General features: G+C 72.8%; 212 protein-coding genes, 1 other RNA gene, 1 pseudogene and 3 riboswitches (1 of these 217 only partly in view). Of the genes and pseudogenes, 111 read left to right on the top strand and 103 right to left on the bottom strand.

Going from position 1 to position 224,946, the window contains the following annotated elements; all coding sequences use genetic code 11:
- The 3 genes in view from P3T41_RS01070 to P3T41_RS01060 are tightly spaced (at most 1 nt apart) and all read left to right on the top strand, a layout consistent with a single transcriptional unit that may run on beyond the window.
- Nucleotides 1-680: the 3' portion of a MoxR family ATPase gene (locus P3T41_RS01070; protein WP_280687311.1), read on the top strand. It extends 310 nt beyond the left edge of the window; 680 of the gene's 990 nt are visible here — the last part of the coding sequence; its start codon lies off the left edge, out of view; the stop codon is at nt 678-680.
- A gap of 1 nt (nt 681) precedes the next feature.
- Entirely contained in the window at nt 682-2,007 is a 1,326-nt protein-coding gene (locus tag P3T41_RS01065) for a DUF58 domain-containing protein (protein WP_280686993.1), read from the top strand.
- Nucleotides 2,004-4,427 carry a DUF3488 and transglutaminase-like domain-containing protein gene (locus P3T41_RS01060; protein WP_280686992.1) on the top strand — a complete coding sequence of 808 codons (2,424 nt, stop codon included), beginning with the start codon at nt 2,004-2,006 and terminating at the stop codon, nt 4,425-4,427. Before P3T41_RS01065 ends, P3T41_RS01060 begins: the two co-directional genes overlap by 4 nt.
- 133 nt (nt 4,428-4,560) lie before the next feature.
- On the opposite strand, the gene P3T41_RS01055 is transcribed toward P3T41_RS01060, so the two are convergent.
- The 3 genes from P3T41_RS01055 to P3T41_RS01045 all read right to left on the bottom strand — a co-directional run bounded on the left by P3T41_RS01055 (nt 4,561) and on the right by P3T41_RS01045 (nt 6,467).
- Complete coding sequence (locus tag P3T41_RS01055; protein ID WP_280686991.1) at nt 4,561-4,953, bottom strand: DUF3040 domain-containing protein; 393 nt, start codon at nt 4,951-4,953, stop codon at nt 4,561-4,563.
- Nucleotides 4,954-5,172: 219 nt separating this feature from the next.
- Nucleotides 5,173-5,925: a methyltransferase domain-containing protein gene (locus P3T41_RS01050; protein ID WP_280686990.1), complete on the bottom strand. Its 753-nt coding sequence runs from the start codon at nt 5,923-5,925 to the stop codon at nt 5,173-5,175.
- A gap of 11 nt (nt 5,926-5,936) precedes the next feature.
- Complete coding sequence (locus tag P3T41_RS01045) at nt 5,937-6,467, bottom strand: SAV_6107 family HEPN domain-containing protein (protein ID WP_280686989.1); 531 nt, start codon at nt 6,465-6,467, stop codon at nt 5,937-5,939.
- A 124-nt stretch (nt 6,468-6,591) separates the two neighbouring features.
- Between P3T41_RS01045 and P3T41_RS01040 the strand changes: the two genes are divergently transcribed.
- Nucleotides 6,592-7,992 carry an NAD(P)/FAD-dependent oxidoreductase gene (locus P3T41_RS01040; RefSeq protein ID WP_280686988.1) on the top strand — a complete coding sequence of 467 codons (1,401 nt, stop codon included), beginning with the start codon at nt 6,592-6,594 and terminating at the stop codon, nt 7,990-7,992.
- Nucleotides 7,993-8,072: 80 nt separating this feature from the next.
- Here P3T41_RS01040 and P3T41_RS01035 read toward each other — a convergent pair whose 3' ends face one another.
- Both P3T41_RS01035 and metF read right to left on the bottom strand, forming a co-directional pair.
- Complete coding sequence (locus P3T41_RS01035; protein WP_280686987.1) at nt 8,073-8,864, bottom strand: hypothetical protein; 792 nt, start codon at nt 8,862-8,864, stop codon at nt 8,073-8,075.
- Between the two features lie 125 nt (nt 8,865-8,989).
- Nucleotides 8,990-9,904: a methylenetetrahydrofolate reductase [NAD(P)H] gene (metF, locus tag P3T41_RS01030; RefSeq protein WP_280686986.1), complete on the bottom strand. Its 915-nt coding sequence runs from the start codon at nt 9,902-9,904 to the stop codon at nt 8,990-8,992.
- A gap of 188 nt (nt 9,905-10,092) precedes the next feature.
- On the opposite strand from metF, the gene P3T41_RS01025 reads away from it, so the two are divergent.
- A complete protein-coding gene (locus P3T41_RS01025; RefSeq protein WP_280686985.1) occupies nt 10,093-11,199 on the top strand; it encodes a polyprenyl synthetase family protein in 1,107 nt (368 codons plus the stop codon).
- 7 nt (nt 11,200-11,206) lie between these two features.
- Here P3T41_RS01025 and thiE read toward each other — a convergent pair whose 3' ends face one another.
- The 3 genes from thiE to P3T41_RS01010 all read right to left on the bottom strand — a co-directional run bounded on the left by thiE (nt 11,207) and on the right by P3T41_RS01010 (nt 13,485).
- Nucleotides 11,207-11,863 (bottom strand): thiamine phosphate synthase, encoded by a 657-nt coding sequence (gene thiE / locus P3T41_RS01020; protein WP_280686984.1) that lies wholly within the window; start codon nt 11,861-11,863, stop codon nt 11,207-11,209.
- Nucleotides 11,860-12,225, bottom strand: a complete 366-nt coding sequence (locus tag P3T41_RS01015) for an Rv2175c family DNA-binding protein (RefSeq protein WP_280687310.1) — start codon at nt 12,223-12,225, stop codon at nt 11,860-11,862. Before P3T41_RS01015 ends, thiE begins: the two co-directional genes overlap by 4 nt.
- 66 nt (nt 12,226-12,291) lie before the next feature.
- The gene (locus P3T41_RS01010; RefSeq protein WP_280686983.1) at nt 12,292-13,485 is read right to left on the bottom strand and encodes an FAD-dependent oxidoreductase; all 1,194 of its coding nucleotides are present in this window, start codon (nt 13,483-13,485) and stop codon (nt 12,292-12,294) included.
- Between the two features lie 79 nt (nt 13,486-13,564).
- A riboswitch (TPP riboswitch) is annotated at nt 13,565-13,677 on the top strand.
- On the opposite strand from P3T41_RS01010, the gene thiO reads away from it, so the two are divergent.
- The 4 genes from thiO to pknB all read left to right on the top strand — a co-directional run bounded on the left by thiO (nt 13,672) and on the right by pknB (nt 17,908).
- On the top strand, nt 13,672-14,835 hold the full coding sequence (gene thiO, locus P3T41_RS01005; RefSeq protein ID WP_280686982.1) for a glycine oxidase ThiO: 1,164 nt from the start codon (nt 13,672-13,674) through the stop codon (nt 14,833-14,835). Its footprint overlaps the riboswitch before it by 6 nt.
- Nucleotides 14,832-15,053: a sulfur carrier protein ThiS gene (thiS, locus tag P3T41_RS01000; RefSeq protein WP_280686981.1), complete on the top strand. Its 222-nt coding sequence runs from the start codon at nt 14,832-14,834 to the stop codon at nt 15,051-15,053. Before thiO ends, thiS begins: the two co-directional genes overlap by 4 nt.
- 7 nt (nt 15,054-15,060) lie before the next feature.
- Nucleotides 15,061-15,891 carry a thiazole synthase gene (locus P3T41_RS00995; RefSeq protein WP_280686980.1) on the top strand — a complete coding sequence of 277 codons (831 nt, stop codon included), beginning with the start codon at nt 15,061-15,063 and terminating at the stop codon, nt 15,889-15,891.
- Nucleotides 15,892-15,970: 79 nt separating this feature from the next.
- Nucleotides 15,971-17,908 (top strand): Stk1 family PASTA domain-containing Ser/Thr kinase, encoded by a 1,938-nt coding sequence (gene pknB, locus P3T41_RS00990; RefSeq protein ID WP_280686979.1) that lies wholly within the window; start codon nt 15,971-15,973, stop codon nt 17,906-17,908.
- 64 nt (nt 17,909-17,972) lie between these two features.
- On the opposite strand, the gene P3T41_RS00985 is transcribed toward pknB, so the two are convergent.
- A complete protein-coding gene (locus P3T41_RS00985) occupies nt 17,973-18,602 on the bottom strand; it encodes a sulfite oxidase-like oxidoreductase (RefSeq protein WP_280686978.1) in 630 nt (209 codons plus the stop codon).
- A 199-nt stretch (nt 18,603-18,801) separates the two neighbouring features.
- On the opposite strand from P3T41_RS00985, the gene bfr reads away from it, so the two are divergent.
- A complete protein-coding gene (gene bfr / locus P3T41_RS00980; protein WP_280686977.1) occupies nt 18,802-19,281 on the top strand; it encodes a bacterioferritin in 480 nt (159 codons plus the stop codon).
- Between the two features lie 22 nt (nt 19,282-19,303).
- Here bfr and P3T41_RS00975 read toward each other — a convergent pair whose 3' ends face one another.
- Both P3T41_RS00975 and P3T41_RS00970 read right to left on the bottom strand, forming a co-directional pair.
- A complete protein-coding gene (locus P3T41_RS00975; protein ID WP_280686976.1) occupies nt 19,304-19,579 on the bottom strand; it encodes a (2Fe-2S)-binding protein in 276 nt (91 codons plus the stop codon).
- A gap of 126 nt (nt 19,580-19,705) precedes the next feature.
- Nucleotides 19,706-21,040, bottom strand: coding sequence for a 3-deoxy-7-phosphoheptulonate synthase class II (locus P3T41_RS00970; RefSeq protein ID WP_280686975.1), 1,335 nt, complete (start codon nt 21,038-21,040; stop codon nt 19,706-19,708).
- Between the two features lie 296 nt (nt 21,041-21,336).
- On the opposite strand from P3T41_RS00970, the gene P3T41_RS00965 reads away from it, so the two are divergent.
- On the top strand, nt 21,337-23,283 hold the full coding sequence (locus P3T41_RS00965; protein ID WP_280686974.1) for an anthranilate synthase family protein: 1,947 nt from the start codon (nt 21,337-21,339) through the stop codon (nt 23,281-23,283).
- Nucleotides 23,284-23,392: 109 nt separating this feature from the next.
- The gene (locus P3T41_RS00960) at nt 23,393-24,049 is read left to right on the top strand and encodes an NAD(P)-binding domain-containing protein (protein ID WP_280686973.1); all 657 of its coding nucleotides are present in this window, start codon (nt 23,393-23,395) and stop codon (nt 24,047-24,049) included.
- A 17-nt stretch (nt 24,050-24,066) separates the two neighbouring features.
- On the opposite strand, the gene P3T41_RS00955 is transcribed toward P3T41_RS00960, so the two are convergent.
- Genes P3T41_RS00955 through P3T41_RS00945 form a run of 3 tightly spaced genes read right to left on the bottom strand, consistent with a single transcriptional unit; the run spans nt 24,067 to nt 26,782 of the window.
- Nucleotides 24,067-24,765, bottom strand: coding sequence for a response regulator transcription factor (locus tag P3T41_RS00955; protein ID WP_280686972.1), 699 nt, complete (start codon nt 24,763-24,765; stop codon nt 24,067-24,069).
- Nucleotides 24,765-25,922, bottom strand: a complete 1,158-nt coding sequence (locus P3T41_RS00950) for a DUF5931 domain-containing protein (RefSeq protein WP_348533616.1) — start codon at nt 25,920-25,922, stop codon at nt 24,765-24,767. Before P3T41_RS00950 ends, P3T41_RS00955 begins: the two co-directional genes overlap by 1 nt.
- Before the next feature lie 38 nt (nt 25,923-25,960).
- Nucleotides 25,961-26,782: a lysophospholipid acyltransferase family protein gene (locus P3T41_RS00945; protein ID WP_280687308.1), complete on the bottom strand. Its 822-nt coding sequence runs from the start codon at nt 26,780-26,782 to the stop codon at nt 25,961-25,963.
- 187 nt (nt 26,783-26,969) lie between these two features.
- Between P3T41_RS00945 and P3T41_RS00940 the strand changes: the two genes are divergently transcribed.
- Nucleotides 26,970-27,752, top strand: a complete 783-nt coding sequence (locus tag P3T41_RS00940; RefSeq protein WP_280686971.1) for an alpha/beta fold hydrolase — start codon at nt 26,970-26,972, stop codon at nt 27,750-27,752.
- A 26-nt stretch (nt 27,753-27,778) separates the two neighbouring features.
- Nucleotides 27,779-28,297, top strand: a complete 519-nt coding sequence (locus tag P3T41_RS00935; protein ID WP_280686970.1) for a hypothetical protein — start codon at nt 27,779-27,781, stop codon at nt 28,295-28,297.
- 84 nt (nt 28,298-28,381) lie between these two features.
- Here the strand turns inward: P3T41_RS00935 and P3T41_RS00930 are convergent, their stop codons facing one another.
- The 6 genes from P3T41_RS00930 to P3T41_RS00905 form a co-directional block, all read right to left on the bottom strand.
- Nucleotides 28,382-30,904, bottom strand: a complete 2,523-nt coding sequence (locus tag P3T41_RS00930; protein WP_280686969.1) for a collagenase — start codon at nt 30,902-30,904, stop codon at nt 28,382-28,384.
- Between the two features lie 259 nt (nt 30,905-31,163).
- Nucleotides 31,164-31,910, bottom strand: a complete 747-nt coding sequence (locus P3T41_RS00925; protein ID WP_280686968.1) for an endonuclease/exonuclease/phosphatase family protein — start codon at nt 31,908-31,910, stop codon at nt 31,164-31,166.
- 136 nt (nt 31,911-32,046) lie between these two features.
- Entirely contained in the window at nt 32,047-32,991 is a 945-nt protein-coding gene (locus P3T41_RS00920; protein ID WP_280686967.1) for an ROK family glucokinase, read from the bottom strand.
- A gap of 201 nt (nt 32,992-33,192) precedes the next feature.
- Complete coding sequence (locus P3T41_RS00915) at nt 33,193-33,438, bottom strand: DUF5304 family protein (RefSeq protein ID WP_280686966.1); 246 nt, start codon at nt 33,436-33,438, stop codon at nt 33,193-33,195.
- Nucleotides 33,439-33,538: 100 nt separating this feature from the next.
- A complete protein-coding gene (locus P3T41_RS00910) occupies nt 33,539-34,711 on the bottom strand; it encodes an ArsA-related P-loop ATPase (protein ID WP_348533615.1) in 1,173 nt (390 codons plus the stop codon).
- 12 nt (nt 34,712-34,723) lie between these two features.
- Entirely contained in the window at nt 34,724-35,176 is a 453-nt protein-coding gene (locus P3T41_RS00905) for an SRPBCC family protein (RefSeq protein ID WP_280686965.1), read from the bottom strand.
- A 327-nt stretch (nt 35,177-35,503) separates the two neighbouring features.
- On the opposite strand from P3T41_RS00905, the gene P3T41_RS00900 reads away from it, so the two are divergent.
- Nucleotides 35,504-37,294, top strand: coding sequence for a long-chain fatty acid--CoA ligase (locus P3T41_RS00900; protein ID WP_280686964.1), 1,791 nt, complete (start codon nt 35,504-35,506; stop codon nt 37,292-37,294).
- An 81-nt stretch (nt 37,295-37,375) separates the two neighbouring features.
- Here the strand turns inward: P3T41_RS00900 and P3T41_RS00895 are convergent, their stop codons facing one another.
- The gene (locus P3T41_RS00895) at nt 37,376-38,509 is read right to left on the bottom strand and encodes a glycosyltransferase family 4 protein (protein ID WP_280686963.1); all 1,134 of its coding nucleotides are present in this window, start codon (nt 38,507-38,509) and stop codon (nt 37,376-37,378) included.
- 178 nt (nt 38,510-38,687) lie between these two features.
- On the opposite strand from P3T41_RS00895, the gene P3T41_RS00890 reads away from it, so the two are divergent.
- Complete coding sequence (locus P3T41_RS00890; protein WP_280686962.1) at nt 38,688-40,079, top strand: glycosyltransferase family 87 protein; 1,392 nt, start codon at nt 38,688-38,690, stop codon at nt 40,077-40,079.
- Nucleotides 40,080-40,104: 25 nt separating this feature from the next.
- On the opposite strand, the gene P3T41_RS00885 is transcribed toward P3T41_RS00890, so the two are convergent.
- From P3T41_RS00885 to P3T41_RS00860, 6 genes are all read right to left on the bottom strand, one after another.
- Nucleotides 40,105-41,223, bottom strand: coding sequence for a hypothetical protein (locus P3T41_RS00885; RefSeq protein WP_280686961.1), 1,119 nt, complete (start codon nt 41,221-41,223; stop codon nt 40,105-40,107).
- A gap of 20 nt (nt 41,224-41,243) precedes the next feature.
- The gene (locus P3T41_RS00880; RefSeq protein ID WP_280686960.1) at nt 41,244-42,284 is read right to left on the bottom strand and encodes a C40 family peptidase; all 1,041 of its coding nucleotides are present in this window, start codon (nt 42,282-42,284) and stop codon (nt 41,244-41,246) included.
- Between the two features lie 211 nt (nt 42,285-42,495).
- Nucleotides 42,496-43,629, bottom strand: a complete 1,134-nt coding sequence (locus tag P3T41_RS00875; RefSeq protein WP_280686959.1) for a C40 family peptidase — start codon at nt 43,627-43,629, stop codon at nt 42,496-42,498.
- Nucleotides 43,630-43,635: 6 nt separating this feature from the next.
- Nucleotides 43,636-43,784, bottom strand: a riboswitch (cyclic di-AMP (ydaO/yuaA leader).
- Between the two features lie 286 nt (nt 43,785-44,070).
- Nucleotides 44,071-45,108 (bottom strand): C40 family peptidase, encoded by a 1,038-nt coding sequence (locus P3T41_RS00870; protein WP_280686958.1) that lies wholly within the window; start codon nt 45,106-45,108, stop codon nt 44,071-44,073.
- A gap of 165 nt (nt 45,109-45,273) precedes the next feature.
- Nucleotides 45,274-46,770, bottom strand: coding sequence for an NYN domain-containing protein (locus P3T41_RS00865; RefSeq protein ID WP_280687306.1), 1,497 nt, complete (start codon nt 46,768-46,770; stop codon nt 45,274-45,276).
- A 134-nt stretch (nt 46,771-46,904) separates the two neighbouring features.
- A complete protein-coding gene (locus P3T41_RS00860) occupies nt 46,905-47,186 on the bottom strand; it encodes a hypothetical protein (RefSeq protein WP_280686957.1) in 282 nt (93 codons plus the stop codon).
- A gap of 200 nt (nt 47,187-47,386) precedes the next feature.
- Here P3T41_RS00860 and P3T41_RS00855 point away from each other — a divergent pair, with 200 nt between their 5' ends.
- Together P3T41_RS00855 and P3T41_RS00850 are read left to right on the top strand one after the other, a co-directional pair.
- Nucleotides 47,387-48,163, top strand: coding sequence for a rhomboid family intramembrane serine protease (locus P3T41_RS00855; protein ID WP_280686956.1), 777 nt, complete (start codon nt 47,387-47,389; stop codon nt 48,161-48,163).
- Nucleotides 48,160-48,441 (top strand): Lrp/AsnC ligand binding domain-containing protein, encoded by a 282-nt coding sequence (locus P3T41_RS00850; protein WP_280686955.1) that lies wholly within the window; start codon nt 48,160-48,162, stop codon nt 48,439-48,441. Before P3T41_RS00855 ends, P3T41_RS00850 begins: the two co-directional genes overlap by 4 nt.
- 5 nt (nt 48,442-48,446) lie before the next feature.
- Here the strand turns inward: P3T41_RS00850 and P3T41_RS00845 are convergent, their stop codons facing one another.
- The 3 genes from P3T41_RS00845 to P3T41_RS00835 all read right to left on the bottom strand — a co-directional run bounded on the left by P3T41_RS00845 (nt 48,447) and on the right by P3T41_RS00835 (nt 51,784).
- A complete protein-coding gene (locus tag P3T41_RS00845; RefSeq protein WP_280686954.1) occupies nt 48,447-49,820 on the bottom strand; it encodes an aminotransferase class V-fold PLP-dependent enzyme in 1,374 nt (457 codons plus the stop codon).
- A gap of 52 nt (nt 49,821-49,872) precedes the next feature.
- A riboswitch (SAM riboswitch) is annotated at nt 49,873-49,992 on the bottom strand.
- Between the two features lie 149 nt (nt 49,993-50,141).
- Nucleotides 50,142-51,215, bottom strand: a complete 1,074-nt coding sequence (gene trpD / locus P3T41_RS00840) for an anthranilate phosphoribosyltransferase (RefSeq protein ID WP_280686953.1) — start codon at nt 51,213-51,215, stop codon at nt 50,142-50,144.
- 143 nt (nt 51,216-51,358) lie between these two features.
- A complete protein-coding gene (locus P3T41_RS00835) occupies nt 51,359-51,784 on the bottom strand; it encodes a hypothetical protein (protein WP_280686952.1) in 426 nt (141 codons plus the stop codon).
- A gap of 420 nt (nt 51,785-52,204) precedes the next feature.
- Here P3T41_RS00835 and P3T41_RS00830 point away from each other — a divergent pair, with 420 nt between their 5' ends.
- The 5 genes from P3T41_RS00830 (at nt 52,205) to P3T41_RS00810 (ending at nt 57,026) form a co-directional block, all read left to right on the top strand.
- The gene (locus P3T41_RS00830) at nt 52,205-52,825 is read left to right on the top strand and encodes a heme-copper oxidase subunit III (protein WP_280686951.1); all 621 of its coding nucleotides are present in this window, start codon (nt 52,205-52,207) and stop codon (nt 52,823-52,825) included.
- 146 nt (nt 52,826-52,971) lie between these two features.
- Nucleotides 52,972-53,781, top strand: coding sequence for a c-type cytochrome (locus tag P3T41_RS00825; protein WP_280686950.1), 810 nt, complete (start codon nt 52,972-52,974; stop codon nt 53,779-53,781).
- 8 nt (nt 53,782-53,789) lie between these two features.
- Entirely contained in the window at nt 53,790-54,866 is a 1,077-nt protein-coding gene (locus P3T41_RS00820; protein WP_280686949.1) for a Rieske 2Fe-2S domain-containing protein, read from the top strand.
- Nucleotides 54,863-56,518: a cytochrome bc complex cytochrome b subunit gene (locus P3T41_RS00815; protein WP_280686948.1), complete on the top strand. Its 1,656-nt coding sequence runs from the start codon at nt 54,863-54,865 to the stop codon at nt 56,516-56,518. The genes P3T41_RS00820 and P3T41_RS00815 overlap by 4 nt, the downstream gene beginning before the upstream one ends.
- 130 nt (nt 56,519-56,648) lie before the next feature.
- Nucleotides 56,649-57,026, top strand: a complete 378-nt coding sequence (locus P3T41_RS00810; RefSeq protein WP_280686947.1) for a GntR family transcriptional regulator — start codon at nt 56,649-56,651, stop codon at nt 57,024-57,026.
- Between the two features lie 61 nt (nt 57,027-57,087).
- On the opposite strand, the gene P3T41_RS00805 is transcribed toward P3T41_RS00810, so the two are convergent.
- The 4 genes from P3T41_RS00805 to coxB all read right to left on the bottom strand — a co-directional run bounded on the left by P3T41_RS00805 (nt 57,088) and on the right by coxB (nt 61,581).
- Nucleotides 57,088-58,374, bottom strand: coding sequence for an Ig-like domain-containing protein (locus tag P3T41_RS00805; RefSeq protein WP_280686946.1), 1,287 nt, complete (start codon nt 58,372-58,374; stop codon nt 57,088-57,090).
- 155 nt (nt 58,375-58,529) lie between these two features.
- Complete coding sequence (locus P3T41_RS00800; protein ID WP_280686945.1) at nt 58,530-58,946, bottom strand: cytochrome c oxidase subunit 4; 417 nt, start codon at nt 58,944-58,946, stop codon at nt 58,530-58,532.
- The gene (ctaD, locus tag P3T41_RS00795; protein ID WP_280686944.1) at nt 58,946-60,733 is read right to left on the bottom strand and encodes a cytochrome c oxidase subunit I; all 1,788 of its coding nucleotides are present in this window, start codon (nt 60,731-60,733) and stop codon (nt 58,946-58,948) included. The genes P3T41_RS00800 and ctaD overlap by 1 nt, the downstream gene beginning before the upstream one ends.
- A complete protein-coding gene (gene coxB / locus P3T41_RS00790) occupies nt 60,730-61,581 on the bottom strand; it encodes a cytochrome c oxidase subunit II (protein ID WP_280686943.1) in 852 nt (283 codons plus the stop codon). Before coxB ends, ctaD begins: the two co-directional genes overlap by 4 nt.
- A gap of 351 nt (nt 61,582-61,932) precedes the next feature.
- On the opposite strand from coxB, the gene P3T41_RS00785 reads away from it, so the two are divergent.
- Nucleotides 61,933-63,336: an aminotransferase class V-fold PLP-dependent enzyme gene (locus P3T41_RS00785; RefSeq protein WP_280686942.1), complete on the top strand. Its 1,404-nt coding sequence runs from the start codon at nt 61,933-61,935 to the stop codon at nt 63,334-63,336.
- A gap of 123 nt (nt 63,337-63,459) precedes the next feature.
- On the opposite strand, the gene P3T41_RS00780 is transcribed toward P3T41_RS00785, so the two are convergent.
- The gene (locus tag P3T41_RS00780) at nt 63,460-64,434 is read right to left on the bottom strand and encodes a carbohydrate kinase family protein (protein WP_280686941.1); all 975 of its coding nucleotides are present in this window, start codon (nt 64,432-64,434) and stop codon (nt 63,460-63,462) included.
- A gap of 216 nt (nt 64,435-64,650) precedes the next feature.
- Here P3T41_RS00780 and P3T41_RS00775 point away from each other — a divergent pair, with 216 nt between their 5' ends.
- A complete protein-coding gene (locus P3T41_RS00775) occupies nt 64,651-64,869 on the top strand; it encodes a hypothetical protein (protein ID WP_280686940.1) in 219 nt (72 codons plus the stop codon).
- A gap of 135 nt (nt 64,870-65,004) precedes the next feature.
- A complete protein-coding gene (locus P3T41_RS00770) occupies nt 65,005-65,712 on the top strand; it encodes a hypothetical protein (RefSeq protein ID WP_280686939.1) in 708 nt (235 codons plus the stop codon).
- Nucleotides 65,713-65,788: 76 nt separating this feature from the next.
- Here the strand turns inward: P3T41_RS00770 and P3T41_RS00765 are convergent, their stop codons facing one another.
- Entirely contained in the window at nt 65,789-66,142 is a 354-nt protein-coding gene (locus tag P3T41_RS00765) for an iron-sulfur cluster assembly accessory protein (RefSeq protein ID WP_280686938.1), read from the bottom strand.
- A gap of 227 nt (nt 66,143-66,369) precedes the next feature.
- Between P3T41_RS00765 and P3T41_RS00760 the strand changes: the two genes are divergently transcribed.
- Nucleotides 66,370-67,239 (top strand): GNAT family N-acetyltransferase, encoded by an 870-nt coding sequence (locus P3T41_RS00760; RefSeq protein WP_280686937.1) that lies wholly within the window; start codon nt 66,370-66,372, stop codon nt 67,237-67,239.
- Nucleotides 67,240-67,276: 37 nt separating this feature from the next.
- Here the strand turns inward: P3T41_RS00760 and P3T41_RS00755 are convergent, their stop codons facing one another.
- The 3 genes from P3T41_RS00755 to P3T41_RS00745 all read right to left on the bottom strand — a co-directional run bounded on the left by P3T41_RS00755 (nt 67,277) and on the right by P3T41_RS00745 (nt 70,252).
- Complete coding sequence (locus P3T41_RS00755) at nt 67,277-68,647, bottom strand: pyridoxal-dependent decarboxylase (protein ID WP_280686936.1); 1,371 nt, start codon at nt 68,645-68,647, stop codon at nt 67,277-67,279.
- 138 nt (nt 68,648-68,785) lie between these two features.
- Nucleotides 68,786-69,250: an Lrp/AsnC family transcriptional regulator gene (locus P3T41_RS00750; protein WP_280686935.1), complete on the bottom strand. Its 465-nt coding sequence runs from the start codon at nt 69,248-69,250 to the stop codon at nt 68,786-68,788.
- Nucleotides 69,251-69,325: 75 nt separating this feature from the next.
- Nucleotides 69,326-70,252 carry an NADP-dependent oxidoreductase gene (locus tag P3T41_RS00745; protein ID WP_280686934.1) on the bottom strand — a complete coding sequence of 309 codons (927 nt, stop codon included), beginning with the start codon at nt 70,250-70,252 and terminating at the stop codon, nt 69,326-69,328.
- Nucleotides 70,253-70,459: 207 nt separating this feature from the next.
- Here P3T41_RS00745 and nadA point away from each other — a divergent pair, with 207 nt between their 5' ends.
- A complete protein-coding gene (nadA, locus tag P3T41_RS00740; protein WP_280686933.1) occupies nt 70,460-71,641 on the top strand; it encodes a quinolinate synthase NadA in 1,182 nt (393 codons plus the stop codon).
- A 94-nt stretch (nt 71,642-71,735) separates the two neighbouring features.
- Here the strand turns inward: nadA and P3T41_RS00735 are convergent, their stop codons facing one another.
- Entirely contained in the window at nt 71,736-72,029 is a 294-nt protein-coding gene (locus P3T41_RS00735) for a hypothetical protein (protein ID WP_280686932.1), read from the bottom strand.
- Nucleotides 72,030-72,063: 34 nt separating this feature from the next.
- Nucleotides 72,064-72,840 carry a PspA/IM30 family protein gene (locus tag P3T41_RS00730; protein ID WP_280686931.1) on the bottom strand — a complete coding sequence of 259 codons (777 nt, stop codon included), beginning with the start codon at nt 72,838-72,840 and terminating at the stop codon, nt 72,064-72,066.
- 250 nt (nt 72,841-73,090) lie between these two features.
- Here P3T41_RS00730 and P3T41_RS00725 point away from each other — a divergent pair, with 250 nt between their 5' ends.
- Together P3T41_RS00725 and P3T41_RS00720 are read left to right on the top strand one after the other, a co-directional pair.
- Nucleotides 73,091-73,690, top strand: a complete 600-nt coding sequence (locus P3T41_RS00725) for a DUF3043 domain-containing protein (RefSeq protein ID WP_280686930.1) — start codon at nt 73,091-73,093, stop codon at nt 73,688-73,690.
- Between the two features lie 275 nt (nt 73,691-73,965).
- Complete coding sequence (locus tag P3T41_RS00720) at nt 73,966-74,682, top strand: class I SAM-dependent methyltransferase (protein ID WP_280686929.1); 717 nt, start codon at nt 73,966-73,968, stop codon at nt 74,680-74,682.
- 28 nt (nt 74,683-74,710) lie between these two features.
- Here the strand turns inward: P3T41_RS00720 and P3T41_RS00715 are convergent, their stop codons facing one another.
- On the bottom strand, nt 74,711-74,911 hold the full coding sequence (locus tag P3T41_RS00715) for a hypothetical protein (protein ID WP_280686928.1): 201 nt from the start codon (nt 74,909-74,911) through the stop codon (nt 74,711-74,713).
- A gap of 115 nt (nt 74,912-75,026) precedes the next feature.
- Here P3T41_RS00715 and cobU point away from each other — a divergent pair.
- From cobU to sucB, 6 genes and pseudogenes are all read left to right on the top strand, one after another.
- Nucleotides 75,027-75,596: pseudogene (cobU, locus tag P3T41_RS00710) on the top strand (bifunctional adenosylcobinamide kinase/adenosylcobinamide-phosphate guanylyltransferase); the annotation flags it as partial.
- A gap of 25 nt (nt 75,597-75,621) precedes the next feature.
- The gene (locus tag P3T41_RS00705; protein ID WP_280686927.1) at nt 75,622-76,737 is read left to right on the top strand and encodes a nicotinate-nucleotide--dimethylbenzimidazole phosphoribosyltransferase; all 1,116 of its coding nucleotides are present in this window, start codon (nt 75,622-75,624) and stop codon (nt 76,735-76,737) included.
- Between the two features lie 67 nt (nt 76,738-76,804).
- Nucleotides 76,805-77,578 carry an adenosylcobinamide-GDP ribazoletransferase gene (locus P3T41_RS00700; RefSeq protein ID WP_280686926.1) on the top strand — a complete coding sequence of 258 codons (774 nt, stop codon included), beginning with the start codon at nt 76,805-76,807 and terminating at the stop codon, nt 77,576-77,578.
- A 266-nt stretch (nt 77,579-77,844) separates the two neighbouring features.
- Nucleotides 77,845-79,338: a leucyl aminopeptidase gene (locus tag P3T41_RS00695; RefSeq protein WP_280686925.1), complete on the top strand. Its 1,494-nt coding sequence runs from the start codon at nt 77,845-77,847 to the stop codon at nt 79,336-79,338.
- 477 nt (nt 79,339-79,815) lie between these two features.
- Entirely contained in the window at nt 79,816-81,204 is a 1,389-nt protein-coding gene (lpdA, locus tag P3T41_RS00690; RefSeq protein ID WP_280686924.1) for a dihydrolipoyl dehydrogenase, read from the top strand.
- A 74-nt stretch (nt 81,205-81,278) separates the two neighbouring features.
- Nucleotides 81,279-83,057, top strand: coding sequence for a 2-oxoglutarate dehydrogenase, E2 component, dihydrolipoamide succinyltransferase (sucB, locus tag P3T41_RS00685; protein WP_280686923.1), 1,779 nt, complete (start codon nt 81,279-81,281; stop codon nt 83,055-83,057).
- Nucleotides 83,058-83,140: 83 nt separating this feature from the next.
- On the opposite strand, the gene P3T41_RS00680 is transcribed toward sucB, so the two are convergent.
- The gene (locus P3T41_RS00680) at nt 83,141-83,524 is read right to left on the bottom strand and encodes a PIN domain-containing protein (protein WP_280686922.1); all 384 of its coding nucleotides are present in this window, start codon (nt 83,522-83,524) and stop codon (nt 83,141-83,143) included.
- A gap of 17 nt (nt 83,525-83,541) precedes the next feature.
- Nucleotides 83,542-83,844, bottom strand: a complete 303-nt coding sequence (locus P3T41_RS00675; RefSeq protein ID WP_280686921.1) for a hypothetical protein — start codon at nt 83,842-83,844, stop codon at nt 83,542-83,544.
- Nucleotides 83,845-83,996: 152 nt separating this feature from the next.
- Between P3T41_RS00675 and P3T41_RS00670 the strand changes: the two genes are divergently transcribed.
- Nucleotides 83,997-84,512 carry a DUF4240 domain-containing protein gene (locus P3T41_RS00670; RefSeq protein ID WP_280686920.1) on the top strand — a complete coding sequence of 172 codons (516 nt, stop codon included), beginning with the start codon at nt 83,997-83,999 and terminating at the stop codon, nt 84,510-84,512.
- 4 nt (nt 84,513-84,516) lie between these two features.
- Here P3T41_RS00670 and P3T41_RS00665 read toward each other — a convergent pair whose 3' ends face one another.
- Nucleotides 84,517-85,374 carry an acyl-CoA thioester hydrolase/BAAT C-terminal domain-containing protein gene (locus tag P3T41_RS00665; RefSeq protein ID WP_280686919.1) on the bottom strand — a complete coding sequence of 286 codons (858 nt, stop codon included), beginning with the start codon at nt 85,372-85,374 and terminating at the stop codon, nt 84,517-84,519.
- Between the two features lie 14 nt (nt 85,375-85,388).
- A complete protein-coding gene (locus P3T41_RS00660; RefSeq protein ID WP_280686918.1) occupies nt 85,389-86,744 on the bottom strand; it encodes a DUF2510 domain-containing protein in 1,356 nt (451 codons plus the stop codon).
- 172 nt (nt 86,745-86,916) lie between these two features.
- Between P3T41_RS00660 and P3T41_RS00655 the strand changes: the two genes are divergently transcribed.
- Together P3T41_RS00655 and P3T41_RS00650 are read left to right on the top strand one after the other, a co-directional pair.
- Nucleotides 86,917-87,822, top strand: a complete 906-nt coding sequence (locus P3T41_RS00655) for a TIGR01777 family oxidoreductase (protein ID WP_280686917.1) — start codon at nt 86,917-86,919, stop codon at nt 87,820-87,822.
- 218 nt (nt 87,823-88,040) lie between these two features.
- Nucleotides 88,041-89,372, top strand: a complete 1,332-nt coding sequence (locus tag P3T41_RS00650) for an NAD(P)/FAD-dependent oxidoreductase (protein ID WP_280686916.1) — start codon at nt 88,041-88,043, stop codon at nt 89,370-89,372.
- A 57-nt stretch (nt 89,373-89,429) separates the two neighbouring features.
- Here P3T41_RS00650 and P3T41_RS00645 read toward each other — a convergent pair whose 3' ends face one another.
- Nucleotides 89,430-91,343, bottom strand: coding sequence for a regulator (locus tag P3T41_RS00645; RefSeq protein ID WP_280686915.1), 1,914 nt, complete (start codon nt 91,341-91,343; stop codon nt 89,430-89,432).
- Nucleotides 91,344-91,670: 327 nt separating this feature from the next.
- On the opposite strand from P3T41_RS00645, the gene lipB reads away from it, so the two are divergent.
- The 3 genes from lipB (at nt 91,671) to P3T41_RS00630 (ending at nt 94,674) form a co-directional block, all read left to right on the top strand.
- Nucleotides 91,671-92,441: a lipoyl(octanoyl) transferase LipB gene (gene lipB / locus P3T41_RS00640; protein ID WP_280687305.1), complete on the top strand. Its 771-nt coding sequence runs from the start codon at nt 91,671-91,673 to the stop codon at nt 92,439-92,441.
- A gap of 189 nt (nt 92,442-92,630) precedes the next feature.
- Nucleotides 92,631-93,584 carry a lipoyl synthase gene (locus P3T41_RS00635; protein ID WP_280686914.1) on the top strand — a complete coding sequence of 318 codons (954 nt, stop codon included), beginning with the start codon at nt 92,631-92,633 and terminating at the stop codon, nt 93,582-93,584.
- A gap of 400 nt (nt 93,585-93,984) precedes the next feature.
- Nucleotides 93,985-94,674, top strand: a complete 690-nt coding sequence (locus P3T41_RS00630; protein WP_280686913.1) for a DUF4191 domain-containing protein — start codon at nt 93,985-93,987, stop codon at nt 94,672-94,674.
- A gap of 95 nt (nt 94,675-94,769) precedes the next feature.
- Here the strand turns inward: P3T41_RS00630 and P3T41_RS00625 are convergent, their stop codons facing one another.
- Nucleotides 94,770-95,237: an RDD family protein gene (locus P3T41_RS00625; RefSeq protein ID WP_280686912.1), complete on the bottom strand. Its 468-nt coding sequence runs from the start codon at nt 95,235-95,237 to the stop codon at nt 94,770-94,772.
- A 308-nt stretch (nt 95,238-95,545) separates the two neighbouring features.
- Between P3T41_RS00625 and glnA (P3T41_RS00620) the strand changes: the two genes are divergently transcribed.
- The gene (glnA, locus tag P3T41_RS00620; protein ID WP_280686911.1) at nt 95,546-96,961 is read left to right on the top strand and encodes a type I glutamate--ammonia ligase; all 1,416 of its coding nucleotides are present in this window, start codon (nt 95,546-95,548) and stop codon (nt 96,959-96,961) included.
- 174 nt (nt 96,962-97,135) lie between these two features.
- Nucleotides 97,136-97,330, top strand: coding sequence for a hypothetical protein (locus tag P3T41_RS00615; RefSeq protein WP_280686910.1), 195 nt, complete (start codon nt 97,136-97,138; stop codon nt 97,328-97,330).
- A gap of 198 nt (nt 97,331-97,528) precedes the next feature.
- Here the strand turns inward: P3T41_RS00615 and P3T41_RS00610 are convergent, their stop codons facing one another.
- Nucleotides 97,529-98,701 carry an acyl-CoA dehydrogenase family protein gene (locus P3T41_RS00610; RefSeq protein WP_280686909.1) on the bottom strand — a complete coding sequence of 391 codons (1,173 nt, stop codon included), beginning with the start codon at nt 98,699-98,701 and terminating at the stop codon, nt 97,529-97,531.
- 255 nt (nt 98,702-98,956) lie between these two features.
- Here P3T41_RS00610 and P3T41_RS00605 point away from each other — a divergent pair, with 255 nt between their 5' ends.
- From P3T41_RS00605 to P3T41_RS00590, 4 genes are all read left to right on the top strand, one after another.
- Nucleotides 98,957-99,913 (top strand): 2-oxoglutarate and iron-dependent oxygenase domain-containing protein, encoded by a 957-nt coding sequence (locus P3T41_RS00605; RefSeq protein WP_280686908.1) that lies wholly within the window; start codon nt 98,957-98,959, stop codon nt 99,911-99,913.
- A 22-nt stretch (nt 99,914-99,935) separates the two neighbouring features.
- Nucleotides 99,936-101,081: a pyridoxal-phosphate dependent enzyme gene (locus P3T41_RS00600; RefSeq protein ID WP_280686907.1), complete on the top strand. Its 1,146-nt coding sequence runs from the start codon at nt 99,936-99,938 to the stop codon at nt 101,079-101,081.
- Between the two features lies 1 nt (nt 101,082).
- On the top strand, nt 101,083-102,663 hold the full coding sequence (locus P3T41_RS00595; protein ID WP_280686906.1) for an AMP-binding protein: 1,581 nt from the start codon (nt 101,083-101,085) through the stop codon (nt 102,661-102,663).
- A gap of 247 nt (nt 102,664-102,910) precedes the next feature.
- Entirely contained in the window at nt 102,911-104,284 is a 1,374-nt protein-coding gene (locus P3T41_RS00590) for a cytochrome P450 (protein WP_280686905.1), read from the top strand.
- 182 nt (nt 104,285-104,466) lie between these two features.
- Here the strand turns inward: P3T41_RS00590 and P3T41_RS00585 are convergent, their stop codons facing one another.
- The 4 genes from P3T41_RS00585 to P3T41_RS00570 all read right to left on the bottom strand — a co-directional run bounded on the left by P3T41_RS00585 (nt 104,467) and on the right by P3T41_RS00570 (nt 109,666).
- Nucleotides 104,467-106,056 carry a multicopper oxidase domain-containing protein gene (locus P3T41_RS00585; protein WP_280686904.1) on the bottom strand — a complete coding sequence of 530 codons (1,590 nt, stop codon included), beginning with the start codon at nt 106,054-106,056 and terminating at the stop codon, nt 104,467-104,469.
- A 209-nt stretch (nt 106,057-106,265) separates the two neighbouring features.
- Nucleotides 106,266-107,411: a hypothetical protein gene (locus tag P3T41_RS00580; RefSeq protein ID WP_280686903.1), complete on the bottom strand. Its 1,146-nt coding sequence runs from the start codon at nt 107,409-107,411 to the stop codon at nt 106,266-106,268.
- Between the two features lie 441 nt (nt 107,412-107,852).
- On the bottom strand, nt 107,853-108,533 hold the full coding sequence (locus P3T41_RS00575; RefSeq protein WP_280686902.1) for a response regulator transcription factor: 681 nt from the start codon (nt 108,531-108,533) through the stop codon (nt 107,853-107,855).
- Nucleotides 108,530-109,666 (bottom strand): sensor histidine kinase, encoded by a 1,137-nt coding sequence (locus P3T41_RS00570; RefSeq protein WP_280687304.1) that lies wholly within the window; start codon nt 109,664-109,666, stop codon nt 108,530-108,532. The genes P3T41_RS00575 and P3T41_RS00570 overlap by 4 nt, the downstream gene beginning before the upstream one ends.
- A gap of 184 nt (nt 109,667-109,850) precedes the next feature.
- Here P3T41_RS00570 and P3T41_RS00565 point away from each other — a divergent pair, with 184 nt between their 5' ends.
- The 5 genes from P3T41_RS00565 (at nt 109,851) to P3T41_RS00545 (ending at nt 112,819) form a co-directional block, all read left to right on the top strand.
- Nucleotides 109,851-110,555 (top strand): hypothetical protein, encoded by a 705-nt coding sequence (locus P3T41_RS00565; RefSeq protein WP_280686901.1) that lies wholly within the window; start codon nt 109,851-109,853, stop codon nt 110,553-110,555.
- Nucleotides 110,552-111,361, top strand: coding sequence for a hypothetical protein (locus tag P3T41_RS00560; protein WP_280686900.1), 810 nt, complete (start codon nt 110,552-110,554; stop codon nt 111,359-111,361). Before P3T41_RS00565 ends, P3T41_RS00560 begins: the two co-directional genes overlap by 4 nt.
- Nucleotides 111,358-112,278: an ABC transporter ATP-binding protein gene (locus P3T41_RS00555; RefSeq protein WP_280686899.1), complete on the top strand. Its 921-nt coding sequence runs from the start codon at nt 111,358-111,360 to the stop codon at nt 112,276-112,278. Before P3T41_RS00560 ends, P3T41_RS00555 begins: the two co-directional genes overlap by 4 nt.
- Before the next feature lie 32 nt (nt 112,279-112,310).
- The gene (locus P3T41_RS00550) at nt 112,311-112,475 is read left to right on the top strand and encodes a hypothetical protein (protein WP_280686898.1); all 165 of its coding nucleotides are present in this window, start codon (nt 112,311-112,313) and stop codon (nt 112,473-112,475) included.
- Between the two features lie 140 nt (nt 112,476-112,615).
- Nucleotides 112,616-112,819 carry a cold-shock protein gene (locus tag P3T41_RS00545; protein WP_280686897.1) on the top strand — a complete coding sequence of 68 codons (204 nt, stop codon included), beginning with the start codon at nt 112,616-112,618 and terminating at the stop codon, nt 112,817-112,819.
- A gap of 20 nt (nt 112,820-112,839) precedes the next feature.
- Here the strand turns inward: P3T41_RS00545 and P3T41_RS00540 are convergent, their stop codons facing one another.
- Entirely contained in the window at nt 112,840-114,045 is a 1,206-nt protein-coding gene (locus P3T41_RS00540; RefSeq protein ID WP_280686896.1) for a PP2C family protein-serine/threonine phosphatase, read from the bottom strand.
- Nucleotides 114,046-114,214: 169 nt separating this feature from the next.
- Between P3T41_RS00540 and P3T41_RS00535 the strand changes: the two genes are divergently transcribed.
- The gene (locus P3T41_RS00535) at nt 114,215-114,571 is read left to right on the top strand and encodes an arsenate reductase family protein (protein WP_280686895.1); all 357 of its coding nucleotides are present in this window, start codon (nt 114,215-114,217) and stop codon (nt 114,569-114,571) included.
- Between the two features lie 24 nt (nt 114,572-114,595).
- Complete coding sequence (locus P3T41_RS00530) at nt 114,596-115,150, top strand: DUF1697 domain-containing protein (protein WP_280686894.1); 555 nt, start codon at nt 114,596-114,598, stop codon at nt 115,148-115,150.
- Between the two features lie 120 nt (nt 115,151-115,270).
- Here P3T41_RS00530 and P3T41_RS00525 read toward each other — a convergent pair whose 3' ends face one another.
- From P3T41_RS00525 to P3T41_RS00510, 4 genes are all read right to left on the bottom strand, one after another.
- On the bottom strand, nt 115,271-115,873 hold the full coding sequence (locus tag P3T41_RS00525) for a hypothetical protein (RefSeq protein WP_280686893.1): 603 nt from the start codon (nt 115,871-115,873) through the stop codon (nt 115,271-115,273).
- Nucleotides 115,874-116,013: 140 nt separating this feature from the next.
- Complete coding sequence (locus P3T41_RS00520) at nt 116,014-116,673, bottom strand: hemerythrin domain-containing protein (protein ID WP_280686892.1); 660 nt, start codon at nt 116,671-116,673, stop codon at nt 116,014-116,016.
- 337 nt (nt 116,674-117,010) lie between these two features.
- Nucleotides 117,011-118,084 (bottom strand): alpha/beta hydrolase-fold protein, encoded by a 1,074-nt coding sequence (locus tag P3T41_RS00515; protein ID WP_280686891.1) that lies wholly within the window; start codon nt 118,082-118,084, stop codon nt 117,011-117,013.
- Nucleotides 118,085-118,422: 338 nt separating this feature from the next.
- Nucleotides 118,423-119,685: an ROK family transcriptional regulator gene (locus P3T41_RS00510; RefSeq protein WP_280686890.1), complete on the bottom strand. Its 1,263-nt coding sequence runs from the start codon at nt 119,683-119,685 to the stop codon at nt 118,423-118,425.
- 187 nt (nt 119,686-119,872) lie between these two features.
- Between P3T41_RS00510 and P3T41_RS00505 the strand changes: the two genes are divergently transcribed.
- Nucleotides 119,873-120,616, top strand: a complete 744-nt coding sequence (locus P3T41_RS00505) for an SDR family oxidoreductase (RefSeq protein WP_280686889.1) — start codon at nt 119,873-119,875, stop codon at nt 120,614-120,616.
- Between the two features lie 172 nt (nt 120,617-120,788).
- A complete protein-coding gene (locus P3T41_RS00500; protein WP_280686888.1) occupies nt 120,789-121,691 on the top strand; it encodes a LysR family transcriptional regulator in 903 nt (300 codons plus the stop codon).
- A 32-nt stretch (nt 121,692-121,723) separates the two neighbouring features.
- Here the strand turns inward: P3T41_RS00500 and P3T41_RS00495 are convergent, their stop codons facing one another.
- Nucleotides 121,724-122,845 carry a CDC27 family protein gene (locus P3T41_RS00495; protein WP_280686887.1) on the bottom strand — a complete coding sequence of 374 codons (1,122 nt, stop codon included), beginning with the start codon at nt 122,843-122,845 and terminating at the stop codon, nt 121,724-121,726.
- Between the two features lie 161 nt (nt 122,846-123,006).
- Nucleotides 123,007-124,428 (bottom strand): helix-turn-helix transcriptional regulator, encoded by a 1,422-nt coding sequence (locus P3T41_RS00490; RefSeq protein WP_280686886.1) that lies wholly within the window; start codon nt 124,426-124,428, stop codon nt 123,007-123,009.
- Between the two features lie 599 nt (nt 124,429-125,027).
- Between P3T41_RS00490 and P3T41_RS00485 the strand changes: the two genes are divergently transcribed.
- A complete protein-coding gene (locus P3T41_RS00485; protein WP_280687303.1) occupies nt 125,028-125,828 on the top strand; it encodes a phosphatase PAP2 family protein in 801 nt (266 codons plus the stop codon).
- 15 nt (nt 125,829-125,843) lie between these two features.
- On the opposite strand, the gene P3T41_RS00480 is transcribed toward P3T41_RS00485, so the two are convergent.
- The 3 genes from P3T41_RS00480 to glnA (P3T41_RS00470) all read right to left on the bottom strand — a co-directional run bounded on the left by P3T41_RS00480 (nt 125,844) and on the right by glnA (P3T41_RS00470) (nt 132,339).
- Entirely contained in the window at nt 125,844-128,870 is a 3,027-nt protein-coding gene (locus P3T41_RS00480) for a bifunctional [glutamine synthetase] adenylyltransferase/[glutamine synthetase]-adenylyl-L-tyrosine phosphorylase (protein ID WP_280686885.1), read from the bottom strand.
- A gap of 182 nt (nt 128,871-129,052) precedes the next feature.
- Nucleotides 129,053-130,342, bottom strand: a complete 1,290-nt coding sequence (locus P3T41_RS00475; protein ID WP_280686884.1) for an LPXTG cell wall anchor domain-containing protein — start codon at nt 130,340-130,342, stop codon at nt 129,053-129,055.
- A 635-nt stretch (nt 130,343-130,977) separates the two neighbouring features.
- The gene (gene glnA / locus P3T41_RS00470) at nt 130,978-132,339 is read right to left on the bottom strand and encodes a type I glutamate--ammonia ligase (RefSeq protein WP_280686883.1); all 1,362 of its coding nucleotides are present in this window, start codon (nt 132,337-132,339) and stop codon (nt 130,978-130,980) included.
- A gap of 229 nt (nt 132,340-132,568) precedes the next feature.
- On the opposite strand from glnA (P3T41_RS00470), the gene P3T41_RS00465 reads away from it, so the two are divergent.
- The gene (locus P3T41_RS00465; protein ID WP_280686882.1) at nt 132,569-134,296 is read left to right on the top strand and encodes an NAD+ synthase; all 1,728 of its coding nucleotides are present in this window, start codon (nt 132,569-132,571) and stop codon (nt 134,294-134,296) included.
- 15 nt (nt 134,297-134,311) lie between these two features.
- Here P3T41_RS00465 and P3T41_RS00460 read toward each other — a convergent pair whose 3' ends face one another.
- The 3 genes from P3T41_RS00460 to P3T41_RS00450 form a co-directional block, all read right to left on the bottom strand.
- A complete protein-coding gene (locus P3T41_RS00460) occupies nt 134,312-135,433 on the bottom strand; it encodes an endonuclease/exonuclease/phosphatase family protein (protein WP_280686881.1) in 1,122 nt (373 codons plus the stop codon).
- Nucleotides 135,434-135,566: 133 nt separating this feature from the next.
- Entirely contained in the window at nt 135,567-136,229 is a 663-nt protein-coding gene (locus tag P3T41_RS00455; RefSeq protein WP_280686880.1) for a TetR/AcrR family transcriptional regulator, read from the bottom strand.
- A gap of 23 nt (nt 136,230-136,252) precedes the next feature.
- Complete coding sequence (locus P3T41_RS00450; protein ID WP_280686879.1) at nt 136,253-137,872, bottom strand: MFS transporter; 1,620 nt, start codon at nt 137,870-137,872, stop codon at nt 136,253-136,255.
- Nucleotides 137,873-138,130: 258 nt separating this feature from the next.
- Between P3T41_RS00450 and panB the strand changes: the two genes are divergently transcribed.
- The 3 genes from panB to P3T41_RS00435 all read left to right on the top strand — a co-directional run bounded on the left by panB (nt 138,131) and on the right by P3T41_RS00435 (nt 141,012).
- Nucleotides 138,131-139,021, top strand: coding sequence for a 3-methyl-2-oxobutanoate hydroxymethyltransferase (gene panB, locus P3T41_RS00445; protein ID WP_280686878.1), 891 nt, complete (start codon nt 138,131-138,133; stop codon nt 139,019-139,021).
- A 120-nt stretch (nt 139,022-139,141) separates the two neighbouring features.
- Nucleotides 139,142-140,191 carry an ATP-binding cassette domain-containing protein gene (locus P3T41_RS00440; RefSeq protein WP_280686877.1) on the top strand — a complete coding sequence of 350 codons (1,050 nt, stop codon included), beginning with the start codon at nt 139,142-139,144 and terminating at the stop codon, nt 140,189-140,191.
- Nucleotides 140,188-141,012: an ABC transporter permease gene (locus tag P3T41_RS00435; RefSeq protein WP_280686876.1), complete on the top strand. Its 825-nt coding sequence runs from the start codon at nt 140,188-140,190 to the stop codon at nt 141,010-141,012. The genes P3T41_RS00440 and P3T41_RS00435 overlap by 4 nt, the downstream gene beginning before the upstream one ends.
- A 26-nt stretch (nt 141,013-141,038) precedes the next feature.
- Here the strand turns inward: P3T41_RS00435 and P3T41_RS00430 are convergent, their stop codons facing one another.
- Nucleotides 141,039-144,374 (bottom strand): BTAD domain-containing putative transcriptional regulator, encoded by a 3,336-nt coding sequence (locus P3T41_RS00430; protein WP_280686875.1) that lies wholly within the window; start codon nt 144,372-144,374, stop codon nt 141,039-141,041.
- A gap of 207 nt (nt 144,375-144,581) precedes the next feature.
- Here P3T41_RS00430 and P3T41_RS00425 point away from each other — a divergent pair, with 207 nt between their 5' ends.
- Nucleotides 144,582-145,361, top strand: coding sequence for a site-2 protease family protein (locus P3T41_RS00425; RefSeq protein ID WP_280686874.1), 780 nt, complete (start codon nt 144,582-144,584; stop codon nt 145,359-145,361).
- Nucleotides 145,362-145,383: 22 nt separating this feature from the next.
- Here the strand turns inward: P3T41_RS00425 and P3T41_RS00420 are convergent, their stop codons facing one another.
- Nucleotides 145,384-145,569 (bottom strand): hypothetical protein, encoded by a 186-nt coding sequence (locus P3T41_RS00420; RefSeq protein WP_280686873.1) that lies wholly within the window; start codon nt 145,567-145,569, stop codon nt 145,384-145,386.
- Nucleotides 145,570-145,730: 161 nt separating this feature from the next.
- Nucleotides 145,731-146,420 carry an NADPH-dependent F420 reductase gene (gene npdG / locus P3T41_RS00415; RefSeq protein WP_280686872.1) on the bottom strand — a complete coding sequence of 230 codons (690 nt, stop codon included), beginning with the start codon at nt 146,418-146,420 and terminating at the stop codon, nt 145,731-145,733.
- A gap of 45 nt (nt 146,421-146,465) precedes the next feature.
- Here npdG and P3T41_RS00410 point away from each other — a divergent pair, with 45 nt between their 5' ends.
- Nucleotides 146,466-147,071 carry a hypothetical protein gene (locus P3T41_RS00410; RefSeq protein WP_280686871.1) on the top strand — a complete coding sequence of 202 codons (606 nt, stop codon included), beginning with the start codon at nt 146,466-146,468 and terminating at the stop codon, nt 147,069-147,071.
- 71 nt (nt 147,072-147,142) lie between these two features.
- A complete protein-coding gene (locus P3T41_RS00405) occupies nt 147,143-148,495 on the top strand; it encodes an MFS transporter (RefSeq protein ID WP_280686870.1) in 1,353 nt (450 codons plus the stop codon).
- A gap of 7 nt (nt 148,496-148,502) precedes the next feature.
- On the opposite strand, the gene P3T41_RS00400 is transcribed toward P3T41_RS00405, so the two are convergent.
- Nucleotides 148,503-148,736 carry a hypothetical protein gene (locus tag P3T41_RS00400; protein WP_280686869.1) on the bottom strand — a complete coding sequence of 78 codons (234 nt, stop codon included), beginning with the start codon at nt 148,734-148,736 and terminating at the stop codon, nt 148,503-148,505.
- An 84-nt stretch (nt 148,737-148,820) separates the two neighbouring features.
- On the opposite strand from P3T41_RS00400, the gene map reads away from it, so the two are divergent.
- Nucleotides 148,821-149,678 (top strand): type I methionyl aminopeptidase, encoded by an 858-nt coding sequence (gene map, locus P3T41_RS00395; protein ID WP_280687302.1) that lies wholly within the window; start codon nt 148,821-148,823, stop codon nt 149,676-149,678.
- 37 nt (nt 149,679-149,715) lie between these two features.
- Here the strand turns inward: map and P3T41_RS00390 are convergent, their stop codons facing one another.
- Nucleotides 149,716-150,423: a bifunctional DNA primase/polymerase gene (locus tag P3T41_RS00390; protein ID WP_280686868.1), complete on the bottom strand. Its 708-nt coding sequence runs from the start codon at nt 150,421-150,423 to the stop codon at nt 149,716-149,718.
- A 312-nt stretch (nt 150,424-150,735) separates the two neighbouring features.
- On the opposite strand from P3T41_RS00390, the gene P3T41_RS00385 reads away from it, so the two are divergent.
- Complete coding sequence (locus P3T41_RS00385) at nt 150,736-151,008, top strand: hypothetical protein (RefSeq protein WP_280686867.1); 273 nt, start codon at nt 150,736-150,738, stop codon at nt 151,006-151,008.
- Nucleotide 151,009: 1 nt separating this feature from the next.
- Here the strand turns inward: P3T41_RS00385 and P3T41_RS00380 are convergent, their stop codons facing one another.
- Nucleotides 151,010-151,657, bottom strand: coding sequence for a PadR family transcriptional regulator (locus tag P3T41_RS00380; protein ID WP_280686866.1), 648 nt, complete (start codon nt 151,655-151,657; stop codon nt 151,010-151,012).
- 281 nt (nt 151,658-151,938) lie between these two features.
- Between P3T41_RS00380 and P3T41_RS00375 the strand changes: the two genes are divergently transcribed.
- The 5 genes from P3T41_RS00375 to hemC all read left to right on the top strand — a co-directional run bounded on the left by P3T41_RS00375 (nt 151,939) and on the right by hemC (nt 157,562).
- The gene (locus P3T41_RS00375) at nt 151,939-154,338 is read left to right on the top strand and encodes an excinuclease ABC subunit UvrA (RefSeq protein ID WP_280686865.1); all 2,400 of its coding nucleotides are present in this window, start codon (nt 151,939-151,941) and stop codon (nt 154,336-154,338) included.
- A gap of 69 nt (nt 154,339-154,407) precedes the next feature.
- Entirely contained in the window at nt 154,408-154,866 is a 459-nt protein-coding gene (locus tag P3T41_RS00370) for a helix-turn-helix transcriptional regulator (RefSeq protein ID WP_280686864.1), read from the top strand.
- Nucleotides 154,867-154,919: 53 nt separating this feature from the next.
- Entirely contained in the window at nt 154,920-155,318 is a 399-nt protein-coding gene (locus tag P3T41_RS00365; protein ID WP_280686863.1) for an ACT domain-containing protein, read from the top strand.
- 86 nt (nt 155,319-155,404) lie between these two features.
- Nucleotides 155,405-156,481 carry a transglycosylase SLT domain-containing protein gene (locus P3T41_RS00360; protein ID WP_280686862.1) on the top strand — a complete coding sequence of 359 codons (1,077 nt, stop codon included), beginning with the start codon at nt 155,405-155,407 and terminating at the stop codon, nt 156,479-156,481.
- A gap of 136 nt (nt 156,482-156,617) precedes the next feature.
- Complete coding sequence (gene hemC, locus P3T41_RS00355; RefSeq protein WP_280686861.1) at nt 156,618-157,562, top strand: hydroxymethylbilane synthase; 945 nt, start codon at nt 156,618-156,620, stop codon at nt 157,560-157,562.
- Between the two features lie 12 nt (nt 157,563-157,574).
- On the opposite strand, the gene P3T41_RS00350 is transcribed toward hemC, so the two are convergent.
- The 3 genes from P3T41_RS00350 to P3T41_RS00340 form a co-directional block, all read right to left on the bottom strand.
- A complete protein-coding gene (locus P3T41_RS00350) occupies nt 157,575-157,742 on the bottom strand; it encodes a hypothetical protein (RefSeq protein WP_280686860.1) in 168 nt (55 codons plus the stop codon).
- A 143-nt stretch (nt 157,743-157,885) separates the two neighbouring features.
- Nucleotides 157,886-158,086 carry a hypothetical protein gene (locus P3T41_RS00345; RefSeq protein WP_280686859.1) on the bottom strand — a complete coding sequence of 67 codons (201 nt, stop codon included), beginning with the start codon at nt 158,084-158,086 and terminating at the stop codon, nt 157,886-157,888.
- Nucleotides 158,087-158,099: 13 nt separating this feature from the next.
- Nucleotides 158,100-158,726: a DinB family protein gene (locus P3T41_RS00340; RefSeq protein ID WP_280686858.1), complete on the bottom strand. Its 627-nt coding sequence runs from the start codon at nt 158,724-158,726 to the stop codon at nt 158,100-158,102.
- A gap of 110 nt (nt 158,727-158,836) precedes the next feature.
- Between P3T41_RS00340 and P3T41_RS00335 the strand changes: the two genes are divergently transcribed.
- From P3T41_RS00335 to P3T41_RS00320, 4 genes are all read left to right on the top strand, one after another.
- On the top strand, nt 158,837-159,352 hold the full coding sequence (locus tag P3T41_RS00335) for a hypothetical protein (RefSeq protein WP_280686857.1): 516 nt from the start codon (nt 158,837-158,839) through the stop codon (nt 159,350-159,352).
- Nucleotides 159,353-159,406: 54 nt separating this feature from the next.
- Nucleotides 159,407-160,441 (top strand): NAD(P)-dependent oxidoreductase, encoded by a 1,035-nt coding sequence (locus P3T41_RS00330; protein ID WP_280686856.1) that lies wholly within the window; start codon nt 159,407-159,409, stop codon nt 160,439-160,441.
- A gap of 144 nt (nt 160,442-160,585) precedes the next feature.
- On the top strand, nt 160,586-160,858 hold the full coding sequence (locus P3T41_RS00325) for a type II toxin-antitoxin system prevent-host-death family antitoxin (protein ID WP_280686855.1): 273 nt from the start codon (nt 160,586-160,588) through the stop codon (nt 160,856-160,858).
- Nucleotides 160,855-161,115: a Txe/YoeB family addiction module toxin gene (locus tag P3T41_RS00320; protein ID WP_280686854.1), complete on the top strand. Its 261-nt coding sequence runs from the start codon at nt 160,855-160,857 to the stop codon at nt 161,113-161,115. The genes P3T41_RS00325 and P3T41_RS00320 overlap by 4 nt, the downstream gene beginning before the upstream one ends.
- On the opposite strand, the gene P3T41_RS00315 is transcribed toward P3T41_RS00320, so the two are convergent.
- Nucleotides 161,109-161,966 (bottom strand): ATP-grasp domain-containing protein, encoded by an 858-nt coding sequence (locus P3T41_RS00315; RefSeq protein WP_280686853.1) that lies wholly within the window; start codon nt 161,964-161,966, stop codon nt 161,109-161,111. The two genes, P3T41_RS00320 and P3T41_RS00315, sit on opposite strands and share 7 nt — an antisense overlap.
- Nucleotides 161,967-162,080: 114 nt before the next feature.
- On the opposite strand from P3T41_RS00315, the gene P3T41_RS00310 reads away from it, so the two are divergent.
- Nucleotides 162,081-162,560 (top strand): macro domain-containing protein, encoded by a 480-nt coding sequence (locus P3T41_RS00310; RefSeq protein WP_280686852.1) that lies wholly within the window; start codon nt 162,081-162,083, stop codon nt 162,558-162,560.
- Between the two features lie 158 nt (nt 162,561-162,718).
- On the opposite strand, the gene rnpB is transcribed toward P3T41_RS00310, so the two are convergent.
- An RNA gene (gene rnpB, locus P3T41_RS00305) (RNase P RNA component class A) lies at nt 162,719-163,118 on the bottom strand.
- A gap of 13 nt (nt 163,119-163,131) precedes the next feature.
- Nucleotides 163,132-164,607 (bottom strand): MFS transporter, encoded by a 1,476-nt coding sequence (locus P3T41_RS00300; RefSeq protein WP_280686851.1) that lies wholly within the window; start codon nt 164,605-164,607, stop codon nt 163,132-163,134.
- A gap of 210 nt (nt 164,608-164,817) precedes the next feature.
- Between P3T41_RS00300 and yaaA the strand changes: the two genes are divergently transcribed.
- A complete protein-coding gene (gene yaaA / locus P3T41_RS00295) occupies nt 164,818-165,609 on the top strand; it encodes a peroxide stress protein YaaA (RefSeq protein WP_280686850.1) in 792 nt (263 codons plus the stop codon).
- Nucleotides 165,610-165,673: 64 nt separating this feature from the next.
- On the opposite strand, the gene P3T41_RS00290 is transcribed toward yaaA, so the two are convergent.
- The 3 genes from P3T41_RS00290 to P3T41_RS00280 are packed head-to-tail and all read right to left on the bottom strand — an operon-like array spanning nt 165,674 to nt 168,546.
- Entirely contained in the window at nt 165,674-166,852 is a 1,179-nt protein-coding gene (locus tag P3T41_RS00290; protein WP_280686849.1) for a bifunctional RNase H/acid phosphatase, read from the bottom strand.
- A gap of 2 nt (nt 166,853-166,854) precedes the next feature.
- A complete protein-coding gene (locus P3T41_RS00285) occupies nt 166,855-167,598 on the bottom strand; it encodes a C4-type zinc ribbon domain-containing protein (RefSeq protein WP_280686848.1) in 744 nt (247 codons plus the stop codon).
- Nucleotides 167,599-167,655: 57 nt separating this feature from the next.
- Entirely contained in the window at nt 167,656-168,546 is an 891-nt protein-coding gene (locus P3T41_RS00280) for a Nif3-like dinuclear metal center hexameric protein (RefSeq protein ID WP_280686847.1), read from the bottom strand.
- 339 nt (nt 168,547-168,885) lie between these two features.
- Here P3T41_RS00280 and lanL point away from each other — a divergent pair, with 339 nt between their 5' ends.
- From lanL to P3T41_RS00230, 10 genes are all read left to right on the top strand, one after another.
- Nucleotides 168,886-171,744 carry a class IV lanthionine synthetase LanL gene (gene lanL, locus P3T41_RS00275; protein WP_280686846.1) on the top strand — a complete coding sequence of 953 codons (2,859 nt, stop codon included), beginning with the start codon at nt 168,886-168,888 and terminating at the stop codon, nt 171,742-171,744.
- Entirely contained in the window at nt 171,741-173,741 is a 2,001-nt protein-coding gene (locus P3T41_RS00270; protein ID WP_280686845.1) for a prolyl oligopeptidase family serine peptidase, read from the top strand. Before lanL ends, P3T41_RS00270 begins: the two co-directional genes overlap by 4 nt.
- Nucleotides 173,742-173,912: 171 nt before the next feature.
- Nucleotides 173,913-174,047, top strand: coding sequence for a VenA family class IV lanthipeptide (locus tag P3T41_RS00265; RefSeq protein ID WP_280686844.1), 135 nt, complete (start codon nt 173,913-173,915; stop codon nt 174,045-174,047).
- A 150-nt stretch (nt 174,048-174,197) separates the two neighbouring features.
- A complete protein-coding gene (locus P3T41_RS00260; RefSeq protein ID WP_280686843.1) occupies nt 174,198-175,838 on the top strand; it encodes an ABC transporter ATP-binding protein in 1,641 nt (546 codons plus the stop codon).
- A complete protein-coding gene (locus P3T41_RS00255) occupies nt 175,838-177,676 on the top strand; it encodes an ATP-binding cassette domain-containing protein (protein WP_280686842.1) in 1,839 nt (612 codons plus the stop codon). Before P3T41_RS00260 ends, P3T41_RS00255 begins: the two co-directional genes overlap by 1 nt.
- Before the next feature lie 186 nt (nt 177,677-177,862).
- Entirely contained in the window at nt 177,863-178,018 is a 156-nt protein-coding gene (locus P3T41_RS00250) for a hypothetical protein (RefSeq protein WP_280686841.1), read from the top strand.
- 249 nt (nt 178,019-178,267) lie between these two features.
- Nucleotides 178,268-178,921 (top strand): class I SAM-dependent methyltransferase, encoded by a 654-nt coding sequence (locus P3T41_RS00245; protein ID WP_280686840.1) that lies wholly within the window; start codon nt 178,268-178,270, stop codon nt 178,919-178,921.
- 239 nt (nt 178,922-179,160) lie between these two features.
- Nucleotides 179,161-180,552, top strand: coding sequence for a hypothetical protein (locus P3T41_RS00240; RefSeq protein ID WP_280686839.1), 1,392 nt, complete (start codon nt 179,161-179,163; stop codon nt 180,550-180,552).
- 6 nt (nt 180,553-180,558) lie between these two features.
- On the top strand, nt 180,559-181,476 hold the full coding sequence (locus P3T41_RS00235) for an N-acetylmuramoyl-L-alanine amidase (RefSeq protein WP_280686838.1): 918 nt from the start codon (nt 180,559-180,561) through the stop codon (nt 181,474-181,476).
- Between the two features lie 87 nt (nt 181,477-181,563).
- Nucleotides 181,564-182,658 (top strand): hypothetical protein, encoded by a 1,095-nt coding sequence (locus tag P3T41_RS00230; protein ID WP_280686837.1) that lies wholly within the window; start codon nt 181,564-181,566, stop codon nt 182,656-182,658.
- A 71-nt stretch (nt 182,659-182,729) separates the two neighbouring features.
- Here P3T41_RS00230 and P3T41_RS00225 read toward each other — a convergent pair whose 3' ends face one another.
- The 3 genes from P3T41_RS00225 to P3T41_RS00215 form a co-directional block, all read right to left on the bottom strand.
- Complete coding sequence (locus tag P3T41_RS00225) at nt 182,730-183,800, bottom strand: prenyltransferase/squalene oxidase repeat-containing protein (RefSeq protein WP_280687301.1); 1,071 nt, start codon at nt 183,798-183,800, stop codon at nt 182,730-182,732.
- Nucleotides 183,801-183,814: 14 nt separating this feature from the next.
- Complete coding sequence (locus P3T41_RS00220; RefSeq protein ID WP_280686836.1) at nt 183,815-184,549, bottom strand: class I SAM-dependent methyltransferase; 735 nt, start codon at nt 184,547-184,549, stop codon at nt 183,815-183,817.
- A gap of 121 nt (nt 184,550-184,670) precedes the next feature.
- Nucleotides 184,671-186,002 (bottom strand): glycosyltransferase family 4 protein, encoded by a 1,332-nt coding sequence (locus tag P3T41_RS00215; RefSeq protein ID WP_280686835.1) that lies wholly within the window; start codon nt 186,000-186,002, stop codon nt 184,671-184,673.
- A 318-nt stretch (nt 186,003-186,320) separates the two neighbouring features.
- Here P3T41_RS00215 and P3T41_RS00210 point away from each other — a divergent pair, with 318 nt between their 5' ends.
- The 5 genes from P3T41_RS00210 (at nt 186,321) to P3T41_RS00190 (ending at nt 191,938) form a co-directional block, all read left to right on the top strand.
- Complete coding sequence (locus tag P3T41_RS00210) at nt 186,321-187,580, top strand: terpene cyclase/mutase family protein (RefSeq protein ID WP_280686834.1); 1,260 nt, start codon at nt 186,321-186,323, stop codon at nt 187,578-187,580.
- A gap of 158 nt (nt 187,581-187,738) precedes the next feature.
- Nucleotides 187,739-188,392: an SCO2322 family protein gene (locus P3T41_RS00205; RefSeq protein ID WP_280686833.1), complete on the top strand. Its 654-nt coding sequence runs from the start codon at nt 187,739-187,741 to the stop codon at nt 188,390-188,392.
- Nucleotides 188,389-189,504, top strand: a complete 1,116-nt coding sequence (locus P3T41_RS00200; RefSeq protein WP_280686832.1) for an energy-coupling factor transporter transmembrane protein EcfT — start codon at nt 188,389-188,391, stop codon at nt 189,502-189,504. The genes P3T41_RS00205 and P3T41_RS00200 overlap by 4 nt, the downstream gene beginning before the upstream one ends.
- On the top strand, nt 189,501-191,114 hold the full coding sequence (locus tag P3T41_RS00195; protein WP_280686831.1) for an ABC transporter ATP-binding protein: 1,614 nt from the start codon (nt 189,501-189,503) through the stop codon (nt 191,112-191,114). Before P3T41_RS00200 ends, P3T41_RS00195 begins: the two co-directional genes overlap by 4 nt.
- Nucleotides 191,111-191,938: an ECF transporter S component gene (locus P3T41_RS00190; RefSeq protein WP_280686830.1), complete on the top strand. Its 828-nt coding sequence runs from the start codon at nt 191,111-191,113 to the stop codon at nt 191,936-191,938. The genes P3T41_RS00195 and P3T41_RS00190 overlap by 4 nt, the downstream gene beginning before the upstream one ends.
- Before the next feature lie 18 nt (nt 191,939-191,956).
- Here the strand turns inward: P3T41_RS00190 and P3T41_RS00185 are convergent, their stop codons facing one another.
- Nucleotides 191,957-192,277 carry an antibiotic biosynthesis monooxygenase gene (locus P3T41_RS00185; protein ID WP_280686829.1) on the bottom strand — a complete coding sequence of 107 codons (321 nt, stop codon included), beginning with the start codon at nt 192,275-192,277 and terminating at the stop codon, nt 191,957-191,959.
- Between the two features lie 67 nt (nt 192,278-192,344).
- On the bottom strand, nt 192,345-194,408 hold the full coding sequence (locus P3T41_RS00180; protein ID WP_280686828.1) for an MFS transporter: 2,064 nt from the start codon (nt 194,406-194,408) through the stop codon (nt 192,345-192,347).
- A 194-nt stretch (nt 194,409-194,602) separates the two neighbouring features.
- On the opposite strand from P3T41_RS00180, the gene P3T41_RS00175 reads away from it, so the two are divergent.
- Nucleotides 194,603-195,538 carry a peptidoglycan-binding domain-containing protein gene (locus tag P3T41_RS00175; RefSeq protein WP_280686827.1) on the top strand — a complete coding sequence of 312 codons (936 nt, stop codon included), beginning with the start codon at nt 194,603-194,605 and terminating at the stop codon, nt 195,536-195,538.
- Between the two features lie 7 nt (nt 195,539-195,545).
- Here P3T41_RS00175 and P3T41_RS00170 read toward each other — a convergent pair whose 3' ends face one another.
- From P3T41_RS00170 to P3T41_RS00155, 4 genes are all read right to left on the bottom strand, one after another.
- A complete protein-coding gene (locus P3T41_RS00170) occupies nt 195,546-196,130 on the bottom strand; it encodes a TMEM165/GDT1 family protein (protein WP_280687300.1) in 585 nt (194 codons plus the stop codon).
- 189 nt (nt 196,131-196,319) lie between these two features.
- A complete protein-coding gene (locus tag P3T41_RS00165; protein WP_280687299.1) occupies nt 196,320-197,039 on the bottom strand; it encodes an ABC transporter permease in 720 nt (239 codons plus the stop codon).
- A gap of 71 nt (nt 197,040-197,110) precedes the next feature.
- The gene (locus P3T41_RS00160; protein ID WP_280686826.1) at nt 197,111-198,673 is read right to left on the bottom strand and encodes a phospholipid carrier-dependent glycosyltransferase; all 1,563 of its coding nucleotides are present in this window, start codon (nt 198,671-198,673) and stop codon (nt 197,111-197,113) included.
- Nucleotides 198,674-198,746: 73 nt separating this feature from the next.
- Nucleotides 198,747-200,033, bottom strand: coding sequence for an MFS transporter (locus P3T41_RS00155; RefSeq protein WP_280686825.1), 1,287 nt, complete (start codon nt 200,031-200,033; stop codon nt 198,747-198,749).
- A gap of 114 nt (nt 200,034-200,147) precedes the next feature.
- Between P3T41_RS00155 and P3T41_RS00150 the strand changes: the two genes are divergently transcribed.
- Nucleotides 200,148-200,678 carry a MarR family transcriptional regulator gene (locus P3T41_RS00150; RefSeq protein WP_280686824.1) on the top strand — a complete coding sequence of 177 codons (531 nt, stop codon included), beginning with the start codon at nt 200,148-200,150 and terminating at the stop codon, nt 200,676-200,678.
- Nucleotides 200,679-200,765: 87 nt separating this feature from the next.
- Nucleotides 200,766-201,548 carry a VOC family protein gene (locus P3T41_RS00145; protein ID WP_280686823.1) on the top strand — a complete coding sequence of 261 codons (783 nt, stop codon included), beginning with the start codon at nt 200,766-200,768 and terminating at the stop codon, nt 201,546-201,548.
- Between the two features lie 86 nt (nt 201,549-201,634).
- Here the strand turns inward: P3T41_RS00145 and P3T41_RS00140 are convergent, their stop codons facing one another.
- Nucleotides 201,635-203,449 carry a glycosyl hydrolase family 18 protein gene (locus tag P3T41_RS00140; RefSeq protein ID WP_280686822.1) on the bottom strand — a complete coding sequence of 605 codons (1,815 nt, stop codon included), beginning with the start codon at nt 203,447-203,449 and terminating at the stop codon, nt 201,635-201,637.
- Between the two features lie 468 nt (nt 203,450-203,917).
- On the opposite strand from P3T41_RS00140, the gene P3T41_RS00135 reads away from it, so the two are divergent.
- The 5 genes from P3T41_RS00135 to P3T41_RS00115 are packed head-to-tail and all read left to right on the top strand — an operon-like array spanning nt 203,918 to nt 208,823.
- Nucleotides 203,918-204,862 (top strand): ATP-binding cassette domain-containing protein, encoded by a 945-nt coding sequence (locus tag P3T41_RS00135; protein WP_280686821.1) that lies wholly within the window; start codon nt 203,918-203,920, stop codon nt 204,860-204,862.
- Nucleotides 204,859-205,689, top strand: coding sequence for an ABC transporter permease (locus tag P3T41_RS00130; RefSeq protein WP_280686820.1), 831 nt, complete (start codon nt 204,859-204,861; stop codon nt 205,687-205,689). The genes P3T41_RS00135 and P3T41_RS00130 overlap by 4 nt, the downstream gene beginning before the upstream one ends.
- Before the next feature lie 43 nt (nt 205,690-205,732).
- Nucleotides 205,733-207,040, top strand: a complete 1,308-nt coding sequence (locus P3T41_RS00125; protein WP_280686819.1) for a histidine kinase — start codon at nt 205,733-205,735, stop codon at nt 207,038-207,040.
- Entirely contained in the window at nt 207,040-207,708 is a 669-nt protein-coding gene (locus tag P3T41_RS00120) for a response regulator transcription factor (protein WP_280686818.1), read from the top strand. The genes P3T41_RS00125 and P3T41_RS00120 overlap by 1 nt, the downstream gene beginning before the upstream one ends.
- A gap of 17 nt (nt 207,709-207,725) precedes the next feature.
- On the top strand, nt 207,726-208,823 hold the full coding sequence (locus P3T41_RS00115) for a beta-eliminating lyase-related protein (protein ID WP_280686817.1): 1,098 nt from the start codon (nt 207,726-207,728) through the stop codon (nt 208,821-208,823).
- A gap of 12 nt (nt 208,824-208,835) precedes the next feature.
- Here P3T41_RS00115 and P3T41_RS00110 read toward each other — a convergent pair whose 3' ends face one another.
- The 3 genes from P3T41_RS00110 to P3T41_RS00100 all read right to left on the bottom strand — a co-directional run bounded on the left by P3T41_RS00110 (nt 208,836) and on the right by P3T41_RS00100 (nt 211,196).
- Nucleotides 208,836-209,480: a hypothetical protein gene (locus tag P3T41_RS00110; RefSeq protein ID WP_280686816.1), complete on the bottom strand. Its 645-nt coding sequence runs from the start codon at nt 209,478-209,480 to the stop codon at nt 208,836-208,838.
- A 97-nt stretch (nt 209,481-209,577) separates the two neighbouring features.
- Nucleotides 209,578-210,489, bottom strand: coding sequence for an undecaprenyl-diphosphate phosphatase (locus P3T41_RS00105; RefSeq protein ID WP_280686815.1), 912 nt, complete (start codon nt 210,487-210,489; stop codon nt 209,578-209,580).
- 164 nt (nt 210,490-210,653) lie between these two features.
- On the bottom strand, nt 210,654-211,196 hold the full coding sequence (locus P3T41_RS00100; RefSeq protein WP_280686814.1) for a DoxX family protein: 543 nt from the start codon (nt 211,194-211,196) through the stop codon (nt 210,654-210,656).
- A 115-nt stretch (nt 211,197-211,311) separates the two neighbouring features.
- Between P3T41_RS00100 and P3T41_RS00095 the strand changes: the two genes are divergently transcribed.
- On the top strand, nt 211,312-211,584 hold the full coding sequence (locus tag P3T41_RS00095) for a barstar family protein (protein WP_280686813.1): 273 nt from the start codon (nt 211,312-211,314) through the stop codon (nt 211,582-211,584).
- Between the two features lie 52 nt (nt 211,585-211,636).
- The gene (locus P3T41_RS00090; RefSeq protein WP_280686812.1) at nt 211,637-212,278 is read left to right on the top strand and encodes a MarC family protein; all 642 of its coding nucleotides are present in this window, start codon (nt 211,637-211,639) and stop codon (nt 212,276-212,278) included.
- 13 nt (nt 212,279-212,291) lie between these two features.
- On the opposite strand, the gene P3T41_RS00085 is transcribed toward P3T41_RS00090, so the two are convergent.
- Nucleotides 212,292-212,732: an Lrp/AsnC family transcriptional regulator gene (locus tag P3T41_RS00085; RefSeq protein WP_280686811.1), complete on the bottom strand. Its 441-nt coding sequence runs from the start codon at nt 212,730-212,732 to the stop codon at nt 212,292-212,294.
- 155 nt (nt 212,733-212,887) lie between these two features.
- Between P3T41_RS00085 and P3T41_RS00080 the strand changes: the two genes are divergently transcribed.
- From P3T41_RS00080 to P3T41_RS00070, 3 genes are all read left to right on the top strand, one after another.
- The gene (locus tag P3T41_RS00080) at nt 212,888-213,739 is read left to right on the top strand and encodes a tryptophan 2,3-dioxygenase family protein (RefSeq protein WP_280686810.1); all 852 of its coding nucleotides are present in this window, start codon (nt 212,888-212,890) and stop codon (nt 213,737-213,739) included.
- Entirely contained in the window at nt 213,736-214,983 is a 1,248-nt protein-coding gene (kynU, locus tag P3T41_RS00075) for a kynureninase (RefSeq protein WP_280686809.1), read from the top strand. Before P3T41_RS00080 ends, kynU begins: the two co-directional genes overlap by 4 nt.
- Nucleotides 214,984-215,169: 186 nt before the next feature.
- Entirely contained in the window at nt 215,170-215,670 is a 501-nt protein-coding gene (locus P3T41_RS00070) for a hypothetical protein (protein WP_280686808.1), read from the top strand.
- Nucleotides 215,671-215,803: 133 nt separating this feature from the next.
- Here P3T41_RS00070 and P3T41_RS00065 read toward each other — a convergent pair whose 3' ends face one another.
- The 3 genes from P3T41_RS00065 to P3T41_RS00055 form a co-directional block, all read right to left on the bottom strand.
- Nucleotides 215,804-216,301, bottom strand: a complete 498-nt coding sequence (locus P3T41_RS00065) for a hypothetical protein (RefSeq protein ID WP_280686807.1) — start codon at nt 216,299-216,301, stop codon at nt 215,804-215,806.
- 112 nt (nt 216,302-216,413) lie between these two features.
- Nucleotides 216,414-217,058 carry a uridine kinase gene (locus P3T41_RS00060; RefSeq protein WP_280686806.1) on the bottom strand — a complete coding sequence of 215 codons (645 nt, stop codon included), beginning with the start codon at nt 217,056-217,058 and terminating at the stop codon, nt 216,414-216,416.
- A complete protein-coding gene (locus tag P3T41_RS00055; RefSeq protein WP_280686805.1) occupies nt 217,058-218,017 on the bottom strand; it encodes a zinc-binding dehydrogenase in 960 nt (319 codons plus the stop codon). Before P3T41_RS00055 ends, P3T41_RS00060 begins: the two co-directional genes overlap by 1 nt.
- Before the next feature lie 198 nt (nt 218,018-218,215).
- Here P3T41_RS00055 and P3T41_RS00050 point away from each other — a divergent pair, with 198 nt between their 5' ends.
- The gene (locus P3T41_RS00050; RefSeq protein WP_280686804.1) at nt 218,216-218,920 is read left to right on the top strand and encodes an SDR family oxidoreductase; all 705 of its coding nucleotides are present in this window, start codon (nt 218,216-218,218) and stop codon (nt 218,918-218,920) included.
- Between the two features lie 67 nt (nt 218,921-218,987).
- Here P3T41_RS00050 and P3T41_RS00045 read toward each other — a convergent pair whose 3' ends face one another.
- Entirely contained in the window at nt 218,988-219,248 is a 261-nt protein-coding gene (locus P3T41_RS00045) for a hypothetical protein (protein WP_280686803.1), read from the bottom strand.
- A 443-nt stretch (nt 219,249-219,691) separates the two neighbouring features.
- Between P3T41_RS00045 and P3T41_RS00040 the strand changes: the two genes are divergently transcribed.
- Nucleotides 219,692-220,360 (top strand): lytic transglycosylase domain-containing protein, encoded by a 669-nt coding sequence (locus P3T41_RS00040; protein ID WP_348533614.1) that lies wholly within the window; start codon nt 219,692-219,694, stop codon nt 220,358-220,360.
- A gap of 145 nt (nt 220,361-220,505) precedes the next feature.
- On the opposite strand, the gene P3T41_RS00035 is transcribed toward P3T41_RS00040, so the two are convergent.
- The 3 genes from P3T41_RS00035 to P3T41_RS00025 all read right to left on the bottom strand — a co-directional run bounded on the left by P3T41_RS00035 (nt 220,506) and on the right by P3T41_RS00025 (nt 221,846).
- Nucleotides 220,506-220,739 (bottom strand): hypothetical protein, encoded by a 234-nt coding sequence (locus tag P3T41_RS00035; protein WP_280686801.1) that lies wholly within the window; start codon nt 220,737-220,739, stop codon nt 220,506-220,508.
- Between the two features lie 340 nt (nt 220,740-221,079).
- Nucleotides 221,080-221,367, bottom strand: a complete 288-nt coding sequence (locus tag P3T41_RS00030; protein ID WP_280686800.1) for a hypothetical protein — start codon at nt 221,365-221,367, stop codon at nt 221,080-221,082.
- Between the two features lie 50 nt (nt 221,368-221,417).
- Entirely contained in the window at nt 221,418-221,846 is a 429-nt protein-coding gene (locus P3T41_RS00025) for an ATP-binding protein (protein ID WP_280686799.1), read from the bottom strand.
- A 255-nt stretch (nt 221,847-222,101) separates the two neighbouring features.
- Here P3T41_RS00025 and P3T41_RS00020 point away from each other — a divergent pair, with 255 nt between their 5' ends.
- The 3 genes from P3T41_RS00020 to P3T41_RS00010 all read left to right on the top strand — a co-directional run bounded on the left by P3T41_RS00020 (nt 222,102) and on the right by P3T41_RS00010 (nt 224,164).
- Nucleotides 222,102-222,962: a DUF5753 domain-containing protein gene (locus P3T41_RS00020; RefSeq protein WP_280686798.1), complete on the top strand. Its 861-nt coding sequence runs from the start codon at nt 222,102-222,104 to the stop codon at nt 222,960-222,962.
- Between the two features lie 3 nt (nt 222,963-222,965).
- The gene (locus P3T41_RS00015) at nt 222,966-223,193 is read left to right on the top strand and encodes a DUF397 domain-containing protein (RefSeq protein ID WP_280686797.1); all 228 of its coding nucleotides are present in this window, start codon (nt 222,966-222,968) and stop codon (nt 223,191-223,193) included.
- Between the two features lie 119 nt (nt 223,194-223,312).
- Nucleotides 223,313-224,164 (top strand): SAM-dependent methyltransferase, encoded by an 852-nt coding sequence (locus tag P3T41_RS00010; protein ID WP_348533613.1) that lies wholly within the window; start codon nt 223,313-223,315, stop codon nt 224,162-224,164.
- Between the two features lie 450 nt (nt 224,165-224,614).
- Here P3T41_RS00010 and P3T41_RS00005 read toward each other — a convergent pair.
- Nucleotides 224,615-224,946 (bottom strand): transposase family protein (locus P3T41_RS00005; RefSeq protein ID WP_280686796.1); only part of this gene is annotated, 332 nt, incomplete at its 5' end.

Genomic DNA, 224,946 nt, shown 5'->3' with positions numbered 1-224,946 from the left:
TCGCGCAGATCGTGGTCGGCGACGAGATCAACCGCGCCTCGCCCAAGACCCAGTCGGCGCTGCTGGAGTCGATGGCGGAGCGTCAGGTGACCATCGACGGCACCACCTACGAGCTGCCCTCCCCGTTCATGGTGATCGCCACCCAGAACCCGGTGGAGATGGAGGGCACCTACCCGCTGCCCGAGGCGCAGCGCGACCGCTTCATGGCCCGCGTCTCGATCGGCTACCCGAGCCCGGACGCCGAGCTCGCGATGCTGGACTCGCACGGCGGCGCCTCCCCGCTGGACGACCTGCAGCCGGTCGCGCACGCGCACGACATCCTCAAGCTGATCGACGTGGTCCGCACCGTGCACGTGGCCGACAGCGTGCGCCGCTACGCGGTCGACCTGGTCGGCGCCACCCGCAACTCCCCCGAACTGCGCCTGGGCGCCTCGCCGCGAGCCACCCTGCACCTGGTCCGGGCCGCGCGCGCCGCCGCCGCGCTGGCCGGGCGCGAGTACGTGGTGCCCGACGACCTGCAGGCGCTGGCCGTGCCGGTCCTGGCACACCGTCTGCTGCCGACCGCGGAGGCCCAGCTGAGCCGCCGCAGCGCCGAACAGATCGTCGCCGAGCTGGTCCGCCGGGTGCCGATCCCCGGCCCGCAGGGCCCGCAGTACTCGGGCCCCGCACGGAGGGCCTGAGGTGGCGGCACCGGACGACCCATCCGGCTTCCGGGCCGGGACGCGCGGCCTGACCACCCGCGGCCGCTCCTTCCTGGCGGGCGGGGTGACCGCGCTGCTCTGCTCCTACCTGCTGGGCCAGAGCGCCCTGCTGCGGGTCGCCGTGCTGCTGATCGCGCTGCCGCTGACGGCCGCGCTGCTGCTGGTGCGCACCCGCTACCGGGTGGCCAGCGGGCGCCGGCTCGCCCCGCACCGCGCCTCGGCCGGCCAGGAGGCCCGGGTCCACCTGCGGGTGGACAACATCTCCCGGGTGCCCACCGGCCTGCTGATGCTGGAGGACAAGGTGCCCTACGTGCTCGGCCCGCGCCCGCGGTTCGTGCTGGACCGGGTCGAGCCGCGCGGCTACCGCGAGGTCTCCTACCGGGTCCGCTCGGACCTGCGCGGCCGCTACCCGCTGGGCCCGCTGCAGCTGCGGCTGACCGACCCGTTCGGGATGTGCGAGCTGACCCGGGCGTTCAGCGCCGCCGACACCCTCACCGTGGTCCCGCAGGTGCAGGCGCTGCCGGCCGTGCGGCTCTCCGGCGAGTGGGCCGGCTACGGCGACAGCATGTCCCGCGCGGTCGCGCTGGCCGGTGACGACGACACCGTGCCGCGCGAGTACCGGCACGGCGACGACCTGCGCCGGGTGCACTGGAAGTCCACCGCCAAGTACGGCGAGCTGATGGTCCGCCGGGAGGAGCAGCCGCTGAAGGCCCGCGCCACCGTGCTGCTGGACAGCCGCGAGATCGGCCACCGGGGCAGCGGCCCGGCCTCCTCCTTCGAGTGGGCGGTCGGGTGCGCCGCCTCGGTCGCCAGCCACCTGCTGGAGCGCGGCTACCAGACCCGGCTGCTGACCGACAGCGGCGTGCAGGTCCCGGAGACCAACGCCCACGGCAGCGGGTCGGTGAGCGAGTCGATCGGCCTGGTGCTGGACGCGCTCGCGGTGGTCGACCACTCCACCGGCAGCGGCCTGGCCCGCGCCGAGGAGGTGCTGCGGACCGGCGGCGAGGGGTTGCTGGTGGCGATCCTCGGTGCCCTGGACGACGAGCAGGTGGCGAGCCTGGGCCGGCTGCGCCGCCGGGCCGGGACGGCGATCGCCTTCGTGCTGGACACCGGCAGCTGGGCCGGGCTTCGCCAGATCTTCCCCGAGTCGGGGTCCGACGAGCTGGAACGGCCGATGCGGCTGCTGCGCGAGGCGGGCTGGACGGTGCTGCCGGCCCGGGCCGGTGACACGGTGCCCGATCTGTGGCGGCTGGCCGACGGGCAGAACGCGGCCGCCGCCCGGACCCGGAAGGGGGCGGGCGCATGACCACCCGCGCGAGACTGACCGTGTACAGCGCTCTTGCCACCGCACTGTCCATGCTGGGCCTGACCCCGCTGCTGACCCCCGCCGGCTGGATCATGCCGGCCGGCGGGCTGATCCTGGTGACCGCGCTGGTCGGCGCCGGGCTGCGCCGGCTGGCGGTGGCCCGGCCGCTGGTCGTGCTGGCGCAGCTGTTCGCCGTCCTCTACCTGATCCTGTTCGGCGCGATCCGCGACAGCTTCGTGCTCGGGGTGCTGCCCGGCTCGGGCAGCCTGCAGGCGTTCAACAACCTGCTGCAGTCGGCCGGCAACGACATCACCCAGTACGCGATCCCGGCACCGGCCACCCCGGGCCTGCGGTTCCTGCTGATCCTGGCGGTGGCCGTGGTGGCGGTCGTGGTGGACGCGCTGGCGGTCACCTACCGCCAGGCGGCACTGGCCGGGCTGCCGCTGCTGGCGCTCTACTCGGTGGGCACCGGGCTGGCCGGCTCCGCCGACGGCGCGACCTGGCTCTGGTTCCTGGCGGCCGCCGCCGGCTACCTGATGGTGCTCTTCGCCGAGGGCCGCGACCGGCTCTCCCGCTGGGGCCGGGTCTTCCGCGGCGCCGGCACCAGCGAGAACCGCGGCGGGCTGCCCACCGGCGGCCACCGGATCGGCGTGGTCGCGCTGGCCTGCGCCCTGCTGCTGCCGGTGCTGGCACCCAACTGGGACCTCAGCCTGGTCAACGGCGGTTTCGGCGACGGCGGTTCGGGCGACGGCGGCGGCAACATCAGCACGCTCAGCCCGGTGGTCTCGCTGACCGACGGGCTGCGCCGCACGGACAACCAGCAGCTGATCCGCTACCACGGCACCGACCCCGCGCTGCGCACCGCCTACCTGCGGATCACCGCGCTGGACGAGTTCAACGGCCAGGAGTGGAAGCCGGGCAGGCAGAAGGACGAGCTGCTGCAGAACCCGCTGCCGCGCCCCGACGGGCTGGCCGGGGATGTGGCCAGCCCGAGCTTCGAGGCCCAGATCACGGTCTCGCAGAACCTGAGCAGCAGCTGGCTGCCCGCCCCGTACCCGATCGACCGGCTGCCGGGGCTGCCGGGCGACTGGCGCTACGAACCGGAGGTCGGCTCGGTGGTCGGCGCCCACGGCCAGCAGGCCACCGGGCTGAGCTACACGCTGACCGCGCTGAACATCGATCCGACCGGCGAGCAGCTGCGGGCGGCCCCGCCCGCGCCCAAGTCGATCACCGACACCTACCTGCAGCTGCCGGCCAACCTGCCCGGCCAGGTGAAGGACACCGCGCTGCAGGTGACCGCGGGCAAGGACACCGCCTACGACAAGGCGGTGGCGCTGCAGGACTGGTTCACCACCAGCGGCGGCTTCACCTACAGCACCTCGGTCGACGCGGGCACCGGACCGACCGCGATCCTCAAGTTCCTGCAGGACAAGAAGGGTTTCTGCGTGCACTTCGCCGCCACCATGGCGGCGATGGCCCGCACGCTGGGGATCCCGGCCCGGGTGGCGGTCGGTTTCGCGCCCGGCCAGGACCTCGGCAACGGCGACTACGTGGTGGGCAGCAACGACTACCACGCCTGGCCCGAGCTCTACTTCTCGGGCGCCGGCTGGCTGCGCTTCGAGCCCACGCCCAGCCGCGGCGTGGCGCCGGACTACAGCGGCGGGCAGGCCGCGCCGACCTCGACCGCGAGCTCCGCGCAGCCCTCGGCCACGGCCGGCGACCCCGGGGCGGCGCCCTCGGCGGACGCCTGCCCGGCGGTGCAGCGCAAGCAGGGCGGCTGCGACCAGCCCACGCAGAACTCGCAGTCGGCGGCCCCCGCGCCACTGGCGGCGACGCCGGCGACGCACGGGCTCCCGGCGCAGCTGCTCGGCCTGATCGCGGCCGGCGTGGCGGTGCTGCTCCTGCTGTTCTGGCCGATGCTCTGGCGGGCCCGGCTGCGCCGGCGCCGGCTGGGCGGCGGTCGCCGACGGCCCGGCGGGCCCGGCGGCGGGCTGACCGGGGCGCAGGTGCTGGCGGCCTGGCAGGAGGTGGTCGACTCCGCCTGGGACCTCGGCATCCCGCCGGACGAGGCCTACAGTCCCCGGCACACCGGGGAGCGGATCGGCGAGGCCGGCGGCCTGGACGAGTCGGCCCGGGCCGCGGTCGGCCGGGTGGCGCTGGCCACCGAGCAGGTGCTGTACGCCCGCGCGCCCGAGCCGGCGGCCCCGCTCGGACCGGACGTGCGGGAGGTGCGGGCCGGCCTGCGGGCCTCGGCCGCCCGCCGGCGGCGGCTGCGCGCGCTGCTGCTGCCGCCCTCGGTGGCGCGGGTCGGCTGGCGGCTGGCGGACCGGGTGCTCGCGCTGCGCCTGCGCGGCCGGGCGGCCGTCACCCGGGCCGGTGCCCCGCTGCGGCGGCTCGGCCGACCGGGACGGCGCGACTAGGGCCTGTACGGCGGAACGACGTGGGCGGGTGATCCTCTTCGGATCACCCGCCCACGTCTTTCGTTTCACTGCTTTTCGTGTCAGTACGTTCGTGCGGTCGACTCAGTGGTCCAGTGCGCTGCCGGCCGGCCCGTTACAGGCCGTCGTGCTCGTCCCGGCGGCGCTGCCAGCGCTGCTCCATCCGATCCATCACGCTCGCCTTGCGCCGGGCCGGCGGAGCCGCCCGCAGGCCCGCCCCGGGCCCTGCCACCGGGTGCTTGCGCCAGCCGGCGACGGCCACCAGCGCGCACCCGAGCATCACCAGGAAACCGATCACGCTCAGCCAGATCAGCTGCGGCGATACGATCATGCCCCCCATCAGGAGGGCCACTCCCACCACGAATCCCGCCGCGGCCAGGAACACCCGTCGACGGGTGTAGGTGCGCAGCCCGGTTCCCTCAAGCGCCGTCGCGAACTTGGGATCTTCGGCGTACAGCGCTCGCTCCATCTGATCGAGCAGTCGCTGCTCGTGCTCCGAGAGCGGCACGGAGTCCTCCTACTCGTCGGTCGCGGGGCGACCGGTCCGCCACCTGGCCTTGTGTGGTCCATATGCCCCATGCGCCTGGCCGTCATGCGTTCTGGCTTTACCCAGATCATACGGTCCATCGACGGGTTCCGGAGCGGGCGACGATCGGTCGTGTCCGCCACATTCGCCGCACCCCACAAGGGTGCAACGCGCGCGGCGGCCGCCGAGTGCCCGGCCGGGTCAGCCCAGGGCGGCGAGCAGGTGCAGCTGGGTGGCGACCGCGTGGAAGGAGGGCTGCTGGGCGGCCGCCTCCTCCAGCCTGAGCAGCGCCTCCATGGCACCGGGCTCGGTGTCCACCAGGACCCCCGGCACCAGGTCGGCGAAGACCCGCACGCCGTGCACCGACTCGACCCGCAGCCCGGCGTCGGCGGCCAGCCCGTGCAGCTCGTCGGCGGTGAAGCGGCGCGGCATCGGGTCGCCGGCGCCCCAGCGGCCGTCGGTGGCGTCCAGCACGGTGCGGGCCTCGTCGAAATGACCGGCCAGCGCGCGGGCCAGCACGGCGCCGTTGCGGTTGGCGGCGAGCAGGCTGACCAGGCCGCCCTTGTGCAGGGTGGCGGTCAGGTGGCCGAGCGCCTCGGCGGGGTCGTCCACCACCTCCAGGACGCCGTGGCAGAGCACCGCGTCCACCGAGGCGGGGGCGATCAGCTCGGGCAGCGTCTGGGTGTCGCCCTGCACCGCGCGGACCAGGTCGGTCACCCCGGCCTCGGCCGCCCGGCGCTCCAGCGCGAAGAGCGCGTCCGGGCTCGGGTCGACCACGGTGACGCGGTGCCCGAGCCGGGCCACCGGCACGGCGAAGTTGCCCGTGCCGCCACCGGTGTCCAGCACGTCCAGCACGGGCTGGTCCAGTTCGGCGGCCCGACGCTCCAGCGCCGTGCGGACCACCTCCCAGACCACGGCGGTGCGCAGGGCGCTGCGGGGGCGCGTCGGGTACAAGGGTCGTCTCCTCAAGAGGCGGGCGGGCCGGACTTCTCCACCCTATTGCCTCCGAACTGCAGTACCCGCTCGACCAGACGAACGAAGAGCGCGGCGTTGCGGATCAGGTCGTCGGCGTCCCGAGCGGTGGCGGAGCCGGGCACGCCGGCCTCGGCCGCCGCGCGTTTGCTCGCGCCGGCCGCGAAGTAGACCGCCCACTCCGCGAGTTCGGGGGCCACCTCGGGCAGCACCTCCCAGGCGCTGCGGATCGCCTTGCGCCTGCGCGGGTTCTTCTCCGGGCGGCCGCGCACCGCGAGCACGGCCGCGGTGGTGCGCAGCGCGGCCAGGTGCGCGGTGGCGTACCGCTCCAGCGGGTCCTCGGCGGCGGCGGCCGCGAGCAGCGTGCGGTGGGCGTGGGCCAGCAGGTCCCGGGCGGCCGGCGGGGCGCCGGCCTTGAGCAGCACCGGGTGGACGTCGACGGAGTGCAGCGGGAGCTCTCCGCCGGCCGCCGGCCGGGAAGTGCCCCCATGGAGGTCGGTGTTCGGGAGGTCGGTGACGGTCATGGTCTTACTCCCCCGGTCCAGAGCGGGTGCCCGGACCGGTCGGCCCGCGCACCGTCATGGTCGCGCCCGGCACTGACAATCCGGCCGGGTCCGCGGGAACGCCGGCCGATTAGGATCACCCCCTATGGCACGGATCGTCATCATCGGAGCAGGCATCAGCGGACTGGCGGCGGCCTCGCGGCTGGCCACCATCGGACACCGGGTGACGGTCTGCGAGGCGGCTCCGACCTACGGCGGGATGCTCGGGCGCCAGCAGCGCGACGGCTTCGCCTTCGACACCGGACCGACCCTGCTGACGCTGCCCGCCGTCTACCGTGACCTCGCGCTCAAGACCGGCCGGGAGCCGCTGGAGCAGCTGGTGTCACTGGCCCCGGTGGACCCGGAGAGCCGGCACCTGTTCGCGGACGGCACCACCCTGGCGCTGCCGAACGCCTCGCGCGGCGGCGTCGCCCAGGCGCTGGACGCCGCGCTCGGGGCCGGCGCGGGCGAGCGCTGGGGCACCGTGCTGAACCGCGGCCGGGCGGTCTGGGAGGCCACCCGCCGGCCGCTGCTCGAGGAGCCGCTGCCCGCCGACCCCGCCGCGCTGGCCGTCGACCCCTACCCCGCCGCCCGGCGCCGGGGCCTGGCCCGGCTGCTGCCGGGCGGCGGGACCGCGACGCTGGACCAGGTCGCCGCCCGCGAGCTCGGCGGACACCCCGCGCTCACCGCCCTGCTGACCGAGTACGCGTTGCGCTTCGGGTTCGACCCGCGCAGCGTGCCGGCCGGCGCCACGGTGATCCCGTACATGGAGCAGACCTTCGGCGTCTGGTACGTCCAGGGCGGCCTGCGGGCCCTCGCCGACGCCGTCTACCGGCGGTGCGAGCAGCGCGGGGTGGCGTTCCGGTTCGGCGAGCGGGTCGAGGACCAACTGCCGGTCGAGGCCGACCTGGTGCTCCGCACGGCGCCGGGCGAGGCGAGCGCCCCGGGCCGGTTCACCGTGCTGCTCGCGCTGCGCGGGGCCCGCCCGCCCGGTGCCCCGCACCGCACGGTGCTGCACGCCGCCGACCGGGCCGACGAGCTGGCCGCCCTGTTCGGCGCCACCGCCCGACTCTGTGACCGACCGACCGTGCAGGTGCTGCGCCCTGACGACCCGTCACTGCGCCCCGACGCCGACCACGAGACGGTCACCCTGACCGTCACCGTGCCCTCCCAGGCCCGGCTGGACTGGACCGTCCCCGGCCGCGCCGAGCAGTTCGCCGACCAGTTGCTCGCCCGGCTGGACGAGGCAGGGCTGGGCCTGGCCGAGCGGATGCTGTGGCGGGAGCTGCGCACCCCGGCCGACACCGAGCGGGAGACCTCGGCCCCCGGCGGCGCCGTGCCGCGCCCGTCGCTGGCCGGGGCCGGCGGCGCCTTCTTGCAGCCGGCCAACACCGTCGCCGGGCGGCCGGGCCACTACCTGGTCGGCGGGGCCGCGCACCCGGGCGGCGGGCTGGCCAGGGCCGGCATGTCGGCCTGCGTGGTGGCGGGGCTGATCGGGCCCGCGTAGGGCCTGTCCGGCGGATCTTTCCGGATCAGCCCGCGGCGGTGGGCGCCCGAGGGCCTGTCCGGTCGACGCCGGGGGATCCGCTACTGCCAGCCCTCGTGCTGCGGCTGCGGCTGGTAGTACTCGTAGGTCGGCTGCTGCGGCTGCTGCGGGATGCCGTACTCGGGCTGGTACTGGGCCGGGTCGTAGGCCTGCTGCTGCCACTGCTGCGGCTGCTGCTGCTGCTCGTAGCCGACGTACTCCTGCGGCTGCTGGTAGTACCCGTACTCCACCGGGACCTGCTGCTGGTAGCCGTAGTTCGGGTCGAACTGCTGCTGCGGCTGCTGCTCGCCGTACTGGTACGCCATCGCCTGCTGCTGCTGCGGCTGCATCTGCTGCTGGTGGTGCTGCTGCTGGTGCTCGTACACCGAGTCGTAGACCCCGTACTCCCCCGCCGCCATCGCCAGCTCGACGGCCTCCTCGGCGGGCTGCGGCAGCAGCTCCTGCTCGGGCTCCTCGATCGGGCCGACCTCGCCGACCTTCTCCTCGGCGGCCGCGGCCGCCACCGCCGCCGCACCCCCGGTGGCCGCGCTGAGCAGCGGCACCTTGGCGAGCGGTCCCGGGAGCGACCCGTCGGTGGCGCGCAGCGACCAGCCGGTGGAGTAACCGCGCTTGACCGAGAGGGTCACCAGGGCCTGTCCGAGCGCGAAGGCGAGCGCCCCGGCGGCGATCACCGGCACCGAGTGGATCGCCATCCCGGCCGCCACCAGCAGGAATCCGCCGAGCGCCAGTCCGCGCCAGTGCAGCGGGGCCCGGTTCTGCAGCAGCAGCTCGGCCAGCAGCCAGAGCGCGACCACGGCGAGCGCCGCGTACAACGCCAGCATCCCGATGCCCATCTGCGTCCTCCACCACAGCCCGGCGCGCGGCGCGCGTGTCCGGCGACTGTACCTGGTCGGCAGCCGCCGCCCCACATCCCGGACGAGACCGGACGAGAGCGGACGAGACCGGCCGGGGCCGGAGTTCAGCCCCGGTGCAGGCCGAGGTTCTGGTAGATCTGCAGCGTGGCCGTGGACCCGTTCAGCGTGATGAAGTGCAGCCCCGGCACGCCCTCGGCGAGCAACCGCTCGGACATCGAGGTGGCGTGCTCCATGCCCACCTCGCGCAGCGCCTTGGGATCGTCCACCACCGCGCGCAGCCGCGCCTCCAGCCCGGGCGGGAACGGCGCGCCGCTCAGCTGCGGGAAGCGCTCCAGTTGCTTGGCGTTGGTCACCGGCATGATCTCCGGGATGATCGGCACCGAGCAGCCGGCCGCCTCCACCCGGTCGCGCAGCCGGAGGTAGTCCTCCACCTCGAAGAACATCTGGGTGATCGCGTAGTCGGCGCCGGCCCTGATCTTCTGGACGAAGTGCCGGATGTCCTCGTCCCAGTCGGTCGACCGGGGGTGCATGTTCGGGGAGGCGGCGACGCCCACGCAGAAGTCGCCGATCGACTTGATCAGCTCGACCAGCTCGTAGGCGTAGGTGACGCCCTGCGGGTGGCGCACCCACTCACCGCTCGGGTCGCCGGGCGGGTCGCCACGCACCGCGAGCACGTTGCGCACCCCCTGGTCCGCGTACTGGCCGATGATGTTGCGCAGTTCGGCCACCGAGTGGTCGACCGCGGTCAGGTGGGCGACCGGGGTGAGCGTGGTCTCGGCGGCGATCCGGCCGACCAGGTTGACGGTGCGGCCGCGGGTGGAGCCGCCGGCGCCGTAGGTCATGCAGACGAAGTTGGGGTTGAGCGGCTCGAGACGGCGGATCGCGGCCCAGAGCTTGTGCTCGGCCGCCTCGTTGCGCGCGGGCATGAACTCGAAGGAGTACGAACGCTTCCCGGCCGCCAGGAGTTCGCGGACTGTGAGCGCGCGGTCGGTTCTGGTGGACGGTACGCCGAGTGCCATGGTCGCAGGGTATCCGGCGGGGCTGTCGCACGGACAAACCCCGCTCAACCACTGAGACGATCCGTCCACCAGCTGGGGCAAGCGCGGCGCAGGCCCGTCCACCGGCGGCCGGGGTGGGTCCCGCTGTCGCACTGCTGTCCGGTCGCCCGGTTAACCTGATCCCGATCCCGATCACTCCGGAGTGCGCCGTGACCTCGCCCAGCCCCACGCCCGTGCAAGCGCTCGACCAGGCGGCCGCCCGCACCCGGGTCGACGCCGCGCTCGCCGCCTTCATGACCGAGCAGCACGCGCTGCTGAGCTCGATCTCCCCGGACCTGGTGGCGGCGGCCGACGCGCTGCGCGACTTCCTGCTCGACGGCGGCAAGCGGCTGCGTCCGGCCTTCTGCTACTGGGGCTGGCGCGGCGCCGGCGGCGCGGACGACAGCGCGGGGATCTTCCGGGCGGCCGCGGCGCTCGAACTGCTGCAGGCCAGCGCGCTGGTGCACGACGACCTGATGGACCGCAGCGACACCCGGCGCGGCCTGCCCTCGATGCACCGCCGCTTCGAGGCGCTGCACCGCGAGCGCGGCTGGCGCGGGGACCGCGAGCAGTACGGGTCAGCCGCCGCGCTGCTGCTCGGCGACCTGCTGCTGATCTGGAGCGACGAGCTGTTCGTGCGCTGCGGCCTGGACCCGGCGCCGGTGCTGGGCGCCAAGCCGGCCTTCGACCTGATGCGCACCGAGGTGATGGCCGGGCAGTACCTGGACGTCCTGGAGCCGGTGGCCGGCGACTCGACCGACGAGCGGGCACTGACCCGGGCGACGACGGTGCTGCACTACAAGTCGGCGAAGTACACCATCGAGCGCCCGCTGCAGGTCGGCGCCCGGCTGGCCGGTGCGAGCGAGGAACTGGTCACGGCCTACGGCGAGTTCGGGCTGCCGCTCGGCGAGGCCTTCCAGCTGCGCGACGACCTGCTCGGCGTCTTCGGCGACCCGGCCGTCACCGGCAAGCCGGCCGGCGACGACCTGCGCGAGGGCAAGCGGACCCTGCTGGTCGCCCTCGCTCTGCGGGCGCTGCCCCGGGAGCGGGCCGCCCGGCTGGACGCGCGGCTCGGCGCCACGGACCTGACGGCGCCGGAGATCGCCGAGCTGAGCGCCCTGGTGGCCGAGAGCGGCGCGCCCGCCCAGGTGGAGCAGCGGATCGAGCAGCTGATGGCGCGCTCGCTGGCCGCGCTGGCGGCGGCGCCGCTGAAGGACGAAGCGGCCCGGGAGACGCTGCTCGCGCTCGCCCGGGCCGCCACCGTGCGTCGTTACTGACGGACGCTCAGCTTGCGGCTCGCACTCGCCGTGCGAGTTCGGCTGCCGCCGCGCCCGGGTCCTCGGCGGCCGTGATCGCCCGGACCACCACCACCCGGCGGGCACCCGCCGCCAGCACCTGGTCCAGGTTGCCGAGGTCGATCCCGCCGATCGCGAACCACGGACGGTCCGTCGACTGCTTCGCCGCGTACTCCACCAGGCCCAGGCCCGGCGCGGGCCGGCCCGGCTTGGTCGGGGTCGGCCAGAGCGGCCCGGTGCAGAAGTAGTCCACACCCGGCTCGGCGATCGCGCCCGCCACCTCGGACTCGGCGTGGCAGGAGCGCCCGATCAGCACGTCCGGGCCCAGGATCGCCCGGGCGGCCGGCACCGGCAGGTCGTCCTGCCCCAGGTGCAGCAGCTGCGGGCGCGCGGCGTGCGCGACGTCCGCCCGGTCGTTCACCGCGAAGAGCTTGCCGTGCCGCTCGGCGGCCGCGGCGAAGACCTCCAGGAACTCCAGCTCCTGTTTGGCCTCCAGGCCCTTGTCGCGCAGCTGGACGAGGTCCACGCCGTTCGCCAGCACCGCGTCCAGGAACTGCTCCAGGTCGCCCTGCTCGCGGCGGGCGTCGGTGCACAGGTAGAGCCGGGCGTCGGCGAGCTTCGCCCGCAGGTCGGCGCCGGCCGTCACAGCGACATCGCCTGCGCGCGCCGCTTCACCTCGGTGCCCCGGTTCTCGCGCAGCGCCTGGATCGGGCTGCCCGGCAGCGAGGGGTCCTCGGTGAAGAGCCACTCCAGGATCTCCTCGTCGCTGAACCTCCCGTCCCGCAGCACGGTCAGCGTCCCGGCCAGGTGCTTGACCAGGCCGTCGTCCTCGATGAAGGCCGCCGGGACCTGCAACGAACGGTTCGGGCCACGGCGCACCGCGATCAGCTTGCGGTCCTTGACCATCTGGCGGACCTCGGTGACCAGCACGCCCCAGCGCTCCGAGATGTCGGGCAGGTACACCCAGTCCTGGACCAGGTTTTCGATCTTCGATTCGCTCTCACTCACGTCACTCACGGCACCAGCCTGCCACCTCGCACGGCCACCGCGCACCAACGGCCGGTCCGGCGGGCGTCAGCGCAGGGCCGACTTGAGCGGCACGGCGGGGTCGGCGGCCAGCGCGGGATCGAGCGCCTTGCCCTGGTCGATCAGCCGCCGCGCCTGGGCCAGGTCCCGCGGCCGGTCCACGGTCAGCACCGCCACCGGGCGCTCCTCGCGCAGCCAGAGGACGCTCCACTGCGGCTCGGCCGGCGAGCCGCGCCAGAGCAGCCGGTCGCCCGCGCCGTGCCGGCCGGCGTACTGCACCATCCGTCCGAACTGCTCGGACCAGAAGTACGGCACCGGGTCGTACGGGTCCTCGGCCCCCAGCAGCGCGGCGGCCACCGCGCGGCCCGAGTGCAGCGCGTGGTCCCAGTGCTGCACGGTGACCCGCCCGCCGTACCGGGCGGACGGGTAGCCGGCGCAGTCACCGGCCGCCCAGACGCCGGGCAGCGAGGTGCGCAGCCGCTCGTCGACGCGGATCGCCCCGGCCCCGTCCAGCTCGACGCCGGTGCCGGCCAGCCAGCCGGTGTCCGGGCGGGCGCCGACCCCGACCACCACCTCGTCGGCCGGCACCGACTCGCCGCCGGCCAGGTGCACCGCGCCCGGCTCGATCCGGTCCACCCGGGCGCCCAGGCGCAGCTCGACCCCGGCCTCGGCGTACCAGGCGCGCATCGGCGCGGTCAGCTCGACGGGCAGCGCGCCCGGCAGCGGCGCGTCGGCCGCCTCCAGGACGGTGACCCGGCAGCCGAGCAGGCGGGCGGCGGTGGCGGTCTCGGCGCCGATCCAGCCGGCCCCCACCAGCACCAGGTGGGCCTGCGGGCGCAGGACCGCACGCAGTGCGAGCGAGTCGTCGATGGTCCGCAGCACCCGGGCCGCGCCGTCCCCGGGCAGCCGGATCGGGGCCGCGCCGGTGGCGATCACCAGCCGGTCGTACGGCAGGTCGCCGGCCTCGGTGTGCAGCGTGCCCGGGGTCAGGCCGGTGGCCCGGCGGCCGGTCAGCAGCCGGACGTCGAGCGCCTCCCAGTCCAGGTCGAAGGCGGTCCGGTCGGCCTTGGCGAGCAGCACGTCCTTGGAGAGCGGCGGCCGGTCGTAGGGGCGGTGCGGCTCCGCGCCGACCAAGCTCAGCGGCCCCCGCCAGCCCCCCTCCCGCAAGGCCACCACGCACTGCGCGCCCGCCAGGCCCGCGCCGACCACGACCACCCGATCCGTGCTCCTCAGCTCTGCCACCCGGCCACCTTAGACCGGCCCCCGGCGTCCCATGGGGCGATCGCCGCATTCAGCCGCCGGTCACCCGGCGTTATGGTGGGGGCGTCCTCACGGGAGCCCGGCGCACCGGGCTGAGAGGCGGGCTGCGGCGGCCCGCGACCGTCCGAACCTGATCCGGGTCATTCCGGCGAAGGGAGAACCGGTCCTTTGTCACGCATCAAGGACGGCACGACGACCGACGTGCTGGTGATCGGCGGCGGCATCATCGGCCTCGCCGTCGCCTGGCGCACCGCGCAGCGCGGGCTGCGGGTGGCGGTGGTGGACCCGGACCCGGGCGGCGGCGCGGCGCGGGTGGCCGCGGGCATGCTGGCCCCGGTCACCGAGCTGCAGTACGGCGAGGAGCCGCTGCTGCGCCTGGGCATGGCGTCCAACGAGCGGTACGCCGCCTTCACCGCCGAACTCTCCCAGGCGACCGGCCTGGACACCGGCTACCGCGGCACCGGCACCCTCGCGGTCGCGCTGGACGCCGACGACAAGGCCGAGCTGAGCGAGCTGCACGCGTTCCACCAGCGCCTGGGCCTGACGTCCGACTGGTTGACCGGCCGCGAGGCCCGCCGGCTGGAGCCGATGCTGGCCCCGGGGGTGCGCGGCGGCCTGCTGGTCGGCGGCGACCACCAGGTGGATCCGCGGCGGCTGTCCGTCGCCCTCGTGCGCGCCTGCGAGCTGGGCGGCGTGCGGCTGCACCGGGCCGAGGCCGTCGAGCTGCTGGTCGAGGGCGATCGCGCGATCGGTGCCCGGCTGAGCACCGGCGAACGGCTGCTCGCCGACCAGGTCGTGCTGGCGGCCGGCGCGCGCAGCCACCAGCTGCCCGGGCTGCCGTCCGGTGTGCTACCCGCGATCCGGCCGATCAAGGGCCAGATCCTGCGGCTGCGGATCCCGCCGGCCTACGCGCCGTTCCTCTCCCGCAACGTGCGCGCGGTGGTCCGCGGCGGCCACCTCTACCTGGTGCCGCGCGCGGACGGCGAGCTGGTGATCGGGGCGACCACCGAGGAGCAGGGCTACGACACCGTGGTCACCGCGGGCGGCGTCTACGAGCTGCTGCGCGACGCGCACGAGCTGGTCCCCGGGATCACCGAGCTGCCGCTGGTGGAGACCAGCGCCGGGCTGCGCCCCGGCTCCCCCGACAACGCCCCGCTGCTCGGCCCCACCGCACTGCCCGGCCTGGTGGCCGCCACCGGCCACTACCGCAACGGCGTGCTGCTCACGGCGGTCACCGGTGACCTGCTGGCCGAGTACCTGACCACCGGCAGCGTGCCGGAGCTCGCCGCCCCGTTCTCCCCCGACCGCTTCGCCGCCAGGAGCCTGACATGAGCGCGATTCCCCAGACCGTCCCCCTGACCGTCAACGGCGCACCACGCCAGGTGCCGGCGTCGGCCACCCTCGCCGAGCTGGTCGCCGAGCTGTCCAAGGCGCCCTCCGGCGTGGCGGCGGCGGTCAACGAGACCGTGGTGCCGCGGGGCGCGTGGACCGGTACCCGGCTCGCGCCCGGTGACCGGGTGGAGATCCTCACCGCCGTGCAGGGAGGCTGACGCTCCGATGGCTGACACTCGCCTGGTCGACGAAAAAGACGGTCTGACGATCGCCGACACCACCTTCACCTCCCGGCTGATCATGGGCACCGGCGGCGCCCCGAGCCTGGAGATCCTGGAACAGGCGCTGCGGATCTCGGGCACCGAGCTGACCACGGTGGCGATGCGCCGGGTCAAGGCGGACACCCAGGGCTCGGTGCTCGACGTGCTGGTCCGCAACGGCATCCGGATCCTGCCCAACACGGCCGGCTGCTTCACGGCGGGCGAGGCCGTGCTGACCGCGCGGCTGGCCCGCGAGGCGCTCGGCACGAGCTGGGTGAAGCTGGAGGTGATCGCCGACGAGCGGACCCTGCTGCCCGACCCGATCGAACTGCTGGACGCCGCCGAGACCCTGGTCGACGACGGCTTCACGGTGCTCCCGTACACCAACGACGACCCGGTGCTGGCCCGCAAGCTGGAGGACGTGGGCTGCGCGGCGATCATGCCGCTGGGCTCACCGATCGGCTCCGGACTCGGCATCCGCAATCCGCACAACTTCCAGCTGATCGTGGAGAGCGCGGGCGTCCCGGTGATCCTGGACGCCGGCGCGGGCACCGCCTCGGACGTGGCGCTGGCCATGGAGCTGGGCTGCTCGGCGGTGATGCTGGCCTCCGCGGTGACCCGCGCCCAGGACCCGGTGCTGATGGCGGACGCGATGCGCCGGGCCGCCGAGGCCGGCCGCCTGGCCTACCGGGCCGGCCGGATCCCGCGCCGCTTCCACGCCGAGGCCTCCTCGACGATGGCAGGCCGGGCCGACCTGGACCCGCAGCTCGACCACCGGGAGCGGCCCGCCTTCTGACGCCCCGTCGCCCACACTGATGACGAACCATGACAGCCAGGTCACCCAACCGTGTTCTGACCGCCCCTAGACTCCTCTGGTGGACACGACCTTGAACGACCCCCTGCTCGGGACGCTGCTGGACGGGCGCTACCGGGTCGAGGAGCGCATCGCGGTGGGCGGCATGGCCACCGTCTACCGGGGCACCGACACCCGGCTGGACCGGGTGCTGGCGCTCAAGGTCATGCACCCGTCGCTGGCCGGCGACAGCGGATTCACCGACCGCTTCATCCGGGAGGCCAAGGCGGTCGCCCGGCTGTCGCACCCGAACGTGGTCAACGTCTTCGACCAGGGCGCGGACGGCGGTTCGGTCTTCCTGGCGATGGAGTACGTGCCCGGGTGGACGCTGCGCGACCTGCTGCGCGACCGCGGCGCGCTCTCCGTGCGGGCCGCGCTCGACGTGCTGGAGCCGGTGCTGGCCGCGCTGGGCGCCGCGCACCGGGCCAGTCTGGTGCACCGGGACGTCAAGCCGGAGAACGTGCTGATCACCGACGGCGGCCTGGTCAAGGTGGCCGACTTCGGTCTGGTCCGGCTGCTCTCCGGTGCGGACACCGCGGTCACCGACACCACCACCCCCGGCGTGATCATGGGCACGGTCTCCTACCTGGCCCCCGAGCAGATCCAGCCGTCCGCCGCCACCGACCAGCGGGTCGACGTCTACGCGGCCGGCATCATGCTCTACGAGCTGCTGACCGGCAGCAAGCCGTACTCCGGCGACAACCCGATGCAGGTGATCTACCGTCACCTGCACGAGGACGTCCCGCCGCCCTCCCTCGTGGTGCCGGGCCTGGCGCCCGAGTTGGACGCGATCGTCGCGGCCGCGACGTCCCGCGACCCGCAGGGCCGGCCGTGGGACGCGGTCGAGTTGCTGGCCGCGCTGCAGCGGGTGCGGCGCGTGCTGACGCCGGCTCAGCTCGACGCCGAGCCGCCCGCCGCCAGCCGGCCCGCCCCGCAGTTCTCGCCGGTCGACGCGACCTCGGTGCTCGCCGCCCCGGTGGTGGAGCGGACCAGCGTCTTCACCGCCCCGCCGCCCTCGATGATCACCAAGCCCCGCCCCTACCACGAGCCGCCCCGGCCGCCGCGCCGCCAGCGCAAGCCGCGCTCCCGGCGCGGGCTGCTCTGGGGCTCGGTGCTGGCGGTGGTCGCGCTGGTGGTCGCCGGGGTCAGCTACCTGCTCTCCGGCGCCGTCTACGCGACGGTGCCCAGCGTGCTCGGCCAGACCCAGGCGCAGGCCGTCAGCACCCTGGACGGCGTGGGCCTGCGCGGAAACTTCGTCCAGGCGTTCAGCGAGTCGGTGCCGCCGGGCCAGGTGATCAGCAGCGATCCCGGAGTGGGCCAGCGGGCGCGCAAGAGCGACGCGGTCAAGGTGACCGTCTCCAAGGGGCCGGAGCGGATCGCCGTACCCGACGTCACCGGCAAGCCGCTCGACCAGGCCCAGCAGCAGCTCACCGCCGCCCGGCTGACGCCCGGCAGCACCACCCAGGACTACAGCCCGAGCGTGCCGCAGGGCTCGGTGATCTCCACCGCCCCGGCCGCCGGGCAGCCGCTGCCCGTGAACGCGCCGGTCGCGCTGGTGGTCAGCAAGGGCCCGGCGCCGGTGGCCGTTCCGGACACCACCGGGCTGGCGGTGGCCGACGCGCAGAGCAAGCTGATCGCGGCCGGCTTCAAGGTGGCGCTGGCCACCGACCAGAGCTACTCCGACTCGGTGGCCGCCGGCTCGGTGGCCGCGCAGGACGTCACCGGCACCGCGGCGCCCGGCAGCACGGTGACCCTGACCCTCTCCAAGGGACCGCAGCCGGTGCCGGTGCCGTCGGTGACCGGGATGAACGAGTCGGACGCGACCAAGGCGCTGACCGCGGCCGGGTTCAAGGTGCGCAGCAGCGGGCTGAACTTCTTCGGGCTGAGCAACGTCTCCGGGCAGAGCCCGACGGCGGGCACCATGCTGCCCAAGGGGTCGACGGTGACCATCAACTTCTGAGGCGACTAGCTTCCGAGGCGGCCGACTTCCGGGGCGGCCGACTTCCGGGGCGGCCGTCGGCGGCTCAGCGCAGCGGACCGTCCTGCGGCTCCTCCTGGTAGGAGTAGCGCTGCTCGGTCCACGGGTCGGCCCGGTTGTGGTAGCCGCGCTCCTCCCAGAAGCCGCGCCGGTCGGCCCGCATGTACTCCACCGCGCGCACCCACTTGGGGCCCTTCCAGGCGTAGAGCTGGGGGACGATCAACCGCACCGGGAAGCCGTGCTCGACGGTCAGCGGCTCGCCGTCGTGGTGGGTGGCGAAGACGGTGCGCGGGTCGGCGAAGACGGCCAGCGGGAGGTTGGCGCTGTAGCCGTACTCGGCCCAGACCATCACGTGGCTGACGCCGGGGGCGGGCGGTACCAGCTCGAGGACGGTGCTGGCGGCCACCCCGCTCCACTCGCTGTCGAGCATCGAGAAGCGGGTCACGCAGTGGAAGTCGGCCCGGATCGTGGTCCTGGGCAGCCGGTGGAAGCCCTCGTGGTCCCAGCTGTGCTTCTCGGCCGAGGCGGTCGCCCCGAACACCTGGAAGTCCCAGGTCAGCGGCTTGAAACGGGGCACCGGACCGTAGTGCAGAACCGGCCAGCCACGCTGCAGGCGCTGTCCGGGTGGGAGCCTGGGGTCAGACGGCGGCGGTGGTTCTTGTTCGGACTGACCCATGGCTCCATGGTGACAGACGGCGGACGGCGGAAGCTTCACGCCCCTCACGGCGGTCGCACGCCCCATCAACTGGGGCAATCCACCGGAAAACGGCTAATCCGACACATTTCCGAGTGAGCGTGAACTTACTGGAAATACCACCCATAGCGATGCCAGGATGCGTCCAGCCGTTTCCCGAGCGAGGCAGGAAGGCACCGCCATGAAGGGCGACCCCGAGGTCATCGAGTTCCTCAACGAGCAGCTCACCGCCGAGCTCACGGCGATCAACCAGTACTTCCTGCACGCCAAGATGCAGGAGAACTTCGGCTGGACGAAGCTCGCCAAATACACCCGGCACGAGTCCTTCGACGAGATGAAGCACGCCGAGATCCTCACCGACCGGATCCTCTTCCTGGACGGCCTGCCCAACTACCAGCGGCTCTTCCACGTCCGGATCGGCCAGACGGTCAAGGAGATGTTCGAGGCCGACCGGCAGGTGGAGGTCGAGGCGATCGACCGGCTGCGGCGGGGCATCGTGGTGATGCGGGCCAAGAACGACGTCACCTCGGCCAACATCTTCGAGGACATCCTGGCCGACGAGGAACACCACATCGACTACCTGGACACCCAGCTCGAACTGCTGGAGAAGCTCGGCGACGCGCTCTACATCGCCCAGTTGATCGAACAGCCGGAGAGCTAGGGCGTTCAGGGACTCCGGACGATCAGGCGCTGCGGCGCAGCTCGATCGGCCGGTTGGCCGGCAGGTTGGCCGGCAGCTCGGCCTCGGGATCGGCCAGCCCCAGCTTCGCGGCCAGCCGGGCTGTCGGGCACGGCCGACCGCCGTGCTCGCCGAGCAGCGTCTGGATCCGCCGCACGCAGGAGCCGCAGTCGGTACCGGCCTTGCAGCCCTTGGCTATCTGACGCGGGGAGTTGGCACCGCTGTCGATGGCCCGCTTCACCTGGTCCTCGGTGACCGCATGGCACATGCACACGTACATCGCGGCCTCTCCCGGGGGTCTCGGCGCCTTTGAGCTAAGCCTTACCTTACCCGGCCTTCCGGGCGCGAAAAAGGCCCTGCCCCCACGAGGGGGACAGGGCCTTCGTCACAGTGCCGGCGGGGCAGGTCAGTGCCCGCGGTACATCTCCGCCACCAGGAAGGCCAGGTCCAGCGACTGGCTGCGGTTGAGCCGCGGGTCGCAGGCCGTCTCGTAGCGCTGGTGCAGGTCGTCGACCAGCACCTCGTCGCCGCCGCCGACGCACTCGGTGACGTCGTCGCCGGTCAGCTCCACGTGGATGCCGCCCGGGTGGGTGCCGAGTGCGCGGTGCACCTCGAAGAAGCCCTTGACCTCGTCGAGCACATCGTCGAACTTGCGGGTCTTGTGCCCGGTCTCGGCCTCGAAGGTGTTGCCGTGCATCGGGTCGCAGATCCAGACCGGCTGCGCACCCGAGGCGGTGACCTTCTCCACCAGGGTGGGCAGGTGCTCGCGGACCTTGCCCGCACCCATCCGGGTGATGAAGGTGAGCCGGCCCGGCTCGCGCTCGGGGTCGAGCCGCTCGATCAGGGTCAGCGCCTCGTCGACCGTGGTGGTCGGGCCGAGCTTGACCCCGATCGGGTTGCGGATCCTGGCGGCGAACTCGATGTGCGCGCCGTCCAGCTGCCGGGTCCGCTCGCCGATCCAGACCATGTGGCCGGAGACGTCGTAGAGGTCGCCGGTGCGGGAGTCGACCCGGGTCAGCGCGGTCTCGTAGTCGAGCACCAGCGCCTCGTGCGAGGAGTAGAACTCGACGGTCTTGAACTCCTCCGGCGCGACCCCGCAGGCCTGCATGAAGCTCAGCGCGTTGTCGATCTCCTTGGCCAGCCGCTCGTAGCGCTGACCGGCCGGCGAGTTGCGCACGAAGTCCTGGTTCCAGGCGTGCACCTGGCGCAGGTCGGCGTAGCCACCGGTGGTGAAGGCGCGGACCAGGTTGAGCGTGGCGGCGGAGGCGTTGTACATCCGCTTCAGGCGCTCGGGGTCGGGGCGGCGGGACTCCGGGGTGAACTCGAAGCCGTTCACCGAGTCGCCGCGGTACACCGGGAGGGTGACCCCGTCGCGGGTCTCGGTCGGCTTGGAGCGCGGCTTGGAGTACTGCCCGGCGATCCGGCCCACCTTGACCACCGGAACCGAGGCGGCGTAGGTGAGCACGGCCGCCATCTGCAGCAGGGTCTTGAGCTTGTTGCGGATCTGCTCCGCCGACACGCCGTCGAAGGCCTCGGCGCAGTCGCCGCCCTGCAGCAGGAACGCCTCACCACGCGCGACGGCAGCGAGCCGGGCGCGCAGCTGGTCGCACTCGCCGGCGAAGACGAGGGGCGGATACGAGGCGAGGTCCGCCAGAGCGGTGCGCAGCGCCTCACGGTCCGGCCAGTCAGGCTGCTGCGCCGCGGGCAAGGATTGCCAGGAATGGTGATTTGTCACGGTCACGGTGTCCAGGCTACGGGGTGTGACAACCGATTTGTGACCGCCTTCCGATGGGTGAGACACCGCGCGGACATTTCCCCACCGCGCGTTCACTCCGGTGGGCGATCGGCTACTGTCGCTTCCATGCACGCGCCGCACACCCTTTCCTGGTGGTGGGCCAACCCTCGGGTCGGCCCACCGCTCGCGCGTCCCTGACGACTCGACGGCCGCCCCACCCGGGCGGCCGTCGTCGTATCCAGCAGACGGCCTTCCCGGCAGAGCGGACCGCCCCCGCCCCTCCTCCCGGAAAGCCGCCGACGATGACCGGTTCCCGTGCCGCCGCCCTGCTCGCCCGCCTGACCGCCCCCGGCGCCCCCGCCTTCGCCGTCCTGCACCGCCGCACCCCGCGGCTGGCGCCGGACACGGTGGAGGTGCTGATCGGCGAGGTCGGCCACTACGACACTCTGGCCGAGCTGCCGCTGCCCACCGGTGCCCCCGCCGACGGCCGCCCACGGCACGACCTGCTCGCCCTGGTCCCGTACCGGCAGATCCGCGAGCGCGGCTTCGTGGCGCACGACGACGGCACCCCGTTGCAGGCGCTGCGGGTGACCGAGCAGTACGCCCTGCCGCTGGCGGAGCTGCTGGCCGCGCTGCCCCAGCTGCCGGTGACGCTCACCGACGGCGCCTTCGACATCGACGACGAGCGGTACGCCGAGATCGTCCGCACGGTGATCCGGGACGAGATCGGGCGTGGCGAGGGCGCCAACTTCGTGATCCGCCGGGACTTCCACGGCACTCTGGCCGACTTCTCCCCCGCGCTCGCGCTCAGCCTCTTCCGCCGCCTGCTGGCGCAGGAGCGCGGCGCGTACTGGACCTTCGTGGTGCACACGGGCGACACGGTGCTGGTCGGCGCCTCGCCCGAGGTGCACGTGCGGCAGAGCGGCGGGACGGTCGTGATGAACCCGATCTCCGGCACCTACCGCTATCCGGCCGGCGGCCCGACCCTGGACTCGCTGCTCGCCTTCCTGCACGACCCCAAGGAGCTGGAGGAGCTCACCATGGTGGTCGACGAGGAACTCAAGATGATGTGCACGGTCGGCGACCTGGGCGGTCAGGTGCTCGGCCCGCGGCTGAAGGAGATGGCCCACCTCGCGCACACCGAGTACGAGCTGCGCGGCCGCACCTCGCTGGACGTGCGCGAGGTGCTCAGGGAGACCATGTTCGCCGCCACCGTCACCGGCAGCCCGGTCCAGAACGCGACCCGGGTGATCCACCGCTACGAGGGCAGCGGGCGCGGCTACTACTCGGGTGCCCTCGCGCTGATCGGCCGCTCGGCCAGCGGCGGGCAGCAGCTGGACTCGCCGATCTGCATCCGCACCGCCGACATCGACCCGGCCACCGGGCGCCTGGTGGTCCGGGTCGGCGCCACCCTGGTCCGGCACTCCGACCCGGCCGGCGAGGTGGCCGAGACGCACGCCAAGGCGGCCGGCGTGCTGACCGCGATCGGCGCCCGCCCGGCGCCGTCCGGGCAGAGCGCGCGCGACGGCGGCCCCCGGCTGGCCGACGACCACCGGGTCCAGGCCGCGCTGGACGGGCGCCGCGCCGATCTGGCCCCGTTCTGGCTGCGGATGCAACAGCATGTGACGCCCGATCAGCCGCTGGAGACGCTGGTGGTGGACGGCGAGGACACCTTCACCGCGATGCTGGCCCACCTGCTGCGGGCGCTCGGCCACCGGGTCTCGGTGCTGCGCTACGACACTCCGGGGCTGCGCCGGCTCATCGCCGCGCACCGCGGTCCGCTGGTGCTGGGCCCGGGCCCGGGGGACCCGGCGGACGCCGCCGACCCGAAGATGGCCCTGCTGCGCCCGATCGTCGCCGAGGCGCTCACCGCCGCCCGCGCCGGCGCCCGCACCGCACCGCTGCTCGCGGTCTGCCTGAGCCACCAACTGCTCAGCGCTCAGCTGGGCCTGGGGCTGCGCCGCAAGGCCGAGGTCTACCAGGGCGCCCAGGAGACCATCGACCTCTTCGGCACCCGGCAGACCGTCGGCTTCTACAACACCTTCACCGCCCACTGCACCGACGCCGACGCCGCCCGGCTGGCCACCGAGGGCGTCGAGGTGGCCCGCGACCCGCTCACCGGCGACGTGCACGGGCTGCGCGGCCCCGGCTTCGCGAGCCTGCAGTTCCATCCCGAGTCGGTGCTGACCCGGGACGGCGTGACGCTGGTGGCCGAACTGCTGCGCGGCGCGGTACCGGTGGCGCGCTGAGCACGGGCGAGGCGGCTGTGCCAGGTCCGCACCTACTACGTGCAGTCCTGCCACAGCCACTCGTTGTGCCGGCGCCGGCGCCGCGGTGGCGCGCAGCACAATGGCCGCCATGCGAATCGGAATCCTCGGCAGCGGCTCAGTGGGTCAGACCCTGGCCGACAAACTGCTGACCCTCGGGCACGAAGTCACCCTCGGCTCCCGCAGCGAGGCCAACCCCACCGGCACCGCCTGGGCCGAAGCGGCCGGACCGCACGGGCACAACGGGACCTTCGCGGACACCGCCGAGTTCGGCGAGCTGGTGATCAACGCCACCCTGGGCGCGGTCGCGCTCGCCGCGCTGGAGGCGGCCGGTGCCAAGGCGCTGGCCGGCAAGGTCCTGGTGGACGTCTGCAACCCGCTGGTGTTCGCCGCCGACGGCACCGTCACCCTCGACCCGGTGAACGACGACAGCATGGGCGAGCGGATCCAGCGCGCCTTCCCCGACACCCGGGTGGTCAAGGCGCTCAACACGCTCTCCGCCCCGGTGATGGTCGACCCCACCCGGGTCCCCGGCCGGCACCAGCTCTTCGTCGCGGGCGAGGACGCGGGTGCCAAGCGGGAGGTCACCGCGCTGCTGGAGTCCTTCGGCTGGCCGGCCGCCGACATCGTGGACCTGGGCGGCATCCAGGCCGCGCGGGGTCTGGAGATGCTGATGCCGTTCTGGCTGAGCATGATGCGGCACCACGGGCACACCGACTTCAACTACGCCTTCCAGGTGGCCGGCTGACCGACCATCGGACCGGGTCAGCTCGGGTCGTCGTCCAGCCCCCGCTCGATGGCGTAGCGCACCAGCTCGACCCGGTTGTGCAGTTGGAGCTTCCCGAGGGTGTTCTGCACGTGGTTCTGCACCGTGCGATGCGAGAGCACCAGCCGCTCGGCGATCTGACGGTACGACAACCCCTTCGCCACCATGCGCAGCACCTCGGTCTCCCGTGCCGTCAGCCGCGGCACCGGCGCCCCCGCCGAGCCCGATCGCGCCTCGTCGACGGGCTCGGCGGCCAGCCGCCGGAACTCGCCGAGCACCAGGCCGGCCAGTCCCGGGGTGAAGACCGCGTCCCCGGCGGCCGTGCGCCGCACCGCGTCCAGCAGTTCCTCGCGCCCGGCCGACTTCACCAGGTACCCGCTCGCCCCGGCCTTCACCGCCGCCAGCACGTCCGCGTGCTCCCCGCTCGCGGAGAGCACCAGGACCCGCAGGCCCGGATCGGCGGCCAGCACCTGGCGGCAGACCTCGGCACCGGGCAGCAGCGGCAGGTGCAGGTCGAGCAGCAGCACCTGCGGCCGGCTCGCGGCCGCCCGGCGGACCGCCTGCGCACCGTCCCCGGCGGTGGCCACCACCTCGAAGCCCGCGTCGGCCAGGTCCCTGGCCACCGCCTCCCGCCACATCGGATGGTCGTCCACCACCATCACCCGCAGCCGCCCACCGAACACCTGCTGGCCCGCCATCAGCCCTCGCCTTCCCTGGGTACCCGCAACTCGATCTCGACGCCTTCGCCTGGCGCCGAACTGAACTCCGCCGTGCCGCCCAGGTCGCTCAGCCGGCCCTCGATCGACTGGGCGACGCCGAGCCGCCCGTCCTGCCGAGCCTCGGCCAGCCGTCCGGCGGGGAACCCCGGGCCGTCGTCGCGGATCGAGACGGTCACCGCCGCGGGCTCGTCCTCCAGCAGGATCCAGGCGCGGGCGTCCGGCCCGGCGTGCCGCCGCACGTTGTCCACGGCCGCGCCCACGGCGGCCGCGAGTTGCTCGGCCACCTGGCCGGGCAGCAGCACCGGGGTGCCGGGGGCCGCGACGGTGATCCGCTCGTCGGCGTAGCCGCTGAGCAGCTCGCGCAGGTCGCGGCCCTCGCCGCGGGTCTGCGCCGGGAGCCGGCCGCTGGTCATCAGCGTCCGCAGCGCCCGTTCCTGCTCCCCGGCGAGCTGCCCGAGCCGCTCGTCGACCGCGCCGGCCCGCCGCTGCACCAGCGCCAGCACCTGGAGCACCCCGTCGTGGATGTCGCGGGAGAGCCGCTCCCGCTCGCGGGTGGCCGCATCCACCCGCAACGCCTCGCCCAGCGTGGCCTCGCTCGCCCTGGCCAGCTCCATCACCTGGCCGACCGGGCAGCCGACCATCAGCAGCAGCACGGTGTTGTGGATGTTGTCCAGGGTCGGCCCGCCGTGCCCGAGGACGTTCGCGGCGCCGATCACCAGCGCCGCCGCCGCGGCCAGCCGCCAGCCGCCCCGGCCGCCGAAGCCGAGCACCGTGGCGGCCGCCCAGATGGTCGGCAGGGTCAGCGCGCCGGCCGCGGTCTGCTGCGGGGTGTCGACATATCCACTGAGCACGATGCCGCTCACCGCGATGGCGAGGTCGAAACCCAGCATCGGCCAGGAGCAGCGGGCCGGGTTGCCGAAGGCGCGCGAGGTGGCCAACGTCCAGAGCACCAGGGCGCCCAGGTAGATCCAGCCGGCCACCGGATGCCGCACGTGCGCGAAGACCAGCGAGAACCGGAACAGCGCGTAGCCCAGCGCGAGCAGCCGGTATCCGCTGATCCCCCGCCAGAGCGGCAGCTCCACCGACATCCCGCCGGCCGCCACCGCCGCGCTCGGGCCACCCCCCGGTACTGCCACCGCGCCCGCTCCCCCGGTTCGCGCCGAACGAACAGACCCTAGGAGTCGCCCGACTCCTGCTTGCCCTGCTCCAGTTCCTGCTTCTCCTGCTCCAGCTTCTCCAGCTCCTGGCGCTCCTTCTCGGCCGCCTTCTCCGCCGCCCGCTCCGCGCGCTGCTCGGCCCGGCGCTCGGCGTCCGCACGCTTCTTCTCGTCCGCGATCTGCCGCTTGGCGGCGGTCGCGTAGATGTCCACGTACTCCTGGCCGGAGAGCCGCATGATCTCGTACATCACCTCGTCGGTGACCGAGCGCAGGATGAAGCGGTCGTTCTCCATGCCCTGGTAGCGGGAGAAGTCCAGCGGGCGGCCGATCCGGATGCCGGGGCGGATGCCGAAGTTGGGGACCACCTGGCCGGGCGGCTGCACCTTCTCGGTGTCGATCATCGCCACCGGGATCACCGGCGCGCCGGTCTGCAGCGCGACCCTGGCCAGGCCGCCGACCTTGCCGCGGTACAGCTTGCCGTCGGGCGAGCGGGTGCCCTCGGGGTAGACGCCGAACAGCTCGCCGCGGTCGATCACCGCGACCGCGCTGCGGATCGCCGCCTCACCGGCCCCGCGCACTCCGGAGCGGTCCACCGGGAGCTGGCCGACGCCCTTGAAGAAGGCGGCCGTCAGCTTGCCCTTGAGGCCCGGCGTGTTGAAGTACTCCGCCTTCGCGATGAAGGTCACCCGACGCTTCATCAACGCGGGCAGGAAGAAGGAGTCCGAGAACGAGAGGTGGTTGCTGGCGATGATCGCCGGGCCCTCGTCCGGGATGTTCTCCGCACCTTCCATCCACGGCCGGAAGAAGATCCGCAGCATCGGCGCGACGATCATCTTCATCAGTCGGTAGAACAACCCGGACCTCCTGTATTGCAGACCGGTCGATCCTAATGCCCCCGCGACCCCCTCGACGCACCAGTGCGGCGCCGCCGCGCGACCGTGAAGGTCTGTACGCCCCGCCGACCCCGTGCAACGATGGCCGCGGCCCCTCACCTTCACCGCAGGATTCCCGAAGGAGCTTCCCCGGATGCCGCTGCTGCCCGGTGCCGAGCCCTACCACTACCGCGGCGGCCCGATCGGCGTGCTTCTCTGCCACGGCTTCACCGGCTCCCCGCAGTCGCTGCGCCCCTGGGCCGAGCACCTGGCCGAGGCGGGCCTGACCGTGGCACTGCCGCTGCTGCCCGGCCACGGCACCCGCTGGCAGGACCTCCAGGTGACCCGCTGGCAGGACTGGTACGCCGAGGTGGCCCGCGAACTGCTGCTGCTCGCCGAGCAGTGCGAGCAGGTCTTCGTCTTCGGCCTCTCGATGGGCTGCTCGCTGGCGCTGCGGCTGGCGGCCGAGCACCCGGCGCTGGTGGCCGGGCTGGTCCTGGTCAACCCCTCGGTGCGCTCGGACAATCCGGCCACCGCGCTGCTCCCGGTGGTCCGTCACCTGCTGCCCAGCCTGCCGGGCATCGCCGGCGACATCGCCCGGCCCGGCGCCACCGAGCTCGGCTACGACCGCGTTCCGCTGGACGCCGCCTGGTCACTGGCCCAGCTCTGGCGCACCGTGCAGCAGGACCTGCCGCGGGTCGGGCAGCCGGTGCTGCTGCTGCGCAGCCCGCAGGACCACGTGGTCTCCCCGGCGAACTCCGCCTTGGTCCGCGCCCGGATATCCTCGGTCGATGTGACGGAGCGGCTGTGCGAGCGCAGCTACCACGTCGCGACCCTGGACCACGACGCCGAACTGATCTTCGAGGAGTCCCTCGGGTTCGTCCGTCGGCTGTCCGGGGTCACGCAGGGCACCGACGCCACCGACCAGCGGGGCTGAGGGCCACCAGGACCGAAGGGCCGGCAGTGCACGAGCACGAGAACAACACGGCGGGCGACGACGAGGACCGCCCCCAGGAGAGCGAGCAGCGCCCCACGCCCGCGCCCGGCAGCCAGGCCGAGCAGGACGCGATCTTCGCCGCCCTGGTCGCGCAGTTCGACGACCCGGTGGACCTGAACCGTCCGGACTGGCCCGAGATCGAGAACCTGCGCGCGAAGAACCCGCCGCCCCCCGCGCCCTCCACCGTCCAGTCCCCGGGCCCGCGCGACTGGGAGGCCGCCGAGGACCCCGACGAGGGCCACTTCGTGCCGCCCGAGCCCCCGCCGCTGCCGACCGGCGACACCACCAGCAGGTTCGCCTGGATCGCCGTCCTCGGTGGTCCGGCGCTGCTCCTCTTCGACGCCCTGGTCTGGCGCCAGGTCTCCGGCTGGCCCGCCTGGGTCGGCCTGACCGCCTTCCTCGGCGGCTTCACCACGCTCGTCGTCCGGATGAAGGACCGCGATCCCGACGAGCCGCACGACCCGCACGGCGGCGCGGTGGTCTGACGCGCCACCGTGGCGCGCCGCGCCCCCGGACCTCGGGTCCCGGGGGCGCGGCGCGCTCATGGTGTTGACACTGCGTCAGATCGGTCAGTAACTCGTCGTCACCGTCGCACCGGTGAAGCCGCTGATCGCCTGCAGGCTGATGTAGTTCGCACCGGCCGGCGGATTGGCGATGGTCAGGGTGTGCGCGCCGGGGCCGGTGGCCGAGGCGCTGTTGCCGGCGGCGGTGGCCCAGCCGGTGCCGGAGTAGTAGAGGTCGGCGGATCCGCTGCCGGGGGTGGTGGTGATGGTCAGGCTGGGGGTCCCGGCGGGGATGTCGAGGTAGAGGTAGCTGGAGTTGCCGGCGTCGGCCGCCAGGCCCGAGCGGGTGCAGTTCTGGCCCAGCTCGCGGGCGTCGGCGCCGGTGCACTCGGGGGCGGCGGCGCTGACCGTGACGGTGCTGGTGGTGGCGGCGGAGGCGCCCTGGCTGTCCAGCACGGTGAGGTGCACGGTGTAGACGCCCGGGGTGGTGTAGGTCTTCGTCGGGTTGGCGTCGGTGGAGCCGGTGCCGTCGCCGAAGTCCCAGGTGCGGGCGGTGATCGTGCCGTCGGGAGCGGTGGAGCTGTCGGCGAAGGTCGCCGCCAGGCCGGACGCCTGGGCGGTGAACGCGGCGGTCGGCGGCTGCGGGACGGTGTTGCAGGCGCCGGCGGCGCAGGCGGCCAGCCAGCTGGACCAGTCGGCGTCGTAGCCGGTGCCGATCGAGGTGAGCAGGTTCAACGCGCCCTGGTAGTCACCGGACCGGTAGAACCCGAGCAGCGCGTCGACGTCGGAGCGGTGCCGCTCGAGCATGTAGCGGACCGACAGGTAGCCCCAGGGATAGACCCGGTCCTCGCCGCTGCTGTAGGTGTTGGCGAAGACGGTGCTCAGCGGGTAGCTGCCCTTGGCTGCGTCGGCCACCGCGTCGGTGTCGACCAGTCCGCGGTAGGTGTAGGAGTCGTACTCGGCCAGGCCCTCGATCCACCAGATGGTGTCGGCGGTGGAGGTGGCGGCGGTGAAGTCGCCGTAGGTGTCGAAGCGGCCGTCCAGGTAGTGGGTGAACTCGTGGTTCAGGTTCCAGATCTGGAAGGTCGGGCGCAGCCAGTCCGCCTCGTAGGCGACGAACCGCGGCTGGTTGCCTGCCTGGTTCGGCTCGCCCTCGATGTACTCGCCGCCGTTGTCGGTGCTGACGCCGAAGATCTCGCCGGCGTAGGTCTGGTAGTCGGCGGTGGAGTGGAAGACGTCCACCTCCAGGGTGGTGTTGCCGTCGTCCGCCACCGGACCCGGGTCCTTGATCAGGTTGTGGAAGAACGCGGTCTCCCCGATCAGGCTGTTGCAGGTGGCGTTCAGCTCGTCGGCGGTCAGGTCCTGCGCGACGATCCGCAGGTTCGCATCACAGGTGTAGTTGATCGTCAGGACGGCGGCCTGCAACTTGGCGGCCAGGTCACAGGTGTTGTAGTCGGCGCAGTTGCTCTGGTCGTACTGGTCCGCCTGAGCGGCCACGCCGACCCAGAGCGGGGCGGTCGGGCCGGTCATCGCCGAGTCGGCCAGCAGGCCCTTGAGCAGCGGGCGCACCGTCGGAGCCAGCGTGGCGTCCTGCAGGAAGCGCGCCAACTCGGTGCCGGCGTTGGAGTCCAGGTAGCTCTGGGCACCGCCGAGCAGCGCCAGGTTGCCGGTCGCGAAGGTGTCCAGGGTGGTCAGGATGCTCGGGTCGGCCTCGGTGGCGGCGACGAAGTCCGCGTTCTGGTGGCCGCGGAAGAGCACCGTGTAGACGTTGTTGACGGCCGCCAGCATGCCGGCGGAGCTGTTGTACGTGCTGTTGTAGCCGGTCAACAGCCGCTGCTCGACCGGCAGATAGCGGGCGTTCTGGCCGGCGCTGTCGATCAGCGTGACCGCCTCGGAGAGCACCGCGCCATTGGCGTCGGTGACGTCCTGGCTGTGCGGCGAGGCGTAGAAGGCGTCCAGTGCGGCCTGGATCGCGCTCTGCAGCCCGCTGCCGTACGTGCCGACGTCCGCCGCGTCGTTCCACTGGACGTAGTAGCCGGCCCGCAGGTACAGCACCAACTCCAGTACGTGGGTGCTGTCGTCGCCCGGGTAGCTCGGCGAGGCGGCGGCCAGCGCGTTGGCGACGGTCGTCAGCTGCGACTCCTGGAAGGCCTGGTGGGCCGCGGAGCCGGCGACGGTGAAGAAGGTGTTGACGCAGTCGGAGCCGGCCGCCTCGACCGCCTGGACCAGCGCGTCACCGGTGTTGGCGCTGATCGCGGAGGTGTCACAGGCGGCGGTCGCCGCGCGGGACATCGGGTGCGCCGGCTTGCCGACGTCGCGGTGCAGCGCGGCGTTGTCGGACGGCAGCGGCGGCCGGTCCTTGGCGCTCACCCGCTGCGCGTCGTCAGCGGATCGGACGGCGCCGGCGGCCGGCTGCGGAGCCAGGCCGGGCCGGGCGGCCGGCGTCCTGGCGGCGGCCTTGGCCGGCGCGAGGCCGGCGGGTGCGGCGTGCGCCTCGCTGGGGGGCGCGGCGAGCCCGAGCCCGGCCGTCAAGGCCAGGGCGGCTATCAGGAGTCGGGGCAACTGCTTCCCGACCGATGTGGCACTCACGTGGGGGTCTCCCGGTGTGGGGGTCGCGCCCTGCGGCACGGCCTTGCGGGGTGAGGACCGTGGCAGGCAATGGGGCATGACGATGCGTCAGAGCTCATCGATGGCACCGGAGTTGAGCGAGTGGGGCCGGCGACCGGGACGAGCTGGACCGTCTGAGCATGCACACGGTGGGGCGTGTGACATGTACCATTGCATACATCACATGGTTCGTGAAGACGTCCGACGCAGAGATGTATGGACAACTCCAGCCGACGGCCTGTCAGGCCGCGCTGGCGCCCGGTACTCGCAACACCGCCACCACCGGCAGGTGATCGGTGGCCGCCAGCAACTCGGCCAGCGACAGCGGCGGCACCCCGCAGGCGAGCACCTCGATCCCGGGCGAGGCGAAGACGGCGTCCAGCCGCTGCAACGGGTCCCCCGGACGCGAGGTGTACTCGCCGCCCCACGGCGCGGTGGCCCAGCCGTCCTGGTACCGCCCGGCCAGCGCACCCCAACCCGGGTCCTCCGGGTGCTCGTTGAAGTCCCCGGCGATCACCGAGAGTTCGCGGATCGCCGCCTGCTCGTGCAGCAGCTCGAACTGCTGCGCCCGCTCGGGGCCGATGAAGCTCAGGTGACAGCTGGTCAGCGCGAACGGCGCGGACCGGCCGAGCCGCACCACGGCGCCGGCGAAGCCACGCGCGTGCCAGCCGCGGTGCTTGGGGAGCAGCCGGTCGTGCCGGCTCAGCACCTCGACCTCCGGCCGCCCGAGCAGCAGCGGACCGGCCGCGGTGCGACCGCCGCCGGAGACGACCACGGTGCCGGTGTGGCGGGCCAGCCAGGCGGCCTGCCCCTCGGGCCGCCAGTAGCGCGGCGACTCCTGCACGCAGACCAGGTCCGGCTCGCAGGCCCGGATCACCCGGGCCAGCGCCCGGCGATCATCGCGCTGCGAGCGGATGTTGTAGCTCAGCACGCGGACCAGTTCGGCACCGTCGGGCTGCGGACCGGAGGGCGGCAGGTCAAGACTCACCCTGGACACGCTACCGGCTCCGCCGGGGCGGAGCCGGTGCGAACGCGGGGAACCCGACGGAACGTCAGCTGGGAACTCGACGGAACGTCAGCGAGGAACCCGACGGAACGTCAGCAACCGTGCTCAACCCGGGGATTCAGCGAGTACGCGCCAGATCGCCCGCACCCACGATGCCCGCCGAGGATCCCATCGAGGCCAGCACCACCTCGGCGCGCGGCCGGTGCGCCCCGCCGGTCAGGTACTTCTCGCAGTCCTTGGCCACCGGGTCGAGCAGCAGCCGCCCGGAATCCGAGACCCCGCCGCCGAGCACGAAGACCCCGGGGTCGAAGAGCGCGGCCAGGTCGGCCATCCCCCGGCCCAGCCAGTCGGCCAACTCGGCGTAGCACTCCAGCGCCAGCGGGTCGCCCTCCTCCGCGGCCTGGGTGATGTGGATGCCCCGCAGGGTCTCGGCGACCCCTTCGTTGAGCTCCAGCATCCGCTTGCCGCGCACCGGGTCCGCCGCCGTCTTCTCCCGGCCGTAGCGGCGCAGCGCCCGCCCGGAGGCGTACTGCTCCCAGCAGCCCTTGCCGCCGCAGCCGCAGAGCAGGCCGTCCGGCACCATGTTGAGGTGGCCGATCTCGCCGGCCACGCCGAACCGGCCGCGGTGCAGCCGCCCGTCCAGCACGATGCCGCCGCCGATCCCGGTGCCGACGGTGATCAGCACCATGTCGGTGTGCTCGGCCGCCGCGCCGAACCGGAACTCGGCCCAGGCCGCGCAGTTGGCGTCGTTCTCCACCACCGTGTCCAGGCCGGTCAGTTCCTCGATCCGGCCGCGCAACGGCTCGTTCTCCCAGTCGATGTTGGGCGCGAAGATCACCGTGGAGCGGTCGCGGTCCACGAAGCCGGGTGCGCCCACGCCCACCGCGGTGACCTCGGCGAACTGCTCCTTGAGCTCGCGCACGGCCTGGGCGATGGCATCGACCGCCCACTGCGGGTCCGCCGGGGTGGGAACCCGGGTCCGGGCCAGGATCTCGCCGTTCTCGTCGACCACGCCGGCCGCGATCTTGGTCCCGCCGACGTCGACGCCGATGGTCAGAGCCATGTGTCCCTCAGTCATTCGCTCGTGCCCGATGGGCGGAACGGTACCCGCCCGGCCGTGCTCCCGTACACACCTGGCCATACATTATCCGAAGACAAGGCGGCGGAAGCCTCGCCGGAAGGCTTCAAAAGTCGTACGATTCGAGGCAGACGGTAGTACCAGCACACCGCTGGGTGACGGGCTCGGGACAGGGCCGTAGAGGCCCTAGTCGTCCAGGTCGATGGGCTCGGAGTCGGCCGGCTCGGGGGCCGACCAGCGGCGCTCGTGCCCGGCCACCGCGGCCCGGTAGGCGGCCAGCAGCTCGGTGCCGGCGGCGGCCAGGTGTCCGAAGACCTCGGGGTTCTCGGCCTTCACCCGACCGAAGATCCGCTCGGCCTGCCCGCCCACCGCGGAGGCCAGTTTGCGCACCTCGTCGACCAGAGGGTTGTCGACAGGATCTGAATTGGTCATGACGCGCGCCTCCCGGTGCCACGGCGGCGGCCGGCGCCTGTGCGGCGCACCCGCCCGATCACTCAGACGCTACCGGGTCGCGCCGCCGAACCGGCAGCGGTCAGCGCTCGCTGGGCCAGAGGTCCGGGTCAGGAGCGAAGCGCAACGTCAACTCCCCGTCGCGCAGCGCCGCCCCGGCCACCGTGCAGCGCCGCAGCGCGCCGGGCAGCGGCAGGATCCGACGGTACGGGCCCAGGCCCACCACCAGCTCGTCGCCGCGCCGCATCAGCTCCAGGTCCGCCCGCTCGGCACCGGGCGCGGCCAGCCGCCAGAACAGCACGCCCTCCTCGGCCAGCCGGTCCTCGGCGGTCCACGGCCAGCGAGCCGGCGACTCGGGGCCATCGCCGTCGCCGTACAGCTGATCGGCCAACGACGCCAGGTCCGTCGCCCCCTGATCCGCCGTCAGCAGCGGTACGCCGAGGCCGATCCCGGCCAGCCGCCCGCGTTCGGCCAGGGCCTGCCCGGCCAGCCAGGCATCGGCGGAGTCCGATGCGGCGGCCGGCAGCGCGCGGTGCGCCACCACGGCGTCCAGCCGGTGGCCGAAGAGCGCGAGGCCGGCGGCGGCCCGGCGCAGCCCGGGCACCGAGCAGGAGCCGGCGTCCACGGCGAGGCGCACCGAGGTGTGCGCCGACTCGATCACCGCGCGGGTGGCGGCCAGTTCGCCGGCCACCCAGGCGCGGGCCGAGTAGAGCCAGTCGGCGGGCATCGGCACCCCGGCGAACGCGGCCAGCAGCGGGCGCAGCGCCCGGGCCGCCTGACGCTGCTCGGGCAGCAACCGGGACAGGTAGCGGTCCAGTTGCTCGGGCAGCGCGAGCGCGGCGGTCAGCTCGGCGGGCGGCGGGGCGGCGGCCACCACCAGGTCGTACCGGTCGGCCGGGACCCGCACCGCGCGCAGCAGGGCGAGCTGCCGGGTGCCGGGCAGCGCGGTCAGCTCGTCGTCCTCCAACGGCTCGACGCCGAGCAGGTCGAAGCCGGCCCGCAGCTTGCCGTCCAGCCCGGCCACCGCACTGCGGAACGCCTGCTGCTCGTCGATCCGAACGGCCTCCAGCCGTTGCGACACGGGCTGCGCGACGGGGCCCAGCCGCATCGCCAGCGCCTCGTCCACCAGCCGGTGCGGGTCGTCGGCGGCGAGCAGCAGGGTGCGCAGACCGCGTCCGGCGGCGTGCGCGGCGGTCGCGGCCGCCACCACGGGCACCGCGTTCGCGTCGCCGGTGACCAGCACCGTCCGGATCACTGCCGGGCCTGCCTAGCTCGCCGCGCTGCCGGGCTTGGTCTCCACCCGCTTCTTCAGACCGGCCAGCGCCCGGTCGATGATCACCTTCTCGGCCTTGCGCTTGATCATGCCGAGCATCGGGATCTTGACGTCCACCGCGAGCTGGTAGGTGACCTCGGTACCGCCGGCCGCCGGGGCCAGCGCGTAGGAGCCGTCCAGCGCGCGCAGCATCTGACTCTTCACCAGGGTCCAGGAGACCTCGCGGTCGGCGTCCCAGGTGTAGGCGAGCACGTGCTCGTCGCGGATGGCGCCGGCGTCCAGCAGCAGCCGGACCTGGGTGGCACGGCCGTCCTCGGCGCGGCCGAGCACCTCGACCTCCTTGACCTCACCCGTCCACAGCGGGTACGCCTCGAAGTCGGCGATCACCGCCATCACCTCGGCCGCCGTCGCCTCGATGACGATGCTCGACCTGGTGTGTTCCGCCATGGGTGGGCCTCCGCGTTGTCCCGTGCCACTCGTCAGGTGCGCTCGACAGGTGCGCGCGACAGCCGCGCTCGAAGTCGTTTGGTGCTCTCGACGTCGTCAAGTGCCCTCGAAGGCTATCGCGGCCGCCGGTGCCCTCGGCCCCATGGGGCGTGGGCCGGAGGGCTACCCGCGGGTCACCCGGCGGCTGTCGTAAGGTGCGTCTCGAAACGATCAGTGGCTCACCCGAGTGGTGTGACACTTCGAACAGAGCGGCTGACCCCCTACCCGAATCCGACTACCGGGCAGTAACGTCCTGCCGTCCCGCAGCGTCGCAGACGAGGAGCAGCAGTGCTCGACTTCAGCCTTCCGGCCCGCTACCAGGTCCCGAGTGGTGGCAACCTCTCGGACCTGGTCCACCAGAACGCCATCGAGCACCCCCGGGTCGCCGTGGTCAGCCGGAAGCTCGAAGGCCGCTGGCAGGAGGTCACCGCCGCCGCGTTCCTCACCGAGGTGCACCGCGCCGCCAAGGGCCTGATCGCGGTCGGGGTCAACCCGGGCGACCGGGTCGCCGTGATGTCGCGCACCCGCTACGAGTGGACGCTGCTGGACTTCGCGATCTGGTCGGCCGGCGCGATCACCGTGCCGGTGTACGAGAGCTCCTCCGCCGAGCAGGTGCAGTGGATCCTCGGCGACTCGGGCGCCGTCGCGCTGGTCACCGAGACCGACAGCCACGCCGCGGTGGTCGACTCGGTCCGCGACCAGCTGCCCGACCTGAAGCACACCTGGCAGATCGAGCGCGGCGCGCTCGCCGAGCTGGCCGCCGCGGGCAGCACCGTGTCGGACGCGACGGTGACCGAGCGCCGGTCCATCCCGACCGAGGACTCGATCGCCACCATCGTCTACACCTCGGGCACCACCGGCCGTCCGAAGGGCTGCCAGCTGACCCACGGCAACTTCCTGGCCGAGCTGGGCAATGTGACGGCCCGGCTGCCGGAGCTGTTCCGCACCGGCGAGAGCTCGGTGCTGCTCTTCCTGCCGCTGGCCCACGTGCTGGGCCGGATCGCCGAGATCGCCGCCGCGATCGCCCCGATCAAGCTGGGCCACGTCTCGGACATCAAGGACGTCACCGCCGAACTGGCCTCGTTCCGCCCGACCCTGATCCTGGGCGTGCCGCGGGTCTTCGAGAAGGTCTACAACACCGCCCGGGCCAAGGCCCAGGCGGACGGCAAGGGCAAGATCTTCGACCAGGCCGCCGCGACCGCGATCGCCTACAGCAGAGCGCAGGACCAGGGCGGCCCCGGCCTGCTGCTGAAGCTCAAGCACACGGTCTTCGACAAGCTGGTCTACAGCAAGCTGCGCGCCGCGCTCGGCGGCCGGGCCACCCACGCGATCTCCGGCGGCGCGCCGCTGGGCGAGCGGCTGGGCCACTTCTACCGCGGCATCGGCTTCACCGTGCTGGAGGGTTACGGCCTGACCGAGACCTGCGCGGCCACCGCCTTCAACCCGGACGACCGGCCGAAGATCGGCACGGTCGGCCAGCCGCTGCCCGGCTCGTCGGTGCGGATCGCCGAGGACGGCGAGGTGCTGCTGAAGGGCCCGCAGGTCTTCACCGGCTACTGGAACAACCCGACCGCGACCGCCGAGGCGCTGCGGGACGGCTGGTTCGCCACCGGCGACCTCGGCAGCCTGGACGAGGACGGCTACCTGACCATCACGGGCCGCAAGAAGGAGCTCATCGTCACCGCCGGCGGCAAGAACGTCGCCCCCGCGGTGATCGAGGACCGGATCCGCGCGCACCCGCTGATCGGCGAGGTGATGGTGGTCGGCGACCGCAGGCCGTTCATCGCCTGCCTGGTCACCATCGACGAGGAGTTCCTGCCCAGGTGGCTGGAGCTGAACAACCGCCAACCCGCCACCCTGGCCGAGCTGGTGGACGACCCGCAGCTGCTGGCCGCCGTCCAGGAGGCGGTGGACGAGGGCAACAAGGCGGTCTCGCACGCCGAGGCGGTGAAGAAGTTCCGGATCCTGCAGACCGACTTCTCCGAGGCCAACGGCTACCTGACGCCCTCGCTCAAGCTCAAGCGGAACGTGGTGCTGAAGGACTTCGCCGGCGAGATCGAAGCCCTCTACCAGCGCTGAGCTGGTCAGCGCTGATCGGCCCAACGCCGGTCGGCCCAACTCCGGTCGGCACAACGCCGGTCGACACAGTGCCGGCGCTGCTCAGCTCAGCAGGCCGGTCAGGCGCTGGGCCAGCAGGTCCCAGCGCCAGGCGTCCTCCACCCAGCGCCGCCCGGCCGCGCCGAGCTCGCGGCGCAGCGCCTCGTCGCCGAGCAGCCGGGTGATCCGCTCGGCGACCGCGCCGGGCGAGCCGCCGGGCACCACGTAGCCGGTCTCGCCCTCCAGCACCGCGTCCGGCGCGCCCCCGGAGTCGCCCGCCACCACCGGCAGCCCGGTGGCCGAGGCCTCCAGGTAGACGATGCCGAGCCCCTCCACGTCCAGCCCGCCGCGCCTGGTCCGGCAGGGCATCGCGAAGACGTCCCCGGCCCCGTAGTGGGCCGGCAGCTCGGCCCACGGCACCTCGCCGGTGAACCGCACCGAGGCGGCCACGCCCTTGGCGTCGGCGAGCCGGCGCAGGTCCGCCAGGTAGGGCCCACCACCGACGATCAGCAGCACCGTGTCCGGCTGGGCGGCCAGGATCCGCGGCAGCGCGGCGATCAGGGTGTCCTGCCCCTTGCGCGGCACCAGCCGGGAGACGCAGACCACCACCGGACGGTCCGTCAGCCCGAGCCTGGCCCGCACCTCGGCGCCGCCCGACTCCGGATGGAAGGTCTTCTCGTCCACCCCCGGCGGCAGTTGGACCATCCGCGCGGCCGGGCCCGGGCCCACGGCCCCGGCGATCCGCGAGCGGGTGTACTCGCCGAGGTAGGTGAGCGTGTCGGTGCCCTCGCCGATCCGCCGCAGCAACTGGCGGGCGGCCGGCAGCTGGGCCCAGGCGGCCTCGTGGCCGTGCGTCATGCCGAGCAGCCGGCGCGCGCCGGCGCGGCGCAGCGCGGGTGCCATCAGGCCCAGCGGCGCGGCCGCGCCGAACCAGACGGTGTCGCACCCCTCGGCCCGGAGCAGTTCGGCGGCGCGCCTGGTGACCCGGGGCGTGGGCAGCAGCATCGTGCTCCGATCCCGGATCACCGGGAACGGCTGCTCGGCGTCGAACCGGGCGACCTCCCGGCCGTCCCGCCAGGATGAGGCATACACCACAATGTCACCGGCCGGCTGGCGGATCGCCATGTTGTGGACGAAGGCCTGGATTCCGCCTGGGCGCGGGGGAAAGTCATTGGTCACCACAAGGGTCTTCGGCATACTGTCCACGGCTCGCTCGGTCGGGGGGTGCTCGGTTCACCGCTCGCTGATCCGTACCATAGGTCACCATGCCGATTCGGCGGGAACGGATGAAGGGTCCGGAACCGTTTCCCCCGTGGCTCTGTCCTAGTCGACACGGGTTCAGGCGGGTGCGCGCAGCTAACGAGGGAGCACAGTGGTGTTGGCCAACGACGGCCCGGCCGACCAGAACGGCAGCAGCGGCGGGGGGCTCGCCCTGGCGACGCCCCCGAATCCGGGTGCGACCGCGGTGACGCCCGCTGCGCCCTCGCGCGGCGCGGGCTGGCGGGTCGGCGGCACCTGGCTGCTGACCCGGATCCTGCTGGTCCTGATGGTCACCGGTGTCCTCAAGATAGCGCCGCTGGACGTGACCACCGACGTCTCGGTGATCTACCACAGCTGGTTCAGGGTGCTGCAGACCGGCACCTTCCCGATGGACGACGTCACCTGGCAGTACCCGCCGGGCGCCGCGCTGGTGATCCTGGCCCCCGGCCTGCTGCCCTGGTCCTACCTGACCTCCTTCTTCGTGCTCTGCGGGGTCTTCGACACCCTGGCGATCGGCATGCTGCTGCGCTCCGGGCTGCGCCGGGGGCGCAGCCTCGCGGGGGCCTGGATCTGGGTGATCGGGGTCCCGCTGCTCGGTCCGACCGTCTACTGCCGCTACGACATCCTGGTCACCGCGATGGCCGTGACCGGCCTGCTGGTGGTGCTGCGCCGGCCGGTGCTGGGCGGCATCCTGCTGGGCGTCGGCGGCCTGATGAAGCTCTGGCCGCTGCTCGGCCTGGCCGGCACCCCGCGCGGCCGGCGGACCCGGCGGTCCTGGACGGCGGCGGTGGGCGCGGTGGCCACCCTCTCGTTCCTGCTGGCCGCGGGGATGAACGGGGCCTTCCAGTTCCTCACCTTCCAGGCCGACCGCGGCATCGAGGTGGAGTCACTGGGCGCGCTGCCGATGCACTTCGCCAAGCTGTTCGGCGCCTGGCACGGCTCGGTGACGATGAACTACGGCTCGGTGGAGTTCCTCGGCCCCTGGGTGCCGGTGATCTCCAAGCTCGCGATGGGCGCCACCGTGGCCGGCTTCGCCTGGCTGCTCTACTGGCGGCTGCGGGCCCGCCGCTGGCAGCCCTCCACCACGTATGACGCGGCCCTGGCGACACTGCTGATCTTCACCGTGACCAGCCGCGTGATCAGCCCGCAGTACATGGTGTGGCTGGTCGGCCTGGCGGCCGTCTGCCTGACCGTGCGCGGCACCAGCCAGCGCCCGGTGGCCGTGATGATCCTGGTGGCGACGGTGCTGACCACACTGGAGTTCCCGATGAACTTCGGCCAGGTGGTCAACAGCATGCCCTGGGGCGTCACCATCCTGGCCTCCCGCAACCTGACCCTGCTGGCCGCCACCATCCTCTCCTGCCGCCGGCTGTGGCGTTCCACCCAGGGCCCGGCACCGGTCGCCGTCGAGCAGACCGAGGAGCCGGCCGAGCCGGAGCCCACCTACCCGGTGCGCCCGGGGATCGCCTACGAGCAGAGCCTGTTGGACGACATCCAGCACGGCTGATGGACCGTCAGGTAGCTGCGAGCCCTCAAGTCCCGGGCCCGAGCCGGCGGACCACCTCGGCGATCCACCGCCTGGTGAACTCCGCCAGCCCGTAGCCGAGCCGCTCGCCGAGGATCCGGTCCAGCTGCCGCTCCCGGCCCGCGCCGGGGCCGGCCGCGCCGAGCGACCGGTAGACGTCGACCAGGGCCCGCTGCCCGTGCTCGGCCGCGATCAGCGAGCAGGCCAGCCAGGAGAGTTCGTAGGCCTGGGCGATCCCGCCGGAGCCGGCCTGGAAGTCGGCGTCGGCGGGCAGCGCGGTCGGCAGCCTGCCGGCCGCCACGTCCGAGGTCAGCTCGGGGGCGATCTGCCGGGCGCTGCGGCCGGTGTTCAGGTACCCGGTGTAGTCGGCCACGCCCTCGGAGAGCCAGAGCGGGGTCCACGGATGGGTGTCGGCCCGGGTGGCGACGTGGGTGGACTCGTGGGTGATCACCACGTGCTTGCCGAACTCGCTGAGCCGGTGGTACGCGTCGGGGTTGACCAGCACCCGGTCGGCGGGCGTGTGCACCGGCGCGCCCGCGGCGGCGACGGTGACCGCGGCTATGTCCGAGTAGCTGCTCGGGTCGACCCCGAGCAGCTGGGTGAACTGGGCCTCGGTGGTCGGCAACTGGAGCACCAGCCGGCCGGCCCACCCGCTGCCCCAGACCGCGCTGACGGCGGGCACCGCCTGGTCCGCGATGGCGGCCAGCTCGGTCAATTGAGCGGCCGCGGCCGGCCCGAGCACCAGGCAGTGCGTCCCGCGCACCGGCGTCGGGTCGCCCAGGTCCCACGGCGCCGCCGGGCTGCCCGGGGCGGCGCCCTCGCCGCTCACCGCTCCGCCGGCCAGGGTGAGCCGCCGGTTCAGCACCGCCGGGTAGTCGTCGAAGCCGGCCAGCCGGTAGGAGAGTTCGGCGGTCACCGTCCGCGCGTCCCAGGAGGTCGGGCGGTAGTCCAGCTGGGCCGGCCGCAGCGCGGCCAGCTCACCGGTGCGCAGCGCCTGGGCGTGCGCGGCCAGCAGCGCCGTCGGCGGGCCGGACGGCGCCGCGACCGCCCGCCCCGGCAGCGCCCGGGGCAACGAGAGCTGGACGAGCCCGCCGGCCGCCAGCAGCAACGCGGTACGCCGGGGCACGCTCGTCCCGTCGTCGGTACTCAGACCCGCACCACCGTCGCCACCGGCATCGCCGCGACGTTCTCGTAGCGCACCCGGGCTCCGGGGTAGGGGGCGTGGATCACCGTGCCACCGCCGACGTACATGCCGACGTGGTGCATGTCGTGAAAGAAGATCACCAGGTCTCCCGGTCGCGCCTCGGCCAGGCTGATCCGCTGCCCCCCGAACGCCTGTGCCTGCGAGGTGCGAGGCAGGCTCACTCCCGCCTGCTGCCAGCTCCAGTACATCAGACCCGAACAGTCGAAACTGCCGGGCCCGGTGGATCCGTACACGTAAGGGGAGCCGAGCTTGCTCAGCGCCGCGGCCACCGCGAGCGCGGCCCGGTCCGACGCGGGCGGCTGGTTGCCCAGGTCCACCCGCTCGGCGCCGCGGGCGGCCCGCTCGTCCGCCTCCCGGGCGTCCTGCGCGGCCAGCTGGGTCCGCTCGGCGGCGGAGAGGCTGTCGAGCAGCGCCTGGGCGCTCTTCAGCCGCTGCTGGACCTGCTGCTTGCTCTGCGCCAGCGTGCTGCGCACCGTCTCCAGCTCGGCCAGCTTGGCGCTCGCCTCGCTGCGCCGCTGGTCGAGCCGGCGCTGCTGCTCCAGCACCTCGTGCAGCGAGGCGGCCTGCTGCCGGCCCGCCTCGGCCAGGCTGCGCGCCTTGATCAGGTAGCCCGCGGGGTCGCTGGAGAGCATCAGTTGAACGGCCGGGTCCATCCCGCCCGAGCGGTACTCGGCGGCCGCGACGGTGGCCAGCACCGAGCGCATCCGGTTGAGCGTGTCCTGGCCCTGCGCCACCTGCGCTTGCAGGGCGCTGGTCTCGGCCTGCAGCCGCTTGGCGTCCTCCTCCGCCGCATTGGACTTCTCCGAGGCCTGCTCGGCCTCGGTGTAGAGCTGGTCGACCTGCGCCTTGACGTCGTTCTTGTCCGGCCCGGCCGGTGCGCCCTGGGCGCTGGCCGTCATCGCCAGCGCGGTGGTCGCGGCAGCGGTGACCGCCAGCACCCGGGCGAACCGGCGCGCGGTACCCGACGGGGGTGTAATCGCCATCGTCTGACGACTCCAATCGCCGTGAGAGCTCGGGGAGAGCCCTCGGAGGAGCTGAGGTCCGAGCGCAGACGTTAGCGAGTCGGGACGGATGAGTCCAAACTCCTGCCAATACGAATATTTGATCCACAATCAGACAGCAGAACGGCGAAGGCCCGGTCTCCGCACGGGAGACCGGGCCTGGGTGACGCTTCGCCAGCGGCGTCGGGGGGTGTCAGGGGCGGATGATCGCCTCGACCCCACCCATGTTGGCGACCGACTCGTACTTGACGTTCTCACCGGTGCGCGGCGCGTGGATCATCGTGCCACCACCGACGTACATGCCGACGTGGTCATAGTTGTTGAAGATGAGCAGGTCGCCCGGCTGCGCGTTGGCGATGTTGGTGCCCTCGTTGGTGCCGATCGCGGCCTGCTGCTGGGAGGTGCGCGGCAGCGAGACACCGGCCTGCGCGTAAGCCCACTGCATCAGACCCGAGCAGTCGAACTCGGAGGGACCCGTCGAACCGAAGTGGTACGGGTCGCCGAGCCTGCTCTCGGCGGCGGCGATCGCGGCGGCGGCGGCCGAGTTGCCGGTGGTCGGCGCGGCCGGCGGCGTCGTGGTGCTGCCGAGGTCGGTGCGGGACGAGCCGCGCGAGGCGGCGCTCTGCGACTGCGCCGCAGCGGCGGCCTGTGCCTGCGCTTGCGCCTGCTGGGCGGCGGCCTTCGCCTGCGCGTCGGCCTGCGCCTGCTGGGCGGCCATCTGCTGGCGCTGCTGCTCGGTGAGCGTGTTGAGCAGGTTCTGGGCCTGCTGCAGCTTGGCCTGGACGGTGTCCTTGGCGGACTTCAGCTGCTGGGTGGTGGCATCCAGCGCGGTGAGCTTGCTCTGCGTCTCGGCCTTGCTCTGGTCGAGCACCGTCTGCTCGCTCCGCAGCTCCTTCAGCGTCTCCGCCTGGGTGGTGTTCAGCTGGTTGAGCGCGCTGGCCTGGCCGAGGAAGCTGTCCGGGTGGGACGAGAGCATCATCTGCACGGTCGGCGATATGCCGTTGTTGGCGTACTGGTCGGCGGCCACCGAGGCCAGCCCCGCCTGCAGGTTGGTCACCTGGTCCTGCTGCCGCGCCACCTGGTCCTGCAGGTCGCCGACCTGCTTCTGCAGCGTCTGCTGCTGGGCCTGGGCGCCGTCGTACTGCTGGGTGGCCTGCTCCGCCTGGTTGTTCAAGTCGTCGACCTGGGACTTGACCTGGTCGAGCGAGGGCGCCGGGTCGGCGTGCGCCGCGCCCTGCGAGGAGAGCGCCACGGCGGTGGCGGCAGCGGCGGTCAGAATCGACGCGCGGGTACGGCCAACGGGCTTGGGACGACGATGGGACGCCACGAATCCTTCTTCCCTCGGACCGCCTACCGGGTGAGCTGACGGGTTCGGGCTGGAAGACTTGCCCTACGACGCCTCACCGGCCCACGGCCGACCTGGCGCCGATTCACCCCGGAGGAACGTGGTTCCCCGGCTCCGGTCCACAGCTCCCCCGCAGGGGTTCCCCGTCGGACAGTCAACTGCCCGTGCTGCTTTCCAGACTCGGCGGTAACCCGCGCCGCCACCCGGGTCGGGTGATCACCATCGCGTGGGTCTGGTTGCCGACCCTAGTAACAAATCTGTGATCCGTTCAAATCCTTGTCAGAAAAACTCGGCAACTTTGACTCTGGGTGCTATGCAGATCACCAACAGGTGATCAAGTAGCGTGCGAACAAGTGTCCCCCGTCACACCTGGCGGGTGACGGGGGATCAGGAGCGCGGCGTGCGCGGCGGAGCGACGGCGGGTCAGACCCGGCGAATGATGTAGGACTCGCCCATCGTGCTGACGCTGGCGATCCGCACCACGTCACCGGTGTGCGGCGCGTGCACCATGTTGCCGCCGCCGATGTACATGCCCACGTGGTGCCGGTCGCCGCCGAAGATCACCAGGTCGCCCGGCTGGGCGTCGGCCAGGCTGGGCACCCCGGTGCCCACCGTGGCCTGCTCCTGCGAGGTGCGCGGCAGCGAGACGCCGGCCTGCTCGTAAGCCCACTGCATCAGACCCGAGCAGTCGAAGGTGGTCTGGCCGGTGGCACCCCAGACGTAGGAGTCGCCCAGGCGGGTGAGCGCCGCCTGCACGGCCTGGCCCGCGTAGCCGGAGGCCGGCGGCAGGTTGAGCGTGCTGAGCTGGGCCCGGGCGCTGCCGCGCGAGGCGGCCGCCTGCTGGGCGGCCAGCTGGGCGCGCTGCGAGGCGCTCAGCGAGTTGAGCAGCTTCTGCGCGGCGGCCAGCTTGGCCTGCACGTCCGACTTGGCCTGGTTCAGCTGCGCGGTGGCCGAATCCAACTGGGCCAGCGTGTCGGCGGCTTCCTTCTTGATCTGGTCGAGGTTGCGCTCCTCGCCCTGCAGCGACTTCAGCGCGTCCGCCTCGGTGCTGGTCGCCACCTGCATGCTGGAGGCCTGGTCAAGATAGGTGCCCGGGTGGGAGTTCAGCATCAGTTGGACCGACGGGTCGATCCCGCCGTCGCGGTACTGCTGCCCGGCCACGGCGGCGAGGCCGCCCTGCAGCTGGGTCACCTGGTCCTGGGTGCGGGCCACCTCGTCCTGCAGCTGGGAAGCCTGCTGGCGCAGCTGGTCACCGCGCTCCTTCGCGCCGTCGTACTGCTCGGCCGCGGCCTCCTGCTGGTTGTTCAGCGCATCGATCTGCGCCTTGACCTGGTCGACCGTGGGCGCCGGGTCGGCCCAGGCCCCGCTCTGCGAGGAGATCGCGACCGCGGTCGCCGCAGCGGCGGTGAGCACGGTGATCCGCGCGCGGCTCGACTGCTTGGGACGGCGGTGGGACGCCAAGGGACTGCTCCTTCTTCTACCGGGTCACCCGATCGGGTGAGTGACCGGAAAAATAGGTTTGACGCCAGACCCTAGTGAACATCAGATCCCTGCGCCACTCCCCCACCCCCACGAACTCACGGTCCAGGCCAGGTGTTCACCGGGTCTTCACCAGCTGAGCGCTGGTCAGCTGCGGGCCAGCCGGTTCAGCAGCAACACCGAGGCGACCGGGCGCGCGCCCGCCTTGCGCACGCCGTCGGCCACCTCCCGGTCGGCCGAGACCACCACCACCGGCCGGCCCTGCGGCTCGGCCCGCACCAGCTGGCGGATCAGCTCGTCCGCGGTCTGCCCGGTCCTGCTGAACCGCACCCGCACCCCGCGCGGTGGCGCCATGATCACCGGCACGTCCAGGTCCTGCCCGTCGAAGACACAGGTCACCTCGGCCTGGGTGCGCTGCGCGAGCATCGCCAGACCGCCCAGCAGCCGCAGCCGCTGCTGCTCCAACGGCAGCGTCGGGTAACCGGTCTTGGTCACGTTGTAGCCGTCCACCACCAGGTGGACCTGCGGGATCGCCAGCAGCTGGTCGAGCAGCGCCGGGTCGTCCTCGGCCAGCCCGCGCCGGGCCACGTCGTGCGGCGAGGCGGAGCCCGGGACGACCGCGTCCACCAGGTCGGCCGGGTGCAGCTGGGTGACCGGCAGCGCCAGCTCGCGCTGCAGGCCCTGGGCGGACTGCAGCACGGTGTCGAGCAGCAGCCGCAACCGCATGTCCTCCACGCTGCGTCCCTCGCGGGCCGAGCGGCGCCCGGCCTCCAGGGCGGTCTCCAGCTCGGCCACCCGGTGCTTCAGCCGCCGGTTCTCGCTCTCGGCGGCGCCGCGCTCGACGGCGGCGGCAGCGGCGGCGGAGGTCAGTTCGGCCTGCACCTTGCGGGTCTCGGCCTGGGCCCGGCGGGTGTCGCTCTCCAGCCCGCGGAGCTTCTTGCGCAGCGTCTCCAGCTCCTTGCGGGTGCCCTCGGCCTCCGCGCGCTGGCGGTCCAGGTCGGCGCGGGCGGCGGTGCGGGTGGCGGTCAGCTCCTCCTGGAGCTTCTCCACCAGTCGGGCCGCCTCGGCGGCTGCGTCCTCGGCGCCGGCCCGCTCGACCTGCTCGCCGGCCTCGGCGACCAGCCGGGTCCAGCCACGGCTGCGCAACAGGTAGGCGGCGGCGGCCACATCCAGGGGCTCGGCCGCGCCCGGGACCTGGCCCGCCTCCAGTGCCTTCACCAGGTCGGGCTGGCCCAGCCGCAGCCGGTCAGCTATCCGCAGGCGGAAGACCGGCTCGGCCTCCAGGGCGGCGGCCAGCGCGGTGCCGGCGTACTTGGCCCGCCGGGCGGGGGTGAACTTGGCGTACGGGCGCAGCGAGGGCGGCAGGTCGGCGGGCGGCAGGCCGCCGAGCGCGTCGGCGGCCAGGCCCACCACGCGCCGGCGCACACCCTCGGGCAGCGGGCGGTCCAGCTGCTCGGCGGGCTGCTCGTCCTCGACCGACGACTGGACCGACGCCTCGGCCGACGGCTCGACCACCTGCTCGCCGGCCGGGCCGACGGCTGCGGCCGGGTCCACAGCGCCGTCGGCGGACGTCGCGGACGCGACCGGCTCGCCGGCAGCGGGCAGCGGCCCCTGCGGCTCGGCGGCCTGGCTGGCTGCGTCCATCGCGTCCTCGGCTCCGATCATGATCTGCGCGGTCGCCCGGCCCAGGGCCGTGGCGCCTCGACTCACCACCCGGTGACTCTCACCGCTCGATGCAATTGTCGCGTGCGCGGCGACTGTTTTTCAGCAGCGCCCGCTCAGCCGGCCTGCCCGGCCCCGTCCCCGGCGGGCGCCGCGTCGGGCTCCTCGGCGTCCGGGCGAGCCACCAGCTCGACCTGGTCGACCGCGTTGCACCAGCGGCAGCGGATCGACTCCAGCGTCTCGCTGAGCACCTCGGTCTCCTCCACCTTGGGCTCACCGGCCAGGTCCAGGTGCAGGTACTCGACCACGCGGGAGGACCGGGTCACATCGAACCGGGTCAGGTTGCCGCAGAGCGTGCAGCGCCAACGGGTCTCGGCGGTGGGCACGGGGACGGGCATGAGCGAGGTCCTCTCGGCTGGTACCTGGTCCGGGCCGACGTGCCGGCCAGGTCTCAAGCCTAGGGCCTCCTGCTGAGACGGCGGGCACCGGATACCGGTTCCCACCAGCACCGCGGCCCGCTCGAACGCCTGCTCGCCCGCTCACCCGCTCGCCGTACACCGCGGTGTCACGAGCGCGCCGGCGCGGAATGGATCCGGCCATGGCAGACCAGCGCCACGAGGGGCCGACCCCACTCGTCAGCTATCTCCTGATCGCGCTCAACTGCCTGGTGTTCCTGGCCGGCCCGAGCGGGATCAACCCCGGCTACGGCTCGACCGCGCCGGCGCGCGCCTGCGCCGCCCAGCACTACCAGCAGCGGTGGGGCGCGATCCCCGCCGAGCTGCTGAGCAACCGTCCGCTGACCTCCGCTCAGCTGGCCGGCCTCCCCGCACCGCTGCCCGGCTGCCCGCTGCTCGCCACCCCGCACAAGGTGCCGGCCCTCTCCGCGCTCAGCTCGCTCTTCGTGCACGGCGGCTGGCTGCACCTGCTGGGCAACATGCTCTTCCTCTATGTCTTCGGCGCGGGTGTCGAGGAGCGGCTGGGCCGGCTGCGCTTCCTCCTCTTCTATCTGGCCGTCGGCGTGCTGGCCGGGTACGGCTACGCGGCCGTCGGCGGGCACGGCCCCGAGTCGCTGCGCCCGCTGGTCGGCGCCTCGGGGGCGATCGCCGGGGTGCTCGGCGGCTATCTGCGGCTCTATCCACGGGCCCGGGTGACCACGCTGGTCCCGGCGCTGCTCTTCCTGCCGCTGCGGCTGCCGGCCTGGCTGGTGCTCGGCCTCTGGTTCGGCGTGCAGTGGTGGTCGCTGCGCCAGGCGGGCAGCGGGGTCGCCTACCTGGCCCATGTGATCGGCTTCAGTGCCGGGTTCCTGGCCTTGTGGGTGGCGGCCCGACGCGCCGGATACGCTGGCCCCACCCTCGACCCAGGAGTCCAGCCGTGATCACCGCCATCGTGCTCGTCAAGACCAGCGTCGACCAGATCCCGGAGATCGCCGAGGCCATCGCCGCGATCGACGGGGTGAGCGAGGTCTACTCGGTGACCGGCGGGTACGACCTGGTCGCCATGGTGCGGGTGCGCCGCCACGACGACCTGGCCGAGGTGATCCCCGGCCGGCTCAACAAGGTGCCGGGGGTCGCCCACACCGAGACCCAGATCGCCTTCCGGACGTACTCGCAGCACGACCTGGAGGCCGCCTTCGCGCTCGGCCTGGACGGCTGACAGCTCTAACGTCGAGTGTCGGCCACGCAACGGCCGCCTTCGTTGCGGTAGTTCCACCGCGCGCCGTCGCTGACCAGCTCGCGCACCGCCGCCAGGAAGCGGTCGAGGTGCTCCTCGGGTGTCCCCGCCCCGAAGCTGACCCGGATCGCGTTCAGGCTGCGCTCCCCCGGCAGCGAGGCGTCGGGCGCGCCGCACGCCGAGGAGGGGGCGGGCGCGTCCGACCCCAGCAGCGTGCGCACCAGCGGGTGCGCGCAGAACAGCCCGTCGCGCACCCCGATGCCGTACTCGGCCGAGAGCGCCGCCGAGAAGTGCGAGCTGTTCCAGCCCCGGACCACGAACGAGAGCACCCCGACCCGGGCCGCCCGGGCACCGAACAGGCTGAGCACCCTGACCTCGGGGATCTCGGCCAGACCCGCCGTCAGCCGGTCGATCAGGTACTGCTCGCGGGCCTCCAGGGCTTCGAAGCCGGCCTCGGTCAGCGCCCGGCAGGCCGCGGCGATGGCGTAGGCGCCGATCACGTTCGGCGAACCGGCCTCGTGCCGGGCCGGACCCTGGTGCCACTCGACCGCCACCGAGCCGTCCGCCTCCCGCGCCACCGTGCGCGAGGCGCCGCCGCCGGCCAGGTAGGGCTCGGCCGCGTCCAGCCAGTCGGCGCGCCCGGCCAGCACGCCCGCGCCGAACGGGGCGTAGAGCTTGTGGCCGGAGAACGCGACCCAGTCCACCGCCAGCTCGCGCACCGAGACCCGGTGGTGCGGGGCCAACTGCGCGGCGTCCAGCACCACTCGGGCACCGTACCGGTGGGCGACCCGGGTCAGTTCGGCCACCGGCCACAGCTCGCCGGTGACGTTGGAGGCGCCGGTGACGCAGAGCAGCCGCGGCCCGGCCCCGTGCCGCGCGACGCAGACCGCGAGCGCCTCGTCCAGTGCGGCCACCGCCTCCTCGGGCGAGCTCGGCGCCCGCAGGTAGCCGACCGGGAATCCGGCCTGGGCCCAGGGCAGCAGCGAGGCGTGGTGCTCGGTCTCGAAGGCGAACACCCGGGTGCCCGCCGGCAGTGCGCCCGCCAGCAGGTTGAGCGAGTCGGTGGTGGCCCGGGTGAAGACCACCTGGTCGTCCTCCCGCAGGTCGAGGAAGTCGGCGACGGTGCGCCGGCTCTGCTCGAACAGGTCGGTGGAGAGCTGCGAGAGGTAGCCGGCGCCGCGGTGCACGCTGCCGTAGTACGGGGCGTACGCGGCCACCTCGTCCCAGACCCGCTGCAGGGCCGGAGCGCTGGCCGCGTAGTCGAGCGCGGCGTAACCGACCCTCGCACCGGAGACCAGCGGGACCTGCACATCGGCACCGAGCACGGCGAGGGGGGCGCAGAGGTCAACGGAAGTGGACATACGGATGCACTCCTTCGAGGGTCAGGACCCCGGGAGTGCGAAAGATGCCGGTGGTCCGCGCTTGCCGTGCGGACCTGTCGCCGCCTGGCCTGGTCTTCACCCAGGGCACCCCGCCACGGACGGAGGGTTGCCGGACAGCAAGCTGGGGCTTGTCGCGCTGTCACTCATGACCTGGCGAAGACTGTAGATCAGCGCCCGAAGCGTGGTCAAACACCGTTCCGCCATGCGGACAGCGTGGCCAGGGGCACCCTTGACCGTGCGGCGAACCGAAGGACCCGCGCACCTCAACGGCGCGCGGGTCCTTCGGTTGGTGACGTGCCGTCAGCGCCCGGTGGCCTCGGCCCAGCGCTTCAGGGTGTGCTGCGCCTCGCCGGAGTCGATCGCGGCGGCGGTGCGCACCATCGCGGCGGCCAGCTGCTCGACCAGCGGCGCCTCGGTCAACTCCAGCGCGACCAGTGCCGCCGCCGAGTTCAACACCACCGCGTCGCGCACCGCCCCGCGCTCCCCGGCCAGCACCCGCCGCGCCACCTCGGCGTTGTACTCGGCGTCGGCACCGCGCAGCGCCTCGATGCCGACCAGCTCGATCCCGAGTTCGCGCGGGTCGAGCACGGTCTCGGCGACCGTGCCCTGGCGCACCACCCAGACCCGCGAGGTGGTGCAGACGGTCAGCTCGTCCAGCCCGTCGTCACCGCGGAAGACCAGCGCGGTGGAGCCGCGCTCGGCCAGCACCCCGGCGATCAGGGCGGCCAGCCGGGTGTCGAAGCAGCCGACCGCGTGCGCGGTGACGTGGGCGGGGTTGGTCAGCGGCCCGAGGATGTTGAAGGCGGTGGCCACTCCGAGGTCGCGGCGGGCCGGGGCGGCGTGCCGCATCGCGGGGTGGAACTTGGCCGCGAAACAGAAGGTCAGGCCGACCTCCTCGGCCACCTCGGCCACCCGCCGGGCGCTCAGGTCCAGCCGGATCCCCAGCCGCTCCAGGACATCGGAGGAGCCGCTGGCCGAGGAGGCGGCCCGGTTGCCGTGCTTGACCACCTTGGCGCCGGCCGCCGCCGCGACGATGGCCGACATGGTGGAGATGTTGACGGTCTTGGCCCGGTCGCCGCCGGTGCCGACGATGTCCACCGCGGGCCCCGGGATGTGCAGCGGCTCGGCGTGCGCGTACATCGCCTCGACCAGCCCGGCGACCTCGGCCACCGTCTCGCCCTTGGCCCGCAGCGCCACCATGAAGCCGGCCACCTGCACCGGGCTGGCCTCGCCGCTCATGATCCGGTCCATCGCCCAGGCGGCGTCCGCCCGGGACAGGTCACCGCCGTCCAGCAGCGTGCTCAGCAGGTCGGGCCAGGTGCGGACCACCTGCGCGGGGTCCTGACCGCCGTTCGCAGGGTTCACATCCACCATGGCCTACTCCAGCTCGCATCCGGTGCTCGTTACAGAGGATGCGGCCAGCCTAGCGACCGGCGAAGGGCCGCCAGGCCATCCACGGCGACCCTTCTCTCCTGCTGAGACGGCCGCGCCGCCCGAGGGCGGCCCGGCGTCCAGGCTCAGCGCGTCAGGCTGCGCGCACCGAGCCGGGCCCGCAGCAGCTTGGCCACCGCCTCGGCGAGCGCGACCGGGTCCACCGGCTGGGAGATCGCGGCGTCCGCCCGGCTCCAGGCGGCCAGCCAGCTGTCCTGCGGCCGGCCGATCAGCACCAGCACCGGCGGGCAGCCGTAGATCTCGTCCTTCACCTGGCGGGCCAGCCCCAGGCCGCCGGCCGGCACCGCCTCGCCGTCCAGGACGCAGAGGTCCACCCCGCCCTTCTCCAACGCCTTGAGCACCGCCGGCACGGTGGCGCACTCCAGGTAGTCGACCTCCGGCAGGTCGGCGGCCGGCCGGCTGCCGAGCGCCGAGGTGACCTGCGCCCGGGTGTTGCGGTCATCGCTGTAAACGAGAACGGTGAGCGTCTCGTCACTCGTGTGCGTCGCCATCGACCTGCTCCCATGTGATCCAGACCACGTCCAGCACGGTGGATGCTACTCCCGATCACCGGCCGTGGAGGGCGACTGGCGGGATCTCTTCCGGATCGGCTCCGGTCCGAAGATCACCCCGGCGACTGCCGGGCCATCACCCGAGCGGGCGAGGACCCGTCACCCTCGGCGGTACAGTCCACCCGGACGGCCCAGAGCGGTACCGCACCCGCGCTCCGCCCACCGTCAGGACGCGCCGCGCGAAGGAGTGGTCAGGCCGGACGCGCCGTCAGAAAAGTCCCATCAGTGCGACGAAAGCCCTCGTCAACGAGCGCCCGCCGGGTACGCACGGCCCGTGGCGCAGCCATCCGGGCATACCGCACGCACCGGACACTCCGAGGGAGACCCCCCGGCGTGAAGACGGAATAAGGGACCGACATAATGTCGGTCGTGGCGACAGCAACAGCAGTAGAAACCGGGCACGCACATGGATCGGTCAACCGACCGAACATGACCAGCGTCGGAACCATCGTCTGGCTGAGTTCCGAGCTGATGTTCTTCGCGGCCCTCTTCGCGATGTACTTCACGGCACGTTCCGTGAAGGGGCCAGGCTTCTGGGCCGAGAAGGCACATGCCCTCAACGTCCCTTTCTCCTCCGTGAACACCACGATCCTGGTGCTCTCCTCGCTCACCTGCCAGCTCGGCGTCTTCGCCGCCGAGCGTGGTGACGTCAAGAAGCTCCGCTCGTGGTTCTCGCTCACCTTCGTGATGGGCGCGATCTTCATCGGCGGTCAGATCTACGAGTACACCAACCTGGTGAAGAAGGACGGCATCTCGCTCTCCTCCGACCCGTACGGTTCGGTGTTCTACCTGACCACCGGCTTCCACGGGCTCCACGTGACGGGCGGTCTGATCGCCTTCCTGCTGGTGCTGGGGCGGACGTACGCAGCCAAGCGGTTCACGCATGAGCAGGCCACCGCGGCGATCGTCGTGTCGTACTACTGGCACTTCGTCGACGTGGTCTGGATCGGCCTCTTCGCGACCATCTACCTGATCAAGTAACCGATCAGGTCGCTGGCCGCCGGCCGGGACCCGTATGCCCTCACCGGCGCCGGGTCCATTGCCCGTGCCCACGCCAGGCCGATGCCCCCACGGCACCGGGCCTCCACCAGCCGACCAGATCCTGATCCTGACACCGGGGTTATTCCGTGAAAAAGCTCTCCGCACGACGGCGCCACCCGCTGGCGGCGCTGGTCGTCCTACTCTTCGCCCTCGCGGCCACCGGGGGGCTGTATGGCATGTTCGCGCCCGCCGAGGCGGCCAAGGCCGACAGCTCCGCGCAGTCGCTCCAGATCGATGAGGGCAAGCGGCTCTTCGCCGTGGGCTGCTCCTCGTGCCACGGCCTGAACGGTCAGGGCAGCTCCACCGGCCCGAGCCTGGTGGGCGTGGGCTCCGCCGCGGTCGACTTCCAGGTCGGCACCGGCCGGATGCCCGCCCAGCAGCCGGGTGCGCAGGTCCTGAAGAAGCCGAACATCTACAGCCAGGACGACATCGACGCGATGGCCGCGTTCGTCGCCTCGTTGGGCCCCGGCCCGGTGACGCCGACCAAGGACCAGTACACGTCGACCGAGACCGACGCCATCTCCAAGGGCGGCGAGCTGTTCCGTACCAACTGCTCGCAGTGCCACAACTTCGCCGGCGCCGGCGGTGCCCTGACGCAGGGTAAGTTCGCGCCGTCGCTGGAGAACGTGGACCCGAAGCACATCTACGAGGCCATGCAGACCGGCCCGCAGAACATGCCCTCCTTCCCTGACAGCACCATGCCGGAGAAGCAGAAGCAGGAGATCGTGGCCTTCGTCCGCTACCAGGCGAACGAGGCGCCCAACCCCGGTGGTCTCTCGCTCGGCAGCCTCGGTCCGGTGACCGAGGGCCTGTTCGGCTGGATCTTCGGTCTCGGTGTCCTGATCGCCATCGCGATCTGGGTCGCCGCTCACACCACCAAGGCCAAGAAGTCATGAGCCACGACATGTCAGACGACAAGCTGCCGGCGAACCACGCCGAAGGGCACGGCGATGTAGCCGCTGCCGACAACCCGTTCGCGGACCCGGGCCTGCCGGCCCACGAGGTGCGCCGGACCGATATCGACGAGCGGGCCGCCAAGCGGGCCGAGCGCCAGGTGTCGCTGCTCTTCATCGTGTCGATGCTGGCCACGGTCGGCTTCATCGCCAGCTACGTGGCCATCGACCCGACGAGGATCGTCTACATCTTCCCGCTGGGCCACATCAGCGCGATGAACTTCGCGCTCGGTATGACCCTGGCCGTGGCGCTCTTCTGCATCGGCGCCGGCGCCGTGCACTGGGCGCGCACGCTGATGTCGGACGTCGAGCACCCGGCCGAGCGTCACCCCATCGAGGCTGACGACGAGGTCCGCGCGGACGTCATCGAGCAGTTCAAGACCGGTGCCGCCGAGTCCGCTTTCGGCCGCCGCAAGATGATCCGCAACACCCTGATCGGCTCGATGGCCCTGGTCCCGCTCTCCGGCGTGATGCTGCTGCGCGACCTCGGCCCGCTGCCCGAGAAGTCGCTGGACAGCACCGCGTGGTCCGAGGCCACGCCGAGCATGCCGATCCAGCTGATCAACATGAACACCAACGAGGCGATGAAGCCCGAGGACATCCAGGTCGGCTCGCTGACGTTCGCCAGGCCGGGTCCCTCGGCCCTGCGCCCCAACGGGCTGCAGGAGTCGGACGAGGACTTCCAGCAGCAGATCGCCAAGGACGCCCTGATGATCGTCCGGATCCAGCCGGAGGACATCAAGGACCCCAACTCGGCCGCGCTGGGCTTCCAGGGCGTGCTCGTCTACTCGAAGATCTGCACCCACGTCGGTTGCCCGATCTCGCTGTACGAGCAGCAGACCCACCACGCGCTCTGCCCCTGCCACCAGTCGACCTTCGACCTGGCGGACGGCGCTCGCGTCATCTTCGGCCCGGCCGGGCACCCGCTGCCCCAGCTGAAGATCTCCACTGACTCCCTGGGCTACCTGGTCGCCACCGGGGACTTCAGTCACCCCGTCGGCCCGAGCTTCTGGGAGCGCAGCCAATGAGTTCCGCGTCCACCGGCGGGAAGCAGGCCGCTCCGGCCAGCACCCGCGCCAAGCCCGCGAACAAGGCGGAAGCCGCCGCGGACTACCTGGACGGCCGGCTGGGGATCTACTCCCTGGCCAAGTCCAACCTGCGCAAGATCTTCCCGGACCACTGGTCCTTCATGCTCGGCGAGATCTGCCTCTACACCTTCATCATCATCATCCTGACCGGTGTCTACCTCACCCTGTTCTTCAAGCCGAGCATGGGCGAGGTCATCTACAACGGCTCGTACGCGCCGCTGAACGGCGTCCGGGTCTCGGAGGCCTACGCCTCGACGCTGAACATCAGCTTCGAGGTCCGCGGTGGTCTGCTGATCCGTCAGATCCACCACTGGGCGGCCATCGTCTTCGTCGCCGCGATGTTCGTGCACATGATGCGCGTCTTCTTCACCGGCGCGTTCCGCAAGCCCCGTGAGATCAACTGGGTCTTCGGCTTCCTGCTGCTCTTCCTGGGCTTCTTCGACGGCTTCCTCGGGTACTCGCTCCCCGACGACCTGCTCTCCGGTACCGGTATCCGGTTCATGGAGGGTGCCATCCTGGCCGTCCCGCTGGTCGGTACCTACCTGTCGTTCTTCCTGTTCGGCGGGCAGTTCCCGGGTACCGACATCGTGCCGCGGTTCTTCACGATCCACGTGCTGCTGATCCCCGGGATCATGCTCGGCCTGCTGGTCGCGCACCTGATCCTGGTCTTCTACCACAAGCACACCCAGTGGGCGGGCCCGGGCAAGACCGAGAAGAACGTGGTCGGCATGCCGCTCATGCCGGTCTACATGGCCAAGGCCGGCGGCTTCTTCTTCCTGGTCTTCGGCATCATCGCGGCGATGTCCGCGATCGCCTCGGTCAACCCGGTCTGGGCGTACGGCCCGTACCGGCCCGACCAGGTCTCCACCGACGCCCAGCCCGACTGGTACATGGGCTTCGCCGAGGGTCTGATCCGCGTCATGCCGGGTTGGGAGATCCGGGCCTGGGGCCACACCCTGAACCTGGGTGTCTTCATCCCGCTGGTGCTCTTCCCGCTGGTGCTCGTCGCGATCGCGGCCTACCCGTTCATCGAGAACTGGATCACCGGCGACAAGCGCGAGCACCACATCCTGGACCGTCCGCGCAACGCCCCGGTGCGCACCGGGCTCGGCGCCGCCTGGATCAGCCTCTACCTGGTGCTGCTCTCCGGCGGTGGCAACGACCTGATCGCCACCCACTTCCACCTGTCGCTGAACGACATCACCTACTTCGTCCGGGCGGGTTCGTTCATCGTCCCGGTGGTGGTCTTCTTCATCACCAAGCGCTGGTGCCTGGGGCTGCAGCGCCGCGACAAGGAGAAGGTGCTGCACGGCCGCGAGACCGGCGTCATCAAGCGCCTGCCGCACGGTGAGATGATCGAGGTGCACGCCCAGCTCCCGCAGGGGGCGCTGCACACGCTCACCTCGCACGAGCAGTACGAGCCGCTGGAGCTGCCCGCCGAGGTCGACGAGAACGGTGTCGCCCGCAAGGTCGGCCTGGTCACCAAGACCCGGGCCAAGCTCTCCGAGAGCATGTTCGGCGAGGGCAACCAGATCCCCAAGCCGACCGCCGAGGAGCACCAGGAGATCACCAGCGGCCACGGCCACCACTGATCCCCGGCTCCTGACATCGCGTCAGCCACCTGAGGGCCCCGTCCGGCACCGCCGGACGGGGCCCTTGGCATATGCGGGCACAATAGGTGACGCCCAGTCAGCCTGTGGAACGACCGAGGAGAACCGCCCCGTGCAGGTGAGCATCGACCACGCCGCCGCCACACCCCCGTACGAGCAGCTGCGCGGGCAGATCGCCGAGCAGGCCAGGACCGGCGAGCTGCCGGCCGGCCTACGGCTGCCGACCGTGCGGGCGCTGGCCGAGCAGCTCGGCCTGGCCGCGAACACGGTGGCCCGCGCCTACCGCGAGCTGGAGGCGGACGGGGTGGTGGAGACGCACGGCCGACGGGGCACCCTGGTGGCCGCCACCGGCGACACCGCGCACCGCTTGGCGGCCGGCGCGGCCGGCGAGTACGCGGCTCGGGCCCGGCGCCTGGGCGTCACACGAGACGAGGCCCTGGCGGCCGTGAGCGGCGCGCTGGACCTCGTCTACGGACCCGACCCCGGGTGATCGATCCCCCTGAGCTGCTGACGGCCGCACGGGCCGTCAGCAGCTCAGGCCCCGCAGGCGTTCAGACCTGCGGGCGCAGGGTGGCCGTGGCGGGAACGGCCACCGCCGGCGCCTGGGTGTTCACCGGCTTGCCCAGGGCACTGCCCTTCAGCCACTCGTCCCAGCTCAGGTTCCAGTCCCCGAAGCCGTTGCCGAACGGCTCCATGTCGTGCCCGTGGCTGTTCACCACCTGCACGATGTCACCCACCCGGGTGTGCTCGTAGAACCACTCGGCATTGTCGGTGCTCATCCCGGTGCAGCCGTGGCTGACGTTCTCCACGCCCTGCGAGGCCACCGACCAGGGCGCGGCGTGCACGTACTCGCCGCTCCAGGTGACCCGGGTGGCCCACTCGACCTTGAGGTCGTAGGCGTCCTTGCTGCCCTTGGCGATGCCGATGGTCTCGCTGCTCATCTGCACCACCCGCTCCTGGCCGAGCACCACCTTGATGCCGTTGCGCGTGTCGAAGCCGGGCTTGCCGGTGGTCACCGGCAAGGTGGTGACCACCTCGCCGTTGCGCTTGTAGGTGAGCTCGTCGCTGGCCGCGTCCACGATCGCCTCGACCTTGTCACCGGTCTTGAAGGCGACCGAGCCGGCCGCCCCGCCGTAGAGGCCGCCCTCGATCTGCTGCCCCTGCGGGTCGTAGACGAGCTTCACCGCGGCGTTGGCCGGCCAGTAGTCCTTCGGCCGGAAGTGCAGGTCCTTGTCGTCCACCCAGTACCAGGCGCCGGTCACCGCGGGCTCGGAGACCACGGTCAGTGCGCTCTCCACCTTCTGCCGGGCGGCCTGGTCCTTGACCTCCGCGGAGAGCTTCACGGTGAGCGGCTCACCGACGCCGTAGGTGTCCCGGCCGAGGTCGGGGCCCAGCTCGGCGGTGAGCAGCTGGTCGGCGGCCTTGGTGGTGAAGTCGTCGGTGTACTCGCCGCGCCCGCCGTGGTTGTCGGCGGCGGCGATCCGGGCGGCGTAGCGGGTGCCGGGCAGCAGCGGGACGGTGCTGTGCCAGCCGTGGCCGTCGGGATCCAGCGCGCCGGGCAGCTGCTTGCCGTCCGGGCCGGTCAGCATCACGTCGGTGATGTTGTCCCCGCTGGCGGCGGTCACCGTGAACGGCTTGCCGGGTTCGGCGACCGGCACCGACGAGGTGCGGACCAGGCGGGCGGCGTCCACCACCCGCGGTGGGCCGTTGCCGCTGCCGTGACCGCCGCCGGAGCAGGCCGCGAGCGGCCCGAGCACCAGCGGGGTCAGGACCAGCCAGGCGGATGCCCGCCGACCGGTCCCGGTCTTCCGTCCCCCTACCGCACATCTGCCGGCCACCGGAGCCTCCTGAGGGTTCGGATGATGCATCAGATGGTAGGAACATCACCGCATCTGGCGGCCCCCGACGCACGCCGCTGCGCCCGGCCGGGTGAACCACGAACGGGCAGGCCCCCTCCGAGGAGGGGGCCTGCCCGGTGCGAACGGGGGGGAACCTACTGGTTCTGGTTCTCGCCGCGGTAGAACTCGAAGACCCAGCCGAACAGCCCGATCATGATGACCGGAGCGGCCCAGAACATCAGCCACCAGCCGAAGATGACGCTGCAGAAAGCCAGCGCGCCACCGAGGGCCAGGGAGAGCGGCTGCCAGCTGTGCGGGGCGAAGAAGCCCATCTCACCGGCGTCGTCGGAGACCTCGGCCTCGGGGTTGTCGCCCGCACCCAGGTCCACCCGGCGGGCGGTGAAGCCCAGGTAGAAGGCGATGAAGGCACACAGGCCGAAGGCCAGGAAGAGCGCGGTGGTACCGGCGGCCTCCGTGCCGTGCGAACTGTGCGTGGTCCAGACGCCGTAGACCACGGCCATGATCAGGATGAAGACGGCGAAGCCCGCGAAGATCTTGCCCTGCTCCTTCATCAGGCGTCGCCCTCCTTCTTGCCCTTGGTCTTGGTCAGCTCAGGCCGGTCGTACTCGGCCGGCACGACGCCCTCGAGGTGCTTGGCCAGGTGGCCGTGCAGCTCCAGGTAGTCGAGCGCGGCGATGTCCGGGTGGTGCAGGTCGAACGCCGGGGATTCGGAACGGATCCGGGGCAGGGTGAGGAAGTTGTGCCGCGGCGGCGGGCAGGAGGTCGCCCACTCCAGCGAACGGCCGTAGCCCCACGGGTCGTCGACCTCGACCTTCTCCCCGTACTTGGCGGTCTTCCAGACGTTGTAGAGGAACGGCAGGATCGACAGGCCGAGCAGGAAGGAGCCGATGGAGGAGACGGAGTTCAGCGTGGTGAAGCCGTCCGAGGGCAGGTACGAGGCGTAGCGGCGGGGCATGCCCTCGGCGCCGAGCCAGTGCTGCACCAGGAAGGTGGTGTGGAAGCCGATGAAGAGCGTCCAGAAGGTGATCTTGCCGAGGCGCTCGTCCAGCATCTTGCCGGTCATCTTCGGCCACCAGAAGTGGAAGCCGGCGAACATCGCGAAGACGACGGTGCCGAAGACCACGTAGTGGAAGTGCGCGACGACGAAGTACGAGTCCGAGACGTGGAAGTCGATCGGCGGGGAGGCGAGCAGCACACCGGTCAGACCACCGAAGAGGAAGGTGACCAGGAAGCCGATCGTCCAGAGCATCGGGGTCTCGAAGCTCAGCGAGCCCTTCCACATGGTGCCGACCCAGTTGAAGAACTTCACACCGGTCGGGACCGCGATCAGGAAGGTCATGAAGGAGAAGAACGGCAGCAGCACCTGTCCGGTGACGTACATGTGGTGCGCCCACACCGTCACGGAGAGGCCGGCGATGCCGATGGTGGCCGCGATCAGACCCGAGTAGCCGAACATCGGCTTGCGGGAGAAGACCGGGATGATCTCCGAGATGATGCCGAAGAACGGCAGCGCGATGATGTACACCTCGGGGTGGCCGAAGAACCAGAAGAGGTGTTGCCAGAGTAGGGCTCCACCGTTACCCGGGTCGAAGATATGGGCCCCGAATTTCCGGTCCACCTCCAGCGCGAAGAGCGCGGCGGCGAGCACCGGGAAGGCGAGCAGCACCAGCACCGAGGTGAGCAGGACGTTCCAGACGAAGATCGACATCCGGAACATCGTCATGCCCGGGGCGCGCATGCAGATGACGGTGGTGATGAAGTTGACCGCACCGAGGATGGTGCCGAAGCCCGAGAAGGCCAGACCCATGATCCACATGTCGGCGCCGACGCTGGGCGACCGGACCGCGTCCGACAGCGGCGAGTAGGCGAACCAGCCGAAGTCGGCCGCGCCCTGCGGGGTGAGGAAGCCACCGACCGCGATGGTCGAGCCGAACAGGTAGAGCCAGTACGCGAACATGTTCAGTCGCGGGAAGGCGACGTCAGGCGCACCGATCTGCAGCGGCATGATCCAGTTGGTGAAACCGGCGAACAGCGGCGTCGCGAACATCAGCAGCATGATCGTGCCGTGCATCGTAAACGCCTGGTTGAACTGTTCGTTCGAGAGGATCTTGCCATCGGGCTGGGCCAGCTGGGCGCGCATGACGAGCGCCAGGATGCCACCGATCAGGAAGAACGCGAACGAGGTACCGAGGTACAGCGTGCCGATCGTCTTGTGGTCGGTGGTGGTCAGCCACTTGATGATGGTCGCGCCCGGCTTGCGGGTGCGCGGGGCCGCGCCGGCCCTCGCGGTGCCCCCAGGCGCCCCGCCGGCCGCGGCGGGCTCGTTGAGGATCGTCACTTCGTTTCACTTCCCATGCTCGTGATACCCGAAGGCACCGCGCCGGCCTGGCCGTTGGCCCGCAGCTGCTGCAGGTGGTTGATGTAGTCGTCGTGCGAGACGACCTTCACCTTGAAGAGCATCCGGGAGTGGTCCACACCGCAGAGTTCCGCACACTTGCCGTCGTACTCGCCGATCACCGTGGGGGTGACCTGGAACTTGTTGACCACGCCCGGCACGACGTCCATCTTCATCATGAAGTTGACGGGCCAGAAGTCGTGGATCACGTCACGGGAGGTGAGCTTGAACTCCACGCTCTCGTTGACGGGCAGCCAGAGCGTCGGGATCTGGTTCGGGGTGCCCACGTCGTACGCGGCGAGCTGGCTGTTGGGGTCCGGGGTCTCGGAGTTCTCGTAGTTGAACGCCCAGCTCCACTGGAAGCCGACCACGTTGACGACGTGCTGCGGCTTGTCGATCTGGGTCAGCTTCGCCTCGTCGCGGGCGACGAAGTAGAAGAGGACCGAGACGATGACGATGGGGACCGCGGTGTAGAGCGCCTCGATGGGCACGTTGTACCGGGTCTGCGGAGGGATCTGGATACCGGTACGGCTGCGCCGGTGGAAGATCACGCTCCAGATGATCAGACCCCACATCAGTACGCCGACCACCAGCGCCGCGATCCAGGACCCCTGCCACATCTGAAGGACGAGATGTCCAGTCGTGGTCACAGGGCTGGGGAGGCCAAGCCTGGGCAGGTCGTTGGCCGAGCAGCCGGTAGCGGTCGCGATGACGAGGCCCAGTGCCAGCGCCTGAGGCAGCTTCCGCCGCATCGTGCGCCGCGGCGAGCGGTCGGAGCCGTTGGGACTCACGTAGCGCCTTCCCGAAGTCTCGCCCGCGATCGCGCCGCCCCCGGGAGTACTGTGAGCCTCCCCGGCGACCCGTCCACGGGCACGGTTTGAATGCTTATGCGGGCCAAACCCTACTCCAGCCTTATGCGCACCTGACGAGCAGGTCCCGGTAACGCGCCGCCCCGCTACCCGATCAGCCCCGGCAGGCGCGGACTCCCAGGTCATGGAGGACTTTCGGGCTCCGTACACCCGATCGAGGGACGGTCTGTCGACGATCGGATGACGGTCCGTCGGACACGGACGAACCGGACAAAACGGCACGCCGCCGGGTGATCGTCTGACGGGCCGTGAGGGCCGGATAGCGTGTCGGTCGTGACGTCGACTGACAGTCTGTATTTCGATGTGGCCTCCACGGCTCCGCTGCACCCCGTCGCCCGGCAGGCGCTGACCGCCGCGCTGGAGGAGGGCTGGGCCGACCCGGCCCGGCTCTACCGCTCCGGACGGCAGGCCCGGATGCTGCTGGACGCCGCCCGCGAGACGGTCGCCGAGCTGATCGGCGCCAGGCCCGACGAGGTCTCCTTCACCACCAGTGGCACCCAGGCGGTGCAGCTGGGCGTGCTCGGCGCGCTGCGCGGGCGGCGGCGGACGGGCCGTCACCTGGTGCACTCGGCGGTGGAGCACTCCAGCGTGCTGCACACCGCCGAGCAGCACGAGGGGGCGGGCGGCGAGGTCACCGTGGTCCCGGTGGACCGCGGCGGCCGGGTGGACGCCGAGCGGTTCGCCGCCGCCGTGCGCCCCGACACCGCGCTGGCGGTGCTCCAGTCGGCCAACCACGAGGTGGGCACGGTGCAGCCGGTGGCGGAGACCGCCGCGCTGCTCGGTGAGGTGCCGCTGCTGGTGGACGCCGCGCAGAGCATCGGCCGGCTGCCCGCGCCGGACGGCTGGTCACTGCTGACGGCCAGTGCGCACAAGTGGGGTGGCCCGGCCGGGGTCGGCGTCCTCGCGGTCCGCAAGGGCGTCCGGTTCAACTCCGCGCTGCCGGCCGACGAGCGCGAGGGCGGCCGGGTGCCCGGGTACGTCAACGTCCCGGCGATCGTGGCGGCGGCGGCCTCGCTGCGTGCCGTCCGGGCCGAGGCCGAGACCGAGAACGCCCGGCTGCACGCGCTGGTGGAGCGGATCAGGACCCGGGTCCCACAACTGGTGCCGGAGGTCGAGGTGGTCGGCGATCCGGTGCGCCGGCTGCCGCACCTGGTCACCTTCTCCTGCCTCTACGTGGACGGCGAGGTCCTGCTGGGCGAACTGGACCGGGCCGGCATCGCGGTCTCCTCCGGCTCCTCCTGCACCTCCAGCACCCTGACCCCCAGTCACGTGCTGGCCGCGATGGGGGTGCTCACCGAGGGCAACGTGCGGGTGTCGCTGCCGCCGGGGACGACCGGGGCGCAGGTGGACCGCTTCCTCGCGGTACTGCCCGAGGTGGTGGCGCGGGTCCGGGCGCCGCTGGGGCTGGAGTTGACGGTGCCCTCAGATCCACCGACCGGACAGCTGGTGATCGACGCGCTGGGGAAGCGGTGCCCGCTGCCGGTGATCGAGCTGGCCAAGCGGTTCGGCGAAGTGCCGCCCGGCGGGCTGGTGGTGGTGCTGGCCGACGACGAGGCGGCCCGGCTGGACATCCCCGCGTGGTGCGAGATGCGCGGCCAGGCCTACGAAGGCGAAACCCCGGCCAGCGCCTACGGGGCGGACCGGGGGTTCGCGTACTCGGTGAGGAGAGTCAGCTGAGCGACTGAGCTGCGACGCAGCGGAGGGTGGGGGCCGCCGAGATGGGGACACCTCCCGGCCGAAGGCTGGGGGCGAGGCGGCACCCGCCCGCAGCGAAGGAGCAGCTCACCAAGCGGCCCGGGGTCAGCTGAGCTTGGCGCGCACCTCGGCCGCCGCCTGCTCGCCGTAGGCGGCGGCGAAGCGCTCCAGGAAGTGGCCGGTGCGCAGCTCGTACTCCTGGGTGCCGACGGTCTCGATCACCAGGGTGGCCAGCGCGCAACCGATCTGGGCGGCCCGCTCCAAGCCGAGCTCCCAGTGCAGGCCGGCCAGGAAGCCGGCCCGGAAGCCGTCGCCGACGCCGGTCGGGTCGGCCTTCTTCAGCTCGGGCACGCACGGCACGGTGATGTCCGGCTCGCCCTTGCGCTCGATCCGCACACCCTTGGCGCCCAGCGTGGTGACCCGGATGCCGACCCGCGTCAGCACCTCGGCGGCGTCCCAGCCGGTCTTGGACTCGATCAGCCCGGCCTCGTACTCGTTGGTGAACAGGTAGGCGGCGCCGTCCACGATCTCGCGGATGTCGTCGCCGTCCAGCCGGGCAAGCTGCTGCGAGGGGTCGGCGGCGAAGGCGTAGCCGCGGGTGCGGCACTCCTGGGTGTGCCGCACCATCGCCTGCGGGTCGTCGGCACCGATCAGCACCAGGTCCAGGCCGCCGACCCGGTCGGCGACCGGCTTCAGCTCGATGTTGCGGGCCTCGGCCATCGCGCCGGTGTAGAAGGAGGCGATCTGGTTGTGGTCCTCGTCCGTGGTGCACATGAAGCGGGCGGTGTGCCGGGTCTCCGAGATGTGCACGGACTGGGTGTCCACGTTGTGCCGCTCCAGCCAGGCCCGGTACTCGGCGAAGTCCGCGCCGGCCGCGCCCACCAGCACCGGGCGCAGCCCGAGCAGGCCCATGCCGAAGGTGATGTTCGGCGCGACCCCGCCGCGGCGGATGTCCAGGGTGTCGACCAGGAAGGAGAGCGACACCGCGTGCAGCCGGTCGGCGACCAGCTGGTCGGTGATCCGACCCGGGAAGGTCATCAGATGATCGGTGGCGATCGAACCGGCGACGGCGATGCGCACGACTGGGCTCCTAGTGGCGAAGGCGAGGTGAACCCCCCTACGGTACCGGGCACCGGCCCGGTCAAGGGCGCGAAGGCCCGCGATCCCGTCCGGATGACTACCTGCGGGTAGGGCTGGCCGGGGCCGTGCGGGCGGCCTAGGGTCGCGATCAGCGGGTCCTTCGGGGCCCCTGTGGCGCGCGGCGACACGGCCGCGGCCGGCGATCGGAGCCGCCCCATGCTGCCCAGTCACTCCCCCGTCGAAGTCCCCCGCACGCTGCTGGACGAGGCCGATCCGGACACCCTCGACGCCCTGGTGGACTCCTCCCGTCGACTCGGCGCCTTCTGGCCGCTGCTGGCCGACAGCCCGTGGCGGCCGAGCGAGCCCGGCGGCCCGATCACGGTCCCGGACAGCACCCGCGCCCTGGTCGCCGGCATGGCCGAGTACGGCCTCTGATCAGCCGCCGATCAGCCGCCGACCGGTTCCGGTCGGCTTCTCGTCCGCCCGGGGAACCGGATCCCGTCCTGCCACGTCAGATCCGCGCAGCCACAGCTGCTGTAGGGATCCGCACCTTCTGGAGGACGTCGCACCATGGACGAGAACACCACCGCCGAGCAGCTCCGCCGTCCGTCGGCCCCGCTGAACCGTCGGCGCCGGAGTCTGGCCGCCGCCGCCCTGCTGCTCTCGGTCGCCGCGACGGTGAGCGCCTGCGGCGGCAGCAGCAGCCCGAAGAGCGCGGCCGCGGCCGCCAGCGCGAGTTCCTCGCCGTCCGGCAGCGTCGCCCCGTCGGCCGGTGCCTCGTCCAGTTCGGCTCCCACCGCGTCGCCGTCCTCCCCCGCCGGCGGCGCGGCGGGTACCCCCACCGCCCCGGGTTCCGGTTCGACACCCGCGCCCACCGGCGGTGGCGCCGCGCCCGGCAGCGCGACCCCCGGCTCCCCGGTCAAGCCGGGCGCCCCCGGCACCCCCGCCCCGCAGCCGCCGGTGAACCCGCAGTCGCAGCTCAAGCCGACCGGCTACCTGGCCAAGGACAACCAGCTGACCGTCTTCTTCTTCGGCGTGGTCTGCGACAAGTACGGCCTGCAGGTGGACGAGGGCCGGGCGGGCACCGTCCGGGCGCAGGTGGTGATCACCCAGCACCTGCCGGTCGGCCAGATGTGCCCGGCGCTGGTCAAGCAGCAGTCCGTGGTGGCCAACCTGGCCCAGCCGCTGCAGGGCCGCGAGGTGGTGGACGCGCTCACCGGGGCGAACATCCCGCTTGAGTCGGCGCCGAACGGCGGCCCGGTCAGCGCCGGCAACTGAGCCGATCCCCGATCCCCGTCCGCACAGACGACAGCGGCGGCCCCGGAACGCTCCGGGGCCGCCGCTGTCGGGACGACTAGCTGAACGAGTCGCCGCAGGCGCAGGAGCCGGTGGCGTTCGGGTTGTCGATGGTGAAGCCCTGCTTCTCGATGGTGTCCACGAAGTCCACGGTGGCACCGCCGAGGTAGGGGGCGCTCATCCGGTCGGTGACGACCTTGACCCCGCCGAAGTCCTTGACGACATCGCCGTCCAGCGAGCGCTCGTCGAAGAAGAGCTGGTACCGCAGGCCCGAGCAACCACCGGGCTGGACGGCGACACGCAGCGCGAGGTCGTCGCGGCCTTCCTGCTCGAGCAGGCCCTTCACCTTGGCCGCAGCGGCATCGGTAAGGAGCAGACCACTCTCGACGGTGGTCTCGTCCTGGACGGTCATCTGCTTACTCCCGGTCTATGACGACAAACTGCCGCCAGTGCCAACCAGCGGCCGCCCGGATTGATTCCGGGCAGTGGATCCGAGTTCGCGGACGATGCTCCGCTCCCTGGTCTGTCCATGCTCGCACACCGCGCGTCAAGCGGGCACCGGCCGCCGGCTGCCCGCCGCGTCGGCCGGATCGGCGCAATCGCGCGCTTGCCGGCCGGCCGAGCGGGGAGGATGGACGGATGATCCTGCGTCAGGTCCGCGACAGCCGCGTGGACGCCGAGACCGTCCGGCTGATCGCGGCCGAGTGCTTCGGCGCGCCGGGCACCGGGCCCGCGCGGTCGCCGAGCGAGGCCGAGATCGCCTGGCAGCAGGCCAGGACCAGGCACCTGGCGACCACCGACCCCGAGGGCTGCTGGCTGGCCGAGGAGGGCGGTCGGGCGATCGGGTTCGCGCTCTCGATGCGCCGCGAGGGCGTGTGGATCCTCGCGCTCTTCTGCGTGCTGCCAGAGTTCCAGGGCAAGGGGGTCGGCCGGGTGCTGCTGGAGCGAGCCGCCGCGCACGGCCGGGCCTGCCTGCGCGGCATGAGCACCGTCTCCGGCGACCCGGCCGCCGCCCGCCGCTACCGCCGGGCCGGCTACACCCTGCACCCGACCATGCGGCTGACCGGCCGGGTCGATCGGGCCGGTCTGCTGGACGCCGGGGACATCCCGGTGCACCTGGGCAACGCGGGCCACCGGGACCTGCTGGACTCGATCGACCGCCGGCTGCGCGGCGCGGCGCACGGCCCGGACCACGAGCTGATGCTGGCCCACCACGACGAGCTGCTGGTCGCCGACACGCTGGCCGGCAGCGGCTACTGCTACCGCCGGGGCGGCGCCGTCAAGCTGCTGGCGGCCACCTCCAAGCGGCTCGCGGTGCGGCTGCTGCGCGAGGCCCTGGCCCGGGTGCCGGAGGGCACCGAGGCCAGGGTGGAGTACCTCACCGCCGAGCAGGAATGGGCGCTGGACGTCGGCCTGGAGCTGGGCCTGAGCCTGCACAACCACGGCTTCCTCGCGCTGCGCGGGATGCGGCCGCCGGCCCCGTACCTGCCCAGCGGCGGCTTCCTGTGACCGGCGTCGCACGCCCGGCAAGATCCGTGGGAGAGCCCTACGCCATGGTGTCCAGGATCTCCTGGACCATCGCCATCGTGGTGCCCGGGTGCAGGAACGCGAAGCGGGCCACCGTCTCGCCGTCCCAGCCGGTCGGCGTGACGAAGCCGATCTGGTCCGCCAGCAGCCGGTGCGACCAGGTGTAGTAGTCCTGCTCGGTCCAGCCGATGCGACGGAAGCAGACGGCGGAGAGCTGCGGGTCGTGCAGCAGCTCCAGGTGCTCGGTGCGCCGGATCAGCTCGGCGCTCTCCCGGGCCAGCGTGAGGCCGGCCTCGATCGCGTCGGTGTAGGCCTGGGTGCCGTGCACGGCGAGCGAGAACCAGAGCGGCAGGCCGCGGGCCCGGCGGGTCAGGTGGTAGGCGTAGTCGGTGGGGTTCCACTCGTCGCCCTCGTGGTGCAGGACGTCCAGGTAGCCGGCGTCCTGGGTGTGCACGGCCTTGGCCAGCCACGGCTCGCGGTAGAGCAGCGCGGCGCAGTCGAAGGGCGCGAAGAGCCACTTGTGCGGGTCGACGACGAAGGAGTCGGCGTGCTCGATGCCGTTGTAGCGCTCGCGCACCGAGGGGGCGAACAGGCCCGCGCCGCCGTAGGCGCCGTCCACGTGGAACCACAGGCCGCGCTCGCGGGTGACCTCGGACAGGCCCTGCAGGTCGTCGATGATGCCCTCGTTGGTGGTGCCGGCCGTGCCGACCACCGCGATGACGGTCTCGGGGTTGGGGTCGGCGGCCAGCGCCGCGCGCAGCGCCGCGCCGGTGAAGCGGCGGTCGACGGTGGGGACCTTGAAGGCCTCGACGCCGATGATGTTGAAGGTGTTCTTGACCGAGGAGTGCACCTGGTCGGCCACCGCGATCCGCAGCCGGGTCTCCGGGCCGACGCCGAGCCTGCGCCGCGCGGTGTCGCGGGCCACCACCAGCGCGGACAGGTTGCCCGCCGAGCCGCCGGAGACGAAGGTGCCGCCGGCCGTCTCGGGCAGTCCCGCCCGGTCGGCTATCAGGCGCAGCACCTGGTTCTCGGCCGCGATCGCACCGGCCGCCTCCAGCCAGGAGATGCCCTGCAGCGAGGCGCAGGAGACCACCATGTCGAAGAGCAGCGCCGCCTTGGTCGGGGCGCACGGGATGAAGGACAGGTAGCGCGGGCTGTCGGCGGAGATCACCGCGCGGGACAGCTCGTGGTCGTAGAGCTTGAGCACGTCGGCGGGGGCGTTGCCGTGCTCGTTCAGCAGCCCGGCCAGGTGGGCGCGCAGTTGCTCGCCGTCGCCGGGGTGGTCCAGGGGCACCGGGTCGTACTGCAGGCGCTCGCGCATGTAGCCGAAGACCAGGTCGACGAGCTCGTTGTCGGGCTGGTGCATGCGGTGCGGGACGGCGGCGGTCACGAGGTGCTCCTTAGGCTCAGAACTCAAGATCAGCCTAGGCAGCGGGGGTCCGAGCCCGCGCGTCCGAATGCGCCTGTTCGAGCAGCATTCGAGCGTGTTCGCGCCCGGCGGCGCAGGAATCCTGCGCTGGTATGAAAGTCAGCCGATCAGCCGGGAGAGCACCACCGAGCTGCGGCTGCGCTGGACGCCCGGCTCGCGCCGGATCCGCTCGATCACCGCCTCCAGGTGCCGGGTGTCGGCGGCCCGCAGGTGGATCAGGGCGTCCGGGTCGCCGGTGACCGTCCAGGCGGCGACGACCTCGGGGAACTGCCGCAGGCTGGCCAGGATCTCCTCGGGCGCGGTCCGCTCGCGGCAGTAGATCTCCACGAAGGCCTCGGTCTGCCAGCCGAGCAGCTCCGGGTCGAGCACCACGGTGAAGCCGCGCACCACGCCGCGCGAGCGCAGCCGGTCGATCCGGCGGCGCACGGCGGTCGCGGAGAGGTTGGCGAGCAGGCCGATCTCGGCGTACGAGGCCCGCCCGTCGCGGCCCAGGTGGGCCAGCAGCAGACGGTCGGTCTCGTCCAGGGAGACACCGCCCACCTCGGGCGGTCGACTCGTGCTCATGGGTGCGCGCTCTCCACGGCTCGGGGGCAGGGCGGAACGTTCCGCTCACCGCCCCATTCTCCCGGACCCGGTTGGTCAGTCCACCAGCAGCACGATCTTGCCCCTGGTGCGGCCCTCCGCGCTGAGCTGCTGGGCGGAGGCCGCCTGCGCCAGCGGGAAGGTGGAGGCAACGGTGACGGTGAGCTTTCCGGCGTCCACCAGCGCGCCGAGCGCCGCCAGGTCGGCGGCATCGGGGCGGGCGAAGTGGTAGTGGCCGCCGAACTCGAGCACCGCCCCGTCCACCGCCGAGGCGATCCGGCCGCGCTGCTTGACCAGGTGCTGGGAGGCGACCAGGGACGGGCCGCCGACCAGGTCGAAGGCCGCGTCCACGCCTTGCGGCGCCAGCGCCCGGACCCGCTCCACCAGGTCGTCGCCGTAGCGCACCGGCTCGGCGCCCAGCGAGCGCAGGTAGGCGTGGTTGTGCTCGCCCGCCGTGCCGATCACCCGGGCGCCGAGCGCCACCGCGATCTGGGTGGCGAAGCCGCCGACCCCGCCGGCCGCGGCATGGATCAACACCGTCTCGCCGGCCTCCACCGCGAGCGCCTTGACCAGCCCCTGATAGGCCGTCAGTCCGGCCAGTGGCAGTCCGCCGGCCTGCGCCCAGCTGAGCCCGGCGGGCTTGCGGGCCAGCGTGCGCACCGGGGCGGCGACCAGCTCGGCGTAGGTGCCGTGCTCGATGGCGTCCTTGCGCACGTAGCCGACGACCTCGTCACCGACGGTGAACTCGGTGACGGAGGGGCCCACCCGCTCGACCACGCCGGCCAGGTCCCAGCCCATGATCAGCGGGAAGTGGGCGTCCGTCACCCCGTCCATCCGGCCCTCTCGGACCTTCCAGTCGACGGGGTTCACGCCGGCCGCCCTGACCCGGACCAACACGGAGTCCGGGCCCACCTTCGGGTCGGGCAGGTCAAGGTATTCGACGACCTCGGGGCCGCCGTAGCGATTGATCGCGATGGCCTTCATAGCCCTAGAGAACACGCTCGGCGCTCCGGGCGCAGCCGCCGCGCGGGGACTGCGTCGGGTCCGTCCGCCAAGCCGACGAGGTGGCGCGCCGATCACGTCACATCGACACGATGGCCATCGTCAGAGTGACGCGAACCGGTTATCATAGATAACGTCAGAAAGACGAGAAGGCTGGGAGCGTCCGGCCGCACAGGAGGGCACCCGCCCGTGACCACCACCGTTGACACCGCGTTCGCCGAGCCGACCGCCACACCGCTCGCCCTGCTGCTGCTCGGCCGCCAGGCCGATCCGAACAGCGAGCGCGGCGTGGAGTGCCCCGGCGACCTGCCGCCCGCCTCCGACCCCGACCTGGTCGAGCGCGCCCGCGCCGCCAAGGCGAAGCTCGGCGACCGCGTCTTCATCCTGGGCCACCACTACCAGCGCGACGAGGTCATCGAGTTCGCCGACGTCACCGGTGACTCCTTCAAGCTGGCCCGGGACGCCGCGGCCCGCCCGCAGGCCGAGTACATCGTCTTCTGCGGCGTGCACTTCATGGCCGAGTCGGCCGACATCCTGACCTCCGCGGCCCAGCAGGTCGTGCTGCCCGACCTGGCGGCCGGCTGCTCGATGGCCGACATGGCCACCGCCGAGCAGGTCGCCGAGTGCTGGGACGTGCTGCGCGAGGCCGGCATAGCCGACGTCACCGTGCCGGTCTCGTACATGAACTCCTCCGCCGACATCAAGGCCTTCACCGGCAAGCACGGCGGCACCATCTGCACCTCCTCGAATGCCAAGCGGGCCCTGGAGTGGGCCTACGAGCAGGGCCAGAAGGTGCTCTTCCTGCCCGACCAGCACCTGGGCCGCAACACCGCGGTGCGCGACCTGGGCTTCTCGCTGGACGACTGCGTGCTCTACAACCCGCACAAGCCGAACGGCGGGCTGACCGTGGAGCAGCTGCGGGACGCCAAAATGATCCTCTGGCGCGGACACTGCTCGGTGCACGGCCGGTTCACCGTGGAGTCGGTCGCCGAGGTCCGCGAGCGGATCCCGGGCGTCAACGTGCTGGTGCACCCCGAGTGCAAGCACGAGGTGGTCGCCGCCGCCGACGAGGTCGGCTCGACCGAGTACATCATCAAGGCCCTGGAGGCCGCCGAGTCCGGCTCCAAGTGGGCCATCGGCACCGAGCTCAACCTGGTCCGCCGCCTGGCCAAGGCGCACCCGGACAAGGAGATCGTCTTCCTGGACCGCTCGGTCTGCTTCTGCTCCACGATGAACCGGATCGACCTGCCGCACCTGGTCTGGGCGCTGGAGTCGCTGGTCGAGGGCCGGGTGCCGAACGTGATCACGGTCGACCCGGAGACCGAGAAGTACGCCAAGGCCGCGCTGGACCGGATGCTGGCCCTGCCGTAGCGGGCCGCAGGACGTGACGCGAGGACGTGGGAGGGGCGGCACCCGGTGGGTGCCGCCCCTCTCACGTCGACCGGAAGTCGCCCTCCGGGAGTGACTACTCCGGGATGCCCGGGATCAGTCCGTCGCCCTCGGCCCGCAGCACCTGCCGGACCTCGTCGATGGTCCCGCCCTCGTTCGGCAGGATCGCGTCGGACGGCCCGAGGTAGTCGTCCGCCACCGGCTCGCCCACCTCGCGGACCGCGGCGAGCAGATTGCCCAGCGTGGTCCGGAACACCGTCTCGTCCCCCGAATCCAGGGCGGCGAGCAGCTCGTCGTCGAGCTGGTTCAGCCGGTTCAGGTGCTCATCGGCCACCCGGAACTGGCCCTCACCCATGATCCTCATGATCATGCTGGCGTTTCTCCCTGCTGTCGAAGCGGGCGCTTTACTTGTGGTAGTTCACGGACGGCGGCGGGGTGTCCTGCTGACCGCCCTCGCCCTGCTCGATCGCGGCCGGGCCGGTGGAGCCGCCGCCGAGCTCGGCCTTCATCCGGGCCAGCTCCAGCTCGACGTCGCTGCCGCCGGCCACCCGCTCCAGCTCGGCCTCGATGTCGTCCTTGCGGCCGAGACCGGAGGAGTCGTCGAGCGCACCGGAGGCGAGCAGCTCGTCGATGGCACCGGCGCGCGCCTGCATCTGGGCCGTCTTGTCCTCGGCCCGCTGGATCGCCAGGCCGACGTCGCCCATCTCCTCCGAGATCCCCGAGAACGACTCGGCGATCCGGGTCTGCGCCTGGGCGGCGGTGTAGGTGGCCTTGATGGTCTCCTTCTTGGTACGGAAGGCGTCCACCTTGGCCTGCAGCCGCTGGGAGGCGAGGGTGAGCTTCTCCTCCTCGGCCTGCAGCTGCTGGTACTGCACCTGCAGATCGCTGATCTGGGACTGCATCGCGGACTTGCGGGTCAGCGCCTCGCGGGCCAGATCCTCGCGGCCGAGCGAGAGCGCCTTGCGGCCCTGGTCCTCGTACTTCGAGGACTGCTGCTGGAGCTGCGTCAGCTGCAGTTCCAGGCGCTTGCGCGAGGTGGCGACGTCCGCCACGCCCCTGCGCACCTTCTGCAGCAGTTCAAGCTGCTTCTGGTACGAGTAGTCGAGCGTCTCGCGCGGGTCCTCCGCCCGGTCCAGGGCCTTGTTCGCCTTGGAGCGGAAGATCAGCCCCATACGCTTCATGATTCCGTCGCTCATGGGCCTCGGGTGCCCCCTTCTCCGGGCTGCGGGTTCTATCTCGTACCAAAATCTACTGCGAGTGTATGTGCAGCGGGGCCTGGACCGCAGTCACCTACCTGCAACAAGACTGCTACGTCCGCACCGGTCGTGGCCTCATCCCACAGGGGGATCTCGGGGCACCCTCCCTGACAGGGACACCTACCTGTGATCAGGGGATGGGGGGGATTCTGGGGCCAGCACGTACGCTTGTCATGTGTTCCGACGCCGTTCAGATGATTCCCCCTCCTCCGCCACCGTGCTGGCCGAGCAGGACGACATGTCCCAGAGCCGCGATCCGCAGGCGAAGAAGGGCCGTCCCACGCCCAAGCGCAGCGACGCCGAGGCCAACCGGCGGACCCGGGTGACCGTGCCCAAGGACCGCAAGGAGGCCGCCAAGCAGTCGCGCGAGCGGCTGCGGTCCGAGCGGGAGAAGCAGCGCCTGGCGCTGCTCAACGGCGACGAGCGTGCGCTGCCGCCCCGTGACAAGGGCCCGGTGCGGCGCTTCACCCGCGACTACATGGACTCGCGCTGGTCGCTGGCCGAGTTCTTCCTGCCGGTCGCCGTGGTGATCCTGGTGCTCAGCGTGCTGCGGGTGCCGTCGCTGCAGCTGCTCTCCACGCTGCTCTTCCTGCTCTTCCTGGTGCTGGTCGTCGTCGACTTCCTGCGCCTGGGCCTGGGCCTGCGCAAGGCGATCGCGAACCGGTTCCCGAACGAGAACGCTCGCGGCGCGGTCGGCTACGGCCTGATGCGCAACCTGCAGATGCGTCGACTGCGGCTGCCCAAGCCGCAGGTGAAGCGGGGCGAGCACCCCTGACCGCCGAGCCGCAGGCGTACGACTGGGCCCCCGCCACGCCGGGGCCCGGTCCGTACCCGCTGCCCGGACAGCACGACGGCGGTCACGACCGCGAACCGTCGTACCCGGGCTACGGCTATCAGGGCACCACGTACCAAAGCTCCACGTACCAGGGCGTCGCCCCCTACGGCTACGGCCAGCACCACGGGCTGCCCGCCCGCAGCGGCTCCTTCGCCGGCGGCGCCGGGGCCTGGCTGGAGCGGCAGGGCGGCCTGCACAACCTGGTCCGCCAGGAGATGGTGGCCCGCCAGCTCGCCGAACAGCTGGCCGCGCACTTCGGCGCGCGCGCCCAACAGACGTCGCTGCGGGTGCTGGACGTCGGCTGCGGCCAGGGCACCCAGGCGCTGCGGCTGGCCCGGGCCGGACACCTGGTCACCGGCCTCGACTCCGACCCGGTCACCCTCGGGGCCGCCCAGGCGATGCTCGCCGCCGAGCCGCCCGAGGTGCGCGAGCGGGTCCGGCTGCTGAGCGGCGACGGGCACCACTGCGGACGCTGGTTCGGGCCCGGCAGCTTCGACGTGGTGCTCTGCCACGGCGTGCTGATGTACCTGCCCGACCCCGACCCGCTGATCGCCTCGCTCGCCCGGATGGTGGCTCCCGGCGGGCTGCTCTCGCTGCTGGCCCGCAACCGGGACGCGCTGGCCATGCGGTTCGGACTGACCGGCGACTGGCGGGCCGCGCTGCAGGCCTTCGACTCCGACCACTACGCCAACCGCCTGGGCCTGACCGCCCGGGCCGACCGGCTGGCCGACCTGGCCACCACGCTGCGCGAGGTCGCCGTGCCGCTGCGGCACTGGTACGGCGTGCGGGTCTTCACCGACGGCATGCCGGACCACGCCGCGCCGGTGGACGGCCGCCAGCTCGGTCAGCTGCTGGAGGCCGAGGACCGGGCCGGACGGGTGGACCCGTACCGTCAGGTCGCCGCGCTGATCCACCTGGTCGGCGCCAAGTAGCCCACGCGGCAGACGATCTGACGCCGGTTCAGGCCGCGCGCAGGCTCATCGGGTAGATCTCCGCGTCGTCCTCCAGCAGGACCACCCGTTCGACACCGTCCTCCAGCAGGCGCTTCCACTCCTCGCCGATCCACGACTCGGCGTCGCCCTGGCTGGTGAACTCCTCGGCCCCGTCCTGCGGGGTGAGGACCGAACCGTCCGCCGCCTCGTACCGCCACGTCCAGACCATGCCCGGCTCCCTTCCTGCTGCTCCTGGGTTCTGCTGCGCGCAGGCTACCGCGCAGGGATCAGGCTGCCCGCCGCACCACCGCTCAACCCCGTGCGCCAGGATGACCCGCATGACTCGTACCTTGATCCTCGGCGGCGCCCGGTCGGGCAAGTCCACCCGGGCCGAGTGGCTGTTGCGCGAGCACACCGACGTGCTCTACGCGGCCACCGGCGGCCGGCGGGCCGACGACCCGGACTGGGCGCAGCGGGTCGCCCTGCACCAGGGGCGGCGGCCGGCGAGCTGGCGGACCGCCGAGACCGTGGACCTGGAGCCGATCCTGGCCGCCACCGACGATCCGGCCCCGGTGCTGATCGACTGCCTGGGCATGTGGCTGACCACCGTGATGGACCAGGCGGACGCCTGGGACGACGCGGCCTGGGAGCGACGGGCGGCCGGCTCGGTGGAGCGGCGGTGCGCCGAACTGGCCGAGGCGGTACGGGTGACGCGGCGCCAGGTGGTGGCGGTCAGCAACGAGGTGGGGCTGGGCGTGGTCCCCGCCACGGCGGCCGGGCGGCGGTTCCGGGACACTCTGGGCCGGCTGAACATGGCGGTCGCCGAGGCCTGTGACGAGGTACTGCTGGTGGTGGCGGGGCAGCCGCTGACCATCAAGGGCCCGACCGCCGGCGGCACACCCCGGACAGCCTGAGGCTCGGTTGGTAAGGTTCCGCACGATGGACACCACCGTGGATCTCGATTCCTTCGCCTCGCTCGTCGAGCGCCCCGACGACGCCGCCCGCCGCGCGGCCGAGGAGCGCCGGCTGGAGCTGAACACGCCGCGCGGCGGGCTCGGGCAGCTGGAGGAGCTGGGCAACTGGCTCGCCTCGGTCCAGGGCGGCACCGAGGTACGGGCGTTGAGTGCCCCCAAGGTGCTGCTCTTCGCCGGCGACCACGGCATCGCCTCGCTGGGCATCTCGGCACTGGCCGCCGACGGCGGCACCGCCCGGCGGGTGCACGCGGTGCTCGACGGCAGTGCGCCGGTGGCCCGGCTGGCCGGCCGGTTCGGCGCCGGGCTGCGGGTGGTGGACCTCGCGGTGGACGCGCCGCTCGAGGAGTTCGACCCCGAGGTGAGCGAGTACCGGATCCGGCGCGGCTCCGGGCGGATCGACCTGGAGGACGCGGTGACCGCCGAGGAGGCCACCAGGGCCTTCGCCGTCGGCATGGCGATCGCCGACCAGGAAGCCGAACTCGGCACCGACCTGGTGCTGCTCGGCGACCTGGGCGTCGGCTCGACCACGGTGGCCGCGGTGCTGATCGGCGCGCTCTGCGGCACCGACGCGGCCGCGGTCTGCGGGCGCGGCTCGGGGATCGACGACAAGGTCTGGATGGTCAAGTGCGCGGCGATCCGGGACTCGCTGCGGCGGGCCCGGCCGGTGCTGGGCGACCAGTTGGCGCTGCTCGCGGCCACCGGCGGCGCCGACTTCGCGGCGATCACCGGGTTCCTGCTGCAGGCCGCGGTGCGCAAGCTGCCGGTGGTGCTGGACGGTGTGGTCTCGGCGGCCTGCGCGTTGATGGCGCAGCGGATCTCGTTCCGGGCCCCGGAGTGGTGGCGGGCCGCGCTGCTGACCGGCGAGCCCGCGTTGGCCAAGGCCTACGACCGGCTCACCCTGACCCCCCTGCACGACGAGCGGATCACCATGGGCGAGGGCGTCGGCGCGCTGATGGCGCTGCCGCTGCTGCAGGCGGCCTCCGACCTGCTGGCCGAGCAGCCCTTCACGCCGGCCGCTCCCGCCGCACCGCGCCCGCCGGCCAGGTTGCCCTCGGCCGCCGAACTGCTGGGCCGGCTCTGATGGACCGGCGCTGAGCAGCACCGCTGAGCCGAGCGGCACCGGGCCAGAGCTGACGGATCGTCAACCGATGGACCGTCAACTACGGCTGCCTGGGCTGCGGTTCGCCTTCGGCACGCTCTCGGTGCTGCGGGTGCGGGTGACCCGCTGGGACCGGGTGGCGGGCGGCCGGGCGATGGCGGTCGCGCCGCTGGTCGGGCTGGTGCTGGGCGCATCGGCGGCCGGGCTCGGCGCGTTGGCCTGCTGGCGCGGCGGCCCACTGCTCGGCGCGGTGGCCGCGGTAGCCGCGTCGGCCGCGCTGACCCGCGGACTCCACCTGGACGGACTGGCGGACGTCGCCGACGGACTGGGCAGCGGCAAGCCCGCCGAGGACGCGCTGCGGATCATGAAGCAGTCCGACATCGGCCCCTTCGGCGTGCTGACCCTGCTGCTCGTGCTGCTCGCCCAGATCGCCTGCCTGACCGGCCAGTTCGCACACTCCGAGTGGCGCGGCGCGCTCGCGGTGCTGACCGCCGCGGTGGCCGGACGGTGCGCGCTCGCCTGGGGCTGCCTGCGCCCGGTGCCCGCCGCGCGGCCCGGCGGCCTCGGGGCGATGGTCGCCGCGAGCGTGGCGGTACCGACCGCTCTGGCCGGCACCCTGCTGAGCGCCCTCGCGCTCGCCCTGCTCGGCCTGCACCCGCGCTACGCAGTAGCCCTGACGCTGAGTCAACTCGCCGCCGCCGCACTGCTGCTGCGCTGCCTGCGCCGGTTCGGCGGGGTCACCGGGGACGTGCTCGGCGCGCTGGTCGAGACGGCGGCACTGGCCGCGCTGCTGGTGCTCGCCCTGGGACCCTGGCCAACCTGACGCCAGCTGTGACGCCAGTCGCGACACCGACCGCGACCTCAAGCGCGGCATAACGCCCCGTAACGGCCTTGCCGCGAACCGCGCATGGCCGGCGCGGCACCGGGCCGATGCCGCAACCGGAGGGCCGCCCGGGAGCGGCGGCATCCCACTATGCGGACTACCATGCGGTGAGCACCGTAGCCCTGCGCCGTCACGGCGGAGCATGCTGGGGCTGATGCCATACGGCAGATCCGGCCGTGGACCGCGAAAGAACAGGACGCAAATACGTGACTGCATTGTCTGTGAGCACCTCCTCCGCCGCCGCGCTGCGCGCGGATGCCTTGGTGATCGGTGTCGCGAAGGGGCCCAAGGGCCTGGTGGTGGCCTCCGGCGCGGAGGCGCTGGTCGAGGCGTTCGAGGGCAAGCTGGCCGACGTCCTCACCACTCTGGGCGCCACCGGCGGTGAGGGCGAGGCCGTCAAGCTGCCGGCCCCCGCCGGGCTCAAGGCCGGCTTCGTGCTGGCCGTCGGCCTCGGTGAGGTCGCCGAGGGCGGCTACTCGACCGAGACGCTGCGCCGCGCGGCGGGCGTCGCCGCCCGCACCCTGGCCGGGACGAAGAAGGCCGGCCTGGCGCTGCCCGCCGAGTCGGCCGAGGAGATCGAGGCGGTCGCGCTGGGCGGCCTGCTCGGCTCCTACGACTTCACCGTCTACCGCACCACCGAGGGCGGCAAGGAGCCGGTCGGCGAGCTGATCGTGCTGACCGGGCGCAAGGGCAGCAAGGACGCGAAGGCCGCCGTCGAGCGCGCCACCGTGCTCGGCGAGGAGATGAACCGGTCCCGCGACCTGATCAACACCCCGCCGAACGACCTGAACCCCAAGTCCTTCGCGACCATCGCGCAGGGCGTGGGCAAGGACCTGGGCCTCAAGGTCGAGGTGTGGGACGAGAAGGCGCTGGCCAAGGGCGGCTTCGGCGGCATCCTGGGCGTCGGCAACGGCTCGGACAACAAGCCGCGGCTGGTCAAGATCGCCTACACCCACCCCAAGGCCAAGGCCACCCTCGCCTTCATCGGCAAGGGCATCACCTACGACTCGGGCGGCATCTCGCTCAAGCCGGCCGGCCACAACGAGACCATGAAGTGCGACATGTCCGGCGCCGCCGCCGTCTTCGCCGCCGTGGTCGCCGCCAAGCGCCTGGGCCTGGCCGTCAACGTCACCGGCTGGCTGGCGCTGGCCGAGAACATGCCCTCCGGCTCCGCCACCCGCCCCGGCGACGTGCTGCGGATGTACGGCGGCAAGACGGTCGAGGTGCTCAACACCGACGCCGAGGGCCGCCTGGTGCTGGCCGACGCGATCGTCCGGGCCGGCGAGGAGAAGCCGGACGCGATCGTCGACGTGGCCACCCTGACCGGCGCGATGATCATGGCGCTGGGCAACCGCACCTTCGGCGTGATGTCCAACTCGGACGCCTTCCGGGACCGGCTGCACGGCGTCGCGGGCCGCGCGGGCGAGCAGTCCTGGCCGATGCCGCTGCCGGCCGAGCTGCGCAAGGGCATGGACTCCCCGGTGGCCGACCTGGCCAACATGGGCGAGCGGATGGGTGGCGGCCTGACGGCCGGCATCTTCCTCAAGGAGTTCGTGGCCGACGGCATCGACTGGGCGCACCTGGACATCGCCGGTCCGGCCTACCACGAGAGCGCGCCGTACGGCTACATCCCCAAGGGCGGCACCGGCAGCGCGGTGCGCACCCTGGTGAAGCTCGCGGAGGAGACCGCGCAGGGCTGATGCCCTGAGCAGTTCCCGAAGCGGTCCGCCGAGCGGCGGGGCCCGGTGTCCGAGACACCGGGCCCCGCCGTTTTTTCCGCTCGGCCGCGAGATTCTCCGCTCATTTCCCGGGAGCTACTCATTGGTAGCTCCCGATCCCGCATTCACCTGCGTGTTCGCCCGCACGTCCGTCCACTTGTTCGCCTCCGGCGAAACTTTGTTCCACCAAGCGGAATCCCTCCCGCCGGCGATCGCCGCCCGGGCCGCGGCCGGCGCTGTCAAGACCGGGTTGACCTGCGCAGACAGGCCTACCGACGGGTGTCGACCACCCTGCGGAGGCGGCCTGGGACCCCCTGCGGGGTGGGCCCGGACACCAGCCGCCGTGAACAAGTGCGAAGATGTATTTCCGGCACGACTGGGCGCCCCACAAGGGCTTCCCGCATACCGGACCAGCACCGGCCCGGACGGATCCACACCCCATGGCATGGAGGACGTGACGTGGCGAACGACGCCAGCACCGTTTTCGACGTAGTCATTCTCGGAGGCGGAAGCGGCGGCTACGCCGCGGCGCTCCGCGCCGCTCAGCTGGGCCTGAGCGTGGCCCTGATCGAGAAGGGCGAGCTGGGCGGCACCTGCCTGCACCGGGGCTGCATCCCCACCAAGGCGCTGCTGCACGCCGCCGAGATCGCCGACGAGACCAAGGAAGCCGCCGAGTTCGGCGTGCTGGCGACCTTCCAGGGCATCGACATCAACGGCGTCCACAAGTACAAGGACGACGTGGTCGCCGGCCTGTACAAGGGTCTGCAGGGCCTGGTCGCCTCCCGCAAGGTGCACTTCATCCAGGGTGAGGGCCGGCTCTCCTCGCCGACCTCGGTGGACGTCAACGGCCAGCGGGTCGAGGGTCGCCACATCGTGCTCGCCACCGGCTCCGTGCCGAAGTCGCTGCCGGGCCTGACCATCGACGGCAACCGGGTCATCTCCTCCGACCACGCCCTCAAGCTCGACCGCATCCCGCAGTCCGCCGTCATCCTCGGCGGCGGCGTGATCGGCGTCGAGTTCGCCTCGGTCTGGAAGTCCTTCGGCGTCGACGTCACCATCGTCGAGGCCCTGCCGCACCTGGTTCCGCTGGAGGACGAGAACTCCTCCAAGCTGCTGGAGCGGGCCTTCCGCAAGCGTGGCATCAAGTTCGAGCTCAAGGCCCGCTTCTCGGGCGTCGAGTACACGGAGACCGGTGTCCGGGTCTCCACCGAGAACGGCAAGCAGATCGACGCCGACCTGCTGCTGGTCGCGATCGGCCGCGGCCCGGTCTCGCAGGGCCTGGGCTACGAGGAGGCCGGGGTCGCGATGGACCGCGGCTACGTGCTGGTCGACGAGTACATGCGCACCAACGTGCCCACCATCTCCGCCGTCGGCGACCTCGCCCCGACCCTGCAGCTGGCCCACGTCGGCTTCGCCGAGGGCATCCTGGTGGCAGAGCGGCTGGCCGGCCTGCGGGCCGTGCCGATCGACTACGACGGCGTGCCGCGCGTCACCTACTCCAACCCCGAGGTCGCCTCGGTCGGCATCTCCGAGGCCAAGGCCGTGGAGCTGTACGGCAAGGAGAAGGTCGTCACGGTCAAGTACAACCTGGCCGGCAACGGCAAGAGCAAGATCCTCAAGACCGCCGGCGAGATCAAGCTCGTCCAGGTCAAGGACGGCGCCGTGGTGGGTGTCCACATGGTCGGCGCCCGGATGGGTGAGCAGGTCGGCGAGGCTCAGCTCATCTACAACTGGGAGGCGCTGCCCGCCGAGGTCGCGCAGCTCATCCACGCCCACCCGACCCAGTCCGAGGCGCTCGGCGAGGCGCACCTGGCGCTGGCCGGCAAGCCGCTGCACGCGCACGACTGATCGCTCCCGCCCCGCCTTGTTCTTCCTTTCCCTGAACTTCCTGAACGCAAGACTTGATAGGAGTCGCTGAAACCATGGCGGTCTCAGTAACGCTGCCCGCGCTGGGCGAGAGCGTGTCCGAAGGTACTGTCACCCGTTGGCTCAAGGCCGAGGGCGAGCGAGTGGAGGTCGACGAGCCGCTGCTCGAGGTCTCGACCGACAAGGTCGACACCGAGATCCCCGCGCCGGCCTCCGGCATCCTCGCGTCGATCAAGGTCGCCGAGGACGAGACGGTCGAGGTGGGCGCCGAGCTGGCGATCATCGACGACGGCTCGGGCGCCCCGGTCGCGGCCGCCGCTCCGGCTGCCGCCGCGCCGGCCCCGGTCGCCGCTCCGGCCGCCCCGGCCCCGGTCGTCGAGGCTCCGGCCCCCGTCGCCGCTGCCCCCGCCGCGCCGGCTCCCGTGGCCGCCCCGGCTGCTCCGGCCGCCGACGCGACCCCGGTGCTGCTGCCCGCGCTGGGCGAGTCGGTCACCGAGGGCACCGTCACTCGCTGGCTCAAGGCCGAGGGTGAGACCGTCGAGGTCGACGAGCCGCTGCTCGAGGTCTCGACCGACAAGGTCGACACCGAGATCCCGTCGCCGGTCGCCGGTGTCGTGGTGAAGATCCTGGTCGGCGAGGACGAGACCGCCGAGGTCGGCGCCCAGCTCGCGCTGATCGGCGCGGCGGGTGCGGCTGTGGCCGCGCCGGCTCCCGTCGCCGCGCCGGCTCCGGTGGCTGTTCCGGTAGCCGCGCCCGCGCCGGCTGCTCCGGTGGCTGCCCCGGTTGCCCCGGCCCCGGTGGCCGCTGCTCCGGCTCCGGTCGCTGTCGCCCCCGCTGCCCCGGCTCCCGTGGCCGCGCCGGCTCCGGTCGCGGCTGCCCCGGTCGCCGCCGCGCCGGTGGCCGACGCCGGTGACGCCTACGTCACCCCGCTGGTGCGCAAGCTCGCCGCCGAGCACGGTGTCGCGCTCTCCGCCGTCACCGGCTCCGGTGTCGGCGGTCGGATCCGCAAGCAGGACGTCATCGCCGCCGCCGAGGCCGCTGCTGCCGCCGCCGCTGCTCCGGTCGCCGCCACCCCGGCCGCCGCGCCGAAGGCCGCTGCCGCCGCGCCGTCCCCGCTGCGCGGCCAGACGGTCAAGATGACCCGGATGCGCAAGGTCATCGGCGACAACATGCTGAAGGCCCTGCACGAGCAGGCTCAGCTGACCAGCGTGGTCGAGGTGGATGTCACCAAGGTCATGAAGCTGCGCGGCAAGGCCAAGGACGCCTTCCTCGCCCGCGAGGGCGTGAAGCTGTCCCCGATGCCGTTCTTCGTCAAGGCCGCCGCCCAGGCGCTGAAGAGCCACCCGTCGATCAACGCCCGGATCAACGAGGCCGAGGGCACCATCACCTACTTCGACACCGAGAACATCGGTATCGCGGTGGACTCCGAGAAGGGTCTGATGACCCCGGTCATCAAGGGAGCGGGCGACCTCAACCTCGCCGGCATCTCCAAGAAGACCGCGGAGCTGGCCAGCAAGGTGCGCGGCAACAAGATCACCCCGGACGAGCTGTCCGGCGCCACCTTCACCATCAGCAACACCGGCTCGCGCGGTGCGCTGTTCGACACCGTCATCGTGCCGCCGAACCAGGTCGCCATCCTGGGCATCGGCGCGACGGTCAAGCGCCCCGTGGTCATCGAGACCGAGGAGGGCACCGTCATCGGCGTCCGCGACATGACCTACCTGTCGCTCTCCTACGACCACCGCCTGGTGGACGGCGCCGACGCCGCCCGCTACCTGGTCGCCGTCAAGGAGATCCTGGAGTCCGGCGAGTTCGAGGTCGAGCTCGGCCTGTAAGGCTGCTGGTCGGATTGACTGTTGAGCCCCGGTCCGCTTCGGCGGGCCGGGGCTCGATCGCGTTCGGGATCGGCGACGGTGGCTCAGACCTGGACGACCGTGACCCGGGGCTCGTCGGCGCAGAAGCGGCGCAGGTCGTCGACATCGCTGGTGAGAACGGCGACGGGGCCGGGTCGATGCAGCGCTGTGGCGGCAACAACGGCGTCGGTGGCGTACTTGTGGCCGTGCAATCCATGCTCCCGAAGCAGATCGGTGGCCCTCAGAGCGATCGCCTCGGTCACCGGCTGGATGGCGAGCCGGGACAGGACGTACGACAACCACTGCCTGGACACTCTGTCGTGGTAAGCCTCCGGAACAGTCATCGCGCTGACCACGACGGCGGTGTTCTTTCTGACCGCCATCGCCAGGTCCGCGAGAGCCGAGGGCTGCCTGCTCAGCAGGCGGGACAGCCCCTCACTGTCCAGCACCCAGGTTCCGGGCATGTCTACCGTCCGAACGCTTCGTGCCACCGGTCCTCGGCCTCTCGCATCAGGTCGTCCGGGATCGGTCCGTTCTCGGCCTCATACGCATCCGCGATCTCGCCGAGCTTCATCATCGCGATCCGGTGCGCTGCGGCCTCCGCCACGAAGCGGCTGAACTCACGCTTACCGACCCTGGCTCGGATGTCGCTGACCAGATCGTCAGGCATGGAGACGCTGACCTTGATGGCATGCCCCACGGGCTCTGTGACTCTCGGCGCGAACTCCTCCGCCTCAACCGATTCGGGCGCTGCGCTGGACTTCACCATGCGTTGTGCTCCCATGCTCCGGACCGTACTACCCCGAGTATCAATCCCCTCCCCCTCTTCCACCAGCTTCACCCCTTCCAGCGAGCGCGCGCCCCTCTCCTACGGCGCGTAGGCATGCATCCGGGCCCTCGAACAGGGATGCTGGAGCGGTGATGTACGAGACGGACTTCTGGCAGATCATCGACGAGACCCGCGACGCCGCCGACGGGGACCCGGACGATCAGGCCGACCTGCTGGTGGAACGGCTCGTGCAACTGACGCCGGATGAGGTGATCGACTTCGCGAGGCTGTTCGAGGCGCGGTTCCAGCGGGCGTACACCCGGGAGCTGTGGGGGGCGGCGCGGCTGCTGCTGGGCGAGGTGTCGGAGGACTCCTTCGACTACTTCCGGTGCTGGCTGATCGCGCAGGGGCGGGAGGTGTTCGAGGGGGCGGTGCACCACCCGGACGACCTGGCGGACCTGGTGCCGGACTTCGACGAGGACGAGGACGGCGATGCCGAGGAGTTCGGGTACGCCGCCGACGAGGCGCACGAGCAGCTGACCGGGCTGCCGCTGCCGGACCTGGGCAACAACCAGCCGCGACAGCCGGAGGGCGCGCCGTTCGACGACCGCGACCCGGCCGTGCTGGCGAAACGGTTCCCCAAGTTGTGGGAGATCTACGGGGATTAGGGCCTCAGCCACGCAGCAGGCGGAGGATCTCGGGCCAGGCGCGGGCGCCGAGTTCGGCGTCGGCCTCGGGTGTGCCGCCGTGGCGGTGCAGGGGTGACGGGGGCAGCGGGGTCTCGCCGGGGAGCCGGACGCGGTGGCCGGCCCCGTCGTGGCTGATCAGCGTGGCCTTGCGGGCCCGGGCGGCGAGGGCGCGGGCGTGGTCGAGCGCCGGCCACATCTCGTCGTCGCCCCCGGCCACCAGCAGCACCTCGGCGTCGGTCCGCTCGATCGGGATCGTGGCGAGCCCGGCCGCCTCGGCGAAGGTGCGGCGGCTGCGCTGGTAGTGCGAGCGGAAGGCGACCGGGGCGCCCTCGGGCTCGGCCCGCTGCCAGGTGTCGTCGTACGGGACGAACGGGAGCGGGACGCCCTGCCAGGACCAGCTCGAACGGTAGGGCGCGGTCACGCCGTCCGCGCCCGGACCGACGTTGGCCCAGACCAGGTCCGTGGGCGCGAGCGCGACCACGGCGTCCACCCGGGGATCGCGCAGCGCCAGCAGCAGCGCGGCCTCGGCGCCCTTGGAGGTGCCGAGCACGCCGATCCGCTCGGCGCCGTCGGCGCGCAGCCGGTCGATCGCGCGGGCGAAGGTCTCCAACGGGATCTCGCAGATGCCGGCCGGCTGCCCCGGGCCGCCGAACCAGCGGATCGACAGCGCCATCAGGCCGGCGCGGGCCAGCAGGCGGCAGCGGTCCGTCTCGATCCGGCCGCTGGAGCCGGCCAGCACCAGGACGCCGGCCCTGCTGCCCGCTGCGGGAGCGCAGCGCACGCCCTCGACCGGGTCGGCCAGCTGCTGTTCGACGATCTCGACGGACTCGACGGACTGCATGCGGGTCCTCCGGATCAGGTCGCGTTGCGCGGCAGGGCGGCGGACGAGGTCGTGGGGGCGGCCGACGGGGTGGCGGGGCCGCCGGGCGGCAGGTCGGCGGCGCGGATGCCGGCGGCGATCTGGTCCAGCACGGCGGGCGCCGGGGCCTGCGGGTCGTCGTCCACCGAGCCGACCAGGGTGGTGAACCCGCCGCCGGGGGCCGGCAGCGCGATCAGCAGCAGGAAGCCGGGGCCGGCCTGTTGCGGCACCACGTGCCAGCGGACGGCGAACCCGGTGAGGCCCGCCACGCTGATCGGGCCGCTGGTCAGCTCCTGGTGCGTGCCGAGCGGGCCGAAGAGCTGGGGGGCGTAGCCGGCCATGGTCTGGCGGGCCACCGTCTCGGCGTCGGGGCCGGGCGCCGGGTTGCTGTCGATCGTGAAGTTGCCGCGTACGCAGCCGCCGGGGGTGGCGCACTGGTAGGGACCGGTGACCAGCAGGGCGGCGGTCGAGGCGTCGTGGTCGGCGGAATCCCAGCCGGCGAGGAGCGGGACGCTCCAGTTGTGCACGGCGTCCTGGACACTGCCGCCGTCCGGCGAGAGCGGGGACTTGCTCTGCGGCGCCGAACCCGGGGAGGAGCCGGAGCCGGCGGACGAGCCCGGGGCCGGGGCCGCGGAGGAGCCCGGGGCCGGGGCGGCGGAGCCGGTCGGGGCGCCCGCACCGGGCAGCGGCTGCGGCTGGGGCAGGCCGGGAGCGGCGACCCCGGGCCGGCCGGCGGTCTGCGTCGATCCCCTGACCAGCGAGATGGACACCCCGGCCACGACCACGATCAGCGCGAGCGCACCCGTCAACAGGCCGAGGACCAGCCCGGTGCGCTTGACCGGCGCGGACGCGGCGGGCGGCACGGGTGGTGCCGACGGGTACGGGAGCGGGCCGGCCGTGGGGTAGGCGGGCGGCGGGTAGGCGTGGGGCGAGAGCGGGGGCGCCTGCGGCACCGGCCCCGCGGGGGGCACGGGCACGGGCATGGGCACGGGCGGCGGCGGGGTCATCGGTGGCGGCGCGAGCGCGGCCGCCGGGATGCCGTAGCCGACCGGGGACTCGGGCTCGGGGATGGCCGGGTGACCGTACGCCGGTGAGGCGTCGGAGAGCGACATGGCGGGCTCCGACGGCCCGGCTGCGACCAGCCGTCCGAACGGCGGCGGGACGCTGGGCGGCGCGGACGGCTGCGGCGCGGGCGCCTGCGCGACGGCACCGAGCGTGGCGGCAACAGCCGCTGCCAGCGGGCGGCTCCTGGCGGTCCAGCCGGAGCCGTCCCAGAAGCGCTCGTGCGCGCCTTCGGTGCCCGGGGCGGGCTCCGGGTCGGGGTACCAGCCGGGAGGAGTGGAGTTGCTCACCGCCGTACCGTATCGGGCCCGATGAGGGTACGTCAGCGGTGCCCTGACCAGCCCGGCATCCCGGCCGGGCAGCTCGAGCACGTCCGAGCCCGGCGCCGCACCCGGCCTCCCCCGCCTGGCGTCCTGGCGGGTTGGGCACCACCGTGGCTGCCCCGCCTGCCAGGATGACCGCATGCGTATCGCTGTCACCGGTTCCTCGGGCCTGATCGGCTCCGCCCTCGTCCGCTCCCTGCTGGCCGACGGCCACCAGGTGGTCCGGCTGGTCCGGCACCGTAGCGCGCTCGGTCCACGCCCGGACGGCTCGGTGGCGATCGGCTGGAACCCCGAGCGCGGCGAGGTCGACCGGGCCGGTCTGGACGGGGTGCACGCGGTGGTGCACCTGGCGGGTGCCGGGGTCGCCGACCACCGGTGGACACCGGCGTACAAGCAGGCGATCCACGACAGCCGGGTGCTCGGCACCCGGACCCTGGCCGCGGTGCTGCCGACGCTGGACGCACCGCCCGGCGTGCTGGTCAGCGCCTCGGCGGTGGGCTACTACGGGCAGACCGGGGCCCGGGTGATCGACGAGACGGCGCCGGCCGGCGACGACTTCCTGGCCGAGGTCTGCGTGGCGTGGGAGGGCGCGGCCCGCCCGGCCGCCGAGGCCGGGGTCCGGGTGGTGCACCCGCGCACCGGGCTGGTGCTGACCGCGGCGGGCGGGGCGGGCGCCCGGCTGTTCCCGCTGTTCAAGCTGGGACTGGGCGGGCGACTCGGCTCGGGTGAGCAGTACTGGAGCTTCATCTCGCTGACGGACCAGATCGCCGCGCTGCGCTTCCTGGTCGAGAACCCCGAGCTGAACGGCCCGGTCAACCTCAGCGCGCCCGAGCCGGTCACCAACGCCGAGCTGACGGCGGCGCTCGGGCGGGTGCTGCGCCGGCCCACGCGGTTCCCGGTGCCGCGGTTCGCGCTGAAGCTGGCGCTGGGCGAGATGGCGGTGGAGGTGGTGGGCAGCCACCGGGTGGTGCCGGCGAAGCTGCTGGCGGCCGGGTTCGACTTCACCCACCCGGGGGTGGACGCGGCGGTGCGCGCCGCGCTCTGAGCCACCCGGGGAGCAAGCGCCCAGGGGCGCACGCGACGGCGCACGGCGCGCATGCGTGCCCCCTGGGCGTGCCACCGGCGCGGTGCGGCGCCCACCGATTCGAGCGAATGCCCTTGCCTGATCAAGCTACTGACGGGGCATCACCCGTTCGAACCGTCCCGGCACGCTCCGCAGCCGGCCGCCGGCCGGAGCTCCGGGACCAGGGAGGGAGCTCGCCCGTGACCCCACACGACATCACCCGCCGCAGCCGCGCCGACGACCCCGACGTGGTCGTGGTCGGCGCGGGGCTGGCCGGCCTGGCCGCCGCCCGGTCGCTGACCTCCGCCGGACTGCAGGTCCAGGTACTGGAGGCGACCGAGCGGATCGGCGGCCGGATGGCCGGTCAGCAGCTGGACGGCTACCGGCTGGACCACGGCGGTCAACTGCTCAACACCGGTTTCCCCGAGCTGGTCCGCCGGCTCGACCTGGACGGCCTGGCGCTGTGTCGACTGGCCCCCGGGGTACTGGTGCACAGCGGCGGCCGCCGCTACCGGGTCGGCGATCCGCAGCTGCCGACCGCCCGGCAGGCCGCCACCCGTTCGCCGCTCGGCAGCCCGCTGGAGAAGGCCCGCCTCGGCGCCAGCCTGAGCCGGCTGGCGGCCACCCCGGTGCCCAGACTGCTGGCCCGTCCCGAGACCAGCACCGCCCGCGCGCTGGCCGAGCGCGCACTGCCCGCCAAGGTGGTGGACGGCTTCCTGCGTCCATTGCTCACCGCCCTGCTGAGCGATCCGGCACTCGGCACCAGCAGCCGGATCGCCGATCTGGTGCTGCGCGGCTACGCGCGCGGCCGGCTCGCACTGCCCGCCGCCGGCACCGCCGCGGTGCCCGGCCAGTTGGCCGACTCGCTACCGCCGGGCACGGTGCGGCTCGGCGTGCGGGTGACCGCGATCGGCGCGGACGCGGTGTGGACCGCGGAGCACGGCCGCCTCGGCGCCCGCGCGGTGGTGCTGGCCACCGACGCCCGGTCGGCGGTCGAGCTGCTGCCGGGCCTGCGGCTACCCGACTTCCACCCGGTGACGACGTACTTCCACACCACCGCCGGCACGCCGCTGAACGAGGCGGTGCTGCTGCTCGACGCCGACCGGGACCAGGGTCCGGCGCCGGTCTCGCACTCGCTGATCCTCAGTCAGGTGCACGAGTCCTACGCCCCGGCGGACCGCTCGCTGGTGGCCACCACGGTGCTCGGTCGGCGCGCCTTCGGCTCCGGCGGGCCCGCCGCCCTGGAGCCCGCGGTGCGCGAGCGGCTGGGGCGGCTGTACGGGGTGGCAGCGCGCGAATGGGAGTTCCTGAGCGTGCGTCACCTGCCGGACGCGGTACCGGCGATGCCGCCGCCGCACAACTTCCGCCGCCCGGTGCGGGTGCTGGCCGGACTCTACGTCTGCGGGGACCACCGGGACACCAGCAGCGCGCAGGGGGCGCTGGTCTCGGGACGCCGGGCGGCCGAGGCGGTACTGCGCGACCTGGGCGTGCCCCGCACGGCGGAGCTCGACCAGCCGCGCGCTGCGGCCTGACGGACGGCCGGGGGCGGGGCGCCGATTCCCGCCCCCGGCCACGCTGCGGGCAACCGCTCAGAGCACCCCCGCCTGCCGCGCCGCCTCCTCGAAGGCGCGGGCCGCCGCGCTGCTCCGGTACGGGGCGAGCCGGCGGTGGAAGTCGCGCAGGTACTCCACCGTGCGGGCCGAGCGCATCTCGCCCGCCGCGCGCAGCGCCTCGGTGGCCAGCGCGCAGGACTCGTCCACGTCGCCCATGCCGAGCCGGGCGGCGGCCAGCACGATCCGGCAGAAGACCCGGCTGCGCGCGTAGGCGGCGCCGCGCAGCCGCAGCGACTTCTCGGCGTGCTGGGCGGCCGGGCGCCACTGCTGCAGGTCGCGGTAGCAGTGGGCGAACTCGTCGGCCAGCTGCGCCTCGTCGAAGAACCGGGCCCAGGAGGGCAGTTCGTCACCGCTGCGGGCCAGCGCGAGCGCGCGTTCGGAGCGGACCAGCGCCGTGGTGCAGGAGCGGACGTCGCCGAGCACCCCGTGCCCGCGCGCCTCGGCGGCGTGCATCAGCGACTGGACGGTGGCGGGCGCCGCCGTGCCGACGCCCTGCTGGGCCACCCTGGCCAGCTGGACCGCCTCCCGGCCGTGGCCGAGGTGGACCGCCTGCTGGCTCATGGTGATCAGCACGTAGCCGCCGAGCACCCGGTCGCCCGCCGCCTGGGAGAGCCGCAGCGCCTGGACGAAGTAGCGCTGCGCCAGGCCGTGCGCGGCGATGTCGAAGGAGGTCCAGCCGGCCAGCCTGGTGAGGTCGGCGACCGCCGCGAAGAGCGCCCGGCCGATCTGCTCGCCGTAGCGGCCGCGCAGCATCGGCTCGGCCTCGCTCTCCAGGTAGCGCACCAGGGCCTGCCGGGCGTGGCCGCCGCCGTAGGCGTTGTCCAGCGCCCGGAACAGGTCGCCGACCGCCCGGACGGCGGCGATGTCGCCGCGCCCGACCCGCAGGCCGGCCCGGCTCCCCCGGGCGCTCGGGTCGGCGGTGGGGCCGCTCTGCGCGGGCAGCGTCGCGGTTCTGGTCCCGGAGACCAGCGGCCGGCGGGCCTGCGAGGGCACCCGCCCGGCCGCCGTGCCGCGGCCACCGGGGCCGGCGCCGGCCCGGGGCGGCTGGTCGCCGTGCTCCGCCGTCGGGTCGAGCCGGGCGAGCGGTCCGTCCGGCCCCGAGACGTAGATCCCGGCCGAGCCGTCCCGGGCCACCTGCTCGTCGCTGCGCCCGATCAGCCAGTCGCGGCTGGGCACCACCAGGCCGGCCGGGGTGAAGGCGATCCGGCGCAGCTCGGACTGCGGGCCGGTGTCCTTGCGCCACATGCTGGCGACGATGTCCACGGCCTCCTGCGGGGTCTCGGCGAACTCCAGGCCCGCGTAGACCGGGGCGCAGGCGTCCAGCCCGATGTCCTGGGCGGAGAGCCGGCGGCCGAGCCGGCGGGTGAAGACCTCGGCGATCAGCGCCGGGGTGGCGCCGCGCGGCTGCTGACCACGTAGCCAGCGGGTCACCGAGGTCTTGTCGTAGCGCAGGTCGAGCCCGTGCTCCAGGCCGAGCTGGTCGACCCGGCGGGCCAGGCCGGCGTGCGAGAAGCCGGCCTCCTCGATCAGCGCGGCGAGCAGCGGATTCTGCGCGCGGCTCGCCTCGGTGCGGGCGGCGCCGTCCTCGTCCGTGCCGAGGTCCGCGCCGAGCGGCAGGCCGCCCGGGGCGCGGTCGTGCTCCTCGGCGGCGGTCTCGCCGTCGCCCGGGCCGTGGTGGAGCCGGTCGGTGCCGGGGTGGAGCTCGTCGACACCGTGGTGGAGGTCGTCGGGGGCGTGCACCCGGCGTTCCAGCAGCGGTGTGTCGTCGTGGCGTTGCCCGGGCAGGGCGGCCGTACCTGGACGGTCCGGCTCGCCATGGCGTTCGTGCGGGTCCAGTGGGTCGAGCGGACCGTAGGCCGGACTGTCGTCGGTTGCAGGCCGTTGGGGCATGTCAGTCAACACCTCTCGAACGCCGCGGTCCGGCCCCCCGGTGCCTTGCGCGACGCCCCTGTCGGGAATCGGCGTGAATGTAGCGAGCATTCGGGCGCTATGGGCGGATCTGCGCGGGCAGTCCTCCGAACGGGTGACGGACGGGCGCCCGTTCTGAGGAAGGTGCGGCGCTCGGGGTTTGAAGCGCGCGTACCCTTTGCGCCCCCGTCCGCCAGGGGCCGACGCGGGCGGCTTCGGACGGGTGAGCGAGCGGGCGTACAGTGGCGAGGTTGGTCGCGAACACCTGGGCAAGGAGCAGCGGTGAGCGAGAACGTGCGATTCGTCCGGATGCGGATAGGCGAAGGCGCGGTGCCGTACCAGGAGGCCTGGGAGGAGCAGCAGCGGCTGCACGCGCTGCGGCTCGCCGACGAGATCCCCGACACCGTGCTGCTGCTGGAGCACCCGCCGGTCTTCACCGCCGGCAAGCGGACCAAGCCCGAGGACCTGCCGCTGGACGACACCCCGGTGGTGCAGGTCAACCGGGGCGGCGAGGGCACCTGGCACGGTCCGGGCCAGCTGGTCGGCTACCCGATCGTCAAGCTGCCGGAGCCGATGGACGTGGTCGCCTACGTCCGCCGCCTGGAGGAGGCGCTGATCCGGGCCTGCGCCGACCTCGGCGTGGCGACCAGCCGGGTCGAGGGCCGCAGCGGGGTCTGGGTGCTGGGCCAGGAGCTGCCGGACGCCGTGCCCGACCCGGCCAAGGTGATCGACATCGGCAGGCTGACCCTGCGACTCGGCCTGCCGCTCGGCATCGACCCGCGGCTGGCCGGCCCCGAGTACGCGCCGTCCAACGCCGGACAGCGCGGCGACGACCGCAAGCTCGCCGCGATCGGGGTGCGGGTGGCGCGCGGCGTGACCATGCACGGGTTCGCGCTCAACTGCAACCCGGACATGACCTGGTTCGACCGGATCATCCCCTGCGGGATCCGGGACGCCGGGGTCGGCTCGCTCTCCAGCGAGCTGGGCCGGGACGTCCCGGTCGCCGAACTGGCGCCGGTGGTGGAACGGCGGCTGGCGGAGGTCCTCGCCGAGCTGCCCGAGCCCGCGCTGGCCCACTGAGCACGCCCTGACCACGCCGCCGGCCCGCTGAACCGCTGACCGCGAGCTGGTGGTCACCCGGGGATCAGCCCCCGGGAATCAGGCGGCGCCGGCCACTGTTGCCCTGCGAATGCGGGGCGTGAGCCCGGCGCAGACCGTACAAGCACAGGCGTACCCTGGGGGTACCCCGTCTACATCTAGGAGCTGCACGTGTCCGCTGTCGCGCCCGACGGCAGGAAGCTTCTCCGCCTGGAGGTCCGCAACAGCGAGACCCCCATCGAGCGGAAGCCCGAGTGGATCAAGACCCGGGCGAAGATGGGCCCGGAGTACAACGCCCTCCAGTCGCTGGTGAAGAAGGAGGGGCTGCACACGGTCTGCCAGGAGGCCGGCTGCCCCAACATCTTCGAGTGCTGGGAGGACCGCGAGGCCACCTTCCTGATCGGTGGGGACCAGTGCACCCGGCGCTGCGACTTCTGCCAGATCGACACCGGCAAGCCCGCCGACTTCGACCGTGACGAGCCGCGCCGGGTCGCCGAGTCCATCGTCACCATGGACCTCAACTACGCGACCATCACCGGCGTGGCCCGCGACGACCTCGAGGACGGCGGCTCCTGGCTGTACGCCGAGACGGTCCGCCAGGTGCACGCACTGACCGCGGACCGCGCGGCCGGGCGCACCGGCGTCGAGCTGCTGATCCCGGACTTCAACGCGGTTCCCGAGCAGCTGGCCGAGGTCTTCTCCTCGCGTCCCGAGGTGCTCGCGCACAACGTCGAGACGGTGCCGCGGATCTTCAAGCGGATCCGCCCGGCGTTCCGCTACGAGCGTTCGCTGGACGTCATCACCCAGGCCAGGGCGGCCGGCCTGGTCACCAAGTCCAACCTGATCCTGGGCATGGGCGAGACCCGCGAGGAGGTCAGCCAGGCGCTGGCCGACCTGGTCGGCGCGGGCTGCGAGCTGATCACCATCACCCAGTACCTGCGTCCCTCGCTGCGCCACCACCCGGTCGAGCGCTGGGTCAAGCCGCACGAGTTCGTGGAGCTGCAGCAGGAGGCCGAGGAGCTCGGCTTCGCCGGCGTGATGTCCGGGCCGCTGGTCCGCTCCTCCTACCGCGCCGGCCGGCTCTACCGGCAGGCGCTGGAGCACCGCGAGCGGACCGCGGTCTGACGGTCGTGCGTGCGGTGGGGCCCGGAGGAACCTCCGGGCCCCACCGGCGTTTCACCGGGGTTTGACCCGCGGGTCACGGGGGCTTAACAACGGCGGCCGAGACTGGACGCAGGCTCGGCGAGGGGAGTGGCCGCGATGCGTACCACGATCGGCACGGCGATCAGGCTGGCGGAGAGCGTGCTGCTGGCGGGCGGTCGACGCCAGGCGCAGTTGAACGCCTGGTCGGCGGTCTGCGAGAACCGCCGCCATGCGGCCGACCGCGCGGCGGCCCGGGCCGGCCTGCCCGCGCACCGTCCGACGCGCCCCCTTCGCTCACCTGGGGTAACGATTTCCCGCACGGTTGCGCCGAATCGGGACCGTGCTTCGTGTTCCGATGTCCCCGCCACGTAGCATGGCCTTCATGGCGAGGGAAACATCCGAAACTCCCGGGCGGCTCAAGCAGATCCGCCAGGCGTACATCATGACCCAGAAGGTCGACACCAAGATCGGCCTGATCATCGGGGGCGTCGGCCTCCTCACCTTCGGCGTGTTCCTCGCCATCGGTTTCCTGATCGGTCACCCCATCATCGTGGGGATCCTTGGCTTCATCCTGGGCTTCCTGGCCGCGGCGATCGTCTTCGGCCGCCGGGCCGAGCGGGCCGCGTTCGGCCAGATGGAGGGCCAGCCGGGCGCCGCCGCGGCCGTGCTGAACAACATCAAGCGCGGCTGGAGCGCCAACCCGACCCCGGTCGCGGTCACCCGCAACCAGGACGCGGTCTACCGCGCGGTCGGCCGCCCCGGCATCGCGCTGATCGGTGAGGGCAACCCGAACCGGGTGCGCCCGCTGCTCGCCGCCGAGAAGAAGAAGATGGCGCGCGTGGTCGCCGACGTGCCGGTGCACGACATCATGGTCGGCGACGGGCCGGGCGAGGTGCCGCTGAAGAAGCTGCAGATCCACCTGATGCGGCTGCCGCGCGCGATCACGCCCGCCCAGGTCACCGAGACCAACGACCGCCTGCGCGCGCTGGGCGACCTGCTCTCCAAGGCACCGATCCCCAAGGGCCCGATGCCCAAGGGCGCCCGGATGCCCAAGGGCGGCCAGGCTCGCTGAGCCGCCGCGCCACCGGCACCCATACGCAAAGAGGCCCCGCCGACCGGCGGGGCCTCTCCACATTTCAAGAACCTCACATGTCAAGAACCTCGGGGTCAGATCCGCACCTCGACCGTCGCGACCGCCTTGTCGTGCAGGCCGCGGGTGTCCCGGTCCCAGACCGCGGCGGGCACCACCAGGCAGAGCAGCACGGTGCGCAGCAGCACCTGCGGGATGGTCGCCCGCCCGCCGTCCAGCCGCACCACCCGCAGGCCGAAGAGCCGCTTGCCGATCGTGGTGCCGGTGGTGGCGAGCAGCAGCGCGCTCATCGCGAAGAAGACCGGCAGGCTGAGCAGGTTGGCCTTGGCGGGGTCACCGTGGGCGAGCAGGCCGAAGGCGATCAGGCTGGCGATCCAGCCGTCCGCGAAGAGCGCGCCGATCCGCCGGCCGGGGCCGGCCACCGCGCCGGAACCCTGCTGCGGGCGACCGAGCCGCTCACCGCGGTAGCCGAAGTCGGCACCCATCCGCTCGGCGGCGGCCTTCGGGCCTTCCAGCCACGATCCCATTGCTTCTCTGCTGTCCACGAACCCACAGTAGCCGGGCATACCGGAGCGGCCGGCGTCGACTCCCCCTGCGGGTGAATCCGCGTGGCGCGGCCCCTTCCAGTGGTTCAGACCAATTGCGGAGAACGGCGCTGCCCCCGGCACGTTTTGCCCCCACCCGGGTGACTTTGCCGCCCATTCGGGCTCGCCGGTTAACATGGGCGAAACGATCGGGTCATAGCCAGGAAACGGCCTGTTCCTAAGGTGGCCCGCACCGTGGCCGGTTGGGACGACTGGTCCGTGCAGGTCTGATCCCGGCCCTCGTCGCGGTCGGGCAGAGGAGGACATCGATGTTCAAGAATGCGGATGAGGTCAAGGCCTACATCGCGGAGAACGACATCAAGTTCGTGGATGTGCGGTTCTGCGACCTGCCGGGCGTCATGCAGCACTTCGCGGTTCCGGCGGCCACCTTCGACCCCGCCGAGACCCTGATGTTCGACGGTTCGTCGATCCGCGGGTTCCAGGCGATCCACGAGTCGGACATGGCACTGGTCCCGGACCTGGCGACCGCGCGGCTCGATCCGTTCCGCAAGGAGAAGCACCTCAACATCAACTTCTTCATCCAGGACCCGATCACGGGCGAGGCCTACAGCCGCGACCCGCGCAACGTGGCCAAGAAGGCCGAGGCCTACCTGGCCTCCTCCGGCATCGCCGACAGCGCCTTCTTCGGTCCCGAGGCCGAGTTCTACGTGTTCGACGAGGCCCGGTTCGAGACCACCGCGAACGCCTCCTACTACCACATCGACTCCGAGGCCGGCGCCTGGAACAGCGGCCGGATCGAGGAGGGCGGCAACCGCGGCTACAAGGTCAAGTACAAGGGCGGCTACTTCCCGACCCCGCCGGTCGACCACTTCGCCGACCTGCGCGCCGAGATGTCGCTGGAGCTGGCCGCCTCCGGCCTTCAGGTCGAGCGCCAGCACCACGAGGTCGGCACCGCCGGCCAGGCCGAGATCAACTACCGCTTCAACACCCTGCTGCACGCGGCCGACGACCTGATGCTGTTCAAGTACATCATCAAGAACGTCGCCTGGCGGAACGGCAAGACGGCCACCTTCATGCCGAAGCCGATCTTCGGTGACAACGGCTCGGGCATGCACGTGCACCAGTCGCTCTGGGCCGACGGCGCCCCGCTCTTCTACGACGAGCAGGGCTACGCCGGGCTCTCCGACACCGCCCGCTACTACATCGGCGGCCTGCTCAAGCACGCCCCCTCGCTGCTGGCCTTCACCAACCCCACGGTGAACTCCTACCACCGCCTGGTCCCCGGCTTCGAGGCCCCGGTCAACCTGGTCTACTCGCAGCGCAACCGCTCGGCCGCGATCCGGATCCCGATCACCGGCTCCAACGCCAAGGCCAAGCGCATCGAGTTCCGGGCGCCCGACCCGTCCTCCAACCCCTACCTCGCCTTCTCCGCGATGCTGATGGCGGGCCTGGACGGCGTCAAGAACAAGGTCGAGCCGATCCAGCCGGTCGACAAGGACCTCTACGAGCTCGCCCCCGACGAGCACGCGGGCGTACCCCAGGTCCCGGCCTCCCTCCCCGCCGTGCTGCAGGCCCTCGAGGAGGACCACGAGTACCTGCTCGCCGGCGGCGTCTTCACCCCGGACCTGATCGAGACCTGGATCGACTACAAGCGGACCAACGAGATCGCCCCGATCGCGCTGCGGCCGCACCCGCACGAGTTCGAGCTGTACTACGACCTGTAGTAGGTGCTCTGACCTGCGGAAACGCAGTTCGATCTCTTGTCGTTTCCGCAGGTCAGCACGTCTCTGACCTGCGGAAACGCAGTGCGGCTGACGCGCGTCGAAGGCTCTGGGACGCGCGATGTGAAATGAGAGTGAACTGAGTTCGCTCTCAGCACGCCGGCTTCCTACGCTGTCGTGAACGACACCGGGAACAACGCCGAGACCTTCACCGAAGGGGGAGTCCAGGCGGCGAACCACTTCGACCACGTGACCTGCGCCTGCCCCGTCCCCACGGGCTCCGACCTTCATCAGCAGACCTTCGCCCTCCCGCACGGCAAGTACAGCAGCACCCAAGCGGACAACTACACGGAAGGTCCCGCAGCGAAATGACCCGGAGCGCAGCACCGTCCCTCCGCTGAGCTCGGCTCACACCGGTAAGTGGTGCGGCGTCACGGAGGCGACGCCGCACCACTTACCGACCCGAACCAGATCCCCCCGGTCGCAACCTGACCGCCCGCCACCCGGGCGGCGTGGCCATCCCCCTGGCCCGGCCGGCGAGGTGGATCCGCTGATTCGGATCTTGTCGGGTCAGCGGTCCGGGTACGGATCCGGCACCGGTCCTGACGACCGGTCCGCACCCAGCTCGTGTTCGCCGATCCGGGACAGCAGGACGTCGTTGGGCGCTCCGATGATCGGCAGTGCCAGCGCGTCGCGGTAGTGGCGTCCCAGGGCGTGGTCGGCTGCGGCGTAGCCGGCCCCGCCGCACAGCGCGGCTGCCTCCCGCAGCACGTCCAGCAGGGTTGTGGTGCAGAACACCTTGGCCACCGCGGAGGTCATCGGCGGGTTCGGCGCTCCAGGAGGCGTTCCGTCCTCGGGCGGCCGCGGGTCGAGCAGGGCGCGCCAGACCGTCCGCATCACCGCGACCTTGGCCGCCAACTCGCCCGTCCGCAGGCGGATGGCGCCCTGGACGTCGGCCGGCCGGTGAGTCAGGCCGTCGCGCACGAAGCGCACGGCGTGTTCGAGGACGGCGTCGGCCGAGCCCACGGCCCGGGCGGTGTAGCTGGTCACGTCGTGGGCGAGCAGCGAGGCGGTCAGGTCGTGGCCCCAGCCGCCGAGCACGTCCTCCTCGGGATCGAACTCGTAGTCGTGGAAGGTGATTTCGGCGAGCGAGACGCCGAGCAGGCCGGGCCTGGGCAGCTCGGGTCCGACGGTAACCCCGGGCCGGGCGGGGTCCACGAGGACGCCCATGGTGGCGTTGTCGCCGCGGGCGATCGCCAGTACCCGGTCGGCGTTGCGCGCGTTGGTCACCCAGCTCTTGCGTCCGTTGAGCACGGCGGCCCGGCCGCGCCGGGTGGCGCGGGTGCGCAGCTGGGAGGGGTGGCCGATGCCCTGTTCGTGGTAGGCGCGGGCGAAGACGCTCTCGCCGCGGGCCATCGCGTCGAGCCAGCGCTCGCGCTGCCGTGGGGTGCCGTGCTGCGTCACCTGCCGGCACAGCTTGAGGTGGGTGCCGACCAGAGCGGCCAACGGCTGCCAGCCGCGGCCCAGTTCGTATCCGATGAGGGCGAGGTCGCGCCGGCTCCAGTCACCTCCGCCGTACTGGGTCGGCACGGCCGCCCCGAAGGCGCCCAGTTGGGCCAGTTGTCGCACCAGGGGCAGGGGGTAGCGGTCCTCCGGGTGGGCGGCCAGGTAGGGGCCGATCTCCTGCCGGGCGAACTGCGCGATCCGGTCCAGGCCCGTGTCGTCCATGCGTCGCGTGCTCACTTCCGCTCCGGGGCCGCGCGGCGCGGTGCCGGCACGGCCGGGGGTCCGCCCGGACAGCGACCCCGAGTTCGGCCCCCATGGTGGCGGCGGAGCCGGCCGAGGAGGTGTCCGCCGGGCCAATGATCACTCGTGCAGGTGAGTTTCGGCTGTCGGATGCCGGGGCGAGGTGGGAGCGCCGGTTAGATGGACCGCGACGAGCCGGGTGCGACCCGGGAACGTCAGCGGCGCCGGACCACTGCGAGCACGAGGACGAACATGACCCCCACCGCCCGAACCGCCGCCGAAGGTACCGACCTGCTGATCGACCTGGAGCGCTGGCGCACCGGCGAGCCGCACGATCGCGACCAGGTGGCCCGTCAGCTGGACGCCGTCTTCGGTTCGTACGGCTTCTGCCTGGTCACCGGGCACCAGGTCCCGGCCGAGCTGCTCAGGGAACTCCGGGCGCTCGCCAGGGAGTTCTTCGCACTTCCCGAGTCGGTCAAGGCCGGCTACCGCGCCGAGAGGGGCGGCAGCGGTTGGAGCACCGACTACCCGAACGCCCAAGGGGGCCCGGCCGACCTGAGAGAGACGTTCAGCTTCCGGGACGGCGGTGCCACCGGCTCGGCGGTCCTCGACGAGCGCCGCGTGCAGCGCTGGCCCTCGCAGGTGCCCCGGCTCGCGGAGCTGGCGGATGAGTACCTGCGGTCGATGCGCGCGCTCAGCGACGAACTGCTGACGCTGTGCGCCCACGCACTCGGCGCGCCCGCCGATCACTTCACCGCGCTGCGGTGCGACCCCACCCATGTCGGCGCGTTCAAGTGGTACCCGTCGTTGCGCCGTCTGGGAACGACTACGCCGGGCGGGTACCGGCACGCCCCGCACACCGACCTCGGCGCGCTGACCGTCCTGGACCGCGAGCACGGGCTGGGCGGCCTGCAGCTCCACAGCGCCGAGGGCGGCTGGGTCGACGCTCCGTTCGTCCCCGGGACCTTGGCCGTCAACGTCGGCCAACTTCTCGCCCGGTGGACCGGGGACCGCTGGCCGGCGTGCCTGCACCGGGTCGCCCCGCCGCCCGCCACGGCCCCCGAGGAGGACCTGCTCTCGCTGCTCTACGCCAGCGGGGCCGACCAGGACGCCGTCATCGAGGCGTTCGCGCCGCCCGTCGGCCGCACCGACTACCCGCCGGTCCGCTGGAGCGAGTACCTGCGCAGCCATTTCGCCGCCGCCCGTTAGCGGTTGCGGGGAGGGCCCGGCCATGGAGATCTACGCGCAGGACGACGTCGTGCGGCGGTATGCCGCGCACCTGTCGGCCGACCCCGAGCGGATCCGCCGGGCGAGCCTCCAGGAGAGCGCACGCATCGTCCAGTTACCGCCCCAGGGCGGCGTTCTCGCCGACGTGCTGGACCTGTCGACGGGCAACACCACCGGCACCTTCAAGTCCTGGCTGGTCTGCCTGGCCGTCTCCCGCTACGTGGGGCAGGAGCAGCCGCTCGTCCTCGCCCAGAGTTCGGGGAACACCGCCAACGCCCTGGCCGCCTACGCCGCCCACGTCGGCCTGCGCGCGGTGATCCTGCACCCGCCGGCTTCCCGCCGCCGCATCGTGCCCCGGCTCGCCGAGTCCGACACCGTGCAGTTCGTCGAGGTCGACGCACCCGAGGACCGGATCAAGGCCGTCCTGGCGGCCTGCGCCCAGACCCTGGGCGTCCCGGTCATCCCTGCCCCGGCCGACCAGGACGAGGCGAACAAGCTGCGCGCCCACGTCCTGCGCGACGCCGGACACGAGCTGGGCCGGCAGTGGGACTGGCACGTCCAGGCGCTGTCCAGCGGGTACGGGCCGCTCGGGTTCTACGCCGGGCTGCGCGAGCTCCAGCGCACGCAGTCCGTCCAGGTGCCCCGCTTCCTCGGCGTCCAGCAGCAGGCCGTCGCCCCGTTCGTCAAGGCCCTCGGCGGGCGGCCGGGCGAGGCTGGCGAGGTCCCGGTGCTCGAACCCACACTGTTCCGCCAGAGGCTCACCGAGGACCTCGTGCGGCGCATGCGGGCTCTGTGCGCCTACAGCCGCGGCACCGTGCGCGCCCTCACCAACAGCCGCTACCTCCAGCTGGAACCGCGTGCCATCGCCCTGCTCCGGGAGGCCGGCGTCGCCGTCGCCCTCGACCCCGACGGCACACCCCGCGAGCGGGCCGGCCTCTACTCGCTGGCCGGCACGCTCGACGCCATCGAGCAGGGCCTGATCCGCCCCGGCGAACGCGCCCTGGTCGTCTACACCGGTGGCGCCGCTCCCACGCCCGCCGGTACCTACCAGCCCCACTGGCACGCCCACCAGGACGAGGCGGGCGAGGTCGTCGCCCGCGCGGTCGCCAAGCTTTCGTCACCGCTGTCACTTTCGGGGAACCATGGGTGAGTTGAGCAGGTCGTTGCCAGCGCTGCCGGCCGAGTCCGCCTCCTACTACGCACAGGGGTGGTGGCGCCACGGCACCTTCCTGGACGACCTCCACGCGCTGGCCCGCACCGCGGCCGACCGACCCGCGTACCTCAACGCACGCACCCTCCTGGGCGAGACGGCGACGGTCACCTTCGGCGAACTCGCCCGATGTGTCGAACAGTTCGCCGCGGTGCTGCGGGAGCGGGGGGTCCGTCCCGGCCAGGTGGTGGCCTGGCAGCTGCCGAACTGGTGGGAGTCGGGAGCCTTGTGGCTGGCCTGCGGCCGGGTGGGCGCGGCGGCGCTCTCACTGCCGCCGGGCACCGGCGCGCGCGAGCGGGAGGTGATGACGGCCAGCACCGGGGCCGGCCTCCTCGTCACCGCGGACGCCGGCGACTCCGGTGGGCACGGGACCGCGCAGGTCATCACCCTCGGCGACCTGATGCGCGACGCGGCGTCCGCCGAACCGCTGCCCGTCGCCGAACGCCCGACCGTGCAAGCCGACGACGTGTGCCAGGTGCTCTGCACCTCGGGGACGACCGGCCGGGCCAAGGCCGTGCTGCACACCCACAACACCAGGTACGCCGCCCTCCGGGCCGCACGGACGCACCTGCCGGAGAACGGCGTGACGGCCGCCGTCTCCACCCTGACCCATGCCATCGGGCTGCTGTTCGGGCTGCTGTCTCCGCTCGCCACCGGACAGCCCTCGATGTTCACCGACACCCACGACCCCGGGACGTGGCTGGACCTGCTGGCACAGCACGACGTGAACTGCCTGATCGCGGCCCCGCGCAGCCTCGGTGAACTCGCCTGCGAGCAGCAGCGTCACCCCCGCGAGCTGAGCGGGCTGCGCCAGGTCATCAGCCTCGCCGCGCCACTGCCCGCCCCCGTCGCCGCACAGGTGCGCACGCACCTGTGCCCGCGACTGGTCAGGTTCTACGGCATGACGGAGGCAGGCCCGGTCATGGCGACCCGGCCGGACGACCCGGCGGGCACGCAGGAGCGGACCCTCGGCGAACCGTTGCCGGGCATGCGGATCCGGATGACCGGGAGCGACGCCACCGGGGCCGACCGGCTGCACGTGCGCGGCCCCGGCCTGTGCCGCGGGATGTTCGACCTGCGCACCAGGCGCGTCCTGTGGAGTCCCGCGGACGACCAGGGCTGGTACGACACGGACGACCTCGTCCAGGCCGACGAGCGGGGGAACCTGCGCTTCCTCTCCCGCGCGGCCGATCGCATCGGCTGGGGCTACGTGATCCCGGTGGCCGAGGTGGAGGGCGAACTCCTGGGCCACCCCCGGGTGGCCGAAGCCACCGTCGTCGGCGTGCCGGACGACGACGGCCACGAAGTCGCCTGCGCGGTCGTGGTCCCGCGCGGTGCGCCGCCCTCGCTCGATGACCTCCGCGCCTTCCTGCGGGGCAGGAAGATGACCGAGTGGTACCTGCCGGCCCGGCTGGCCCTCGTGGCCGCGCTGCCGCGAACGGCGCTCGGCAAGGTCCGCAAGGACGAGGTCCGCCGCGAGATCAGCGCAGGTGCCCGCGCAGTGTGCGGCGAATCCGCGTGATCGGGGAGTCGTACAGCAGCGCGGCAACTGTCCGGCGGAGCGAGCGTCGGGACCACGGGCGAGCAGACCAGGACGGCACCGCAGCCGCCCCGGACCGCCGCAGGCGAATCCGCCGATCCGGTGCAACAGGGCCCGACCGGATCCCGCCCGTGGACGCGTCCCGCGCACGAGCGGCTTCACAACACCGAAGTCGGGTAAGGGTGGTAAGGGAAGCACAGGCGATTCGAGCCTCGTCGACGGAGCCCGCATGAGCGCCCTCCTGATCCTGCTGATCGCGATCCCGGCAGCCGCTGCCACCGCGGCGGTGCTCGCCTTCGCCGCCCACCCGCGCCTTGCCGCTGCCTACCGGTTCCGCCTGCTCACCAAGGACGACGGCCCGGCCGGCACCCCGATGATCCGCCTGCCGAACCAGGACATCCACGGGCCGGTCCTGGAGGAGCTCTTCGCCCACGAGTCCGCGAGCCACCGCGGCGACACCCACGCGCGGCGGGCCATCCGCCACTTCCACCGCCCGGCCGACGAGCACCAGGAGAACATCGACCCCGACCACCCCCGTTACGCGGAACTGGCCAGGGCGACCTTCCGCGCCCTCGCCGTCCCGCGCGAGGAGATCGTCGCGATGGCCCGCAGGTGTACCCGCCAGGTCCTGGACGACGCCTGGCCCCTCGGCACCACGAGCCGCGTGCTGCGGCTCATGGACCTCGCCGTCCCGATCTCCGCCCGCCTCATGTTCGAACTGGCCTTCAGAACCGCGCCGACGCAGGAGCAGATCACGCTGATCGCCCGCTCCGCCAGGGACTCCATGCGCACCTCCAAGGGACTTCGGCCCGCCGGCGACGCCGACGCCGCACTGGCACTCCTCGACCTCGTGCGGACCAAGGTGACCGAGCACGGTGGCTGCCCCGAGATCTTCGGCCCCGACAGCACACTCGACACGACCTCCAGGTCGAAGCACCTGCAAGGCGTGTTCTTCAACACCGGTGTCATCCAGCTCTCCGAAGGCGTCTGCCACACCGTGCTCGAGGCATCCCGCCATCCGCACGTCGTCGAACGGATCGTCGAGAACGATCCCCGCTACCTTGACCACCTCCTCTCGGAAGCACTGCGGCTCTACCCCCTGCACGCAACCATCCAGCGACTCGTGACGGACGACATCCCGCTCAGCCCGGCCGTGACGATCCCGCGCGGAACCCAGCTCCTGTTCGACATCGGCCGGCACCAGCGGACGGGCCACACCGAGCCGGATGCCTTCAACCCGCACAGATGGGAGCAACGCGGCCGAGCGGACAGCGGATTCGTGGGCTTCGGCCTGGGGCGACGCAAGTGCCCCGCCGAACGGTGCTCCCGGACAGCGGCAGCGGTGATCGTGCGCGAACTCCTGAGCTCCTTCGCCGTCCACGCTCCCACCCGCCACACCAGGGGACTGGAAGGAGGCGGCCTGTGCTGCCTGACGGCCTACGGCTCACCGGCACCCGCCGGGTTCGTGCTCGGGTTCAAGAAGGCGCTCGTGCGAACCCGCGACCAGGCGGAGCGAGTTGCCGTCGGCGCGGCCCAACTGGTCTGCCTGCCGCTGACCGCGCGAGCGGTGCGACGCCTGCCAGGCGACAGTGGCAGCACGTGAGGAGCTTGCACCCCTTGAAGACGGACGGCTGGCTCAAGGAGAACGGGGCCCACTGCCCACCTGCACGCTCCGGCTAACGGCACTCAGCAATCACGACGGTAGCGCCTGGCTCTGTTCACGGGAGCCGGCCTACACCCACGCGAGCGCCAGGCGGCTGCTCACCTTCTCGGAGGCCGTCCGGATCACGCCTCGACGTACTCCACGGTCTGCATCATGCCGAGGTCCTCGTGGTGCAGTTGGTGGCAGTGGGCGATCGCGCGGCCGGTGAAGTCCTCGTAGCGGACCAGGAAAGTCACCGACTCGCCCGGGGTGCCACCCGCCAGGCCGACGGTGTCGTGCCAGATGGGCGGGTCGATCCGGACGCCGTCGCGGTGGGTCACCAGGAACGGGTTGGTGTGCAGGTGGAAGGGGTGGTTGAAGCCGGGGGAGGTCTCGCCGGTGCGAACCGTCCAGCGCTCCGTACGGCCCAGCGGCAGCACGTGGTTGACGTACCCCGGGTCGTACAGGCCGTACGCCGGGTCGAGGCGGAGGTCGCCGTGTGGGTGCGCGGGCGGGGTCGGGTGGGTTCCCAGCACGCGGAAGGCGTCGGGGAACGGCAGGGGGAAGACGCCCGGGTCGACGTGGAAGAGCACCTCCCGGTCCGGACCGGTGACCTCCCGCTCGTCGAGGAACGGCCGGCCGGGCGGCAGCGCGCGCGGCAGGGCCATCGGCGGGTCCAGCGGCGGGCCCGCCACCTCGACGGTCAGCAGCGGCTGCGGCACCCGGTCGGCCCGCAGCTCGTACCGGCCTGGCGCCGCACCCCGGACCAGCACGTCCACCCGGTTGCCCATCACCAGCTCCACCGTCTGCGCGGGCACCGGCGCGGGCAGCGTGATGCCGTCCTGGGCGATCCGGTGCATCGTCAACTGGCCCTGTGGACCGGTGAGTCGTAGCGTGAGCGCGGTGAACGCGGTAGCCCCCACCAGGCGCCAGCGCTGCACCTCGCCCGGCCGCAGTGCCAGCAGCGGGTTGACCGCGCCGTTCACGGTGAACACGGACGGCACCCCCGTCAGCCAGGCTCCCGCGTCGAACGGCGGCACCCGGCCGTCGCGCAGCTTGAGCTCGTTGACGCAGACCACCACGTCCGCGGCGGCCCGCACCTCCGGCACCTCGTCGATGTCCCCCTCCACCACGATCACCCCCGCCATGCCCCCGGCCAGTTGTTCGGCGGTCGAGCCGTGCAGGTGCGGGTGGTACCAGTACGTCCCGGCGGGGTGGTCGGCTGGGATGTGCAGCACCGTGCGGTAGTGCGGCTCCGGGTTGCCGGGCGCGGAGCGCGGCGCGAACTCCCGCAGCACGTTGTCGGCGAGCCCCGACGGGGAGACGTGCATGCCGTGGGCGTGCAGGTTGAAGCTGTGGGGCCGGTGCGGCATCCGGTGACCGTACTCGGCGCGGCCGTCGTGGACGGGGTTCGGCGGCAGTCCGTTGACGTGCGTGAGCAGCAGGGTGTCCCCGGCCCGGACCCGCAGCGTCGGCCCCGGGAAGCCCCCGTTGTAGGCCCGCGTGGTGATCGGCCCGTGGCCCGGCACCTCGACCTGCGCGTATCGGACGTCCAGCACCTGCTCCAGCACCGACGGCACCAGCCCCGGCGCCGGCCGCCGCCGCACCGTCACGGGCTGCGGGAACGCCACCGGGCCCAAGGCCGCTGCCGCTCCCGTGCCCGTCACCGACACGAGACCGGCGGCGACCGTCCTGAGCACCGACCGGCGACTGATCTCGCGACTCTCTCCCATAACCGGGCAATCTAGAGCAAAGCACCCGGACGGTCGGGACCGCCGCACCGCGCTGCCGCGCCGACCCCCGCGGCTCGGCCCCGCAGCGGCACGCGGCCCCGGCCGCGCGGGCCCGGGGCACTCGGGCGATGGGGAGCCACCGATCGCCGCGATCACCTGCCAGTCAACGACACGACCGGCCAACGATCCGATGCTCGGAAGGAAACGCCCTAGTTGGCCAAGCTGAAATCGCCGCCGACCGGCGCGGCGATCTTGTCGACACCGGTGAGCGCGGTCAGGCTGGTGACCGGGGTGGTGCTGTCGGTGGTGGTGCCGTTGCCGAGCTGGCCGGAGCCGTTGGCGCCCCAGGAGCGCACGGTGTTGTCACCGAGCAGGGCGATGGTGTGCTCGCGGCCGCCCGACACCAGCTCGACGCCCTTGATGCCCGGGACAGTGACGGGGGTGATGCGGTAGTCCGTCGTCCCGTCACCGATCTGGCCGGAGGTGTTCTGTCCCCAGGCCTTGAGCTTGTTGTCGCTGTCGGTGACGGCCAGGCTGTGGTTGCACCCGGCGGCGATCTGGGAGACCCCGCCGAGCCACGGGCCCTGGGTGTCGACCGGGGTGTAGCGGTTGATGGTGCTGTTGTCACCGAGCTGGCCGGTGGCGTTGTAGCCCCAGGCCTTCACCGTGTTGCCGCTGGTGGGCCCGGTGCTGCTGCGCGGCGGGCCGACGAGGGCAAGGTTGTGGTTGCAGCCGGCCGCGATCCGGCTGACGCCGGTCAGGTTGCTCACCGGGGAGGGTACGCTCCGGCTGGCCGAAGTGCCGTCGCCCAGCTGGCCGTTGATGTTGTAGCCCCAGGCCCAGACCGTGCCGTCCTCGCGCAGCGCGAGGCTGTGGTTGAGCCCGGCGGCGATGGCGATCACCTTGTTGAGGCCCTCGACCCGGACCGGCACGCTGCTGTCCAAGGTGGTGCCGTTGCCGAGCTGGCCGTAGTTGTTCTTTCCCCAGGAGACGACCGTCTGGTCGGCCAGCAGGGCCAGGCTGTGCGCACCGCCCGCCGCGATGTCGGTGGCGTTGGAGAGGTTGACGACCTGTCCGGGCGCGTTGTGGCTGAACACGCTGCCGTCACCGAGCTGGCCGGACCCGTTCGCACCCCAGGACTGCACCGTACGGTCCGTCAGCAGCGCCAGCCCGTGGCCGGTGGTCGGCCCGGCCCCGCCGGCGGCGATCTTCACCACCTCAGCGCTCGTCAATCCGAGCACGGTGGTGGCTGTGGTGCGGAAGTCGGTCCAGGTGCCGTCCCCGAGCTGGCCGGAGCGGTTGTTGCCCCAGGACTTGAGGCGCTTCTCCTGGGCGTGCGCGGTGTCAGCCGACACCAGGGTGTGAACAGCGACAGGGGCGAGGACGGCCATGAGGGAACAGAGCGCGGCGGCAAGCCTGCGACCTGTGCGATATGCGCGCACGAGTTGGTCCTTTCGAAGATCACAAAACGAACGTGATCTTCGTATCGGCCCCAGCTGGTCCCGAGGCGTGCCTTGCCGCCTCTTTCACTCTCCGGGCTGAACAAGTCACATGATCGACTTCCTCGACCGACCTCAGTGCGGTGACGTTTGCCTGAGGGAAGGGACACGGCACCCACGAGACACGTCTCTGCCAGAACACGGACCTGTAAAGGGCCCCGCTGAGCTGCGGAAACGTCGTGCGACTGACGCGTCTCGAAGGCCCTGGGGCTCGCGATGTGAAATGGGAGCGCACTCAGTTCGATCTCAGCCCGAGGTCTGTGGCGCGCCTCCACCCGCCTGGCCGATTCGCACGGGCTATCGGCTGCTGTTCGGTTGGTCGGCGCTGCCCGGCATCAGGCGGGATTCCCAGGCCCAGGCGGTGATCTCGCTGCGGTTGCGGGCTCCGAGTTTGTTCTGGATCGCGGCGAGGTGGCCCTTCACGGTACTGACGGAGATGAACAGGGCGGCCGCGATCTCCTGGTTGGTGCGGCCCCGGGCAACGGCGCGGACGACGTCGGTCTCCCGGTCGGTGAGCGCGGAGTCGGGCTGGTGGGCCGGGGAGGGTTTGACGGAGGCGAGGTCGCGGAGCAGGCGCCGGGTGATCGACGGGGAGATCATGGCGTCCCCGATGCTGGCGGCCCGCACGGCGGCGGTGAAGAGGGTTGGGTCGCCGTCTTTGAGGACGAAGCCGAGGGCTCCGGCCTGGAGGGCGCCGTAGACGTACTCGTCGAGTCCGAAGGTGGTGACGATGACCACCCGGAGCGGGTCGGCGACGCCCGGGCCGGCGAGTGCGCGGGTGACGTCGATGCCGTCGAGGCGGGGCATCCGGATGTCGATGAGGCAGACGTCGGGCCGCAGTTGGCGGGCGAGGGCGACGGCCTCGGCGCCGTCGCGCGCTTCCGCGACGACGGTGATGTCGGGCTCGTCCTCCAGGATGAGGCGCAGGCTGGTGCGGATCATGGCCTGGTCGTCGGCGACCAGCACGCTGATGCTCACGGGCGGTCTCCGGCTTGCATGGGCAGGGTGGCCCGTACCGACCAGCCGGTGCCGGGCTGCGGACCGGCGCTGAGCGTACCGCCCAGTGCCTCGACGCGTTCGCCCATGCCGACCAGGCCGTAGCCGCCGCGCTTGGAGGCGTGGATCGCGGGGTGCGGCGGAGCATCGTTGCCGATCTCGACGGTGATGTCCGTGCTGTCCTGGGAGATGGTGACGGTGGCCGCGCGGGTGCCGCGGGCATGGCGGGCGATGTTGGTCAGGGATTCCTGGACGACCCGGTACACGGTGGTGGTGACGATGGGTGGCCAGGTCGGCGCCGCGGTGGGCAGCCGGAGGTCGACGGCCGGTCCGTGCTCCTCGAAGCGGCGGACCAGGTCGACGAGTTGCTCCTGTCCCGCGGTGACGGCAGCGCCGTCCTCCTCGTCGCGGAGCAGGGCGACCACCCGTCGCATCGCGTCCATGGCGTCGGTGCCCGAGCGTTCGATGTCCGCCAGGGCGTCGCCGAGTTGGTCGGGCTGCTTGCGGAGCATGATCTGGGCGGCGTGGGCGTGCATCACGATGCCGGACACGTGGTGGGCGACGACATCATGCAACTCCCGTGCCAGGGCCAGTCGTTCGTCACGCCGCACAGCCTCGACGGCGGCCCGGCGGCGATGCTCCGACAGCCGCAGGACGAGCCCCGCGCCGAGGCCGGCCAACCAGCCCTGGACGCCCATGTGGAAGTGGGCGGCGGCCTGCGAAGTGGTCACCAGCCAGCCGAGTCCGGTGACCGCGAGCCCGGCCGCGGCGACGGCGGCCGCTCGCCGGGGCGGCACTGCCCGGACGGCGGAGCCGGCCAGCACGGTCAGCGCCAGCGACGCGGCGAGACCGGGCTGGCCCGTCAGGTACCCCGTGGCGGCGACGAGGACGGCGGCAGCCGCGACGGACAGGCCGACCGCCACGGCGACCAGCCGGTCGCGCTCCCGGAGCAGCGCCGCGACGCACACCACCGCACCGATGCCGCAGTCGAGCGCCCAGCCCCGGCCACCCGGGTGGCCGGCGTGCCAGTAGGCCGTCGCCGCCAGCACCGCCGCGAAGGCCAGCCCGAGCAGCACGTTGATTCGCCTGGCGGCCAGTGCGGCCAGCCGTTCCATCACCCTCACGGTGCTCAGGCTACGGAACCGGCCGCGACCGCGGCACCGGCCAAAAGGACCGGTCCACGCCGCCCGATCAGTACTTCTGGCCGTTACCGACTCCGGTCCGTGTGAACAGGCTTGACGGCATGAAACGAGACCTCGAGACACCCCGCGTCGACCCGGGGCCCGCACCAGCCGGCAGGTGGCCGTGAACCGGTCCACCTGGACCCGCCTCCGATTGGAGCTGCGGGTCATCGGCATCGCCCCGCCGGTGACGGCACTGGCGGCAACGCTGGGCGGCGCGGTCCTGGTGATCGTCATGCATGCCACCGGGGCCGGCGCGGAGCACCTCGACATCGCCGCCGGCGCTGTCCTGGCGGGCTTCGCCCCGCTCGGCACCGCTGTCGCGGCCTCCTCGGTCGTGGGGCGTGATACCGGCGCCGAGCTGGTCATGACCAGCACGGTCTACCGCCGGGTGCTGTTCCTGCGGGTCGGCCTGGTGGTGGCCCCAGCGGCCCTGGTCACGCTGGTGGACGCCGTCGTGTTCCGCGCCTTGAACGCCTGGCCCGAGGGGCAGGGCACGGACGGTTACGTCCTGGTGTGGGCCCCGCCGATGCTCTGGCTGGTCGCACTGGCGATGCTCATCGCGATCGGCCTGCGCAGCCCGGCCGGCGCAAGCGGCCTGATCGGGGGCCTGTGGCTGGCCCAGTACCTGATGGCGCGCGCCATCCTGGACAACACGGTGCTGCGGGCGCAGTACATGTTCATGGGCGTCGCCGCCAAGGTCCCGGCGCACGAATGGACCGTCAACCGGATCGCCCTGCCCGCCGTCGGCGTCGTCGCCGTGATCGCGGCCGGCCTGCTGCTGGGGCGTCCCGAACGATTTGTGGGGAGCGATGCCGCATGACCGCCGTCCTTCAGCGAACCGCTCCGCCGACGGCAGCTCGCACCTGGTGGGCGAAGACCGTCGTGGCCGCCCGCTACGAGTACCTGATGCAGGTGCGCCGCCCGGCGGTCTGGGTGGTCGTGCTCGCGCTGATCGCGCTGCGCTGCGCATCGCCCTTCCCGCCGGGTTTCACCAGCACCACGGACAACACCTTTCTGGTCGCGGACTGGGCGGGCAACTTCATGCTGTGCCCGATCGGCGTCGGCGCCGTCCTCGCCGACCGCGTCCGGCGGGAGTCCCGGCTGGGGCTGAGCGACCTGCTGACCTCGACGCCCACCGGCATCGGCCCGCGCCTGTGGGGCAAGGCCATCGGCGCCGGCGCGGCAACCAGCACACCGGTCGTCGTCGCCTGGGTGGGCCTGCTCGGCTACCTGACCGCCCAGCGCGGGGCCGGGGTGATCCCGGTCGGCCTCGGGGCGTTCGCCGCCATCATCCTGCCCGCGCTGGTCTTCGTCGCGGCCTGCTCGGTCACCGTCCCGTACCTGACCGGGCCCGTGCTGTACCGGCTGGGTCTGTTCGGCTACTGGATCTGGGGAAACATGGTCGGCCCGCGCTTCGGGATCCCCACCCCCGCCGGCACGCCCTTCGAAGCCATCGGCGAGTACCCGGCCGGTGCCTGGTTCCACGGCACCCTGTTCGACGCCAGGCAGCGGGGAATCACCCCGACCGGCGGCGAGGCCGTCCTCAGCATCGCCTTCCTGCTGCTCGTGGGGCTCGCCGTCCTCGTGATGACCCAGCTCGTGCTCACCAGGAGGAGCCCGTCATGACCGCGCCCAACGTGACCATCACCGATCTGACCGTCACCTTCCGGCGCGGCGAGGTCCGCGCCCTCGACGGCATCAGCCTGCGCCTGCCCACGGGCATGGTGGGTCTGCTCGGCCCCAACGGAGCCGGCAAGACCACCTTCATGCGGGTCCTGACCGGGGTGCTGCTGCCGACCTCGGGCACCGTCGCGGTGGACGGCACCGATCTCACGTCGCGCAGCCAGCGCCGGGAGGTCAAGGCCACCACCGGCTACCTCCCCCAGGAGCTCGGCCTGTACCCGGACTTGACGGCCAGCCAGTTCCTCGACTACATGGCGCTGCTCAAGGGCATCACCGACCGGCGCGCCCGCCGCGCCCGCGTCAAGGAGGTCCTCGAACTGGTCTCGCTCAGCGATGTCGCCAACCGGAAGGTGAAGGGCTACTCGGGCGGCATGAAGCGCCGCGTGGGCATCGCCCAGGCCATCCTGAACGACCCCCGGCTGCTGATCGTCGACGAACCCACCGTGGGACTGGACCCCGAGGAGCGGCTGCGGTTCCGCAGCCTGCTCGCCAGGCTGGCCGGCGACCGGACGGTGCTGCTCTCCACCCACATCGTCGACGACATCGTGCAGACCTGCCCGAACGTCGTGGTGATCAAGCGCGGGCACGTCGCCTTCCAGGGCGCCATCGGTGCCCTCGCCGCCCGCGCCGAGGGCATGGTGTGGCACGTCACCCAGCCGGCGACCACCCCTCCGCCCGACCTGCCCACCGTCACCGTCACGCCCGGCACAACCGGCACCACGTACCGGGTCATCAGTTCCATCGCCCCCGCCCCCGACGCGGAGCCCGTCAGCGCCACCGTCGAGGACGGCTACATCGCCCTGATGCACGGCACCACCCCGGAGCGGGCCCAGCACGGCCCCGACCTCCGCGTCATCTGACCCCAGCCCCGTCAACACCCAAGGACCAGAAGATGTCTCAGCAGCCGCTCACCACCGTCCTGGCCGCCACCAACACCACCACCGGCTTCCACCCCGGCCTCGTCTACTTCGTGTTCTGGGCCCTGGTCATCGCAGCCATCATCGGCGCTCCCATCTACGTCGTCCGCCTGGTGCGCGACCGCCGCAAGAGTCGTTGAACACTGCCTGAACACACGGAGGTCGCCACCAGCCCGATCGCGTCGACACGCCCACGACCGGGTGACGGTCCGCCGAGTCGCGGCCGGGAGGCGATACCTGTACCGGGACTCAGCTCCAAGTCCCGTAGAAGGAGAGCACCATGGCCACCGGAACCGTGAAGTGGTTCAACGCCGAGAAGGGCTTCGGCTTCATCGCCCAGGACGGCGGCGGGCCGGACGTGTTCGTCCACTACTCCGCGATCAACGCCGCCGGCTTCCGCGCGCTGGAGGAGAACCAGCAGGTGACCTTCGACGTCGTCCAGGGGCCCAAGGGTCCGCAGGCCGAGAACGTCACCCCCGCCTGAGCCCGGTCACCCGAGCCCGGTCAGCCGAGCGGGCTCAGCGCCAGCAGCGCGAGGTCGTCGGTGGCCGGTCCGCCGTGGGCCTGGACGTCGTCGCCGACGAAGGCCACCAGCTGTTCGGGAGCGACCGTGCTGCGGCCCTGGAAGCGGCCGGCGAGGCGCTCGGTCAGCGGGTAGAACCGGCCGGCGCGGTCCCGGGCCTCGGTGACGCCGTCGGTGTGCAGCAGCAGGGTCTGGCCGGCGATGAGCGGGACGACGGCGACCGGGGACGGCGCGTCCTGGGCCCGCAGGTGGCCGAGGCCGAGCGGCAGGTCCTGCGGGCAGTGCAGGGTCTGCACGGCGCCGCCGGCCAGCAGCACCGGGTCCAGGTGCCCGCGGTTGATCAGCCGGACGGCGCCGGTGCCCTGGTGGTGCTCCAGCAGCACGGCGGTGACGAACAACTCCTCGTCCCCGCACTCCACCGCGCCCCGGCGCACCTGGCGGTCCAGCAGCGCCGCCAGCTCGGCCAGGTCGGCGGTCTCGTGCGCGGTGGCCCGGAAGGCGCCGAGCAGGTCGGCCACCGTGCGCACCGCCTCCAGGCCCTTGCCGCGCACGTCGCCGAGCAGCACCCGGGTGCCGAACCGGGTGTCGCACAGCTCGTAGAGGTCGCCGCCGATCGCCACCTCCGCCTGCGCGGCCCGGTAGCGGCCAGCCGTGCGCAGCGCGCCGACCTGCTCCGGGACCGGGTGCAGCACGGTGCGCTGCAGCGCCTCGCTGACCGTGCGGGCCCGCACCAGGTGCCGGGCCTGCCGGGTGCGCTGGTGGGACAGCATCACGCCGGCCAGCGCCGCGATCAGGGTGGAGAGGTAGACCCACAGGTGGTGGTGCTCGTAGAGGTGGCCGACACGGGCGGCCAGCACCAGTTGCAGCGCGACCGCGCCGACGCCCGAGAGGGCCGTGGCCAGCGCGCCGAAGCCGAAGGCGACCAGCACCGGCAGCGCGGTGAGCAGGAAGCCGGCGGCGGTGGCCTGCGGGAGGACGACCTCGATCAGCAGGTCGGCGAGGATCAGCAGCGCTGGCAGCCAGCGCACCCAGCGCGCGGCGACGTCCGGCTCGCGATCCGCCGCGGTCGGGCCCGCCAGGGCCCGGCGCAGCACCGCCGCGGGTGCGCGGCGCGACTCGGCGGCGGGCTTGCGGCTCGGGGCAGCGGCCGGGCCGGTGGCCAGGGGCGTTTCCGGCCTCGCGGACATGGCTGACCTCACGGACACGGCTGACCTCCTCGGCCGCTGGGGAGCATCGGGTGAGCTTCCATGGTCGCGTACCCGGTCGACGCCTGCGGGAGGTCCTTGGACCCGCCGAGTCGGGTCGAAAGTCCCGGTTGGCGGAGGCCGACTTCCCGGGCTGCGTAGGCTGAGCGCCATGGAGATCTGGATCAACCCCCGCTGCGGCAAGTGCCGCGCCGCGCTCACCGAGCTGGAGGCAGCCGGCCTGAACTACACCGTGCGCCGCTACCTGGAGGACCCGCCGTCGGTCGCCGAGCTGGAAGAGGTGCTCGACCGGCTCGGCCTCGAGCCCTGGGACATCACCCGGCCGGACGAGGCCGTCGCCAAGGAGCAGGGCATGCGGGACTGGGGCCGCACGGCGGCGGACCGCCCGCGCTGGCTGGCGGCGCTGGCGCAGCACCCGATCCTGATCCAGCGCCCGATCATCACGGCCGACGACGGCCACGCCATCATCGCCCGCACCCCGGAGGCGGTGCGCTCGGTCCTGCCGTAGCCCAGGGTGCGCCACACTGGGCGGGTGGCAGACCAAACCTTCATCGCCTTCCTGCGCGCGGTCAACGTCGGTGGACGCACGGTCAAGATGGAACGCCTGCGCGAGCTCTTCGCCGAGCTGGACCTGCGCGACGTCCGGACGTACATCCAGAGCGGCAACGTCTTCTTCAGCACGGACGCCGGCGTCGACCGGGCCGCGCTGACCCGGCGGATCGAGGAGCACCTGGCGGCGGCTCTCGGCTACCAGGTCCCCGCCATGCTGCGCACCGTGGCGGAACTGGCGGCGGTGGTCGACGCCGACCCGTTCCGCGACATCGAGGTCACCCCGGACGTACGGCTCTGCGTGGTCTTCCTCTCCGAGCCGCTGCCCGCCGACCTCGCCCTGCCTCACCTCACCCCCAAGGGCGACCTGGAGGTGATCGCCGCCACCGCGACCGAGGCCTTCGTGGTCGCCCACCTGATCGGCGGCCGCCCGACCGGCAACGCGACGACGGCCTTCGGCAAGGCGTACCGGGGGCACGGGACGGCACGGTTCTTCCATACGACGGAGAAGATCCTCGCGGCCGCCCAGAAGGGGTGAGCACGGCGGGGTGACCACTACTGGGTGACCGCTGCTGGGTGACCGCGGCGAGGTGACCACGCTGGGGCGCGCCACCCGCCGCCCCGCCCCCAGGTGGCGAAGCGGCGGGGGCCGGGCGGGTCAGGCGCCGGTGAGGCGGGCGATGGTGGCGGTGCTCAGGCCGAGCGAGTCGGTGGAGAGCGGCACCAGCGCCGACTGGACGGTGGCCGGGTCGGCCTGCTTGGCCGAGGCGGCGGTGACCAGGGTGGCGGCGTCCTGCTGGATCGCGGTGAGCTGCTCCTCGACGCTCGCGGTGGGCATCGCGGGCGCCGAGCGCTGCATCGGGCCGCCGGGCTGAACAGCACCGGGCAGCGCGGGCGTGCCCGGCACGGAGGGTGTGCCCGGCAGCGCCGCCTTGAGCTGGTCCGAGGCCAGTCCCAGTTGCCGCAACTTGCCCTTCAGCGTCGCCGCGTCGACGGCGCCGTTCGCCGCGCCGGGGCCGGCGTCCTTGCTCGGGCCGAGCGCGGCGGCCAGGTCGCCGATCCGCTCCAGGACGCCGCCGAGCGCGCCCATCGCCGCCACCGTCCGGCGCGCGTCCGGCGCCGCGGGCGCCACCGGTGCGGACATCGGCGGCTTGATCATCGGGTGGCGGTCGACCGCGGTACCGACGGCGATGCCGGTGGTGGCCGCGACGGAGCCGACCAGTGCGGTGCTGAACAGGACCGTGGTCCACTTGCAGTGCATGGGGGTGAGCTTCCTTCCAGGGAACGGGAGTCGGGGGTTCCGGCCGGAAAACGGCCTTCCTCCACCTTGGCCACCGGCCGTCACGCTCCGCCATCGCGCCTAGCCCGAATGCACGTCAACTCCCCTTGCTCACCGCCGGGTCACTCCACGGTGGGCGTCGCTCCCCAGAGCTCCGCCGAGCATCGCGCGTAGACCGCCTGCCAGTGCGGCCACTGGCGGGCCGTCAGGTCGTCGCACTCGGCCAACAGTGCCTCGATCTGCTCCGTCGCGACCCCTTCGAGCAGCCAGGCCAGCGCGTCCGGGGCGCCCGGGCCGTCGGCCAGCCGCAGCAGGTCGAGCAGCTCACCGAGCGTGCCGACCCGGGAGTGCGCGGCGAACAGGTCGGCCATCACCGGCAGCAGTTGCTCCTCTTCGATCCGCAGGTGGGTCTCCAGGCGGGCGGCCAGCTCCTCCACCGCGTAGGCGACCGGCCAGGCGCTGGCCGGGTCCCGGGTGCCGACCCGCATCAGCGTCGTGGTGCGGGTGAAGGAGTGGTCCAGGTTGTGGTGGTCGTCCTCCAGCCAGTTGACCAGCAGCCGCAGCTCCGGGGCGAAGCGGCGCAGCAGCGGCCAGAGTCGCACGTCCTGCTGCTCGTGGTGGCAGGTGAGCATCGCGGTGAGGAAGTCCCAGTGCCGGCGCAGCGCCTCGGCACCCGCCTCGTCGCCGGGCTGCAGCAGGCGCAGCGCGGTGGGCAGCCGGGCGAGGTCACGACGCAGCGCGGCGTGGACGAGGCGAAGACCGGCGAATCGGACGGGTCGCACGGCCGGCACCGCCTCACTGGGGCCACGCTGGGCGGGAACGGTACACAGATGCGACTGCATGGCACTCTCTTCAGGACTGTCATGGCGGGGGATCGGGACCAGTCGGCGCTGCCCGCGGCGGGTGAGTGGGCGAGCGGCGCGATGGTGTGCTCCAGGGTGGCCACAGTCGATCGGAAGTGAATCAATGGCGGATTGCTGCGCAGGTCAGCGGGGGTGGGGAGGGAAGAAGCGGGGTGCGGAAGGTGATCGGGGTGCGGACCGGGAGACGGCTGCGCGGACACGGCAACGGGCGGTGCCGACGAATCGTCAGCACCGCCCGTTCGGTCGGCCGGGGGGATCAGGCCGGCGTCGGCCCCGCCATGTTCTGGGTCAGCCACTGCAGCGTGTCCGGGATCATCTTCTTGAAGTGCGAGGTGAGGTGCTTGCCGCCCGGCTGCTCGTAATAGTCGATCTTGGTGGGCGGTGCCGCCTTCGCCACCCAGTCCTTGACCAGCTTGACCTCCTCCGGCGTCGCCCCGCCGGCCGTGGCCAGCATCCGCACGTCGGCCTTGCTCTGGCTGACCAGCACGTCGGGGCTGTTCGCCAGCCGGTCCGCCTCGTGGCCCTTCCAGAACTCGGAGTCCGGGTTGAAGTACCCGTCGATCGGCACCGCGGCCTTGTAGAGGTCCGGGTGCTGCATCGCCATCTTGGCGCTGCAGAAGGCGCCGGTGGAGGCACCCATCAGGCCCCAGCCGTCACGGCTCTTCAGGGTGCGGAAGTTGGCGCGCACGAAGTCGGGGACGTCCTGGGACATCCAGGTCCCCATCTTCGGCTGGCCGGGGATGTCGCTGCAGTCCAGGGTCTGCTTCTCGTCGGCGACCAGGTTCTGCACCGGCATCACCATGATGAACGGGTGCGCCTTGCCCTGCTTGACCAGGTCCTCGTCCGCCACCTGGATCGGCAACTGGTCGTCGGTCCAGGTGTTGTAGCCGTTGCTCTGGCCGCCCGCGTAGAGGGTGAGCACCGGGAAGCCGTCGTTGGCGTACTTGGGGTCGTTGTACTCCGGGGGGAGCCAGATCCAGACCTTGGCCGTGACGCCGGACTTCTTGCCGGCCAGCGTGGTCATCATGATCGGCCCGGCGGCGGTGTCCCGGGCCTTGGTCAGCTGGGTCGCGGGGCCGGTGGGGAACTGCACCTTGGCCGAGTCCGCGGCCGGCGTCGCGCTCGCCGACGGCGCACCGCCCGGGGCCGCGCCGCCCGAAGCGCCGCCCGATGCACCGGACGGGGCGCCGGGCGAAGCGGCGGCGACCGGCGCGGCATGGGCCGTCGGCTTGTCGCCACCGCTCCCGCCGCACGCGGAGAGCGCGACCGCCAGAGCGAGGACGGCGGCGGAGGACAGGACGGCACGTGGACGGACGAACGGCGGCTGCACGGCGGAACTTTCCGAGGGAAGGGTGGCGCCCGGACGACGGCTCCGGGCGGCGTCGACCCGGGTGGAGTCGGCGCGCGGTGAAGTCGATCCTATGACGTGGCCAGGACCAGCCGTGGTTGCGACCTGACGGCCCACCAACCAACATCTGGCACCCGTTCGGCGACATTCCAGCCGACCGGCCCCCGCCGATCGGCGGGCCGATCCGCCGGTCGACCACCCCGCCGCGGACCACGAACCGGCCACCGCCACGGTTCCGCGTCAGAGCGTCCGCAGCGTGCGGTGGCCAGGTTCGGGCTCGGCGTCCCGCGTGCGGGTGGCATCCGGTGCGACGGTCGTGGTCACAACAGCCCCAGGGCGGTGAACGGTTCGGTGATGACGCGCTCCAGCACCGGCACCGCCGAGGACCGGACCAGGGTGCGGGCGCCGAACACGGCGGGCACGATGTCCTCGGCCACCGCGGCGCCGCGATGGCTGCGCTCGGCGACCTCGGCCCGCAGGTCGTCCAGGTACTCCTCGGCCACCAGGATGCCGCCGGCCAGCACCACCCGGCTCGGGTTCAGCAGGTCGACCAGGGTGGCCACCGCCCGCCCGGCCCGGCGGGCCCGACGGCGCAGCAGTCGCTGGGCCCGCTCGTCCCCGCTGCCGGAGCCGGCCGGGCGGGCCGCGGCCACCAGGCGCTCCAGGTCCAGCGAGCCGCCGGCCGGGCCGCTCGGCGCGGAGTCCAGCAGGCCGGCCGCTCGGGCCTCGGCGACCAGCGCGAGATCGCCGGCCGCCACGCTCAGGCAGCCGGTCCGGCAGCGCGGGCAGCGCACCGCCGGGTCGTCGGTGACCGGCAGGTGCTCGATGCCGCCGGCCGCCGCGCCGGGGCCGCGGTGCACCGTGCGGTCCACCACGATGGCCGCGCCCAGCACGTTGCCGATGAAGACCAGCGCGAAGTCGTCCACCTCGCGCCCGGCGCCGAACCACAGCTCGGCCCGGGCGATGGCGCGCACCGTCTGCTCCAGCACCAGCGGGCCCGGCAGCTTGCCGGTCAGCTCGGCCAGCAGGTCCACGTTCCGCCAGCCGAGCGGCCCGTGCTCGACCACCACGCCGCGGGCGCCGTCCACCCAGCCGCCGACGCTGACACCGGTGCCGACCAGGCGGCGCCCGGCCAGCTTCTCGTCCAGGAAGGTCCGCACCCCCTCGGCGGCCCGCGCGGCGAGCCGAGCCGGCGTCAGCTCCTCGGCTCCGCCGTGCGCCAGCTCGCGCTCGACCAGCACCCGCCCGTCCAGTCCGACCAGCCCGAAGGTGGTGCGCAGCAGGCCGAAGTGCACGCCCAGCGCGACGGTGCGCTCGGGGTCGACCCGAAGCGGCACTCGGGGGCGGCCCTGGGTGGGCTCCATCGGGGCGAGCTCGCCGAGCAGCCCGGCCTCGATCAGGGTGCTGGTGAGCTTGGTGACGCTGGGCGCGGAGAGCCCCGTGTGCCGGGCGATCTCGGCCCGGGAGACGGGGCCGTAGGCGAGGACGGCGCGCAGCACCGCGGAGGCGTTGCCCTGCCGCATGTACTCGGCGCGCTGGCCGGGGGTGATCAGCCCTTGGGGCTGGTCGCTGCGGTTGATCACGGTGATCGCCTCCTTCCGGGCACCCTATCGTTTCCCGAGGTCTACTAAATTTCGGAAATTTAATTGTCTCCGGCACTCCTGCCAAGCCCCCGATCCACCCGACACTGCTCTTCGGTGCGCTCCTACCAATGACAGCGGGCGCGGCGGTCGGTCATCATCGGCACACCACCAGTCCAGGGAGCACCAGATGCCGCAGCAGATCGCCGTTGTCACCGGGGCCGGCACCGGGGTGGGCCGGGCCGTCGCGCTGGAACTCGCCGCGGCCGGCTGGCAGCTCGCGCTGGCCGGGCGCCGGGCCGAGCCGCTGCACGAGACCGCCGCGCTCAGCGGCACCCCGGCCGCCGTCATCCCGACCGACGTGACCGACCCGGTCGCGGTGGACGCGCTCTTCGCCGAGACGGTCGAGCGGTTCGGGCGACTCGACCTGCTCTTCAACAACGCCGGCACCTTCGGCCCGCAGACCCCGCTGGAGGACCTCTCCTACCAGGACTGGCGCGCGGTGGTGGACCTCAACCTGACCGGCGCCTTCCTCTGCGCCCAGGCCGCCTTCCGGCAGTTGAAGCAGCAGCGGCCGCAGGGCGGGCGGATCATCAACAACGGCTCGATCTCGGCGCACGTGCCGCGCCCGCAGAGCATCGCCTACACCGCGACCAAGCACGCGGTCACCGGCCTGACCAAGTCGCTCTCGCTGGACGGGCGGCCGTACCGGATCGCCTGCGGCCAGATCGACATCGGCAACGCCGCCACCGACATGACCGCCGCGATGAGCGTGGGCGTGCGCCAGGCCGACGGGCGGATCGCACCCGAGCCGACCATGGACGTGGCGGAGGTGGCCCGCACCGTGCGTCACATGGCCGAGCTGCCGCTGGAGGCCAACATCCAGTTCGCCACCGTGCTGGCCACCGCCATGCCCTACATCGGACGTGGCTGAGCCCCGCCGGCACTACGGCGGCGGTCGACCCCCTCCCCCCGAGCCGACCCCACGCACGCAGCCGACGGTGCGTCAACCTCGAGCACGGCCACTACCTTTACCTACAACTTGACGATATTTTACATCCCGTGTTTGATCGGCATCGGGTCGAGACCGGGCTACAGGGGGCGGGATGGCAACGGACAGCGCGACATGCGGCGTGGAGTTACGCCACCTGCGGTCCTTCCTGATGGTGGCCCAGGAGTTGAACATCACCAGGGCGGCCGCGCGCCTGCACCTGGCCCAGCAGGCCGTCTCGGTCCAGATCCAGCAGCTCGAACGCACCCTCGGCACCGAACTGCTGGTGCGCACCTCACGGGGCGTCAGCCTGACCCCGGCCGGTGCCGAGCTGGCCGCGGGCGCCCGCAGCGTGGTCGGCGAGCTGGACAGCCTGACCGCGCGACTGCGCTCCCGGGCCGAACCGCTGGGCCCGGGCCGGCCGCTGCGGCTGGCCTGCTGCCCGTACGCCACCGCGCCGTTCGCGCTGGAGGCGGCGGCCGCGATGGAGGAGGCGATCCCCGGGCTCGCCATCGACCTGGTCACCGTGCCGGGCCCGGCCGAGGAGCTGGCCCTGTTGCGGGCCGACGGGGCGGACGCCGCCTTCCTCTGGCTGCCGGCCGGTTCCGGAGCTCTGCGACTGGCCCGACTGCGCACCGACCGGCGGGCGGTGGCGGTGCGCCGGGGCCACCGGCTGGCCGACCGGGCCTCGGTCTGCCTGGCCGACCTGGCCGAGGAGGCGGTGCTGGTACCGGACGGCTTCGACGGCGCCGAGGTCCGCGGCGGCCGAGCCGCACCGGAGAGCTGGGGGAAGGTCGAGGACTGCCTGCTGGCCGTGGCCCGCGGCCGGGGCGTCCTGCTGGCATCCGAGCCGCTGAGCCGCTGGGCGCCGACCGCGCCCGGCGTGCACTGGCTACCCGTGCGCGACGCCGCCCCCTCGCACCTGGCGCTGGCCTGGGGCAGCCGCTCCCCCGAACTACTGCTCACCCGGCTGGTCGCCGAACTGCGCAGGTTCACCGGCTGGTCGGCGGCCGCCTGACACCAGGCCGTCCGACCATGATTGACGGTCCATCAGGAGAGTGCCCGCCGCCGGTTCTGGACGATCGCCGGGCCGGCCGGCATCCCCAGGATGGTGAGCGCAGACTGGTAGGCCGACATCGCCGGTCCCGGCTGCCGCCGCTCCGCCCAGCAGTCGCCGAGCCTGCGCCAGATCAGCGCGATCTCGCGGTGCCCACCGGCCTGGACCAACAGCTGCCCGCAGCGGTGCAGTTCGGCTTCCCCCAGGGCATCCTCGCCGGCCACCAGGTGGGCCCGCCCGAGCGCCAGCGCGAGCGCCGCCCGCTCCCGCCACAGCTGATCACCGATCTCGTCGAGCAGCCCGACTCCTCGCCGGGCCCAGGCCAAGGCCTCGGCCGGATCACCGAGTTGGACCAGTGCCTCGGCCAGCAGCGTGACGCAGAAGACGACTTCACCGATGGTGGCGTTCTCCCGCACGATCCGGTAGGCGGCGACCAGCAGGTTCAGCGCCCGGGCCGGCTCGCCCCTGGCGATCAGCACCAGCGCCAGATTGCACCGCAGCATGCCCTGATGCCGGGCGTTGTCCGCCTCCGCCATCAACGCCAGTGCCCGCTCGGCCAGTTCCAGCGCCTCGTCGAGGCGGCCCTGCTCCCGGGCGATCAGCGAGGCGTTCCATTCCACCGCGCCGAGCGCCACCCGGGAGCCGGTGCTCCGGGCCAGCGGCAGCAGCCGCTCGGCCAACAGCTTGGCCGAGGTCAGATCGCCGCGCGTGACGTAGCAGCCCATCAGCGTCGAGCCGAGCTGCAGGTGCTCGTCCAGTGGCGGCAGCCGGCGCTCGTGCAGCTCGGCCATCGCCCGCTCGCCGAAGTCCACGCTCATCGCCTGATCGCCGACGTCCCGGTAGCAGCGACACAGGGCCACCGCGAGCAGCGCCCAGTCGGCGGTGCCGAACTCGGTGTCGGGCTCGGCCAGCAGCGCGCGATAGGCCTCGATCGCCTCCTCCAGCCGACCCAGCTTCTCCAGCGCCCAGGCCCGGCCGCGCCGGGCCCGGCGGGCGGTGTGCCGGTCCGGCGGCGGGTCGGCGGCCAGCACCCGGCCGAAGACCGCCAGCGCCTCGGCGTCGCCGCCGTTGCGCAGGGCCAGTTCGGCGAAGGCCGTCTCCAACCGAAGCGTCACCGGGCTGCTCCCCCTCTGTGGTCGGCCGGGCCGTGACGGGAGCGTGCCGGGTTCGCGCTCCTGATCGGCTGACCGGGGTCAACGGCTCCGGGTCAGGCTACCCGCCGACTGCCCGACCAATCCCGCCGGTCCACCGACCGGAGCGGTGCGGCAGGTCGGGGTCACAGCCCGGCCGGCCGCAGCACCGCGCGCAGCGGGGCCGCACCCGACAGGCCGGCCGCCGCGAGCCCCTGACGGTAGGCGTTCATCGCCGGCTCCGGGCAGCCGTGGTCGAGCCACTGGTCCCCCAGCGCCCGCCAGGCCTCGGCCCGCTCCCGCCCCGCCGCCAGTCGCAGCTCGGCCTCGCCGAGCAGCCGTTCCACCGTGTGCAGCGCCTCGGCGGCCTCCTGCTCCCGGCCCTGCAACCGGCGGGCCTCGCCCAACTGCAGCCAGGCCCAGACGCCGAGCCCGCTGTACTCGCGCCCCACCAGCTCCAGCGCGCGCTCGGCGTGGGCGGCCCCGTCCTCGTACTGACCGAGCATCAGCTCGGCTCGGGCCAGGCCTAGTTCGCAGCCGGCCCGGTCCAGCGGGCGCCCACAGCGGGCGAGTTCCGCACCGGCCGGCGCGAGGTACTGCTTGGCCAGCGCGGGCTCCGGCACCGGGCCGTCCAGCAGCAGCGAGCCGTAGCCGGCCTTGAGCAGGCCGAGGTGACGAGCCAGCTCGTCCTCGGCGGGCAGCGCGAGGGCGCGCTCGGCCAGGGTCAGCGCCAGCGCGGTCTCGCCGCGCTGCTCGGCCCGGCGGCTGCCCTGCCGGAAGGCGTCGGCGCGGGTGGCCGGGGAGGCGGTGTGCTCGGCGTGCGGCAGCAGCCGGTCGGCCAGCTCCCTGGCCGCGGCCAGCGCGCCGCTGCGGTGCTCCGCCTCGATCAGCACGACGCCCAGGCCCAGATGGTCCTCGGTGGGCGTGGCGAGCACGGCGTTCAGCCGGGCCAGCGCCCCCTGGCCGAGCTCCGCGGCGCGGGCCGGCTCGCCCGCCGCCAGGTGGCAGCGGCAGAGCGCCACCGCGAGCCGCAACCACTCGGCGGAGCCGGGCCCTGGCAGCTCGTCGCGGTACAGCTCGTGCAGCACGGCCAGCGCCTCGGCCGGGCGGTTCAACCGCTCCAGGGCGGCGGCCCGGGCGGTCTCGGCCCGGCGCCGGGTGGCCGGCTCGGCCGGCGGCTCCTCGGCCAGCACCGCATCGCAGGACGCCAGCGCCGCGCCCAACTCGCCGCCGCGCAGCGCCAGCTCGGCCCGCGTGGTCCGGAGCAGCAACTGCTGCTGGCGCTCCAGCTCCTGGTCACTCGCCAGCCCGGTGCGCAGGTACTCCACCGTGCAGTCGAGTCGGGCGGCCAGCCGGCGCAGGATGACCGGGGTGACCGGACGTTTGCCGGACTCCAGCAGCGACAGGTAACTGACCGACATGCCCTCGCCGGCCAGATCGCTCTGCTTGAGCCCGCGCTCACGGCGCAGGTCGCGCAGTCGTCGGCCGATCTCCGCTGTGCCGTCCTGCCCCGATTCCATGCCCGCCCTTGCCTCGACCGTCCGGGCGCTGCCCAGCACCGCGTTCACTTGACTCCATTGTTTACAGGATTGACAACGCCGGTCCAAGACCGCGGACGGATTGAACGGCGCGCGACCGCCCGACTCGACCCCGCCACGCGCTCCGGCGCGAGCCGGCCGTGCGCCGTGACTCGAGCCGTCCTCGACCGGCGTCGGCCCGGCGTCGACCCGGCACCGACCCGTCCTCGGAGGGGCGTCGACCGCTCGGTGCCCCGGGAGCAGCGGCCCCTGGGAGCGATCGGGACCCCGCCTCGCCCCGGGTATTGCGAACGGGTAACAATGGAACGCATGTGTGTCCCTCTGACGCGCGGTGCCCGCGCGTACTGTGCCGCCTCCCCCACCCCGGTCGGGGGCAGCCGCCTCGCACTGAGGGAGGACAGCCGGTGAAGAATCCACGACCAGAGGATGATCGGACGGCCACGGAACGTCTGGCAGACTTCTCGCCCATGGGGGAACCGACCGACATCCAGACGCAGGACGGCGACGACGCCCTCCGGCGCTCCAGCGGCGGTTCCGTCCAAGCCCCGGCCCGTTCGGCCGAACGGGCGACGGACGGAGCCGGTGGCAGCACGGCCGTACGCGCCACCAACTCGCTGCGGCGCCGGATCATGGCGCAGCGGCGCGGTCCGGCCCGCCCGCGGCTCTGGTTCGAGCTCGCACTGATCGGCGTCAGTTACTGGATCTACTCGCTGGTGCGCAACGCGGTGCCCGAACAGGCGGCGGTCGCCCAGAAGAACGCGATGTGGGTCTGGCACAGCGAGCAGTTCTTCGGCGTGAACGTCGAGCGCTCGATCAACCACGCCGTCAACTCGGTCGGCTGGTTGATCGTCGGGATGAACTACTACTACGCGACGCTGCACTTCATCATCACCATCGGTGTGCTGATCTGGCTCTACCGCAGCCATCCGGGCCGCTACGCGGCCGGCCGCACGGTGCTCTTCATCACCACCGGCATCGCCCTGGTCGGCTTCTACTTCTTCCCACTGGCCCCGCCGCGGCTGACCGGGCTCGGCTTCATCGACACGGTCGAGGTCCACCACACCTGGGGCTCGCTGGCCTCGGGGGCGGGGGCCAGCGTGAGCAACCAGTTCGCCGCGATGCCGTCGATGCACATCGGCTGGTCGACCTGGTGCGGACTGACCGTCTTCTTCCTGGCCGAGCGCAAGTGGGTACGGGCCCTGGGGCTGATCTACCCGCTGTTCACCCTGTCGGTGATCATCTCCACCGCCAACCACTACTGGATGGACGCGGTGGGCGGGCTGCTCTGCCTGGCCGTCGGCTTCGCCGTCACCCGGCTGATCTACCACCGCTGGGCCTACCAGTTCCCGCAGATCCCGGCCTCCTGGCAGGGCCAGGGCACCGTGCCCGAGCAGCGGCCCACCCCGGTCGGCGCCGGCTCCCAGCGCTGAGGCCCCGGTGACCCCTCACCCGTAGAAGAGCCGCTCCACCACCGAGCGAGCCCGCCGCGTGGTGCGCCGGTAGTCGTCCATCAGTTCGCCGCTGTGGCCCGCCCCGTAGCCGAGGTAGCGGGCCACCTGCGCGAGCTCCCGCGGCTCGCTCGGGAAGCTGTCGCCGGGGCGCCCGCGCACCAGCATCACCGCGCTGCGGACCCGGGAGGCGAGCACCCAGGCGGCGTCCAGCACCGCCGCGTCCTCGCCCGCCAGCAGGCCGGCCTTGGCGGCCGCGAGCAGCGCCTGCCGGGTCCGGGTGGTGCGCAGCCCGGTCACCTCGTGACCGTGCTGGAGCTGGAGCAGCTGCACCGTCCACTCGACGTCCGCCAGGCCACCGCGCCCGATCTTGGTGTGGGTGGTCGGGTCGGCCCCGCGCGGCAGCCGCTCGCTCTCGATCCGCGCCTTGATCCGCCGGATCTCGATCAGGTCCCGCTCGGGCACGCCCGCCTGCGGGTAGCGCAGCGGGTCGATCAGCTCCCGGAACCGCTCCCCCAGCTCGACGTCGCCGGCCACCGGCTCGGCGCGCAGCAGCGCCTGGCTCTCCCAGACGTGCGACCAGCGCGCGTAGTACGCCGCGTACGAGCCGAGCGTGCGCACCAGCGGGCCCTGGCGGCCCTCGGGGCGCAGGTCGGCGTCGACCAGCAGCGGCGGCTCGGTGGACGGCGCGGCCAGCAGGGTGCGCAGCTGGTTGCAGACCGAGCGGGCGGCGGCGGTCGCGTCGTGCTCGGTCCCGGGCAGCGGATCGTGCACGAAGAGCACGTCCGCGTCCGAGCCGTAGCCCAGCTCGTGCCCGCCGAACCGGCCCATCGCGATCACCGCGAGCCGGGCCGGGAAGGCCTCGCCGTGGGCCTGCTCCCACTCCGCCGTGCAGGCCGCCAGCGCGCCCGCCAGGGTGGCGGCGTTGAGGTCGGTGAGCGCGTTCGCGGTGGTCTCCAGCGCCTCGCCCGGGTACTCGCCGTAGCGGCCGAGCAGGTCGCCGGCGGCAGTGCGGAACAGTTCGCGACGGCGCACCGCGCGGGCCGCCGCCACTCCCACCGCCGCGCTCGGTGCCCGGCCGACCGCCGAGCGGATCTCCGGCTCCAGCACGGCCCGCCCGCGCGCGGCCAGGCCCTGCGGGTCGCCCAGCATGGCCACCGCCTCGGGCGCGCGCAGCAGCAGGTCGGGGGCCAGCCGCCCGGCCGACAGGATCCGGGCCAGGCCCTCGGCCGCCGCGCTCTCGTCCCGCAGCAGCCGCAGGTACCACGGAGTGCGGCCGAGCGCATCGGAGACCTGGCGGAAACCGAGCAGCCCGGCGTCCGGGTCGGCGGAGTCGGCGAACCTGGCCAGCAGCACGGGCAGCAGGGTGCGCTGGATGGCGGCCTTCCGGCTCACCCCGCTGGCCAGCGCCCCCAGGTGCCGCAGCGCGGCCGACGGGTCGGCGAACCCCAGCGCCTTGAGCCGCTGCTCGGCCGCCGCCGAGCTCATCGCCTGGGTACCGGGGGTGATCGCCTCGCCGGCCGACAACTCGGCCACGGCCGCGAGCAGCGGTCGGTAGAAGAGCTTCTCGTGCAGCCGGCGCACCTCGAGGGCGTGCCGCTTCCACTCGCGTTCCAGCGCCGCGACCGGGTCGGCCCGGGTGTCGTCGTTGATCATCGCGGCCAGCGAGCGGGCCAGCCGCCGCAGGTCGGCCGGGTCCTTGGGCATCAAGTGGGTGCGACGCAGCCGGTGCAGCTGGATCCGGTGCTCCAGGGTGCGCAGGAAGCGGTAGGCGGTGTCCAGCGAGGCGGCGTCGGCCCGTCCGACGTAGCCACCCTGTGACAACGCGGCCAGCGCCTCCAAGGTGTTGCCGCTGCGCAGCGCCGGGTCGGTGCGGCCGTGCACCAGCTGCAGCAGCTGCACCGAGAACTCGACGTCGCGCAGCCCGCCCGGGCCGAGTTTGAGCTGGCGGTCCAGCTCGATCGCCGGGATCGCCTCGATCACCCGGCGCCGCATCTGCTGCACGTCCGCGACGAAATGCTCCCGCTCGGCCGCCTGCCAGACCATCGGCGTCAGCGCCGCGAGGTACGCCTGGCCCAGCTCGGCGTCGCCCGCCACCGGGCGGGCCTTCAGCAGCGCCTGGAACTCCCAGGTCTTGGCCCAGCGCTGGTAGTACGCGACATGGCTGGCCAGGGTCCGCACCAGCGGCCCGTTGCGGCCCTCGGGGCGCAGATTGGCGTCCACCGGCCAGATGCTGCCCTCCCGGGTGGTGTCCGAGCAGAGCCGCATCATGGCCGCTGCCAGCCGGGTGGCGGCCCGCAGCCCCACCTGTTCCTCCACGCCCTCGCGCGGCTCGGCCACGAAGATCACGTCCACGTCGGAGATGTAGTTGAGTTCGCGCCCGCCGCACTTGCCCATCGCGATCACCGCCAGCCGGCAGGCGTCGGCGGCTTCCGGCTCCTGCTCGGCGGCGATCTCCAGCGCGGTGCGCAGCGTGGCGCCGGCCAGGTCGGCGAGCTCGGCGGCGGTCTGCGCCAGGTCGATGGTGGCGCTCAAGTCGCGGGCGGCGATGGTCAGCAGGCAGCGGCGGTAGGCGGCGCGCAGCGCGTCGGCCGGCTCGCCCGCGGCGTCCCGGACCCGCTGCTCCAGCTCACGGCGGAATTCGCGGCTGCCCGGGTGCATGTCGCGCTGCTCGAAGGTGACCAGCGCGTGCCAGTCGCGCGGGTGGGTGGCCAGGTGGTCGCCGAGCGCGGCGGAGGCGCCGAGCACGCCGAGCAGCCGGTCGCGCAGCGGCTTGGAGGCGGTCAAGGTGTCCCGCAGGGTGTGCCGTTCGGCCTCGTTCAGCGCTTCGAGCAGCCGGGCCAGGCTCTGCAGCGCGAGGTCGGGGTCCGCGCCGGCGCCGAGCGCGTCGAGCAGGATCGGGTCGTCGGCCAGCCCGTGCAGAGCGGGGGCGGCCAGCCGCCGGACGGCCGCCTCGGGGTCGGTGAAACCCCGGCGGACCAGGCGGTTCTCGGGCCTGCTGACGCGGCTGCCACCGGTGGTCATCGCGCTCCTCGGTGCTTGCGGGCTTGCCGGGTTGAGGGGGCTGAGGGGTTGAGGTCTGCGGGATTGCGGCCTCATAAGATGATCAGCTCATAGCGTAGGTACTTATTCCCCTGAGCGGGCCCCTGACGCACAACTGCCGCAGGGCCCGACCGGGTCGGTCGGGCCCTGCGACTGAGGGAGGATCAGCGCCGACGCGAGCGGCGGGAGAGCAGCACCAGCCCGCCACCACCGGCCAGCAGGACCACCGTGGCGACGATCATCACCGGGTTGAAGTCCGTGCCGGTCTGCGGCAGGGTGCCGCCGGGCGGAGTCGAGCCACCAGGGGGCGTGGAGCCACCGGGCGGCGTGGAACCGCCACCGGGAGGCGTCCAGCCACCGCCGGGAGGCGTCCAACCGCCGCCGGGAGGCGTGGAACCGCCACCGGGAGGCGTCCAACCGCCACCGGGAGGGGTCGAGCCACCACCGGGAGGCGTCCAACCGCCGCCAGGAGGGGTCGAGCCACCACCAGGAGGCGTCCAACCGCCGCCAGGAGGGGTCGAGCCACCACCAGGAGGCGTCCAACCGCCGCCAGGAGGGGTCGAGCCACCACCAGGAGGCGTCCAACCGCCGCCAGGAGGCGTAGACCCACCGGGCGGGGTGCTGGGCACGCAGATGTCCACGTGCGCGTGGCACCGGGCGTCGGTCGAACTCTCCTGGCAGTCGGTCGACTGCGCCGACGTGATGGTGTTGTCGAGCCACGGGTCGCCCTGGTACGGGTCGTTCACCTTCACCTGGTAGCTGAAGGAGCCGTGCTGCCCCGCGTCCAGCTGCCCGGTCCAGGTGATCGTCCGGGCGCTCTCGTCGAACGTCGCGTCCGGCACCGTGGAGTGCAGCGAGCCCGGCACGAACGCGGCGTGCTGCAGCACCTGGCTCAGGTCGTCGGTGACCACCGGAAGCTCGCCGGCCGGAAAAGCGTCGTGCCCGACGTTGCGGTACTCGACCCGGTAGGTCACCACGTCACCCGGGCTCGCCGTGCCGCGGTCCACCGACTTGGCGACGACCAGGCTCGGCGAGTCGACCTCGACGGTGCAGCCCGGTTCGGTCCCCTGCGGGCAGTTGCTGAACTGCGGACCGGTGACCGCGTCGCGCATCCGCATCGGGCCGCGGTCCGGGTTGTCGGCGGTGAGACTGTAGACGATCTTGGTGCTGTCCCCCGGGTTCAGGTCACCGATCCAGGTCAGGACCGGCTGCTGGTACCGGAGCTGCCCGGTGCCGACCGTGGCGTCGTTGTCGTAGACGGCGTCGGCCAGGTCCCCGGACAGGTCGTCGGTGACCACGGCACCGGTGATCGGCACGTTGCCGTCGTTGGTGAGCGTGATGGTGTAGCTGACCTTCTGCCCCGGGAGGTAGACGGAGCGGTCGGCGGTCTTGAGGATGCTCAGGTGGCAGTAGGTGTCGTCGTCCCGCCCGCCCTGCGCGGCGGGGGCCGGCACCGAGGCAGCCGGGTCGGCCGCGGGGGCCGAGGGCGCGGCGGACGGCGCAGCCGGCGCGGGTGCCGCGATAGCCGACGGTGACTCAGCAGCGGCCGGGGAGGCGGGAGTCGAAGGCGCGGCCGGACCGGATGCTGGAGCAGCAGCCGACGCGGAGCCGGCGGCGGACGCCGACCCCAATGGCGATGCCGACGCCGACGCCGACGGAGAGTCAGATGCCGATCCCGCAGCGGACGCTGATCCGGAAGCGGAAGCGGAAGCGAACGCCGAAGCGACTGCCGCAGCCGCCACCTTGGCGGGCGGATCCACCTGCGCGCTCACCGGCAGGGCGGCGGCCAACAGGCCGGTGCTCGACGTGCACAGCACCACGAGCGGGACGATCCAGCGGCGCATGCCTCTCATCGACCCACCCCGCAGCGGCCCGCCGACTGTCTACTGTTGCAACCCACGGCAACTCCTTCACGACACTGAGTGAACATCACTTCAGAGCATGAATCCGCCCCCCGATAAGTACGATCAACCCGCCGTTCGCCGCATCAGCACCCGGGGAAGTTCACCCGGACCGCCTAATCTCCGACATGGCGAAGGCCCGCCCCCCAACCACGGGGACGGGCCCACCAAAGAAAACCGACGCGAAGTCAGAGCACCTGGAGGTTCTTCCGCAGCTCGAACGGCGTGACCTCGCTGCGGTACTCCTCCCACTCCTGGCGCTTGTTGCGCAGGAAGAAATCGAAGACGTGCTCGCCCAGGGTCTCCGCGACCAGCTCGCTGCGCTGCATCAGGTCGATCGCCTCGCCCAGGTTCTGCGGCATCGGCTGGATCCCCATCGCGCGGCGTTCGGCGTCGGTGAGGGCCCAGACGTCGTCGTCGGCGCCCGGGGGGAGTTCGTAGCCCTCCTCGATGCCCTTGAGGCCGGCGGCCAGGGTGACGGCGTAGGCGAGGTAAGGGTTGCAGCCGGTGTCCAGGGAGCGGACCTCGATGCGGGTGGAGCCCTGCTTGCCGGGCTTGTACATCGGGACCCGGATCAGGGCCGAACGGTTGTTGTGGCCCCAGCAGATGTAGGAGGGGGCCTCGCCGCCGGCGCCGGCGGTGCGCTGGGATCCGCCCCAGATGCGCTTGTAGGAGTTGACCCACTGGTTGGTGACGGCCGCGGTCTCGGCGGCGTGCCGGAGCAGGCCGGCGATGAAGGAGCGGCCGACCTTGGAGAGCTGGTACTCGGCGCCGGACTCGTGGAAGGCGTTGCGGTCGCCCTCGAAGAGCGAGAGGTGGGTGTGCATGCCGGAGCCCGGGTGCTCGGAGAAGGGCTTGGGCATGAAGCTGGCGTGCACGCCCTGCTCCAGCGCGACCTCCTTCATGACCAGACGGAAGGTCATGATGTTGTCGGCGGTGGAGAGCGCGTCGGCGTAGCGCAGGTCGATCTCCTGCTGGCCCGGGGCGCCCTCGTGGTGCGAGAACTCCACCGAGATGCCCATCGACTCCAGCATGGTGATCGCCTGGCGGCGGAAGTCGTGGCCCACCCCGCGCGGGGTGTGGTCGAAGTAGCCGGAGTGGTCGGCGGGTTGGGGCGCACTGCCGTCACCGGGGAGGTTCTTCAGCAGGAAGAACTCGATCTCCGGGTGGGTGTAGAAGGTGAACCCCTGCGCCGAGGCCTTCTCCAGGGTGCGCTTGAGCACGAACCGCGGGTCGGCGTAGGAGGGCGAACCGTCCGGCATCATGATGTCGCAGAACATCCGCGCGGTGCCGGGGGTCTCCGAGCGCCAGGGCAGTATCTGGAACGTGGTCGGGTCCGGCTTGGCGATCATGTCCGACTCGTAGACCCGGGCGAACCCCTCGATCGCCGACCCGTCGAAACCGATGCCCTCCTCGAACGCCTGCTCCAGTTCTGCCGGCGCCACTGCCACCGACTTCAGGAACCCGAGCACATCGGTGAACCACAGCCGGACGAACCGGATGTCACGCTCTTCGAGCGTACGAAGCACGAACTCCTGCTGCTTGCCCATGGGGACAGTCTCACCTCTGCTCTTTACGCCCGTGTTACGCAACGGCCCGCCCGCGACCGGACAGGCGAGCGACTACGTCCCATCATTCCGGATTCCGGCACCTGTGGGGCACCCAGGGCGGCGGAACAGCTCGGGAACGGAGCCGAGACGAGGGATGGAGCCGGCCAGGGTGACGGACAACGCCGTCCCCGACCCCCCATAGCGTCAGAACGACGATTACACTGACCCCATGCCGAATCTCCGCCTGGCCATGGCCCAGTTCGACCCGCACGTCGGCGACATCGCGCACAACAGCGAGGAGGTGGTGCGCTGGACGAGGCTCGCCGCCGAGCGCGGTGCGCGGGTGGTCGCGTTTCCCGAGATGGCGCTGACCGGGTATCCGGTCGAGGACCTGGCGCTGCGGGCTTCCTTCGTGGACGCCTCGCGGGCGGCGCTGGTGGAGTTGGCGCAGCGGCTGGCCGCCGAGGGGCTGGGCGACCTGGCCGTGGTGGTGGGCTACCTGGGGCGGTCCCGGGAGAGCGGGCGGCCACAGAACTGTGCGGCCGTGCTGCACGGGGGACAGGTGGTGACCCGGTTCGCCAAGCACTTCCTGCCGAACTATGGGGTGTTCGACGAGTACCGCTGGTTCGAGCCGGGCGACCAGCTCCAGGTGCTGCGGGTGGACGGCATGGACGTCGCGCTGGCGATCTGCGAGGACATCTGGCAGGAGGGCGGCCGGGCGCGGGCCGCCGGGGAGGCCGGGGCCGGGCTGCTGCTGGTGGTCAACGGCTCGCCGTACGAGCGGAACAAGGACGACCAGCGGCTCGACCTGGTCCGGCGCCGGGCCGCCGAGGCGGGCTGCCCGCTGGCGTATCTGAACATGGTGGGCGGCCAGGACGAACTGGTCTTCGACGGCGACTCGCTGGTGGTGGACGCGGCCGGGCAGGTGCTGGCGCGCGCGCCGCAGTTCGAGGAGAGCCTGCTGGTGGTGGACCTGGAGCTGCCGGCCGCGAGCTCGGAGCACCCGGACGGTCAGGTCTACAGCGACGGGCTGCACCTGGTGCGCACCGCGATCGGCACCGAGCCCGCCGAGCAGCGCGAACCGGTCGCGGCCGAGCTCGCGCCCCGGCTCACCGACGAGGCGGAGGTCTACGCCGCGCTGGTCACCGGCACCCGGGCGTACGTGCGCAAGAACGGCTTCAAGTCGGTGCTGATCGGGCTCTCCGGCGGCATCGACTCGGCGCTGGTGGCCGCCATCGCGGTGGACGCGATCGGCGCCGAGAACGTGCACTGCGTCTCGATGCCCAGCCAGTACTCCTCGCAGCACTCCAGGGACGACGCCGCCGAGCTGGCCCGGCGCACCGGACTGCACTTCCGCACCGTGCCGATCGCGCCGATGTTCGACGCCTACATGGCGGCGCTCGGCCTGACCGGGCTGGCCGAGGAGAACCTGCAGTCGCGGCTGCGCGGCACGCTGCTGATGGCGATCTCCAACCAGGAGGGCCACATCGTGCTGGCCCCCGGCAACAAGAGCGAGCTGGCGGTCGGCTACTCGACCCTGTACGGCGACTCGGTGGGCGCCTACGGTCCGATCAAGGACGTCTACAAGACGCTGATCTTCCAGCTCTCCAGGTGGCGCAACGAGGTCGCCGTCGAGCGCGGCGAGCTGCCGCCGATCCCGGAGAACACCATCGTCAAGCCGCCGAGCGCCGAGCTGCGCCCTGACCAGGTGGACACCGACTCGCTGCCCGACTACGACCTGCTGGACACCATCCTGGACGCCTACATCGAGGGCGACCAGGGCCGCGACGCGATCGTGGCGCGCGGGTTCGAGGCGGCCGTGGTGGACCGGGTGGTGCGGCTGGTGGACACCGCCGAGTACAAGCGGCGCCAGTACCCGCCGGGCCCGAAGATCTCGCCCAAGGGCTTCGGGCGGGACCGCCGGCTGCCGATCACCAACGGGTGGCGGCGCGGCTGATCACACCGGTCGGTCCTAACGGTTGTAGCGGTAGTCGGCGGCGACCGCGCGGTGGTCGCTGCCGTCCGCCGGTAGCACCCAGGAGTCGGTGGGCCGCATCCCGCGGCTCATGATCTGGTCGATCCGCGCCATCGGGAACTCGGCCGGGTAGCTGAAGCCGAAGCCGGAGCCCGCCGTGCCCTGGGCCGAGCGCAGCTGCGAGGTGACGGGGGCCAGACTGCTGTCGTTCATCGTCCCGTTCATGTCGCCCAGCAGCAGCACGTGGCCGAGCGGCTCGGCCTGGATCGCGTCGCCCAGCGCCTGCGCGCTGACATCGCGCTGCCCGGCCGTGAAGCCGCTGTCGAATTTCACCCGGACGGAGGGCATGTGGGCGACGTAGACCGCGAGCGGGCCCTGCGGGGTGGCCACCTGGCTGCGGAAGGCCCGGGTCCAGCCGATCTTGATGTCCACCACGTGGGTGTCGCTGATCGGGTACTTGGACCAGAGCCCGACGGTGCCCTCCACCACGTGGTACGGGTAGCTGCTCGCCAGCCCCTTGGTGTAGACGGGCAGCGCGGCGCCGGGCAGTTCCTCCAGCGCGACGATCTGCGCACCGGAGCCGTCGATCATGCGGGCCGTGCCGGCCGGGTCGCGGTTGGCGGCCCAGACGTTGTGGGTGAGCACGGTGAAGTCGCCCTTGCCGGTGCTCTTGTCGCCGAGCAGCCCGCCGAAGAGCCCGAACCAGAGCACCGTCGGCAGCAGCAGCACGATCAGCGCGGTGGCGGAGCGGCGCAGCAGCGCGGCCAGCAGCAGCACCGGGATGAAGACGCCCAGCCAGGGCAGGAAGGTCTCCAGGAAACTGCCGAAGTTGCCGAAGGAGTTGGGCACCTGACGGTGCAGGCCCAGCAGCAGGGCGACCACGACGGCGCACCCTCCGAGCACCCAGCCGCGCCGCCAGGTCGAGCTGCCGCGGGCGTCCTTGCCCCAGTCGAGCAGCCGGTGCCACCGGCGCGCGGCACCGAGATCGGCGTCGGCGTCGGCGTCGGACCCCTCGACGCCGTCGGCGTCGGGCCCCTCGACGGTCGCGGTGAGCGCCGTGGCGCCGGTCGCCGCCGCGGCGTCGTCCGCCGGAGCAGCTTCCTGGTCGGCCTGCGTCATCTGTGACCCCTCGCTGGTCGTCCGGTACCTGTCCAGGCCGAGCCGGACTTATCCCGTCTTAGTGGGATCCTCGGCTCAGCCTATGCCGAGACAGACGCGCGGGACGGCAGCGCGGGTTCCGTCGGGCGACGGGTCAGCCGGCCTGGACGGCGTGAGCCGGGCCACGCAGCCCCTCCAGCAGGGAGTCCACGATGGTGGCGGCCAGCGCGGGGTCGTCCAGCGGTGCGTCTTCCCACATCACCGAACGCAGCAGCATCGGGCCGATCATCATCTCACCGAGCAGCGCGACGTCCAGGTCGGCGCGGAGCTCGCCGTCGGCGATGCCGCGCGCCACCACGGCCTGGATGGCCCGGCGGCGGCGCATCACCACCTGGTCGTAGTAGATCTCCTTGAGCGCGGGCATCGAGTTCATCTGGTCCAGCACCACCCGCAGCACCCAGCGGGAGCGCTTGGCCAGGCCCCGGCGGCGCATGAAGTCCAGGATCACCACCAGGTCGTCCCGGGCGCTGGTTCCGGGCAGCACCGGCTCCGGCTCCTCCAGCCGGACCAGCACGTCGACCAGCAGCGCCTCCTTGTTGGGCCAGCGCCGGTAGATGGTCGCCTTGCCGACCCCGGCGGCCTGGGCGATGCCCTCGATGGTGAGGTCCGCCAGGCTCTTGCCGTCCGTCATCAGCCGCTCGACGGCCTCGCAGATGGCCTGCTCGGCCGCCTCGGAACGCGGCCGCCCCCGCCGCGGCGGCACGCAGTGCGGCCCCGCGGCGGGCGCGGTGAGGGTGCCCTGACGGTCCGAGTCCATGGCCCCATTCTCCATCGTGCCGGTCAGGCCTTGGTCGACTGGACCGCCGGCACCGCGTCACCGGTCTGCGCGTCGGCGGGCACCGGGTCACCCGGACGGCCGGGGGCGGCGATCCTGGCGGGCAGGAAGAACCAGGCCAGCGCCACGCCGAGCAGGGTGACCCCGGCCGAGACGGTGGCCACCACGTGCATCGCGTGGACGAAGGAGTCGAAGGCGGGGTTGATCAGGCCCGGCCGGCCCGTGCTCTGGGCGACCCCGACGGTGGCCTCCACCGACTCCCCCGCCTTGTCGCGCAGCGGCTGCGGCAGCGGGGCGAGGTGGCCGGCGATGCCGTTGCGGTAGCTGGTGGAGAGCACCGCGCCGAGCACCGCGACGCCCAGCGAGCCGCCGACCTGGCGGAAGGTGTTGTTGATCGCCGAACCGGCGCCGGCCTTCTCGCGCGGCAGCGAGCCCATGATCGCCACGGTCACCGGCGGCATCACGTGCGCCATGCCGGCGCCCATGATGAAGCCGATCACCTCGAGCACCCAGATCGGGGTGGTCCGGCCGAGCAGCAGGTAGCCGAGGAAGGCGATCGCGATCAGCGCCATGCCGCCCGCGCAGGTGGCCCGCACACCGAACTTGTCGACCACCAGCCGGGCCCTGGGGGCGAAGATCAGCTGGGCGCAGGCCAGCGGCAGCATCAGCGCACCCGAGGCCAGCGCGCTGTAGCCGCGCACGCTCTGGGTGTAGAAGACGCCGAAGAAGGAGACGCCCATCAGCGCGAAGAAGACCATGCCGACCACCGTCACCGAGGTGGCGAAGACCTTGTCGCGGAACCAGCCGACGTTCAGCGCGGGGTGCTCGACCCGCTTCTCGTAGAACACGAAGGCGACCAGCGCCAGCACGCCGATCAGCACCGGCACCCAGGCCGCGGCCGCGGTGAAGTCGGCCAGGTCGCCGCCCTTGATGATGCCGTAGATCAGCGCCACCAGGCCGACGATCGACAGCAGCACGCCGACCGGGTCGAGCTTGCCGGGGTTGGGGTCGCGGGAGTCCGGGACCAGCAGCGTCATCACGACCAGCGCCACCACGACGATCGGGACGTTGATCAGGAAGACCGAGCCCCACCAGAAGTGCTCGATCAGCAGACCGCCGGTGATCGGGCCGATCGCGATCGCCAGGCCCACCGCGCCGGCCCAGATGCCGATCGCCTTGGGCTGCTCGTGCCGCTCGAAGACGTTCATGATGATCGCCAGCGTGGCGGGCATCACGAAGGCGCCGCCCAGGCCCATCACCGCGCGGAAGGCGATCAGCTGGCCGGGGCTGGTGGCGAGCGCGGAGAGCAGCGAGCCGGCGCCGAAGATCAGCATGCCGGTCAGCAGCGCCTTCTTGCGGCCGAACCGGTCGCCGAGCAGCCCCGAGGTGAAGAGCAGGCCGGCGAAGACCAGGGTGTAGGAGTTTATCGCCCATTCGAGGTCGCTCTGGCTGGCCCCGAGGCCGACCGGGGCGGGGGTCGCGATGGTCTTCATCGCGACGTTGAGGATCGAGTTGTCGAGCACGACGACGAGGAGCGCCAGGATCAGCGTGCCGAGGATCGCCCACCGACGGCGGTGGATGGCTTCCGGTACGCGCGGTGCGGCGCCGGCTACTGCGGTGGTCATACGTCTGTCCCGTTCCGTACGGAGGTGTGCGGGCTTCCTGGGACTCGGCGAGACGCGAGCGTCTCGTAATCCCCCGCCGAGAACTGTACGCCGTTTTGCGATACGAGACGTATCCGTATCGCAAAACGGCGGGCAAAGACTCGGTGGCGTGCTCCGAAACCCCGGCTCTTTGCTCCGCGCCCGGGCCGTGCAAGCATGGAGGAGATCCGGGGACGCCACACGGCGCCACGAGACCACAACCCTTCAGGAGCCTGTTCCATGAACGCTTCTCAGCTTCCGCCTGCCCAGACGCCTGCCGCGGGAGCGGCGCCGACGTCCGGGGGGCGCTCCCTCTACGGCGGGGTGACCAACCGCCGGGTCACCGTCCGGGACCTGGCCGCCGCCAAGCGCCGCGGGGAGCGGTGGGCGATGCTCACCGCCTACGACGCGCTGACCGCCGGGGTCTTCGACGAGGCCGGCATCCCCGTCCTGCTGGTCGGCGACTCCGCCGGCAACTGCCACCTCGGCTACCAGACCACGGTGCCGGTCACCATGGACGAGATGGTGATGCTCTCGGCCGCCGTGGTGCGCGGCACCGAGCGCGCGCTGATCATCGGCGACCTGCCGTTCGGCTCCTACCAGGAGTCCCCCGCCCAGGCCCTGCGCAACGCCGCCCGGCTGATGAAGGAGGCCGGGGTCGGCGCGGTCAAGCTGGAGGGCGGCGAGCGCAGCGCCCGCACCATCGAGATGCTGGTCGAGGCCGGGGTCCCGGTGATGGCGCACATCGGGCTGACCCCGCAGTCGGTGCACGCCCTCGGCGGCTACCCGGTGCAGGGCCGGGGCGACGAGGCGGCGCACAAGCTGCAGCGTGACGCCAAGGCCGTGCAGCAGGCTGGCGCCTTCGCCGTGGTGCTCGAAGCGGTGCCGGCCGAGCTGGCCACCCAGGTCACCGAGTCGCTCTCGGTGCCGACCGTCGGCATCGGCGCCGGGGCCGGCTGCGACGCCCAGGTGCTGGTCTGGACCGACATGGCCGGGATGACCGCGGGCAGCGTGCCGTCCTTCGTCAAGCAGTACGCCAACCTGCGCAAGGTGCTGGGCGATGCCGCCCGCGAGTACGCCGCCGAGGTGCTCGGCGGCAGCTTCCCGGCGGCGGAGCACAGCTTCAAGTAGCGCAGCTTCAAGTAACGGAGTCCGGTCGGTCGGCCCGCTGTCGGTGACGCTGACAGCGGGCCGACCGCCGTGACAGCGGGCTGAGAGCGGTCTGGCAGCGGCGCCGGACAGTCTGACGGCATGACAACGACGACCGCCGCCCCGAACGACCAGGGGCACCGCTTCACTCTCCGCACCACCGCGCAGGTCGGCGCCGAACCGGCCAACGCCGTCGAGGCGCGAGGGATCGTCAAGCACTACGGTGCGACGAAGGCCCTGGACGGCGTCGACCTGACGGTCCGCCAGGGCACCGTGCTCGGCGTGCTGGGCCCCAACGGGGCCGGCAAGACCACGCTGATCCGGGTGCTCTCCACGCTGATCAGGCCGGACGCCGGCAGCGCGACCGTCGGCGGCTACGACGTGCTGCGCCAGCCCAAGCAGCTGCGCCGCACCATCGGCCTGACCGGGCAGTACGCCTCGGTGGACGAGTACCTCTCCGGCTCCGAGAACCTCTACCTGATCGGCCGGCTGCTCGACCTCTCCCGCAGGGACGCCAAGGCCCGCGCCGTCGAGCTGCTGGAGCGCTTCTCGCTGACCGAGGCGGCCGGACGGCCGGCCAAGACCTACTCCGGCGGGATGCGCCGCCGCCTCGACCTCGCCGCCAGCATGATCGGCCGCCCGCGGGTGCTCTACCTGGACGAGCCCACCACCGGTCTGGACCCGCGCACCCGCAACGAGGTCTGGGAGGAGGTGCGCCGGATGGTGGCCGAGGGCTCCACCGTGCTGCTCACCACCCAGTACATGGAGGAGGCCGAGCAGTTGGCCACCGACCTCACGGTGATCGACCGCGGCCGGGTGATCGCCAACGGCACGGTGGACGGCCTCAAGCGGGAGGTCGGCGGCCGGACGCTGCGGGTGCGCCCGGCCCGCCCGGGCGAACTGGCCGAGATGGTCCGCTGCCTGACCGACGCCGGGGTCCTCGGAGCCACCGCCACGCCGGACGGCGAGCTGCTCAGCGTGCCGATCGGCGGGGACGAGCAGTTGACCGCCGTGATCGGGGTGCTCGGCGGCCGGGGCTTCGGCATCGCCGGCATCGACACCGTCGTACCCAGCCTGGACGAGGTCTTCCTCGCCATCACCGGCAAGACGTCCACCGATTCGACCGCCGTCATCGAGGAGACCCAGCGATGAGCGCCGCCACCGCCACCCTGCCCCGTCCCACCGCCACCGCGGTCGCCGACAGCCGCACCACACCGCGCGACCACCTGCGGCACATCGGCGCGCTGACCCGGCGCAACCTGATGCGGATCAAGGCCGATCCGGAGTCCCTGTTCGACGTGCTGCTGATGCCGATCATCTTCACGCTGCTCTTCGTCTACGTCTTCGGCGGCGCGGTCTCCGGCAACCAGCAGGCCTACAAGCAGTACCTGATCCCCGGCCTGCTCGGCGGCACCGGGCTCAACCTGGCGATGGCGGTGGGCACCGGCCTCAACAGCGACCTGCAGACCGGGGTGATGGACCGGTTCCGCTCGCTGCCGATCGCCCGCTCCTCGGTGCTGATCGGCAAGATGCTGGCCGAGGCCTGCCGCGGGCTGGTCTCCTTCACCGTCCTGATCGTCTTCGCGCTGATCCTCGGGCTGCAGTTGAAGACCGGCCTGCCCGGGGTGCTCGGGGCGGTCGGACTCGCGCTGGTCTTCGGGATGTCGCTGGTCTGGATCTCCATGCTGCTCGGCCTGACGATGAAGAGCGCGCAGGCGGTCCAGGGGGTCGGCATGCTGGTGGTGATGCCGCTGCAGTTCGGCAGCTCGATCTTCGCCCCGACCAGCACCATGCCGGGCTGGCTGCACGAGTTCACCAAGGTCAACCCGCTCTCCAACCTGGCGGACGCCTGCCGCGCCCTGATCAACGGCGGACCGGTGGCCCACTCGGTGAGCATGGTGCTGCTCTGGTCGGTGGCGATCACCGCGATCACCGCACCGCTGGCCGTGAACCGGTTCCGCAAGCGGGTCTGACGAACCGTCAGACCCGGTCGGACGGATCAGAGTTCGGCCACCAGCTGGTCCAGCAGGGCCGTGGTCTCCGCCCAGGAGAACGCGCGGCCCTGCTCGCACGCGTCCTGGAATCCCGCCTCGCCCAGCAGCCCGTTCAGCACCGACTCCCGGGTCTCCCGCTCGATCCGCTCCAGGAACGAGCCCTGCGCACCGAGCCGGCCGCCGTGCACCCCGCTCAGCAGGCCGGCCTGGCGGGCGAGTTCGCGGTCCCGGTCACGCTCGGCCCGGGCCGCCAGGATGCCGACCACCGCCGGGAGCAGCAGCAGGGTGACGTGCTGCGCGAAGACCAGCGCCGCCGCCGACACCTCGCGCAGCCCGCGCAGCCCGGCCCGCAGTTGGGCCACCGCCTCGTCCACCTGGCCGCAGCGGGCCAGCACCAGGCCCTCGGCGCAGGACACCAGGCCCTCCGTGATCCCCGGCAGTCCGGGACCGAAGCGGGCCTGTGTCGCACGCAGCCGGCGCAGTTCCTCGCGGGCGGCGGCGAAGTCACCGCGATGCGTGTAGAGCCCGCTGAGCAGGGTGTGGCCGTAGACCAGGGCGCCGTCGGCGTGCTGCCCACCGGCCAGGGCGCCCTCGATGCCCTGGCGGATCAACCGTTCGCCCTCCACCTGGTCGCGCTCCAGCACCGCCTCGCCGAGCCGCACCCGCAGCTGCGGCACATCCTGCGGAGCGCCGAGTTCCTGGGCCAGTTCGATCGCCTGCCGGTAGGCGGCGACCGCGGTGGCCGAATCACCCGCGTAGCCGGCCGTCTCGGCCTGCGCCGCGAGCGTCTCCGTCATGCCCCAGCGGTCGCCGAGCCGGGAGTAGATCGCCATCGCCTCGTCGCCGTCCTGGCGGGCCTGCGCCAGGCCGGCAGCCCTGTCGTTGGACATCTTGGCGCGCAGTTGCAGGGTCCAGGCCAGCTCGCTCTCCCGCCCGTACCGGCGGCAGCCCTCGACCGCCTGGTCGATCAGGGTGAGCATCTCGTCGGCCTGGCCGGCCAGGAAGCAGGCGAAGATCCGCAGCAGCGCGGGGTAGGAGTAGGACTGCGGCAGGTCGGGGTGGTAGGCCCGGAGGATCCGCGGCGCGCGCTCGACCAGCGCGTGGTCGCCGATGACGTCCATGTCGCCGTCGAAGCGGGAGATCAGCTGGTAGATCCAGGCCTGCCGGCGGGCCTCGGCCAGCATCGCCGGCGGCCAGGGCAACGGGTGCTGAAGCGGCCCGAGCTCCAGCGGCTCGGGCGCGGGGGCGTCGTCCGCGAACGGGTCGGAGCTGAGCGCGCAGACCTGGTCGAGCCAGTCGCGGGACTCGGTGCGGTAATCGCGCAGCAGCCAGAACCAGAGCATCCCCAGCACCAGGCTGAGCGCGTCCGGCTCGGCGCGGGTGTCCAGCGCGTGGCGCAGCGCGGCCCTGACGTTGTCCTGCTCGCGCTCCAGCACGCCGAGCCAGTGCATCTGCTGGTGGCCGTGCAGGTTCGGCTCGGCCGTGCGGACCAGTTCGCGGAAGGCGGCCAGGTGCTGGTCGGCCACCGCGCGGTGCTCGCCGGACTCGGCGAGCTTCTCGACGCCGTACTCGTGGATCGTCTCCAGCATCCGGTAGCGCGGCGGGCCGTCCGGATCCAGCCCCGCGACCAGCAGCGACTTGTCGACCAGCGAGAGCAGCAGCTCGGCCACCTCGCCGGTGGCGACCGACTCGCCGTCGGCGCAGACCAGTTCGGCGTCCGCCAGGGTGGCACCGCCGGCGAACACGGCGAGCCGGCGCAGCACCGCCCGCTCGCGCTCGTCCAGCAGCTCCCAGCTCCAGTCCACCACCGCGCGCAGCGTCTGCTGCCGGGGCAGCAGCACCCGGCTGCCGCCGGTGAGCAGGGCGAACCGCTGGTCCAGCCGGTCCGCCAGCTGGCGGGGCGTCAGGCCGCGCAGCCGGGCGGCGGCCAGCTCGATGGCCAGCGGCAGGCCGTCCAGCCGGCGGCAGATCTCGGCGGCCGCGGCCGGATCGTCGGCGACCGAGAAGCCGGCCCGGGCGGCCGCGCCCCGCTCGGCCAGCAGGCGCAGCGCGACCGGGTCCGGCAGCGGCTCGACCGGCAGTACCGTCTCGCCCGGCACGCCGAGCGGCTCGCGGCTGGTGGCCAGGATGCTCAGGTGCGGGCACTCGGCGAGCAGCCGGTCGGCCAGCTCGGCGGCGGACTGGATCAGGTGCTCGCAGTTGTCGAGCAGCAGCAGCATCCGGGACCGGCCGCAGTGCTCGACGATCCGGCGCACCGGGTCGTCCTGGCGGGTGTCGGTCATCGACTGGTGCAGCACGGTGGCGCGCAGGCCGAGCGCGGAGAGCACCGCGTCCGGGACGGCGCTCGGGCTCTCCAACGGCGCGAGTTCGGCCTGCCAGACGCCGTCGGGCCAGCGCCCGCCTGCCTGGGCGGCCTGGCCGGCCTCCACCGAGAGACGGGTCTTGCCGGAGCCGCCGGGCCCGGTGAGGGTGACCAGCCGGGCCGAACCGATCAGCTCGGCGAGCGCCGTCAGGTCGTGCTCACGGCCGACGAAGCTGGTCAGCCGGGGGCGCAGGTTGCCGCCGGCGAGCATCACGGGCGCGGGCGCGGGCGCCGTTGCAGGTACAGGTGCAGGTGCAGGTGTCGGGGCCTGCTGGAGCAGTTCCTGGTGGACGGCGCGCAGCTCGGTGCCCGGGTCGGCGCCCAGCTTCTCGGCCAGCGACCGGCGCAGCCGCTCGTAGCGCTCCAGCGCCTCGGCGGTGCGCCCGCAGCGGTGCAGCGCGCGGATCCACAGCACGTGCAGCGGCTCGTCCAGCGGGTGGTCCGCGCAGAGCCCGGCGAGTTCGGCGGCCACCTCGACGGCCCGCCCGAGCGCGAGGTCGGCGCCGATCCTGGCCCGGCGCGCCTCGTCGCGCTGGGCCTCCAGCCGCACCGCTCGGCCCGCCCGGTCCGGCAGGTCGGCCAGGGCCGGGCCGCGCCACAGCGCCAGCGCCTCGCGCAGGTGCTCGGCGGCCGCCGGCGCGTCACCGGCCGCCAGCGCCCGCTGCCCCTGCTCGGCCAGGCGCTGGAACCGGGTCAGGTCGCTCTGACCCGTCGTCAGCCAGTAGCCGGCGGGCCCTGATTCGATCTCCGCGCGGCCGATGGTGCGGCGCAGCCGGCCGACCAGGGTCTGCAGCGCGGCGGCCGAGTCCTGCGGCAGCTCACCGTCCCAGACCTCCGCCACCAGCGCCTCGGCCGGCACCGGGCGGCCCTGGCGCAGCACCAGCGCCGCGAGCAGCGCGCGCAGCCGGGCACCGCCGAGCGGAACCGGGGTGCCGTCGTCGTGATGGGCGGTCGTGGTGCCGAGGATGCCGTAGTGCACGGGGACCATTCTGCTGCTTCGGCCGCGCGCCGAGCCCAACAGGGCGGGCCGGGCCCAACAGAGCGGGCGCAGCGGGGCCGGCTGGTGGGCGGAACGGGGCGGGCCGATGGGACGTTCACTTGTCGATGGCGCGGGCCGACCGGCATGATCGGTGGCGCCTGCCCCTCCATTCGCCACCATGCCATCCCCTGACGGAGACCCGTTCCCATGAGCTTTGCCACCACACGCGGCCCCAAGAGCGAGGAGCGCCGGATCAGCCCGGTGTTCTGGGTGCTGCTGGCGACCCTGGTCACCTCGGGCTGGGCGGTGTGGACCGGCTACGGATCGACCCGCTTCGGGGTCTTCCTCTTCGTGGTGGCCGGCTGGATGGTCTCGCTCTGCCTGCACGAGTACGCGCACGCCCGCACCGCGCTGCACGGCGGGGACATCACGGTGGGCGCCAAGGGCTACCTGACCCTCAACCCCTTCAAGTACGCCAACTCGGTCACCAGCTTCGTGCTGCCGGTGGTCTTCGTGGTGCTGGGCGGCATCGGCCTGCCCGGTGGCGCGGTCTTCATCGAGCGCAGCCGGATCCAGGGGCGGCTCAAGCACAGCCTGATCTCGGCGGCCGGGCCGCTGGTCAACCTGGTCTTCGGGGCGGTGCTGCTGCTGCCGGTGGGCACCGGCCTGCTGGACGGGGTGGCACCGGACTTCCTGGCGGCGCTGTCCTTCCTCGGCATGCTGCAGATCAGCGCGGCGCTGCTGAACCTGCTCCCGATCCCCGGTCTGGACGGCTACGGGATCATCGAGCCCTGGCTCTCGCTGCAGACCCGCCGCGCGGTCGCGCCGTTCGCGCCGTACGGGATGCTGGCGGTCTTCATCGTGCTGTGGCAGTCGCAGGTGAACGTCTGGTTCTTCAACCTGGTCTACGACATCATCGAGCTCTTCGGCGTCGACCGGTACTACGCCTGGGTGGGCTCCGACCTGTTCCGGTTCTGGACGCACTAGCCGTTCCGGCGAGCCGGAGGCCCTAGCCGTTCTGGCCGGCCGCCCGCTCCAGCTTCTCCTTGCGCAGGTAGTACCAGGCGATGTTGCTGGCCACGCCCGCCATCAGCACCCAGATCACGCCCAGCCAGTTGCCCTCCACGAAGGAGACCACGGCGGCACAGACCGCGAGGACGAAGACGATCGAGGCGTACAGGGCGTTGCGGGGCATGGCGGCCGGCTCCAGGCAGATCGGGTGGGTTTGCGTACCCCATTCTCCCGGAAGGTCCGGACCCGCCCGCAGCCGGGTGGGGCCGGACCTTCGGTATCGTCACGCGATCGTCACAAGCGGACGACAGTGCGTCACCTTTCGGGCGCTGCCGCCCACCGCTGTCAGACGTCGGTGACCCGCAGCCCCGCGTGCGCCTTGTAGCGACGGTTGACCGAGATCAGGTTCGCCACCAGCGACTCGACCTGGTGGGCGTTGCGCAGCCGGCCCGCGTAGATGCCGCGCATGCCGGGGATCCGGTCGGTCAGCGCCTGGACCACGTCGGTGGCCGCCCGCTCGTCGCCGAGGACCAGCACGTCGGTGTCGATCGTGGCGATCTGCGGGTCCTGCAGCAGCACGGCGGACAGGTGGTGGAACGCGGCGGTGACCCGGGAGTCCGGCAGCAGCGCGGCGGCCTGCTGGGCGGCGCTGCCCTCCTCCGGGGTGAGCGCGTAGGCGCCCTGCTTGTCGAAGCCCAACGGGTTGACGCAGTCCACCACGATCTTGCCGGCCAGCTCGCCGGCCAGGGCGGCCAGCAGCTCGCCGTGCCCGTCCCACGGCACCGCGATGATCACGATGTCGCTCTGCCGGGCGGTGCTCGCGTTGTCCATGCCGCGCACACCGAGTCCGAGTTCGGCGGCGGCGGACTCGGCGCGCTCGGCGCTGCGCGAGCCGATGATCACCTGCTGGCCGGCCTTGGCCAGCCGGTAGGCCAGGCCGCGGCCCTGGTCGCCGGTGCCGCCGAGGACACCGACCACCAGCTGCGTGACGTCGGGCAGCTGGGGTGCGGGGTTCGCTGATTCGAGGGAAGTCATACCGAGATCCTGCCAAAGCCGCGAGCCCGCCTCCATCCTGGCGCCATGGACGTGACGAGAGTGAGCGCGCTGCGCGAGGTCCTGTCCGGGTCGCCGCTGCTGGACTCGACCAGGAGCTTCGCCGGCTCGCTGCGGCGCGCCGTGACCCGGCGCTCGGCCTGCGGCCTGCTGCTGGTCGGCAGCCCTGACTACGAGCCGTGGCATCTGGCGGCGCACCTGGACGACGAGGCGGGCTGGTCCCAAGTGCCCAGCCTGGCCCCGACCTTGATCCGCCACCAGGTGCCAGGCGCGGCCACCGCACCGCCGCAGCTGCGGCACGACCTGCGGCGACTGGCGGCGGCCGGGCGCGGCGAGACGGTGCTGGTGGTCACCCCGCAGGCCCCCGGCGACGCGCTGCTGGAGCGGGTGCACGACGCGCGCCGAGGCGGCGCGACCGTGCTCGCGCTGGCGGCGGACGCCCCCGAACTGGCCGAACTGGCGCACGAGAGCCTGACGGTGGAGAGCCCCGACGAGCCGGGCTTCGACCTGGTGCAGCACCTGGTCGGCGCGGCGGCCGGCGAGCGGCCCCGGCCCTGGTCACGGCTGGCGGGGCCGGCCGGCCTGGCCCGGGTGGTGCGGCGGTTCACCGCCGAGCCGGTCGACCGCTGGTGACCCGCGGGCCGGACTCCCCCACCGGATAAACCCGTTGCGACCGCGGATCGGACCACGCAGGATGGCCGCTCATGACCGAAGCCGGCCCCGCCGAACCCGAGCCGCCCCACCCGAGCCTGCTGCGCCGCCTGCGCCCCGACCTGGCGCCGATGCGCACCTCCCGGGACTTCCGGCTGCTCTGGGGCTCGGGCTGCGTCTCCAGTTTCGGCAGCTTCCTCACCTACGTCGCCGTCCCGCTGCAGATCAAGCAGTTGACCGGCTCCTACCTCGCGGTCGGCTCGATCGGCGCGGTCGAACTGCTGCCACTGATCGTCTTCGGCCTCTGGGGCGGCGCGCTGGCCGACGCGCTGGACCGCCGCAAGCTGGTGCTCTGCGCCGAGGCCGGGCTCGGCCTGCTGAGCGGATTGCTGCTGCTCGACGCCCTGCTGCCGCACCCGCTGCTCTGGCCGATCTACCTGGTGGCCGGGCTGGTCGCGGCCGTGGACGGCCTGCAGCGCCCGGCACTGGACACGCTGGTGCCGCGGATCGTGGCGCACGAGCAGCTGACCGCCGCCTTCGCGCTGATCTCGATCTACCGCAACACCAGCACCATCGCCGGCCCCGCGCTGGCCGGCGTCGTCGTCGCGTACGCCGGCGGCCCGGCCACCGCCTACGCGCTGGACGTGGCGACCTTCGCCGTCTCGCTGCTGCTGCTGGTCCGGCTGCGCGCGGTACCCCCGCCGACCGGGGCCGCCAAGCCCTCGGTGGCGGCGATCATGGCCGGTGTCCGGTACGCCTGGAGCCGTCCCGAGCTGCTCGGGACCTACCTGGTGGACATCGCCGCGATGCTCTTCGCCTTCCCGAACGCGATCTTTCCGTTCCTGGCCGACGACCTGCACGCCGGCTGGGCGCTCGGGCTGATGTACGGCGCCACGGCGGTGGGCGCGCTGCTCGTCTCCGTCACCAGCGGCTGGGCCTCGAGCGTCCACCGGCACGGCCGGATGGTGCTGCTGGCCGCGCTGGGCTGGGGCGCGGCGATGACCCTGGCCGGGCTGGCGGGGAACGTCTGGCTGGTCCTGCTCTGCCTGGCGGCGGCCGGCGGTGCGGACATGATCAGCGGGATGGGCCGCTCCACCATGTGGAACCAGTCCATCCCCGACGAACTGCGCGGCCGCCTGGCCGGGGTGGAGCTGCTCAGCTACTCGGTGGGCCCGAACCTGGGCCAGGTGCGAGCCGGCGGCACGGCCGCGCTGGTCGGCGCCCGCGGCTCGGTCTGGCTGGGCGGGCTGGCCTGCGTGCTGAGCGTGGGCGGGCTGGCGGCGGTGCTGCCCAAGCTGCTCGCCTACGACGCGCGGACCGACCCGCACGTGGCGGCGGCCCGCGCGGCGCGCGAGCAGGCGGCGAACGCGACCGCGGCGAACGCGGCGGCGACAGCGCCCGCCTGATGGCAGGTCAGCTCTTGTCGTCCTCGGGCCGCACGTCGCTGTCGCTCCAGCGCGGGTCGGTGGCCCACTCCTCGTTGCGCTCCCGCGCGGTCTCCAGCGCGTGCCCCGCCTCCTCGCGGCTGGCGTACGGGCCGAGCCGGTCCTTGGCCGGGCACTCCGGCCCCTCCTCGACCTTCTGGTGCTTGAGGCAGTAGTACCACTCGCCCGGTTTCCCGACGGTGCCCCGCTTGAACAGCGCCATGAGTTCCTCCTCGTCCGCTACTGCTGATCATGCCCGTCGGCGCCTTCGCACACACAGCCGGGACGCCGGGAACCGGGCGCTAGAATCGCGGCCATGGCTCACCTCGTTCCCGGTATCCAGTCCCCCACTCGCAAGGTCCCGGCGCACATCGCCCGGCCGGAGTACGTCGGCAAGCCCGGCCCGACGCCGTACACCGGGCCCGAGGTGCAGGACGCGGAGACCATCGAGAAGATGCGGATCGCCGGTCGGATCGCCGCCCGGGCGATGGCGGCGGCCGCCGAGCTGATCGCGCCCGGGGTGACGACCGATCAGCTGGACGCGGTGGCCCACGAGTACATGTGCGACCACGACGCCTACCCGTCCGACCTGGGCTACCGGGGCTTCCCGAAGTCGGTCTGCACCTCGATCAACGAGGTGATCTGCCACGGGATCCCGGACTCGACGGTGCTGCGGGACGGCGACATCGTCAACATCGACGCCACCGCCTACATCCACGGGGTGCACGGCGACCTGAACGCCACCTACCTGTGCGGCGACGTGGCCGAGGAGTCACGGCTGCTGGTCGAGCGGACCCGGGAGTCGCTCGCCCGGGCGATCAAGGCGGTCAAGCCGGGGCGTCAGATCAACGTGATCGGCCGGGTGATCGAGTCCTACGCCAAGCGCTTCGACTACGGCGTGGTGCGCGACTTCACCGGCCACGGGATCAACACCTCGTTCCACTCCGGCCTGATCATCCCGCACTACGACAGCGACCGGGCCACCCAGGTGATCAAGCCGGGGATGACCTTCACCATCGAACCGATGCTCACCCTGGGCACCTACGACTACGAGATCTGGCCGGACGGCTGGACGGTGGTCACCAAGGACCGCAAGCGGACCGCCCAGTTCGAGCACACGCTGCTCGTCACGGCGGACGGGGCGGAGATCCTCACCCTGCCGTGACCCCCCGCTGTGGCCGCCCGCCGGAGCGGGCGGCGCCTCAGCCGATCAGCCACTGCTCCTCGGCGACGGCGCCCACCTCGGTGCACGCGTCGGTGAGCACGTCCAGCACCCGCAGCGGGTCCGGCAGCGGCTGCTCGGGCCCGCGCAGCCAGCGGACCTGCGAGCCGTCGGGCAGCGCGGCCGGGGGCAGCAGGGTGTAGGAGCCGCGGCAGTGCCAGCGCAGACCCGGGTGCTCGGACACGGTGTCCGGGTGGGTGTCCAGCGCGCTCGACCACCACTCGTCCTCGTCCTCCGGGGTGCCCCTGGTGCTGGTGAAGAAGAGGTAGCGCTCCTCGCCGACGGCAGCGACCGGTCCCTCCACGCCGAGCGCGGTGAGCCGCTCCAGCGCGAGCCGGCCGGCCTCGGCGGGGACGTCGAGCACGTCGTGGGCGCGGCCGGTGGCGGTGATGAAGTTGGCCAGCGGGTCGCGGGAGAGCCAGCGGGTCAACTGCTCGGCGTCGGTGGTGGCCTGCGACTGCCAGGCGAACGAGACCGGGTGCTGCGCCGGGGCCGGACAGCCGACCCGGTCGCAGGAACAGCGGTGACCCGCCGGATGCGCGGCCGGGGCGAGCGGGAAGCCGGCCTGGACCGCACCCAGCAGCAGTTCGAGCCGGTCCGCGGGGGAAGCCGCGCCGCCTGCGTCCGACCCGGTGCGCGGCCGATCGCGTCGCTGCCACCACGTCGTCCACCTGCTGCTGGCTTCCATCGGGCCCCTTTCGCACGGCTGTGACGTGTTGCGGCACAGTGTTCGACGCAACTACGGACGCAAACGCCCGGCGCTGCCCACGGCTTCCCGGGGTCACCGGAGCGCCGCTCCTCGGCGGCGGCGGTCGGGCGCGGTCGGGCGCGTCGACGCGCGCCGTAGCCGGCCCGTGACGGGCCGCCGACCCGGGTCGGGCCCGAGGGCGTACTGAGCAGGATAAGGGAGTATCGGGGTCGCCCGGACCGGGGGTGTCCGGGCCACGGCGTTCGAGCCGGGTGTTTGGGTCGACCGGTCGGATGGTGCGAAGCTGGCCGAATGAGGAGCGCGGATACGGAATTCATCGGGGGGCCGCTGGACGGCCGGGTGCTGCCGGTCTACCTGAGTCCGTTCAACGCGGTGCCCAAGCGCTACTCCGTGCCGGTGCCCGCGCACGGCGAGGAGCCGGCCCGGACGCTGGTGTACGTCCGGGCCAAGCGGTACAGCTCGAAGGGGCGGGCACGCTGGGTGTACGAGTACCAGGTGCCGGAGTCGGAGCGACCCGACGCCGAGCCGGAGCAGCCCGACCGGTCGGAGCCGGGCGCCGAGTGACTCACCCCTCCTCGGCCAGGATCAGGTAGAGCTTCTTCCTGGCCTCGACCAGCACCGCGAGCCCCTTGGTCCGCTGCTCCTCGGTGCCGGTCGCCATCACCTGGCGGATCGCCTGCTCCACCGAGGCCAGCGCCTGGCCGACCTCGTGCACCGCCTCCCAGTCGATCCCGCGCCCGGCCTCCTGCCAGGGCTCGGCGGCCCCCGCCTCCGCCTCCGTGCGACCGGTCTCGGTCAGCGTGAACAGCCGCTTGCCGCCGGTCTCCTGAGCCTCGATCAGGCCCTCCTCCTCCAGCAGCTGGAGGGTCGGGTACACCGAACCCGGGCTGGGCCGCCAGGCCCCCGAGGTCCGCTCACCGATCTCGGTGATCATCTCGTAGCCGTGCATCGGCCGCTCCTTGAGCAGCGCCAGCAGCGAGGCCCGCACATCCCCCCGCCGGGCCCGGCCACCGTGCCGCCCGCGCCCCCGGCCGCCATGACCGCCGAACCCACCGCCGAACCCACCGCGGAACGGCCCGCCGAAGGGGCCACCACCCGGCGGGAACGACGGCCCGTAGGCCCCGCGCTGCTCGGCGAACTCGCCGGGGATCCGGTCGAACGGCCGACCACCGTCGCGACGGCCACGACCGCCGCTCATCCTCTGCCTGCGCATGACGCGCACCACCTCTCTCATCGGCCGACGAAGCACTCACGAGGTTTCGCGAGCTACCTTCGTACGATCTCGATGCTTCGACGATATATCGGTAACTATCGCTCGTCAACGTTTTTGCGCATGGCGCGGCCTGCTGCCGTCCCGGATGGCGAGGAGGGTCACCGGACCGATGACCGGACCGATCAGGAATCGAGAAGCGTCGTCACCGGGCCGCAAGTAGCGTGGCCGCCGTGGACCGTTGCCGCGAAGGCGGCCCCGCCCGACAGATGGAGACCCGAAGCATGGCCACGAGGACGGACAGCACGTCGCCCGCGCCGCATGTCGCCGACAGCCACGACCTGATCCGCGTGCACGGTGCGCGCGTGAACAACCTCAAGGACGTCAGCATCGAGATCCCCAAGCGCCGGCTGACGGTGTTCACCGGGGTGTCCGGCTCGGGCAAGAGCTCGCTGGTGTTCGACACGATCGCCGCGGAGTCGCAGCGGCTGATCAACGAGACCTACAGCGCCTTCGTGCAGGGCTTCATGCCGACGCTGGCGCGGCCCGAGGTCGACGTCCTCGACGGGCTGACCACCGCGATCATCGTCGACCAGCAACGGATGGGCGCCGACCCGCGCTCCACGGTCGGCACCGCCACGGACGCCAACGCGATGCTCCGGATCCTCTTCAGCCGGCTCGGGCGGCCGCACATCGGCTCGCCCAAGGCCTTCTCCTTCAACGTCCCGTCCATCAGCGGGGCGGGTGCGGTCACCCTCGAGCGCGGCGGGAAGACCGTGAAGGAGCGGCGCAGCTTCAGCATCACCGGCGGCATGTGTCCGCGCTGCGAGGGGCGGGGCGCGGTCTCCGACATCGACCTCACCCAGCTCTTCGACGACTCCAAGTCCCTCGCCGAGGGCGCGCTCACCATCCCCGGCTACACGCCGGGCGGCTGGAACTACCGGCTCTACAGCGAGTCGGGCTTCTACGATCCGCAGAAGCCGATCCGCAAGTACACCAAGAAGGAGCTGCACGACTTCCTCCACCACGAGCCGGAGCGGATGAAGATCGCGGGCATCAACATGACCTACGAGGGTCTGATCCCGCGGATCCAGAAGTCCTACCTCGCCAAGGACCGGGAGGGGATGCAGCCGCACATCCGGGCGTTCGTGGACCGGGCGGTCACCTTCACCGTCTGCCCCGAGTGCGGCGGCACCCGGCTGAGCGAGGCGGCCAGGTCCTCCCGGATCGGCAGGATCAGCATCGCCGACGCCTGCGCGATGCAGATCAGCGACCTGGCCGATTGGGTCCGCGGCCTCGACGAGCCGTCGGTGGCGCCGCTGCTCGCCACGCTGCGGCAGACCCTCGACTCGTTCGTGGAGATCGGGCTCGGCTACCTCTCGCTCGACCGGTCCTCGGGCACGCTGTCGGGCGGCGAGGCGCAGCGGGTCAAGATGATCCGCCACCTCGGTTCCTCGCTGACCGACACCACCTACGTCTTCGACGAGCCCACCGTCGGCCTGCACCCCCATGACATCCAGCGGATGAACGGCCTGCTGCTGCGGCTGCGGGACAAGGGCAACACGGTGCTCGTCGTGGAGCACAAGCCGGAGACGATCGCGATCGCCGACCACGTCGTCGACCTCGGCCCCGGCGCCGGTACGGCGGGCGGCACCGTCTGCTTCGAGGGCACCGTCGAGGGGCTGCGGGCCGGCGGCACCCTCACCGGCCGCCATCTCGACGACCGGGCCACCCTCAAGGAGACGGTGCGCGAGCCCACCGGCACGCTGGCGATCCGCGGTGCGACGACGCACAACCTGCGCGACGTCGACGTCGACATCCCGCTCGGCGTGCTCGCCGTCGTCACCGGTGTCGCGGGCTCCGGCAAGAGCTCGCTCATCCACGGGTCGCTGGTCAACGGTTCGGGGACCCCTGGCGAGGGTGTGGTCTCGATCGACCAGGGCGCGATCCGCGGCTCACGGCGGAGCAATCCGGCGACGTACACCGGCCTGCTCGACCCGATCCGCAAGGCGTTCGCGAAGGCCAACGGCGTGAAGCCGGCGCTGTTCAGCGCCAACTCCGAGGGTGCCTGCCCCAATTGCAACGGCGCCGGCGTCATCTACACCGACCTGGCGATGATGGCCGGCGTCGCCACCACCTGCGAGGAGTGCGAGGGGAAGCGGTTCGAGGCCTCGGTGCTGGACTACCACCTCGGCGGCCGCGACATCAGCGAGGTACTCGCGATGTCGGTGAACGAGGCCGAGGAGTTCTTCGGCACCGGTGAGGCGCACACGCCGGCCGCGCACCGCATCCTGGACCGGCTCGCCGACGTCGGGCTCGGCTACCTCACGCTCGGCCAGCCGCTCACCACGCTGTCCGGCGGCGAGCGACAGCGGCTCAAGCTGGCCACCCATCTGTCCGAGAAGGGCGGCGTCTACGTCCTCGACGAGCCGACCACCGGCCTGCACCTCGCCGACGTCGAGCAGTTGCTCGGCCTGCTCGACCGGATCGTCGACTCCGGAAAGTCCGTCATCGTCATCGAGCACCACCAGGCGGTCATGGCGCACGCCGACTGGATCATCGACCTGGGCCCCGGCGCCGGCCACGACGGCGGCCGGATCGTCTTCGAGGGCACGCCCGCCGACCTGGTCGCCGCCCGCTCCACCCTCACTGGCGAGCACCTCGCGGCCTACGTCGGCGCCTGACCTGGGCCCTCGCGGACACCGCGCGGTGCTGCCCGCTGCCCTCGGCCGTTCTGTGGCACGATCGGACGGGTGACGAGCAGACCGGACGCGGCGCAGCACCTGCGCGACCTCGCGCGGCTGCGCCGCGTGCGCGACCGGATCGACCGGGAGTACGAGCAGCCGCTGGACGTCGAGGCACTCGCCCGCGGCGTGCACATGTCGGCCGGGCACCTCAGCCGCCAGTTCCGGCTCGCGTACGGCGAATCGCCCTACGGCTACCTGATGACGCGGCGGATCGAGCGCGCGATGGCGCTGCTGCGTCGCGGCGACCTCAGCGTCACCGAGGTCTGCTTCGCGGTCGGTTGCTCGTCGCTGGGTACCTTCAGCACCCGCTTCACCGAGCTGGTCGGCGTGCCGCCCAGCGTCTACCGCAGCGACGCGGCGCGCACGACGGCCGGGCTGCCGTCGTGCGTGGCGAAACAGGTGACCAGACCGATCAGGAATCGCGGCGGTGCCGCGGCGTCCACTGATCACGGCTCAACCGGGTGAGTTCGGGGCCCAGCTGCCCGGTCGGCCCGGCGGCGGCCGCTACGGTGGCGGACATGGCTGGTGAAACGGATCTCCAGAAGCTGCTCGCTGACATGCGCCCCGTGCTGAACCCGGGACGGTTCGTCTTCTGCACCTTCGGCGGGCGGGTGCCCACCGGGCTGCGGCCCGTCGTGACGGTGGCCGAGGCCGAGGGGATGACGGCGGTGGTGGAGCAGCAGGAGGCCGACGCACTGGGCCTGCCCTACGACTTCGTGGCCGCCTGGATCACGCTGCGGATCCACTCGGCGCTGGCCGCGGTCGGCCTCACCGCGGCGGTGGCCGGGCGGCTGACCGAGCACGGGATCAGCTGCAACGTGGTGGCCGGCTTCCACCACGACCACCTCTTCGTGCCGGCCGGCGAGGCCGAGCGCGCCGTCGACGCGCTGCGACGCCTCGCGGCCGAGAGCGCCTGACCGACACACCCCACCGCACCCCGCTACCACGCCTGCCCGGCCCCACCCTCGGGAGTGGCGCCACCCGGCGGTACGCTACGGCTTCTTTGACCGTAGGACAGGCGACGGGGGCGGGGAAGATGCGGATCGGCAACAGACAGAAGGTCGCGGCGGGCCTGATAGCGGTGACCGCGGCGGGAGCGCTGACGGCCTACGGGATCACCGGCTCGGGGCACGGGCACCGCACGGCCACCGCCGGCACGGTGACCGTCGCGGACGGGCCGTCCGCGAGCGCCTCCCTCACCGCCTCGCCCACCGCCAGTGCGTCCGCGAGCGACCCGGCCGCACCCAGCCCGTCCGCGAGCGCCTCCCTCACCGCCTCGCCCAGCGCCACGAGTTCGGCCGGCCCCTCGCGCGGCGCCTCGCACAGCCCCGCGCCGAGCGCCTCCCGCGCCACCACGCCGAGCGGCGCCCAGAACAACGCCGCGCCCGCCACCAGCGCCGCACCCCCGGCCAAGCCGCAGGCACCCGCACCCGCGCCGACCACCAAGCCCGGCCCGGTCGCACCCCCGCCGCCGGCGGCCGCCCCAGGGGTCCCGCCGCTGCAGAGCAGCTGCAAGCCGTCCTACACCGGCACCAACGCCGCCGACGCCGATGTCGCCGCCGCACTGACCGCCGCCGCCGGCAAGGCCCGCACGCTGACCCTGGGCAGTGGCGGCACCGACCGGATGCCGGCCCTGCCGGTCAACCTGGTCAAGGCGGTCGCCTGGCAGGAGAGCGGCTGGCAGTCGACCATCCTGGCCTGCGACGGCGGAATCGGCACGATGCAGATCATGCCGGCCACCGCGCCCTGGATGAACGGCAAGTTCGGCACCAAGAACGACGTGCAGACCCTGGCCGGCAACACCGACCTCGGTGCCGAGCTGCTGGACGAACTGGTCGCGTACTACGGCGACTCCGACTTCGGCGGCACGTACGACCTGACGCCCGACCCGACCACCGGCAAGAACCCGCTGCTCGACCTGGTGATCGCCGCCTACAACGCGGGCGCGGGCAACGTGCACTACAACACCGTCACCGACCCGAGCACCGGCGTCACCACCGGCAGTTCGGTGATCCCCAACCCGGGGTACGTCGCCGCCGTCGAGGCGCTGATGACCACCTGCCCGTGCATGGGTCACTGAGGCCGGCAGGGCCTGGCGGCGGCGCACCGCGAAACGCTGCACCGTAGCCCGGGCTGTTTCGAACGCGCGGGCGGCGTGCGGGAATCGTCGTCGGCTTCCGTCGATCGGAGCAGGACCCCCGGCTAGGCTGGTCGGCATGGACTCGTCTTCCCTCCCCGATGTGCTGCGGATCGTCTCTCGCTCCTCTCCGATGGCACTCGCCCAGGTCGAGCGGTTCCGGGCCGAACTGGCCGTCCTGCACCCCGAGATCCGCACCGAGGTGGTCCCCGTGACCACCGCCGGCGACCGCTGGACCGGCTCGCTCGCGGCGCTCGGCGGCAAGGGCGCGTTCACCAAGGAGGTGGACGCCGCGCTGCTGGCCGGCGAGGCGGACGTCGCGGTGCACTGCGTCAAGGACGTGCCCGCCGACCGGCCGCTGCCCGCCGGCACCGTCTTCGCCGCCGTGCTGCGCCGCGACGACCTGCGCGACGCCCTGGTGCACCCCGACGGCCTGACCCTCGATCAGCTGGCGCCGGGCAGCCGGATCGGTACCTCCTCGGTCCGCCGGGTGGCCCAACTGGCCGTCAGCCACCCGCATCTCAGCTGCGTGCCGATGCGCGGCAACGCCAACAGCCGGCTGGCGAAACTGGCCGCCGGCGAGGCCGACGCCCTGCTGCTGGCCGCCTCCGGGCTGGCCCGGATCGGCGAGCAGCAGCAGATCAGCGAGGTGCTGAGCCTGGAGACGATGTGCCCGCCGATCGGCGCCGGCGTGCTCGCCCTGCAGTGCCGCGAGGAGGACGCGGCCACCATCGAGGCGGTGCGCGGCCTGAACGACGAGGCGGCCTGGCGCGAGACGACCGCCGAGCGGATGTTCCTGCACGTCCTCCAGGGCCACTGCAACAGCCCGATCGCCGGCTACGCGCGCGCCGAGCGGGACGGCCGGCTCTCGTTGCGCGGCCGGGTCTTCACCCCCGACGGCAAGACGGTACTGGACGCCCACGAGTGGGCCGGCCCGCTGGACCCGGCGACACTGGGCACCTCGGTGGCGGTGGCACTGCTGCGGCAAGGGGCGCGGGAGCTGATCGACAGCATCCCGCACTGAGCCGCGCCGGACTCACTCCCGCTCGCGCCGGTTCTCCTCCGCCGCCTCGGCCACGCCCGCCTCGTGCCCGGCCGCGTAGACCCGCCGGACGAAGTCGGCGGCCTGCTCCTGGGTCAGATCGTCGGTCAGCGTCATCAGCTCGTCGGTGAAGCGGATCAGCCAGTGCTGTCGGTGTGCCATGGCTCCCATGGCACACCGACAGCAACCGGCTCGCGCGCGGTGTCACCCGTTCGGGGGTCCGGGTCCGCAGCCCAGCCACTCCCCGACGTGCAACTAATCGGTTGCACACGAGGGACTCCATGTGCAGCCCTCAGGTAGCGCATTTAGCCGCGCATCAGCGGGTCTGGGAGCTGCTCACCCGAGTTCCTCGGCAGCTGGTTCGGCAGCGGCCCGCTCACCAGGGTCGACCTGCGCCCCGGCGGGCGGCTGGTCTTCGACCACGGGGTGCACGGCAGCCTGCCGGCCGTGATCGAGCGGGGCGAGTCGAGGAGCTGGAAGTCGACCGGGCCGACTTCTGCGGTCACGACTCACGGCGGGTCAGCGCAGCTGGGCGCGGTGCAGATAGAGGTCGCGGAGCAGGGCGATCTCGGCGCCGTGGTGGACGACCTCCTGGTTGACCCACCAGACCACGTCCAGGAACCGCTCCTCCGGGTCGCCGCCGTACGGGTAGCGGCTGCGCCCGACCTCGTCGAGCGCGGCGTCGTCGGCGTCGAGCAGCGCCGCGCGCCAGGCCGCGGCGCCGGCTGTGAAGGCGGCGACCGCGCCGGCGGCGTCGCCGTGGAATCGGTACTCGTCCCGGGTCAGGGCGCGGCTGCCGTTGGTGTGGTCGGCGCGGAGGGTGAGCATCTCGGCGAGGTGGCCCAGGCGCCACGCGATGGTGGTGAACGGTGGCGGCACCGGATGCGGGCTCGGCGCCGAGTCGCGCCCCCAGTCGCCCGCGCCGACCAGCAGCGTCGCCCGCGAGCCGGGTCCGTCCGAGCGGCGGCGGATCGACCAGCAGTCAGGCACCGGCTCCCAGCGGTACTCGGCGTCGGTCATCGGGCTGACGGCGACCTCGGTGCCGTTGCCGCTGTCGACCCCGGGGCCCGCCATCCGGTGAGTCAGGCGTTCGCAGCCGAAGTCGAACTCCGCGAGCAGCGGGACCAGTCGGGCGGGCAGCGCCATCGAACACTCCTGGGTCGGCCGTACTGACGTGACCGTCCGCACCCTGCCACAGCCGATCCACCGGCGCTTCCGATTTCCCGGAGTGGGGTGCGGGACGCCAAGGTGGAGGCATGTCCGACAAGTACGCACGCGTGGAGCGGGAGCGCCGCTTCCTGCTCGCCGCCCCGCCCCCACCCGCCGCCGTCACCGCGACCCGCCGGATCGCCGACCGCTATCTCGACGGCACCCGGCTGCGGCTACGGATGATGGTCGAGCCGGACGGCGCGGCGCCGATCTACAAGCTCACCCAGAAGATCCCGGCCGAACACCCCGGCCCCGTCCAGGGATTGATCACCAACACCTATCTGACCCGGGCCGAGTACGAGGTCCTCGCGGCCCTCCCCGCGGCCACCCTCGACAAGACCCGGCTCGGCGTGCCGCCGCTGGGCATCGACGTCTTCGACGGCCCGCTGCGCGGACTGGTGCTCGCCGAGGCCGAGTTCGACAGCGACGAGGCGGCCCACGCCTTCCGCCCACCCGTGGCGGCCGTCGCGGAGGTGACCACGGACCCGCGCTTCACCGGCGGCCGGCTGGCCCGGGCCGAGCGCGGCGAACTGCTGGGCTGGCTGGCCGAGTACGGTATCTGAGCCGGGCAGCCGGGCACACCGACAGACTGGGACGACTACGGCCGAGGGGGCTGCATGGCACAGACGCGCGTCCTGCTCATCGACGCGGCACCGGGCCCGCTGCTGGACCGGGAGTTGGCCCGGCTGCTCGATCACGGCCTCTCCCCCACCCTGAACCTGCGCCGGGTGCCCGCCGCCGAGCGCGCGGCGGTGCGGGCGGCGTGGGACGGACGGGTGGCGTTCACCGATTTCGACGCCTTCGACGAGCGGGAGCTGATCACCGCGAACGTCGCGTCCGGCCTCGGCCACGACGCCGTCAAGTCCCGCTCCGGGCCGCCGTTGCGCGCAGCCTTCCTGGCGGCGGCGACCGATCCGGCGCTGGCCCATCCGCTGCGGGTGATCGGCCGCGCCGGGGCGGGCACCGACCACGTCGACCTGTCCGCCGCCACCGCGCACGACATCACCGTCACCCACACCCCGGGCTCCAACGCCACCGGGGTCGCCGAGTTCGCGCTGGCCCAGCTGCTCACCCTCACCCGGCGGCTCGCCTCGCACAACCAGGCTTCACATCAAGGAAGTTGGCCGCCGAGCGTGACTCCGGTGGCGGAGCTGTCGGAACTGACACTCGGGATCGTCGGCCTGGGCCTGATCGGGCGAACCCTGGCGAGCAAAGCCGCGGCGCTCGGCATGACGGTCCACGGCATCGGTCGCGACGGCGACCTGCGAGAGCTGCTGACGGTCAGTCAGGTGGTCTCGCTGCATCTGCCACTCACCGCGCGGACCCACCACCTGATCGGCGAGGCCGAGTTGGCGCTGCTGCCGCCCGGCGCGATCCTGCTGAACACCGCACGCGGCGGCATCGTCGACGAGCGCGCCCTGGCCGACGCGCTGAGCGATCCGCAACACCCGCTCGCGGCCGCCGCCGTGGACACCTTCGAGCACGAGCACGCCGCCTTCGCCTCCCCCCTCTTCGACCTGCCGAACGCGCTGCTCACCCCACACGTCGCCGGCATGACCAGGACCGCGATGACCACGGCCGCACTACGCTGCGCGGACCACCTCGCGGCCCTGCTCGCCGGGCGGGCGGAGGGTATCCCGACCGTGAACTGACGGAGCGTCACCACTTCCGGGCGGGCCGGTCGCCTGCCCGGCGAGCACACCGATCGTCGCAAGGAGCGAGGCTAGTGGCATCTGGTACCAGAAACTCGTACCATTACAGTACGGAAACTTGCTTTTTACGCGGAAGGCACGCCGATGGCGATCAGCGCGAGCGAGGCACGCACGCAGCTCTTCCCGTTGATCAAAAAGGTCAACGATGACCACACCCCGGTAAGGATCACCTCCAAGAGCGGGGACGCAGTCCTCATGTCCGCCGAGGACTACGACTCGTGGCAGGAGACGATCTATCTCCTGCGCTCCCCCGCCAATGCCCAGCGGCTCATGGAGGCCGTCGCCCGCGACAGGGTCGGCCACCCCGGCGCCACCAAGACCATGGAAGAGCTGGAAGCCCTGGCCGGTGAGGTGTGAGGAGCATCCACTTCGATCCGGACGTCTGGGAGGACTTCCTGTTCTGGCTCGGATCGAACCGGAAGATGGCTCAGCGGATCACCCGCCTGATCGGCGAGATCCAACGCGACCCGTTCAACGGGATCGGAAAGCCCGAGCCGCTGAAGGGCGACCTGGCCGGCTACTGGTCACGCCGAATCGATGACGAACACCGCCTGGTGTACCGAGCCGACGAGAAGGAAGTGAAGATCCTCAAGGCTCGCTACCACTATCAGTAGGAGTGGCGCGCCGGCTCCACGGAGGCCTGTCCCCTCAGGAACCGCTGGTCAGTCGGGGCGACCTCGCCGCGTGGCCCAGTCGCGCGCAGGACGACGTCGAGGACGGCGTCCGGATCGGCGGCATAACTGTGGGCGAACCACGGCATGTTCGCTTCGACGACCGCCCACTGCTCGCGACCGGTGTCCGGGTCCTGGACAAGGCCGACATCGACGGCCACCGCGCTCGGCAGCGAACCACGCTCCGCCGCCAATAGCCTCTGCGCGAAAGCACGCACCGCCGCCTCGTCACGGTTCCCGTCCAACGGCGCGGTGTCCAGACGTCCGTAACGGGCATAGCGGCTGCCGGTGACCAGCTGCCAGTCCAGCACGAACAACCGGAACTCGACAGCGAAAGTCACCACCTCGGAGAGCAGCACCGCCGTATCGGGGCCGATCCGCTCGCCCTCGCGGGGAAGCCGACTGCCGTCGGCGTAGACCGCTGCGGGGAACTGCTTGTCACTCGGCGGCTTCACAAAGAGTGGGCGACGTGCGGTCCATGCCTCCGACAGCGTGGTCAACTCGATGCGGCGGCCGGTGAACTCCTCGGGCAGGCCGCTGAGCCAGTCGTCGGCGGGCTCCAGCAACGCCAGGTCCAGCCGACCGGCGATCCGGTCGGCCAGCAGCGGACCGCCGTACCAGTGCACGATCCGGCCCGTCAGCTCCCCCGGGGCCAGCGGACCGTCCAGCGTCATGACCTCGAAGCCACGGCGCTCGGCGGCTTCGGCGAGCAGCCGGCTCGTGCTGGTCAGCTGCGCCGACGTCAGGAGGATCTCAGCACCCGTCTGACGAACTGGGTAACGCGTCAGGGGCATCGTTGCCCTCCTTCGTTCAGCTGATCGACTGCCCACCGTAGTGGCCGTCCCGAACCCAGGACGAGTGGATATCCACAGCCTCGTTCGTCAGTGCCGCCCGCTACGGTGCACGGCATGGCAACGGGGATCGAGTACGTGCGGGGCGACGCGACCACGCCGCTGGGCAAGGGCCCGAAAGTGATCGCGCATGTCTGCAACGACCTGGGCGGCTGGGGCAAGGGCTTCGTCCTGGCCGTCTCCCGACGCTGGCCCGAGCCCGAGACGGCGTACCGGCGATGGCACCGTGAGCGGGCGGGCAACGACTTCGGCCTCGGCGCCGTGCAGGTGGTGCAGGTCAACCGGCTGCTGTGGGTCGCCAACATGATCGGCCAGCACGGAACACGCACCGGCAGCAAGGGCGTCCCCGTGCGCTACGAAGCCATCGACACCGCTCTGGACACCCTCGCCGAACGCGTGGTCGAGCTCGCCGCGTCCGTCCATATGCCCCGCATCGGCTGCGGGCTGGCGGGCGGCCGATGGGAGCGGGTCGAACCGCTGGTCCTCGCACGGCTGGCGGACCGCGGCATCGCCGTGACCGTGTACGACCACGACTGACCTACTGCCAGGTATCGGTCTCATGACAGGCGTCCGTCACTCGGTCCGAGGGACTTTCGAGGGACGTTTCACCGGCTGACGCGGCTGCCCCCTGGAAGATCGGAAAGGGCCTCCGACACAGGTCAGAGGCCCTTTCCGAGGTAAAGCCGAGCTAGCGGCGGACGAGCCGGCCTGTACGCCGGGTTCTGTTCCTGGGTTGCTTGCGCGGGCCCAGGCGACGGCCATCCATCTAGGGCTGCCGTTGCCGACAGCCTCGTGCGGTCTACCCGCGAGCTCGGGCGAGCAGCCCTCGAACACCCGCGCACGGTGCCCGAGGGCACCGATCTTGACCTTGCTCCAGGTGGGGTTTACCGAGCCGGCCGAGTCACCTCGGCCGCTGGTGGTCTCTTACACCACCGTTTCACCCTTACCGGCGGCCGGAGCCGTCGGCGGTCTGTTTTCTGTGGCACTGTCCCGCGGGTCACCCCGGGTGGGCGTTACCCACCACCCTGCTCTGTGGAGCCCGGACGTTCCTCGGCGGGCCTGTTGAGGACCCGTCGCGACCGCCCGGCCGGCTCGTCCGCCGTACTGGTCATGGTAGCCGGTCGACGCGGGGCTTCCGGACAGCGGGGGCCGGGGCGGCGGGCGCGTCCAGGCGGGCGGCGACGCGGTCGGCGGTGGCGCGGGCCCAGGCGGTGGTGGTGATCAGGCCGAGCAGCGTGATGACCAGGCCGAGGCACGCGATGATCCACCAGCCGGCGTGGCTGGCGGGGGCGAAGCCGGTGGCCAGCGGGGCGACCACGGCGGCGGTGACCACGGTGCCGATCACCGCGACACCCAGCGACTGGCCGACCTGACGGCTGGTCGAGGCCACCGCCGCCGCGACCCCGGCCTGGGCGCGCGGCATGCCGCTGACGGCCGCGTTGGTGATCGGGGCGTTCACCAGGCCGAAGCCGAGGCCGAAGAGGCTGTAGGCGGTCAGCAGCAGGGCAGGCGAGGAGGTGGCGGTCAGCCGGGTGAGCAGCAGGCCGCTGGCGGCCAGTGCGGGACCGGCCACCAGGAGCGGCAGCCGGGGGCCGCGGGAGCCGACGATCCGGCCGGAGATCGGGGCGCAGACCAGGGTGAAGGCGGCGATCGGCAGCGTCCACAGGCCCGCCTCGACCGGGGAGTAGTGGCGCACGTCCTGCAGGTAGAGGGTGTTGAGGAAGAGGAAGCCGCCGAGCGAGGCGAAGGCACAGACCGCGATCACGGTCGCCCCCGAGAACGGCGCGCTGCGGAAGAACCGCAGGTCGAGCAGCGGCTCGCGGTGGCGGCGCTCCCAGAGCGGGAAAGCGACGAGCGCGCCCAGCGCGAGGGCGGCCAGCGCCAGGATGCCCGGCGAGGTCCAGCCGTGGCCCGGGCCCTCGATGATCACGGCGGTGCCGGCCGCGAGCGCGGCGACGGCCAGCAGCTGGCCGACCGGATCGAGGCGGCGCGGCTTCGGCGCCCGGGACTCGGGGACGTAGCGGGCGGCCAGCGCGATGGCGACCAGGCCGATCGGGACGTTGATCAGGAAGATCGACGGCCAGCCGAAGCTGTCCACCAGCAGCCCGCCGACCAGCGGGCCGAGGGCCATGCTGATGCCCACCACGCCACCCCAGACGCCGATCGCCTGGGCCCGTTCGCGCGGGTCGGTGAAGACGTTGGTGATGATCGACATGGCCACCGGGTTGAGCATCGAGCCGCCGATCGCCTGCACGGCGCGGAAGGCGATCAGCCAGCCCAGGCTCGGTGCGATGCTGCAGAGCACCGAGCCGAGCACGAAGAACAGCAGACCGAGTTGGAAGATCCGGCGGCGCCCGACCCGGTCGGCCACCGAGCCGGAGAGGATCAGCAGCGAGGCGAGCACCAGGGTGTAGGAGGCGATCACCCACTGCAGACCGGAGGCCGGCGCGTGCAGATCGCGCTGGATGGACGGCAGCGCGATGTTGACGATGGTGTTGTCGAGCCCGACGATCAGCAGGCTCAGGCAGCAGATCGCCAGGATCAGCAGGCGGCGGCGTCGGGTCAGGGTGGTCGGATCGGTCACCCGTTCATCCTAAGCAATTCATGGGATGAATCCGACCGGCCGCCGAATGCTGGACAAGCCGGCTCAGCGCTCGCCGCCAGGGCCTCGCAGTACGCCTTCAGGCCGGCCACAGGTAGCAGGTAGATTGCTCAGGTCTCAGCTCGTTCAACAAAACGTGTCGCCGCGGGGTCGCGACCCCGTCGTGACTCCAGCCGTGAGGGGAAGCCGCGCATGCCGTTCCTGGTCCTGCTGCCGCCGTCCGAGGGCAAGGCCGAGGCGCCCGACGGCGCGCCGCTCGCGCTCTCCTCGCTCTCGCTGCCCGCGCTGACCGAGGCCCGGACCCGGGTGCTGGACGCGCTGGTCGAGCTGTGCACCGGCGACCAGGAGACGGCCGCCGAGGTGCTCGGGCTGAGCAAGGGACTGCGCGGCGAGATCGCCCGCAACGCCACGCTGCGCACGGCGGGCACGCTGCCGGCCGGCGAGCTGTACACCGGCGTGCTCTACGACGCGCTCGGGCTCGGCAAGCTGGACGCGGCCGCCTACGCGCGGGCCGAGCGCTCGCTGCTGGTCTTCTCCGGGCTGTGGGGCGCGGTGCGGATCGGCGACCGGATCCCCGCCTACCGGTGCTCGGGCGGCGTGAAGCTGCCGCCGCTGGGCGCGCTCGGGGCGTACTGGCGCCGGGAGATGGCGCAGGTGCTGCCCGGTGAGGCGGACCGGCTGGTGCTGGACCTGCGCAGCTCGGCGTACGCGGCCTCGTGGAAGCCGGCCGGGGAGGTCGTCGCCCGCACGGCCACCGTGCGGGTGCTGCAGGAGAAGGACGGCAAGCGCACGGTGGTGAGCCACTTCAACAAGGCCACCAAGGGACGCCTGGTGCGCGACCTGCTGAACTCGGGCGCCGAACCGGGCACGCCGGGCGAGCTGCTGGACGCGCTGCGCGGGCTCGGCTACCAGGTGGAGGTCGCGGCCCAGGGCACCGCCCGCAAGCCGTGGCAGCTGGACGTGGTGGTCACCGAGATCCACTGATCCGCCCGAACATTCGCCTGATCGGCCGTCAAGGGCCTTGGCTGACAAGGTCCCTGACGGTGGCTCAGCGCAGGTGACCGGTGTCGTTGAGCAGCCGCAGCGAGGCGTTGCCGTCGCTGTAGTACTGCACCGCGCAGAGCGAGGCGGCGGACAGCTCCATCTTGTAGACCGCGTCCGGTGGCGCCCCGAGAGCGAGGCGGACCAGGCTCTTGATCGGGCCGACGTGCGAGACCACCAGCACCGTCTTGCCCGGGTAGCGGGCCAGCACCTTGTCCCGCGCCACCGCGACCCGCTGGGCCAGCGTGGCGAAACTCTCGGCGCTGCCGGTCGGCTTGACCTTGGTGGAGCCCAACCAGGCGCTCAGGTCGTCGGGATGGCGCTCCTGCGCCTCGGCGAAGGTCAGGCCCTCCCAGGCGCCGAAGTCCAGCTCGCGCAGGCCCTCCTCGATCCGCACCGGCAGACCGAGCCGGACCGCCACCGCCTCGGCGGTCTGCCGGGCGCGCAGCATCGGCGAGCTGACCACGGCCTGGACGGTGCCGCGCGCGACCAGCGCCTCGGCGGCCCGCTCGGCCTGCCAGCGGCCCTTCTCGGACAGCTCGGGGTCGCTCCCGGTGCTGCCGGAGAACCGCTTCTGCGGGGTGAGCGCGGTCTCGCCGTGCCGCAGCAGCACCAGGGTGGTGGGGGTGCCGAGGTCCGCGGCCGAGGCCCAGCCGGCCTTGGGCGCCGCCGACTCGGTCGTCAACGGCTCAGGCGTCAGCGGCTCAGGAGCCGACTCCGCGACCGAGAGCTCGGGCGCGGCCGGGCGGACCTTGGGCTCCCACTGCCTGCCCGCCTTGCCCGCGTCCATCGCCTCGTTGGCCAGCCGGTCGGCGTCCTTGTTCCGCTCGCGCGGGATCCAGCTGTAGTCGACCTGGCCGCGAGGGAAGACGGTGCGGGCCTCGGCGGCCAGCGGCTGCATGTCGGGGTGCTTGATCTTCCAGCGCCCCGACATCTGCTCGACCACCAGCTTGGAGTCCATCCGGACGTCCACCGTGGCGCTCGGGTCGATCTCGTGGGCGGCCCGCAGGCCGGCGATCAGCCCCTTGTACTCGGCGACGTTGTTGGTCGCCCGGCCGATGTACTCGGCGGCTTCGGCGATGATCTGGCCGGTGTCGCCGTCGCGGACCACCGCGCCGTAGCCGGCCGGTCCCGGGTTGCCCCGGGAGCCGCCGTCCGCCTCGACGATGAACCTGCGGGCCGGCACGGTCAGATGCCCGAATCGGCGGTCCGGACCAGGATCCGACCGCAGTTCTCGCAGCGCACCACGGCGTCCTTGGGCTCGGCCTTGATCGCGTTCAGGTCGGAGACCGCGAACTCGACCCGGCAGCCCTCGCAGCGGCGCTGGAAGAGGCGGGCCGCGCCGACCCCGCCCTGCTGCTCGCGCAGCCGGGTGTAGAGCTTGATCAGGTCGGCCGGGATCACCTGGGCCACGGCCTCGCGGTCGCGGGCGACCTTGGCGACCTCGGCGTCGATCTCGGCGAAGGCGGCGTCGCGACGGGTGAGCGCGTCCGCGAGCACCACGTCGGCGTGCTGCAGCCGGGCGGTCAGCTCGGTGACCCGGGTCTGGGCCGTCTCGGTGCGCTCCATCACCTCGAGGACCACGTCCTCCAGGTCGGACTGGCGCTTGGCCAGCGAGCCGATCTCGTGCTGGAGGTTCTCCAGGTCCTTGGCGGAGGTGACGGTGCCGGCGTCCATCCGCTGCTGGTTGCGGGCGGCCCGGGCGCGGACCTGCTCGACGTCCTGCTCGGCCTTGGTCAGTTCGCGGGCGGTGTCGCCCTGCTGGGCCTGGGCCGCGACCACCAGGTCCTTGAGCGCGGTCTGGTCGGCGGTGGCCTTCTCGATCTCCGCGTGCTCGGGCAGGGTGCGGCGCCGGTGGGCCAGCTGGTCGAGCTTGGAGTCGATGGCCTGGAGGTCGAGGAGGCGGATCTGGTCGGCGGGCGCGGCGTTCAAGCGGGGGGCTCCTGTGATGACGAGGTCGAGCGGGTGGGAAGTACGGGGGCGCCGGGGTCAGCCGGCTGACGGTGCGTCGGCGGACGGCTGTGCCTGGGCGTCGGGCATCGACGAATGAGCGTCGGGCATCGGCGCGTGGGCCGTCCAGGGATCGGTGACCAGGGTGGAGACCCGGGTCGCCAGCTCCCAGCCGTGCTCGGCGGCGGCCGCTTCGAGCGAACGGGCGGCGAGGTTCAGCCAGGGCCACTCGGTGGCCCAGTGCGCGGCGTCCACCAGCGCGACGGCGGAGGCCTCGGTGGCCTCGGAGGCCGGGTGGTGGCGCAGGTCCGCGGTGACGTAGGCGTCCACGCCCGCCGCCCGGACCTCGGCGAAGAAGCCGTCCCCCGAGCCGCCGCTGACCGCGACCCGGTGGATCGGGCGCTTCGGGTCGCCGGAGACCCGCACGCCGGTGGCGGTCGCGGGCAGGCCGGCCGCCACCTGGGCGGCGAACTCGGCCAGTGGCAGCGGCGCGGGCAGCTGGCAGATCCGCCCGATGCCCCGGCGGCCCGCCGGGTCGCTCGGGTCCGGGACCAGCGGGGCCAGCACGGTCAGGCCGATCGCCTCGGCCAGCGCGTCCGAGACGCCCGGGGCGGCCTGGTCGGCGTTGGTGTGCGCGACGTGCAGCGCGATGCCGGCGCGGATCAGGGTGTGCACCGCGCGCCCCTTGAAGGAGGTCGCGGCCACGCTGGTGGTGCCGCGCAGGTAGAGGGGGTGGTGGGTGACCAGCAGGTCGGCGCCCCAGGCCACCGCCTCCTCGACGACGGCCTGCACGGGGTCGACGGCGAACAGCACCCGGCGCACCTGCTCGTCCGGATCGCCGCAGACCAGGCCGACGGCATCCCAGGACTCCGCCCACCGGGGCGGGTAGAGCTCGTCGAGCGCGTTGATGACGTCGGACAGTTTCGGCACCCGTTGAGACTACCGCGCGCCGGGGCGCGGCCGGGGCCGTGGGGCCGCGCGCGGCACCGTTCGACCAGGTCGGGCCGTGTGCGTCAACCGGCGCGCGAGAGCACTCGCCGGCCCGCCGGAGCCGGACGGCCCGGGCGGAGCCGGTGTGGGCCGGGCCGTGCCTTGGCAGAACGGGACGGGGGTCCGCAGGCGAAAACGAATCCGGATCACCCGTACGAGTGAAGTGACCCCGGACGCGTTGAGCACCTCCAGCACCGAAAGTAACTTCTCTGGTGTGAACGGAAGTTGCCGTTCCAGGGGGACACCGACAACCGGACGGGACAGAGGGGGTGGGCGCGGATGGCGGCAGGCATACCGCTGCGACTGGCCGGGGGGCCGGAGTCGGTGGACCGGACGTGGCGGACCGGAGCACCCGCGGACGACACGCTGGTCGAGGTGGCCCGGGCGGCCGTGGCCGGCACCGAGGAGGAGCAGCCGGGGCGGGTCGCGGGCGGCTGGAGGGCCGCCTTCGACGGCTTCTGGTGCACGGTGCGGCCGCCCGAGCTGCTGGCCCGTCCCGAGCTGCTGCCGGAGCAGGGCTGGAAGATCCACGTCAGCGCGGCGAGCGCGGTCGCCGCCGAGGTGCTCTCGGCGGTGGCCACAGCGGTGGCCGAGGACCCGTGCGTCTTCAAGTTCGCCGCCGACCGGGAGCGCCTGCACCAGATCAACTCGCGTAACAGCGAGCGCGGTTCGGCCGGCAAGTTCATCACCGTCTACCCGCTGGTCGAGGCGCAGTTCGAGCGGCTGGTCGAGGCGCTGCACCGGGCCACCGAGGGCCTGCCGGGCCCGGTGGTGCTCTCCGACCGGCCGTACGTGCCGGACAGTCGGGTGCACTACCGGTACGGCGTGATCGCCCGGCGGGCCGAGCTGGGCAACGACGGCGGGTACCGCTCGCTGCTGCACGGCCCGGGCGGGCGGCGGGTGGAGGACGTGCGAGGGGCGGGCTACCGCCGCCCGTCGTGGGTGGTCGACCCCGTCGAGGGGAGGGGGTCGGACGCGACCCGCACGGCGCGGCCACAGGGCGCGGACCGGCGGCCGGCGAGCGCGGACCGAAAGGGCGGTGCGGTGCTGATCGGGGACCGGTATCTGCTGACGGCGGCGCTGCGGCACGGCAGCAAGGGCGGGGTGTTCCTGGGCACCGACACCCAGGGCGGCGGGAACGTGGTGGTCAAGCAGGCCAGGGCGTACATCGAGGTCGACCGGGCGGGCCTGGACGCCCGCGCCGCGCTGCGCCACGAGGCGCTGCTGCTCGCCGAGTTGGCCGAGCTGGAGCTCACCGCGCGGCCGCTGGAGCTGATCGAGCAGGCCGACTCAGTGCTGCTGGTGCAGGAGCACATCCCGGGCCAGCCGCTGGGCAGTTGGGTGGCGGCCCGACTGACCGGCGACGGCGCGCCCGACGTGCCGTGGGAACAGGCCGGGCCGATGGCGCTCGCGCTGGTCGAGCTGCTGGAGCGGGTGCACGCGACCGGACTGGTGCTGCGCGACCTGTCCCCCGGCAACGTGCTGGTCCGCCCGGACGGGTCGCTGCGCCTGATCGACCTCGAACTCGCCTGCCCGGCAGGGACGGTGGCGGGCACGGCGGGGACTCCCGGCTACCGGGCGCCCGAGCAGGAGGCCGGCTCGCTGCGGGCCGATCCGGCGGCCGACCTGTTCGCGCTCGGCGGGCTGCTCTTCCTGCTCGCCACCGGGCACGATCCGCTGCTGCCGCAGGATCTGCCGAGGGCCCGTCCGGTGCCCGAGCGGCTCGGGCGCTGGCTGGCGCTGGCCGCGCGCGAGGGGTCGACGGCCCGGCGGCTGGCGGCGGTGGTGCTCGGACTGCGGGCCCAGTCGCCCGGCGAGCGGTGGTCGGCGGCCCGGGTCCGGACGGCGCTGGCGGCGGCCGGACCAGCGGACCAGGGTGCGCGCGGGCCGGGCACGGTTCCGGACGGCGTGCTCGACCGGGTCCTGCTGGACGGGCTGCGGCAACTGGCCCGGACCGCCACTCCGCTGCGCCCCGACCGGCTCTGGCCCACCGTGCCGGCCGGGCAGCGCACCGACCCGTGCAACGTCCAGCACGGCGCGGCCGGCGTGCTCGCGGTGCTGGCCCGCGCCCTGGCGACGCCCGACCTGCTGGGCAGCTCGGCCCACGCCGAGGTCGAATTGACGGTGCGTCAGGCCATCCGATGGATCGAACGGCGGTGCGCCGCCGAGCCGATGGTGCTGCCCGGCCTGCACTTCGGACGTGCCGGGGCGGCCTGGGCGCTGCTGGAAGCCGCCGAGGCGCTCGCCGACCGGGAGTTGGCCACCCGGGCCCGCCGGCTGGCCGCGCCCGTCCCGGTCCACTGGCCCAACCCCGACGTCTGTCACGGCGCGGCCGGGGCCGGCTTCCTGCGACTGCGGCTGGGTGAGCGGGAGAGCGCGCTGGCCACCGCCCGCAGCCTGCTGGCGGCGGCCGTGCAGGAGCCGTACGGGACGGTCTGGCCGGTGCCCGAGGACTTCGACTCCAGCCTGGCCGGGATCACCCACCTCGGGTACGGGCACGGCGTGGCCGGCGTCGGCGCCTTCCTGCTCGCCGTCCACCAGGCCACCGGCGACGCCGGGTCACTGGCCGGCGCCGAGCGCGCCGCGCGGACCCTGGCGGCGACCGCGCGGTGGCAGGGCGAGGCGGCCTGGTGGCCGCAGAGCGCCGGCGACCCACCGGGTGTGCGACTCGCCCACTGGTGCAGCGGCTCCTCCGGGGTCGGGAGCTTCCTGGTGCGGCTCTGGCAGGTCAACGGCGATCCGGCACTGCGCGAGCTGGCTGCGGCGGCGGGGGCCGCCGTGCTGGACAACCGGTGGCACAGCGGCACCAGCGCCTGCCACGGCCTGGCCGGGGACGGCGAGTACCTGCTGGACCTGGCCCAGGCCACCGGCGAACCGCGATTCCAGGACGGTGCCCGGGAGTTGGCCCAACTGATCACGGCCAGGGCCGCGCTCCAGGACGGGCTGCTGGTGCTGCCCGACGAGACCGGCACCGGCTGCGCGGCCGGGTACGGGACGGGCACCGCAGGGCCGCTCGGCTTCCTGCTGCGGCTGCGGCACGGCGGGCCGCGCCTCTGGGTCGACCCGGTGTCGGGGATCCGCCCGGCCGTCCCAGTGGAAACACCCTCAGCGGAAGCATCGTCAGGGGAAGCACGATGACCGCCGCCCTGCAGACCGCCGCGCCGGCCCTGCGCCGGCTGAGCTTCACCTTCGCCGCCGACGGCTCGCACGCCGCCTGCCTGGCCGCCGGCGCGGACCGGGGCTGGTACGCGGAGAGCTGGCGACTGGCCGACGGCGAGCCCGCGCGACCGCGGCCGCTGCCACTGGCGGGCGGCCGCTCGGAGAGCCTGCGCTCGCAGCTGGTCGCGCTGCCGGACGGCCGGGTGCTGGTCTGCCGGCACGACGGCGAGCGGCACGATCTGGTGCTGCTGGCCGAGGAGGACGGGCTGACCGAGGAGCGGTCGGTGGCCACCCTGCGGATGGCGGGGCTGCGGCTGCTGCCGATGCCACAGTCGCTGTCGCCGCTGACGTCGAGCGCGGACGGGCCCACACCCGCCGGCCCAGCGGTGGCCGTGGCCCTGGGGACGGACACCCGCACCCGGGCCGGCGCCGAGGGCACGGCCGCGACCACCACCGCCTGGCTGGTGTACGCCGACGGCCGACCGCCGAGCCAGGTCGCCGAACTCCCCGGGCTGCACGGCGGCGGGGTCTGGCTGGACCGGACCGGTCGGCTGCTCAGCCTGGACCGGGTCCGCGCCGGGGTGGTCAAGAGTGTCGCGCTCGACCTGTGGCTGGGCACGGTGACTCCGCTGCTGGAGATCGCCGAGCGCAGCAACGACCGGCTACTGCTCTTCGACCCCGACACCCGGTTCCTGCTGCTGCGCAGCGACGCCCCCGGCGAGGACCGGCTCGGCTGGGGCGTGCTCGACGGCGCGGAGCCCGTCCGGTTCCCGCAGAGCCTGCACATGCCCGGGCTGTTCCCGCGGCCCGTGGTGGTCGAACCCGGGGCGGGTGAGGCCGCGCGCAGCCGGGTGGTGGTGCAGCTGGACCACGGCGCCTCGTCGGCACTGGCGCTCTGGCGGCCCGGGGACGCCCGGCTGGAGCCACTGCCGGTGCCGCCGGGCCGGCTCGGGGCGATCGGGTCCTGGTCGAGGTCCGGCGGGTTGCGGATGCCGTACTCGGCGCCGGACCATCCGGCCGCACTGGCCACGCTGGACGTCGACCTGCTGGCGAGGGAGGGGACGGTCGCGCCGCTGGGCGCCGGCGGTCGGCCGGCCGAACTCCCTTGTACGGACTACCCGGTGCTCGCACTCCGGTCCAGCGCGGCCGGACCCGGCTGGCGGCTGGACGGCAGCGCCGCGCCCAGCGGTGGCAACCATTGGCACGGCGCGCACAGCCGGCGACTGACCGGTCCGGCCGGGCCGATCGAGGCCGTGGTCTACGGCGGAGAGGCCTGGCTGACCAGCCCGCACCTGGTGATCGCGCTGCACGGCGGCCCGGCCGACGCCTGGCGGCTGGAGTTCGACCCGACGCTGCAGCGGATGGCCTCCGAGGGTCTGGCGGTGCTCGCGCCCAACCAGCGCGGCAGCACCGGCTACGGGCCCGCCCACGCGATGGCGATCCGCGGCGCCTGGGGCGGGCCCGACCTGGCCGACGTCCTCGCGCTGCTCGCGGACGTGGCCGACCGGCGCACCCCCCTGGGACTGGCACCGCCCGCGCTGTTCGGGGTCAGCTACGGCGCGTTCCTGGCCCTGCTGGCCAGCGCCCACGCCCCCAGCGGGCAGTTGGGGCGGTGCGCGGTGGTCGCCCCGTTCATGTCCGGCGCCCGGCTGCTGGCCGAGGCCGGGCCGCCGGTCCGGGCACTGACCACCCGCCTCGGCGGCGCCGACCCGATCGACGACGCGTACGGCCCACGTGACGTGCTGCAGCTGGCGCACCGCCTGACCGCGCCGCTGCTGGTCGTCCACGGCGACCGGGACGAGGTGGTCCCGGTGGGCCAATCCCGTTCGCTGCGCCATGAGTTGCTGCGGATCGGCTGGGCCGAGGGCAGCGACCTGCGCTACCTGGAGGTGGCCGGCGCGGGGCACGAGGTGCTCGCCGAGGAGGGCGCGGCCATGCTGCACGAGCTGCTGGCGGGATTCCTGCGGGGCCGCTAGCCCGCCCGCCGAACATCTGAGACTTCCTCAGCTTGCTTGCTCAGCAAGCGGGTTGAGGAGAAACGCCGGTGGCCGCGAACGGAGCGGCCGCACGGCAGCCATCACACACCGAAGCGCGCGGGGCGAGTTCGCGCTGCGCGCAACCAAGGGGAGGAACCCACCATGGAGAACATGACCAGCTTCGAGACCGACCTCGCCGCGCTGCAGGACCTGCCGGAGACGGAGTCGGCCGAGCTGACCGGGCACGGCAGCGGGTGCCAGTACACCTGCCTGATCCTGACCTGCCTGATCTTCACCATCGCCTGATCACCGCGATGGTCCGGGGCTGATCAGCCCCGGTGAGGTCCGGGCTGCCGCCGCCACACGGTCGGCGGCCCGGACCGGCGCCACCGATATCCGGCACCACCGATATCCGGCACCACCGCTATTCGTCACCGCCCCTGGAAGGCCCTACCGATGCCGCGACCCTGGACGCCCGCGCTGCTGGTCGCGGCGCCGCTCGACGCCGCCGTCACCCTGGCGCTGCCCGCCGCGATCGCGGGCGCCGCCGACGCGGTCCTCGCCCGCCCCGCCGGCAGTGGCTCCACCACCGCCTTCGCGCTGCTCGCCGCCACGCTGCTCGCGGGCGCGGCCACCAGCGCCGTGCTCGCGCTCGCCGGCCCCGCCTGCTCGGCGGAGGCCACCGCCGCGCTGCGCGAGCGCTTCCTCGGACACCTGCTGGCGCTCGGCCCGCAGCGGATCAGCCGGCCGGCCGGCGATCTGACCGCCCGGCTGGTGAGCGCCACCGCGGACGCGGGCAACCGGCTCCCCGTCGCCGTCGGCACCGCTACCGCGCTGCTGAGCTCGCTCGGCGCGATCATCGGACTCGGCGTGCTGTCGCCCTGGCTGGCGCTGGCCTTTCTCGGCGGGGTGGTCCCGGGCGTGCTGCTGGTGCGGCTGTTCGGACGCCAGGCCGGCGCCGGGTTCGTCCGCTACCAGCGCGCCCAGTCCGCGCTCGCCGCACGGCTGACCGGCGCGCTGGCCGGCCTGCGCAGCATCCACGCCGCCGGCGCGGAAGCCCGCGAGGCCGCCAGGATCCTCACGCCGCTGCCCGAACTGTCCGACGCGGGACACGCGTTGTGGCACACCCAGCGCCGCACGGTCTGGCAGGCGATGCTGCTGATCGCGGCGGTCGAGCTGGCCGTCCTGAGCACCGCCGGCACCCTGGTCGCCCAACACGCCCTGCCACCCGGCGCGCTGGCCGCCGCGGCTGGCTGGTCGGCCCTGGGCGTCGGGTTCTTCGAGCAGGTGGAGGCCCTGGCCGGGCTGGCCCACGCGCGGGCCGGACAGCTGCGGCTCGACGAGCTGTTCGCCATCCCCGCCCCAGCCGTCGGTCGGGCCCCACTGCCGCCGGGAACCGGCGAGTTGACGTTCCGTCAGGTCGTGGTCCAGGGCGAGTCCGCCGACCGACCACTGCTCGGGCCGCTCGACCTCACCATCGCGGGTGGCAGCACGGTGGCCCTGGTCGGCCGCTCGGGCTCGGGCAAGTCACTGCTCGCCGCGCTGGCCGGCCGGCTGCGCGAGCCGGACCAGGGCGAGGTGCTGATCGACGGTGTCCCGGTCACCGAACTCGCCCCGGACGCCCTGCGGGCCGCCGTCGGCTATGCCTTCGAACGGCCGGTCCTGGTGGGACGCACGGTCGCCGAGGCGCTGGAGGGAACCGGCCCCGAGCACCTGCGGGCCGCGCAGGCCGACGGCTTCCTGGCCCGGCTGCCCGCAGGACCGGCCACCGCCCCCGGCGAGTTGCGGCTCTCCGGCGGCGAGCTGCAGCGCCTCGGACTGGCCCGGCTGCTGGCCCAACAGGCCCGGATCGCGGTGCTGGACGACGCCACCTCCAGCCTGGACCTGGTGACGGAGTACCAGGTGACCCGCGCGCTCGACCAGGCCACCGCGGGACGCACCCGCTTGGTGGTGGCCCACCGCGCCCGGGTCGCGGCCCAGGCCGACCTGGTCGCCTGGCTCGACCGGGGCCGGCTGCGTGCCCTGGCCCCGCACGCCGCCCTGCTCGCCGACCCCGAGTACCGCGCGGTGCTGGCGGCAACCGGAACGGCGAGCTGATGGGACGCCACCGCGACCACCCGTCGGCGCTGCTCCCACTGCTCCGCGCCCAGTTGCGCGGCTCGCGCACCCCGTTGCTGCGGATCCTCGGCTGGGCCGCGGTCGAGGCCGTACCGCCGCTGCTCTCCGGGCTGCTGCTGGCCACCGCCGCCGACCACGGTTTCCTGGTCGGCCGCCCGCTGGCCGGCTGCGGGTGGCTCACGCTGCTCGGCCTGGCGCTGCTGCTCCGCGGCTGGGCCGCCCGGGCGGCCTTCCCGCACGTCGCGGCGGTGGTCGAACCGCTGCGCGACGCCCTGGTCCGGCAGGTGGTCGAGGCGGCCCTGAGCCGCCCGGTCGCCGATCCCGCCGAGGTCGCCCGGCTCACCGAACAGGTCGAGTCGGTACGGCAGTTGACCGCCACCCTGCTGCGCACGCTGCGCGGGGTCGGGGTCAGCCTGGTCGGCGCGCTGCTCGGGCTGGCACTGCTGGCACCCGCCGTACTGCCCCTGGTGCTGCTGCCGCTGGCGGCGGGCGGGCTGCTCTTCGCCCGGCTGCTGCGCCCGCTGGTGCGGCGCCGGCGAGCCCTGGTGCTGGCCGAGGAACGGGTGGCCGCCGAGGCGGCGCAGGCGCTCGCCGGGGTCCGCGACATCGCGGCCTGCGCGGCCGGCCCCCGGGTGGCGGCAGCCGTCGGCGAGGCCGTCCTGGCCCAGGGCGAGGCCGCTCGCGCGCTCGGCCGGGCCACCGCGCTGCGCTCGCTCGCGGTGGCGCTCGGCGGGCGCCTGCCGGTGCTGCTGGTGGTCGCGGCGGCACCCTGGCTGGTGACGCACCACTGGCTGACGGCCGGTGAGGTGCTGGGCGTGCTGGCCTATCTGACACAGCAGTTGGAGCCGGCCGTGCGCACGCTCTCCGGCGCCGCCGGCGGCTGGCTGCCGCAACTCGCCGTCACCGTCGACCGGCTGGCCACCACGGCGACCGGGCCCGAGCCCCGCCACCCGGCCGAGCCGGCCGCCAGCGCAGAGCAGGCGGGCGGAGCCGAGCAGGCGGGCACCCTGCGGGCCCAGGGCCTGTGCTACGCCCACGGTCCGGCCGCCGCACCCGTGTTGACCGGCCTCGACCTCACCCTCGGGCCCGGCGAGCACCTCGCGGTGGTCGGCGCCAGCGGTGCGGGCAAGTCGACCCTGGCGAGCCTGCTGGCCGGGCTGATCACCCCGGACCACGGCACGGTCACCCTGAGCGGCGTCCCGCTGCACACCCTCGCCGCCGCCGACCGCGCGGCCCGGGTGGCGCTGGTGCCGCAGCAGGCCTACCTCTTCGCCGGCACCGTCCGGGAGAACCTCGACTGGCTGAACCCCGGCGTCGACCCCATCCCGGCGATCGAGCTGCTCGGCGCCGCCCCGCTGGTCGCCCGACTCGGCGGGCTGGACGCCGAACTGGCGGACCCGGACGCGCTCTCCGCCGGCGAGCGCCAGCTGCTCACCCTGGTCCGCAGCTACCTCTCCCCCGCCCCAGTGGTGCTGCTGGACGAGGCCGGCTGCCACCTGGATCCGGCCGCCGAGGCCCGGGTGGAGGCGGCCTTCGCGGCTCGCCCGGGGTCCCTGGTGGTGATCGCGCACCGGATCGCCTCCGCACTGCGCGCCGACCGGGTGCTGCTGCTGGACGGCGGCACGGCGCTCACCGCGCTCCACGGCGACCTACAGGTCCTCTCCCCGCTCTACCGGGAGCTGGTCGGCCACTGGCTGGATTCCGGCGTGTCGGGCCACCGTCCACCAGGAGGTGACACGCCGTCGGCCACGCCCAACACCCCAGCGGACACACCTGACGCAACCAGCGCGGCCTTGCCGACCGTCCTGCAGTCATGACCGGCTCGATAGTCTGTTGTCCCACCCGGCCGTTAGGGTGACGGACCAGTGGGGCGTGAACGTCCTGGTGTGTCGCGGGGAATTCGCGCCACGCCGGACGCGACTTCCCCGCACCCGGCCCAGTCACGGCCGGCGGTGCCGTGCGGCACCACAGATACCTGCACCCTCGCACGGAAGACGAAGCTGATGTCCGAAAACCTCACCGACACCACCGACCTCGGCGCCGACGAGGCCACCTCGGAGGACGCCGTGCACGGCCGCCACCGAGGCGTTTCCGCCCCGGACGACACCAACGAGGCCGACCCGCACGGCCGCCACCGGCTGGACGCGGCCAGCAACTGAACCGCCCCGGTCCGACCGCGCGGCCGACCGCCGGCGGCCCGACCGAGCCGCCGTCCGAAGGCCCGGTGCGCAACCCGCGCACCGGGCCTTCGGCCTGTCCACCCCGCTACCGACCGGTAACCGGCGTGCCGACCCGATCGAGTAGGGTCCCGGGGACACGCGCATGCGGTCGTCACGCGAGTGCGGTCGTCACGCACACGCCGTCGTCAGGCACACGCGGTCGTACCGGACAGAGGGAGCAGCGGCACCATGAACGACACCCGGGAGCAGACCGGCCCCGCACCCGAGGTGCTCGCGGCCTTCACCGCGGCGGACGGCTTCATGCCCCTCGACGAGGGCCTCGCGCTGTACGCCGCCGCCGTCGAGGCCGCGACGCGCACCGGGCTGCCGGTGCTGGAGATCGGCACCTACTGCGGTCGCTCGGCGATCCTGTTGGCCGACGCCGCCCGGCGCACCGGCACGGTGGCGCTGACCGTGGACCACCACCGCGGCTCCGAGGAGCAGCAGCCCGGCTGGGAGTACCACGACGCCTCGCTGGTGGACCCCGAGGTCGGCCTGATGGACACGCTGCCCCGGTTCCGCCGCACCCTGCACGCGGCCGGCCTGGAACAGCACGTGATCGCGCTGGTCGGACGCTCGCCGCAGGTCGCGGCGGTCTGGGGCGGCCGGCTCGGGCTGGTCTTCATCGACGGCGGCCACACCGACGAGCACGCGAGCGGCGACTACGCGGGCTGGGTGCCGCATCTGGCGGCGGACGGCCTGCTGGTCGTGCACGACGTCTTCCCGGACCCGGCGGACGGCGGCCAAGCCCCGTACCGGGTCTACCTGCGCGCCCTCGACGAGGGTTTCGAGGAGATCTCGGTCACCGGGTCGCTGCGGGTGCTGCGGCGCCCGGTGGTGTGACCGATCGCGGCCGGGCGCGCCGACCCGCCCCCCGGGCCCAACACCCGACCGGTCGGCACCCGGAACGGACATGTCGGCCGAACCGGTCCGCGGCACGCCCTTTTCCGGGAGCCACCGCACGGGAAGCGGCGATCGGCCGGTACGGTGCCGGTACGGTGACGACGGGCGCGCACCGATACCGAGAACGCACCGGCGAGACCCAGCACCTGCGGGGCAGGACCTGAAGGCGGGGCCACACGATGACGGACCAGGGCGACACGACACCGGCGGTCTGGGATCCCACCGCGCGCGGCGGCGCCGGTGGCTGGGTCCGGCCCCGACCGGCCGACGCGCCGCAGGGAGCGGCCGGCCCCGGCTCGCCGCTGGCGCCGCCCCCCGCGACCGGCGCGGTCGGCGACCAGGGGCCCCCGCTGGCCGCCCGCCCGTACCTGGCGGGCCAGGCCCCGGCCCCCGGCGCGTTCCCCGACCACGCTGCGCCGCCCCCGGCCCCGGGCGGCTTTCCCGGTCACGTCACACCACCCCCGGCCCCCGGTGGCTTTCCTGGTCACGTCGCGCCGCAACAGGGCAGCGCCCCCTTCAGCCGACCCGCCCCGGCCGTCCCCCCGGCGCCCCCGCAGCCGCAGCCGCCGACCGGCTTCCCGGGCCACGCCGGGCCGCAGCAGCAACCGCCGGGACCGTTCGGCGCCCCCGGTGCCGGTGCGTTCGACGCCACCCAGGCGCTGCCGCCCGTCCCGCCGCAGGAGCTCACCAGCTACCAGCTCCGGCCACCCGTCCCGAGCTACCAGCCCACGGCCCCGGGCGGCTACCCGCCTCCGCCTCCGCAGCAGGCCCCGGGCGGCTACCCGCCCCACCCGGCCCCTGCCGGCATCAACCTGCCCGGCCGCTACGAGGAGTACCAGCCCGAGGGCCCCGAGCAGGACGACCGCCCGCGTCGCCGCGGCCCGCTGCTGGTCGGCATCGGCGTGGTGCTGCTGCTGGCGATCGGCGGCGGCACCGTCTTCGCCTTGCAGGGCTCGGGCAGCCCGGCCAAGACGGCGAAGGCCGCCCCGCCCACGGCCACGGCCTCCCCCACCGGCGCGCCGGCGGCCGCACCGACCACCTCGGGCGCGCCGTCCGGCTCGGCGGGAGCGAGCGCGAGCCCGTCCGCCAGCGGCTCGGCAGGGGCGAACGCGCTGGCCGAGGCCCAGGCGATGGACGCCCTGCTGACCCGGGGCGAGGCCGCCAAGTCCCCGATCGGCAGCGCGGTCGCCCAGGTGCAGAGCTGCCCGGCCAAGGCCGACATCGACAGCGCCGCGCAGACCTTCGACTCCGCCGCCCAGCAGCGCGACCAGTTGCTCGCCGACCTGGCCAAGCTCAACCTCGCCGACCTGCCCGGCGGTGCGGACGCGGCCGCCGGCCTGAAGACGGCCTGGCAGGAGTCCGGCGAGATCGACCGCTCGTACGCGGCCTGGGCCCGGACCATCAGCGCGCAGGGCTGCGGCGGCGGCAGGACCGCGCCGTCCACGCCGGACAAGCAGCACGCGGACGCGCTGAACCCGCAGGCGACCCAAGCCAAGCAGGACTTCGTGACGAAGTGGAACGCCCTGGCCACCACCTACGGCCTGACGCCCCGCACCTGGGACAGGATCTGACTCTCCGTGAACCACGCCTCCCGCACCGCCTCTCGCGCGCTCGCCGCCCCGCTCGGCCTGCTCACGCTGCTCGCCCTGAGCGCCTGCGGCACCAGCACGGCCGCCACCCGAGCAGCCGGCCCCGTACCGAGCGAGGTCACCGTCGCCCCGCCGTCCGCGTCCCCGTCCCCGTCAGGCACCGGCTCCCCTGCCGCCTCGCCCGCGCCGTCCAGCACCGCGCCGTCGGCCTCCACCACGACCGGCGCCAAGCCGCTCGCCGGTAAGACCGTCGTGATCGACCCGGGCCACAATCCGGGCAATTTCAGCCACGCCACCGAGATCAACCAGCAGGTGGACGTGGGCAACGGTCACAAGGAGTGCGACACCACCGGCACCGAGACCGACGCCGGCTACACCGAGGCCGCCTACACCCTCGACGTCTCGCACCGGATCCGCGACCTGCTGCAGAGCCTGGGAGCCACCGTGATCCTCACCCAGGACGGCAACCGCGCCTGGGGACCGTGCGTGGACGAGCGGGCGGCGATCGGCAACACCGCCCACGCGGACGCGGCGATCTCGGTCCACGGCGACGGCGGTCCGGCCTCCGGCAGCGGCTTCCACGTGATCATGCCCGCCAAGGTGGTGGCCGGGAAGGCCGACACCAGCGCGATCGTCGACCCCTCGCACCGGCTGGGACTGCTGGTCCGCGACAGCTTCCACACCGCCACCGGGGAGCCCTACGCCGACTACGTCGCCGACCAGGGCCTGGACACCCGCAGCGATCTCGGTGGTCTGAATCTGTCGACCGTGCCGAAGGTGTTCATCGAGTGCGGCAACATGCGCAACAGCGGGGACGCGGCACGGATGACCGACCCGCAGTGGCGCCAGCGGGCCGCCCAGGGCATCGCCGACGCGTTCACCGGCTTCCTCACCACCACCGGCTGAACCACCACTGGCTGACCACCCCGGCGCCGGGTTAGTAGAATCGCACGGCGTCACGCCGACAGGACACACCACCGAGGGGACCGATCAGTGAACTTGCGCGCTCTCACCAGGGGAGATGCCGCCGTCGCAGGCGCGGCCGCGCTCCTGCTCATCTCGTCCTTCCTTCCGTACTGGTCAATCGACTGCCCCCGGTACGTGTCGTCGGCGAGCTGCTCCTCCAGCGTCTGGAACAGCAACCTGTTCCCGATCCTGCCCTCGGTCTACCTGCTGGGCATCGTCGCCGCCGCGCTGATCCTGCTGCAGCGCTTCCAGGGGGAGGCGGCCAGGACCCGCCAGATCCTGGGGCTGCGGCTCGACCAGTGGGGCGTCTCCTTCTCGGTGGTCGCGCTGTGGACCGCGCTGTGGTCGCTGGTCGCCGGCTCGAACCACTCCTGGGGTGCCTACCTCGGGGTGCTCGCGGTGCTGGTGCTGGCCGGCGCCGCCGCGGCCGGGCCGCTGGTGCCCGCGCTGCAGGCGCCGCTGCTGACGGACAAGCCGGCCGCGCCGCAGGGCTACCAGCCGGCGGTCGGCGGCTACCCGGGCGCCGGCCAGGGATACCCGCAGCAGGGCGGCTACGGCTTCCCGGCCCCGGGTGTCGGCCAGCCCGGCCAGCCCGGCCAGCCGCTGCCCGGCCAGCAGGGTCCGGGGATGACCTTCGGCGGCGGCCAGCCGCAGCAGCAGGGCGGCTACGGCTTCCCCGCCCCGGGCGCCGGCCAGCCCGGTCAGCCGCTGCCCGGCCAGCCGGGTCTCGGCCAGCCCACCCCGGACTTCGGCTACGGCCAGCCCAACCCCGCCGCCGCCCAGCCGCAGGACGCCGGCGCCTTCGCCCCGGCCGCCGCGCAGGCCGCCCCGGCCCCGGCTCCCGCCGCCGCGCAGAGCGCTCCGGTCGCCGCCCAGGCACCGGCCCCCGAGCCGACCCCGGCCGCCCAGGCCCCCGCCGCCGACTTCGCGCCGTTCTGGTTCGCGGTGCCGGAGCCGCGCCGGCTGGCCCCGAAGGACGGCTCGGCCGGTCCGCCGGTCGGCGAGCTGCTGCCCGGCACCTGGTACCTGGCGGTGGACCAGCGCGGCAGCGCCCTGATCGCCCAGCTGCAGGACGGCAGCCAGGGCCTGCTGCCCGACAGCACGGGCATCCAGCGCGGCTGACCTCGGCCACGATCCGAGCACGCGCGAAGGGGCCGGCGGGAATCTCCCGCCGGCCCCTTCGCGCAGTCGTCTCAGCTCGCTCGGCAACACCCTTGCACGGCAAGCCCGTTCGGCAGCCGTTCGGCCCCGAAGACGGCGACCGTCGCCGGATCGCCGCCCAGCGCCGCGACCGCGAGCAGCAGCGCGCCGGCCGTCCAAGTAGTGCGCTCCTCGGGCCAGATGGCGTCGTCCTCGAAGACGTAGCCGGTCCAGTAGGAGCCGTCCTCGTGACGCAGGTGCTGGATCCAGCGCAGGATCTCCACCGCCCCCTCGGAGTCTCCCAACGCCCAGAGCGCGAGCGCGAGTTCGGCACTCTCGCCGCCGGTCACCCAGGGCCGGTCGCTGACGCAGCGGACCCCGAGGCCGGGCACCACGAAGCGGTCCCAGTCCGCCTCGATCCGCTGCCGGGCCGCCGGGCCGCGCAGCGCGCTGCCGAGCACCGGGTAGTACCAGTCCATCGAGTAGCGGCCCTTGTCGAGGAACCGCTCGGGGTGCTCGGCGACCGCGTGCTGCAGTCGGCCGGTGGCCAACTCCCAGTCCGGCTGCGGGTCTTCGAGCTGGTCGGCGATCGCCAGACCGCACCGCAGGGCGTGCAGGATGCTGGCCGAGCCGGTGAGCAGCGCCTCCTGGACGGGCGTGCCGTCCTCGTCCAGCCGCCAGGCGATCGCGCCGTCGGCCAGCTGCAGGCCGACGGTGAAGTCCAGCGCGCGGCGCACCACCGGCCACATCCGGCTCAGGAACGCGTCGTCGCCGGTGGTCAGGTGGTGGTGCCAGACGCCGACCGCCAGGTAGGCGCAGAAGTTGGTCTCCACCGCCCGGTTGCTGACGCCGGGTGCACCGTCGCCGAAGTAGCCCGCGTACCAGGAGCCGTCCGGGTTCTGACACTCCGCCAGCCAGCGGTAGGCGCGTTCGGCGGCGGCGTGCTCGCCGGCCACGTCCAGCGCCATCGCGGCCTCGGTGTGGTCCCAGGGGTCCAGGTGACCGCCGGCGAACCACGGGATGGCCCCGTCCGGCCGCTGCTCCGCCAGGATGCCGCGCACGGTGGCGGCCGCCTGCTCGGCGTCCAGCACCCCGGGCAGCAGCAGCGTGCGGGGGCTGGCCACCCCCTCGTGCGGCGTCACTCGCCGGCCCGGTTGGGCTTGCTGGCGTAGGCGACGAAGCTCTTGCCGAGCACCGGGTTGAGCGCGGCCTCGGCGGCCTTGGTGAGCTTGCTGATCACCGGGGTGCCGACGATGTCCCAGACCAGCAGCTGGTGGTAGGCCTTGACCGGCAGCGCCTTGTCGTTGTTCACGCCGACCGCGCACTTGATCCACCAGTACGGCGAGTGCAGCGCGTGCGCGTGGTGGGTGCCGTACGGGTTCAGGCCGGCCTCGCGGAGCTTGTCGAGCAGCTCGTCGCCCCGGTAGATCCGGATGTGGCCGCCCTCGACCTCGTGGTACTCGTCGGAGAGCGCCCAGCAGATCTTCTCCGGCAGCCAGCGCGGCACGGTCACCGCGAGCAGGCCGCCGGGCTTGAGCACCCGGAACATCTCGTTGAGCACGCCCTTGTCGTCCGGGATGTGCTCCATCACCTCGGAGATGATGATCTTGTCGAAGGACTCGTCCTCGAACGGCAGCGCCAGCGCGTTGCCCTCCATCGCCACCGCGCTCGACCCTGCCGGCGCCTCGCCGGCCGCCGCCATCGCGTCGAACCAGCGCTTGACCTCGGCGATCTCCTCGGCGTTCTGGTCCAGCGCCACCACGTTGGCGCCGCGGCGGTAGCACTCGAACGCGTGCCGGCCCCCGCCGCACCCCAGATCGAGCACCCGATCACCGGGGGCGAGCGGGAAGCGGGAGAAATCGACGGTCAGCACGGTGTGGAGCTCCCATTCGGTACACGGACGATCTGGTAACGCACTTTCAGGCCACGCACGCTGCGGTCGTGCACGCTGCGGCCATACATGCTGCGGCCACGCACGCCGCAGCGGCACGCCGTCAGGCGACGTAGCGCCAGCCCGCGCCGGAGCGGCCGCGCTGCCCGACGCCGCTGGCGACGGCCACGCGGTAGCGCTCGGCGGTCAGTTCGGCCGCGCGCTCCCAGGTGAAGTGGGCGAGCACCCGCTCCCGACCGGCCGCGCCGAGCCGCGCCCGCAGCTCGGCGTCGTCCAGCAGCCGGCCCAGCGCGCCGGCCAGCGCACCCGCGTCGCCCGGCGGCACGGCCAGGCAGGTCTGCCCGTCCGGTCCCGCCACCTCGGGGATCGCGCCGCCGGTGGTGGCCACCAGCGGGGTGCCGGTGGCCATCGCCTCGGCCGCGGGCAGCGAGAACCCCTCGTAGAGCGAGGGCACGCAGGCCACTTCGGCCGAGCGGTAGAGGTCGACCAGTTCCTGGTCGGTCAGGCCGGTGCGGAACTCGATGTGCCGTTCCAGGCCGAACCGCCGCACCGCGTCCGCCACCGGGCCCTCGCCCTGCTTCTTGCAGACCACCACCAGGTGCGCGTCCCGCTCGGTGCGGACCTTGGCGAGTGCCTCGACCAGGTGGACCAGGCCCTTGAGCGGCACGTCCGCGCTGGAGGTGGCGACGATCCGCCCGGGCACCACCGGGACCTCTGCGGACGGGGACCAGAGCCGGGTGTCGGCGCCGATCGGCACCACCGAGACGCTGTCGGCCGTGGCCCCCAGGTGCCGGACGATCTCGGCCTTGGAGCTGCCGGAGACCGTGATGATCTGGTCGAGCCGCGCGGTGACCCGGCGCTGCATCCGGGTGAAGGCGTACCAGCGGCGCAGCGACAGGCGCCGCAGCGGGGTGCCGGCCGCCTCCAGCTCCAGGCGGCGGTCCACGGTGACCGGGTGGTGGATCGTGGTGACCAGCGGGAAGCCGTGCCGGGCCAGGCCGAGCAGGCCGTAGCCGAGGGTCTGGTTGTCGTGCACCACGTCGTAACGGCCGCGGTGCCGGGCCAGGAACTGGCGGGCCCGCAGCGAGAAGGTGAGCGGCTCGGGGAAGCCGCCGGTCCACATGGTGGCGACCTCCAGCGCGTCGACCACCCCGCGCAGCTCCGCCAACGCGGGCGTGCGGAACGGGTCGTCGGCGCGGTACAGATCCAGGCTGGGCAGCTCGACCAGGCGCACCGAGCCGGGGCCCTCGACCTCGTCCAGCACCGGGTAGGGCTGCGCGCCGATCACCTCTACGTGATGGCCGAGCCGGGCCAACTCCCGGGAGAGGTGCCGGACATAGACGCCCTGGCCGCCGCAGAACGGGTCGCCGCGGTAGGAGAGCAGCGCGATCCGCAGCGGCCGGCGGTCGGCCGTGGAGGGTGGCTGCCCCGTCATGGTCAACCCCTTGAACCTGTGAACAGTGAGAGACCTCGAAGATACCGGCCCGTAGCTTCGGCATCCCAGGCGGGGAAGGTGATTCACGCCACGCTGCCCCGCAGGCCACGCCGACGCACGTGGCGGGCGGGCCTCGACGGGCCGTCGGCGGGCGGGCCCCGACGGGGCGGTCGGCGGCCGTCGGTGGGGCGGTCGGTGGGGCGGTCGGTGGCCATTCGCGGGCCGGTTAGAGTCGTACGGGCCGCAACCGGCGCCGACCAGAGCCGTCGGCCGGGAGAGCGGACCGCCCGACGTCCACCGAAAGGCCTCCGCACCGCCATGCTCTCGCCCGCCCGTACCGGCGCCGCCGTCCTGACCGCCACGCTGCTGGCGGGCCTCGCCGCGGGCCCCGCGCTGGCCGACGCCTCCCCGGCCGCGGCGCCCAGCGCCTCGCCCGCACCGGTGGCACCGCCCGCCGCCGTCTACGGCAAGGGCGACCCGACCTACGACGGCGTCTGGCGGCAGTCGCTCGCGCTGACCGCGCTGCACACCGCGAAGGTGACCCCGGCCGCCTCGGCGGTCGACTGGCTGACCGCGCAGCAGTGCGCCGACGGCGGCTGGCCGTCCTTCCGCGCCGACACCGGCGCGGCCTGCACGGCGGCCACCGAGGACAGCAACGCCACCGCGATGGCGGTGCAGGCGCTGGTCGCGCTGGGCGGGCACCAGGCGGCCGTGGACAAGGGCGTCGGCTGGCTGAAGACCGTTCAGAACGCGGACGGCAGCTGGTCCTACAACCCGGGCGGCCAGGGTGACGCCGACTCGACCGGCCTGGTGCTGAGCGCGCTGCGGGCCGCCGGCGGCGACCCGACGGCGGTGGCCAAGTCCGGCAAGACCGGCCTGGACGCGCTCGGCGCACTGCAGTTGGGCTGCGCCGCCCCGGCCGACCAGCGCGGCGCCTTCGCCTACCAGGCGGCGAGCGCCGGGCAGCCGGCGAGCGCCAACGCGCTGGCCACCGCGCAGGCCACGCTCGCGGCAGCCGGCGGTTCGCTGCCGGTCGCGGCCGGCAGCCCGACCGGGGCCGCACCCAAGCCGCTGGACTGCCCGGCCACCGCCGCCGGCGTCTCCGCCGAGGGCGCCTCCTCCTACCTCAGCACCACGCTGGCCGCGAGCGGGCAGCACCTGATGCTCAGCACGCCGGGCGCCGCGCCCAGCCCCGACTTCGGCTCCACCGCCTGGGCCGTGCTGAGCCTGGTACGGGCCGGGCACCCCCAGCAGGCCACGCCCGCCGCCGACTGGCTGAACGCCAACGCGGGCCCCTGGACCAAGGGCGCTGCGGGCACCGACCCGGCCGCCACCGCCACGCTGATCCTGGCCGCCGAGGCCGCCGGGCACGACCCGCACGCCTTCGCCGGCACCGACCTGGTCAAGCAGCTCGCCGACGCCGGCCCGGCGGCGCAGGCCGCGACGGGCGATTCCGCCGCGCCGAGCGCCAAGTCGAAGAGCGGCGGCTTCTCCCCGCTCTGGCTGGTGGGCGTGGGCCTGCTCGCGGGCATCGGCGGTGGCCTGTTCCTCAGCATGAACCGCAAGCGCTCGCTGTGACCCGGCCGAGGGCGCGTCTTCAAAGTCGCGTCGGATCGGTCCGCGGCGTTGGGCGCCCGGCTGGGCGTGCGCCCGGGTCGTCCTCGTACTGGGTCGTACTTGGGCGATCCGGGCGTGTGTCCAGGCGGGATGCCCGGCGTCGCGGACCCGGCGGGACTTTGAAGACGCGCCCTAGCTGGGTCGGCGCGGCCCGGATCCTCACCGCCGCCGTGCTGGCCCTGCTCAGCGCCCTCGCGCTCAGCACCCCCGCCGCGGCGGCCACCTACCGCTACTGGTCGTTCTGGCGTGGCACCGACGGCAGTTGGAGCTACCAGACGCAGGGCCCGGTCGGCTACCTGCCCGCCGACGGCAGCGTGGACGGCTGGCGCTTCGCACTCAGCCCCGACGGCGGGCAACACGCCGCCCGGCCGGGCGGCGCCCCCGACTTCGCCGCCCTGTGCGCCAATACCCCGGCACGGCCCGGGCTGAAGCGGGTCGGCGTGGTGCTGGACTTCGGCACCTCGGCTGACGCATCGTCAACAGCCGTCCCCCCGGCGGCTCGTACGGGCTGCGCCCAGGTGCGCCCGGACGCCAGCTCGGCCGAGGTGCTCGCCACGCTCGCCCCACCGCTGCGCTACGACAGCAACGGGGTCCTCTGCGCCATCGCCGGCTACCCGGCCACCGGCTGCGGCGAGGCCGTCACCGCCCCGACGGCCGCCGCCCCCACCGCCAAGAGCTCGGGCCCCGACCTGGGCCTGACGGTGGGCGGCGCGCTGATCCTGCTGCTCGGCGCGGGCGCCTGGTGGCAGGCCCGCCGACGCCGTCGCCCATGAGCCCGCTGAGGCAGAACTCCCGCCAGCTGCACCCCGGCGCCTGGTGGCTCTGGGCGCTCGGCCTGGCCGCGGCGGCCACCCGCACCAGCAACCCGCTGCTCCTGCTGCTGATCATCGCGGTGGCCGGCTACGTGGTCGCCGCCCGCCGCACCGAGGCGCCCTGGTCGCGCTCGTACGGCACCTTCCTGCGGCTGGGCCTGGCCGTGCTGCTGCTCCGACTGCTCTTCACCGTGCTGCTCGGCTCCCCGATCGCCGGCACCCACACCCTGCTGACCCTCCCGCAACTCCCGCTGCCCACTTGGGCCCAGGGCGTGCGGATCGGCGGCCGGGTGAGCCTGGAGTCGCTGCTCTTCACCCTCTACGACGGCCTGCGGCTGGCCACCCTGCTGATCTGCGTCGGCGCCGCCAACGCGCTGGCCTCCCCGGCCCGGCTGCTGCGCCTGCTGCCCGGCGCGCTCTACGAGGTGGGCGTGGCCGTGGTGGTGGCGATGTCCTTCGCGCCGAACCTGGTGGCGGACGTCGGCCGGCTGCGCGCCGCCCGCCGGTTGCGCGGCCGCCCGGACCGCGGCATCGGCTCCGTGCTCAGCGTCGGACTGCCGGTGCTGGAGAGCGCGTTGGAGCACTCGGTGGCGCTGGCCGCCGCGATGGACAGCCGCGGTTTCGGGCGCACCGCACCGGTGCCCCGCGCCCTCGCCCGGGCCACCGCCGCGCTCACCCTGCTCGGACTGCTCGCGCTCTGCGCGGCGGCCTACGGGCTGCTCGGCACGGACGGCGCGAGCTGGGCGCCGCCCGCGCTGCTGCTCGGCGTGGCCGCGAGCGCGACGGGCCTGGCGCTCGGCGGCCGGCGGACCGTGCGCACCCGCTACCGCCCGGACCGCTGGGCACTGCCGGAGTGGCTGACGGCCGGCTCGGGCCTGGCCACCGCCGCCGTGCTGAGCTTGCTGGCCACCCGCGACCCCGCCGCCTTCTCCCCGTCCGTGGTCCCGCCGACCGCCCCCGAACTCCCGCTCGCCGCCGCCCTGGCGATCCTGCTCGCGCTGCTGCCGGCCCTCGCCGCGCCCCGGCCACCCGGCTTCCGCCTGCCCGCCACCCGGAAGGACCGAAACCCGTGATCACCTTCGAGCAGGTCTCGGTGCACTACCCGGACGCGCCCGCGCCCGCGCTCAGCGGCCTCGACCTGACCGTCCCGGAGGGCGAACTCTGCCTGCTGGTCGGCCCGTCCGGGGTCGGCAAGTCCACCCTGCTGGGCACCGTCAACGGACTGGTCCCGCACTTCACCGGCGGCGTGCTGCACGGCCGGGTCACCGTCGGCGGGCGCGACACCCGCGACCACCGGCCGCGCGAACTCGCCGACCTGGTGGGCACGGTGGGCCAGGATGTCGGCGCACACTTCGTCACCGACACGGTGGAGGACGAACTCGCCTACGGCATGGAGTCGTTGGGCGTGGCACCAGCGGTGATGCGACGCCGGGTCGAGGAGACACTGGACCTGCTGGGGCTGGCCGAGCTGCGCGACCGCCCGCTCGGCACCCTTTCCGGCGGCCAGCGGCAGCGGGTGGCGATCGGCTCGGTGCTGACGGTACATCCGAAGGTCCTGGTGCTGGACGAGCCGACCTCCGCGCTCGACCCCGGCGCGGCCGAGGAGGTACTGGCCGTGGTGCAGCGGCTGGTGCACGACCTGGGCACCACCGTGCTGATGGCCGAGCACCGCCTGGAACGGGTGGTGCAGTACGCGGACCAGGTACTGCTGCTGCCGGGCGACGGGCGGCCCGCCGTGCTGGGCGAGCCCGCCGCGGTCCTGGCCCAGTCCCCCGTCAACCCGCCGGTGGTCGGCCTGGGGAAGCTGGCCGGCTGGCACCCGCTGCCGCTCTCGGTGCGCGACGCCCGCCGGCTCGCGGCCCCGCTGCGCGGGCGCCTCGCGCAGACCCCGCCGGTCGCCGCCCCACCGCCCACCGGCACCCCGGTCGCCGAGGCCGCCCGCCTCACCGTCCGGCGCGGCTCGATCCCGGCCGTCCGCGACCTCTCGCTCACCCTGTACGCCCGCCAGGTCACCGCCCTGATGGGCCGCAACGGCGCCGGCAAGTCCACCCTGCTCGGCGCCCTGGCCGGCCTGCACGCCCCCGCGAACGGCTCGGTCCGGGTCGGCGGCCTCACCCCGCACCGGGCCCGCCCGCAGGAGCTGGTCCGCCAGGTCGGCCTGGTCCCGCAGGACCCGCGCGACCTGCTCTGCGCCGCGACCGTGGCCGCCGAGTGCGCCGCCGCCGAACAGGACTGCGGTGCCACGCCCGGCAGTTGCCGCGCCCTGCTGGAACGCCTGGCGCCCGGCCTGGCCGACGACACCCACCCGCGCGACCTCTCCGAGGGCCAGCGCCTCACCCTCGCCCTCGCCGTGGTGCTGGCCGCCCGCCCCGCCCTGCTGCTGCTCGACGAGCCCACCCGCGGCCTGGACTACCCGGCCAAACAGCGCCTGGTCGAGATCCTCACCGCCCTGGCCGCCGACGGCCACGCGATCCTGCTGGCCACCCACGACGTGGAGCTGGCCGCCGAAGTCGCCCACCGCACCCTGGTGCTGGCCGACGGCGAGCTGGTCGCCGACGGGCCGTCGGCCGAAGTGGTGCTGGCCTCCCCGGTCTACGCCCCGCAGGTGGCCAAAGTGCTCGCCCCCGAGCCCTGGCTGACGGTCCGTCAGGTGGCCGACGCGATCGGGCACCCACGCCGATGACCCGCCCCGTCCCGCTCGGCCCGCGCTCGATCACCGCGCTCACCCTGACCTCGCTGGTGGGCCTGGTCGCCTTCGGCTGGCCGCTGCTCGCCGCGCCCTCCTCCGCCCTGGTCGGCCACGCGGCCGACGCCCCTTGGCTGTTCACCTTGCTGCTGCCGCTGCTGCTGGCCGTGCTGGTCGCCCAGCTCGGCGAGGGCGGCCTGGACCCGAAGACGGTCGCGCTGCTCGGCGTGCTGGCCGCCGCCGGCGCCGCGCTGCGCCCGCTCGGCGCGGGCACCGCGGGCCTGGAGCCGATGTTCTTCCTGATGGTGCTGGCCGGGCGGGTGCTCGGCCCGGGCACCGGCTTCGTGCTGGGCGCGATCACCATGCTGGCCTCCGCGCTGCTCACCGGCGGCGTCGGGCCCTGGCTGCCGTTCCAGATGCTCAGCATGGGCTGGGTCTGCCTGGGCGCCGGCCTGCTGCCGGGGCGGGCCACCCTGCGCGGCCGCCGCGAACTGCTGCTGCTGGCGGGCTACGGCGCCGGCGCGGCCGTCCTCTACGGCACCATCATGAACCTGCAGGGCTGGCCGTACATCGGCGGCCTGAGCAGCTCCATCGCCTTCGTCCCCGGCGGCCCGCTGACCGCGAACCTCCCCCGGTTCGCGGTCTACTGCCTGACCACCTCGATGGGTTGGGACCTGCCACGGGCCGCCCTGACCGCCGTCCTGAGCCTCACCGTCGGCACCCCGGTGCTGCGCGCGCTGCGCCGCGCCACCCGCCGGGCCGCCTTCGACGCCCCGGTCGCCTTCCACCCGGCCGAGCAGCCCGGCACCCGCACCCCCTGACCCCACCGCCCGACCGGCTCAGCCCGCCTTGGGCCCGGTCGACTGCACCACCTCGAACGACCAGAGCGTCGACCCCGCCGCAGCCGGCCGCTGCCCCGCCGCACCGGCCGGCCGGTGCGCGGCCTGCATCGGCCCGCTCATCCACGCCTGAAACGCCTCCTCCGACGCCCACCGGGTGTACACCAGGTACTGGTCGGTCCCCTCCACCGGCCGCAGCAACTCGAACCACTCGAACCCGTCCGAGTTCTCCACAGCCCCGGCCCGCGACGCGAACCGCTGCTCCAGCACCTCCCGCTGCTCGGCGGGAACGGTCAGCACATTGATCTTGACTACGCTCATCCCCCCATCCTGCCGCACCTCACACCCATCCGGTGCGCCGCCACCACCGCCGGGACCGGACGGACCGTCAGAGCGTGCGCCCCTCGTTGTGCGGGACGTGCTCGCCGGTGCTCCGGTCCGCCCGGTCCGGGCGGTCGTGCTGGTCGCCGGTCAGCGCACCGCTGAGGCGGGTGAGCAGGTCGGCCAGGTCGGCGAACTGCTTCTCGTCCCAGTCGCCGCACAGCCGGGACAGTTGGGTGCGCCGGGCGGCGACCAGCTTGAGCGCCACCTGCTGGCCCGCCTCGGTCAGCCGCATCGGCAGCCCGTTGCGCAGCGCCAGGCCCTTGCCCTCCACCTCGCGCGCGGCCGCCTCCACGATCTGGGGCGGGATGATCCGGTGCTCGGCCAGCTCGGCGGGCTCGACCGAGCCCTGGTGGTGCATCTGCAACAGCAGCCAGCTGGCGGCCGGTTGCAGGTCCAGGCCGGCCTCGGCGGTGATCCGTCGATACAGATCGCGGCGCGCTTCGCGGGAGTTGAGCACGGTCAGCGCGCGGGCGATCTCGTCCACCGAGGAGCGCTCCACCGGGTTCATCCCGATCGACTCGCCGAGGTCGGGCGCGGTGACCGAGGCGCGCAGCGGCTGTTCCTGGACGAAGAGCGAGAAGATGAAGGCGACGAACGCCACCGGCGCGGCGTAGAGGAAGACCTCCGCGATGGCGGTGGCGTAGGCGTGCAGCACGCTGTGTGCGACGGCCGGTGGCAGGGACTTGATGACGTGTGGGTCGGCGGTGATCGACGACGGGTGGAAGCCGGCCGGCAGGGGGACGCCGCGCAACGCGTCGTTCAGCTTGTGGGTCAGGCTGGTGGTGAAGATGGTGCCGAAGATCGAGACGCCGAAGGAGGCGCCGATCGACCGGAAGAAGGTGGCGGCGGCGGTGGCCGAGCCCAGGTCCTGGTAGCCGACGGAGTTCTGCACGATCAGCACCAGTACCTGCAGCACCAGGCCCAGGCCCAGGCCGAAGACCAGGAAGTACAGGCTCATCACGGTGGTCGAGGTGGACTCGGTGAGCCTGGAGAGCAGGATCAGACCCACCGTCACCACCGCTGTGCCGGCGATCGGGAAGACCCGGTAGCGGCCGGTTCGCGCGACGATCTGGCCGGAGCCGATCGAGGTGACCAGCATGCCGAGCACCATCGGCAGCATGTGCACGCCCGACAGGGTCGGCGAGACGCCCTGCACCACCTGGAGGAAGGTCGGCAGGTAGGTGAGCGCGCCGAACATCGCGAAGCCGACCACGAAGGAGATCACCGAGACCAGGCTGAAGGTGCGCGAGGCGAAGAGCCGGGGCGGCAGCACGGCTTCCTCGGCGGTGCGCTCTACCTGGACGAAGGCGATCAGCAGCACCACCCCGAGCACGCCCAGGCCGATGATCTGCCAGGAGCCCCACGGGTAGGTCACCCCGCCGAGCGAGGTCATCAGCACCAGGCAGGTGGCGACCGAGGCGATCAGCACGATGCCGAGGTAGTCGATCCGGTGCTTGCGCTTGACCTCGACGCTGTGCAGCACGACGGCGATCACCACCAGCGCGACCACACCGATCGGCAGGTTGATGTAGAAGACCCAGCGCCAGGAGAGCTGGTCGACGAAGAAGCCGCCGAGCAGCGGGCCGAGCACGCTGGTGGCGCCGAAGACCGCGCCGAACAGTCCCTGGTACTTGCCGCGGTCGCGCGGCGGCACCAGGTCGCCGACGATCGCCTGGGTCAGCACGATCAGGCCGCCGCCGCCCAGACCCTGCAGGGCGCGGAAGGCGATCAGCTCGCCCATGTTCTGGGCCACGCCGCAGAGCGCGGAGCCGATCAGGAAGATCACGATGGAGGCCTGGAAGAACCGCTTCCGGCCGTACATGTCGCCGAGCTTGCCCCAGAGCGGGGTGGCGGCGGTGGAGGCCAGCAGGTAGGCGGTGACCACCCAGGAGAGGTGTTCGAGGCCGCCGAGGTCGCTGACGATGGTGGGCAGCGCGGTGGAGACGATGGTCTGGTCGAGCGCGGCGAGCAGCAGGGCCAACAGCAGGGCGCTGATCGGGACCCAGAGGTTGTGGACCCCGGCCTCCTGGGAGATCAGCGGCTCGGGCTCGGTGGCCGGTTCCGCCATGGCGGGTCCTCCTCGGTGCTGTTTGCCGCTTATCTGACGGTTAGTCCGACTTCTCGCCTTCATCGTGTCAGATGTGTCCTGATTTGCCGGGAACGGTTGCGCCATTCGTAAGCCCGGCGCCCCTGTTGGCCACGGGACCCGTCCTGCATAATCGGGCGCATTCCACACCGTCGACGTTCCAGGAGGACTGGCCCATGCCGGGATACGCCCACCCAGGCCCCGGCTCGAGTCCCGCCCCGGACCCCGATGTCACCGAGACCGCCGTGCTGCCGCATCTGGAGGGGCCACCGCTGGTCCGCCCGTACATACCGGCGGTGCCGGTGACCGATGTGCTGGTCGCTGACGACGTCTTCAGCACCACCGTGCTGCCGCCGGTCCCGCCGCTGCTGCCCCCGGCCCAGCCCTCGGCTCCCCCACGTGAGCTCGGGCTCTTCCCGATCGCCACCGCGCCGGGCCCGCAGGGCGGCCGGGCCGCCTCCAGACGGGCCAAGCACCGCAGACGCGGCGTGGGCGTGGCGGCGGGCGCGGGCGTGGTCGCGCTCGGCGTGGGCCTGGCCCTCGCGCTCTCCCCCGGCTCGCAGACCAGCCACGAGACGCTGCCGGTGCTGCCCACCAGCGTGCCGGACCCCGTCCCGTCCCCGACCGGTCCCCCGCAGTCCGCGCCGACCACGGCCGCCGCGAGCAGTGCGGCGGGCAGCGCGTCCGCGACGTCGGCCCGGCCGACGTCCGCCTCGCCCCGCTCCTCGGCGACGACCGTCGCGCCCACCACCCAGGCCCCGGCCGCGCCCGTGCCGGCCAGCACCCAGGCTCCGCGGCCCAGCACCGCACCGGCCACCAACTCGGCACCCCCGACCAGCGCCGCGCCGAGCACCAGCGCCCCGGCCAGCCCGTCGCCGAGCGCCACCTTCCGCACCCTGCGCTACCGGATGTCCGGCGCGGACGTCGCCGCCCTCCAGCAGCAGCTCTCGGCCGCGAACTGCTTCAGCAACAGCTTCACCCCGGGCTACTTCGACAAGGCGACCGAGTACGCGGTCGGGAACTTCCAGAACAACAACATGCTCTGGCAGTCCACCTGGGGTGTCTACGACCAGCAGACCGCCGACGCGCTCAACGCCGGCGCCACCTGCTGAGCCTCGATCAGCCGGTCACCGCCCCCACCAGGCTGATCGCCGCTAGCACCAGCATCGCCGCCGCCGCGACCCGGATGATCACCTTCATCGGCACGTGCTTCAGCAGCTTCTGGCCGCCCACGATCGCCAGGCCGCCCACCGCGCAGAGGGCCAGCCAGGCACCCAGGCCCACCGAGAGCGGATCGGCGTACTTGGCGGCCAGGTTGGCGGTCATGATCTGGGTCAGGTCGCCGAACTCGGCCACCGCCACCACCAGGAAGCTGGCCCCGGCCACCTTCCAGAAGCCGGTGGAGGACGGCGCCTTCGCCTCGTGCCCCTCCTCCTCGGGCTTGTGCAGCAGCAGCATCACCGCGCCCGCCAGGAAGAGCGCCCCGCTGATCCCCTCCACCCAGCGGTGCGGCAGCAGCGCCAGCAGGCTGCCGGCCGCCAGCGCGAGGCCGACCTGGACGGCCATCGCCGCCGCGACGCCGGCGAAGACGTAGGCCGCGCGGTAACGGGTGCCGAGCATCAGCGCGGCCAGGGCGGTCTTGTCCGGCAGCTCTGCCAGGAAGATGATGCCGAAGGCGACGGCGAAGACGGTCAGGCTCATCAGGATCGATATCCCCACGGTCGGGCTGCCCGGCCGCGCGGCCTCGAAAAAAAGAGACCCCGGCCTGACAGCACTGGTCTCGAAGCACAGCACTGCGGCCGAAGGTCTCGCCGACACACGTGGTGTCCCGGGCGCCGGGCTCCTGTGCGAGCGAGCCGGTATGTCGACGGTCCGGTGGAGGGCTACTCCCCTTCAACGCCTCCACTCTAGCGGACGCCGCACCAGTCCCCGCCCGACCAGCTCCAGCACCACCACGATCGCCACCGCCTCCACCGCGAGCAGCGCGACCAGCACGAAGAGCTGCACCGCCCCCGCCGCCACCGGCGAGGAGCCGCCCAGCAGCATGCCGACGAAGGCACCGGGCAGCGTGACCAGGCCGACCGTGCGGGTCTGGTCGAGGGCCGGGACCAGCGAGGTGGCGGCGGCCGTGCGGCAGATCTCCAGACGGGCGTCCCGGTCCTCGAGGCCGAGCGCCAGCGCCGCCTCCACCTCGCCGTGCCGCTGGGTCAGCTCGTCCAGCGCCCGGCGGCCGGCCAGCGAGGTGGCACTGAGCGCGCCGCCGATCATGATCCCGGCCACCGGCACGATGGAGAGTCCCTTGAGCGGCAGCAGCCCGCTGCCGAGCAGCAGCACCAGCACCGGCAGCACGCCCGCGCCGATCGGCGCCGCCGCCCAGGCCCAGCTCCAGCCGGGCGCGTCGGTCATCCGGCGTCCGGCGGTGCGCACCGCCACGGTGAACATCACCAGCACGAAGAGCGCGGTCAGCCAGAGCGAGTGGACCACCCAGGTGATCACGAAGGCGACCGCCGCGAGCTGCACCACCGCCCGCACCCCGGCCCGCAGCACCGCCCTGCCGTGCCCGAGCCGCCCCCACCCGGCCACCGCGATCGCGGCCAGCAGCAGCACGGCCATGGCCACCCCGAGCAGCGGGGTGACCGGCAGCAGCTGGCTCGAGCCGGACGATCCCCCCGAAGCCAGCCCGATCAGATCCAACTGGTGAACCACATGCGGTCCTGCCAGTCGCTCATCGGGATCACCTGGGCGGTGTAGAGCGGCAGGAAGTAGAGGAAGCACCCCATGATCGCCAGCACGATGCCGCCCGCGGCGGCGCCGCCCACCGCCCGTCGCACCACCGTGCTGCCGGCGGGGCCGAGCATCGCCCCGAGCATCTGGGCCACCGCCAGGCACAGGAACGGCACCAGCACGACCATGTAGAAGGAGAAGATGGTGCGCTGCTGGAACTGGAACCAGGGCAGGTAGATCGCGGCCACCGCGCAGAGCACCGCGCCCGAACGCCAGTCCCGCCGGAAGAACCAGCGGTACAGCAGGTAGGCCAGCGCGAAGCAGGCGGTCCACCAGAGCAGCGGGGTGCCGAGCGCCAGGATCTGGGTGGTGCAGCCGCCCGAGGCGGTGCAGCCCTGCTGGCCGACCGGCACCTGCTGCCAGTACATGCTGACCGGGCGGCCCTGGACCAGCCAGCTCCACGGGTTGGACTGGTACATGTGCGGGGTGGTCAGCGTGGTGTTGAAGTGCCACATCTCGGACTGGTAGTGCCACCAGCTGCGCAGCGGCGCGGGCAGCAGGCCGGACCGGCCGTCCGCCCAGTGCCGGTCGTAGCCGCCCGAGGTGGCGAACCAGCCGGACCAGGAGGCCAGGTAGGTCAGCGCGCCGACCACCACCAGTGAGCCGAAGGCCGGCAGCGCGTCACGCCGCAGCATGCTGCGCATCGGGTAGCGGGCGCCGGCCGCCCGGCGGCCCGCCTGGTCCCAGAGCACGGTGAGCAGGCCGAAGGCGGCCAGGATCTGCGCGCCGTTCCACTTCACCGAGCAGGCCGCGCCGAGCAGCAGCCCGGCGGCCAGCCGCCAGGGCCGCAGGCCCAGCCGCAGCCGGTCGCCGTCCACTCCCGGCACGGCGAGCCTGGCCCTGGTCCGGTCGCGGTCGATCAGCAGGCAGCCGAAGGCGGCCAGCACGAAGAACATCAGCACGCCGTCCAGCAGCCCGGTGCGGCTCATCACGAACTGCAGGCCGTCCACCGACATCAGCAGCGCGGCGGTGCAGCCGATCAGGGTGGAGCCGAAGAGACGGCGCCCGATCCGGGCCAGCATCAGCACCGAGAGGGTGCCGAGCAGCGCGACCATCACCCGCCAGCCGAACGGGTTCAGCCCGAAGGCCGCCTCGCCGAGCGCGATCACCCACTTGCCGAGCGGCGGATGGGCGACGAACGCGGGCGTCGAGTCGAGCGGGATGGTCGGCGGGTGGGCCAGGATCAGGTCGTTGGCGGTGGGCGACCAGACGCCCTCGTAGCCCTGGTGGAGCAGCGACCAGGCGTCCTTGGGGTAGTACGTCTCGTCGAAGACGAAGGCGCGCGGGTGGCCGAGGTTCCAGAACCGCAGCACGCCGGCGAAGAGCGCCACCGCGATCGGGCCGAGCCAGCCCGCGTGGCGAACCGCCCAGGGCACCCGGGCGGTCAGTTCGAGCAGCAGGGACGGACGGGCCGGCGGCGCTTCCCGCGCCGCCGGCCGCTCGGTGACTGCCGTCTGTGCCATGACCCCACCGCTGTCGACTGGATGACCTGATCGCCGACGACCTTAGGGTGTGGCGGTCTCACCCGTCACCCTCTCATGCCGCCGTCTGGAGCTCGCGGACCGGCACGGTCACCGGAGCGGGCGCCTCGGCGTTGTCCTGGGCCGGGGTCAGGTGCGGACGCAGCCGCAGCGCGAGGACGATGATCAGCAGCGTGCAGGCGGTCATCGCGGCCAGGTAGAGCGGCCAGGTGCCGGAGCCGACCAGCAGCACGCCGACCGCCGGGCCGACCGCGATCGCGGTCTGCTTGACCAGCGCGAAGGCCGAGTTGTAGGTACCCAGCAGCCGGGCCGGGGCCAGGTCGGCAACGATCGGGCCCAGGGTCGGGGCCAGCATCGACTCGCCGACGCCGAACAGCACGTAGATCGAGACGATCGCGACGGTGGCGGCCGCGGCCTCGCCGCGGATCAGCCCCGCCAGCAGCGCCGCGCCCCAGGCGCCGAGCCAGACCACGCCGGTGGCGGCCATCGCGGTGGTGCGCCGACGGCGCGCGGTGATCCGCACCATGAACATCTGCAGCACCACGATGGTCAACGCGTTGGCGCCGATCGCCATGCCGAGGGTGGCCGGAGCGGTCTTGACCGTGTCGGTGGCGAAGGCCGCCACGCCCGACTCGAACTGGCCGTAGCAGGTGAAGAAGATCAGCCCGGCCAGCAGGCAGAGCCGCAGCATCGCCTTGTCCGCGGTCAGCGCGCGCAGCCCGGAGCGCTGCGGCTGCCCGGCGTCGGCGACCAGGATCGGCGCCGGGCCCGGGATCTTTGCGAAGCCCGTGACGGCGGCCAGGCCCAGGAAGGTCAGCGCCTCGATGGTGAAGAGCCGGGTCAGGCTGGCCGGGTCGGCCACGTTGACGATCTGCCCGCCGACCAGCGCGCCGATGCCCATGCCCAGGTTGACCAGGGTGAACTGCAGCGCGAAGGCGTGCGAGCGGGTCTTCGCGGTGGAGCAGCGCACGATCATGGTGGCCAGCGCGGGCTGGCAGGTGGTGACGCCGCCGCCGAACAGGAAGGAGGCGATCAGCAGCCCGGTGGTGCCGCTCGCCTGCCCGAAGGAGAAGGCGCCGGTGGCCGCCAGCGCGCAGCCGGCCAGCAGCACCGGACGCGGCCCGTACTTGTCGATGCCGCGCCCCGCGAACGGCAGCACCACGAGCGCGGCCAGCGCGAAGACGGTGAAGACCAGACCGGCGGCCAGCGAACCGAGCCCGCGCACCTGGTCCACGTACACGAACATGTACGGCATGGTGAACCCGCTGCCGAAGGCGCTGAGCGCGTTGCCGAGCTGGACCCGGCGCAGGGTGCCACCCGCGCCGTACTTCTGCTGCTTCATGGAGACACCCCTTAGAACTTTTAGGCTGCAAGATTTCAGAGCTAAACTCTAAGATCTGGAAGAGTGTCGTGTCAAAGGCTTAACTGAGGCAGCCGAGCATGGGAGACTGGGGCCATGAGCGCACCGAGGCCCGCGCCACAGGCCCGCACCGAGCTGGACATCGCCGAGCAAGTGGCCGTCTATCAGCGGGAGTTCCCCACTGTCGACCCGCAGGTGGAGACCATCGTGTCCTCGCTGTCCCGGGTCGCCCGGCGGCTGGGCACCGCCTACGGCCGCCAGCTGACTGTGCTCGGAATCACCAGCGCCGAGTGGGAGGTGCTCAAGGCGCTGGTGGTGGCGGGCAGCCCGTACCAGCTGGGACCCGGCGAGCTGGCCAAGCGGCTCGGGCTGACCCCGGCGGCGATGACCCACCGGATCGACCGGATGGTGGCCGAGGACCTGGTCACCCGGGAGCGCGACGAGGCCAACCGGGTAAGGGTGATCATCGAGCTCACCGAGAACGGCCGCGACAAGTGGCTGGAGTCGATGCGGATGGCCGCCGGTTTCGAGGAGGAACTGCTCCAGGACGTCGGTCCCGAGGAGCGCACGGTGCTCTCCGAGCTGCTGCTGCGGATGCTGACCCGGATCGAGCAGACCAACCCCTAGCGCGTTGAGTGGCGCGAGCCTCCGTCAGGAGTGAAGGTGAGACCCGGGAGGGACCCCACCACACTCTGCGCCCCGGAGGCGACAACCATGCCCGTGGTCAGCACCCCGTACCCGCCCGGCACCCCGTGCTGGGTCGACCTGATGGCCCCCGACCAGCAGGCCGCCATCGACTTCTACCGCGACCTGTTCGGCTGGCAGGGCCAGCCGGGCCCCGAGGAGTTCGGCGGCTACGCGGTCCTCACCCTGAAGGACAAGCCGGTGGCCGGCATCATGACGGCCATGGCGATGGACGACAACCCGCCGCCGCCCACCGTCTGGACCACCTACTTCGCCACCGCCGACGCGGACGCCACCGCGGCGAAGATCACCGCGAACGGCGGCTCGCTGCTCTTCCCGGTGATGGACGTCGGCTCGATCGGCCGGATGACGGCCGCCGCCGACCCGACCGGCGCGGTCTTCGGCATCTGGCAGACGGTGGAGTTCGGCGGCGCGGAGATCGTCAACGAGCCCGGCGCGGTGATCTGGAACGAGCTGTCCACCTCCGACCTGAAGGCCGCGGCCGGCTTCTACCAGAAGGCCCTCGGCATCGAGCTCACCCCGGCGCCGGAGATGCCGGACTACCAGATGCTCAAGGTCGGCGGCAAGGACGTCGGCGGCGCGCAGGGGCTGCAGAACCACCCGCCCGGCACGCCCTCGCACTGGGGCACCTACTTCGCGGTGGACGACGTGGACAGCATCGTGGACGCGGCCGTCCGCAAGGGCTCCGACGTGCTGGTGCCGGCGATGGACACGCCGGTGGGCCGGATCGCGGCGATCAAGGACCCGCAGGGCGCGATCTTCTCGGTGATCGCGCCGAAGGCGCCGCAGTAGGACTCAGGGCCTACAGCATGGGCCGCGGCCCGGACCGATCATGTGATCGGGTCCGGGCCGCGGTGCTTTTCGGGGTGGCGCGGCGGTCAGCAGGGGCCGTTGTCGGTCCAGGCGCCCCAGGCGCCGCTCAGGGTCGGGTCGTCGCCGGTGGTCCACCACTTGTTGGTGTAGGCGTGGCCCTTCCAGGAGACCTTGGTGCCGGCCGTGGCGTAGACCGCCGATGCCGACCAGCCGGGCGCGGTGCAGGCGCCGGTGGGGGTGACGCTGGCGGTGCTGGTCGGCAGGGTGGTCGGGCTGCCGGTGGCCGAGGAGGTCGGGCTCGCGCTGCTCGACGCGCTCGGGCCGGCCGTGGTCGGGCTCGCCGAGGTCGGCGGCGCCGGGCAGTTCGCGGCGGAGCCGTTGGTCGCGTCCACCATCTTGTCGAAGAGCCCGGTCTGGGTGCCCAGGTCGTACAGCGAGAAGGCGAAGGACCCGCCCAGGCCGTTGCAGTGCAGGTAGTCGGCCTTGGCCTGGATCGACCGGGCGTCCTCACCGGACCAGAAGTTGCTGCCGTCGTAGAAGTACGCGGCCTGCGCCACCGGGTCCCAGAAGGTGTCGGCCGGGTTGTCGACGACGCCGTTCAGCTCCTTGTACATCCGGATGCCGTTCACGTTGCCGGACATCGCGGCCCCGGTCGCGGGGCCGGTCGCGGTCTGGAACAGGCCGTTGCCGCCACCGGCCGGTACTCCGGTCCAGCCGCGGTAGTAGAACGGGACCCCCATGTTGATCTTGCCGGCCGGGAAGCCGCCCTTGATCCCGTACTGCGGATCGCCGGCCGTCCAGGCCTTGACCGCCTCGTCGATCGAGTACTTGGCGGTGCCGGGTGCGACCGGGGTCATCGGGTCGTTCGGGTCCGAGTAGAGCGCGGCCTGGTGGTTGGTCGGGCCCTGCGCGTCCCAGGCGCCGTGCATGTCGTAGCTCATCAGGTCCAGGAAGGTCAGCGACTGGCCGATCCTGTCGGTCTCGTAGTTCTGGATCTTGTCCTGGCCCGCGCCGACCGCCGCGCTCAGCGCGTAGGTCCTCCCGTCCGCCTTGCCCTGGGCGTCCAGCTCGGAGCGCAACTCGGCGAGCAGGGCAGTGTAGTTCTGCTTGTCGGCCGGGGCGGCGTGGTTGCCGGTGTGGCCCCCACCGCCGGGGTACTCCCAGTCGATGTCGAAGCCGTCGAAGATGCCGGCCGCCGAGCCCGGTCCGCCGAAGCCGGCGTCGGTGGGCAGGTTGCCCTTGATGAACATGTCGATGCAGGAGGAGGCGAAGGCCTTGCGCGAGGCGTCACTGGCCGCCACGTCGGAGAAGTACTTGGAGTAGGTCCAACCGCCGATCGACAGCAGGATCTTGAGGTTCGGGTTCTTCGCCTTCAGCTCCTTGAGCTGGTTGAAGTTGCCCGCGATCGGCTGGTTCCAGGTGTCCGCGGTGCCGCTGACGCTGGTGCCGGCGTCGTAGGACTTCTCGTAGTCGGCGAAGGCGTCGCCCGCGCCGTCACCGGCGTTCGGGTTGTTGTCGTCCTGCGAGGCGGCCTTGGTGGCCTCGAAGCACTTCCCGCTGGTCGGGTCGATGTTCTCGAAGTCGTAGATCAGGTAGTCCAGTTTCCCGGCCACGCCGGTGTCCTGGATGGTCTTCGGGTAGTAGCCGTTGGCGTAGACCGACCACTGGTCGAAGTAGGCGACCTTGAGGCCGCCGCTGGTGGCGGCCGCGCCGGTGGTGTTGGTGGCGGCGGCCTGGGCGGTGGCGCCGGCGCTCAGCGAGAGGGTCGCGCCGAGCAGCAACGAGGCACCGGCGCCGAGGGCGAGCGCCGCCAGGCCCCGGGGGCGGCGGCGGCCGGCCGGCGAGCTCTCGGCTCCCCGGGCGAGTGTGCGGGTCAACATGGGTGCGTGACTCCTGGTTGTGGGGGACCGTCAGGCCCGTGGGGGTCGGCGGGGCGGGTGGGACCGCTCCGCCATGGGCATGACATGGGGTCGTGCGCGGAACCGGGCGGGCGCAGAGCGCCCCAGGGCCACCGCCAGAGATTCAGGGCTCTGACGGTGACTCAGGAGCTCCCTGCACCTGTCGATTAAAATGGACTAGACCAACCGTGGCGTCAAGGGTCGACCACCGCCCTTGAGCTGCCGTTAAGGTTCCGCACACCGGGCCGCTGCACGGCCGCGCCGCCTGCGACGAAGACCGGCCGGTCTGACGTCCGTATCCGGAGCAAGGTCCGTCTTGAGATGTAGTCGCGCTGCATCTGGCGTCGCAACCCTGCGCCGTTCGACTCCTCCCTGCGCGGCTCGTGGCCGCCGGTTCGGCCGCCTAGCGTGGACAGCGTCGCCCGTCCGCCCCCTCGCACGAGGATCAAAATGATCGAAGCCGTCGGCCTCACCAAGCGCTACGGCCCCAAAACCGCCGTCCAGGACCTGAGTTTCACGGTCCGCCCCGGCATCGTGACCGGCTTCCTCGGCCCCAACGGGGCCGGCAAGTCCACCACCATGCGGATGCTGCTCGGCCTCGACACCCCGAGCGCCGGCCACGCCACCATCAACGGCCGCCGCTACGCCGACCACGCCGCGCCGCTGCGCGAGGTCGGCGCGATGCTGGAGGCCCGCGCGATCCACACCGGGCGCTCCGCCTTCAACCACCTGCTGTCGCTGGCCGCCACCCACGGCATCCCGCGCTCCCGGGTGGACGAGGTGATCGACCTGGTCGGGCTGCGCCAGGTCGCCAAGAAGCGGGCCGGCGGCTTCTCGCTCGGCATGGGCCAGCGGCTGGGCATCGCCTCCGCGCTGCTCGGCGACCCGGCCACGCTGATCCTCGACGAGCCGGTCAACGGCCTCGACCCCGAGGGCATCCTGTGGATCCGCAACCTGCTCAAGTCCCTTGCGGTCGAAGGCCGCACGGTGCTGGTCTCGTCGCACCTGATGAGCGAGATGGCGCTGACCGCCGAGCACCTGATCGTGATCGGCCGCGGGCAGCTGATCGCGGACACCTCGGTGGCCGACTTCACCGAGCGCGCCTCGCGCGGCGGTGTGCTGGTGCGCACCCCCGACTCGGTGCGGCTGGCCGAACTGCTGGGTGAGCTGCCCGGCGTGAGCGTGACCGACGGCGAGGACGTCCAGGTGCTGACCGTGGACGGCGTCGACAGCGAGCGGGTCGGCCGGCTGGCCGCCGAACACGGCCTGACGCTCTTCGAGCTGACGCCGCAGAAGGCCTCGCTGGAGGAGGCCTTCATGGAAATGACCAAGGACGCCGTCGAGTACGACGCCGTGGTCGCCCCCCGCACGCTGGTCGAGGAGCACGCAGCATGAGCACCGCCACCCCCACCGCCGTCCAGGCCCGCCCGTCGGTCGGCGGCCCGGTCACGCTGCCGCGGGTGGTCCACTCCGAGTGGATCAAGTTCCGTACGCTGCGCTCGAGCTACTTCACGCTGCTGGCCGCGGTGGTCTTCATGGTCGGTTTCGGCCTGCTCGCCTGCTACGGCGCGATCGACCACCTGAACCACCCCGACGTGCGCGACCACGGCTTCTCGATCAACGCCGCCGACCGCAGCCTGCGCGGCTACCTGGCGGCCCAGCTGGCCGTCGGCGTGCTCGGCGTGCTGGTGGTCAGCGGCGAGTACAGCACCGGCATGATCCGTGCCTCGGTGTCCGCCGTGCCGCGCCGCCTGCCGGTGCTCTGGGCCAAGGCGGGCGTCTTCGGAGCGGTGACCTTCGTGGTGACCCTGATCACCGCGTTCGTCGCCTTCTTCGGCGGCCAGGCGGTGCTCTCCAGCCACAACGTGCAGACCTCGCTGTCGGCCGCCGGGGTGGCCCGCACCGTCGTCGGCACCTCGCTGTACCTCACGGCGATCGGCATCTTCGCGGTCGCGGTCGGCACGATGATCCGCAACACCGCCGGCGGCATCGCCTCGATCTTCGGCGTGCTGCTGGTGCTGCCCACCCTGGTCGAGGTGCTGCCGTCCAACTGGAGCAGCCACATCAGCCCGTACCTGCCCGGCGCGGCCGGCCAGGCGGTCGCCACGCTCAACCCGGACCCGGGCACGCTCGCGCCGTGGACCGGCTACGGCGTGCTCTGGATCTACGTGGTCCTCGCCCTGATCGGGGCTGCCACGGTGCTCAAGCGGCGCGACGCGTGACCACGCACGACAGGCCGGGCCGCATCCGTTGCACAATGGCGCGATGACTTCGCTCGACCAGCTCCCGGCAGCCCTCGGGCGGCGCTTTCCCGGCGCCGCCCGAGGGCTGGCCGCGTTGCGGGGCTGGATGCTCGACGAGCGCTACCCGATCGCCGTCGACCTCGCCTTCGCGCTGGCCGTGCTGGCGCTGGCCAGCGCGGCGCACGGACGGGAGCTGCGGGTCCATCCGTGGGTCTGGATCCTGCAGCTCGCGCTGATCCTGCCGCTCGCCTTCCGCCGCCGGGCCCCGCTGACGGTCTTCGGGGTGATCGCCGGGGTCGCCTTCCTCCAGTGGCTGGTCTACCAGCCGATGCCCGCCGACATCGCGGTGCTGCTCGCGCTCTACAGCGTGGCGGCGCACTGCACCCGTCGCCGCACGGTGCTCGGGTATCTGATCGCCGAGCTCGGCGTGCTGCTGGCGGTCTCCGACCTGCGCCACGCGGTCACCCTGGTCGACCCGGTGGAGACCTGGCTCAAGGCCGCCTTCATGCTCTCCGGCGCCACCACGGCCGCCGCCGTGCTCGGCCTCAACGTCCGGGCCCGCCGGTCCCAGCTGCGCGCGCTGCGCGCCCGGGCCCGCGAGCTGGAGCGCCAGCGCGACCAGCAGGCCGCCCTCGCGGTCGCCGAGGAGCGCTCCCGGATCGCCCGCGAGATGCACGACATCGTCACGCACAACCTCTCGGTGATGGTCGCGCTCGCCGACGGCGCCGTCTACGCCAACCCGATCGCCCCGGAGAAGGCCACCGCCGCGATGCGCCAGTCAGCCGAGACCGGACGCCAGGCGCTCACCGACATGCGCCGGTTCCTGGGCGTGCTGCGGGCCGACGAGCCCGACGCGCTGCGCCACCCGCAGCCGGGCCTGGGCCAGCTCGCCGCACTGGCCGCCCAGGTCCGGGCCGCCGGCCTGCCCACCGAGCTGCGGCTGACCGGCGAGGCCGCCGGCCTCTCCCCCGGCGCCCAACTGACCGTCTACCGGCTGGTCCAGGAGTCGCTCACCAACACCCTCAAGCACGCCGCGCCCGGCGCCCGGGCCCAGGTCACCGTGGACTGCACGACGGACCTGGTGACGGTGGAGGTGCGCGACGACGGCATCGCGCTGCGCCCGCCCGGCGCCCCCTTCGGACCGGCCGAGCTGCTCGGCGAGCCGGGGCACGGCCTGTCCGGGATGCGCGAGCGGGTCGCCGCGTACGGTGGCGGCCTGCTGGCCGGGCCGCTGCCGCAGGGCGGCTGGCAGGTGGCCGCCACGCTCGACCTCGGCCCCGATCCGCACCCGGCCGCCGACACCGTCCCCGACCTCCAGGAAGCCACCTGATGACCATCCGCGTCCTGCTGGTGGACGACCAGCCGCTGCTGCGCGTCGCCTTCACCCTGGTCCTCGACTCGCAGCCGGACATGACGGTGGTCGGCGAGGCCGCGGACGGCGCCGAGGCGGTGCGCCTGACCCTGGAGCAGGGCCCGGACGTGGTGCTGATGGACGTCCGGATGCCCGGGATGGACGGCATCGAGGCCACCCGCCGGATCGTCGAGGACTCCCCCGACACCAAGGTGCTCATCATGACCACCTTCGATCTGGACGAGTACGCCTTCGCCGGCCTGCGGGCCGGTGCCTCCGGCTTCCTGCTGAAGAACGCCCAGCCGGCCGAACTGCTCAGCGCGATCCGCAGCGTGGCGGCGGGCGACGCGGTGGTGGCGCCCCGGATCACCCGCCGGCTGCTGGACACCTTCGCCTCCCAACTGCCCGCCGACGGCGGCTCGCCGGACCGCGCCGAGAGCGCCATCGAGGCGCTGACCACCCGCGAGCGCAGCGTGCTGGTCCAGGTCGCCCGCGGCCTGTCGAACGCCGAGGTGGCCGCCGAACTCTTCCTCGCCGAGGCCACGGTGAAGACCCATGTGAGCCGGATCCTGCTCAAGCTCGGCCTGCGGGACCGGGTCCAGGCGGTGGTCTTCGCCTACGAAAACCGCTTGGTCCGCCCGACCTGACCACCGACAATCGGCGGATGAACGACGATCTCGGGGCCCGCCGCCTGGCCGCCCGACGCGCCAGCCGCCGCATCCTCTCCGGCACCCGGCCGGCCACCATGCGCGAGCGGCTGGCGGCACTGGGCGCGCTGGAGGGTCTGGACGGCCAGCCGGACTTCTACGGCGACGGCCCGGTCCGGCGGTTGGAGGAGCGGGTCGCCGCGCTGCTCGGCAAGCCGGACGCCGTCTTCTTCCCGACCGGCACGATGGCCCAGCAGATCGCGCTGCGCCACGGCGCCGAGCTGACCGGACGCCGAGCCGTCGCGCTGCACCCGCTGGCCCACCTGGAGCGCTGGGAGCGCCAGGCCTACAGCCAGCTGACCGGGCTGCGCGGACTGTGGCCGACCAGCGAACCGCGCCACTTCACCGCCGAGGAACTCACCGCGCTGGGCGAGCCGTTCGGCACCCTGGCGGTCGAACTCCCGCTGCGCGACGCCGGTTACCTGCTGCCGAGCTGGGACGAGCTGGTCGCACTGGCCGGGGCGGCCCGGGCCGCCGGCGCCCGCGTGCACCTCGACGGAGCCCGGCTCTGGGAGTCGACCAGCCACTTCGGCAAGGGACTTGACGAGATATCGGCACTCGCCGACAGCGTCTACGTCTCCTTCTACAAGACCCTGCGCGGCCTGAGCGGCGCGGCACTGGCCGGGGACACCGAGCTGACCGCCTACGCCCGCGCCTGGCGTCACCGCCACGGCGGCAACCTCTACCAGCAGTGGCCCGCCGCCCTCGCCGCGCTGGACGGCCTGGACCGCGAGCTGCCCCGGCTGCCCGACCAGGTCCGCCACGCGGGCACGGTCGCCGCCGCGCTGGCCGAGCTCCCCGGCGCCCGGATCAACCCCGAGCGCCCGCACACCCACGAGTTCCAGCTCTGGCTCCCCCACCCGGCGGCCGCCCTGAACCGGGCCGCCCTCACCCTCGCGGAGACCGAGGGCCTCTGGTTCGTCGACTACTGGGAGGACCGCGCCCCGGGGCTGGCCATGTCCGAGGTCATGATCGCCGCCGAGGCGCTGGAGTGGACCGCCGCGGACGTCACGCGGACGGGGCGGCGGTTCCTGGCGCTGGTGGAGCAGTGCTGAGCAGACCGCGCCTCAGTACCGCAGCGCGCTCCCCACGCTCGCTGTCACGGTGCCCGAGACCACCTGGACGCTGGTCGCCGTCACGGCCGCGGTGGCGCCCGGCTGAACGGGGCCGACGTTGACCGGCACGGTGTCCAGCAGGGTGCCGGCGGCATCCTTGAAGTTGATCAGGATCGTGTAACGCTCAGCCTGGGACTGGTGGTTGACGACGGTGACCGGGACCTGGGCACGGCTGGCGGAGTCGACGGTGACCTGGCCGAGCGAGACGTCGCCGCTCGCGTCGAAGCCGCCGGTGGCGCTGCCCAGCGCGGAGGCGGCAGCGGACTGGGCGGAGGCGAGCGCGGAGGATCCGGCGGTGGCCAGGCTGCTGGCCGCGGAGGCGCCCTGGGAGAAGACGGAACTGCCGGCCGAGCCGGCCTGGGAGGCGATCGACTGCGCCGCGGAGGCGGCCTGCGAGGCGAGCGACTGGGCCGCGCTGGCGGCGGCGGAGACGGTCGAGGTGGCCGGCTTGCTGGAGCTGGAGGAGCAGCCGGCCAGCGCGCCGCCCACGCACAGCGCCGCCCCGATCACCAGGGTGATCGGGGCGAGATGTGCCCGACGGGCGCGCGGACGGCGGGGGGCGAGCTGGCGCAGCGGCGGAGTGTGGCGGTGGTCCATGGCCTCACCTTCGGCGCCGACCCGGCCCGCCGCCAGCGGGCGGACGCATCCAGGTGACACACCGTCAGCCGCGACTCGCCGTCACCCGCTGAGGGCGTCAGATGCTCAGGTAGACCGCGCTGCCGACGCCCGCCAGCAGGCAGTAGATCGCGAACGGGGTCAGGCTGCGGTTCTCGAAGTACTTGGTCAGGAACTTCACCGAGATGTAGCCGGCCACGAAGGCGCAGATCGAGCCGACCAGCAGCGGCCCACGGATCCCGGCGTTCTCCGGCTTGAGCAGCTCGGGCATCTTGAGCACGGCGGCCGCGCCGATCACGGGGGTGGCCAGCAGGAAGGAGAAGCGGGCCGCGTCCTCGTGGTTGAGGCCTCGCAGGATGCCGGTGCTCATCGTGACGCCGGAGCGGCTGATGCCCGGCAGCAGCGCGATGATCTGCGCGGCGCCGATCCAGATGCCCTCGCGGAAGCTCAGCCGGGCCAGCCGGCGGTCCGACTCGATGGCCGGGTCGACGCCCGGCGTGTGCGCGCCCTGCGCGCCGGCCCGGCGGCGCCCGCCGCCGCCGCGGCGCAGCCGGTCGGCGCCGAGCAGGACGAAACCGTTCAGTGCCAGGAAGACCGCCGCGACCACCGGCTTGCCGAGCGCGTCGCGCAGTGCCTTCTCGGCGACCAGGCCCACCAGGCCGACCGGGATGGTGCCGACGATCAGCAGCCAGGCCAGCCGCTGCTCGGAGGTCTCTATTCGGCGCTCGCGTATGGAGGTGAACAGCCCGCGGATCACCCGGGCCCAGTCCTTGCGGAAGAAGAGCACCAGCGCCAGCGCGGTCGCCAGGTGCAGGCCGACCAGCACCGACAGGTACGGCGAGGTGGCGGTCGTGACGTTCAGGTCCTTCTGGACACTGCCGCCGATCAGCGCGGGGATCAGGATGCTGTGTCCCAGGCTGGAGACCGGGAAGAGTTCGGTGACGCCTTGCAGCAGCCCCACGCCGATCGATTCCGGGTAGGTCAGGGACATCGCACACCTTCAGCACTGGTACGGAATCGTCGGAGGGCGACAGCGTACCGAGGCGTGCGTAGAGCGCCTCAAGCCCCTCCCCGCGAGAACGTACTACAGATCTGTAGACGCCAAGCGGGCAGGGGCCCGAATTCACTTGCTGGTCATCTGCGGTGCTCGCACCGCTATTCGGGCTCGCCCTCCATCGCCCGCGCCGCCGACTCGCGGATGCCGCGCTCGCGCTTGCAGACCACCTGGAAGGCGCCCGCCGCGGCCGCGGCGAAGGCGACCGCGCCCAGCCACGGCCGGTTCAGCCGGTGGCCGGTGAGGTGGTCCAGGGAGAGCCGGCCCGGGCCCGCGAGGCCGAGCGCCAGGCCGCAGACGCCGAGCAGCGCCGGGTACTCGTAGCCGCCCTTGACGGCGAAGAAGCCGTGCGGGAAGTGCACCACGCTGGCGCCGAGCATGGTGCCGGCCACGATCGGCCCGGCCACCGGCGTGGCCAGCCCGGCGAACAGCAGCGCGCCGCCGCCCGCCTCACCGAGGCCGGCCGCCAGCGCGCTCTGCCCGCCCGGCTTGAACCCCATCGCCTCCATGCCGGCCGCGGTGCCCTCCAGGCCTCCGCCGCCGAACCAGCCGAACAACTTCTGGGTACCGTGTGCGAAGAGCACACCGCCCACGGCGGTGCGCAGGGCGAGCAGCCCGAGGTCCGTGCGGTTGACGCAGCCCATGGTGGTGTCCTCATCTCTCAGCCCCCGCCTTCCATCCCAGCCGACCCGGCACGGCTCCTCGACCGGGGCAGGCCATCCGGGGGACGCTGGAGCAGAGCACCCGAGGGAGTCAGCGATGGAGTTCCACCTGGACGGCGCCACCGCCACCGACCGGTCCGGGCTGTACACGGCGCTCGGCACGGCACTAAACGGTCCGGACGGCTACTACGGGAGCAACCTGGACGCACTCGCCGACTGCCTGCGCGGCGGCTTCGGCCCGGTGCCGCCGTTCACCCTGGTCTGGCACGACTGGGCGACGGCCGAGCACTCGCCGCAGCTGCCGCCCGGGTACGCGTGGGCGGTGGTCGAGCTGCTCGGTGAGACGGGCGTCACGGTCCGGCTGCGCTGACCCGCCGGTGCGGCGCCGGTGCGGCGCGGCGGGTCTCGAGCATCCTGGGGGAATGTCGACCCTGGATCTGAGCAGCACGTTCGTCACCTTCTTCGCCGTGGTCGGCCCGCCCAAGGTGCTGCTGGCCTACGCCGAGCTGACCCGCACCCGCAGCGTGTCGGAGATGCGCAAGCTGGTGGTGCTCAGCTCCCTGCTGGCGGCGCTGGTCGGGGTGCTGATGGCGTTCTGCGCGGACGCGCTCACCAACTTCTTCCACATCAGCGACGAGTCGCTGCAGCTGGCCGGTGGGGTGATCTTCTTCCTCTACGCGGTCGGGCTGGTCCTCGGCCTGCACCTGGGCGGTGCGAGCGATGATGACGACGAGACGCTGAACAACCCGATGGCCGACGGGGTGCGCGAGCTGCTGCTGCCGTACGTGGCGAGCCCGCTGGCGATGACGGCGGTGCTGGTGGAGTCGCTGACCAAGGAGGACTGGGGCTGGCGGTTCACCGTGGCGGGCGCCTACCTGGCGGTGGTGGCGATCAACACCGTCTGCGTGCTGGCGCTGGCCCCGCTGCTGCGGCTCACCCACCGGACCTCGCTGGAGGTGCTCTCCCGACTGCTCGGGCTGCTGCTCGCGGCGGTCGGCGTGGAGCTGTTCCTGAACGGGCTGCAGGGGCTGGGGGTGCACCTGCCCACCTCCGGCGGGCACTGATGGCTCAGGTGGCTCAGGGCGCGGTGACCGGGCGCCAGGGCACCGGGCTGGAGAGGATCATCGAGCTGCTCGGCTGCCCGTAGGCCGCCAGCCGGTCGACCAGTTCCTCGAAGCTCGCCATCTCCGCCACCGCCACCAGCAGCACGCAGCAGGCCCCGCCGGTCACCCGGTGCAGCTGGAGCACCTCGGGCCAGGCGGCGACCGAGGGATCGCGCAGCAGACAGCGCGGGCCGTAGCACTGCACCTGCACCAGCGCGGTGATCGGCAGTCCGGCCCGGGCCAGGTCGACGTGCGCGTGGTAGCCGTCGATCACGCCCTCCGCCTCCAGTCGGCGTACCCGCTCGGCGACGGCCGGGGCGGAGAGGCTCACCCGGCGGGACAATTCGTTGTAGGAGAGCCGCGCGTCGGCCTGCAGCTCGGCGAGCAGGCGGCGGTCCAGGGCATCCAGGGCCATGATGTTTCCGGGTTCCTTTCCGAGCGGCAGGCCGACGGAGAAAAGACCTTGCGAACGCAAGGCCGACTCACCGATCGGGTCTCCGTCGCCCATTCAAGAGCCGCGGTGGCCCGCCGCACAATAGTCCCCACCTGCCATCGAGGGGGAGCACGATCATGTCCCGGTCCACCGTCCAGACGCCGAACCTGGCGTTCGACCCCGTCCGCGAGGACGCCATCGCCGACCCGCTGACCAGCGGCGCGACACCGTACGAGCGATACGCCCGGCTGGACGTGCTGCACACCCTGCAGCAGCCGCGCAGCACCGTGGACGCCGAGCTGTCGTTCATCGTCACCACCCAGGTCATGGAGTTGCTCTTCGACCTGCTGCGGCACGAGTGGGAGCTGGCCCAGCGCGCGCTGCGGGCCGACGACCTGCCGGGGGCGCTGGCCGCGCTGCGCCGCGGGGCCAACGCGCAGGACGTGCTGAACAGCTCCTGGGACCTGCTGGCCACGCTCACCCCGGTCGAGTTCAGCGCCTTCCGCCCGCTGCTCGGCGAGGCCTCGGGCTTCCAGTCCTCCGCCTACCTGCGGCTGGAGTTCCTGCTCGGCAACAAGTCCGACCGGCTGCTGGCCATGTACCAGGGCGCACCCGAGACGCACCGGGAGCTGTCCGACGCGCTGGCCCGACCCGGACTGTACGACGACGTGGTGGCGCTGCTGGCCCGCCGCGGCTTCGCCGTCACGCCGAACGTGGGCCCCGAGCGGTACACCGCGAGCCCGCAGCTGGAGGCCGCCTGGCGCACCGTCTACACCGACCCCGCGCACGCCGAACTCGTGGTGCTGGCGGAGGCCCTGCTCGACACCGCCGAGCGGGTCACCCGGTGGCGGCAGCGCCACTACGCCTCGGTGAAGCGCTCGATGGGCGCCAAGCCCGGCAGCGGCGGTTCCAGCGGCCTGAGTTGGCTCAAGGCCGCGGCCGATCAGGATGTCTTCCCGGAACTGTGGACCGTACGAGGTGAGTTGTGAGCGTTGACCTGGCGACGATCCCGAGCTCGCGCGAGCAGTGCCTGGCGCTGGACGCGGCCGACCCGCTGGCGGCCTTCCGCGCCGAGTACACGCTCCCGGCCAACGGGACCTACCTGGACGGAAATTCGCTCGGCGTGCTGCCCGTACGCACTCCCGAGGTGGTCCGGCGGACCGTCGAGGAGGAGTGGGGCAAGGACCTGATCACCAGCTGGAACAAGCACAGCTGGATCGACCTGCCCTACCGGCTCGGCGACCGGATCGCACCGCTGGTCGGCGCCGGCGCGGGCGAGGTGGTGGTCTGCGACAGCGTCTCGGTCAACCTGTTCAAGCTGCTGACGGCCGCACTGCGGCTACGCCCCGGGCGGCGCACCGTGCTCGGCGAGCGGGACTCGTTCCCGACCGACCTGTACATCGCCGAGGGGGTCACCGGGCTCTTCGAGGGCGGCCGCAGCGTGCTGCTGCCCTCGGTGGACGACCTGGACGCGCACCTGGACGACGACGTCGCCGTCGTGGTGCTCTCCCAGGTGGACTACCGCACCGGGCGACTGCTGGACATGGCCGCGATCACCGCCAAGGTGCACCGGGCCGGCGCGCTGATGATCTGGGACCTGTGCCACTCGGCGGGCGCGCTGCCGATCGACCTGACGGCCTGCGAGGTGGACTTCGCGGTCGGCTGCACCTACAAGTACCTGAACGCCGGGCCGTGCGCGCCGGGCTTCCTGTACGCGGCGGCGCGCCACCACGACACCGTCGAGCAGCCGCTGACCGGCTGGTTCTCGCACGCGGCGCCGTTCGCCTTCGAGAGCGACTACCGGCCCACCCAGGGGATCGGGCGGTTCCTCACCAGTTTCCCGTCGCTGCTCGCGCTGGCCGGGCTGCGGGCCACCCTGGAGATCTGGGACAGGGTCGACCTGGAGCTGGTGCGGGCCAAGAGCCTGGCGCTGACCGGGCTCTTCATCGAGCAGTGCCGGGCCGACGGGCTGGAGGTGGTGACGCCGGGTCAGCCGGAGCTGCGCGGCAGCCAGGTGGCGGTCCGGCACCCCGAGGCGTTCCCGGTGGTCCAGGCACTGATCGAGCGCGGGGTGATCGGCGACTTCCGGGCGCCGGACCTGATGCGGTTCGGCTTCACCCCGCTGTACCTCTCCTACACCGAGGTCTGGGACGCGGCGCAGGCGCTGCGCGAGGTGCTGGCGAGCGGCGAGTGGCGGGCCGAGCGGTTCAGCGTGCGCGGTGCGGTGACCTGAGCCGAGCGGCCCGACCGGTGCGTGCGGACCGGTCGGGTCGGGTCGGGTCGGGTCGGCACAGCGTTCAAGTGGACCGCCCGTCCGAGGCCGAGCAGGCGGGTGTTAGCGTGCCGGGCGGGGCCGCCGCGACTCGTGGCCCCCGGGCTCCGCCCGCCGCTCGGGAAAGCACGAAGGCTGTCGATCACCATGGCCAAGTTTCTGTTGAGCCTGCACGTCCTGGCCGCGATCATCGCGATCGGTCCGGTGACGGTGGCGGCGAGCATGTTCCCACGCAAGGCGAAGGCTGCCCTGGCGGTGGCCGAGGACGGCGGGACCGCCGCCGCGGCCGATCCGGAGGCGGCGGCGTCGGTACGGCTGCTGTACCGGATCACCCAGGTCTACGCGGTGATCGGGCTCGCGGTGCCGGTGCTCGGGATCGGCACGGCGCAGGTGATGGGGGTCATGGGCAGCCCCTGGCTGATCACCTCGCTGGTGCTCACGGCGATCGCCGCCCTGGTGCTGATGGTCCTGGTGCTGCCCCGGCAGGAGGCGGTGGTCAGCGCGCTCGCGGGCGAGGCGGACGCCGATCCGGTCCGCGCGTTCGGCGGCCTGAAGCTGCTGACCACGAGCACCGGGCTGTTCGCGCTGCTCTGGGCCGTGGTGACGGTGCTGATGGTGCTGCGTCCCGGCTCGACCACGCACGCCTGACGAACCGTCAGTTCGCTGCCACCGGCCCCGGCCGGCCGCTCCCCTGGTGACGCGCCCGGCCGGGTTCCCATCGAGTGGCAGATCTGACGAATCGTCAGCCAGGGCTCGTAGCTCATGGCTCATGGCTCATGGCTCAGGAGATGCCGCAGGACACCTGGCGCGACTCCTGGTCGAGGTCGAGGAACGGGCAGTCGGAGGAGAGGTGGGAGCCGTCGCTGAAGACCAGGTCGACGTAGAGGCTCGGCTCCCAGTGGTTGTTGCCGTGCGGGTCGATCCGCAGGGTGGTGGCGGAGCCCTTGAGCGACTCCCACGAGCCGTGGTTGAGCACGGTGAGCTGGAACGGACCGACGTCGCTGTACTGGTCGAACTGACCGAAGGTGCTGGAGATCCGGGCGTCGGTGGTGCCGTTGATGTCGCGAACCGTGACGGTGACCAGCGTGTCACGGTCCTTCTGGTCGTGGTCGGAGTGGAAGCTGACGCTGGCGCCGGTCAGGACCGCGCCGGCTGCGCGGGGCATGGGCCGGGCGGCCGGGCCGCTCGCGGCGGCGGCCGGCATGATCGTCGCGAACGCGGTGAGGGTCACGGTCAGCAGGGTGAGGCCGAGGCCGGACATGGTTTTGCCGAGAAACATGTGGCGTCCCTTCAGCGGTGTGGCTCAGGCATCCAGCGTGGCATGACAGTTCGGCCACGACCATCACCCACAGGAGTGATGGTTCGCAGCCGTCCCACCAACTCGCCCCCGGTCAGCCCTGGTTCCACGCCAGGTGGGCCGGATCATCGGACCGGACCAGGACTTCGGCCGCCTCCTCCGGGCGCACCTCCTCCTCGTAGCGGACGAAGGCCGGTAGCGTCCACTGCTCCTCCTGCGGGGTGCGTCGCCGCAGCGCCGCCTCGGACATCCGCAGGTGCACCACCAGGTCGAACGGGAACCAGCGTCCGAGCAGGAACTGACCATCCATCAGCAGTGCGGTGCCGGGAGCGAGTTCGACATACGGGCTGCGCGTGGCGCGGTCGGTCTCCGGGTCGCGCAGATCGGGCAGCACCCGGCCGGTGCCGCCCGGGTCCAGCGGGGTGAAGACCTCGCGGAAGAGCGCGTTGTCGTCCAGCCAGAGATCGAGGTAGGCGTCGGCGTCCTGATGCCCGTACTCCAGCCGCAGCGAGGCGGGGCGCAGGAACGAGCGCGACCGCACCCGCAGCACCGGCCGACCGCGCAGCATCAGCTCCTCGGCGAGGGCGTCGGCCAGCTGCCCGGGACCGGTCGCCGGCGCGCCGTCCACCGCGATCCGGGGCCAGGCGCCGCCGTCCGCTGGGATCAACCCTTCGATCCGGTCAGCGAGTTCAGTGGTCAGCCGGGCCCGGCTGATCGGGTGCAGTCGGGTGCCGGCCATCAGCGGCCCGTCTCCAGCAGGGTCTTGCCCAGGGTGGCCCGGGACTCGATCGCCGCGTGCGCCTCGGCGGCCCGCTCCAGCGGGAAGCGCTGGCCGATCACCGGGCGCAGCCGGCCGGCGGCGGCCTCGGCGAAGGCGTACTCGGTGCAGGCGCGCAGCTGCTCGGGGCTGCGGTCGGCGCCGACCAGGCGCACCCCACGGGCGGCGGCCCTCTCCTCGGGGATCGCCGACCACTCGCCGCCGGCCAGGCCGAAGTTGTCCATCCGGCCGCCCGGCCGCAGCAACCCGAAGGCGGCCCGCCCGATCGCGCCACCCACGCCGTCGAAGACCACGTCCACGCCGCCCACCTCCCGCTCGATCCGCTCGACCCAGTCGGACTCGCGGTAGTCGAAGGCATGATCCGCACCCAACTCGCGGGCCAGCTCCAGCTTGCGGGCACCACCGGCCGCCGCGACCACCGTGGCGCCGGCCGCCTTGGCGAGCTGGACCAGCAGGCTGCCGACCCCACCCCCGGCCGCCTCGACCAGCACCCGGTCCCCGGGGCCCACCTCGGCGGCCCGCAGCTGCATCACGGCGGTGCGCCCGTCGGCCAGCAACGCGACCGCCACGTCCAGCGCCAGGCCGTCGGGGACGGCGAAGAGCCCCTCGGCGGGGACGGCGGCCTGCTCGGCATAGCCACCGGAGCCCCCGGTTCCGGTCACCACCTGCCGGCCGAGCAGCGCCGGGTCGACACCGTCCCCGAGCGCGCCGACCGTGCCACCGACGCCGTTGCCGGGGATCAGCGGCGGCGTGGCGCGGAACGGGCCCGTGCCGGTGGCCCGGAACTGGGTCTCCACGAAGGTGATGTTGGCGTACGCGACGTCGATCAGCACCTGGCCCGGGCCGGGGACGGGGTCGGGTGCCTCGCCGGGGACGAGGACGGAGGGGTCACCGAACCGCTTCAACCAGACTGCGCGCATGCTGACGCTCCTTGATCGACTCGAGCTCTCGTCAGCATCCTCGCTCATCAAGCCCGCTTGAGGTCAAGGCACGCATGGCGCGGGCCGGTCGGCGGCGCGGCGGTTGACATGGAGTGCACTTCAAGTGGTGGACTCGAACTCCTGACGGGCTTTCACAAGCACACGCACACGTACACGCACACGCAGGAGCTGATGAAGATGACGGACTCTCCAGTCACCCTGATCACCGGCGGCAGCAGCGGCATCGGCGCCGCGGCGGCCCGGCAGTTGCTCAAGCTGGGGCACCGGGTGGCGGTGACGGCACGCGGTGAGGAGCGGCTGCGCCGGTTCGCCGAGGAGGTCGGGCAACCGGCGGCACTGCTGACGATCACCGGTGACGCCGCCGACCCCGACGCCGTACGCGCGGCAGTGGCGGCCACCGTCGAACGGTTCGGCCGGCTGGACCACGCCGTGGCCAACGCCGGTTTCTCCACCCACGACACGCTGGCCGACGGCGACCCGGCCGGCTGGCGCGAGATGGTGCTCACCAACGTGCTCGGGCCGGCCCTGCTGGTCCAGGCCGCGCTGCCCGAACTGACGCGGTCGCGCGGGCGGATCGTGCTGGTCGGCAGCGTCGCCGGCTTCATCAACTCGCCCGGCAACCTCTACGGCGTCACCAAGTGGGCGGTGCGCGGCCTGGCCGAGAACACCCGGCTGATGGTGACCGACTCGGGCGTGGGCGTCACCCTGATCGCCCCCGGACGGGTGGAGACGGCGTTCTGGGACCAGCGCGAAGGCGGGACGCCGGCCACCTCACTGCTGACGGAGGACCAGGTCGCGTCCTCGATCGTGTGGGCGCTCGGGCAGCCGCAGGGGGTGGACGTCAACACGGTGATCGTCCGGCCGATCGGGCAGGAGCGCTGACCGTTCCCCCGCCCGGAAACTACCGGAAACTACAGGAGTCCAGCTGTTTCGAGCAGAGCCGGGCTGATCAGGAGGCAGTGTCGGGTGCCGACTTGGGCCGCCGCTTCCACTCCCCCGACCCGAGCGGCAGCCAGCCGTCGCCGTCGCAGTCGGCGCACGTCTCCGGTACGAAGCTCGTGCCGACCGCGACGATGTTCTCTCCCTCGTGGCGGACGGAGGACCTGATCCCCATCCGGGCCCGCGTGCGAACCCCTTGGCTGCAGTTGGGGCACTGCATGCGGAACTGGACGAATCCCGGGCTTGATGGCTCCTGCTCGTCATCGCTCATGCGGTCAGTGTTCCTTGGTACCTGCGCCGTTACACCCCTGGCAGAAAGTCGCGATGGTCCCGCTCGCGGCCGTGCGACCGATCTTCACTTCGGGGCTGGTGTGAGCTTCGCCACGCAGCCGGGAATTGCGTACCGTTGCCCGGTTGCGGCATGGTGAAACTTCTGTCAGGCCCCGCGTACGGCCCGTGTGTTGGGCGTCAACTGAATACCGATGGTCCGTACGCCGCCCGAACTCCTTGCCCGCACCGGCTCGTCCGGCACTCGGGCGCCGGGCCAGTGTCTCCCGTGACCAGTATCAGGTGGAGGCCAGTGACCAGGGCATGTTGCGTCCTCACGGTCACGCGGGGTCGACGCTGGAAGGAAACCATGTGACTCGGATCTCGGTCCGGGGAGTTGCTGTGGCCTCCGCCACCGCAGTCACCGCAGTCGGTGCCGTCGTGGGTGTGTCGTCGAGCAGCGAGGCCGCGCCCGCTCAGTCGGTCGACGTCGCGGGGTCCACCCTGCTCGCGGACGTGCCGTCGGCCACCCAGGCGCAGACCATCAGCGACAACTTCGCCGTCCAGTCCTCGGCTCAGCAGCAGGCGGCCGACCTCGCCACGCAGAAGGCCGCGCAGGAGACCGCCCGGCTGAAGGCCGCCGCCGACGCGCAGGCCAAGGCCGCCGCCGACAAGGCGGCTGCCGACGCCGCCGCGGCGCAGAAGGCCGCCGCCGACGCGAAGGCCAAGGCCGACGCTGCCGCCGCCGCCCAGCAGGCTGCCGCCCGCGCCGCGGCCACGTCGCAGCTCGCCACCACGAACTCCGCGCCGCCCGTCGGCTCGTCCACCGGGGGCTCGCCGCAGTCGATCGCGGCCGGGATGATGGACAGCACCCAGTTCCAGTGCTTCAGCAACATCGTCACGCGCGAGAGCGGCTGGGACGTCACCGCCCGCAACCCCTCCTCCGGCGCGTACGGCCTGGTGCAGGCGCTGCCCGGTTCCAAGATGGCCTCGGTCGGCTCGGACTGGCAGACCAACCCCGCGACCCAGATCAAGTGGGGCCTGGGCTACATGAACACCACCTACGGCAGTCCGTGTGACGCCTGGTCGTTCTGGCAGGTCCACCACGCGTACTAGCTTGATCTTCAAGCTATCGCGCCTTCCATGAGGTCGCGGGCGGGTTCTCCGACAGCCTGCCCGTCCGCGACTCGAAGGACCCCTCCGACGACGCGGCGGCCGGCGCGTGGGTGCGCAGGTCCTGGCGGACGGTGAGCGCCCTCGGTCAGCTGATCTTCAGCGCCGCGCCCAGCTCGGCCACGATCCGGCCGTGGACGGCGCGCATCACGGTGAGCGTGGTGTCCAACTCGGCAGTTACGGCGCCCCCGGGACGGGTCACCTGGTGGTCGAGCTGCCGACCGAGCGCGGCAAGGTCGGCGAGCGCTTCGAGTCGGTCGAACGGGCGGTCGAGGCTGCCGCGGGACCCGTCACTCGGCTCGGTGCTGGGCAGCTCGATCATGGCGGCAAGGGTGGGGGGCTCACTGGGCACTTCAGGTGCTCCGTTCAGCTGGGATGTCGGTGGCCGACGCGCGGGCCGCGCGGGCCAGGAACGCCGTGTGCGAGCGGGGGTTCACGGGGTCCCCTGATCGTGGCGGAGCGTCGCGCGCATCCTCATCCGGTGGACGTAGCGTGATGCTCGCTCGAAGCCGTCGACGCAGTACGGCAAGGTGACCAACTTGGCGTCGTCAACGGTGATTTGCGGCCCAGGGGCGACCAAGGTGTGCCGATCGCAGCAGGCGCACCGTCCGAGTCGCCACTGGTGCCGGGGCGGCAACGGGATCGGCCCGGCCGGCGCGCGGCTACTCATCGCCGGGTCTCATCTCACCGCGCACACGGGGCAGCTGGGCCAGCCCAGTGGGCACGATCTCACCTCGCTGGACCCGGCCCAGGCACCGCGCGTGCGCCAGGACGAAGGCCGTAAGCGCTTGAACAGTGCGGATGTTGCAGCCGCCCAGCTCGACATGAACGCCCTCGCGCATCAGGGTGGTGATCCGGACGCCCAGCAGGGGCGGCAGTTCGGCCACCTTGAAGGCGTCGTCGAGCTGGTCGAGGGCGGCTTCCGCCCACTCGCGCAGCTCGCGTGCCATGCACTGCTCTTCAGTCTCAAGACTGCCTTCCACCACGGGATCCGGGCCCACTACGCCACCGCCGGTCCGGGCTCGATGACTGCCCAGACGCGCTTGCCGTGCCCGCCGCGCGGGCCCCAGCCCCACTTGTGGGAGAGCTTGTCGACCAGGAGCAGGCCGCGTCCGGCTTCGCCGTCGGCCGTGACGCGCAGCTGCGGCGCTTTGCGGGACACGTCCTCGACCCAGAGCCAGAGCAGCTCGCCGTCGGTTTCGAGGCCCATCTTGATCAGGTTGCCGCGCGGGGTGCCGTGACGGAAGGCATTGCCGACCAATTCGGTGAGCACCAACACCCCATCCTCCACGAAGCGTTCGCCGCTCGGGACACGCGACAGGAACTCGCGCAGCAGGTGCCGCGCCAGGGCCGGGGAACGGGGGCTGCGCGGCAGCCAGCAGTGATCGCGCCCGCTGGGGGCGGGCGGGGTGGTGAGCGGTTCGGGCATGGCGAAGCTCCCTTGCGGCGCGGCTGGTTGAGGAAGCGGCGCGGGATGACGCGCCCTGGGGTGACGGCCGGCGCGGGCACAGGGATGCCCGGTGACGAACCGTCATGATCACGGTCTGTCGTGGAGTTCTCCACTCCCCGTAGCATCCTCCTGGATGTTCCTATGGTGCAAGTCCCCACTTTGGAAGCCGTTAAAGATTGTTGTCCCGCTCGGAGGAGGGCAGACTTACGAGCCACACCCGAGGGGAGGTCCAACGTGCCGGTGAACAGGAATCCGACTGTCCGTCAGCGGCGGCTCGCGCGAACGCTCAAGGAGCTACGGACGGCCAAGCGGATGACTCTTGCCCAGGCAGCGCAGCAGCTTGCCTGCGCCGAGAGCAAGATCAGCCGGATCGAGGCGGCACAGTCAGGGGTCCGACTTGTCGACCTGCGCCTGCTCCTCGATCTTTATGACGTTCATGACTCAGGCACGCGAGCAGGACTGGAGGCACTGTCCCGCGAGGGGCGGCTGCGCGGCTGGTGGGACCGGTACTCCGAGACGCTCTCTCCGCTTTATGCCGACTACATCGCGCTGGAAGCTGACGCTTCGGACGCGTACAGCATCCAGACCCTTCTCGTGCCCGGGCTCTTGCAGACCGAGGACTACACGCGGGCCGTGGTCCGTGCCCAGATAGAGGATGCGACGCCCCAGCAGGTTGAGACCCTTACCAAAGTCCGCCAGGAACGCCGCTCGGTGCTGACGCGGAACGCACCTCTGCGCCTGTGGGTGGTTCTCTCGGAGTCCGTGCTCAAGCATCAGATCGGCGGCCCGTCGGTGATGCGCGGTCAGCTCGATTTCCTTACTTCGGCCTCCGACAACCCGAACATCAATATCCAGGTCTTGCCAGAAGCCTCGGACGTGCACGCCGCTCTGTTCGGGCCGGTTGTCATCCTGAGCTTCCCGGAGACGACGGAGACGGACGTGGCCTATGTGGACAGCCTGCTCAGCACGCTCTACATCGAAGAGCCGGACGAGGTGTTCAAGTACTCCAACCTGTTCCGCCGTGCTCTTGCCGAATCGCTGCCACGCACCGAGTCAATCGCGCTGATCGAGCGCATCGCAAAAGGAATGGTCTAGATCATGACGAGCAACCTCCCCCCGTCCTCAGCTGCAGCCCGGCTTGCCTGGTACAAATCCTCCTACTCAGGCGCCCAGAGCGATTGCGTGGAAACCGGGCGCGTGGTCACCGGCGGCATGGCCGTCCGGGACTCCAAGGACCCGCACGGTCCCGCGCTGGTCTTCCGAGCCGAGGCCTGGCAGGCCTTCGTCACCGGCGTGCAGACGGCAGCACTGCCCATCGCCTTCTGACCCACAGTCACTCAGCTCAGCGGCCCCACCAGGGAGAACCCTGGTGGGGCCGCTGCGTCTCCCACCTGCACGGTCGCCGTCCCTCCCCAGGCCGTTGACCGGACTATATGCTTCGCCGCGTGACTGATGATCAGGAGACCGCCCTGGACTGGATGTCCGCCTCCGAGGAGGACGGCCAGGAGCCCACCGACCTGCGGCCAGACGTGCCCCACCCGGCCCGGATGTACGACTACTACCTGGGCGGCAAGGACAATTTCCCCGCCGACCGGGCCGCCGCCGAGAAGGTCATGGCGATCAGCCCGCGGGTGCGGCTCAGCGCACAGGCGAACCGGGCGTACCTGCAGCGGGCCGTGCGGTACCTGGCAGAGCAGGGCGTCAAGCAGTTCCTGGACATCGGCACCGGGATCCCGACCGCCGGCAACACCCACGAGATCGCCCAGCAGGTCCATCCCGACGCCCGGGTGGCGTACCTGGACAACGACCCGATCGTGCTGGTGCACAGCCGCGCGCTGCTGGCCGGGGCCAGCCACGGCAGCGCGACCGTGGTGCAGGCCGATCTGCGGGACCCGGCGGGGATCCTGGCCGAGCCACGGGTCCACGAACTGCTCGACCTCGGGCAGCCGGTGGCGCTTTTGCTCTTCGCGATCCTGCACTTCGTGGACGACGAGTCCGACCCGTACGGCATCGTGCGCACCCTGGTCGACGCGCTGCCCTCGGGCAGCTACCTGGCGCTCTCGCACGGTACGGCCGACTTCATCAGCCCCGCGCAGGCCGGCCGCGGCCCCGCCGTCTACTGCGCCGCCACCGAGCGGCTCACGCTGCGCAGCAGGGAGCAGGTCTCACGGTTCTTCGACGGCTTGGAGCTGGTCGAGCCGGGGATCGTCACCGCCCCGCTCTGGCGGCCCGAGCGGCCGGAGCAGGAGGATGACGCCTTCACCGGGATCTGGGCCGCGGTGGGCCGCAAGCCCTAGGCAGTGTCGTCAAAGGATCAGGCCCACAGGAGGAGTGGGGCGAGGGTGGCGACTGCTCGGTAGACACGGCGCTCTTGTCGTATCTGGCGGCCGGGCCCCGCCACTGCTTCAGACGCCGAACGCCAGCGGGTGGGGACGAGGTTCCGTCCACGATGAGCACAGTGCCCTCACGAGGAGCTTGAGGCCGTTCCGCGCGCTCGGCGGCGACAGCGTGCTCGCGCGCTGCTCTTGTCATACCTGATCGGTAGGGTCACGATCATGACCTTGGATCACGGCCTGAACGGCCATATCACCACGGGGACAGTACTCACGCGCGGTGGCGAGGCCGAGACCTGCTCCGACCCCAGTGAGCAGTTTTCATCCTGAAGTCGCTGGTCGCGGGGCTGGTGTGGGTCGGGGCTGGGGTGCTCGTGCGGGTCGGAGGCGTGATCGTCGGTAGGTGATCGTTTGTCAGCGCTGGACCTCAGCGTTCGTCAGCACGAGCAGGGCCCGCAGGAGCGTGGTCGCGTGCCGGGCGTTCATGCGGACCTTGGTGAGGATCCGCCAGTTCTTGAGGTCAGCGAAGCCGTGCTCGTTCGCCGCGCGCTCGCGGCTGACCAGCCGGTTCGCCTCCTTCTGTGCAGCGGTCAGCGGGTGGCCTCGGGTGGCCTTGCGGTCGGTGACGATCACCGGGTCGTCGGGGTCGTCGTCCAGACCGACGAAGCCGAGGTCCGCCAGCGCGCCGAGGCCAGCCGCCCGCAGATGGGTGGTGATCTTGTTGTGGCGGGCGGTAGTGATCTCGC

Origin of the sequence: Kitasatospora sp. GAS204B, assembly GCF_029892155.1 — a bacterium.
In the GTDB taxonomy this organism is placed as follows: domain Bacteria; phylum Actinomycetota; class Actinomycetes; order Streptomycetales; family Streptomycetaceae; genus Kitasatospora.
This window is presented reverse-complemented; position numbering and strand designations above follow the sequence as displayed.

Bases quoted from the DNA above. Each gene is read 5' to 3' on its own strand.
- P3T41_RS00325 (WP_280686855.1), top strand. From the start codon at position 160,586: ATGGCGATCAGCGCGAGCGAGGCACGCACGCAGCTCTTCCCGTTGATC.
- P3T41_RS00550 (WP_280686898.1), top strand. From the start codon at position 112,311: ATGTCTCAGCAGCCGCTCACCACCGTCCTGGCCGCCACCAACACCACC.
- P3T41_RS00985 (WP_280686978.1), bottom strand. From the start codon at position 18,602: ATGGGTCAGTCCGAACAAGAACCACCGCCGCCGTCTGACCCCAGGCTC.
- panB (WP_280686878.1), top strand. From the start codon at position 138,131: ATGAACGCTTCTCAGCTTCCGCCTGCCCAGACGCCTGCCGCGGGAGCG.
- P3T41_RS00425 (WP_280686874.1), top strand. From the start codon at position 144,582: ATGAGCTTTGCCACCACACGCGGCCCCAAGAGCGAGGAGCGCCGGATC.
- P3T41_RS00485 (WP_280687303.1), top strand. From the start codon at position 125,028: ATGGCGCAGCGGCGCGGTCCGGCCCGCCCGCGGCTCTGGTTCGAGCTC.
- P3T41_RS00435 (WP_280686876.1), top strand. From the start codon at position 140,188: ATGAGCGCCGCCACCGCCACCCTGCCCCGTCCCACCGCCACCGCGGTC.
- P3T41_RS00145 (WP_280686823.1), top strand. From the start codon at position 200,766: ATGCCCGTGGTCAGCACCCCGTACCCGCCCGGCACCCCGTGCTGGGTC.
- P3T41_RS00770 (WP_280686939.1), top strand. From the start codon at position 65,005: ATGGACGAGAACACCACCGCCGAGCAGCTCCGCCGTCCGTCGGCCCCG.
- P3T41_RS00330 (WP_280686856.1), top strand. From the start codon at position 159,407: ATGGCACAGACGCGCGTCCTGCTCATCGACGCGGCACCGGGCCCGCTG.
- P3T41_RS00340 (WP_280686858.1), bottom strand. From the start codon at position 158,726: ATGGCGCTGCCCGCCCGACTGGTCCCGCTGCTCGCGGAGTTCGACTTC.
- P3T41_RS00800 (WP_280686945.1), bottom strand. From the start codon at position 58,946: ATGAAGGAGCAGGGCAAGATCTTCGCGGGCTTCGCCGTCTTCATCCTG.
- P3T41_RS00255 (WP_280686842.1), top strand. From the start codon at position 175,838: ATGGGACGCCACCGCGACCACCCGTCGGCGCTGCTCCCACTGCTCCGC.
- P3T41_RS00735 (WP_280686932.1), bottom strand. From the start codon at position 72,029: ATGATCATGAGGATCATGGGTGAGGGCCAGTTCCGGGTGGCCGATGAG.
- P3T41_RS00375 (WP_280686865.1), top strand. From the start codon at position 151,939: ATGGCCACGAGGACGGACAGCACGTCGCCCGCGCCGCATGTCGCCGAC.
- P3T41_RS00835 (WP_280686952.1), bottom strand. From the start codon at position 51,784: ATGGCGACGCACACGAGTGACGAGACGCTCACCGTTCTCGTTTACAGC.
- P3T41_RS00645 (WP_280686915.1), bottom strand. From the start codon at position 91,343: ATGCCCCAACGGCCTGCAACCGACGACAGTCCGGCCTACGGTCCGCTC.
- P3T41_RS00920 (WP_280686967.1), bottom strand. From the start codon at position 32,991: ATGGCTCTGACCATCGGCGTCGACGTCGGCGGGACCAAGATCGCGGCC.
- P3T41_RS00105 (WP_280686815.1), bottom strand. From the start codon at position 210,489: ATGTCCCTGACCTACCCGGAATCGATCGGCGTGGGGCTGCTGCAAGGC.
- P3T41_RS00655 (WP_280686917.1), top strand. From the start codon at position 86,917: ATGCGTATCGCTGTCACCGGTTCCTCGGGCCTGATCGGCTCCGCCCTC.
- P3T41_RS00700 (WP_280686926.1), top strand. From the start codon at position 76,805: ATGGACCGTCAACTACGGCTGCCTGGGCTGCGGTTCGCCTTCGGCACG.
- P3T41_RS00090 (WP_280686812.1), top strand. From the start codon at position 211,637: ATGTCGACCCTGGATCTGAGCAGCACGTTCGTCACCTTCTTCGCCGTG.
- P3T41_RS00815 (WP_280686948.1), top strand. From the start codon at position 54,863: ATGAGTTCCGCGTCCACCGGCGGGAAGCAGGCCGCTCCGGCCAGCACC.
- P3T41_RS00955 (WP_280686972.1), bottom strand. From the start codon at position 24,765: ATGGCGGGCCAGCAGGTGTTCGGTGGGCGGCTGCGGGTGATGGTGGTG.
- P3T41_RS00085 (WP_280686811.1), bottom strand. From the start codon at position 212,732: ATGGCCCTGGATGCCCTGGACCGCCGCCTGCTCGCCGAGCTGCAGGCC.
- P3T41_RS00630 (WP_280686913.1), top strand. From the start codon at position 93,985: ATGGCGAGGGAAACATCCGAAACTCCCGGGCGGCTCAAGCAGATCCGC.
- P3T41_RS00135 (WP_280686821.1), top strand. From the start codon at position 203,918: ATGATCGAAGCCGTCGGCCTCACCAAGCGCTACGGCCCCAAAACCGCC.
- P3T41_RS00160 (WP_280686826.1), bottom strand. From the start codon at position 198,673: ATGGCACAGACGGCAGTCACCGAGCGGCCGGCGGCGCGGGAAGCGCCG.
- metF (WP_280686986.1), bottom strand. From the start codon at position 9,904: ATGGCACTCGGCGTACCGTCCACCAGAACCGACCGCGCGCTCACAGTC.
- P3T41_RS00570 (WP_280687304.1), bottom strand. From the start codon at position 109,666: ATGGAACGGCTGGCCGCACTGGCCGCCAGGCGAATCAACGTGCTGCTC.
- P3T41_RS01035 (WP_280686987.1), bottom strand. From the start codon at position 8,864: ATGGGCATCGGGATGCTGGCGTTGTACGCGGCGCTCGCCGTGGTCGCG.
- P3T41_RS00175 (WP_280686827.1), top strand. From the start codon at position 194,603: ATGCCGGGATACGCCCACCCAGGCCCCGGCTCGAGTCCCGCCCCGGAC.
- P3T41_RS00095 (WP_280686813.1), top strand. From the start codon at position 211,312: ATGGAGTTCCACCTGGACGGCGCCACCGCCACCGACCGGTCCGGGCTG.
- P3T41_RS01060 (WP_280686992.1), top strand. From the start codon at position 2,004: ATGACCACCCGCGCGAGACTGACCGTGTACAGCGCTCTTGCCACCGCA.
- P3T41_RS00065 (WP_280686807.1), bottom strand. From the start codon at position 216,301: ATGTTTCTCGGCAAAACCATGTCCGGCCTCGGCCTCACCCTGCTGACC.
- P3T41_RS00260 (WP_280686843.1), top strand. From the start codon at position 174,198: ATGCCGCGACCCTGGACGCCCGCGCTGCTGGTCGCGGCGCCGCTCGAC.
- thiS (WP_280686981.1), top strand. From the start codon at position 14,832: ATGAGCGCGATTCCCCAGACCGTCCCCCTGACCGTCAACGGCGCACCA.
- P3T41_RS00120 (WP_280686818.1), top strand. From the start codon at position 207,040: ATGACCATCCGCGTCCTGCTGGTGGACGACCAGCCGCTGCTGCGCGTC.
- P3T41_RS00250 (WP_280686841.1), top strand. From the start codon at position 177,863: ATGTCCGAAAACCTCACCGACACCACCGACCTCGGCGCCGACGAGGCC.
- P3T41_RS00015 (WP_280686797.1), top strand. From the start codon at position 222,966: ATGACGAGCAACCTCCCCCCGTCCTCAGCTGCAGCCCGGCTTGCCTGG.
- P3T41_RS00560 (WP_280686900.1), top strand. From the start codon at position 110,552: ATGACCGCCGTCCTTCAGCGAACCGCTCCGCCGACGGCAGCTCGCACC.
- P3T41_RS00845 (WP_280686954.1), bottom strand. From the start codon at position 49,820: ATGTCCACTTCCGTTGACCTCTGCGCCCCCCTCGCCGTGCTCGGTGCC.
- P3T41_RS00535 (WP_280686895.1), top strand. From the start codon at position 114,215: ATGGAGATCTGGATCAACCCCCGCTGCGGCAAGTGCCGCGCCGCGCTC.
- P3T41_RS00365 (WP_280686863.1), top strand. From the start codon at position 154,920: ATGGCTGGTGAAACGGATCTCCAGAAGCTGCTCGCTGACATGCGCCCC.
- P3T41_RS00545 (WP_280686897.1), top strand. From the start codon at position 112,616: ATGGCCACCGGAACCGTGAAGTGGTTCAACGCCGAGAAGGGCTTCGGC.
- P3T41_RS00440 (WP_280686877.1), top strand. From the start codon at position 139,142: ATGACAACGACGACCGCCGCCCCGAACGACCAGGGGCACCGCTTCACT.
- P3T41_RS00750 (WP_280686935.1), bottom strand. From the start codon at position 69,250: ATGAGCACGAGTCGACCGCCCGAGGTGGGCGGTGTCTCCCTGGACGAG.
- P3T41_RS00270 (WP_280686845.1), top strand. From the start codon at position 171,741: ATGACCGCCGCCCTGCAGACCGCCGCGCCGGCCCTGCGCCGGCTGAGC.
- P3T41_RS00335 (WP_280686857.1), top strand. From the start codon at position 158,837: ATGTCCGACAAGTACGCACGCGTGGAGCGGGAGCGCCGCTTCCTGCTC.
- glnA (WP_280686911.1), top strand. From the start codon at position 95,546: ATGTTCAAGAATGCGGATGAGGTCAAGGCCTACATCGCGGAGAACGAC.
- P3T41_RS00915 (WP_280686966.1), bottom strand. From the start codon at position 33,438: ATGACCAATTCAGATCCTGTCGACAACCCTCTGGTCGACGAGGTGCGC.
- P3T41_RS00265 (WP_280686844.1), top strand. From the start codon at position 173,913: ATGACCAGCTTCGAGACCGACCTCGCCGCGCTGCAGGACCTGCCGGAG.
- trpD (WP_280686953.1), bottom strand. From the start codon at position 51,215: ATGGTGGATGTGAACCCTGCGAACGGCGGTCAGGACCCCGCGCAGGTG.
- yaaA (WP_280686850.1), top strand. From the start codon at position 164,818: ATGCCGTTCCTGGTCCTGCTGCCGCCGTCCGAGGGCAAGGCCGAGGCG.
- P3T41_RS00865 (WP_280687306.1), bottom strand. From the start codon at position 46,770: ATGGACGCAGCCAGCCAGGCCGCCGAGCCGCAGGGGCCGCTGCCCGCT.
- P3T41_RS00540 (WP_280686896.1), bottom strand. From the start codon at position 114,045: ATGTCCGCGAGGCCGGAAACGCCCCTGGCCACCGGCCCGGCCGCTGCC.
- P3T41_RS00180 (WP_280686828.1), bottom strand. From the start codon at position 194,408: ATGGCGGAACCGGCCACCGAGCCCGAGCCGCTGATCTCCCAGGAGGCC.
- P3T41_RS00605 (WP_280686908.1), top strand. From the start codon at position 98,957: ATGACCCCCACCGCCCGAACCGCCGCCGAAGGTACCGACCTGCTGATC.
- P3T41_RS00555 (WP_280686899.1), top strand. From the start codon at position 111,358: ATGACCGCGCCCAACGTGACCATCACCGATCTGACCGTCACCTTCCGG.
- P3T41_RS00775 (WP_280686940.1), top strand. From the start codon at position 64,651: ATGCTGCCCAGTCACTCCCCCGTCGAAGTCCCCCGCACGCTGCTGGAC.
- P3T41_RS00315 (WP_280686853.1), bottom strand. From the start codon at position 161,966: ATGCCCCTGACGCGTTACCCAGTTCGTCAGACGGGTGCTGAGATCCTC.
- P3T41_RS01040 (WP_280686988.1), top strand. From the start codon at position 6,592: ATGGCACGGATCGTCATCATCGGAGCAGGCATCAGCGGACTGGCGGCG.
- P3T41_RS00590 (WP_280686905.1), top strand. From the start codon at position 102,911: ATGAGCGCCCTCCTGATCCTGCTGATCGCGATCCCGGCAGCCGCTGCC.
- P3T41_RS00465 (WP_280686882.1), top strand. From the start codon at position 132,569: ATGCCGAATCTCCGCCTGGCCATGGCCCAGTTCGACCCGCACGTCGGC.
- P3T41_RS00945 (WP_280687308.1), bottom strand. From the start codon at position 26,782: ATGAAGATGATCGTCGCGCCGATGCTGCGGATCTTCTTCCGGCCGTGG.
- P3T41_RS00480 (WP_280686885.1), bottom strand. From the start codon at position 128,870: ATGACCACCGGTGGCAGCCGCGTCAGCAGGCCCGAGAACCGCCTGGTC.
- P3T41_RS00975 (WP_280686976.1), bottom strand. From the start codon at position 19,579: ATGTACGTGTGCATGTGCCATGCGGTCACCGAGGACCAGGTGAAGCGG.
- P3T41_RS00400 (WP_280686869.1), bottom strand. From the start codon at position 148,736: ATGGCGCTGTTCAAGCGGGGCACCGTCGGGAAACCGGGCGAGTGGTAC.
- P3T41_RS00045 (WP_280686803.1), bottom strand. From the start codon at position 219,248: ATGAGCGATGACGAGCAGGAGCCATCAAGCCCGGGATTCGTCCAGTTC.
- lipB (WP_280687305.1), top strand. From the start codon at position 91,671: ATGCGGATAGGCGAAGGCGCGGTGCCGTACCAGGAGGCCTGGGAGGAG.
- P3T41_RS00960 (WP_280686973.1), top strand. From the start codon at position 23,393: ATGCGAATCGGAATCCTCGGCAGCGGCTCAGTGGGTCAGACCCTGGCC.
- P3T41_RS00720 (WP_280686929.1), top strand. From the start codon at position 73,966: ATGGTGGCCCGCCAGCTCGCCGAACAGCTGGCCGCGCACTTCGGCGCG.
- P3T41_RS00525 (WP_280686893.1), bottom strand. From the start codon at position 115,873: ATGCACTGCAAGTGGACCACGGTCCTGTTCAGCACCGCACTGGTCGGC.
- P3T41_RS00050 (WP_280686804.1), top strand. From the start codon at position 218,216: ATGACGGACTCTCCAGTCACCCTGATCACCGGCGGCAGCAGCGGCATC.
- P3T41_RS00025 (WP_280686799.1), bottom strand. From the start codon at position 221,846: ATGCCCGAACCGCTCACCACCCCGCCCGCCCCCAGCGGGCGCGATCAC.
- P3T41_RS00150 (WP_280686824.1), top strand. From the start codon at position 200,148: ATGAGCGCACCGAGGCCCGCGCCACAGGCCCGCACCGAGCTGGACATC.
- P3T41_RS00670 (WP_280686920.1), top strand. From the start codon at position 83,997: ATGTACGAGACGGACTTCTGGCAGATCATCGACGAGACCCGCGACGCC.
- P3T41_RS00705 (WP_280686927.1), top strand. From the start codon at position 75,622: ATGGACACCACCGTGGATCTCGATTCCTTCGCCTCGCTCGTCGAGCGC.
- bfr (WP_280686977.1), top strand. From the start codon at position 18,802: ATGAAGGGCGACCCCGAGGTCATCGAGTTCCTCAACGAGCAGCTCACC.
- P3T41_RS00035 (WP_280686801.1), bottom strand. From the start codon at position 220,739: ATGATCGAGCTGCCCAGCACCGAGCCGAGTGACGGGTCCCGCGGCAGC.
- P3T41_RS00215 (WP_280686835.1), bottom strand. From the start codon at position 186,002: ATGACGGGGCAGCCACCCTCCACGGCCGACCGCCGGCCGCTGCGGATC.
- P3T41_RS00115 (WP_280686817.1), top strand. From the start codon at position 207,726: ATGAACGACGATCTCGGGGCCCGCCGCCTGGCCGCCCGACGCGCCAGC.
- P3T41_RS00500 (WP_280686888.1), top strand. From the start codon at position 120,789: ATGGCAACGGACAGCGCGACATGCGGCGTGGAGTTACGCCACCTGCGG.
- P3T41_RS00905 (WP_280686965.1), bottom strand. From the start codon at position 35,176: ATGGCGGAACACACCAGGTCGAGCATCGTCATCGAGGCGACGGCGGCC.
- P3T41_RS00665 (WP_280686919.1), bottom strand. From the start codon at position 85,374: ATGCAGTCCGTCGAGTCCGTCGAGATCGTCGAACAGCAGCTGGCCGAC.
- hemC (WP_280686861.1), top strand. From the start codon at position 156,618: ATGGACTCGTCTTCCCTCCCCGATGTGCTGCGGATCGTCTCTCGCTCC.
- P3T41_RS00405 (WP_280686870.1), top strand. From the start codon at position 147,143: ATGACCGAAGCCGGCCCCGCCGAACCCGAGCCGCCCCACCCGAGCCTG.
- P3T41_RS00730 (WP_280686931.1), bottom strand. From the start codon at position 72,840: ATGAAGCGTATGGGGCTGATCTTCCGCTCCAAGGCGAACAAGGCCCTG.
- P3T41_RS00895 (WP_280686963.1), bottom strand. From the start codon at position 38,509: ATGCCGAAGACCCTTGTGGTGACCAATGACTTTCCCCCGCGCCCAGGC.
- P3T41_RS00100 (WP_280686814.1), bottom strand. From the start codon at position 211,196: ATGGGCTGCGTCAACCGCACGGACCTCGGGCTGCTCGCCCTGCGCACC.
- npdG (WP_280686872.1), bottom strand. From the start codon at position 146,420: ATGACTTCCCTCGAATCAGCGAACCCCGCACCCCAGCTGCCCGACGTC.
- P3T41_RS00860 (WP_280686957.1), bottom strand. From the start codon at position 47,186: ATGCCCGTCCCCGTGCCCACCGCCGAGACCCGTTGGCGCTGCACGCTC.
- P3T41_RS00165 (WP_280687299.1), bottom strand. From the start codon at position 197,039: ATGGCCGTGCTGCTGCTGGCCGCGATCGCGGTGGCCGGGTGGGGGCGG.
- P3T41_RS00460 (WP_280686881.1), bottom strand. From the start codon at position 135,433: ATGACGCAGGCCGACCAGGAAGCTGCTCCGGCGGACGACGCCGCGGCG.
- P3T41_RS00140 (WP_280686822.1), bottom strand. From the start codon at position 203,449: ATGTTGACCCGCACACTCGCCCGGGGAGCCGAGAGCTCGCCGGCCGGC.
- P3T41_RS00450 (WP_280686879.1), bottom strand. From the start codon at position 137,872: ATGACCACCGCAGTAGCCGGCGCCGCACCGCGCGTACCGGAAGCCATC.
- P3T41_RS00745 (WP_280686934.1), bottom strand. From the start codon at position 70,252: ATGAAGGCCATCGCGATCAATCGCTACGGCGGCCCCGAGGTCGTCGAA.
- P3T41_RS00420 (WP_280686873.1), bottom strand. From the start codon at position 145,569: ATGCCCCGCAACGCCCTGTACGCCTCGATCGTCTTCGTCCTCGCGGTC.
- P3T41_RS00965 (WP_280686974.1), top strand. From the start codon at position 21,337: ATGACCGGTTCCCGTGCCGCCGCCCTGCTCGCCCGCCTGACCGCCCCC.
- P3T41_RS00855 (WP_280686956.1), top strand. From the start codon at position 47,387: ATGGCAGACCAGCGCCACGAGGGGCCGACCCCACTCGTCAGCTATCTC.
- P3T41_RS00455 (WP_280686880.1), bottom strand. From the start codon at position 136,229: ATGGACTCGGACCGTCAGGGCACCCTCACCGCGCCCGCCGCGGGGCCG.
- P3T41_RS00765 (WP_280686938.1), bottom strand. From the start codon at position 66,142: ATGACCGTCCAGGACGAGACCACCGTCGAGAGTGGTCTGCTCCTTACC.
- P3T41_RS00600 (WP_280686907.1), top strand. From the start codon at position 99,936: ATGGAGATCTACGCGCAGGACGACGTCGTGCGGCGGTATGCCGCGCAC.
- P3T41_RS00505 (WP_280686889.1), top strand. From the start codon at position 119,873: ATGCCGCAGCAGATCGCCGTTGTCACCGGGGCCGGCACCGGGGTGGGC.
- P3T41_RS00390 (WP_280686868.1), bottom strand. From the start codon at position 150,423: ATGGAAGCCAGCAGCAGGTGGACGACGTGGTGGCAGCGACGCGATCGG.
- lanL (WP_280686846.1), top strand. From the start codon at position 168,886: ATGGCGGCAGGCATACCGCTGCGACTGGCCGGGGGGCCGGAGTCGGTG.
- P3T41_RS00210 (WP_280686834.1), top strand. From the start codon at position 186,321: ATGCTCTCGCCCGCCCGTACCGGCGCCGCCGTCCTGACCGCCACGCTG.
- P3T41_RS00830 (WP_280686951.1), top strand. From the start codon at position 52,205: ATGTCGGTCGTGGCGACAGCAACAGCAGTAGAAACCGGGCACGCACAT.
- P3T41_RS00940 (WP_280686971.1), top strand. From the start codon at position 26,970: ATGCCGCTGCTGCCCGGTGCCGAGCCCTACCACTACCGCGGCGGCCCG.
- P3T41_RS00820 (WP_280686949.1), top strand. From the start codon at position 53,790: ATGTCAGACGACAAGCTGCCGGCGAACCACGCCGAAGGGCACGGCGAT.
- P3T41_RS00245 (WP_280686840.1), top strand. From the start codon at position 178,268: ATGAACGACACCCGGGAGCAGACCGGCCCCGCACCCGAGGTGCTCGCG.
- P3T41_RS00675 (WP_280686921.1), bottom strand. From the start codon at position 83,844: ATGGTGAAGTCCAGCGCAGCGCCCGAATCGGTTGAGGCGGAGGAGTTC.
- P3T41_RS00240 (WP_280686839.1), top strand. From the start codon at position 179,161: ATGACGGACCAGGGCGACACGACACCGGCGGTCTGGGATCCCACCGCG.
- P3T41_RS00200 (WP_280686832.1), top strand. From the start codon at position 188,389: ATGAGCCCGCTGAGGCAGAACTCCCGCCAGCTGCACCCCGGCGCCTGG.
- P3T41_RS00715 (WP_280686928.1), bottom strand. From the start codon at position 74,911: ATGGTCTGGACGTGGCGGTACGAGGCGGCGGACGGTTCGGTCCTCACC.
- P3T41_RS00350 (WP_280686860.1), bottom strand. From the start codon at position 157,742: ATGGCACACCGACAGCACTGGCTGATCCGCTTCACCGACGAGCTGATG.
- P3T41_RS00995 (WP_280686980.1), top strand. From the start codon at position 15,061: ATGGCTGACACTCGCCTGGTCGACGAAAAAGACGGTCTGACGATCGCC.
- P3T41_RS00760 (WP_280686937.1), top strand. From the start codon at position 66,370: ATGATCCTGCGTCAGGTCCGCGACAGCCGCGTGGACGCCGAGACCGTC.
- P3T41_RS00385 (WP_280686867.1), top strand. From the start codon at position 150,736: ATGAGGAGCGCGGATACGGAATTCATCGGGGGGCCGCTGGACGGCCGG.
- P3T41_RS00585 (WP_280686904.1), bottom strand. From the start codon at position 106,056: ATGGGAGAGAGTCGCGAGATCAGTCGCCGGTCGGTGCTCAGGACGGTC.
- P3T41_RS00190 (WP_280686830.1), top strand. From the start codon at position 191,111: ATGACCCGCCCCGTCCCGCTCGGCCCGCGCTCGATCACCGCGCTCACC.
- P3T41_RS01045 (WP_280686989.1), bottom strand. From the start codon at position 6,467: ATGACCGTCACCGACCTCCCGAACACCGACCTCCATGGGGGCACTTCC.
- P3T41_RS00030 (WP_280686800.1), bottom strand. From the start codon at position 221,367: ATGGCACGCGAGCTGCGCGAGTGGGCGGAAGCCGCCCTCGACCAGCTC.
- glnA (WP_280686883.1), bottom strand. From the start codon at position 132,339: ATGGGCAAGCAGCAGGAGTTCGTGCTTCGTACGCTCGAAGAGCGTGAC.
- P3T41_RS00060 (WP_280686806.1), bottom strand. From the start codon at position 217,058: ATGGCCGGCACCCGACTGCACCCGATCAGCCGGGCCCGGCTGACCACT.
- P3T41_RS00310 (WP_280686852.1), top strand. From the start codon at position 162,081: ATGGCAACGGGGATCGAGTACGTGCGGGGCGACGCGACCACGCCGCTG.
- P3T41_RS00110 (WP_280686816.1), bottom strand. From the start codon at position 209,480: ATGGACCACCGCCACACTCCGCCGCTGCGCCAGCTCGCCCCCCGCCGT.
- P3T41_RS00410 (WP_280686871.1), top strand. From the start codon at position 146,466: ATGGACGTGACGAGAGTGAGCGCGCTGCGCGAGGTCCTGTCCGGGTCG.
- P3T41_RS00080 (WP_280686810.1), top strand. From the start codon at position 212,888: ATGTCCCGGTCCACCGTCCAGACGCCGAACCTGGCGTTCGACCCCGTC.
- P3T41_RS00070 (WP_280686808.1), top strand. From the start codon at position 215,170: ATGGCCAAGTTTCTGTTGAGCCTGCACGTCCTGGCCGCGATCATCGCG.
- P3T41_RS00380 (WP_280686866.1), bottom strand. From the start codon at position 151,657: ATGCGCAGGCAGAGGATGAGCGGCGGTCGTGGCCGTCGCGACGGTGGT.
- P3T41_RS00125 (WP_280686819.1), top strand. From the start codon at position 205,733: ATGACTTCGCTCGACCAGCTCCCGGCAGCCCTCGGGCGGCGCTTTCCC.
- P3T41_RS00130 (WP_280686820.1), top strand. From the start codon at position 204,859: ATGAGCACCGCCACCCCCACCGCCGTCCAGGCCCGCCCGTCGGTCGGC.
- P3T41_RS00880 (WP_280686960.1), bottom strand. From the start codon at position 42,284: ATGGCGATTACACCCCCGTCGGGTACCGCGCGCCGGTTCGCCCGGGTG.
- P3T41_RS00185 (WP_280686829.1), bottom strand. From the start codon at position 192,277: ATGAGCGTAGTCAAGATCAATGTGCTGACCGTTCCCGCCGAGCAGCGG.
- P3T41_RS00155 (WP_280686825.1), bottom strand. From the start codon at position 200,033: ATGAAGCAGCAGAAGTACGGCGCGGGTGGCACCCTGCGCCGGGTCCAG.
- P3T41_RS00055 (WP_280686805.1), bottom strand. From the start codon at position 218,017: ATGCGCGCAGTCTGGTTGAAGCGGTTCGGTGACCCCTCCGTCCTCGTC.
- sucB (WP_280686923.1), top strand. From the start codon at position 81,279: ATGGCGGTCTCAGTAACGCTGCCCGCGCTGGGCGAGAGCGTGTCCGAA.